Origin of the sequence: Nonomuraea rosea (genome assembly GCF_039539705.1) — a bacterium.
GTDB classification, from domain to species: Bacteria; Actinomycetota; Actinomycetes; order Streptosporangiales; family Streptosporangiaceae; genus Nonomuraea; species Nonomuraea rosea.
Window position 1 is genome coordinate 1 of the sequence record NZ_BAABDQ010000009.1, and the last position, 225,772, is coordinate 225,772.

The 225,772-nt window shown below is 70.0% G+C and carries 213 protein-coding genes, 1 tRNA gene and 2 pseudogenes (1 of these 216 cut by a window edge); 103 read left to right on the top strand and 113 right to left on the bottom strand.

The genetic code is table 11. The annotated features are described in order from the left end of the window. The 5 genes from ABEA43_RS21850 to ABEA43_RS21870 form a co-directional block, all read left to right on the top strand. On the top strand, positions 1-525 hold a 525-nt coding region (locus tag ABEA43_RS21850), incomplete at its 5' end, for an alpha/beta hydrolase (protein ID WP_345564353.1). 4 nt (positions 526-529) lie between these two features. Continuing rightward, positions 530-1,009 carry a GNAT family N-acetyltransferase gene (locus tag ABEA43_RS21855; RefSeq protein WP_425570344.1) on the top strand — a complete coding sequence of 160 codons (480 nt, stop codon included), beginning with the start codon at positions 530-532 and terminating at the stop codon, positions 1,007-1,009. A 14-nt stretch (positions 1,010-1,023) separates the two neighbouring features. Continuing rightward, positions 1,024-1,263 (top strand): hypothetical protein, encoded by a 240-nt coding sequence (locus tag ABEA43_RS21860; RefSeq protein ID WP_345564355.1) that lies wholly within the window; start codon positions 1,024-1,026, stop codon positions 1,261-1,263. A 9-nt stretch (positions 1,264-1,272) separates the two neighbouring features. Further along, positions 1,273-1,875, top strand: coding sequence for a dephospho-CoA kinase (gene coaE, locus ABEA43_RS21865; protein WP_345564356.1), 603 nt, complete (start codon positions 1,273-1,275; stop codon positions 1,873-1,875). A gap of 97 nt (positions 1,876-1,972) precedes the next feature. After that, positions 1,973-3,391: a family 43 glycosylhydrolase gene (locus tag ABEA43_RS21870; protein WP_345564357.1), complete on the top strand. Its 1,419-nt coding sequence runs from the start codon at positions 1,973-1,975 to the stop codon at positions 3,389-3,391. On the opposite strand, the gene ABEA43_RS21875 is transcribed toward ABEA43_RS21870, so the two are convergent. Continuing rightward, complete coding sequence (locus tag ABEA43_RS21875) at positions 3,385-4,221, bottom strand: SDR family NAD(P)-dependent oxidoreductase (RefSeq protein ID WP_345564358.1); 837 nt, start codon at positions 4,219-4,221, stop codon at positions 3,385-3,387. The two genes, ABEA43_RS21870 and ABEA43_RS21875, sit on opposite strands and share 7 nt — an antisense overlap. Before the next feature lie 99 nt (positions 4,222-4,320). On the opposite strand from ABEA43_RS21875, the gene ABEA43_RS21880 reads away from it, so the two are divergent. Next, positions 4,321-5,010, top strand: a complete 690-nt coding sequence (locus ABEA43_RS21880) for a TetR/AcrR family transcriptional regulator (RefSeq protein ID WP_345564360.1) — start codon at positions 4,321-4,323, stop codon at positions 5,008-5,010. Between the two features lie 84 nt (positions 5,011-5,094). Here ABEA43_RS21880 and ABEA43_RS21885 read toward each other — a convergent pair whose 3' ends face one another. After that, positions 5,095-10,665 carry a WD40 domain-containing protein gene (locus ABEA43_RS21885; RefSeq protein WP_345564362.1) on the bottom strand — a complete coding sequence of 1,857 codons (5,571 nt, stop codon included), beginning with the start codon at positions 10,663-10,665 and terminating at the stop codon, positions 5,095-5,097. Positions 10,666-10,809: 144 nt separating this feature from the next. Here ABEA43_RS21885 and ABEA43_RS21890 point away from each other — a divergent pair, with 144 nt between their 5' ends. Beyond that, complete coding sequence (locus ABEA43_RS21890; protein ID WP_345564363.1) at positions 10,810-11,964, top strand: ArsB/NhaD family transporter; 1,155 nt, start codon at positions 10,810-10,812, stop codon at positions 11,962-11,964. A 20-nt stretch (positions 11,965-11,984) separates the two neighbouring features. Here ABEA43_RS21890 and ABEA43_RS21895 read toward each other — a convergent pair whose 3' ends face one another. The 7 genes from ABEA43_RS21895 to ABEA43_RS21925 form a co-directional block, all read right to left on the bottom strand. Beyond that, positions 11,985-12,233 (bottom strand): hypothetical protein, encoded by a 249-nt coding sequence (locus tag ABEA43_RS21895; protein WP_345564365.1) that lies wholly within the window; start codon positions 12,231-12,233, stop codon positions 11,985-11,987. A gap of 123 nt (positions 12,234-12,356) precedes the next feature. After that, a complete protein-coding gene (locus ABEA43_RS21900; RefSeq protein WP_345564366.1) occupies positions 12,357-13,157 on the bottom strand; it encodes an inositol monophosphatase family protein in 801 nt (266 codons plus the stop codon). 10 nt (positions 13,158-13,167) lie between these two features. Continuing rightward, positions 13,168-13,785, bottom strand: coding sequence for a hypothetical protein (locus tag ABEA43_RS21905; RefSeq protein WP_345564367.1), 618 nt, complete (start codon positions 13,783-13,785; stop codon positions 13,168-13,170). Positions 13,786-13,794: 9 nt separating this feature from the next. Next, positions 13,795-14,847: a hypothetical protein gene (locus ABEA43_RS21910; protein WP_345564368.1), complete on the bottom strand. Its 1,053-nt coding sequence runs from the start codon at positions 14,845-14,847 to the stop codon at positions 13,795-13,797. 138 nt (positions 14,848-14,985) lie between these two features. After that, positions 14,986-15,759, bottom strand: a complete 774-nt coding sequence (locus ABEA43_RS21915; RefSeq protein WP_345564370.1) for a sporulation protein — start codon at positions 15,757-15,759, stop codon at positions 14,986-14,988. Positions 15,760-15,768: 9 nt separating this feature from the next. After that, positions 15,769-17,010, bottom strand: a complete 1,242-nt coding sequence (locus tag ABEA43_RS21920; protein ID WP_345564371.1) for an SPFH domain-containing protein — start codon at positions 17,008-17,010, stop codon at positions 15,769-15,771. Continuing rightward, the gene (locus tag ABEA43_RS21925; protein WP_345564372.1) at positions 17,007-18,632 is read right to left on the bottom strand and encodes an SPFH domain-containing protein; all 1,626 of its coding nucleotides are present in this window, start codon (positions 18,630-18,632) and stop codon (positions 17,007-17,009) included. Before ABEA43_RS21925 ends, ABEA43_RS21920 begins: the two co-directional genes overlap by 4 nt. A gap of 140 nt (positions 18,633-18,772) precedes the next feature. Here ABEA43_RS21925 and ABEA43_RS21930 point away from each other — a divergent pair, with 140 nt between their 5' ends. The 5 genes from ABEA43_RS21930 to ABEA43_RS21950 all read left to right on the top strand — a co-directional run bounded on the left by ABEA43_RS21930 (position 18,773) and on the right by ABEA43_RS21950 (position 23,650). Next, positions 18,773-19,687 carry an ABC transporter ATP-binding protein gene (locus tag ABEA43_RS21930; protein ID WP_345564374.1) on the top strand — a complete coding sequence of 305 codons (915 nt, stop codon included), beginning with the start codon at positions 18,773-18,775 and terminating at the stop codon, positions 19,685-19,687. Positions 19,688-19,748: 61 nt separating this feature from the next. After that, a complete protein-coding gene (locus ABEA43_RS21935) occupies positions 19,749-20,603 on the top strand; it encodes an ABC transporter permease (protein WP_345564375.1) in 855 nt (284 codons plus the stop codon). A gap of 14 nt (positions 20,604-20,617) precedes the next feature. Next, positions 20,618-20,851, top strand: a complete 234-nt coding sequence (locus ABEA43_RS21940) for a helix-turn-helix transcriptional regulator (protein WP_138695866.1) — start codon at positions 20,618-20,620, stop codon at positions 20,849-20,851. A 36-nt stretch (positions 20,852-20,887) separates the two neighbouring features. Then, positions 20,888-22,996, top strand: coding sequence for an excinuclease ABC subunit UvrB (uvrB, locus tag ABEA43_RS21945; RefSeq protein ID WP_345564378.1), 2,109 nt, complete (start codon positions 20,888-20,890; stop codon positions 22,994-22,996). A gap of 57 nt (positions 22,997-23,053) precedes the next feature. Beyond that, a complete protein-coding gene (locus tag ABEA43_RS21950; protein ID WP_345564379.1) occupies positions 23,054-23,650 on the top strand; it encodes a PepSY domain-containing protein in 597 nt (198 codons plus the stop codon). 379 nt (positions 23,651-24,029) lie between these two features. Here the strand turns inward: ABEA43_RS21950 and ABEA43_RS21955 are convergent, their stop codons facing one another. Then, positions 24,030-24,584, bottom strand: a complete 555-nt coding sequence (locus ABEA43_RS21955) for a PadR family transcriptional regulator (RefSeq protein ID WP_345564380.1) — start codon at positions 24,582-24,584, stop codon at positions 24,030-24,032. Positions 24,585-24,631: 47 nt separating this feature from the next. Between ABEA43_RS21955 and ABEA43_RS21960 the strand changes: the two genes are divergently transcribed. Continuing rightward, entirely contained in the window at positions 24,632-25,393 is a 762-nt protein-coding gene (locus tag ABEA43_RS21960; protein WP_345564381.1) for an alpha/beta fold hydrolase, read from the top strand. A 697-nt stretch (positions 25,394-26,090) separates the two neighbouring features. Here the strand turns inward: ABEA43_RS21960 and ABEA43_RS21965 are convergent. Both ABEA43_RS21965 and ABEA43_RS21970 read right to left on the bottom strand, forming a co-directional pair. After that, the gene (locus tag ABEA43_RS21965; protein ID WP_345564382.1) at positions 26,091-26,969 is read right to left on the bottom strand and encodes a serine protein kinase RIO; all 879 of its coding nucleotides are present in this window, start codon (positions 26,967-26,969) and stop codon (positions 26,091-26,093) included. 417 nt (positions 26,970-27,386) lie between these two features. Next, a complete protein-coding gene (locus tag ABEA43_RS21970) occupies positions 27,387-27,797 on the bottom strand; it encodes an organic hydroperoxide resistance protein (RefSeq protein ID WP_345564384.1) in 411 nt (136 codons plus the stop codon). Positions 27,798-27,883: 86 nt separating this feature from the next. On the opposite strand from ABEA43_RS21970, the gene ABEA43_RS21975 reads away from it, so the two are divergent. Together ABEA43_RS21975 and ABEA43_RS21980 are read left to right on the top strand one after the other, a co-directional pair. Next, positions 27,884-28,453, top strand: a complete 570-nt coding sequence (locus ABEA43_RS21975; protein WP_345564386.1) for a TetR/AcrR family transcriptional regulator — start codon at positions 27,884-27,886, stop codon at positions 28,451-28,453. Positions 28,454-28,532: 79 nt separating this feature from the next. After that, positions 28,533-29,102, top strand: a complete 570-nt coding sequence (locus ABEA43_RS21980) for a hypothetical protein (RefSeq protein ID WP_345564387.1) — start codon at positions 28,533-28,535, stop codon at positions 29,100-29,102. On the opposite strand, the gene ABEA43_RS21985 is transcribed toward ABEA43_RS21980, so the two are convergent. Both ABEA43_RS21985 and ABEA43_RS21990 read right to left on the bottom strand, forming a co-directional pair. Further along, on the bottom strand, positions 29,099-29,710 hold the full coding sequence (locus tag ABEA43_RS21985) for a Uma2 family endonuclease (protein WP_345564389.1): 612 nt from the start codon (positions 29,708-29,710) through the stop codon (positions 29,099-29,101). The two genes, ABEA43_RS21980 and ABEA43_RS21985, sit on opposite strands and share 4 nt — an antisense overlap. A gap of 17 nt (positions 29,711-29,727) precedes the next feature. Beyond that, a complete protein-coding gene (locus tag ABEA43_RS21990; RefSeq protein ID WP_345564391.1) occupies positions 29,728-30,333 on the bottom strand; it encodes a hypothetical protein in 606 nt (201 codons plus the stop codon). Positions 30,334-30,489: 156 nt separating this feature from the next. Between ABEA43_RS21990 and ABEA43_RS21995 the strand changes: the two genes are divergently transcribed. Further along, positions 30,490-31,248 carry a glucose 1-dehydrogenase gene (locus tag ABEA43_RS21995; protein ID WP_345564393.1) on the top strand — a complete coding sequence of 253 codons (759 nt, stop codon included), beginning with the start codon at positions 30,490-30,492 and terminating at the stop codon, positions 31,246-31,248. A gap of 3 nt (positions 31,249-31,251) precedes the next feature. Then, positions 31,252-32,049, top strand: coding sequence for an alpha/beta fold hydrolase (locus ABEA43_RS22000; RefSeq protein ID WP_345564395.1), 798 nt, complete (start codon positions 31,252-31,254; stop codon positions 32,047-32,049). A gap of 191 nt (positions 32,050-32,240) precedes the next feature. On the opposite strand, the gene ABEA43_RS22005 is transcribed toward ABEA43_RS22000, so the two are convergent. Next, positions 32,241-32,846: a DUF4126 domain-containing protein gene (locus ABEA43_RS22005; RefSeq protein WP_345564396.1), complete on the bottom strand. Its 606-nt coding sequence runs from the start codon at positions 32,844-32,846 to the stop codon at positions 32,241-32,243. 39 nt (positions 32,847-32,885) lie between these two features. Further along, complete coding sequence (locus tag ABEA43_RS22010; RefSeq protein ID WP_345564397.1) at positions 32,886-33,791, bottom strand: phosphotransferase; 906 nt, start codon at positions 33,789-33,791, stop codon at positions 32,886-32,888. Positions 33,792-33,858: 67 nt separating this feature from the next. Between ABEA43_RS22010 and ABEA43_RS22015 the strand changes: the two genes are divergently transcribed. Beyond that, a complete protein-coding gene (locus ABEA43_RS22015) occupies positions 33,859-36,231 on the top strand; it encodes a GcvT family protein (protein WP_345564399.1) in 2,373 nt (790 codons plus the stop codon). Here the strand turns inward: ABEA43_RS22015 and ABEA43_RS22020 are convergent. Genes ABEA43_RS22020 through ABEA43_RS22040 form a run of 5 tightly spaced genes read right to left on the bottom strand, consistent with a single transcriptional unit; the run spans position 36,209 to position 41,381 of the window. Continuing rightward, a complete protein-coding gene (locus ABEA43_RS22020; RefSeq protein ID WP_345564400.1) occupies positions 36,209-36,967 on the bottom strand; it encodes a GntR family transcriptional regulator in 759 nt (252 codons plus the stop codon). The two genes, ABEA43_RS22015 and ABEA43_RS22020, sit on opposite strands and share 23 nt — an antisense overlap. A 43-nt stretch (positions 36,968-37,010) precedes the next feature. Further along, positions 37,011-37,826, bottom strand: coding sequence for a carbohydrate ABC transporter permease (locus tag ABEA43_RS22025; protein ID WP_345564401.1), 816 nt, complete (start codon positions 37,824-37,826; stop codon positions 37,011-37,013). 2 nt (positions 37,827-37,828) lie between these two features. After that, the gene (locus tag ABEA43_RS22030; RefSeq protein ID WP_345564403.1) at positions 37,829-38,776 is read right to left on the bottom strand and encodes a carbohydrate ABC transporter permease; all 948 of its coding nucleotides are present in this window, start codon (positions 38,774-38,776) and stop codon (positions 37,829-37,831) included. Further along, on the bottom strand, positions 38,766-40,079 hold the full coding sequence (locus tag ABEA43_RS22035; protein WP_345564405.1) for an ABC transporter substrate-binding protein: 1,314 nt from the start codon (positions 40,077-40,079) through the stop codon (positions 38,766-38,768). The genes ABEA43_RS22030 and ABEA43_RS22035 overlap by 11 nt, the downstream gene beginning before the upstream one ends. Before the next feature lie 54 nt (positions 40,080-40,133). Continuing rightward, entirely contained in the window at positions 40,134-41,381 is a 1,248-nt protein-coding gene (locus tag ABEA43_RS22040) for an ROK family transcriptional regulator (protein WP_345564406.1), read from the bottom strand. Between the two features lie 94 nt (positions 41,382-41,475). On the opposite strand from ABEA43_RS22040, the gene ABEA43_RS22045 reads away from it, so the two are divergent. Genes ABEA43_RS22045 through ABEA43_RS22055 form a run of 3 tightly spaced genes read left to right on the top strand, consistent with a single transcriptional unit; the run spans position 41,476 to position 45,636 of the window. Then, positions 41,476-43,677, top strand: coding sequence for an alpha-N-acetylglucosaminidase (locus ABEA43_RS22045; protein WP_345564408.1), 2,202 nt, complete (start codon positions 41,476-41,478; stop codon positions 43,675-43,677). Positions 43,678-43,717: 40 nt separating this feature from the next. After that, positions 43,718-44,614, top strand: a complete 897-nt coding sequence (locus ABEA43_RS22050) for an N-acetylmuramic acid 6-phosphate etherase (RefSeq protein WP_345564410.1) — start codon at positions 43,718-43,720, stop codon at positions 44,612-44,614. Further along, positions 44,611-45,636 carry an N-acetylglucosamine kinase gene (locus ABEA43_RS22055; RefSeq protein ID WP_345564412.1) on the top strand — a complete coding sequence of 342 codons (1,026 nt, stop codon included), beginning with the start codon at positions 44,611-44,613 and terminating at the stop codon, positions 45,634-45,636. Before ABEA43_RS22050 ends, ABEA43_RS22055 begins: the two co-directional genes overlap by 4 nt. A gap of 78 nt (positions 45,637-45,714) precedes the next feature. Here ABEA43_RS22055 and ABEA43_RS22060 read toward each other — a convergent pair whose 3' ends face one another. Beyond that, positions 45,715-46,842: an NAD(P)H-dependent flavin oxidoreductase gene (locus ABEA43_RS22060; RefSeq protein WP_345564414.1), complete on the bottom strand. Its 1,128-nt coding sequence runs from the start codon at positions 46,840-46,842 to the stop codon at positions 45,715-45,717. A 16-nt stretch (positions 46,843-46,858) separates the two neighbouring features. Then, positions 46,859-47,512 carry an acyltransferase gene (locus tag ABEA43_RS22065; protein ID WP_345564415.1) on the bottom strand — a complete coding sequence of 218 codons (654 nt, stop codon included), beginning with the start codon at positions 47,510-47,512 and terminating at the stop codon, positions 46,859-46,861. 131 nt (positions 47,513-47,643) lie between these two features. Between ABEA43_RS22065 and pyrG the strand changes: the two genes are divergently transcribed. The 10 genes from pyrG (at position 47,644) to ABEA43_RS22115 (ending at position 58,971) form a co-directional block, all read left to right on the top strand. Beyond that, on the top strand, positions 47,644-49,308 hold the full coding sequence (pyrG, locus tag ABEA43_RS22070) for a CTP synthase (protein WP_345564416.1): 1,665 nt from the start codon (positions 47,644-47,646) through the stop codon (positions 49,306-49,308). A 32-nt stretch (positions 49,309-49,340) separates the two neighbouring features. Then, positions 49,341-49,949 (top strand): NUDIX domain-containing protein, encoded by a 609-nt coding sequence (locus ABEA43_RS22075; protein WP_345564868.1) that lies wholly within the window; start codon positions 49,341-49,343, stop codon positions 49,947-49,949. Positions 49,950-49,964: 15 nt separating this feature from the next. Beyond that, complete coding sequence (gene xerD, locus ABEA43_RS22080) at positions 49,965-50,870, top strand: site-specific tyrosine recombinase XerD (protein WP_345564418.1); 906 nt, start codon at positions 49,965-49,967, stop codon at positions 50,868-50,870. A 117-nt stretch (positions 50,871-50,987) separates the two neighbouring features. Then, positions 50,988-51,935, top strand: a complete 948-nt coding sequence (locus tag ABEA43_RS22085) for a ParA family protein (protein ID WP_345564420.1) — start codon at positions 50,988-50,990, stop codon at positions 51,933-51,935. After that, on the top strand, positions 51,932-52,750 hold the full coding sequence (locus ABEA43_RS22090; protein WP_345564422.1) for a segregation and condensation protein A: 819 nt from the start codon (positions 51,932-51,934) through the stop codon (positions 52,748-52,750). Before ABEA43_RS22085 ends, ABEA43_RS22090 begins: the two co-directional genes overlap by 4 nt. A 595-nt stretch (positions 52,751-53,345) precedes the next feature. Further along, positions 53,346-53,948, top strand: coding sequence for an SMC-Scp complex subunit ScpB (gene scpB, locus ABEA43_RS22095; protein ID WP_345564870.1), 603 nt, complete (start codon positions 53,346-53,348; stop codon positions 53,946-53,948). Further along, a complete protein-coding gene (locus tag ABEA43_RS22100) occupies positions 53,945-56,176 on the top strand; it encodes a pseudouridine synthase (protein ID WP_345564423.1) in 2,232 nt (743 codons plus the stop codon). The genes scpB and ABEA43_RS22100 overlap by 4 nt, the downstream gene beginning before the upstream one ends. Positions 56,177-56,246: 70 nt before the next feature. Continuing rightward, a complete protein-coding gene (gene aroH, locus ABEA43_RS22105) occupies positions 56,247-56,606 on the top strand; it encodes a chorismate mutase (RefSeq protein WP_345564424.1) in 360 nt (119 codons plus the stop codon). A gap of 64 nt (positions 56,607-56,670) precedes the next feature. After that, a complete protein-coding gene (locus ABEA43_RS22110; RefSeq protein WP_345564425.1) occupies positions 56,671-57,759 on the top strand; it encodes a prephenate dehydrogenase in 1,089 nt (362 codons plus the stop codon). A gap of 63 nt (positions 57,760-57,822) precedes the next feature. After that, the gene (locus ABEA43_RS22115) at positions 57,823-58,971 is read left to right on the top strand and encodes an NAD(P)/FAD-dependent oxidoreductase (RefSeq protein WP_345564426.1); all 1,149 of its coding nucleotides are present in this window, start codon (positions 57,823-57,825) and stop codon (positions 58,969-58,971) included. Positions 58,972-59,165: 194 nt separating this feature from the next. Here ABEA43_RS22115 and ABEA43_RS22120 read toward each other — a convergent pair whose 3' ends face one another. Then, the gene (locus ABEA43_RS22120) at positions 59,166-60,035 is read right to left on the bottom strand and encodes a glycosyltransferase family 2 protein (protein WP_345564427.1); all 870 of its coding nucleotides are present in this window, start codon (positions 60,033-60,035) and stop codon (positions 59,166-59,168) included. A gap of 123 nt (positions 60,036-60,158) precedes the next feature. On the opposite strand from ABEA43_RS22120, the gene ABEA43_RS22125 reads away from it, so the two are divergent. The 5 genes from ABEA43_RS22125 to aspS all read left to right on the top strand — a co-directional run bounded on the left by ABEA43_RS22125 (position 60,159) and on the right by aspS (position 65,930). Beyond that, positions 60,159-60,785, top strand: a complete 627-nt coding sequence (locus ABEA43_RS22125; protein WP_345564428.1) for a TetR/AcrR family transcriptional regulator — start codon at positions 60,159-60,161, stop codon at positions 60,783-60,785. Beyond that, on the top strand, positions 60,782-62,143 hold the full coding sequence (locus ABEA43_RS22130; RefSeq protein WP_345564430.1) for a carotenoid oxygenase family protein: 1,362 nt from the start codon (positions 60,782-60,784) through the stop codon (positions 62,141-62,143). Before ABEA43_RS22125 ends, ABEA43_RS22130 begins: the two co-directional genes overlap by 4 nt. Before the next feature lie 54 nt (positions 62,144-62,197). Further along, positions 62,198-62,911, top strand: a complete 714-nt coding sequence (cmk, locus tag ABEA43_RS22135) for a (d)CMP kinase (RefSeq protein ID WP_345564432.1) — start codon at positions 62,198-62,200, stop codon at positions 62,909-62,911. 37 nt (positions 62,912-62,948) lie between these two features. Beyond that, the gene (gene der / locus ABEA43_RS22140) at positions 62,949-64,340 is read left to right on the top strand and encodes a ribosome biogenesis GTPase Der (RefSeq protein ID WP_345564434.1); all 1,392 of its coding nucleotides are present in this window, start codon (positions 62,949-62,951) and stop codon (positions 64,338-64,340) included. A gap of 312 nt (positions 64,341-64,652) precedes the next feature. Next, a complete protein-coding gene (aspS, locus tag ABEA43_RS22145; RefSeq protein ID WP_345564435.1) occupies positions 64,653-65,930 on the top strand; it encodes an aspartate--tRNA(Asn) ligase in 1,278 nt (425 codons plus the stop codon). Between the two features lie 37 nt (positions 65,931-65,967). On the opposite strand, the gene ABEA43_RS22150 is transcribed toward aspS, so the two are convergent. Genes ABEA43_RS22150 through ABEA43_RS22160 form a run of 3 tightly spaced genes read right to left on the bottom strand, consistent with a single transcriptional unit; the run spans position 65,968 to position 68,675 of the window. Beyond that, positions 65,968-67,512: an MFS transporter gene (locus ABEA43_RS22150; protein WP_345564436.1), complete on the bottom strand. Its 1,545-nt coding sequence runs from the start codon at positions 67,510-67,512 to the stop codon at positions 65,968-65,970. Next, positions 67,509-68,156, bottom strand: a complete 648-nt coding sequence (locus ABEA43_RS22155) for an LppX_LprAFG lipoprotein (protein ID WP_345564438.1) — start codon at positions 68,154-68,156, stop codon at positions 67,509-67,511. Before ABEA43_RS22155 ends, ABEA43_RS22150 begins: the two co-directional genes overlap by 4 nt. A gap of 60 nt (positions 68,157-68,216) precedes the next feature. Next, complete coding sequence (locus ABEA43_RS22160; RefSeq protein WP_345564440.1) at positions 68,217-68,675, bottom strand: MarR family winged helix-turn-helix transcriptional regulator; 459 nt, start codon at positions 68,673-68,675, stop codon at positions 68,217-68,219. Positions 68,676-68,709: 34 nt separating this feature from the next. Here ABEA43_RS22160 and ABEA43_RS22165 point away from each other — a divergent pair, with 34 nt between their 5' ends. After that, on the top strand, positions 68,710-69,639 hold the full coding sequence (locus tag ABEA43_RS22165) for a cation diffusion facilitator family transporter (protein ID WP_345564442.1): 930 nt from the start codon (positions 68,710-68,712) through the stop codon (positions 69,637-69,639). A 24-nt stretch (positions 69,640-69,663) separates the two neighbouring features. Here the strand turns inward: ABEA43_RS22165 and ABEA43_RS22170 are convergent, their stop codons facing one another. The 12 genes from ABEA43_RS22170 to ABEA43_RS22225 form a co-directional block, all read right to left on the bottom strand. Continuing rightward, on the bottom strand, positions 69,664-69,840 hold the full coding sequence (locus tag ABEA43_RS22170; protein WP_345564444.1) for a hypothetical protein: 177 nt from the start codon (positions 69,838-69,840) through the stop codon (positions 69,664-69,666). Between the two features lie 10 nt (positions 69,841-69,850). Continuing rightward, positions 69,851-70,438, bottom strand: coding sequence for a 4'-phosphopantetheinyl transferase family protein (locus ABEA43_RS22175; protein WP_345564872.1), 588 nt, complete (start codon positions 70,436-70,438; stop codon positions 69,851-69,853). Positions 70,439-70,455: 17 nt separating this feature from the next. Next, the gene (locus tag ABEA43_RS22180; RefSeq protein WP_345564446.1) at positions 70,456-71,187 is read right to left on the bottom strand and encodes a hypothetical protein; all 732 of its coding nucleotides are present in this window, start codon (positions 71,185-71,187) and stop codon (positions 70,456-70,458) included. Further along, positions 71,184-72,515, bottom strand: coding sequence for an MCE family protein (locus ABEA43_RS22185; RefSeq protein ID WP_345564447.1), 1,332 nt, complete (start codon positions 72,513-72,515; stop codon positions 71,184-71,186). Before ABEA43_RS22185 ends, ABEA43_RS22180 begins: the two co-directional genes overlap by 4 nt. Next, complete coding sequence (locus ABEA43_RS22190; protein WP_345564449.1) at positions 72,512-73,516, bottom strand: MCE family protein; 1,005 nt, start codon at positions 73,514-73,516, stop codon at positions 72,512-72,514. Before ABEA43_RS22190 ends, ABEA43_RS22185 begins: the two co-directional genes overlap by 4 nt. Next, on the bottom strand, positions 73,513-74,535 hold the full coding sequence (locus ABEA43_RS22195; RefSeq protein ID WP_345564451.1) for an MCE family protein: 1,023 nt from the start codon (positions 74,533-74,535) through the stop codon (positions 73,513-73,515). The genes ABEA43_RS22190 and ABEA43_RS22195 overlap by 4 nt, the downstream gene beginning before the upstream one ends. Further along, on the bottom strand, positions 74,532-75,560 hold the full coding sequence (locus ABEA43_RS22200; protein ID WP_345564453.1) for an MlaD family protein: 1,029 nt from the start codon (positions 75,558-75,560) through the stop codon (positions 74,532-74,534). Before ABEA43_RS22200 ends, ABEA43_RS22195 begins: the two co-directional genes overlap by 4 nt. Continuing rightward, on the bottom strand, positions 75,557-76,600 hold the full coding sequence (locus ABEA43_RS22205; RefSeq protein WP_345564454.1) for an MCE family protein: 1,044 nt from the start codon (positions 76,598-76,600) through the stop codon (positions 75,557-75,559). The genes ABEA43_RS22200 and ABEA43_RS22205 overlap by 4 nt, the downstream gene beginning before the upstream one ends. A gap of 1 nt (position 76,601) precedes the next feature. After that, entirely contained in the window at positions 76,602-77,621 is a 1,020-nt protein-coding gene (locus ABEA43_RS22210; RefSeq protein WP_345564456.1) for an MCE family protein, read from the bottom strand. A gap of 4 nt (positions 77,622-77,625) precedes the next feature. Continuing rightward, positions 77,626-78,480, bottom strand: coding sequence for an ABC transporter permease (locus tag ABEA43_RS22215; RefSeq protein WP_345564457.1), 855 nt, complete (start codon positions 78,478-78,480; stop codon positions 77,626-77,628). Beyond that, positions 78,480-79,271 (bottom strand): MlaE family ABC transporter permease, encoded by a 792-nt coding sequence (locus tag ABEA43_RS22220; RefSeq protein ID WP_345564459.1) that lies wholly within the window; start codon positions 79,269-79,271, stop codon positions 78,480-78,482. The genes ABEA43_RS22215 and ABEA43_RS22220 overlap by 1 nt, the downstream gene beginning before the upstream one ends. A gap of 141 nt (positions 79,272-79,412) precedes the next feature. Further along, positions 79,413-80,804, bottom strand: a complete 1,392-nt coding sequence (locus ABEA43_RS22225) for an aminopeptidase P family protein (RefSeq protein ID WP_345564461.1) — start codon at positions 80,802-80,804, stop codon at positions 79,413-79,415. A 138-nt stretch (positions 80,805-80,942) separates the two neighbouring features. Between ABEA43_RS22225 and ABEA43_RS22230 the strand changes: the two genes are divergently transcribed. The 6 genes and pseudogenes from ABEA43_RS22230 to ABEA43_RS22255 all read left to right on the top strand — a co-directional run bounded on the left by ABEA43_RS22230 (position 80,943) and on the right by ABEA43_RS22255 (position 86,874). Beyond that, entirely contained in the window at positions 80,943-81,371 is a 429-nt protein-coding gene (locus tag ABEA43_RS22230; RefSeq protein WP_345564463.1) for a CBS domain-containing protein, read from the top strand. Positions 81,372-81,392: 21 nt separating this feature from the next. After that, positions 81,393-81,986 (top strand): Rv1352/Rv1906c domain-containing protein, encoded by a 594-nt coding sequence (locus ABEA43_RS22235; RefSeq protein WP_345564465.1) that lies wholly within the window; start codon positions 81,393-81,395, stop codon positions 81,984-81,986. A 257-nt stretch (positions 81,987-82,243) separates the two neighbouring features. Next, positions 82,244-83,074: pseudogene (locus ABEA43_RS22240) on the top strand (endo alpha-1,4 polygalactosaminidase). 9 nt (positions 83,075-83,083) lie between these two features. Then, on the top strand, positions 83,084-84,382 hold the full coding sequence (gene melA, locus ABEA43_RS22245) for an alpha-glucosidase/alpha-galactosidase (protein WP_345564466.1): 1,299 nt from the start codon (positions 83,084-83,086) through the stop codon (positions 84,380-84,382). 63 nt (positions 84,383-84,445) lie between these two features. Beyond that, positions 84,446-85,219 carry a cyclase family protein gene (locus ABEA43_RS22250; RefSeq protein ID WP_345564468.1) on the top strand — a complete coding sequence of 258 codons (774 nt, stop codon included), beginning with the start codon at positions 84,446-84,448 and terminating at the stop codon, positions 85,217-85,219. Next, complete coding sequence (locus ABEA43_RS22255; RefSeq protein ID WP_345564470.1) at positions 85,216-86,874, top strand: thiamine pyrophosphate-binding protein; 1,659 nt, start codon at positions 85,216-85,218, stop codon at positions 86,872-86,874. The genes ABEA43_RS22250 and ABEA43_RS22255 overlap by 4 nt, the downstream gene beginning before the upstream one ends. A gap of 55 nt (positions 86,875-86,929) precedes the next feature. Here the strand turns inward: ABEA43_RS22255 and ABEA43_RS22260 are convergent, their stop codons facing one another. Genes ABEA43_RS22260 through dhaK form a run of 3 tightly spaced genes read right to left on the bottom strand, consistent with a single transcriptional unit; the run spans position 86,930 to position 88,924 of the window. Beyond that, on the bottom strand, positions 86,930-87,304 hold the full coding sequence (locus ABEA43_RS22260; RefSeq protein WP_345564472.1) for a PTS-dependent dihydroxyacetone kinase phosphotransferase subunit DhaM: 375 nt from the start codon (positions 87,302-87,304) through the stop codon (positions 86,930-86,932). Between the two features lie 13 nt (positions 87,305-87,317). Beyond that, positions 87,318-87,944 carry a dihydroxyacetone kinase subunit DhaL gene (gene dhaL / locus ABEA43_RS22265; protein ID WP_345564474.1) on the bottom strand — a complete coding sequence of 209 codons (627 nt, stop codon included), beginning with the start codon at positions 87,942-87,944 and terminating at the stop codon, positions 87,318-87,320. Further along, positions 87,944-88,924 (bottom strand): dihydroxyacetone kinase subunit DhaK, encoded by a 981-nt coding sequence (gene dhaK / locus ABEA43_RS22270; protein ID WP_345564475.1) that lies wholly within the window; start codon positions 88,922-88,924, stop codon positions 87,944-87,946. Before dhaK ends, dhaL begins: the two co-directional genes overlap by 1 nt. Before the next feature lie 54 nt (positions 88,925-88,978). Between dhaK and ABEA43_RS22275 the strand changes: the two genes are divergently transcribed. Then, positions 88,979-90,145 (top strand): cytochrome P450, encoded by a 1,167-nt coding sequence (locus ABEA43_RS22275; RefSeq protein ID WP_345564476.1) that lies wholly within the window; start codon positions 88,979-88,981, stop codon positions 90,143-90,145. An 18-nt stretch (positions 90,146-90,163) separates the two neighbouring features. Next, the gene (locus ABEA43_RS22280) at positions 90,164-90,913 is read left to right on the top strand and encodes a lysophospholipid acyltransferase family protein (protein ID WP_345564478.1); all 750 of its coding nucleotides are present in this window, start codon (positions 90,164-90,166) and stop codon (positions 90,911-90,913) included. A gap of 41 nt (positions 90,914-90,954) precedes the next feature. Here the strand turns inward: ABEA43_RS22280 and ABEA43_RS22285 are convergent, their stop codons facing one another. Both ABEA43_RS22285 and ABEA43_RS22290 read right to left on the bottom strand, forming a co-directional pair. Beyond that, on the bottom strand, positions 90,955-91,761 hold the full coding sequence (locus ABEA43_RS22285) for a serine/threonine-protein kinase (RefSeq protein ID WP_345564480.1): 807 nt from the start codon (positions 91,759-91,761) through the stop codon (positions 90,955-90,957). Positions 91,762-91,817: 56 nt separating this feature from the next. After that, entirely contained in the window at positions 91,818-93,089 is a 1,272-nt protein-coding gene (locus ABEA43_RS22290) for an MFS transporter (RefSeq protein ID WP_345564482.1), read from the bottom strand. Positions 93,090-93,156: 67 nt separating this feature from the next. Between ABEA43_RS22290 and ABEA43_RS22295 the strand changes: the two genes are divergently transcribed. Beyond that, positions 93,157-93,774, top strand: coding sequence for an ArsR/SmtB family transcription factor (locus ABEA43_RS22295; RefSeq protein WP_345564484.1), 618 nt, complete (start codon positions 93,157-93,159; stop codon positions 93,772-93,774). 597 nt (positions 93,775-94,371) lie between these two features. On the opposite strand, the gene ABEA43_RS22300 is transcribed toward ABEA43_RS22295, so the two are convergent. From ABEA43_RS22300 to ABEA43_RS22315, 4 genes are all read right to left on the bottom strand, one after another. Continuing rightward, positions 94,372-94,995, bottom strand: a complete 624-nt coding sequence (locus ABEA43_RS22300) for a DJ-1/PfpI family protein (protein ID WP_345564486.1) — start codon at positions 94,993-94,995, stop codon at positions 94,372-94,374. Between the two features lie 2 nt (positions 94,996-94,997). Next, positions 94,998-95,960 (bottom strand): GlxA family transcriptional regulator, encoded by a 963-nt coding sequence (locus tag ABEA43_RS22305; protein ID WP_345564487.1) that lies wholly within the window; start codon positions 95,958-95,960, stop codon positions 94,998-95,000. Positions 95,961-96,072: 112 nt separating this feature from the next. Beyond that, entirely contained in the window at positions 96,073-97,698 is a 1,626-nt protein-coding gene (gene pruA, locus ABEA43_RS22310; RefSeq protein WP_345564488.1) for an L-glutamate gamma-semialdehyde dehydrogenase, read from the bottom strand. Further along, complete coding sequence (locus tag ABEA43_RS22315) at positions 97,699-98,616, bottom strand: proline dehydrogenase family protein (protein WP_345564489.1); 918 nt, start codon at positions 98,614-98,616, stop codon at positions 97,699-97,701. 76 nt (positions 98,617-98,692) lie between these two features. Here ABEA43_RS22315 and ABEA43_RS22320 point away from each other — a divergent pair, with 76 nt between their 5' ends. Then, complete coding sequence (locus tag ABEA43_RS22320) at positions 98,693-99,760, top strand: PucR family transcriptional regulator (protein ID WP_345564491.1); 1,068 nt, start codon at positions 98,693-98,695, stop codon at positions 99,758-99,760. Here the strand turns inward: ABEA43_RS22320 and ABEA43_RS22325 are convergent. The 4 genes from ABEA43_RS22325 to ABEA43_RS22340 all read right to left on the bottom strand — a co-directional run bounded on the left by ABEA43_RS22325 (position 99,745) and on the right by ABEA43_RS22340 (position 105,083). Further along, positions 99,745-100,476: a glycoside hydrolase family 16 protein gene (locus ABEA43_RS22325; protein ID WP_345564493.1), complete on the bottom strand. Its 732-nt coding sequence runs from the start codon at positions 100,474-100,476 to the stop codon at positions 99,745-99,747. The genes ABEA43_RS22320 and ABEA43_RS22325 overlap by 16 nt on opposite strands. A gap of 30 nt (positions 100,477-100,506) precedes the next feature. After that, entirely contained in the window at positions 100,507-101,934 is a 1,428-nt protein-coding gene (locus ABEA43_RS22330) for an AAA family ATPase (protein ID WP_345564495.1), read from the bottom strand. A 109-nt stretch (positions 101,935-102,043) separates the two neighbouring features. Then, positions 102,044-103,147 (bottom strand): glycosyltransferase, encoded by a 1,104-nt coding sequence (locus ABEA43_RS22335; RefSeq protein ID WP_345564497.1) that lies wholly within the window; start codon positions 103,145-103,147, stop codon positions 102,044-102,046. A 106-nt stretch (positions 103,148-103,253) separates the two neighbouring features. Continuing rightward, a complete protein-coding gene (locus tag ABEA43_RS22340; protein WP_345564499.1) occupies positions 103,254-105,083 on the bottom strand; it encodes a SpoIIE family protein phosphatase in 1,830 nt (609 codons plus the stop codon). A gap of 58 nt (positions 105,084-105,141) precedes the next feature. On the opposite strand from ABEA43_RS22340, the gene ABEA43_RS22345 reads away from it, so the two are divergent. Further along, the gene (locus ABEA43_RS22345) at positions 105,142-105,858 is read left to right on the top strand and encodes an ANTAR domain-containing protein (RefSeq protein WP_345564500.1); all 717 of its coding nucleotides are present in this window, start codon (positions 105,142-105,144) and stop codon (positions 105,856-105,858) included. Positions 105,859-105,891: 33 nt separating this feature from the next. Here the strand turns inward: ABEA43_RS22345 and ABEA43_RS22350 are convergent, their stop codons facing one another. Beyond that, complete coding sequence (locus tag ABEA43_RS22350; protein WP_345564873.1) at positions 105,892-106,248, bottom strand: STAS domain-containing protein; 357 nt, start codon at positions 106,246-106,248, stop codon at positions 105,892-105,894. A gap of 176 nt (positions 106,249-106,424) precedes the next feature. On the opposite strand from ABEA43_RS22350, the gene ABEA43_RS22355 reads away from it, so the two are divergent. Then, on the top strand, positions 106,425-107,195 hold the full coding sequence (locus tag ABEA43_RS22355) for a SigB/SigF/SigG family RNA polymerase sigma factor (RefSeq protein WP_345564501.1): 771 nt from the start codon (positions 106,425-106,427) through the stop codon (positions 107,193-107,195). Positions 107,196-107,210: 15 nt separating this feature from the next. Beyond that, the gene (locus ABEA43_RS22360) at positions 107,211-107,624 is read left to right on the top strand and encodes an ATP-binding protein (RefSeq protein ID WP_345564503.1); all 414 of its coding nucleotides are present in this window, start codon (positions 107,211-107,213) and stop codon (positions 107,622-107,624) included. Between the two features lie 73 nt (positions 107,625-107,697). Here ABEA43_RS22360 and ABEA43_RS22365 read toward each other — a convergent pair whose 3' ends face one another. The 4 genes from ABEA43_RS22365 to ABEA43_RS22380 form a co-directional block, all read right to left on the bottom strand. Next, on the bottom strand, positions 107,698-107,898 hold the full coding sequence (locus tag ABEA43_RS22365) for a hypothetical protein (protein WP_345564504.1): 201 nt from the start codon (positions 107,896-107,898) through the stop codon (positions 107,698-107,700). Between the two features lie 6 nt (positions 107,899-107,904). Beyond that, positions 107,905-108,756: a hypothetical protein gene (locus tag ABEA43_RS22370; RefSeq protein WP_345564506.1), complete on the bottom strand. Its 852-nt coding sequence runs from the start codon at positions 108,754-108,756 to the stop codon at positions 107,905-107,907. 5 nt (positions 108,757-108,761) lie between these two features. Further along, the gene (locus tag ABEA43_RS22375) at positions 108,762-109,307 is read right to left on the bottom strand and encodes a hypothetical protein (RefSeq protein WP_345564509.1); all 546 of its coding nucleotides are present in this window, start codon (positions 109,305-109,307) and stop codon (positions 108,762-108,764) included. Between the two features lie 69 nt (positions 109,308-109,376). Next, positions 109,377-109,808 carry a hypothetical protein gene (locus tag ABEA43_RS22380; RefSeq protein WP_345564511.1) on the bottom strand — a complete coding sequence of 144 codons (432 nt, stop codon included), beginning with the start codon at positions 109,806-109,808 and terminating at the stop codon, positions 109,377-109,379. Between the two features lie 87 nt (positions 109,809-109,895). Between ABEA43_RS22380 and ABEA43_RS22385 the strand changes: the two genes are divergently transcribed. Further along, positions 109,896-109,969, top strand: a tRNA-Pro gene (locus ABEA43_RS22385). Between the two features lie 69 nt (positions 109,970-110,038). Here ABEA43_RS22385 and ABEA43_RS22390 read toward each other — a convergent pair. The 15 genes from ABEA43_RS22390 to ABEA43_RS22455 form a co-directional block, all read right to left on the bottom strand. Next, on the bottom strand, positions 110,039-111,178 hold the full coding sequence (locus tag ABEA43_RS22390; protein ID WP_345564512.1) for a tyrosine-type recombinase/integrase: 1,140 nt from the start codon (positions 111,176-111,178) through the stop codon (positions 110,039-110,041). Positions 111,179-111,271: 93 nt separating this feature from the next. Beyond that, entirely contained in the window at positions 111,272-111,505 is a 234-nt protein-coding gene (locus ABEA43_RS68200; protein ID WP_425570334.1) for a helix-turn-helix transcriptional regulator, read from the bottom strand. Further along, complete coding sequence (locus ABEA43_RS22395; protein WP_345564514.1) at positions 111,502-112,887, bottom strand: replication initiator; 1,386 nt, start codon at positions 112,885-112,887, stop codon at positions 111,502-111,504. The genes ABEA43_RS68200 and ABEA43_RS22395 overlap by 4 nt, the downstream gene beginning before the upstream one ends. Further along, positions 112,884-113,021: a hypothetical protein gene (locus tag ABEA43_RS22400; protein WP_345564516.1), complete on the bottom strand. Its 138-nt coding sequence runs from the start codon at positions 113,019-113,021 to the stop codon at positions 112,884-112,886. The genes ABEA43_RS22395 and ABEA43_RS22400 overlap by 4 nt, the downstream gene beginning before the upstream one ends. Next, the gene (locus ABEA43_RS22405; RefSeq protein ID WP_345564517.1) at positions 113,018-113,254 is read right to left on the bottom strand and encodes a hypothetical protein; all 237 of its coding nucleotides are present in this window, start codon (positions 113,252-113,254) and stop codon (positions 113,018-113,020) included. The genes ABEA43_RS22400 and ABEA43_RS22405 overlap by 4 nt, the downstream gene beginning before the upstream one ends. A gap of 1,133 nt (positions 113,255-114,387) precedes the next feature. Next, on the bottom strand, positions 114,388-114,516 hold the full coding sequence (locus ABEA43_RS22410; protein ID WP_345564519.1) for a hypothetical protein: 129 nt from the start codon (positions 114,514-114,516) through the stop codon (positions 114,388-114,390). A gap of 1,017 nt (positions 114,517-115,533) precedes the next feature. Beyond that, on the bottom strand, positions 115,534-115,698 hold the full coding sequence (locus tag ABEA43_RS22415) for a hypothetical protein (protein WP_345564521.1): 165 nt from the start codon (positions 115,696-115,698) through the stop codon (positions 115,534-115,536). Further along, complete coding sequence (locus tag ABEA43_RS22420; protein ID WP_345564522.1) at positions 115,698-116,030, bottom strand: hypothetical protein; 333 nt, start codon at positions 116,028-116,030, stop codon at positions 115,698-115,700. The genes ABEA43_RS22415 and ABEA43_RS22420 overlap by 1 nt, the downstream gene beginning before the upstream one ends. Before the next feature lie 107 nt (positions 116,031-116,137). Beyond that, on the bottom strand, positions 116,138-116,293 hold the full coding sequence (locus ABEA43_RS22425; RefSeq protein ID WP_345564523.1) for a hypothetical protein: 156 nt from the start codon (positions 116,291-116,293) through the stop codon (positions 116,138-116,140). Between the two features lie 44 nt (positions 116,294-116,337). Next, on the bottom strand, positions 116,338-117,075 hold the full coding sequence (locus ABEA43_RS22430; RefSeq protein WP_345564524.1) for a DUF2637 domain-containing protein: 738 nt from the start codon (positions 117,073-117,075) through the stop codon (positions 116,338-116,340). 283 nt (positions 117,076-117,358) lie between these two features. Continuing rightward, positions 117,359-118,543: an FtsK/SpoIIIE domain-containing protein gene (locus ABEA43_RS22435; protein ID WP_345564525.1), complete on the bottom strand. Its 1,185-nt coding sequence runs from the start codon at positions 118,541-118,543 to the stop codon at positions 117,359-117,361. Further along, a complete protein-coding gene (locus ABEA43_RS22440; protein ID WP_345564527.1) occupies positions 118,540-118,680 on the bottom strand; it encodes a hypothetical protein in 141 nt (46 codons plus the stop codon). The genes ABEA43_RS22435 and ABEA43_RS22440 overlap by 4 nt, the downstream gene beginning before the upstream one ends. A gap of 180 nt (positions 118,681-118,860) precedes the next feature. Next, positions 118,861-119,091 (bottom strand): hypothetical protein, encoded by a 231-nt coding sequence (locus ABEA43_RS22445; protein ID WP_345564529.1) that lies wholly within the window; start codon positions 119,089-119,091, stop codon positions 118,861-118,863. A gap of 566 nt (positions 119,092-119,657) precedes the next feature. After that, positions 119,658-119,786, bottom strand: a complete 129-nt coding sequence (locus ABEA43_RS22450) for a hypothetical protein (protein ID WP_345564530.1) — start codon at positions 119,784-119,786, stop codon at positions 119,658-119,660. Beyond that, positions 119,786-120,118, bottom strand: coding sequence for an SCO3933 family regulatory protein (locus tag ABEA43_RS22455; protein ID WP_345564532.1), 333 nt, complete (start codon positions 120,116-120,118; stop codon positions 119,786-119,788). Before ABEA43_RS22455 ends, ABEA43_RS22450 begins: the two co-directional genes overlap by 1 nt. 197 nt (positions 120,119-120,315) lie before the next feature. Here ABEA43_RS22455 and ABEA43_RS22460 point away from each other — a divergent pair, with 197 nt between their 5' ends. Both ABEA43_RS22460 and ABEA43_RS22465 read left to right on the top strand, forming a co-directional pair. Then, positions 120,316-120,858 carry a GntR family transcriptional regulator gene (locus ABEA43_RS22460; RefSeq protein WP_345564533.1) on the top strand — a complete coding sequence of 181 codons (543 nt, stop codon included), beginning with the start codon at positions 120,316-120,318 and terminating at the stop codon, positions 120,856-120,858. Between the two features lie 18 nt (positions 120,859-120,876). Then, on the top strand, positions 120,877-121,602 hold the full coding sequence (locus ABEA43_RS22465; RefSeq protein ID WP_345564535.1) for a GntR family transcriptional regulator: 726 nt from the start codon (positions 120,877-120,879) through the stop codon (positions 121,600-121,602). Positions 121,603-121,639: 37 nt separating this feature from the next. On the opposite strand, the gene ABEA43_RS22470 is transcribed toward ABEA43_RS22465, so the two are convergent. Next, positions 121,640-121,813: a hypothetical protein gene (locus tag ABEA43_RS22470; RefSeq protein WP_345564537.1), complete on the bottom strand. Its 174-nt coding sequence runs from the start codon at positions 121,811-121,813 to the stop codon at positions 121,640-121,642. 1,295 nt (positions 121,814-123,108) lie between these two features. Between ABEA43_RS22470 and ABEA43_RS22475 the strand changes: the two genes are divergently transcribed. The 3 genes from ABEA43_RS22475 (at position 123,109) to ABEA43_RS22485 (ending at position 126,153) form a co-directional block, all read left to right on the top strand. Further along, a complete protein-coding gene (locus tag ABEA43_RS22475) occupies positions 123,109-123,432 on the top strand; it encodes a trypco2 family protein (RefSeq protein ID WP_345564539.1) in 324 nt (107 codons plus the stop codon). Between the two features lie 441 nt (positions 123,433-123,873). Beyond that, entirely contained in the window at positions 123,874-124,389 is a 516-nt protein-coding gene (locus ABEA43_RS22480) for a hypothetical protein (RefSeq protein WP_345564541.1), read from the top strand. Positions 124,390-124,851: 462 nt separating this feature from the next. Next, complete coding sequence (locus ABEA43_RS22485) at positions 124,852-126,153, top strand: pentapeptide repeat-containing protein (protein WP_345564543.1); 1,302 nt, start codon at positions 124,852-124,854, stop codon at positions 126,151-126,153. Between the two features lie 766 nt (positions 126,154-126,919). Here the strand turns inward: ABEA43_RS22485 and ABEA43_RS22490 are convergent. Both ABEA43_RS22490 and ABEA43_RS22495 read right to left on the bottom strand, forming a co-directional pair. Continuing rightward, positions 126,920-128,125, bottom strand: a complete 1,206-nt coding sequence (locus ABEA43_RS22490) for a tyrosine-type recombinase/integrase (RefSeq protein WP_345564545.1) — start codon at positions 128,123-128,125, stop codon at positions 126,920-126,922. Next, complete coding sequence (locus ABEA43_RS22495) at positions 128,125-128,379, bottom strand: helix-turn-helix transcriptional regulator (protein ID WP_345564547.1); 255 nt, start codon at positions 128,377-128,379, stop codon at positions 128,125-128,127. The genes ABEA43_RS22490 and ABEA43_RS22495 overlap by 1 nt, the downstream gene beginning before the upstream one ends. A gap of 948 nt (positions 128,380-129,327) precedes the next feature. On the opposite strand from ABEA43_RS22495, the gene ABEA43_RS22500 reads away from it, so the two are divergent. Continuing rightward, positions 129,328-130,008 carry a DUF2637 domain-containing protein gene (locus ABEA43_RS22500; protein WP_345564549.1) on the top strand — a complete coding sequence of 227 codons (681 nt, stop codon included), beginning with the start codon at positions 129,328-129,330 and terminating at the stop codon, positions 130,006-130,008. Between the two features lie 335 nt (positions 130,009-130,343). On the opposite strand, the pseudogene ABEA43_RS22505 reads toward ABEA43_RS22500, so the two are convergent. Then, positions 130,344-131,182, bottom strand: a pseudogene (locus tag ABEA43_RS22505) (IS5 family transposase). A 10-nt stretch (positions 131,183-131,192) separates the two neighbouring features. Beyond that, a complete protein-coding gene (locus tag ABEA43_RS22510) occupies positions 131,193-132,188 on the bottom strand; it encodes an integrase core domain-containing protein (protein WP_345564551.1) in 996 nt (331 codons plus the stop codon). Between the two features lie 568 nt (positions 132,189-132,756). On the opposite strand from ABEA43_RS22510, the gene ABEA43_RS22515 reads away from it, so the two are divergent. Together ABEA43_RS22515 and ABEA43_RS22520 are read left to right on the top strand one after the other, a co-directional pair. Beyond that, the gene (locus tag ABEA43_RS22515; RefSeq protein WP_345564553.1) at positions 132,757-132,942 is read left to right on the top strand and encodes a hypothetical protein; all 186 of its coding nucleotides are present in this window, start codon (positions 132,757-132,759) and stop codon (positions 132,940-132,942) included. Between the two features lie 75 nt (positions 132,943-133,017). Next, a complete protein-coding gene (locus ABEA43_RS22520) occupies positions 133,018-133,143 on the top strand; it encodes a hypothetical protein (protein WP_345564554.1) in 126 nt (41 codons plus the stop codon). A gap of 20 nt (positions 133,144-133,163) precedes the next feature. Here the strand turns inward: ABEA43_RS22520 and ABEA43_RS22525 are convergent, their stop codons facing one another. From ABEA43_RS22525 to ABEA43_RS22560, 8 genes are all read right to left on the bottom strand, one after another. Next, on the bottom strand, positions 133,164-134,663 hold the full coding sequence (locus ABEA43_RS22525; RefSeq protein WP_345564555.1) for a hydrogenase large subunit: 1,500 nt from the start codon (positions 134,661-134,663) through the stop codon (positions 133,164-133,166). After that, positions 134,660-136,156, bottom strand: coding sequence for a proton-conducting transporter transmembrane domain-containing protein (locus ABEA43_RS22530; RefSeq protein ID WP_345564557.1), 1,497 nt, complete (start codon positions 136,154-136,156; stop codon positions 134,660-134,662). Before ABEA43_RS22530 ends, ABEA43_RS22525 begins: the two co-directional genes overlap by 4 nt. After that, complete coding sequence (locus ABEA43_RS22535) at positions 136,156-136,815, bottom strand: hypothetical protein (protein ID WP_345564559.1); 660 nt, start codon at positions 136,813-136,815, stop codon at positions 136,156-136,158. The genes ABEA43_RS22530 and ABEA43_RS22535 overlap by 1 nt, the downstream gene beginning before the upstream one ends. Positions 136,816-136,848: 33 nt before the next feature. Further along, positions 136,849-137,781 carry a respiratory chain complex I subunit 1 family protein gene (locus tag ABEA43_RS22540; protein WP_345564561.1) on the bottom strand — a complete coding sequence of 311 codons (933 nt, stop codon included), beginning with the start codon at positions 137,779-137,781 and terminating at the stop codon, positions 136,849-136,851. Continuing rightward, on the bottom strand, positions 137,778-139,736 hold the full coding sequence (locus ABEA43_RS22545) for a proton-conducting transporter transmembrane domain-containing protein (RefSeq protein ID WP_345564563.1): 1,959 nt from the start codon (positions 139,734-139,736) through the stop codon (positions 137,778-137,780). The genes ABEA43_RS22540 and ABEA43_RS22545 overlap by 4 nt, the downstream gene beginning before the upstream one ends. Positions 139,737-139,783: 47 nt before the next feature. After that, on the bottom strand, positions 139,784-140,314 hold the full coding sequence (locus ABEA43_RS22550) for an NADH-quinone oxidoreductase subunit B family protein (protein WP_345564565.1): 531 nt from the start codon (positions 140,312-140,314) through the stop codon (positions 139,784-139,786). Positions 140,315-140,638: 324 nt separating this feature from the next. Then, the gene (locus tag ABEA43_RS22555; protein ID WP_345564567.1) at positions 140,639-140,974 is read right to left on the bottom strand and encodes an ArsR/SmtB family transcription factor; all 336 of its coding nucleotides are present in this window, start codon (positions 140,972-140,974) and stop codon (positions 140,639-140,641) included. Then, complete coding sequence (locus tag ABEA43_RS22560) at positions 140,974-141,213, bottom strand: hypothetical protein (RefSeq protein ID WP_345564569.1); 240 nt, start codon at positions 141,211-141,213, stop codon at positions 140,974-140,976. The genes ABEA43_RS22555 and ABEA43_RS22560 overlap by 1 nt, the downstream gene beginning before the upstream one ends. Before the next feature lie 207 nt (positions 141,214-141,420). On the opposite strand from ABEA43_RS22560, the gene ABEA43_RS22565 reads away from it, so the two are divergent. Both ABEA43_RS22565 and ABEA43_RS22570 read left to right on the top strand, forming a co-directional pair. After that, on the top strand, positions 141,421-141,588 hold the full coding sequence (locus tag ABEA43_RS22565; RefSeq protein WP_345564571.1) for a hypothetical protein: 168 nt from the start codon (positions 141,421-141,423) through the stop codon (positions 141,586-141,588). Then, entirely contained in the window at positions 141,542-142,522 is a 981-nt protein-coding gene (locus ABEA43_RS22570; RefSeq protein WP_345564573.1) for an integrase core domain-containing protein, read from the top strand. Before ABEA43_RS22565 ends, ABEA43_RS22570 begins: the two co-directional genes overlap by 47 nt. A 69-nt stretch (positions 142,523-142,591) precedes the next feature. Here ABEA43_RS22570 and pflA read toward each other — a convergent pair whose 3' ends face one another. Further along, positions 142,592-143,317 (bottom strand): pyruvate formate-lyase-activating protein, encoded by a 726-nt coding sequence (gene pflA / locus ABEA43_RS22575; protein ID WP_345564574.1) that lies wholly within the window; start codon positions 143,315-143,317, stop codon positions 142,592-142,594. Beyond that, positions 143,314-145,560 carry a formate C-acetyltransferase gene (gene pflB, locus ABEA43_RS22580; protein ID WP_345564575.1) on the bottom strand — a complete coding sequence of 749 codons (2,247 nt, stop codon included), beginning with the start codon at positions 145,558-145,560 and terminating at the stop codon, positions 143,314-143,316. Before pflB ends, pflA begins: the two co-directional genes overlap by 4 nt. A 178-nt stretch (positions 145,561-145,738) precedes the next feature. Between pflB and ABEA43_RS22585 the strand changes: the two genes are divergently transcribed. The 5 genes from ABEA43_RS22585 (at position 145,739) to ABEA43_RS22605 (ending at position 151,037) form a co-directional block, all read left to right on the top strand. Beyond that, complete coding sequence (locus ABEA43_RS22585) at positions 145,739-147,088, top strand: amino acid permease (RefSeq protein WP_345564577.1); 1,350 nt, start codon at positions 145,739-145,741, stop codon at positions 147,086-147,088. Further along, positions 147,085-148,260, top strand: coding sequence for an arginine deiminase (locus tag ABEA43_RS22590; protein WP_345564578.1), 1,176 nt, complete (start codon positions 147,085-147,087; stop codon positions 148,258-148,260). The genes ABEA43_RS22585 and ABEA43_RS22590 overlap by 4 nt, the downstream gene beginning before the upstream one ends. After that, a complete protein-coding gene (argF, locus tag ABEA43_RS22595; protein ID WP_345564580.1) occupies positions 148,257-149,186 on the top strand; it encodes an ornithine carbamoyltransferase in 930 nt (309 codons plus the stop codon). Before ABEA43_RS22590 ends, argF begins: the two co-directional genes overlap by 4 nt. Beyond that, positions 149,183-150,082: a carbamate kinase gene (locus tag ABEA43_RS22600; protein ID WP_345564582.1), complete on the top strand. Its 900-nt coding sequence runs from the start codon at positions 149,183-149,185 to the stop codon at positions 150,080-150,082. Before argF ends, ABEA43_RS22600 begins: the two co-directional genes overlap by 4 nt. 121 nt (positions 150,083-150,203) lie before the next feature. Beyond that, complete coding sequence (locus ABEA43_RS22605) at positions 150,204-151,037, top strand: universal stress protein (protein ID WP_345564583.1); 834 nt, start codon at positions 150,204-150,206, stop codon at positions 151,035-151,037. A gap of 73 nt (positions 151,038-151,110) precedes the next feature. On the opposite strand, the gene ABEA43_RS22610 is transcribed toward ABEA43_RS22605, so the two are convergent. Together ABEA43_RS22610 and ABEA43_RS22615 are read right to left on the bottom strand one after the other, a co-directional pair. Next, positions 151,111-151,704 (bottom strand): sigma-70 family RNA polymerase sigma factor, encoded by a 594-nt coding sequence (locus ABEA43_RS22610; RefSeq protein ID WP_345564584.1) that lies wholly within the window; start codon positions 151,702-151,704, stop codon positions 151,111-151,113. A gap of 544 nt (positions 151,705-152,248) precedes the next feature. Next, positions 152,249-153,037: a hypothetical protein gene (locus ABEA43_RS22615; RefSeq protein ID WP_345564585.1), complete on the bottom strand. Its 789-nt coding sequence runs from the start codon at positions 153,035-153,037 to the stop codon at positions 152,249-152,251. A gap of 467 nt (positions 153,038-153,504) precedes the next feature. Here ABEA43_RS22615 and ABEA43_RS22620 point away from each other — a divergent pair, with 467 nt between their 5' ends. Then, complete coding sequence (locus ABEA43_RS22620; protein ID WP_345564586.1) at positions 153,505-153,879, top strand: TetR/AcrR family transcriptional regulator; 375 nt, start codon at positions 153,505-153,507, stop codon at positions 153,877-153,879. Between the two features lie 37 nt (positions 153,880-153,916). Here the strand turns inward: ABEA43_RS22620 and ABEA43_RS22625 are convergent, their stop codons facing one another. The 7 genes from ABEA43_RS22625 to ABEA43_RS22655 form a co-directional block, all read right to left on the bottom strand. Then, positions 153,917-155,767 (bottom strand): caspase, EACC1-associated type, encoded by a 1,851-nt coding sequence (locus ABEA43_RS22625; RefSeq protein ID WP_345564588.1) that lies wholly within the window; start codon positions 155,765-155,767, stop codon positions 153,917-153,919. 3 nt (positions 155,768-155,770) lie between these two features. Continuing rightward, a complete protein-coding gene (locus ABEA43_RS22630; RefSeq protein ID WP_345564589.1) occupies positions 155,771-156,130 on the bottom strand; it encodes an effector-associated constant component EACC1 in 360 nt (119 codons plus the stop codon). Between the two features lie 257 nt (positions 156,131-156,387). Then, a complete protein-coding gene (locus ABEA43_RS22635; RefSeq protein ID WP_345564591.1) occupies positions 156,388-157,035 on the bottom strand; it encodes a CBS domain-containing protein in 648 nt (215 codons plus the stop codon). Positions 157,036-157,431: 396 nt separating this feature from the next. Then, positions 157,432-159,084 (bottom strand): NAD(P)-binding protein, encoded by a 1,653-nt coding sequence (locus ABEA43_RS22640; RefSeq protein ID WP_345564593.1) that lies wholly within the window; start codon positions 159,082-159,084, stop codon positions 157,432-157,434. A 2-nt stretch (positions 159,085-159,086) separates the two neighbouring features. Continuing rightward, positions 159,087-160,064, bottom strand: coding sequence for a thiamine pyrophosphate-dependent enzyme (locus ABEA43_RS22645; protein ID WP_345564595.1), 978 nt, complete (start codon positions 160,062-160,064; stop codon positions 159,087-159,089). A 1-nt stretch (position 160,065) separates the two neighbouring features. Further along, complete coding sequence (locus ABEA43_RS22650; RefSeq protein WP_345564597.1) at positions 160,066-161,316, bottom strand: transketolase C-terminal domain-containing protein; 1,251 nt, start codon at positions 161,314-161,316, stop codon at positions 160,066-160,068. Further along, positions 161,309-161,851, bottom strand: a complete 543-nt coding sequence (locus ABEA43_RS22655; RefSeq protein WP_345564599.1) for a 2-oxoacid:acceptor oxidoreductase family protein — start codon at positions 161,849-161,851, stop codon at positions 161,309-161,311. Before ABEA43_RS22655 ends, ABEA43_RS22650 begins: the two co-directional genes overlap by 8 nt. A gap of 134 nt (positions 161,852-161,985) precedes the next feature. Here ABEA43_RS22655 and ABEA43_RS22660 point away from each other — a divergent pair, with 134 nt between their 5' ends. The 6 genes from ABEA43_RS22660 to ABEA43_RS22685 all read left to right on the top strand — a co-directional run bounded on the left by ABEA43_RS22660 (position 161,986) and on the right by ABEA43_RS22685 (position 167,630). Further along, the gene (locus ABEA43_RS22660) at positions 161,986-163,059 is read left to right on the top strand and encodes a Rossmann-fold NAD(P)-binding domain-containing protein (protein ID WP_345564600.1); all 1,074 of its coding nucleotides are present in this window, start codon (positions 161,986-161,988) and stop codon (positions 163,057-163,059) included. After that, complete coding sequence (locus ABEA43_RS22665) at positions 163,056-163,364, top strand: NAD(P) transhydrogenase subunit alpha part 2 (RefSeq protein ID WP_345564602.1); 309 nt, start codon at positions 163,056-163,058, stop codon at positions 163,362-163,364. The genes ABEA43_RS22660 and ABEA43_RS22665 overlap by 4 nt, the downstream gene beginning before the upstream one ends. A 1-nt stretch (position 163,365) precedes the next feature. Then, positions 163,366-164,763, top strand: a complete 1,398-nt coding sequence (locus tag ABEA43_RS22670) for an NAD(P)(+) transhydrogenase (Re/Si-specific) subunit beta (protein ID WP_345564604.1) — start codon at positions 163,366-163,368, stop codon at positions 164,761-164,763. A gap of 122 nt (positions 164,764-164,885) precedes the next feature. Further along, positions 164,886-165,386: an ATP-binding protein gene (locus tag ABEA43_RS22675; RefSeq protein WP_345564606.1), complete on the top strand. Its 501-nt coding sequence runs from the start codon at positions 164,886-164,888 to the stop codon at positions 165,384-165,386. Between the two features lie 48 nt (positions 165,387-165,434). Then, positions 165,435-165,872, top strand: coding sequence for a pyridoxamine 5'-phosphate oxidase family protein (locus ABEA43_RS22680; RefSeq protein ID WP_345564608.1), 438 nt, complete (start codon positions 165,435-165,437; stop codon positions 165,870-165,872). 63 nt (positions 165,873-165,935) lie between these two features. Continuing rightward, a complete protein-coding gene (locus ABEA43_RS22685; protein WP_345564610.1) occupies positions 165,936-167,630 on the top strand; it encodes a sensor histidine kinase in 1,695 nt (564 codons plus the stop codon). 132 nt (positions 167,631-167,762) lie between these two features. Here the strand turns inward: ABEA43_RS22685 and ABEA43_RS22690 are convergent, their stop codons facing one another. Next, a complete protein-coding gene (locus ABEA43_RS22690) occupies positions 167,763-168,104 on the bottom strand; it encodes a hypothetical protein (RefSeq protein ID WP_345564612.1) in 342 nt (113 codons plus the stop codon). A 74-nt stretch (positions 168,105-168,178) separates the two neighbouring features. Continuing rightward, positions 168,179-169,678 carry an NsdA family TPR-like regulatory protein gene (locus tag ABEA43_RS22695; protein WP_345564614.1) on the bottom strand — a complete coding sequence of 500 codons (1,500 nt, stop codon included), beginning with the start codon at positions 169,676-169,678 and terminating at the stop codon, positions 168,179-168,181. A 286-nt stretch (positions 169,679-169,964) separates the two neighbouring features. Here ABEA43_RS22695 and ABEA43_RS22700 point away from each other — a divergent pair, with 286 nt between their 5' ends. The 9 genes from ABEA43_RS22700 (at position 169,965) to ABEA43_RS22740 (ending at position 180,051) form a co-directional block, all read left to right on the top strand. Beyond that, positions 169,965-171,143, top strand: a complete 1,179-nt coding sequence (locus ABEA43_RS22700) for a polyprenyl synthetase family protein (RefSeq protein ID WP_345564616.1) — start codon at positions 169,965-169,967, stop codon at positions 171,141-171,143. A 61-nt stretch (positions 171,144-171,204) separates the two neighbouring features. Beyond that, positions 171,205-172,191 carry a 4-hydroxy-3-methylbut-2-enyl diphosphate reductase gene (gene ispH, locus ABEA43_RS22705; RefSeq protein ID WP_425570345.1) on the top strand — a complete coding sequence of 329 codons (987 nt, stop codon included), beginning with the start codon at positions 171,205-171,207 and terminating at the stop codon, positions 172,189-172,191. A 50-nt stretch (positions 172,192-172,241) separates the two neighbouring features. Further along, a complete protein-coding gene (locus tag ABEA43_RS22710; protein WP_345564620.1) occupies positions 172,242-174,248 on the top strand; it encodes a 1-deoxy-D-xylulose-5-phosphate synthase in 2,007 nt (668 codons plus the stop codon). A 114-nt stretch (positions 174,249-174,362) separates the two neighbouring features. Then, on the top strand, positions 174,363-175,541 hold the full coding sequence (gene ispG, locus ABEA43_RS22715; RefSeq protein WP_425570346.1) for a flavodoxin-dependent (E)-4-hydroxy-3-methylbut-2-enyl-diphosphate synthase: 1,179 nt from the start codon (positions 174,363-174,365) through the stop codon (positions 175,539-175,541). 87 nt (positions 175,542-175,628) lie between these two features. After that, positions 175,629-176,732, top strand: a complete 1,104-nt coding sequence (locus ABEA43_RS22720) for a terpene synthase family protein (RefSeq protein ID WP_345564622.1) — start codon at positions 175,629-175,631, stop codon at positions 176,730-176,732. A 199-nt stretch (positions 176,733-176,931) separates the two neighbouring features. Further along, the gene (locus ABEA43_RS22725) at positions 176,932-177,138 is read left to right on the top strand and encodes a hypothetical protein (RefSeq protein WP_345564624.1); all 207 of its coding nucleotides are present in this window, start codon (positions 176,932-176,934) and stop codon (positions 177,136-177,138) included. 44 nt (positions 177,139-177,182) lie between these two features. Further along, positions 177,183-178,733: an ABC1 kinase family protein gene (locus ABEA43_RS22730; protein WP_345564626.1), complete on the top strand. Its 1,551-nt coding sequence runs from the start codon at positions 177,183-177,185 to the stop codon at positions 178,731-178,733. Positions 178,734-179,072: 339 nt separating this feature from the next. Beyond that, positions 179,073-179,525, top strand: a complete 453-nt coding sequence (locus ABEA43_RS22735; RefSeq protein ID WP_345564628.1) for a hypothetical protein — start codon at positions 179,073-179,075, stop codon at positions 179,523-179,525. After that, positions 179,512-180,051: a DUF3995 domain-containing protein gene (locus ABEA43_RS22740; protein ID WP_345564629.1), complete on the top strand. Its 540-nt coding sequence runs from the start codon at positions 179,512-179,514 to the stop codon at positions 180,049-180,051. The genes ABEA43_RS22735 and ABEA43_RS22740 overlap by 14 nt, the downstream gene beginning before the upstream one ends. A gap of 470 nt (positions 180,052-180,521) precedes the next feature. On the opposite strand, the gene ABEA43_RS22745 is transcribed toward ABEA43_RS22740, so the two are convergent. Both ABEA43_RS22745 and ABEA43_RS22750 read right to left on the bottom strand, forming a co-directional pair. After that, the gene (locus ABEA43_RS22745; RefSeq protein ID WP_345564631.1) at positions 180,522-181,406 is read right to left on the bottom strand and encodes an SAM-dependent methyltransferase; all 885 of its coding nucleotides are present in this window, start codon (positions 181,404-181,406) and stop codon (positions 180,522-180,524) included. Further along, positions 181,403-182,494 (bottom strand): polyprenyl synthetase family protein, encoded by a 1,092-nt coding sequence (locus ABEA43_RS22750; protein ID WP_345564633.1) that lies wholly within the window; start codon positions 182,492-182,494, stop codon positions 181,403-181,405. Before ABEA43_RS22750 ends, ABEA43_RS22745 begins: the two co-directional genes overlap by 4 nt. Before the next feature lie 958 nt (positions 182,495-183,452). Between ABEA43_RS22750 and ABEA43_RS22755 the strand changes: the two genes are divergently transcribed. The 5 genes from ABEA43_RS22755 (at position 183,453) to ABEA43_RS22775 (ending at position 185,610) form a co-directional block, all read left to right on the top strand. After that, entirely contained in the window at positions 183,453-183,971 is a 519-nt protein-coding gene (locus ABEA43_RS22755) for a hypothetical protein (protein ID WP_345564635.1), read from the top strand. 202 nt (positions 183,972-184,173) lie between these two features. After that, positions 184,174-184,368, top strand: a complete 195-nt coding sequence (locus ABEA43_RS22760; RefSeq protein WP_345564636.1) for a hypothetical protein — start codon at positions 184,174-184,176, stop codon at positions 184,366-184,368. Between the two features lie 125 nt (positions 184,369-184,493). Continuing rightward, the gene (locus ABEA43_RS22765; protein WP_345564637.1) at positions 184,494-184,619 is read left to right on the top strand and encodes a hypothetical protein; all 126 of its coding nucleotides are present in this window, start codon (positions 184,494-184,496) and stop codon (positions 184,617-184,619) included. Further along, on the top strand, positions 184,616-185,101 hold the full coding sequence (locus ABEA43_RS22770) for a CBS domain-containing protein (RefSeq protein WP_345564639.1): 486 nt from the start codon (positions 184,616-184,618) through the stop codon (positions 185,099-185,101). The genes ABEA43_RS22765 and ABEA43_RS22770 overlap by 4 nt, the downstream gene beginning before the upstream one ends. Next, on the top strand, positions 185,098-185,610 hold the full coding sequence (locus ABEA43_RS22775; RefSeq protein ID WP_345564641.1) for a flavodoxin family protein: 513 nt from the start codon (positions 185,098-185,100) through the stop codon (positions 185,608-185,610). The genes ABEA43_RS22770 and ABEA43_RS22775 overlap by 4 nt, the downstream gene beginning before the upstream one ends. A gap of 17 nt (positions 185,611-185,627) precedes the next feature. Here the strand turns inward: ABEA43_RS22775 and ABEA43_RS22780 are convergent, their stop codons facing one another. From ABEA43_RS22780 to ABEA43_RS22800, 5 genes are all read right to left on the bottom strand, one after another. Continuing rightward, positions 185,628-186,278 carry a response regulator transcription factor gene (locus ABEA43_RS22780; RefSeq protein WP_345564643.1) on the bottom strand — a complete coding sequence of 217 codons (651 nt, stop codon included), beginning with the start codon at positions 186,276-186,278 and terminating at the stop codon, positions 185,628-185,630. A gap of 67 nt (positions 186,279-186,345) precedes the next feature. Further along, positions 186,346-187,026 (bottom strand): CBS domain-containing protein, encoded by a 681-nt coding sequence (locus ABEA43_RS22785; RefSeq protein WP_345564644.1) that lies wholly within the window; start codon positions 187,024-187,026, stop codon positions 186,346-186,348. 1 nt (position 187,027) lies between these two features. After that, the gene (locus ABEA43_RS22790; protein ID WP_345564645.1) at positions 187,028-187,723 is read right to left on the bottom strand and encodes a CBS domain-containing protein; all 696 of its coding nucleotides are present in this window, start codon (positions 187,721-187,723) and stop codon (positions 187,028-187,030) included. A gap of 88 nt (positions 187,724-187,811) precedes the next feature. Further along, positions 187,812-188,750, bottom strand: a complete 939-nt coding sequence (locus ABEA43_RS22795) for an Acg family FMN-binding oxidoreductase (RefSeq protein ID WP_345564647.1) — start codon at positions 188,748-188,750, stop codon at positions 187,812-187,814. A gap of 175 nt (positions 188,751-188,925) precedes the next feature. Beyond that, on the bottom strand, positions 188,926-189,678 hold the full coding sequence (locus ABEA43_RS22800) for an HAD family hydrolase (RefSeq protein ID WP_345564649.1): 753 nt from the start codon (positions 189,676-189,678) through the stop codon (positions 188,926-188,928). 495 nt (positions 189,679-190,173) lie between these two features. Here ABEA43_RS22800 and ABEA43_RS22805 point away from each other — a divergent pair, with 495 nt between their 5' ends. Then, positions 190,174-190,776 (top strand): hypothetical protein, encoded by a 603-nt coding sequence (locus ABEA43_RS22805; RefSeq protein ID WP_345564651.1) that lies wholly within the window; start codon positions 190,174-190,176, stop codon positions 190,774-190,776. Between the two features lie 447 nt (positions 190,777-191,223). On the opposite strand, the gene ABEA43_RS22810 is transcribed toward ABEA43_RS22805, so the two are convergent. Beyond that, complete coding sequence (locus ABEA43_RS22810; protein WP_345564652.1) at positions 191,224-192,147, bottom strand: hypothetical protein; 924 nt, start codon at positions 192,145-192,147, stop codon at positions 191,224-191,226. 261 nt (positions 192,148-192,408) lie between these two features. Between ABEA43_RS22810 and ABEA43_RS22815 the strand changes: the two genes are divergently transcribed. Both ABEA43_RS22815 and ABEA43_RS22820 read left to right on the top strand, forming a co-directional pair. Next, positions 192,409-192,684 (top strand): universal stress protein, encoded by a 276-nt coding sequence (locus ABEA43_RS22815; RefSeq protein ID WP_345564653.1) that lies wholly within the window; start codon positions 192,409-192,411, stop codon positions 192,682-192,684. A gap of 161 nt (positions 192,685-192,845) precedes the next feature. After that, a complete protein-coding gene (locus tag ABEA43_RS22820) occupies positions 192,846-193,250 on the top strand; it encodes a universal stress protein (protein ID WP_345564655.1) in 405 nt (134 codons plus the stop codon). Positions 193,251-193,687: 437 nt separating this feature from the next. On the opposite strand, the gene ABEA43_RS22825 is transcribed toward ABEA43_RS22820, so the two are convergent. Continuing rightward, a complete protein-coding gene (locus ABEA43_RS22825) occupies positions 193,688-194,395 on the bottom strand; it encodes a CBS domain-containing protein (RefSeq protein ID WP_345564657.1) in 708 nt (235 codons plus the stop codon). A gap of 258 nt (positions 194,396-194,653) precedes the next feature. On the opposite strand from ABEA43_RS22825, the gene ABEA43_RS22830 reads away from it, so the two are divergent. From ABEA43_RS22830 to ABEA43_RS22840, 3 genes are read left to right on the top strand one after another with little or no spacing between them, the layout of a single operon-like run. Beyond that, positions 194,654-196,285 carry an acyl-CoA dehydrogenase family protein gene (locus ABEA43_RS22830; protein WP_345564659.1) on the top strand — a complete coding sequence of 544 codons (1,632 nt, stop codon included), beginning with the start codon at positions 194,654-194,656 and terminating at the stop codon, positions 196,283-196,285. An 8-nt stretch (positions 196,286-196,293) separates the two neighbouring features. Continuing rightward, positions 196,294-204,144 carry an SDR family NAD(P)-dependent oxidoreductase gene (locus tag ABEA43_RS22835; protein ID WP_345564660.1) on the top strand — a complete coding sequence of 2,617 codons (7,851 nt, stop codon included), beginning with the start codon at positions 196,294-196,296 and terminating at the stop codon, positions 204,142-204,144. Between the two features lies 1 nt (position 204,145). Further along, positions 204,146-209,605: an ATP-binding protein gene (locus ABEA43_RS22840; RefSeq protein ID WP_345564661.1), complete on the top strand. Its 5,460-nt coding sequence runs from the start codon at positions 204,146-204,148 to the stop codon at positions 209,603-209,605. A 70-nt stretch (positions 209,606-209,675) separates the two neighbouring features. On the opposite strand, the gene ABEA43_RS22845 is transcribed toward ABEA43_RS22840, so the two are convergent. After that, positions 209,676-211,079 carry a DUF4389 domain-containing protein gene (locus ABEA43_RS22845; RefSeq protein ID WP_345564662.1) on the bottom strand — a complete coding sequence of 468 codons (1,404 nt, stop codon included), beginning with the start codon at positions 211,077-211,079 and terminating at the stop codon, positions 209,676-209,678. A 135-nt stretch (positions 211,080-211,214) separates the two neighbouring features. Continuing rightward, positions 211,215-211,928 (bottom strand): CBS domain-containing protein, encoded by a 714-nt coding sequence (locus ABEA43_RS22850; RefSeq protein WP_345564664.1) that lies wholly within the window; start codon positions 211,926-211,928, stop codon positions 211,215-211,217. 131 nt (positions 211,929-212,059) lie between these two features. Here ABEA43_RS22850 and ABEA43_RS22855 point away from each other — a divergent pair, with 131 nt between their 5' ends. Beyond that, positions 212,060-214,498 (top strand): cation-translocating P-type ATPase, encoded by a 2,439-nt coding sequence (locus ABEA43_RS22855; RefSeq protein ID WP_345564665.1) that lies wholly within the window; start codon positions 212,060-212,062, stop codon positions 214,496-214,498. 179 nt (positions 214,499-214,677) lie between these two features. Next, a complete protein-coding gene (locus ABEA43_RS22860) occupies positions 214,678-215,196 on the top strand; it encodes a flavodoxin family protein (protein ID WP_345564666.1) in 519 nt (172 codons plus the stop codon). 24 nt (positions 215,197-215,220) lie between these two features. Here the strand turns inward: ABEA43_RS22860 and ABEA43_RS22865 are convergent, their stop codons facing one another. Further along, the gene (locus tag ABEA43_RS22865) at positions 215,221-216,216 is read right to left on the bottom strand and encodes an NAD(P)H-dependent glycerol-3-phosphate dehydrogenase (protein WP_345564668.1); all 996 of its coding nucleotides are present in this window, start codon (positions 216,214-216,216) and stop codon (positions 215,221-215,223) included. Positions 216,217-216,472: 256 nt separating this feature from the next. Here ABEA43_RS22865 and ABEA43_RS22870 point away from each other — a divergent pair, with 256 nt between their 5' ends. Further along, positions 216,473-217,216 carry a 4'-phosphopantetheinyl transferase family protein gene (locus ABEA43_RS22870; protein ID WP_345564669.1) on the top strand — a complete coding sequence of 248 codons (744 nt, stop codon included), beginning with the start codon at positions 216,473-216,475 and terminating at the stop codon, positions 217,214-217,216. A 172-nt stretch (positions 217,217-217,388) separates the two neighbouring features. Here the strand turns inward: ABEA43_RS22870 and ABEA43_RS22875 are convergent, their stop codons facing one another. Then, positions 217,389-217,982 (bottom strand): Rv1733c family protein, encoded by a 594-nt coding sequence (locus ABEA43_RS22875; RefSeq protein WP_345564670.1) that lies wholly within the window; start codon positions 217,980-217,982, stop codon positions 217,389-217,391. A gap of 224 nt (positions 217,983-218,206) precedes the next feature. Between ABEA43_RS22875 and ABEA43_RS22880 the strand changes: the two genes are divergently transcribed. Then, positions 218,207-218,395 (top strand): hypothetical protein, encoded by a 189-nt coding sequence (locus tag ABEA43_RS22880; protein ID WP_345564671.1) that lies wholly within the window; start codon positions 218,207-218,209, stop codon positions 218,393-218,395. Positions 218,396-218,478: 83 nt separating this feature from the next. Here ABEA43_RS22880 and ABEA43_RS22885 read toward each other — a convergent pair whose 3' ends face one another. Then, complete coding sequence (locus ABEA43_RS22885; RefSeq protein WP_345564672.1) at positions 218,479-219,381, bottom strand: GerMN domain-containing protein; 903 nt, start codon at positions 219,379-219,381, stop codon at positions 218,479-218,481. Between the two features lie 218 nt (positions 219,382-219,599). Here ABEA43_RS22885 and ABEA43_RS22890 point away from each other — a divergent pair, with 218 nt between their 5' ends. Continuing rightward, positions 219,600-220,415, top strand: a complete 816-nt coding sequence (locus ABEA43_RS22890; RefSeq protein WP_345564673.1) for a universal stress protein — start codon at positions 219,600-219,602, stop codon at positions 220,413-220,415. 82 nt (positions 220,416-220,497) lie between these two features. Here ABEA43_RS22890 and ABEA43_RS22895 read toward each other — a convergent pair whose 3' ends face one another. Further along, positions 220,498-221,547, bottom strand: coding sequence for a zinc-dependent alcohol dehydrogenase family protein (locus ABEA43_RS22895; protein WP_345564674.1), 1,050 nt, complete (start codon positions 221,545-221,547; stop codon positions 220,498-220,500). A gap of 219 nt (positions 221,548-221,766) precedes the next feature. Between ABEA43_RS22895 and ABEA43_RS22900 the strand changes: the two genes are divergently transcribed. The 5 genes from ABEA43_RS22900 to hypD all read left to right on the top strand — a co-directional run. Then, positions 221,767-222,180 (top strand): Hsp20/alpha crystallin family protein, encoded by a 414-nt coding sequence (locus ABEA43_RS22900; RefSeq protein ID WP_103963491.1) that lies wholly within the window; start codon positions 221,767-221,769, stop codon positions 222,178-222,180. Between the two features lie 143 nt (positions 222,181-222,323). Beyond that, positions 222,324-223,169, top strand: coding sequence for a universal stress protein (locus ABEA43_RS22905; RefSeq protein ID WP_345564675.1), 846 nt, complete (start codon positions 222,324-222,326; stop codon positions 223,167-223,169). 24 nt (positions 223,170-223,193) lie between these two features. After that, entirely contained in the window at positions 223,194-225,455 is a 2,262-nt protein-coding gene (gene hypF / locus ABEA43_RS22910) for a carbamoyltransferase HypF (protein ID WP_345564676.1), read from the top strand. 25 nt (positions 225,456-225,480) lie between these two features. Further along, complete coding sequence (locus tag ABEA43_RS22915) at positions 225,481-225,714, top strand: HypC/HybG/HupF family hydrogenase formation chaperone (protein WP_345564677.1); 234 nt, start codon at positions 225,481-225,483, stop codon at positions 225,712-225,714. Next, positions 225,698-225,772, top strand: partial view of a hydrogenase formation protein HypD gene (hypD, locus tag ABEA43_RS22920; protein WP_345564678.1) — the beginning only. It continues 1,029 nt past the right edge of the window; 75 of the gene's 1,104 nt are visible here — the first part of the coding sequence; its start codon is at positions 225,698-225,700; the stop codon falls past the right edge of the window. The genes ABEA43_RS22915 and hypD overlap by 17 nt, the downstream gene beginning before the upstream one ends.

Here is a 225,772-nt window from a genome sequence, read left to right on the forward strand (position 1 = left end):
GCCGCCGCCAGGCGGGCGGCGCTGGCCGCCGCGGCGGCGCCGCCGTCGCCGGGCACGGCCGACAGGGCGATGCTGTGCCACGACTTCATGCCCGTGGTGCCGGGCTACCGGCGCTTCCTCGCGATGGAGTCGCGGTTGCGCGCCGTGGCGCCCCGGGTGGGCTGGACGCGCGGGCGCCAGGAGGTCGGCCGGTGCCTCGGCGTGCGGCAGGGCCCGAGCTGGCCGCCCGGCCCGCTGAGCCCGGCCAGGAACGCGCCGGTGCTGATCGGGATCGGGCGGCTGGACGACGCCACGCCGTCGTCCGGAGCGGCCCGGGTGGCCGCCCGGATCCCCGGGGCCGCGGTGCTGTGGCACGGCGACGGGCACAGCGCGTATCTGCTTCAGGGGGCCGGCAAGCTGCGCGCCACCTGCCTGCGCACGCGGGTGCACGACTACCTCGTCAGCGGCGTGCGCCCCGAGCCCCGCACGGTCTGTCCGGCGGAGCTGACGACGAGTGCCGGCTCCTGGAGCGGGCTCGCCCGGTAAGGTGCTGCGCGTGACGATCGAGCGGGCGGTGGCGGCGGACGCGGGGGAGATCCTCACCCTGCAGCGGGCGGCTTACGTGGCCGAGGCCCAGCTGTACGGCGACCCGTACATCCCGCCGCTGGTCGAGTCCCTTGAGCAGGTGCGCAAGATCATCGAGGGCGCGGTCGTGCTCAAGTGGGCCGATCGGGGCCGGATCGTCGGCTCGGTGCGTGGGCAGGTGGCCGGCAGCACCTGCCTGGTCGGGCGGCTCGTCGTGGCGCCCGACCGTCAGGGGCAGGGCCTCGGCACGGCCCTGATGGACGCGCTGCACGAGCAGGTGCCGGAGGCGACGGCGTTCGACCTGTTCACGGGGCATCTCTCGGAGGCGAATCTGCGGCTCTACCGCCGCCTGGGCTACCGGGAGACGCATCGCGAGCGGATGGACGATCACCTGACGATGGTCCACCTGCGCAGGCAGCCGGATCGATCCCCTCCTCAGCGGTGATCATGGCGCGGCCCATGCCGTCGTCGACCCAGCTCCAGCCCCAGCTCCACTCCGAGCCGGCCGGGTGCTCGGCGTTCAGGCGGTCGAGCGCGGGCTGGAGCGCCGCCGCGCGCACCACGACCTGGTGCCTGCCCCGCCACGGCACATGGACGGGCGGCGGGATCGGCGGCCGCCGCGGCCTGCTCGTGCGCGATCCGTACGATGGGGGTCAGCGTGCTTCCGATGATGACCCCGTACGGGTCGATGGTGGATAGGCTTTCGCGGTGCTGATGATTGGGCTCACGGGCGGGATCGGATCCGGCAAGAGCGAGGTGTCCAAGCGGCTGGCGGCCAGGGGCGCGGTCGTGATCGACGCGGACAAGATCGCTCGCGAGGTGGTCGAGCCCGGCACGCCGGGGCTGGCGCGGGTGGTGGCCGCGTTCGGGGAGGAGATGCTCCGGCCCGACGGCTCGCTCGACAGGGAGCGGCTCGGGAGCGTCGTCTTCGCCGACTCGGAGAAGCTCGCGGCGCTCAACTCGATCGTCCATCCGCTGGTGGGGGAGCGGGTGGCGGAGTTGCAGAATCGGTCGGCCGACGACGCGATCGTGGTCTACGACGTGCCGCTGCTGGCGGAGAACAACCTCGCCCCGATGTACGACGTGGTCATCGTCGTGGACGCGGCCGACGAGGTCCGGGTCAGGCGCCTGGCGGAGCACCGGGGCATGGCGGAGGCCGACGCCAAGGCGCGCATCGCCGCGCAGGCCGGCCGCGAGGAGCGGCTGGCGGTGGCCGACGTCGTGATCCCCAACGAGGGGGCGCTCGACGAGCTGGACGCGCGGGTGAGCGAGGTCTGGGAGGAGCTGGCGGCCCGCGCCGCACGTGGGTGACCCCGTCATGCGGCCGGGACGTTGACGGGATGACGTTCGTCCGTGACGATCTGAAAGATCGCTCGAAAAGATCGCCCGGATCGTGAGAGGACCGCCGATGCCGCGTTTACTCCCCTGGTGCGCCGCCCTGGTGCTGGCCCTGAGCGTGGTGGGGACGGCGAGCCCGGTGGCCGCCGCCGGGAGCGCCGCGCTGACGCAGTCGTTCCGCAACCCGGTGAACCCGAGCGCCGACCCGAGCATGATCCACTACAACGGCAGTTACTACGTCGCCACCACGCGCGGCGACCGGATCGGGATCTGGAAGTCGCCCAGCCTCGCCACCCTGCTGGCCACGCCCGAGCAGGTCGTCTGGCGTGACACGAACGCCGCCCGCGACAAGCAGATGTGGGCGCCCGCCTTCCGCCACGTCGGATCGCGCTGGTACGTCTACTACACCGCCTCCGACGGCGTCGACGCCAACCACCGGATGTACGTCCTGGAGTCGGCCGGCGACGACCCGATGGGCCCGTACACGTTCAAGGCCAAGATCGCCGACTTCGGCGAGTACGCGATCGACGGCGAGCCGATCACCCACAACGGCCAGCAGTACTTCGTCTGGACCGGCCCCGGGCGCGGCCAGGGCGGCCCCGCGCAGCTCTACATCGCCAGGATGAGCAACGCCTGGACGGTGACCGGCGCCCGGGTGGCCATCCCGGCGAACGGCGGCTGCACCGAGGTCCGCGAGGGGCCGACGCCGCTCTACCGCAACGGCAGGACGTTCCTGACGTACTCCACCTGCGACACCGGCAAGCCGGACTACCAGCTCTGGATGAAGAGCATCGCCAACGGCGCCGACCCCATGGTGGCGGCCAACTGGACGCAGCACGCCGGGCCGGTGTTCGCGCGCAACGACGCGACGGGCGTGTGGGGTCCCGGGCACCACTCGTTCTTCCGCTCCCCGGACGGCACCGAGGACTGGATCGCCTACCACGGCAAGAACACCAGCACCTACACCTACGACTTCCGCACCGCGCGGGTGCAGAAGTTCACCTGGAACGCCGACGGCACCCCGAACTTCGGCCGCCCCCTGGCCGCCGGCGCCACCCAGCAACTGCCCTCGGGCGACCCCGGCGCGACCACCTCGGTGATCAACGACTTCGACCAGGGCACCGGCCAGAACCAGGTCGAGTACACCGGCACGTGGCAGTCCGGCTCGGGCTGCGGCAACCAGTGCTTCTGGAGCAACGACCACTGGAGCGGCCAGACCGGCGCGACCGCCACGATCCGCTTCACCGGCGCGCGGGTGGCCCTGCTCAGCGTGCGTGACACGGGCAACGGCATCGCCGCGGTCTCCATCGACGGCGGCGCCGAGCAGCGCGTCGACCTCTACAGCGGCATCCGGGTCGGTGAGCAGCTCAACTACCTGAGCCCGGCCTTGACGAGAGGGCCGCACACGTTGCGGGTGCGCGTCACGGGAGAGCGGAACGCCGCGTCGAGCAGCACCGTGATCAGCATGGACCGCATCGAGGTCTACTGATCCAGGGCCGCCAGCAGGTGGCGGGTCTGCTCGTACAGGCGGCGGGCGTTGCCGGGGTCGAGGGTCGGGGTCGAGGCCGGCACCGGGGTACGCCGGTCGTAGGCGAGCAGGCCCCGGCCGGCCGGCGGCTCGTCCATGAGCTCGATGATCGGCTGGATGCTCTTCCCGACCGGCTGGGCCATGACCTTGGCGAGCAGCTTGATGATCGTCTTGGCCGGCTGCCGCAGGCTGTCCGTGCCGCTGTCGGTGAAGCCCGGGTGGTGCAGGAGATAGCGCGTACGCCCGCCGGGGTGGTTGGCGGCGTACGCGACGCCGAGGAGGTCGGTGGCCCGGCCGCCCTGCAGCATGGCCTTGACGGAGCCGTAGCCCTGCCGCAGTGACAGATCGTCCCAGTGAATCTCGCCCTTGGTCATGCCGACGCCGCAGATGCTCACGATCATCGGGTCGGCGCCCTTCTCCAGCAGGCCGGTCAGGCCGTAGCTGAGCAGGAGGCGGCTGACGTAGTAGAGGGAGAAGGTGCCCTCGAAGCCGTCGGGGGTCTCCACGCGCTGCGGGAAGTGGCGCACCGCGGTCAGGACCAGGCCGTCCAGCGCGCTGTGGCGCGCCTTGACCTCCTCGATCACGCGCAGGTTGGCCGCGACCGAGGTCAGGTCGGCCTGGATGTACGCGGCCCGCGAGGCGGCCCCCAGAGCGGCGGCCTCGTCGAGGAAGCGCCGGCCCTTCGCGGGATCGGCGCCCACGACCGTGACCTGGTCGCCTCTGCTCAGGAAGTGCAGGGCGAGACCCTTGCCCATGCCGGCCGTGCCGCCCGCCACAACATAAGTCCTCATTTTTCGTCCTTTAAGTCATCGAACGCTGACTTGATGGAAGGTAGCACAGTGCGGGCGTATGATGTCAACGGTCGATGACTAGCGGACGGGAGTGCCGGAGTGACGCGGAAGAGGGACCGGGAGGCCACCAGGGAGCGGCTGCTGGAGACCGCCAGGGTGCGCTTCGCCCGCGAGGGCTACGACGCCACCAGCGTGCGCGACATCGCCGGGGACGCGGGCGTCGACGCCACCCTGATCTTCCGCTACTTCGGCTCCAAGAAGCAGCTCTTCGACGCGGCCACGGCCGCTCCCGAGATCCCGCACGACCTGCTCGACGGGCCGCCGGAGGAGCTGGTCGCCCGCATGGTGCGCTCGGTGGTCTTCGCCGACTGGACCGCGTACGGCGGGGAGCACCCCCTGGTCGCCATGCTGCGCTCCTCGGCCCACGAGGACGCCAGGCAGCGCATCCGCCAGGAGGTCTGCGACACCTACGTGCGCGCCCTGGCCGACCTCGCGGAGGACGGTCCCGGCGGCGCACCGGACGGCCGGGCGGGCGGCGGGGTCCCCGGCACCGGGGACGCGGAGCTGCGGGCCGAGCTGCTCAGCGCCTGGCTGGTCGGGATCGGCATCCTGCGCTCGGTCGTCGCCACCCCGGCCCTGGCCAAGGCCGGTGCCGACGACCTGGCCCCGCACGTGGCGGCCGTCGCCACCGGCCTGCTGGGCCGCCCCATGTCGGGCGCCTCGACGGACGCCCCGCCAGAACCGGGCCCGCCCAACGAGCAGGCCGCTGAGCAGGACCCGGCCAACTAACGGGCCGCTGAGCCGGGCACGCTTAACCGGCAGGCCGCTGCGCCGGGCGGGCCGGAGCGGGGCCGTTGTTCAAGGCCCGGATCCTCAGAACGGTGAGTCGAGCGGGACCTGGCGCACCCCCGGCAGGTAGGCGTCGAGCTCGCCCAGCTCGAACCGCGACATCCCGATGACGTGCCAGAACTGCCCGCCGGTCTCCCCGTGCACCTTGTACCGGCCGTCCGGCGACAGGGCCGCCCAGCCCTCGGGCAGCCCGAGCAGCGTCATCCGCCGCTCACCGCCCTCCCAGAGGATCACCACGCCGTCGTCGCCCGCGCTCGCCAGCAGGTCCGAGGCCGGGCTGAAGGCGACCGACCACACCCGCCGGGCGTGCCCGGCCAGCGTGTGCCGCAGCCGCCCGGTCGCGGTGTCCCACACCCGCACGATCAGGTCGTCGCCCCCGGTGGCCAGGCTGCCGCCCGACGCGCTGAACGCCACGCTCCACAGCCGCCCTTCGAGCGGCCCCAGCGTGTGCACCAGCCGCGGCTGCCACGGCTGGCCGGGCCGCAGCTCCCACATCATGGCCCGGCCGTCGTTGCCGGCGCTGGCGAGGTACTGGCCCGAGGGGGAGAAGGCCACGGAATAGACCCGGTCGGTGTGCCCTTCGAGGGTGGCCACCCGGCCGCCGGAGGCCACGTGCCACAACCGGACGAGCTTGTCGTCGCAGGCCGTGGCCACGTAGTTCCCGTCAGGGCTGAACGCGATCGAGCGCACCCGCCCGTGATGGTCCATCAGGTTGCCCGCCAGCCGCCCGGTCGGCCGGTACCAGAGCCTGACGCTGTCGTCGTCGTTGGCCGTGGCCAGCATGGTGCCGTCGGGGCTGAACGCCTCGGCCCAGACGTGGTCGGTCTCTGCGTTCAGCTCGCGCTCGTAGTCGCCGGTGGTGGCGTTCCAGAAGTGCACGCCGCCGTCGTTGCTGGCGGTCGCGAGCACCGGCCCGGCGGGGGAGAACAGGGCCGAGATCAGCCGGTCGGCCGTGCCGCTGAACTCCCGCAGCCGCCGGCCCGTGTGCGGCTCCCAGACGCGTACGGTGCCGTCGTTGCCGCTGGTCGCCAGCATCGAGCCGTCGGCGCTGAAGCGGACGGAGGAGATCCGCCGCCCGTGGCCGCGCAGCACCCGCTGGCACTTGCCCGAGCCGGGGTCCCACAGGCGTACGGTGCCGTCGTTGCTGCTGGTGGCGAGTTGCTGCCCGTCGGGGCGGAACGCGAACGGCCAGACCGAGCTGCGGTGCCCCGTCAGCTCGACGCGGTGCCCGTCGTCCAGCCGCTGCAGGCGTACGGTGCCGCTCGAGTCGCCGCTGGCCAGGAGCCGGCCGTCGGGGCTGAACGTCACCTGGTAGACGGCCGCCGCGTGCGTGGTGTGCACGCCGCGGGCCTCGCCGGAGGTGTCCCACAGGCGTACGCCGCCGGCCGTGTCGCCGCTGGCCAGCAGCGAGCCGCCGGGCGCGAACGTCACGCAGTAGACGCTGCCCGCGTGCCCGCTGAGCGTGTGCAGGAGCCGCCACGTGCGGGTGTCCCACAGCCGGACGGCGCCCGCCTCGTCACCGGTGGCCAGCAGGCGGCCGTCGGGGCTGTGCACCACGCGGTAGACGCTGCCGCGGTGGCCGTCGAGCTGCTCCTTCACCTCTCCCGTGCCGAGGTCCCAGACGCGGACGACGCCGGCCGAGTCGCCGGTCACCAGCGCCGAGTGGCCGAACGACGCGGTGTAGACGGGCGCCTGGTGCCCGCTCAGCTCGGCGGTCAGGCGGCCGGTGGCCGTCTCCCAGACGCGTACGACGCCGTCGCCGCCGCCCGCGGCCACCAGGTCGCCCGCGGGACTGAGGCGTACCGGCCAGACGCCGTCCGCGTGCCCGGTCAGCTTGTGCAGGCGCTCGCCGGTGAGGGCGTCCCACAGCAGGACGGTGCCGTCGCTGGCGCCGGTGGCCAGCAGCTCGCCCGCGAACGTGACGGCGTAGACGCGGCCCTTGTGCCCCTGGAGGGTGCGCACGGGCGCGCCGCCGACGCAGAGCAGCACGCCGCCGTCCTCGTTGCCGATCGCGATCGTGGCGCCGTCGGGACCGTACGCGATCGGCTCGGGCAGGCGGCTGGTCTTGAAGTGGTAGCCGTACGGGACGCCGACGCCGGCCGGCGAGAACTCCACCTCGACCGGCTGCCCCGGCACCACGGCGGCCCCGTGCGGGGGCGGCAGCGTGCCGGTGACGTTGATCAGCGACGCCCGGTGCCAGCGGGCGCCCTCGGCGGACACGTCGCTCAGGTCCACCTCCGCCAGCCGGGCCCCGGAGAGGTCGGCCCCGGTCAGGTCGGCCCCGGTCAGGTCCGCCTTGTCGAGCCGCGCGCCGATGAGCCTGGCCCCGCGCAGGATCGCCCTGGACAGGTTGGTGCCCGCCAGGGTCGCCTCGGACAGGTCGGCGCCGGTGAGATCGACCTCGCGCAGGTCCCTGGCCGACAGGTCCTCGCCCTTGAGGTTGGCCCCGCGCAGGTCGGCGTGGGAGGGAGTGCGCAGCCTGGCCGCGATCTTGACCGCGTTCGCCGTGGACACGTCGTCGCCCGGCGGGTCGGCCACCCACGCGCGCAGGGCGCGGACGTCGGCGAGGTCGCACAGGAACTCCACGCTCAGCGCGGACAGCGGCCTGCGTGACAGTAGGACCGGATTGCCGATCGTCGCGGCGATGTGGCGGGCGATGAGCCATTCCATCACCGACGCGTGGATGAACCCGAACATCCCCTCGTCGGTCCGCACCAGCAGGCTGCCCGAGCCCATCGCGTGCGCCGCGTGGGCGGCCGAGAGCTGCCCGCTGGCCAGGTCGGTCAGCGTCTCGCCGATCTCGGTCAGCTCCTCGACGCCCAGCAGCGACTCGCCGGTGTCCCACAGCCGCAGGGCGAGCGCGGTCACCGCCTGCCACAGCTCCTCGGTGCTCAGCGGGGCGGCCGAGCCGGGCACCCTGGCCCGCCGCTCCTCGAAGGCCAGCCAGGAGCTGAGGATCTCCTCGTACAGCAGGGACGGGCTGATGGTGTGGCGCGCGCCCGCGACCGTGCGGAGCCGGTCGGTGTCGAGGTCGGCGATGAAGCTGAGCATGCGCGGGTTCTGGGCCAGCGCGAGCAGGTCCTTGATCTCCCCCATCAGCGACATGCGGGCCGTGGCCTCGTCGCGGTCGGCGAACCGGTTGGCCAGGTAGGAGCGGATCTGGTCGGGCGTGAAGTCCTCGACGCTGAACACCCGCCGCTGCGGCAGCACCCCCACCATCTCGCCGAGCGAGGTCAGCACCTGGCTGTGGGACTTGAAGTGCTGGGTGCGGCTGGCCACCACGATCTTCGCCTTGTCCTCGGCCGCCGCCAGCAGCGTGGCCAGGTGGTCGGCCGCCCGGTCGTAGGTCAGCCTGGTCACCAGCTCGTCGAACCCGTCGAACAGCAGCACGATCCGGCCCTGCCGCAGCAGGTAGCGGAACGCCTTGAGGTCGATGAACTCCTCGCCGTGGTTGGCCAGGTGCGCCGCGACGAGGGCGTCCACCGAGTGCGCCTTGTCCAGGGCGCGCAGCTCGATGAAGATCGGGGTCAGGTGCGGCAGCTCGGCCGGGATGCGCCGGGCCAGCTCGCGCAGCGCGAACGTCTTGCCGTGGCCGAAGTCGCCCAGCACCAGCAGGAACCTGCCGTGGTCGGCGGCCAGCAGCCGCATCAGCTCGTCGGCGATCCCCTGCTTGACCTGGTTCCCCGGGCGGTCGAGCTCGCGGTAGCGCTGGGGGACGTACAGGCCGGGCGGGTAGCGGCGGTCGGTGGTCAGCCTGGCGGTCTGCTCGCCGACGTAGCCGGTCAGGTCGAGCAGCCCCTGGAACTCGGTGAAGCTGCGCAGCCGCACGCCCTTGCGCATCAGGTCGTCGCGGACGGCCCGGGAGGCGGGCGGCCCCTGGTAGACCAGCTCGGCGGACAGCCCGGCCGCGTGCGCCTGGCGGACGAACCCGTCGGCGTCCTCCTCGCGCAGCTCGCCCACGTACGCGCCGATCATCGTCTGGCGGACGAACCCGTCCTCCGGGTGGGTGACCACCAGGTGGGCGGGGAACCTGCGGATCCTGGCGCGCTCGTGCCTGGCCTCGCAGACCTCGGCGACGCGGTCGAGCAGCAGCTCCAGCGGGCTGGGCGCGCGCTCGTCCGGCTTGGGGGCGGGCGGCGGGACGTCCGGCGTCTCACCGGTGAACGTGGCCCGCGCCGCCTTCTCCCGGTGCGGGATCCGCTCGGGGTCGCCCGCCTCCGGCCGCCAGACACGCAGCCCGTCGGGCGTGATCTCGACGACCTGGTGCCGCCCGGAGCGCGGCGCGGCGATCCTGCCCTCGGCGTTCTCGCGGGAGCCGCCGTGGAAGAGCAGGTCGAGCCGGTGGGCGAGGAGCCGGTCGAACGTCGGGGCGTCCCTCAGCTCACCCGGCGGGTGCCCGATCGCGCCCAGCCGCAGCCACGCGCTCTCCTCGTAGGGGCGCAGCCGCTCGGCGAACCAGGCCGCCTGCGCCTCGCCGAGCTGCGCGTACGCGTCACGTTCGAGGTGGCTCATCGCCATGGTCGAGTTGAGGCCCGCCACGACCAGCTTCAGATCGGGCACCTCGAACAGCGTCCACGGCTGCCCGCCGTCGAACACCCGGTCGTCCAGCCCTTGGTACACCTCCCTGAACAGGCCGGCGAAATGCCGCCACTTGGGCCAGTAGGGGGGCTGCGGGCTGACGTCGTCGGCCTCGCAGGTCATGAAGTAGGCGCTGGCGGCGGCCTTGGTGACGTCGCGCGGGCCGGGGAGCAGCACGAGCCGGTGCGGCTCCAGCCCGATGAGCAGCCGCAGATCGGTCACGAACCGCGTGGCCTGCCCGAACTGCCCCAGGCTGCCGGACTCCGTCAGGTCGCCGCTGACGATCATGAGGTCGGGACGTGGCATGCCCCGGTCGTACATGGCGGTCAGATCCGCCCAGATCCGCGCCTGCATGTCCTCGGGCGTGAAGGGGTCGCCGGGATCGGGCAGCGCCCGGCCGAACCGGGGGCCGCCGATGTGCAGCACACTGATCGACTCGCGCCCGCGATGGGCACTCTGCGCGGGCGGGAACTTCGGCGCGGACACCGGCGCGCGGCGGGACCTGCCCCGCTCGCCGGGCGGGGGCAGCGTCGGCGCCGGGACCGGCACGCTGGAGCCGTCGGGGAAGGCGGGCGCCAGCTCCGGCTTGGCCCGGCCCGCCATCGCCTCCCTGACCCGCCCCAGCAGCAACGCCCTGGCCTGGCCCGAGTCGGTGACGCCCAGCAGGTCCACCCAGGTGATGGTGGACAGCAGGCCCTCCAGCTGGACGTCCTCCAGCCTGATCGTGACCAGCTTGTTGGAGGGGTTGTCGGGGTCGGCGCGCATCGCGGCCTGCCACTCCATCCGGCCGTAGCGGGAGGTCAGGTAGTTGCGCGAGAGCACCGCCACGACGAGCTGGGCCTCGCTGACGCCACGGTCCATGAAGTCGATGAAGTTGGTGCCCGGCACGAAGTCCCAAGCCTGGATCATGGTCTTGTAGCCCGCCGCTTCGAGCTCCCAGGCGATCCAGGTCGCCCACGCCGTGTCGGCCGGGGAGTAGCTGACGAAGATCTCGGTCGGCCTGCCGTCACGTGCCATGCGTCTCAGTATCCCTTCCCACACGGGGCTGGGTCCCCGTGTCGGCCCGGGAAAAGGGCTTTGTCCTCGCGCGGCGAACACCCCGCGTGCGCCGGCGTTCTGGAGCACATGTGCGATCATCTACGGGTGTTGCGGCGTGTTGGTGTGCTCGACCTGATCAGGTTCGGGCTGCTGGGTCTCGGTCTGGTGTTCGTGGCGACCGGGCTGTTGCCATGGGACGCGGCGGTGGAGAGCCTCGACGACATCGGCCCGCTGCTGATCTTCCTGGTGGCGATCATCGTGACGGCCGAGCTCACCAAGGAGGCTCAGGTCTTCGACGCGATCGCGGCGCGGATGGCGGTGTTCGGGCGTGGCAACTACGTCGCCCTTTTCTTTCTTTGTACGGCTTTTGCGTCATTTATTACGATATTTCTGAATCTGGACACCACGGCCGTCCTCCTCACCCCGGTCATGCTCGCCCTCGCCCCCAAGGCCCGCATCGCGGCCCTGCCCCTCGCCATGACCACGATCTGGCTGGCCAACACCGCGAGCCTGCTGCTCCCGGTCTCCAACCTCACCAACCTCCTCGGCATGGAGAAGATCGGCCTGAACGCCCAGGAGTTCGCCGCCCGGATGTGGGCCCCGCAGCTCGCCTCGATCGCGGTGACGATGGCGTTCCTGTGGGTGTTCTTCTGGCGCCGCGGCGAGCGGCGCGACCTGCGGTACACGCCGCCGGTGCTGGAGCCGGTCGCCGACCGCGTGCTGTTCGCCGCCGCGTCGGCGGCCTGCCTGCTGTTCATCGCCCTGCTGCTGCTCAAGGTGCACGTCGCGGCGGCCGCCACGGCCGCCGCAGTGATCGTCGTGGCGGCGTTCCTGGTGCGCGCCCGCGAGCGCCTGACGTGGCGCCTGATCCCCTGGCAGCTCGTCGTCTTCGTGACGGGCCTGTTCCTGGTGGTGCCCACGCTCAGCAGGCACGGCCTGTCCGACCTGATGACCTGGATGATCGGCGCGGAGGGTGACCCCTACCGCACGGCCGCCGTCGGGGCCGGGCTGTCCAACGCGATCAACAATCTGCCCGCCTACCAGGCCGTCGAGACCGTCATCCCGGCGGCCGACCAGGACCGCCTGCTGGCCCTGCTGGCCGGCACGAACGTGGGCCCGGTCATCACCCCGTGGGCCTCGCTGGCCACCCTGCTGTGGTTCGAGTCGTGCCGCCGTCACGACGTCGCGGTGCCGATGCGCCGCTTCCTGCTCACCGGCACGGGCCTGGCGGTCGTCGGGCTGGTCGCGACGGTGTGGGCCCTCGTCGAGTTCGGCTGAGCACGAGCTGAGAGAGCGGGTCAGGCGGCGGCCAGGGCGCTGTCGTAGGCGCCGGCGACCGTGTCCAGGGCCCAGCGCATCCGCGCCACGTACGTCTCGGGGTGATCGCCGGCCTCCTGCGCGACGTACGCCGCGCACCAGGCCGGGTCGCCGCCGCACGAGCACAGCCGCTCGTCCACGGCGTCGCGGATCTGGAACGCCGACAGACGGTCGGAGGGCTGAAGGGTGGTGGTGAAGAGCACCTGGGCCAGCTCGGTGGTGGTGATCATGTCGAGTTCCTCTCCCCATGTGCCGTTCGCCGGCACCCTCTAAATAGACGACGAACGGCGGCAGAACTCATCGACGTAGGACACACAAAATGTGTGGACTTTTCCTCAGTTGACGCGGCCGGGTCAGCGGAGTACGGACAGCAGCCCCGGCAGGGCGCGGGGGTGGGCGGCGACGAAGCTGCGGTCCTCGGGGGAGCCGTCGATGCACGCCTCGAACGGGCCGCCGTCCAGGCTCCTGATCTCGATCCCGGCCTCTCTGGCCAGCAGCGCGCCCGCGGGCAGGTCCACCGCCTCGGCCCGGTAGCCGACGATGCCGTCGATGTCGCCGCGGGCCAGCATCGCCCACGACAGCAGCGGCGCCCAGAGCTGCAGCAGCCGCCGCGCGTTGAGCTCCAGGGCCGTCCTCAGCGCGCGTACGGTCGCGTCGTCCCTGCTCACGCCGTAGCCCTGGGTCCAGGCCAGCACCGGGCCGTGCGGGCTCGGCGAGTAGGAGGGCGCCAGGCGTACCCCTGAGGAGGTGACGGCACCGCGCCCCCGGATCGCGGACCAGGTCTGGGCGGAGACGGGATCGTGCACCACGCCCAGCACGGGACGCCCGTCGTCGCACAGGGCCACGCCCACCACGTAGGCGGGCAGGCCGATCGCCACGTTGTTGGTGCCGTCGAGCGGGTCGACCAGCCAGGTCCACCGCCCGCCGGCCGCCCCGACCAGGCCGGACTCCTCGGCGATCACCGAGTGGGAGGGGAAGGCCGTCAGGATGCGCTCCAGCAGCAGCTTCTCCGAGGCCAGGTCGAGATCGGTCACCACGTCGCCGGCCACGCCCTTGGCCCTGATGCCGACCGTGCCCCGCATGCCCTCCAGGAGCAGCGCTCCGGCGTCCTCCGCGGCTTCCACGGCGACCGATCGGGCGTGGTCCAGGTCCATCGGGTACCTCTCAGGTCAGGTGCGCGGAGATCAGTCGTACGGCCAGAGCGGTCTCGCGGGCGTCCAGCGGCTGCCTGGACACGTGGTGCGGGCCGGCGCCCAGCGGGCCGAGCGACAGGTCCCTGCTGCCGGTACGGCCCCGGCCGAGCGCGATCGTGGCCGCCTCGCCGCCCTCGGGCACGACGCTGCTGTGGAAGCGGCCGGCGGGCAGCGTGTAGGTGTCGCCGGGACCGAAGAGCTCCACCAGGCCCGTGTCGTGCCGCACCGTGCGCGGGGTGGGCGAGATGCGGTCGCCGTCGGACCCGCTGACCACCTCGAACACCCGGTGCGTGGCGTCGGAGCGCGCGTCGGTGACCACCGCGTGCACGTTGCGCACCTGGCCGTAGAGCACGTGGCTGACCAGGTCCCAGCTGTGGCAGTGGATCTGCGAGGTGGTGCTCTCGGCGTGCGCGAGCGAGTCCGACCACAGGTGGAGGCATACCCCTTCGCCGCCGTCGCGCTCCAGCGGCAGGCAGACGAATCCGAGCGGGTGGCGCACCGCGCACACGCCTGCGTCGGAGAGCGCCTCCAGGGCCCACGCCCTGGCCTCGCCCTGGCGCACCCGGTCGTACACCCCGCGGTAGCTCATGAGCGGCCCCTACGCCCCGTCCGGCAGGAGCGGCTCGCCGTACGGGTCGACCGCGCGCAACGCCTTGCGGGCGATGTCGACGACGTCACGCCCGTCGTACGCCTTGGGCAGGGGCACCCCGATGCGCTCGAACAGCTCCTGCACCTCCTCGATGGTGGGCTCGTCGCTCAGCGGGACCTTCTTGTACATCTCCAGCGGCACGTGCCGCGCCTGCTCGAAGCTGAGCCGCAGCTCGGTGTCGCAGTTTTCGTAGAAGAAGGTGTCGGCCAGCGCGGTCATCGCCACGTTGGGGTCCTCGACCGTCATGATCAGGCGGGTGGCCGACAGGTCCCAGCGGAACGTGGTCATCGTCGAGGCCAGCCCCACCCCGATGTCGAGCAGGCCGTAGCGCTGGCGGTGCCAGAAGGCGGCCAGGATCGTCGCGTACGACTCCTTCCTGGCCCGGTCGGTCGTCCACGTCTCGCCGGTGCCGTCGGGGACGTCGGACAGCGAGCGGCGGTAGTGGGCGTAGGTCTCGCACACCTCGGCGTTCGACGGGTCGATGACCTCGACCCTGACCGTGAGGTGGCGCTTGACCCTGCGGGCCGCCGCGACGCACTCGGGCAGGGTGACCGCGCGCAGATAGGTGCCGGTGCCGCCCTTGAAGCTCCACCGGGTGGTGCCGCTGCGGGCCTCGGCGTGGGACTGGGCGATCTCCTGTTTGCTGGCCAGCACCCTGACGAGCTGGAGGGCGTCGAGCGCCTTACGGGTGCTGCCGACCAGGGTCTCGATCTCCTCCAGCCGGGCCAGGCGGGCGGGCAGCTGGGCCAGCGCGCCCGAGGTGATCGTCTCCTCGACCGGCGCCTGGCGTACGCGGTCGCGCAGCAGCGCGGTGGCCACCAGCGCCATGATCACCAGCGTGGCGGCGTTGACGAGCTGGGTCTGGACCGCGGTCGGGACGACCTCGTTGGGCATGATGCCGAGGATGCCGATCACGATCGCGAGCACCAGGGCGATGGCCCCGTCGGCATTCTGGGCCGCCCACGGCGCGACCTGCTTCACCGACGCCATGAACCGTGCCATCGCTCGCCCCGCCGTCCGACGATCAGTCAGTTCCCGACGTCATGGTAACGACCGCGCCAGGCGACTGCCTAGCACGCGGAAAGGAGCGGTCTGCTGGCGCGTTCTCCCGCACGCCCCGCCGGCGGGAGAACGGCCCGGCTAGAACCATCCGCGATGGCGGGCCATCTGTTCGAGACCCCGCTGCAGCGCCTGGTCGGCGGCGTTCGGGGGGTCGTCGTAACGGACGGTGAAGCGGTTGTACGCGTCATGGCTGGAGGTCAGGAAGCCGCCTCGCTTGTCGGCCTCCAGGATGACGTCCATCTGCCGCGGCCCGGCGATGAACGTCAGCTCCAGCTCGTTGAAGTAGCGCCGCCACTGGCCGCCCGTGTAGTACTCGATCTCCTGGAAGAACGGCATGGTCGACCCGTACAGGGTGCCGCGTTCCAGGTCGGCCTTCTTGAAACCGAAGCCCAGCCGGTCGAGCGCGCCGATGACGTGCTCCTGGGCCGGCAGCGGGCTGACGAACAGCGGGTCCAGGTCGCCCTTGTCGATCGCGCCCGCCAGCGCCAGCTCCGTCTGCACGCCCAGCCGCATCCCGTGCAGCGGGTGCCCGGCGATCGCGCTGATCGGCGTCTCCCACGGGACCGCGACCTCGAACGGCTGCTGGTGCTGCGCGCCCGCGGCGAGCTGGAACGTGCCCGCCACCTGGTGGCGCAGGAAGCTGTAGGACGTCTTGTACTCGTTGTCGCCCTGCTCGATCTCGACCACCGCGGTCAGGTCGATGTAGATGCCCTCGACCTTGTAGTCGGAGTTGCCGCCACGGAAGTGGACGACGCCGCGCAGCAGCTCGCCCGGACGCACGCCCGTGTTGGTCAGCACCGTGTCTACCTCGACGCCCGCGCCGAACGCGGCCATCAACTTGCGGAACACCATGGGGTTCTCCTATGCGGAAGGTGTGTGGCCGTTGAGATGGCCATTTCCTGTGCCCGAGATGCGGGGGAGCAACTGGGCCAGGAGGAGGGTGGAGAGCGCGGAGTCCGACTGTCCCTGCTGGGTGCGTACGACCAGCGGCTGGGGTGCATTCTCCGCCAGTTTGGCGCCCACGTCGAGGCGCCTGCGGGCCAGCTCGTACTGCAGCACGGCCCGGTTGTCCCGGTAGGACTCGGCCAGGCGGCGCAGCGCCTTGGCCTCGTTCTCGGCGGAGGTCAGGTCGGCCCTGCCACGCGCCTCGATCTCCCACGTCACCCGCTGCGCCTGGGTCTCCTGCTCCTCCAGCATCCGCGCCACGTTCTTGCGCGCGTTGTTGTGGGCGGCCTTGACCTCGACGACACGGGCGTCACGGGTCTTCTTCGAGCGTTCGATCTCCATCAGCAGGGTGTCGATGCGGCGCTTGCGGGTCAGCTCCCACTCCCGCTCGTACGCCGACAGCTCCTTGGCGACCTTCTCCCGGGTGGCCAGGTGCTGCTGGTACTGGTCGGGGAGCTGGACGTCGGGGATGTTGGCGCCCGTGATGCGCACGCCGTACCGGCCGAGCTGGCGGTTGAGCGCCTCCTGCATGTCGCCGACGTCGGAGCCGCGCAGGTCGTACGCGCGCTCGGTGTTGACCCGGCGGCTGCGCTGCCTGATCGCGTCCTGCACCGCGCTGGAGAGCACCAGGTCGAAGTTGCCCGCGCCGATCGTGCGGACGAACGCGACGGGGTCCACGATGCGGAACTTCAGGAAGAAGTCGATCGACTTCAGCGGCACGTTCTCGGCGGTGGGGCAGGCCACGATCGGGGCCGAGTACGGGATCTCGGTCGAGGTGTCGACGACCGCGTCCACCCGGTCCCACGGCAGCCAGAGGTAGTGGCGGCCGGGCGGGAGCGTGCCGGTGATGGCGCCCCAGCGGCTGCGCACGCCGGTGGTGCCCTCCTCGATCTCGATGATCGCCTTGCGCCACATCGTGACCATGGCCACGAACAGGAAGAACAGCGCCGCCAGCGCGGCCATGAGGGTGAGGTCGGTGACCGCGGCCATGCCCGCGAAGTAGAGCGCCAGGAACACCAGCGCCATCCACGCGAACCCGCGCCGGTCCTTGGGGATCACGACGGGTACGAGCTGGCCCTGCTCGCCGCCGCGCAGGAGCTGACGGATGTCGCCCCAGGAGGCCAGCGACTCCTTGATCTTGGAGAATTCCCTGCTCATCGGCCCTCACCTGGTACTTGCTGCATCCCGCCAGGGAGCAGGCGCTCGACGGTCCGCTCAAGCTCGTGGTCGGGCTCCGGCGGCTCCTGGGGCTCGCTCACGTCGGCGGCCGCCTTCTTGAGCAGTGCGTTGATCTCGTCGGCGCGGTCGTGCACGCGCGCGCCGATCGCGTCGAGCCTGGAGCGGATGGCCTCCATGTCCTCCGGCGAGAACAGGACCGCGCCCTTCCCGCCGATGAGCTGCTGCGCCAGGGCCAGGAAGTCGATGTCGGTATGCTCGCCCACCTGCACCACCTGCGGCAGCCTCGTGGCGATCGACTCCAGCTTGGTCAGCAGGTCCTGCTGGAAGCGGTAGTCGAGGATCTCGGGCGCCTCGGCGGCCGACAGCGCCCTGATGTCCAGCGCCTGCGCCTCCAGCAGCGCGGAGTTGGCGTTGGCCGTGGACTCGGCCTCGACCAGGCGCTGCCCGGCCTGCGCCGTGGCCTGGTGGGTGGCGCGTTCGAGCGCGGTGTCCATGCGGGCCTGGTAACCGGCGATCTCCGCCTGGATGGCGCTCAGCGTCTCCTGCAGCCCGGCCAGCTCCTTGATCAGGTCGCCCTCGTTCTGCTCCTTGCGAAGCTGGAGCTCGTACTCGTAGGTGTAGGCCTCCTTGGCGACCCTGACCATCTCGGGGGCGGCCAGGTCCATCCGGTACTCCTGGCTGGACGGCTCGGCGTGCGTGATGTTCACGTCGGTGAGCCGTACGGCGGGCAGGAACTGCTGGTTGAGGCTGTCCAGCATGCCGACCGTGCTCTCGCCCACCAGGTCGTAGATCTCCTCGGCCCGCTGGGCGTAGATGAGGGAGCGGGTGACCTCGCTGATGGCGTTCTGGAGCTTGGACTGAAAGCCGCTGACCGAGCCGAGCACGAAGATGAACTCCGCCGGGTTCTCGATCCTGAACTGCAGGAACAGGTCCACGCTCGCCTTGACGCCCTGCTGGGTGGGTGCCTCGCTGATCGGCGCGTTGAACGGGTATTCACGGGTGGTGTTGACGATGTAGCTGACCCGCTTCCACGGGTTGAACAGCGTCACCCGGCCCGGGTCCGCGATCTGCACCAGCTTGCCGAACTTGGTGATCAGCGCCTTGCAGCCCTCGGGCACCATCACCACGCTGCGCCGCCACCACAGGAACGCGGCCGCCAGCACCAGCACGACCCAGTAATGCGGGCCGAAGAACAGCTCCGTGTTCGGGATGACGTTGCCGAGCGCGCCGATGAGGCCGAGCACCACCAGGATGCCCAGCGGCACCACCACCTTCGCCGTGCTCCCCTTGGGGATCACCACCGGCGAGATGACGTGCATGCCGTTCTCGGCGAAGCTGCGGTTGACGATCTCCCCGGCTTCGTTCAGCGACGCGGTCCTGGCCTCGATCAGGGTGCCCACGGACACGCCGCCGTCGCGGGCCGCGGCGAAGTCGTGCGGGTTCAGCGTGAAGCCGCCCGGGCCCTGGCCCACCAGCTGGCCCGCCTGGTCGGCTACCTGCCCCATGGCCTGGCCCATCGCCTGCCGTACGTCACCCCCTTGCGCCACCGCTTGGGCTATGCCCTGACCTGCCTGGATCAGTGCCTCTCTGGGTCGTGACATTGAACCTTCCTTTTCCGCTACAGGCGATTTCGACCGTATCGGGTGTGACTTACTGTTCGCTTGCAATGCGGTGTCACATATCTATTGCGTCCTGTAGTAGGTGTGCTATTGATGTAGTAGTCCTACTACTTGGAGGGGCGATGGGCGCGGTAAGAGAGCTCGCAGGCGGTGTCGACCTGGGGGAGACGGCCGCCGCCATCGAGGTCGCAGATCTGCGGATGGCGTACGGGCAGAAGGACGTTTTACAGGGCGTCGGCTTCACCGTCGCCCCCGGCGAGGTGATCGCCTTGCTCGGGCCGAACGGCGCGGGCAAGACCACGACGATCGAGATCCTGGAGGGCTTCCGCGTGCCCTCCGCCGGCACCGTACGGGTGCTCGGCACGGTGCCCTCGCGCGGTGACGAGCGCTGGCGGGCCAAGCTCGGCGTGGTGCTGCAGTCCTGGCGCGACCACGGCCGCTGGCGGGTGCGGCAGCTGCTGCACCATCTGGGCCGCTACTACGAGCCGTACGCGGAGCCGGGCAGACCGCCGTTCGACGCCGACGAGCTGATCGAGGCGGTCGGGCTGACGGAGCACGCCGGATCCCGGGTCAGCCGCCTGTCCGGCGGGCAGCGCCGCCGCCTCGACGTCGCCATCGGCATCGTCGGGCGGCCTGTGGTGCTCTTCCTCGACGAGCCGACCGCCGGGTTCGACCCGCAGGCCAGGCGTGACTTCCACGACCTCGTGCACCGGCTGTCGGACCTGGACGACACCACCATCCTGCTCACCACACACGACCTCGACGAGGCGGAGAAGCTGGCCGACCGGATCCTCATCCTGGCCGGCGGCCGGATCGTCGCCGACGGCAGCGCCGACCGGCTGTCCCGCGAGGTCTCCCGTGACGCGCAGGTGCGCTGGAGCAGGGGCGGCGAGCAGTTCGTGCACGCGACCGAGGACGCCACCGGATTCGTACGCGAGCTGTTCGCGCAGCACGGCGCGGAGATCGCGGACCTCGAGGTGCGCCGGGCGACCCTGGAGGACACCTACATGGAGATCGTCAGGAGGCACGAGGCATGAGCTTCTATACGCACGCCGTCAGCATGAGCTTCGTTTCGCACGCCGTCAGGAGGCGCACGGCATGAATCCCCAGCTGCACGCCGTCAGGCTCGGACTGTCCAGAGGGTGGATCGAGTTCAAGCACAGCCTGCTCAACCCGCAGGACATCGGCTTCACCGTCTTCTCCAGCGTGGCCCTCGTGGTCGTCCTGTACTTCCAGCGCGACGCGACCGTCCCCGGCACCACGATCTCGCTGGCCAGCGTCACGCTGCCGAGCATGCTCGGCATGCTGGCGGCCTTCAACGGACTGATGGGCGCGGTCGGCATGATCTCCGTCGAACGCGAGGACGGCACCCTGCTGCGCGCCAAGGCGCTCCCGCAGGGCATGCTCGGCTACCTCGTCGGCCGCGTCGTGCTGCTGTCCATCCAGGCCGCGGGCGGGCTCGTGATCGTGCTCGTGCCCGGACTGTTCCTGGTGCCGGAGCTGACCGGGATCGGGCCGGGCGGATGGGCCCTCATGATCGGCATCCTGCTGCTCGCGCTGCTGGCCACCCTGCCCCTAGGCGCCGTCATCGGCTCGCTGGCCACCTCCCCGACGACGGCCGCGGGGTTCTCGATGCTCACTGTTGGCGGGCTCGTCGCGATCTCGGGCATCTTCTACCCGATCTCCGCCCTCGCGGGCTGGCTGCAGGGGCTCGGGCAGGTGTTCCCGCTGTACTGGCTGGGGCTCGGCATGCGCTCGGCGTTCCTGCCCGGCTCGGCGGCCGCCCTGGAGATCGGCGGCTCGTGGCGGCCGGTGGAGACGGTGCTGGTGCTGCTCGCGTGGGTGGTGGCGGGGCTGCTCCTCGCGCCGCCGATCCTGCGCAGGATGGCCAGGCGCGAGTCGGGCTCGCTGATGCAGGAACGCAGGGACCGGGCGATGCAGCGGATCGGCTGAGAAGATACGCGGTGATGAGTGAGACCGTCTACAACCGCATCGCGCTCCTGCGCGCAGAGCGGAACGTGACCCGCCGGCAGCTCTCCGACGCGCTGGGAGTGCATTATCAGACCATCGGCTATCTCGAACGCGGCGAATACAGCCCCAGCCTCTACCTGGCGCTGCGCATCGCCGACTACTTCGAGGTGCCCGTGGAGGTCGTGTTCTCCACCAGCCCGTTCCCACGGATAGGGGAGCGTACGGCCTGACGGTTTCTGTCGGTCGGGCCGCCTACAGTTGGCACCATGCGACCGGTCACAGATTTGCAGCGGAAGGTGGCGCCCTTCGAGGTCGTCACCGAGATGACTCCCTCAGGCGACCAGCCGACGGCCATCGCCGAGCTGGAGCGCCGCGTCAAGGCCGGGGAGAAGGACAACGTCCTGCTGGGCGCCACCGGCACCGGCAAGACGGCCACGATCGCGTGGCTCATCGAGCGGCTGCAGCGGCCGACGCTGGTCATGCAGCCCAACAAGACGCTCGCGGCCCAGTTCGCGAACGAGCTGCGGGAGATGCTGCCCAACAACGCGGTCGAATATTTCGTCTCTTACTACGACTATTACCAGCCTGAGGCTTACGTCCCGCAGAGTGACACGTACATCGAGAAGGACTCCTCGGTCAACGACGAGGTGGAGCGGCTGCGCCACTCGGCCACCAACTCGCTGCTCACCCGCCGTGACACCATCGTGGTCGCCTCGGTGTCGTGCATCTACGGCCTGGGCACGCCGCAGGAATACGTCGACCGCATGGCCAGGCTGCGCGTCGGCATGGACGTCGACCGCGACCAGCTCCTGCGCCGCCTGGTCGACATGCAGTACACCCGCAACGACCTGGCCTTCACCCGGGGCACGTTCCGGGTGCGCGGCGACACGATCGAGATCATCCCGAAGTACGAAGAGCTGGCCGTGCGCATCGAGATGTTCGGCGACGAGATCGAGAAGCTCGCGACCATGCACCCGCTGACCGGCGAGGTCATCACCGAGGACGACGAGCTCTACATCTTCCCCGCCTCCCACTACGTCGCGGGCGAGCAGCGCATGGCCGCCGCGGTGACCGGGATCGAGACGGAGCTGGCCGATCGGCTGTCGGAGCTGGAGCGGCAGGGCAAGCTGCTGGAGGCGCAGCGGCTGCGGATGCGCACGACGTACGACCTCGAGATGATGCGGCAGATCGGCACCTGCTCGGGCATCGAAAACTACTCGCGTCACATGGACGGGCGCGAGGCGGGCAGCGCCCCCAACACACTGCTCGACTACTTCCCCGAAGACTTCCTGCTGGTCCTCGACGAGTCCCACCAGACCGTGCCGCAGATCGGCGCCATGTACGAAGGCGACGCCTCGCGCAAGCGCACGCTGGTCGAGCACGGGTTCCGGCTGCCGTCGGCGATGGACAACCGGCCGCTGAAGTGGGAGGAGTTCCTGGAGCGCATCGGCCAGACCGTCTACCTGTCGGCCACCCCCGGCCCCTACGAGCTGGGGCGGGCCAAGGGCGACGTCGTCGAGCAGGTCATCCGCCCGACGGGCCTGATCGACCCCGAGATCGTCGTCAAGCCCACCAAGGGGCAGATCGACGACCTCGTCCACGAGATCCGCGAGCGCGCCGAGCGCGACGAGCGCGTCCTGGTCACCACGCTGACCAAGAAGATGTCGGAAGACCTCACCGACTACCTCCTGGAGCTCGGCATCCGCGTCCGCTACCTGCACAGCGAGGTCGACACGCTGCGCCGGATCGAGCTGCTGCGCGAGCTGCGCATGGGCGAGTTCGACGTGCTCGTCGGCATCAACCTGCTGCGCGAGGGGCTCGACCTGCCCGAGGTGTCGCTGGTGGCGATCCTCGACGCCGACAAGGAAGGCTTCCTGCGCTCGGAGACCTCCCTGATCCAGACCATCGGCCGCGCGGCCCGTAACGTCTCGGGCCAGGTCCACATGTACGCCGACAAGATCACCCCGTCGATGGAGCGGGCGATCGACGAGACCAACCGGCGGCGGGCCAAGCAGATCGCCTACAACGAGGCCCACGGCATCGACCCCCAGCCCCTGCGCAAGAAGATCGCCGACATCCTCGACTCCCTGCAGCGCGAGGACGCCGACACCGACCGCCTCCTGGGCGGCGGGCGGCAGCAGTCGCGCGGCAAGGCGCCGGTGCCCGGGTTCGCGGCCCGGCAGGCCGGCCAGCACGCCAAGACCATCGCGGGCGAGATGCCCAGGGCGCAGATGGAGTCCCTGATCGAGTCGCTGACCGAGCAGATGCACCAGTCGGCGGCCGATCTCCAGTTCGAGGTGGCGGCGCGGCTGCGCGATGAGATCAAGGAGCTCAAGCGGGAGCTGCGCGACATGCGCGAGGCCGGGATCGAATAACCCATCATCCCTCTGACCTGCGCGAATGGTTTCGCTCCAGGCGGGCAGCGTCATGGTATGAAAAAGACGATCATTGGGGTCCTGGCGGGCGCGGCGGTGCTCACCACCGGCTGCGGCACCGTCATGAGACAGGTCGAACGGCTCGCCGTCCAGGCCTCGCCGACCGGGGCGAGCCCGACCGCCTCACCGCCCGCCACGCCCACGGGCTCCCCGAGCGGCCGCGCGGGGGCGGGCGACCTGCGCACGGCCGCGCAGGCCGCGCTGGGGGCGGTGCCCGGCTCCACGCTCATCTCGATCGAGACGGAGGAGAACGGCAGGCTCTGGGAGGTGCAGGTCGTCGGCCAGGACGGGACCGAGCACCAGATGGACGTGGAGTCCGGCAAGGTCGTCAACGGCCCCACGACCGAGATCGAGGACGCCGCCGACAAGGCCAAGCACCAGGCCCGGGTCAGCGCGGCCAAACTCGACTACGCGCAGGCCGCCGACAAGATCGCGGCCGCCGTCCCGGAGGGGCGCATCACGGAGCTGAACCTGGACGGGGAGCAGGGCAGGACCGTCTGGGAGTCGGACGTGGTCACCCCGGACGGGACCAAGCACGAGGTGACGGTGGACGCGACGAGCGGAACGGTCACCAGCAGCAGCGCCACAAGCTGACCACTCGCCCACGACGGGGACGTGACGGCACGCGTGGGCACCGAGACAAGCCGGTGCGCGCACGCGCGACGAGCGAGTATGCGTCCCCTGGGCCAGTTCGTTCTCGTGGCGAGCGCGTGGGAGCCCGTTGCGAACCGGCGCACGGCCGCGATCAGCTGGTGCGGACGCTCGATGAGCCGGGGTGCGCCCGCGACGGGCGAGTAGGGCTCCCCCAAGAGCCAGTTCGCACTCGCGGTTAGCGCGTGGGAGGCCATTGCGCACCGGCGCGCGGCCCGCGACGACCACTGCGCGCCCTGTGGCGAGGTGGCGTGCGGTGGCGATGAGGTGGTGCGCATTCGTTGGGCAGGCAGCGCGGTTCGTGGCAAGTCGGTGCGCAGTCCTACTGGGACGTGCTGCCGGGATCTTCAAGGGCGTCGATGGTTGCGCGGAGCCAGGCCAGCTCGGCCTGGCTGGTGGCGTGGGCGATGGTCAGCAACCCCTGCCGGAACGGGTCGCCGAACTCCTCGGCCCCCATCGGCCGTTCCCCCTCGTAGAAGAAGCTCGTGGGCTCCTCCAGGAACTCCAGCCGCCGGCGCAGCACCACCGCCTGCTCCTTGGGCTCCTCCAGATGCCGCAGGAACGCCAGCAGCGTGAACCACCGGTTTTCGTCGCTGATGTCGAGCTCGTCCGGCTCCCGCAGCCGCCGCTCCAGCTCCTCCCGGCCCTCGGAGGTCAGGTAGAGCATGAGCCTGGGCGCGGCGGCCGCTCCCGGCTCGTTCTTCCTGATGAGCCAGCCCGACGCGACCATCCGCTTGATCGCCGGATAAAGCGTGCCGTCGGCCACCGGGCGTACGTGCCCCATCAAGGCCGCCACCCGTCTACGCAGGTCGTAGCCGTGTAACGGCCGATCCCTGAGGAACCCCAGCATCGCCAGCTCCAGCATGACGATCAGCATACCTCGGAGCCGATATATATTGGTCCCGATACAGGAGGAGACCCGTCATGCACGATGCCATCGTTCACCCCAGCGGCGCCCGTATGCGCTGGGTAGAGCTGCCGGGCGCGGATCCGGCTCGTGTCTACGTTCACGGCCTGGGCGCCACTTCGGCCCCCTACTACGCGGAGGTCGCCGCACACCCCTTGCTGCCGCGAAACCGTTCTCTCCTGATCGACCTGCTCGGATTCGGCATCAGCGACCGCCCGGAGGATTTCCCCTACACCCTTGAGGCCCACGCCGACGCCCTGGCCGAGGCTCTGCGGAAGGCCGGGGTCGCCGGTGCGGCGGTGATCGCGCACAGCATGGGCGGCGCGGTGGCTACGGTCCTCGCGGCCCGTCACGCCGAGCTGGTCGCCAACCTGATCCTCGTGGACGCCAACCTCGACCCCTACCCGCCGACCCCGGTGCAGCCCGGCGGCAGTGGCATCGCGGCCTACACCGAGGAGTCCTTCGTGGCGGACGGCTGGAAGGAGGTCCGTGATCGGGTGGGGCCGCACTGGTGGTCGACGATGCGCCTGGCCGATCCGCGCGGGCTCCACCGAACGGCGGTCAGCCTGGCCAAGGGCACCACACCCACCATGCGCGAGCTCCTCCAGGACCTCCCCATACCCCGGGCCTACCTGCACCCGGAAGGGGACGTGCCCGCCTTGGCCGAGGGGTTGCGTGCGTCCGGCGTCCAGGTTCTGAGCATTCCCGAGTCGGGCCACAACATCATGCTGGACAACCCCGAAGCCTTCGCCCGCACCCTCACGGACCTCCTCCCATAACGGGTCGGATCACGACGTCATTCGGGGACGGCTCCGCTGAAGCGAACGGCGCACGGGTCCGTCCGCATGGGCTTTCCGCTTGGGCCTGGTGCTTGGGCCCGGCCAGTTGCTCGCCCGAATACGCCAGTCGGCTATCCGACCGGGCCACGCCGACCGGGCCACGCCGGCTGGTCGCGTCGGCTTGTGCCTTCGGCTGATCACGCCGTCCGGCCCACCCACGCCGTCGGGCCCACCTACGCCGTCGGGCCCACCTACGCCGTCCGGCCCATCCACGCTGGTCGGCCACCCGCTCCACCCTGACCCGAACGGCCACTCATCGCGGCCCATGCGGCCCATGCGGCCCATGCGGCCCATGCGGGCCGTTACGACCGGATGTCCGAGAGCGTCCAGGAGAGGCACCCACACGAGGGTGGCAGGCGCAACGCGGTGCAGGCAGCCCAGCCAACCCGGAGAGGACGTGTAGAGGTCCCAACCGGATCGGCATGACCGGTCGAAGGGGCCGATCGACGCGACCGGCGGGCATGACCAGTGAGCGCGACCGATCGGCGTGGCCCGTCGCCGCGACCAGCCGACGTGGCCGGCCGATGTGGCCGGCCGATGTGGCCGGCGACGCGACCGGGCGATGTGGCCGGCGACGCGACCGGGCAGCGTGGCCGGGCAGCGTGGCCGGGCGATGCGGCTGGGTGGCGTGGGGTGGTTAGGGGGTCATTCCGGCCTCCTTGCGGAGGAGGGTGGCGAGGGACTCTGGGTCGGCGGAGGGGAGGCCCTTGGCGGTGAACCAGGTGGCGACGTTGCGGGCGTCGCGGTCCAGGAAGGACGGGCCCGCGGGGTGCGCGACCACGTCGACGATCTGCGGGAGGTCGATGATCACGAGCCGGCCCTCATGGACCAGCAGGTTGTACGGCGACAGGTCCCCATGCGCCAGCCCGGCCCTGGCCAGGGTGACCAGGGCCGCGACCAGTTGCTCCCAGAGATCGTCGAGATCGTCGGACACCTGCGCCAGCCGTGGCGCCGCGTACCCGTCCGGGGTCCCGATGAACTCCTGCAGGATCTCCGTCCCGACGATCTGCACCGGGTACGGCACCGGCACCCCCAACTCCCACAGCCGGCACAAGGCCCCGAACTCGGCGATCGCCCACTGCCCGGCGATCACCTGCTTGCCGAAGGCCGTGCGGTTGGCCATGGCCCGGTTCATCCGGCTTTCGCGGGTCCTGCGGCCCTCCAGGTAGCCGGAGTCGCGGTGGAACATACGGTGCTCCGACGAGCGGTAGCGCTTGGCGGCCAGCAGGCACACACGGTCGGTGCCCGGGACGCCCCGGGAGATCAGGTGAACGTCGGCTTCCTTGCCGGTCTTGAGCACGCCGTACTCGGTGTCGACGGCGGCCAGCTCGGTGACCAGCCAGTCAGGGTACGGCTTGGGCCCCTTCTCCGTCGGCGTGCTCTGGTCCCAGGTGGACCAGCGGTCGCCTTCGGGCGGGCCGTCGTCGGTCGTGTCAGGGGTGCCCTCCAGCCATTCGATGTCATCGGCGTCGAGAGCCTGCTTGCCACGGCTGCTGTGTTGCGAGTGCTTCTGCACGGTGGGATTGCTCCAAGAATGAGGCCCACCGGCTCGTCGATCAGGTCAGCGAACGCCTGGTGGGAAGGATTGAGGACGCGGAAAACGGCACGCGAACAGTCGTCATCACGGTCTCATCCTCCTCTCGCGTTGCAGCGATCAACTCGGCCACGAGTATGCCCGGCCGGGCACGGAGCCCGCAACCGATTAACGGACCACGACGGCAGAGGCCGTCCGGCCGGGACTCGGCCGGGGCTCGGGCAGGGCTCGGGGTCGGGGTCGGGTCGCGCTCGCGCTCGGGGTCGGCGGAGCCCACTCGACCACCAGCGCCTACTCGACCACCAGCGCCTACTCGACCACCAGCGCCTACTCGACCACCAGCGCCTACTCGACCACCAGCGCCTACTCGACCACCAGCGCCTACTCGACCACCAGCGCCTACTCGACGACCAGCTTGACCGGGATGTTGCCGCGGGTGGCGTTGGAGTACGGGCACACTGCGTGCGCGGCCTCCACAAGCTCCTGAGCCAGCTCCGGCGCGATGTCGTCGGGCAGCTCCACCCGCAGGGTGGCGTCGAGCTGGAAGCCGCCCTTGCCGTTGGACGACAGGCCGACCTCGGCCGTGACGGCGGCGTCCGAGACGTCCACCTTCTTGCTCGCCGCCACGAACTGCAGCGACGCGGCGAAGCAGGCCGCGTAGCCGCCGGCGAAGAGCTGCTCGGGGTTGGTTCCCAGGCCGTCGCCGCCGAGCTCCTTCTGAAGGGCGAGCTTGACGTCGAGCTTCCCGTCGGAGGAGATCGCGCGGGCGTCGCGGCCGGCTGAGGTGGCGATGGCGGTGTACATGCTCATGGTCTCTGGACCTCTCGTGGTAGACAGACCTGTCTGTTCGGCTCTGGACATGAGACTAGACAGATCTGTCTGGTACCGTCAAGAGGGTGAGCGAAGAAACGCCGGGAAGCCGCCAGAGCCCGGCCCGCACGCGGGTGCTCCAGACCGCAGCCCGGCTGTTCTACGGGGAAGGCGTCCACTCGGTGGGCATCGACCGGATCATCGCGGAGGCCGGTGTCGCCAAGGCGACCTTCTACCACCACTTCCCCGGCAAGGACGACCTGGTCCGGGCGTACATCGTGGAGCAGGGGACGTTCCAGCGGGCCCTGGCGGAGGGGATACGCGAGGGGACGCCGAGGCAGCGGTTGCTGGCCATCTTCGCGTTCATGTGCGAGTTCGGGGCCGGTCCCACCTATCGCGGCTGTCCCTTCGTCAACACGGCGGCCGAATACCCCGACCCCGCGCACCCTGTGCGGCAGGCCATCGCCGCGCACCGGCGCTGGACGCGCGACACCTACCGCGATCTTCTGGCCGCCGACGGCCACCCGGATCCGGAGCGGACCGCCGACGTGCTGCTCATGGTCAGGGACGGGCTCGTGGTCGGCTTCGACCTCGACGACCCGGCCACGGTTCGCGCCGCCGTCGAGGAAACGCTCTCCCGCGTGCTGGTGGCCTGACGCGGGCCCAGGTCAGACGGCCCGACGGGGGGCGGATAATGGGCTGCGGTCCCGCGAGGTGACCTTGTAGCGTGCGGGCATGCGACGTTGCGACGACTGCGCCCACTGGGAGCCTGCGGGCGCCCCGGGTTGCGCCCGGTGCGCCGGGCTGGTCGACGAGATCGTCGAGGAGGGCTGGCGCGCGTTCCTCGAACGCGACTTCGGCGCCACCGGCCCGGAAGAGCCGCAAAACGAGCGCCTCATCGCCGAAATGGTCGTCGACGAGCCCGACAAGCACCTGTGGCGGGTGGTGGACGCCGCCTACGACCGCCTGACCTGCACCGCATGCGGCGGCAGGCTGAGCAGGGGCCCGGCCGGCTGCGCCCCGTGCGACCTCGCGAACGGCTTCCGCTACTCGGCCATCGAGATCGACCGCCCTGGCGTCCCGCCGGGGAACGAGCACGCGCTGCGGGTCAACGTGTCGGTGGCGCGCAGGCCGTACGGGATATCCGCCTCCGAGGTGTTGTTACGGCGGCTGAGCCTGCCCATCCTGCTGGAGGGACGGCTGCCCACCAAGGCGCAGGCCCAAGCCACCAAGGCCATGGTGAACAAGGGCGTTCCGGAGGCGGAGCTGATCGCCTTCATGTACGAGGAATGGGGGACCGCCTAAGCGGGAAGCCGGAGATCGATGTCCACGTCGAATCCGATGCCGGTCAGCAACCGCTTCCGGTGGATGCCGGTGGGGACATAAGCCTTGATCGCGGATTCGAGCTCAAAGGTGTACACAACCGGCAGACCGGCCTCCTGTTCCACTCGCCAGAAGTGCTTGATGCCCGCGGTCGCGTATGCGATCGGCTTGGTGGTGCGGTCCCGACGTCCGGACTCCGCTGAAACCACCTCGACGACCAGGTGGACATCCTCGGGCGCGAACGACGTGATCTTCGTGCTGAAGGCGGACCGGTTCACCAGGAGGATGTCCGGCTCAGGCCGCTGCCGCGTCCCCAGCGTCACCGTCATCTCGCGCGCGACCATGAGCTCTCTGGGGGGACGGAGCGATCGTTCGAGCAGGCCAAGCGTGAGCATGTGAAAACCGGTCTGCGGCGACCTCGCGACGAGTGACCCGTCGATCAGCTCGACATGCCGGGGCGCGCCGGGAGGGAGATGATCGAGCATGTCGGCGGTCCAGCCACCAGGCGGCCCAGGAGAGAACCACTCCGGCACGGCTGTGCTCATCAGAAGGACCTCCCTGCGGCGAATCTCGCGCGACGTCACCATCATGGCGCGCCGCGTAGCCGTCAGGGCAGGTCTTTGCGTTCTTCCATCGTGCGCCGGTAGAGCTCGTCGATCTGGTCCAGCGGGTCCGGGGCGCGGCGGCGGGCCTCGATCTCCAGGTCCGTGCGCGAGGTGAGGTCGGCGATGCCCGTCGAGGTGTGGTGCACCTGGTCGCCGAGCAGGTCGGCGCGGATGCGGGCGCACATCGCCGTCAGCTTGGCCTGGTGCTCCCTGAGCCGGTCGAGCGTGACGTGGTCGACGAAGGAGGACAGGCGGCGCTGCTGGGCGTACATCCCCAGTTGACCGTCGTGCACGTCGGCCTGGACGGTCAGGTCGGCCATGAGGCGCGGCAGGTCGCCCAGCCCCCAGCCCTGGCGCTGGGCGTGCTCGATCGCCTGGCGGGTGAGGGACACCTCGCGGCGCAGGTCGAGCCGCAGGCGCTCGACCTCGGCGGCGTCGCCCGTGCCCATCGCGTTGACGTGCGTCGTGAGCCGGGTGGTGGCCTGCCTGGCCTTGACCGCGGCCTTCTTGCCGAGCTTGATCAGCAGGTAGAGGCCCACACCTCCCAGCAGCAGGAGGAACGCCAGGATCACCAGTACGACGACAAGGAACTCGCTGATCTCCGCCACCTCCTGTTGGTGCTGCTGTCTAGAGGATAGTGCGCCGGAGCGGAACTGGCGCGCGGTGCCAAGCAAGCCCTTGGTTGAACGAGTCTTGATCGAGCGATAGGGGTGTGTTTCAGTTCACATGTCCGCTGGACCGGGTTCGAGGAGAGGGCGTGGCGCGTGCTTGACGGCAAGGTTGTCATCATCACCGGTGGCGCGAGGGGCATGGGCGCGGCCACCGCGCGCAGGTGCGCGAGGGCGGGGGCGCGGCTCGTCCTCACCGACGTGCTCGTCGAGGAAGGTACGGCCACCGCCAAGGAGCTCGGCGCCACCTTCATCGAGCACGACGTGACGAAGCAGGAGGGATGGGCGGTCGTGGTCGAGGCCACCCTGGAGGAGCACGGGCGGGTCGACGGGCTCGTCAACAACGCGGGCATCGCGACCCTGCTGACGATCGAGGACCAGCCGATCGAGGAGTTCGAGCGCGTGCTCCAGGTGAACCTGGTCGGCGTCTTCCTGGGCTTGAAAGCCGTGGTCGCGGCCATGCGCGCGGCCGGTGGCGGCGCCGTGGTGAACCTGTCGTCCGTCGCCGGGCTCACCGCCCTGCCCGGCACCGGCGGGTACGGCGCGTCCAAGTGGGGCGTGCGCGGGCTCACCAAGATCGCCGCGCTGGAGTTCGGGCGGGATCGCATCCGGGTCAACTCCGTACATCCCGGGATGATCGTCACGCCGATGACGCAGTCGCTCGGGCTGGTGCCGGAGGAGGGCGGGTTCCCGCTGGCTCCGGCCGGACGCTGGGGGCAGCCCGAGGAGGTCGCGGAGGCGATCGCGTTCCTGCTGTCGGACGCGGCCTCGTACATCACGGGGGCCGAACTGGCCATCGACGGAGGGTGGACGGCGGGGGAGAGCTCGCTGCTGGCCCCGCCGGAGAGGCGCTGAGAGATGCCGTACGCCGACGTAGGCGGAAATGTCAGGATCTTCTATACCGATGATGGAGACGGGCCGCCCCTGCTGCTCGTCCACGGCTGGGGCACCGACTCCCACCAGTGGTCCTGGCACATCGACGCGCTTGCCGCCAGGCACCGCGTGATCGCCGCCGACCTGCGCGGGCACGGCTACTCCTCGGTTCCCGAGCAGGGCAACACGCCGCGCCTGATGGCCGCCGACCTGGCCGTCCTGCTCGACCGGCTCGGCCTCCCCGAGGTCGTCGCCGTCGGGCACTCGATGGGCGGCCAGGTGGTGTCCATCCTCGCCGTGGAGCACCCGGACCGCGTGCGCGCGCTGGTCACCCTCGATCCCGGCTACGGTCTGACGGACGGTGTCGCCGCGCGCTTCCCCGAGATGATCGCGAGCCTGCGCGGCGAGCATCCGCACGCCGCCGCCGAGGCGATCGACGAGTGGTGCACGAACGCCGCCACCCCCACCGTCATCAGGCGCTGGCACAAACGCCGTCTGTACGGGATGGCGCCGCACGTGCTCGCCGAGGCGTTCGAGGCCATGTTCACCGGCCCGGAGGCCATCGGGACGCGGCCGGCCAGTGACGACTACCTGGCGCGCCGGCGGTGCCCGGTGCTGTCCATCTGGGCGGATCCGGAACGGGCGAGGTGGGAGGCCGGCCTGCTCAAGCATCCGGCGTCCAGGGTCGTGTGCTGGGACGGCTCCAGCCACCGGCTGCACGAGGAGCGCCCGGCCGAGTTCGTGCACCTGCTGGCCGGATGGCTGCGCACCCTGCGCAAGTGACCCTGAAGGGCCCGGCATGAGCGTGTAGGGCCCGGCGGCGCGGGTGCCGCCGCCGGGCCCTGAACGGTGTGAGCGTGCCAGGGGTTGGGGGCCGCGTTACGCTCACACGTCTCATCCGGTCGTTCGCAACCTGGATGAGACCGTACGAGCCGCGCCACCGCCGTCACATCAGCCCGCAGGGTGAGCGGGCGTCAGCCTGGCGGATGACCCCGGGCCAGCCGCCGGCGCGAACGGAAGCGGCGTACCCGCCTGATCAGCCACCAGGCCAGCACGGCCAGCACCAGCAACGCGACGATCACCAGCACGGGCAGGAAGATCGCGATCAGGCTCATGCCCAGCGAGCCGGCGTCCTCGACCGTGCTCACCACGGGCGCGCCCACCCCGGCCGTGCCGGCGTTGATCACCGGCCGGGCGGCCGACTTGACCGCGTGCACGGCCAGCGCCATCACGATGCCCAGCAGCCAGCCCGCCCATGGGTTCTCGGCCATCCAGGTGGACTTGTCGAGCGCGGCGGCGGCGTTCGTGGCGGAGAAGACCACGCCGCCCGAGGCGGGCCTGATCACGGTCTGGATGACGTCGTTGACGCTGTCGACGGCCGGCACCTTGTCCAGGACCACCTCGGCGGCCAGCAGGACGGCGATGATCGCGAGGACGCCCCAGTTCGACAGCCAGGCGTAGCCGTCCGGCAGCCGGATCTCGTCGGTGAGGTTGGCGAGCACGCCCACGACCAGGAGCGGGATGTAGGCGTTCAGCCCGGCGGCCGTGGACAGTCCGAGGCCGGTCAGTGCGGCGAGCATGCACTCCAGTCTGCCCGCCCGGAGGCGGGCATGCCGCGACTAATCGGCACGCGTCGCCTCGTCCATGAGATCGGCCAGGTCAGGCCCGGTGAACTCGGTCACCGCCCGCTCGTACTTCTCCATGCCCCACGACCAGAAGTCGAAGTCGATGCTCTCGTTCGCGCCGTCCTGGATGGAGGCCCACAGCGTCCAGCCGTACTTGGACATGAGGCCGAGCAGCCTGGCCCGCGCGATCTTGTGGCGGAGCCGGCGGCCGTAGTAGGCGGTGACGAGCTCGTCCAGGTGGCCGGGCGGCAGGTCCGACTCGCTCCAGATGTTGCCCAGCTCGAAGCAGGCGTCGTTGTTGCCGGCGTACTCGTAGTCGATCAGCCAGAGGCGCTCGCCGTCGTCGAGGATGTTGCCCGGCAGGAGGTCGTTGTTGCACGGGACGGTGCCCTCGTCGCGGACCGCCAGACATTTCCGGATCCGGGCTACGGCGGGCATGAAGTCGAGATATCCGGACGGAAGCCGGAAGCCGCGTTCCTCCACGATGGCCAGGTAGTGCCGCTGGATGTCGAACATGTCGAAGTCGCGGACGAACCGCGGCCCCGCGTGCAGGCGGCGGCACGCCTGGGCGACCCGCGGCAGGTTCGCCGGGTCCCGCAGGTCGGCCTCCGTGAACGTGCGTCCCGGCAGGAACCCCACCACCAGCACCCCCAGCTCGGGATGGTAACCGTGCACCGGAGCGCCCACCCCGGCCGCCGCCGCGGCCAGCGAGCAGGCGTGCTCGGCGTCCCTGTCGATCGCCAGCAGCGCGCCGTCGCTGGCCGACACGCGCACGACGTACGTGCCACGCGGGGTGGTGACCTTGTAATTGTGGTTGGTGAGCCCGCCCGGCAGCTTCGCCACGGAACGCGGCACGCCGGACAGCAGGGGGATGCGATCGAGGACCTCGGGCACGGCCATGTTCGATGCTAGCTCTACGGCCCTAAACGGTCTAGACCTTTTACGGCCCGGCGGTTAGCCTCGCGGCATGAGCGACATGAGCGGCTCGGCCCGCATCGTGATCATCGGCGGCGGGGTGGGCGGCGCGTCCGTCGCCTACCACCTCACCCAGCTCGGCGAACGCGACGTCGTCCTGCTGGAGCGGGACGAGCTGACCAGCGGCTCCACCTTCCACTCCGCCGGGCTCGTCGGCCAGCTGCGCGCCGACCCCACGCTGACCAGGATGAACCAGTACTCGGTCGAGCTCTACCGCACCCTCGACGCCGGCTGGACCGAGTGCGGCGGCATCAAACTGGCCGCCACGCCCGAGCGGATGGCGGAGATCCGCCGCCAGATCGGCTGGGCGCGCACGTTCGGGCTGCCGCTGGAGGAGATCTCCGTGGCCGAGGCCGTCGAGATGTTCCCGCTCATGGATCCCGAGGGGGTCGTCGGCGCGGCGTACCTGCCCACGGACGGCCAGGTGGACCCCTCGCAGCTCTGCTACGCCCTCGCCGCCAAGGCCCGCGAGGGCGGCGCGGTGATCAGGACCCGCACCCGGGTGCTCGGCATCGACACGGCGAACGGCCGCGTCACCAGGGTCCGCACCGACCAGGGGGACATCGACTGCGAGATCGTGGTCAACTGCGGCGGCATGTTCGCCGCCGAGATCGGCCGCATGGCCGGGGTGCGGATCCCGATCGTGCCCATGTCGCACCAGTACGTGGTGACGGAAGCCTGCCACGACCACACGGGCCTGCCGACACTGCGCGACCCCGACCTGCTCGTCTACTACCGGCAGGAGGTGCAGGGCCTGGTCATGGGCGGGTACGAGCGCACGTGCGCGCCCTGGACGGCCGGCCAGAACGCCTTCGACGCGGTCCCCGCCGAGTTCAACGGCCGCCTCCTGTCCGAAGATTGGCCCAGATTCGAGGAAATTTCCGATAACTCGCGCATCCGGGTGCCCGCCATGGCCGACGTCGGGATCCGCAAGCTGATCAACGGGCCGGAGGCGTTCACCCCCGACAACGAGTTCTGCCTGGGGGAGACGGAGGTGGGCGGATTCTTCGTCGCGGCCGGGTTCTGCGCGCACGGCATCGCGGGCGCGGGCGGGATCGGCAAGGTGATGGCCGAGTGGATCGTCGAGGGCGAGCCCAGCATGGACCTCTGGCACATGGACATCCGCCGCTTCGGCCGCCAGTACCGGTCCCCGTCGTACACGATCAAGCGGGCGATCGAGAACTACGAGACGTACTACGACATCCGCTACCCGGGCCACGAGCGATCGGGGGGCCGCCCGCTGCGCCTGTCGCCCGCGTACGGCTGGCACGCCGCCCACGGGGCCGCCTTCGGCGAGAAGTCGGGCTGGGAACGGGTCAACTTCTACGAGCGGAACGCGGCGGGCGGCGACGAGCGGGAGCGTCCTGAAGGGTGGGCGGGCCGGACGTGGTCGCCCGCGATCGGGGTGGAGCACCGGGCCACCAGGACGGCCGCCGGGCTGTTCGACGAGAGCTCGTTCGCCAAGATCGAGGTCACCGGGCCCGACGCCGCCGCCCTGCTGGAATGGGTGTGCGACAACCGCGTCGCCCGCCAGGTCGGCGCGGTCACCTACACGCAGGCGCTCAACCGGCGCGGCGGCATCGAGTGCGACTTCACCGTCACCCGGCGCGGCGAGGAGGAGTTCCTCATCGTCACCGGCACCGCGTTCGGCTCGCACGACCTCGGCTGGCTGCGCAAGCAGGCCGCGCTCACCGGCTCGGCCGCCAGGATCGCCGACGTGACCGGCCAGTACGCCTGCTTCGCCCTGTGGGGCCCGCGCGCCCGCGACGTCATCGCCGGGCTGACCCCCGACCCGATGGACTTCCCGTTCATGTCCGCGCGGGAGCTGACCGTGGGCGACGTGCCGGTGCTGGCGCTGCGGGTGACGTTCGTGGGGGAGGCGGGCTGGGAGCTCTACTGCTCCAGCGAGTACGGGCTCGCCCTGTGGCGGGCGCTGTGGCGGGCGGGGGAGCCGTACGGGCTGACGGCGGGCGGCTACCGGGCCATCGACAGTCTCCGGCTGGAGAAGGGCTACCGGGTGTGGGGGGCCGACCTCGGGCCGGAGACGACGCCGTACGAGGCCGGGCTGGGGTTCTGCGTGAAGAAGGACAAGGACTTCCTCGGCGGGGACGCCCTGGACCCGTCGCCGGAGCGGCGGCTGCGCTGCGTCACGCTGCGCGACCCGCGCGCCGTCGCGCTCGGCAACGAGCCGGTACGCGTGGACGGCGCGGTCGTGGCGCGGGTCACCTCGGGCGGCTACGGCTACACGGTGCGCGAGTCCATCGCCTACGCCTACCTGCCGGTCGAGCCGGGTGCCGAGGTGGAGATCGAGGTCGAGGGCGCGTGGGTGCCGGGCACGGTGGTCAAGACGCCCCTGGTGCCGTGACGCCGCTGCGCACCGAGATCCGGACCCGGTCGGGGCGGAACAGGTCGCGGGCGTACTCCACCGGGGTCCCGTCCGCGGCGTAGGCCGTGCGCTCGATCAGCATGAGCGGCGTGCCCGGCTCGATGCCCAGCTCGGCCGCCTCGGCGGGCCTGGCGGCCACCGGGTCGAGGTGCTCGACCGCCGTGCGCGGCTCCAGGTCGTAGCGGGCGGCGAGCAGGGCGTAGAGGGAGCCGGTGAGGTCCTGGGCGAGGAGGCCCGGCAGGTCGGGGAAGTAGGAGCGTTCGAGCGCCACCGGCGTCGGGCCCGCCGAGCGTACCCTGGCCACCTCGTGCACCGGCGAGCCCGCCGCCACCTCCAGCGCCCTGGCCACCGCGCCGGGCGCGGGCACCGTCGCGGCCACCAGGATCCGCGCCTCGGCCCGCAGGTGGGCCCGCCGCATCTGCTCGGTGAACCCGGCCAGCCCCGTCAGGTCGCACTCGATGCGCGGCTCGGCCACGAACGCCCCGCCCGACCGGCCCGGCACCCTGATCAGCACGCCGTCGGCCGCCAGCGTGGCCAGCGCCTGCCTGAGCGTCATCCGGCTCACGCCGAGCCGCCCGGCCAGCTCCCGCTCGCCGGGCAGCCGGTCGCCCGGCGCCAGCTCGCCGCTGGAGATCGACTCGAGCAGCCACCGCTCGATCTGCACGTGCGCGGGAACTCCCGTGCCACGCGCCAGCTCAGGCGGTGTCCCTACCACAGGCGCATCTTGCCACGCTCCAGGGCATCGACGCCAAAACGGGTCAGCCCTTGATGGCGCCCTGGGTGATCCCGTTGACGAAGCTGCGCTGGAAGATGAGGTACACCGCGACGATCGGGACGACCACGATCAGGCAGGCCGCCGCCAGCAACGGGATGTCCGTCGTGTACTGGCCGACGAACAGGCCCAGGCCGCCGGGGGCCGTGCGCCGCTCCGGATCCTGCATCATGACCAGGACCAGCATGAACTGGTTCCACGACCACATGAAGTACAGGACCGACAGCGTGGTGATCGCCGGCCACGAGATGGGCAGCAGCACCCGCAGCAGCACGACGAGATCCCTGGCGCCGTCGATGCGCGCCGCCTCGACGAGCTCGTCCGGCACGTTCGAGAAGTGGGTCTGCATCCAGTAGACGCCGAACGGCATGAACAGGGCCGCCTCGGCGAGGATGATGCCGACGTAGGAGTTGGTCAGGCCGACCTCGCGCAGGTTGAAGTAGAGCGCCACCACGATCACCTCGATCGGCAGCGTCAGCCCCAGCACGAACCCGAACGACACCGTACGGTGGCCCCACACCTTGAGCACCGACAGCCCGTAGCCGGCCAGCGTGGCCATCGCCACCGCGAGCGGCACCACGCAGACCGCGATCAGGACGCTGGAGCGCATGAGAGCGGTGAAGTTGCCGCGCTCCCAGGCGAGCGCGAAGTTCTCCCACGACCACCGGTCCGGGATGCTCAGCCCGTCGAGCTGCGCGCCGGGAGGATGCAGGGCGGCCAGGACGATGCTGAGGAAGGGCACCAGCACCATGGCCGCCAGCAGGACGAGTACGCCGTACCTGACAGTGACACCGCCGCGCATGCTCAACTCTCATCCCTGGTGAAGTATCGGACGGCGCTGACCACGGCGATCACGATCACGGTCAGCACGACCGCCAGCGCGCTCGCGCCGCCGATGTCGCCCTCGTTGAAGGCCAGCCGGTAGACCAGCAGGCCGGGCACGTTGGTCTGCCCGGCGGGACCGCCGTTCGTCGTGACGAAGACGAGGTCGAAGCTGGCCAGCGCGGCGATCGTGGTGATGACGCCGGCGACCGTGATCTCCTTGCGCACCCCGGGCAGGGTGACGTGGAGGAACTGGCGGAACGTCCCCGCGCCGTCGAGCGTGGCGGCCTCGTACAGGGACGGGTCGATCTTCTGCGCGCCGGCGAGGAAGAGCATCATGCACAGCCCGCTCATCACCCAGGTGCCGATGAGCCCGAGCGCGACCAGCGCCAGGCCGTAGTCGCCGAGCCAGGCGCGGGTGATCCCCCCGAGGCCGATCAGCTCCAGGACCTGGTTGACGACGCCGCTCTCGCCGTAGAGCCACCGCCAGGTGATGCCGACGGCGACGAGCGGCAGCACCTGGGGGAGGAAGAAGACGATGCGGAAGAACGTCATTCCCCGGCGTACCTTGCCCATCAGCAGGGCCGTCATGATCAGGCCGACGGCGATGGGGATGAACGAGAAGAAGACGATCAGCACCAGGCTGTGCAGGATGGCCTCGTACAGCGCCGAATCCCGAAATATCTTGATGTAGTTGTCCAGGCCCGCCCACACGGGCGGCAGGATGCCGTCCCAGGTCAGCAGGGACAGGCGCACCGTGTTCAGCGCGGGCCAGATGGCGAAGCCCAGGTAGACCGCCAGAGCGGGGAGCACGTAGAGCCAGCCGCGCAGCCGCCGCCGATTCGCGTGCGGGGGGTGGGGCGCCCGCCCCCCGCCACGGGCCTCGGCGGCCCGTGGCGGGGAGACGGACGAGGTCAGATCACGAGCCATGGTGTCCGTCCCACGACTCCTGCAGCGACTTCAGGAAGGCGTCGGGGGTCATCTTGCCGCTGATGAGGCCCTGGACGCCGGGGGTCAGCTTGTCGATCATGCCGGGGGAGGCGTAGTCGGGGAAGGGGACGATCCCGTTGCCCTGCGCCACCGGCGCGAAGACGGTCGCGATCTCGCCGCGCAGCCCCTGCGCGCCCAGCTCGGACTTGGTGTCGACGGGCATGAATCCGCCGTCGAACTCGATCTTCGCCGCCTCGGCCGAGCTCAGGTAGTCGAGGAACGCGGCGGCGACGTTCGGGTGCTTGGTCTTCGCGGAGATGGCGTAGGCGACGCTCGCCCCCGAGGCCACGTTCGCCGGCTTGTCGGTCGCCGTGGGCATCAGGAAGAAGCCGACGTCATCCTTCATCTCGGTCTCCAGCGCGGAGGCCGCCCAGTTCCCCGTCACGAGGAACGCGCTCTTGCCCTTGGAGAAGTTCGCCAGCGCGTCGGTGTCGGCCGTGGCGCTGGCCGAGTCGGGCAGGTAGCCCTTGCTCGCCCAGCTCGCCAGCGTCTGGGTGGCCTTCAGCGCGCCCGGGGTCTCGATCGTGGAGCCCGGCTTGCCGTACACCCAGGAGCGGTAGTCGGAGATCTCACCGGTGACGTTGAGCAGCGCGTTCCACAGGTGGAAGCCGCCCACCTGGAGCGCGCCGAGGCTCAGCGGGGTCTGGCCGGAGTCCTTGACCCGCTGCAGCTCGGTCTCGAACTCGGCCAGCGTCTTCGGGACCTGCTTGACCATCTTCTTGTTGTAGTAGACGCCGACCACGGACAGGCCGCCCGGCACGGCGTACAGGCTGCCGGTGCCGAACTGCTTGGCGGTCTTGTCGGAGGAGAGGATCTCCAGGCTGGCCGGCGGGAACTTGCCGGTCCAGCCGTACGCCTGGGACCACGGCGTCAGGTCCAGGATGAGGCCGGCCGGGACCAGGGAGTTCATGGCGCCCGGGTTGTACTGGGCGATGTCCGGCGCCGCGTCCGACGACATCGACAGCTTGATGGATTTGACGTAGTCGTTGAACGGCGTCATCTGGGGCTTGATGGTGACGTTCGGGTGCTGCTTGGTGAAGCCGTCGATGAGCGTCTTCGTGGGCGGGTCGTTGCTGTAGGCCAGGGTGAGCGTCACGGGGTCGGCGGGAATCGTCGTCGACGCCTCGATCTTCGGCGCCGTGTTCCCACCCGTGCTGCTGCTGCCCGCGCAGGCCGTCAGAAACAATGACGCCGTGACGCCGAGCGCCACGAGCGCTGCCTGCCGCCGGGCTGGTGTCGTCATTCGCATGACCTTTCTCCTTCATCGGGTGGGGGCGTCGGCCGGCCCGTCGAATCTCTAATGGCCTTCATGACGACCGGTTCTGACCAGGCCGAACCTGGTGCGTTCGATCTCGTCCAGCGAGTGGAGCAGGGCTCCGTGGACGACGGCGTCCTCCTGGAGCGCCGAAACCTCAAGGGCCGGCTGGTCCAGCGGCTCATCGGCGAGGTGCCGCCGGAGCGCCGCGAGCAGCGTCTCGCCGCAGCCGGCCAGGGGACCGCCGATGACCACGAGCCGCGGGTTGAGAATCGCCCTGAGCACGGCGATGCCCTTGGCGAAGCGGCGGGCGACCACGTCGATCGCCTCCAGGGCGGCGGGCCTGCCGTCGGCGACGGCGGCCAGCACGGCGTCCAGCGCGCGCTCTCCCGCGGCCGCGACGGCCGCCGCGAACGCGTCGTCGCCGGCGCGCCCGGCCGCCGCCGTGGCCTGGCGGACGATCTCCGCGCCGCCGACCCGGTCCTCGAACGGGCCGAGGCCGTGCGGGTGGCCGGAGCCGCTCGACCCGTCCAGGAACAGGTCGAGGAAGCCCACGTCGCCGGCGTCGTTGGAGGCGCCGCGGTAGAGCTCGCCGTTCAGCACGATTCCGGCGCCGACGCGCTCGCCCCAGTGCACCATGACGAGCGAGTCCTCGCGCCGCTCCGCGCCGCGCCACCGCTCGCCCTGCGTCGCCAGCTTGACGTCGTTGTCCAGGTAGACCGGGCAGCCGAGGGACTCCTTGAGCCGCCGCGCGAGTACGTCGCCGGCGAGCCCCGGCATGCTCGGGATGAGCTTGATGACCCCGGCCGCCGGATCGACGATGCCGGGGGTGCCCGCCGAGGCGAACCACAGGTCGCCGGCCGACAGGCCCGCCGAGCTCAGCGTCCGCGCCACCGCGGTCTGCAGCGTCTCCAGCACCTCGTCCCCGCCGGTACGGGCGCCGAGCTGCACCGCCTCGGCCGCGACGACCGTCCCGGACAGGTCCGACACGACCACGCGCAGGTCCTGCGGGCTGATCGAGACGCCCAGCGCGTGGCCCGCCTCCGCCCGGAACCTGACGAGCTGCGCGGGCCGCCCCGCCCTGCTGGAGTCGCGGGCGAGCGAGCCGAACTCGACGAGCCCCTCCTCGGCCAGCGCGTTGAGCGAGCGGGTGACCGCCTGCCTGGACAGGCCCACGGCCTTGGCCAGCGCGGAGACGCTCATGCTCGGCTCGGTCCTGAGATGGCGCAGGATCGCGGCCGCGTTGACCTCCCGCATGAACTGCGTGCCCGCGGCGACCAACTGCTCCATGCCTGCTTCTCCCAGCCCTCTACCGATGTGGCGGTACGCTAGCATATTAATTATGGATCGTACGGAACTAATTCGTCGAGGGGTGTGACCTGCGATGTTGTCCGGTGACGGGGAGCAAGTACCGGGTTGGGCGGACACGGTCCGCGGTCTGGCCCATCGCGTGCTGGGGCCCGTGGCGGCGTCGGTCCGCTTCGCCGCCCGCGACGGCGCGGGGCGCGGATACGCGTACGAGGCCGGGGACGGTGTGCTCACCGTCGCCGCGACGGACGGCGTCAGCGCGTCCGTCGCGCTGCACCACTACCTCCGCGAGCACTGCGGCCTGGCCGTGGGCTGGGACACCGAGCTGCCCCTGCCGGTGACGACGCTGCCCGACGCGCCGCCGCGCGAGGGCGCGGCGCGGGTGCGGGAGGGCTACTACTTCAACTTCTGCACCTTCAGCTACACGACGCCCTACTGGGACTGGGCCGACTGGGAGCGCGAGATCGACTGGATGGCCCTGCACGGCATCACCATGCCGCTGGCCGTCACCGGTCACGAGGCCGCGGTGCACGCCGCCTACTCCCTGCTCGGCCTCGACGACCAGCAGATCCGCAGGTTCCTGGGCGGGCCCGGCTACCTGCCGTTCCAGTTCATGGGCTGCCTCGACGACTTCGCCGGGCCGCTGCCCGCGTCGTGGGTCGAGAGCCACCGCGAGCTGGGGGCGCGCATCCTCGACCGCGAGCGCGCCTTCGGCATGACGCCCGTGCTGCCGGCCTTCACCGGGCACGTCCCGCGCGAGATCGCGGCCACGGCCCGCGCCGGCCGACGCACGTGGCAGGGGTTCGAGACCTGGGTGCTCGACCCGGCCGACCCGCTGTACGCGCGCATCGGCGCCGAGATCGCCCGCGCGCAGATCAAGCTCTTCGGCACCGACCACCTCTACGCGGCCGATCCGTTCATCGAGATGATCCCCATCGACGCCGACCCCGCCTTCCCCGGGGCCGTGGCGGCGGCGACGCTGGCCGGCCTGCGCGACGCCGACCCCGACGCGGTGTGGCTCATGCAGGCCTGGCCGTTCTCCTACCAGCGGGACTTCTGGACGAAGGACCGCGTCACCGCCTTCCTCGACGCGATCCCGGACGAGCGCATGCTCATCGCGGACCTGTGGGCCGAGCAGGATCCGCTGTGGGGGGAGTTCGAGGAGTTCGCCGGCAAGCCCTGGCTCTGGTGCGCGCTGCTCAACTTCGGCGGCCGCACCGATCCCGTCGCCGATCTGCGCGGCGTTCCCGCCGCCGTCGACGCGGCCCTGGCGGCGGCGCGCCCGCCCGCGGGGCTCGGCCTGGCCATGGAGGCGACCCGGAACAACCCCGTCTTCTTCGAGCTGGTCACCGACCAGATCTGGAACCGGGTCCCCGGCGTGGAAGCCTGGCTCGACGCGTTCGTCGCCCAGCGCTACGGCGTCCAGGGCCGGTCGGCCGCTGAGCTGCGGGCGGCCTGGCACGGGCTGCTGGACACCGTCTACGGGGCCGAGGGCCTGCGGATCGCGCCCGACCGGTTCAAGGGCGTGCTCACCGCGAACCCCACTTACGCGTGGACGCGCGACGGCGGCGCGGAGCTGCGCGCCGCCGCGGCCGGCATGCTCTGGTACCGGCCCGGCGTGCTCGCGCGGGCCTGGGAGCGGCTGATCGAGGTGGCCGAACGCGAGCCGGCCCTGGTCGCGGGGCCGCTCGGGCACGATCTCGCCGAGGCCGGCATCGCCTACCTGGCCAGGGTCGCCGACCGCCGCTGCCTCGACGTCGTCGCGTCGGGGGGCGATCCCGTGGACGTCGCCCGGTTCCTGGAGGTCTTCGACGACCTCGACCGGATGCTGGCCTGCCGGCCCGAGTTCACCTTCCGTCAGTGGGAGGACAAGGCCGTGTCCTGGGCCGCCGGTCCTGGCGACCGCGAGGTGCTGCGGGACAACGCCCGCCGGATCATCACCGTGTGGGGCACCGTGGACAGCCCGCTGCTCGACGACTACGCGGGCCGGCACTGGGCGGGGCTCGTGGGCGGCTACTACCGGGACCGCTGGGAGCTGTGGGCGCGCGGCCTCGCGGGCGCGCTCGCCGGCGATGGCGATCCCGGTGCCGAGACGGAGCTGGGCGAACGGCTTCGCGCGCGGGCCGAGGACTTCCTGCGGGAAGGCGTGTCCCCGGTGGAGGCGGGTGACCTGGCCGTGGAGTCGCGCCGGCTGCTCACCGCGTACGCGGGGGCGTTCGGCACTTTCCCTGAAGACGAACCCGGCGCTTCCTTCCAGGACAAATCCGGCCTTTCCTAGACGAACCCCTTGGGCGTGAAGACGAACGATGAGGAGCACGATGACCCACCTGGCGCCACCGACCGAGGCCCGCAACCCGCGTACCGCCGACATCGACACCCTGGAGTCCGGCGACGTTCTCCGGCTGCTGCTGGAGGAGGACGCCAGGGCGGTCGCGGCGGCCCTGGCCGCGACCGGGCCGCTCGCCAGGGCGGTGGACGCGGCGCATCTGCGGCTGAGCGGCGGCGGGAGCGTGCACTACTTCGGCGCGGGCGCGTCCGGGCGGCTGGCGGTGCTGGACGCCACCGAGATCACGCCGACGTTCGGCGCGCCGCGTGAGCTGTTCACCGCGCACTTCGCCGGCGGGCCCGCCGCGCTCACCGACTCCGCCATCGACAGGGAGGACGCCGAGGAGCTGGGGGCCGCCGACGCGGGGACGCTCTCCGCGGCCGACGTGGCGGTCGGGATCACGGCGTCCGGATCCACCCAGTACGTGGCCGGCGCCCTGCGCGCGGCGGGGGCCGCCGGGGCGCTCACGGTGCTGGTCACCTGCAATCCGGACGCGCCGCTGCGCGCCGACATCGTCGTGGCCGCCGAGACCGGGCCGGAGGCGCTGACCGGCTCCACCCGGCTCAAGGCGGGGACGGCGACCAAGGTCGTCCTGAACGCGTTCTCGACGGCTCTCATGATCAAGTCGGGGCGCACGTACGGGAACCTCATGGTCGGGCTCGTGGCGACGAACGCCAAGCTGGGCGAGCGCGCGGTGAGCCTGCTCGTCGAGGCCACGGGGGAGGACGCGGCGACCTGCCGGGCCGCGCTGGCCGAGGCGTCGGGGCGGATCCCGGAGGCGCTCGTGCGGCTGCTCACCGGCAGCCCGGCCGGGCAGGCGCGGGCCGCGCTCGCCGAGCACCCCGGCGTCCGGGCGGCCGTCGCCGCGCTGGGCGGGCCCGCTCGATGAGCGGCGGCGCGTACGCGGGCGTGGACGTCGGCGGCGGCGGGATCAGGGTACGGATCGAGACCGGCGGCGGGGTGCTCGCCCAGGGGGAGGACCCGGCGCCGGTGCCGCGCGTCCAGGGCCGGGTGGACCTCGACCGCCTCGCCGCCCGGATCACCACCGCCGTCGCCAAGGCCACCGCCGGGGAGGGCGCGGCGGGGGAAGCGTCCGGCACGCCGGGCGGGACCGGGGCCGGCGGGTGGTTCGACGCGATGGCGGTCGGCGTCACCGGGCTGCCGGGTCTCGTGCGCGACCCGAGCACATTGTGGCGGGTCCTGGGGGCGCGGTTCGGGCTGGGGGCGCTGGTGGTCGCGGGGGACATGGTCACCACGCACGTCGGGGCGCTCGGGTTCCGCCCGGGAGTCGTCGTCGCGGCCGGAACCGGCGTCATCACCCTCGGCACCGACCTGGACGGCGTGTGGAACCAGGCCGACGGATGGGGGCACCTGCTCGGCGACCACGGCAGCGGCGCGTGGGTCGGCGCCCAGGGACTGCAGGCCGCCCTGCGCGCGCACGACGGCCGGGCCGGCGGCTCGCCCATCCTGCTCGAACGGATGACCGCCCGCTACGGCCACCCCCTGGACCTGGTGGCGGCCGTCTACGAGTCGGGCGCGGCGGCTCACCAGCTCGCGTCGTTCGCCCCGGACGTGGCCGCCGCGGCCAGGGCGGGTGACCCGGTCGCGCAGGGGATCTGGGCCGAGGCGGGCCGCCATCTCGGCCAGGCCGCGGTCGCCGCCGCCCAGGGCCTGGAGTCGGTCTTCTCCTGGGGCGGCCGGCTCTTCGACGCCGCTGACCTGCTGATGGAGCCGTTCCAGAGCACAGTGCGCGACCTGCTGCCCGGCGCCCGCTTCGCGCCGCCGCGCGGCACCTCGGCGGACGGCGCGCTCGCCCTGGCCAAGGGCGCCGCCGACGGCGCGGTCCGGCCACACCACCCCTACCTGTACGTCTTCACCGCCGACCGGAGCCGAGCCGGAACGTCACGCTGACCCGCGCTGACCCGCGCTGACCCGCGCTGACCCGCGCTGACCCGCGGTGGCCGCCGGCCGCTCCGCCCCCGGCCCCCGTCAGCCGGCTGACAGGGTGTTCAGCCGGTCCACCGCCGACGCGAACTCGCTGATCATCTCGTACACCACCTCGCGAGCCGGCTTGACCTGATCGAGCTGTCCCACCACCTGCCCGACGTAGTAGTTGACCAGCTCCAGGGCCCCCGGCTCGCCCTTCTCCGCCGCGATCCCGATGCGGGCCATCGCCCCCTCGGCCACCAGGAGCTGCAACGGCATCCCCAGCGGCCCGGGGCTCTCCTGGGCGGAGTCCCACTCCTCCGTCCAGGCCGACTTGAGCTGCCTGGCCGGCTTCCCCGTACGGGACCGCGACCGGACCGTGTCCAGCGACGAGGCCGCCAGCAGCTTGCGCTTGACCGCGGGAGAGGTCTCGGCCTCCTCCGTGGTCAGCCAGACCGAGCCGCACCACACGCCCTCCGCTCCGAGCGCCATGGCCGCCGCCATCTGCCGCCCGGAGGCGATCCCGCCCGCCGCCAGCACGGGCACGGGGGCGATCGCGTCCACGACCTGCGGCACCAGCACCATCGTGGAGATGTCGCCGGTGTGCCCGCCCGCCTCGGTGCCCTGCGCGACGATGAGGTCCGCGCCCGCCGCCACCTGCCTGCGGGCGTGCTCGACCGTGCCGACCAGCGCGGCCACCGGGACGCCCGCCTGCCGCGCCGCGGCCACCATCTCGGGCGGAGGCGGCCCCAGGGCGCTGGCGATCAGTCCGATCGGATGCTTGAGAGCCACCTCGATCAGCCCCGACGCGCCCGCCGCCGTCACCCGCCGGCCGAACTCGTCCGCCACCGCCGTCAGCGGCTGCGCCGGCGCGGTCACGCCGTACTTCGACAGCAGGTGGGTGACGAAGTCGCGGTGCCGGTCGGGGATGAAGTCCATGAGGTGCGCGTGCCGGTCCAGCGCGGAGGCGTCGAGCCTGCCCGGGACGAGCACGTCAACCCCGTACGGCCGGCCGCCCACCCGCTCGTCGATCCAGGTGAGCTCGGTGTCGAGCTGGTCCGGCGAGTACGCGACGGCGCCCAGCACCCCGAACCCGCCCGCGTTCGTGACGGCGGCCACCACGTCGCGGCAGTGGCTGAAGGCGAACAGGGGGAACTCGACGCCCAGACGCTCGCAGATAGCGGTCCGCATGACCTGACGCTATCCGTCAGAACGTTGTTCGGTCCATCCCCGCGTCAGAGGCGACGTCCAGGGCGCCGTTCGGCGCGTGCCAGCCCAGCTCCGGCGTGTATCCGCGGATCCGCCTGGCCGGCACCCCCGCCACGACGCTGTGGTCGGGGAACGCCCCGCGCACCACCGCCCCGCCGGCCACCACGCAGTGGCGGCCCAGCGTGGTGCCCGGCAGGATGATCGCGCCCGCGCCCAGCCACGAGCCCGAGCCGATCGAGACCGGACTGTTGCGCGGCCACTGCCGGCCGATGGGAATGTCGGGGTCGTCGTAGACGTGGTTCTGGTCCGTGATGTACACGTACGGGCCGGTGAAGACGTCGTCGCCGATGTCGATCGACTGATGGGCCACGATGTGCGAGCCCCTGCCGATCGAACAGCTCTCGCCGATGCGCAGGATCGAGGCGGGCCCGAGGTCGGGACCAGGCATCATGCCGCAGGAGAGCGACACGCGCTCGCCGATCAGCGTGTGCTCGCCGATCTCGATCCACTGCTCGCCGAAGATCGCTCCGGGCGGGAACGCGATGCTCACACCGTCGCCGAGCCGGCGGAATCGGTAGCCCGCGGGAGAGGCCGGGCTGATCGCGCCGGCGCGCCGGATCGCCGTGTAGGCACGGTGAATCAACGTGCCCATTGCCCGGCGTACAAGTGACATAGGGCCCAAAGTTACCGCTAGGTCATGCCGTTCGGGCATGTGAGGGGCGTTGTTTGATATCCTGAGAGCCCGTGGACACTTCGACCACACCTCGAGCCACGGGAGCCCCTTTGCGCAGCGCATCGCAAACCAAGCATCTGTTCGTCACCGGCGGTGTCGCCTCCAGTCTCGGCAAGGGGCTCACGGCATCCAGCCTCGGTCGCCTGCTCAAGGCGCGGGGTCTCAGGGTCACCATGCAGAAGCTCGACCCTTACCTCAACGTCGACCCCGGCACCATGAACCCGTTCCAGCACGGCGAGGTGTTCGTCACCGACGACGGTGCCGAGACCGACCTCGACGTCGGCCACTACGAGCGCTTCCTCGACACCGACCTGCACGGCTCGGCCAACGTGACCACCGGTCAGGTCTACTCCAACGTCATCGCCAAGGAGCGGCGGGGCGAATACCTGGGCGACACCGTCCAGGTCATCCCGCACATCACCAACGAGATCAAGGACCGGATCCGCGGCATGGCCGGCTCCGAGGTCGACGTGGTCATCACCGAGGTCGGCGGCACGGTGGGCGACATCGAGTCGCTGCCGTTCCTGGAGGCCGTGCGGCAGATCAGGCACGAGGTCGGGCGCGACAACGTGTTCTTCCTGCACGTGTCGCTGCTGCCGTACATCGGGCCGTCCGGCGAGCTGAAGACCAAGCCGACGCAGCACAGCGTGGCGGCGCTGCGCAGCATCGGCATCCAGCCGGACGCGATCGTGCTGCGCTCCGACCGGCCGGTCCAGACGGCGATCAAGCGCAAGATCAGCCTCATGTGCGACGTGGACGAGGACGCCGTCGTCTCGGCCGTGGACGCCGTCTCGATCTACGACATCCCGAAGGTCCTCCACTCGGAAGGGCTCGACGCGTACGTGGTGCGCCGGCTCGGCCTGCCGTTCAGGGACGTGGACTGGAAGGAGTGGGAGCAGCTCCTGCGCCGCGTGCATCGCCCGGCGAAGGAGGTCACCATCGCACTCGTGGGGAAATATATCGATTTGCCGGACGCGTACCTGTCCGTCACTGAGGCCCTGCGGGCCGGCGGGTTCGCCAACGACGCCCGCGTCAACATCCGCTGGGTCAAGAGCGACGACTGCGAGACGCCCGACGGCGCCGAGCGCGAGCTCGACGGCGTGGACGGCGTGCTGATCCCCGGCGGGTTCGGCGTGCGCGGCATCGAAGGCAAGATCGGCGCCATCCGCCACGCCCGCGAGGGCAAGATCCCGCTGCTCGGCATCTGCCTCGGCATGCAGGGCATGGTCATCGAGGCCGCCCGCAACATGGCCGGCATCGAGGACGCCAACTCCGCCGAGTTCGACCCCGACACCAAGCACCCGGTCATCTCCACCATGGCCGACCAGGAGGACGTCGTCGCGGGCGAGCGCGACATGGGCGGCACGATGCGGCTCGGCAGCTACACCGCCAAGCTCGGCGAGGGCACCCTGGCCAGGCAGCTCTACAGCGGAAAGGCCAAGGCCGACGAGCGCCACCGCCACCGCTACGAGGTCAACAACGCCTACCGCGAGCAGCTTGAGACGGTCGGTCTCGTCTTCTCCGGGCTGTCGCCCGACGGCCGCCTGGTCGAGTACACCGAGCTGCCCTCCGACGTCCACCCCTTCTTCATCGGCACGCAGGCCCACCCCGAGTTCCGCTCCCGGCCCACGCGGGCGAACCCGATGTTCAAGGGTCTCATCGGAGCCGCGCTGGCTTACGCGGACGGCCGCGTCGGTGCGAAGGTGGGTCAGTGAGCAGCACGGGAGAGCCGGAGGGCGGCGCGGCCATGATCAGGGACACGCCCGAGGCGTGGGAAGTCGTCGAATCCAGGGACCGGTTCAAGGGCCACGTGATCCAAGTGGTCACCGACACGGTCAAGATGCCCCGTGACGAGGTCGCCGACCGCGACTACGTGGTGCATCCCGGCGCGGTCGCCGTGCTCGCGCTCGACGACCGCGAGCGGGTCCTGATGATCAGGCAGTACCGGCATCCCACCCGCCGGCTGATGTGGGAGCTGCCGGCCGGGCTCCGCGACGTCGAAGGCGAGCCGCTCGTCACCGGCGCCGCCCGTGAGCTGGCCGAAGAGGCCGGATACCGCGCCGACACCTGGCACACGCTCGTCGATCTGCGCTCCTCGCCGGGCATGAGCGACGAGCGGATCCGGGTGTTCCTCGCCCGGGGTCTCACCAAGATCCCTGACGAGGAGAACGCCTTCGTCCACCGGCACGAGGAGATCGACATGCCGGTCGTGTGGATCCCGCTGGCGGACGCGGTCGAGAAAGCGCTCATGGGAATGATCCACAATTCCCCGGCCGTGGCCGGTATCCTCGCCGCGTATGCGGCTTCGGTTGAGGGGTTCGCCCTGTTGCGCCCCGCCGACGCCCCTGAGGCGTGACGGAAGGACCAATTCGTGGAGGCGGTGCTCTCCAGCTACCTCGCCCATCTGGCGGTGGAGCGGGGCCTGGCTGCCAACACGCTTGCGTCCTACCGCCGTGACCTGCGCCGATACTTCGAACATCTCCAGGCGCGCGGCCGCCTGAGGCTCGACGAGGTGGGGGAGGCCGACGTGCTGGCCTTCCTCGCCGCGTTGCGCGAGGGTGACGGCGACCACCCCGCCCTCGTCGCCAGCTCCGCCGCCCGCGCCGTCTCCGCCGTGCGCGGGCTGCACCGTTTCGCTCTGCGCGAAGGGGTCACGGCCCACGACCCCGCCCACGAGGTACGCCCGCCGCGCCTGCACCGCCGCCTCCCCAAGGCGATCGCCGTGGACGAGGTCGAGCGGCTCATCGCCGCCTCGGGCCCCGACGGCGCGCCTCTGACGCTGCGCAACCGCGCGCTGCTCGAAGTCCTGTACGGCACCGGCGCCCGCATCTCTGAGGCGGTCGGCCTGGCCGTGGACGACCTCGAAGCCGACCAGGTGCGCCTGCGCGGCAAGGGGGGCCGTACCCGGGTGGTGCCTTTGGGGCGCTATGCCTGCTCCGCGCTCGACGCCTATCTCGTACGCGCTCGCCCCGGGCTGCTCGCCCACGGGCGCGGCACCCCCTGCGTCTTCCTGAACGCCCGCGGCGGGGCGCTGACCAGGCAGGGCGCGTGGGAAGTGCTCCAAGCCGCGGCCGAACGTGCCGGACTTGCCCGGATAAGTCCGCACGTACTGCGGCATTCCTTTGCAACTCACCTCTTGGACGGCGGCGCCGACGTTAGGGTGGTCCAGGAACTGCTCGGCCATGCCTCGGTGACGACCACTCAGGTCTACACCCTGGTCACGGTCGACAAGCTCCGCGAGGTCTATGCCGCCGCGCATCCGCGTGCCCGGCAGTGATCTATAGTCTTTTGCGACGTGCGGTGCCCTCGGCGTGCCGCCTTGCCGCGTTAAGTGGTGACGCCATAGTGTCCGTCCGGACGGTCCGGTTCGGGATCGTCAGGGAGGTTCGAGCTGGTGACTGTGACGACCAAGGGTTCGACCCCGGGGACCCCCGACAACCCCTGGGGCGACACGAAGACCAACACGCCTTCGGACACGAACGGCGTCAATCTGGGCCCCACGCGGCGGCCCAGACCCGTGTTCCCCGAGCCCGTCCCGCCGGACGTGCACGGACCGGCGCGGGTGGTCGCGATGGTCAACCAGAAGGGCGGCGTGGGCAAGACCACGACCACCATCAACCTGGGCGCGGCGCTCGTCGAATGCGGGCTCAAGGTGCTGCTGGTCGACTTCGACCCGCAGGGCGCGCTCTCCGTCGGCCTGGGCATCAACCCGCTCCAGCTCGACCTGACGGTCTACAACCTGCTGATGGACCGCGGCGTGACCGCCGAGGACGTGCTGCTCGAAACCGGCGTCGAGGGCCTCGACCTGCTGCCGAGCAACATCGACCTGTCCGCCGCCGAAGTCCAGCTCGTCACCGAGGTGGCCCGCGAGCAGGTGCTCGGCCGCGTGATCAAGCCGCTGCTGCCGCACTACGACGTGTGCCTCATCGACTGCCAGCCGTCGCTCGGCCTGCTCACCATCAACGCGCTCACCTGCGCCCACGGCGTCATGGTGCCGCTGGAGTGCGAGTTCTTCGCGCTGCGCGGCGTGGCGCTGCTCATGGACACCATTTCCAAGGTCCAGGAGCGGCTCAACGAGGACCTCGAGATCGAGGGCCTGCTCGCCACCATGTACGACGCCCGCACGCTGCACGGGCGTGAGGTGCTGGCGCGGGTGGTGGAGGCGTTCGGCGACAAGGTGTTCCACACCGTCATCAACCGCACGGTCCGCTTCCCCGACGCCACGGTCGCCGGTGAGCCGATCACCACGTTCGACCCGTCGTCCCTGGGCGCGAACGCCTATCGTGAGCTGGCCCGCGAGGTGCTGTCGCGCTGGCCGGCGCCTGCGACAATGGCCAGGTGACCGCAGAGCAGACCGAGCCCCAGGGCTTCCAGGTTCACCTGGACGTCTTCGAGGGCCCCTTCGACCTGCTTCTCGGCCTCATCGCCAAGCACAAGCTGGACATCACCGAGGTCTCGCTCTCCCAGGTCACCGACGAGTTCATCTCCTACATCCGCTCCCGGGGTCCCGAGTGGGACCTCGACCAGACCAGCCATTTCCTGCTGGTGGCGGCCACTCTGCTGGACCTGAAGGCGGCCAGGCTGCTGCCCTCGGGAGAGGTGGAGGACGAGGAGGACCTGGCGCTGCTGGAGGCCAGGGACCTGCTGTTCGCGCGGTTGCTGCAGTACAAGGCGTACAAAGAGGTGGCGAAGTTCTTCGCCGGGCGGATGGCCGAGGAGTCGCTCCGGTTCCCCCGTACGGTGGGGATGGAGGAGCCGTTCGCGAACCTGCTGCCGGAGCTCATCCTCGGCATCGGGCCCGAGCAACTCGCCAAGATCGCCGCCAGGGCGTTCACCCCCAAACTGCCGCCCACGGTCAACGTCGGGCACATCTACCAGCCGCTGGCCAGCGTCAAGGAGCAGGCGGCGCTCCTGGTCATGCACCTGCGCCGGCTCCGGCGGGCCACCTTCCGCGCGCTGGTGTCCGACTGCGACGGGACCTTCGAGGTCATCGCCAGGTTCCTGGCCGTGCTGGAGCTCTTCCGGGAGTCGGCGGTCACGTTCGAGCAGGTCGAGCCGCTGGGGGATCTGCACGTGACGTGGACGGGCTCCGACGACGGGGACGTCGCGGTGGGGGACGACTACGAGGAATCCGCGGAGAAAGCACCTGATGACTGACAACCCACTGCCTACCCCTCGCAAGTCCCCCGACTCGGACCATCCCCTTCCCTCGTGGATGACCCTTCCGGGCTCCCTGGCCCAATCCGCCGCCCCGGCGGAGGAGGAGCCGTCCGCCGAGCCCGCTGAGGACGCTGTGCGGGAGGCGGGGCTTGCGGACGGCGACCCGGGGGAGGGGTTTTCTGGCGAAGGCTCGGAGGCGGATGACGCCGCCGCGGATCGGCCGGGCACGTCCGAAGCCGTGGTCGAGCCGGTCGAGCCGGTCGAGCCGGTCGAGTCGAACCAGGAGACACATCCGGCCTCAGACGTCCAGCCGGCCTCGCATGCCCAAGCAGTCCCGCATGCCCAAGCAGCCGCGGAGGCCCAGTCGGCCCCGGAGGCCCAGCTGGCCCCTGAGGCCCAGTCGGCCCGGCACATCCCCCTGGCCCAGCCGAGCCTGTCTACTCAGGCGGTCCAGGTGGACGGGTGGGGCGAGGCGGTGCCGCCTGCTCGGGTGGGCGACGCGCACGTTTCGGGAGCCGGATCCGCAGGCCGGGTGGGCGACGTACGAGCGCAGGAGGCCAGGTCGGCGGGCCGGGAGCCCGGTGCGGCGGGCATGGCCGGATATGCCGAAGACGAGGCCCTGGAAGCGGAGCGCGAGGGGCCCGATGGTGGGGGGCCGTCGCTTCGAACCGCATTGGAGGCTATCCTGCTTGTCGTTGACGAGCCGGTCGCCGAAGTGACGCTGGCTCAGGTGCTGGAGCGGCCCACCCATGAGATCGCTGCGGCGCTGCGTGGGCTGGCGGCGGAATATACCGCCGGCGGACGAGGTTTTGATCTGAGAGAAGTCGCGGGCGGCTGGCGGTTTTACACGCGCGCCGACTGCGCCCAGCTGGTCGAGCGGTTCGTTCGCGACGGCCAGCAGACGCGGCTGACCCAGGCCGCGCTGGAAACACTCGCGGTCGTGGCTTACCGGCAACCGGTGAGCCGGGCCCGTGTCGCCGCCGTGCGCGGCGTCAACAGCGACGGTGTCATGCGAACGCTCGTCGCGAGGGGACTGGTCGAAGAGGCCGGGACCGACCCGGAGAGCCAGGCAGTGCTCTACCGGACAAGCTCATACTTCCTTGAACGTCTGGGACTACGGGATCTCAGCGAGCTCCCCGAGCTCGCGCCCTTCCTTCCCGACGACATGGAAAATCTCGAGGAGACGACAAAGTGAACAACAGGCGCAGCACCCCGTCCGGTGATGGACGCGGTCGTGGACGTACCGGCGGCTCCGGCCGCAGCGGGCGTCCCGCCTTCCGCTCCGACGACAACCGCGGCGGCGGATTCCGCCGCGACGACAATTCCCGCGGCGGGACCGGATCCGGCCGCGCAGACTCCCGCGGCGGCCCCCGCCGTGACGACTCCCGCGGCGGCGCCCGCGGTGACGACTTCCGTTCCGGACCCCGTCGCGACGACTCCCGCGGTGGTGCCGGCGGCGGCTCCGGCCGTGACGACTTCCGCGGTGGAGCCCGCAGCGACTCTCGCAGCGACTCCCGCCCCGACTCCCGCCGTGACTCCCGCGGCGACGACCGTGGGTACGGTCGCGGCGCGAGCGACTCGCGGCCGTCCCGTGACTCCCTTCGCGCCGACCGGGGCGGCTCTCGCGCCCGGTACGGCAGGCCGGGCGGCGCCGACAGGCCGAGCGGGGGCGACGGCGAGGGCCGTTTCTCGCGCGGCCCCCGTGAGGACCGTTTCCCGGCCCGAAGCGGCGGCGACCGGCCCGAGCGCAGCGACCGCGGTGGATTCCGCGGCGACCGTGGCGACAGGCCCGAGCGCGGCGACCGCGGTGGATTCCGCGGCGACCGTGGCGACCGGGCCGAGCGCGGCGAGCGCCCCGGATTCCGCGGCGAGCGCAGTGACCGCGGCGGGTTCAGCGGCGAGCGCGGTGGATCCAGCGGTGGATTCCGCAGCGACCGTGGCGACAGGTCCGAGCGCGGCGACCGCGGCGGGTTCGGTGGCGACCGGTCCGAGCGTGGTGACCGTGGTGGGTGGCGCGACGAGCGCACCTCCGGCGGTGACCGCGGTGGCCAGGGCGACCGTGACCGCGGTGAGCAGCGTTACTCGCGCGACGACCGCTCCGGCCGCCCCGAGCGCCGTGGCGAGCGTGGCGGATCCGGCGGCAGGCCCAGCGGTGGGTCCAGCGGTGGACCCAGTGGTGGGTCCGGCGGCAGGTCCAGCGGTGGGTCCAGCGGTGGGTCCAGCGGTGGGTACGGTGCCGGCCGGCGTGACGAGCGCGGCGGCCACGGCGCCCGCGGCGGCCACGGTGGCGAGCGGCGTGACGACAGGTCCGGGTTCCGGGCCGACCGGAGCGGGCGCAGGGAGGACAGCGGCCCAAGGACCGCCCCCACCTCCTCGACGCGTTCCCGCTACGGCAGGCGCGACGGCGACTCAGCACGTTCCGGCGGAGGTTTCAGGTCCGGTGGCGACGCGCGTACCGGCGGCGGTTTCAGGTCCGGTGGCGACGCGCGTACCGACCGGGGCTCCAGGACGGGCGGCGACGCGCGGACAGGCCGTGGCGGCCGGCGGGACGACGTGCAGACGCTGGGCAGCGGCAGGCGCGACAGCGCCAGCCCCGGCAGCCCCCAGAGCGACCGCGTCAAGGCGGCCCGCCAGCCGCTCCGCGACTACGCCTTCTACCCCGAGGGCTACACCGACGAGCGTGACACCACCGAGGTCCCGGACGGCGTGCGGCTGCAGAAGGTGCTCGCCCAGGCGGGCGTGGCCAGCCGCAGGGCCTGCGAGGAGATGATCGGCGCCGGCCGGGTCACCGTCAACGGGCAGGTCGTACGCAGGTTCGGCGCCAAGGTCGACCCCGCCGCCCAGGTGATCCACGTGGACGGCAAGCGCATCCCGACCGCTCCCGACCTGGTCTACTACGCCCTGAACAAGCCCATTGGCGTCGTCTCCACCATGGACGACCCGCAGGGCCGCCCGTGCCTGGCGGACTTCGTGGAGGAGCTGGCGCCCAGGTTGTTCCACGTGGGCAGGCTGGACACCGAGACCGAGGGCCTGCTGCTGCTCACCAACGACGGTGAGCTGGCCAACCGGCTGACGCACCCGAGCTACGGCGTGCAGAAGAAGTACTGGGCCAAGGTGCCCGGGCCGATTCCGCGCGACCTCGGGCGCAGGCTCAAGCAGGGCATGGAGCTGGAGGACGGCATCGCCAGGGCCGACAGCTTCGCCATCGTGCAGGAGCACGGCCAGCAGGCGCTGGTCGAGATCGTGCTGCACGAGGGCCGCAACCACGTCGTCAGGCGCATGCTCGAAGAGGCCGGGCACCGGGTGATCGACCTGGCCAGGATCGAGTTCGGACCGGTGAAGCTGGGCCGGACCAAGGCCGGGACCGTCAGGGCGCTGAGCTTGAAAGAGGTCGGCGAACTCTACGCGGCCGTGAAGCTGTAATCTGGCCGGACGCAGGAGCCCGTGCGATCTCCGCACGGGCTCTCCCGCATATGTGAGGGGAAGGAGCCGTATGGTACGGGCGGTCCGTGGGGCGATCCAGGTGGACGCCGACGACCATGACTCGATCGTCGCAGGCACGACCGAGCTGGTCAGCGCGATCATGGAGCGCAACGACCTGACCACGGATGACGTGATCAGCGTGCTGTTCACGGCCACGCCTGACCTGACGGCCCAGTTCCCCGCGCTCGCGGCGCGGAAGCTGGGCTTCCACGAGGTGCCGCTGATCTGCTGCACCGAGATCGACGTGCCCGGCGCGCTGCCCCGCGTCGTACGCCTCATGGCGCACGTGGAGACCGACCGCCCGCGGGCCGAGATGCAGCACGTTTACCTGCGCGGCGCCGTGGCGTTGCGGCAGGACATCGCGCAGTAAGCCGCAGGCAAGGGCACCACGAGAGACTCACAACCCCAATGGCCCGATAATTCAGGACATCGTGATGGAACTTCGTACCGTGCTCGTCGTCGGCACCGGTCTCATCGGCACCTCGGCGGCGCTGGCGCTGCGCAAGCGCGGCGTACGCGTGCTTCTCGCCGACCGCGACCCGGGCGCCGTACGGCTGGCACGGGAGCTCGGCGCCGGCACGGAATGGGACCCGGCCAGGCAGCCGGAGCAGCAGGTGGACCTGGCGATCATCGCGGTCCCGCCGGCCCACGTGGCGAGCGAGCTGCTGGCGTTGCAGACGGCCGGCGCCGCCCGCTTCTACACCGACGTCGCCAGCGTGAAGGCCGAGCCCATCCACCGGGCCGCGCAGCTCGGCTGCGACCTGGCCTCCTACGTCGCCTCCCACCCGCTCGCCGGGCGCGAGAAGTCCGGTCCCGGCGCCGCCAGGGCCGATCTGTTCCTCGGCCGCCCGTGGGCTCTCTGTCCCACCGAGGAGGCCGCCCCCGAGGCGATCGCGACCGTGCTGCGGCTGATCGAGCTGTGCGGGGCCAACCCGGTCGAGGTGGGCGCGGTCGATCACGACCGCGCGGTGGCCGTCGTCTCCCACGCGCCCCACGTCGCCGCCTCCGCCGTGGCGGCCCGGCTGGCCGACGCCACCGACGTCGCGCTGGGCCTGGCCGGGCAGGGTGTGCGTGATGTCACGAGGATCGCGGGCAGCGACCCCGGGCTCTGGCTCGGCATCCTGTCGGGCAACGCCTCCCCGGTCGCCGAGGTGCTCGAAGCCGTCGCCCACGACCTGGCCGACGCCGCGAGCGCGCTGCGTGCCCTGGCGGAGGGCGACGGCACCGCCACCGGCGAGCTGACCCAGCTGCTCAAGCGCGGCGTCGTCGGCCACGACCGCATCCCCGGCAAGCACGGCGGCCCGGCCTCCGCCTACGCCGTCGTCCAGGTCGTCATCGGCGACCGCACGGGCCAGCTCGCCCGGCTCTTCCAGGTGTGCGACGAGGTCGGGGTCAACGTCGAGGACGTACGCCTGGAGCACGCCCCCGGGCTGCCCCTGGGCATCGCCGAGCTGTCGGTGCAGCCCGACGCGGCCGCCGGGCTCACCGAGGCCCTGCGCGAACGCGGCTGGCAAGTTCCTTAGGAGCCGATGTCACGTCCGGGCCTCCTCGATACGTCTTCAAGGCGAATCGAGGAGGTAAGGAAAATGACCGACATTCTCGTGCTCGGCGCAGGCTACACCGGCACCGTCGCGGCCATCAGGACCGCCGTCAGGACCCGGCGCACAGGCGGCAGGGTCACCCTGGTGAACGCCTCGCCGCGGTTCACCGAGCGGCTCAGGCTGCATCAGACGGCGGCGGGGGAGCGGCTGCCCGACCACGCCCTGGCGGACGTGCTCTCCGGCACCGGCATCGACCTCGTGGTCGGCAGGGTGGCCGGGATCGACCCGGGAAGCCGCCAGGTGAGCCTGGAGGGCGGGCGCGTGCTCGGCTACGACAAGCTGATCTACGCGCTCGGCACCGTCACCGACACCTCCGTGCCCGGCGTCGCCGAGCACGCCTGCACGTACGACGACCACGCGGCGGCCGTACGGCTCTCCGAGCGCCTCGGCGCGCTGACCCGGGGCACCGTGGTCGTGGCCGGAGGCGGGCTGACCGGCGTCGAGTCGGCCACCGAGCTGGCCGAGGCCCATCCGCACCTGCACGTCGTCCTGCTGACCAGGGGGCGGCCCGGCGCCATGATGGGCCCCGGGGCCCGTGCCTACCTGGACGGGGCGCTGGAGCGGCTGGGCATCGAGGTGCGTACGGGAGCGGACATCACCAAGGTGCTGCCGGACGGCGTCGAGCTGGCCGGCGGCGAGCTCATCCACTCCGACGCGACGCTCTGGACCACCGGCACCAAGGGGCTGTCCGTGGCCGCCGAGTCGGGGCTGAGCGTCGACGCACGCGACAGGATCGTGGTGGACTCGGCGCTGCGCTCGGTGTCCCACCCCGACGTGTACGCCGTCGGCGACGCCGCCGCGGTCAGCCAGCGGTACGGCGTCCTCCACGGCACCTGCCAGGGCGGCATCCCGACCGGGCTGCACGCGGCCGACTCGCTGGCCGCCACGCTGCGGGGGAAGGCGGCCAGGCCGTTCCGGTTCGGATACGTGCATCAGCCCATCAGCCTGGGGCGGGGGGACGCGGTCATCCAGTTCACCCGGCCGGACGACAGCCCGCGCAGGTGGTACCTGAAGGGCCGGGCGGCCATCGTGTACAAGGAGACGGTGAGCAGCAGCCCGATGCTGACGTACCGGCTGCTCAAGCGCGGCCTGGTGCCCGTCTGGGCGTTCGCGCTGAGCGCGGGGATCGGCTGAGCACCGCGTGCGGCGGGCGAACCGCGGCGGGGCCGGATCGAACCGCCCCGCCGCGCCCGCACATCCGCGCCACCCGCCACCCGGCCCTCGTCCGCGAAACGACCGCCGCTTGCGGCACGCCCTCGTTCGCGGCATGACTCCCGTCCGGGCCTCATCCCCGTCCGGGGCGCGGCTCTCGGTCAGCCGGTCCGGTGTCAGGACACGTAACGGCGGGAGCGGGCCGGGTCCAGGCCGGCCAGGCGTTCCTCCACCGCCGGCGGCGCCGGGCGGCGCTCGGCCAGTGCCGCGGGCAGGCGCCGCACCGCCGCGCACAGCCCCTTCCAGCCCTCGGGGCCGCTCCGCAGGGCCGCGAACGAGCGCCGCGCCACCACCCGCCAGGGGCGGCGCAGTACGGCGGTCAGCAGGCCGTTGCGGGTGGCCAGCGCCCGGCGGCCGCGCCGGTCCCCGGACGGCGAGGGATGGTGATGGGCCACGACGTCGTCCACGTAGGCCAGCCCCCAGCCATGCCCGGCCAGGTCCACGGCCAGCCGCTCCTCCTCGCCGAAGAAGAACACCACGTCGTCGAACCCGCCCGCCTCCAGGAACGCGTCCCTGCGCACCACCGCCCCGCACGCCAGGAACCCCATGACGCTCGGCCCCGGCAGATCGGCCTCGACGCCGAGCGGTGAGTCCCGCATCCGCGCCGACACCGCGTCCAGCCGTTCCTCGGGCCCCACCAGCACGCGGGCGCTCAGGAGCGCGAGCCTCGGATGGGCGTCCAGCACGTCGGCGGCCCGTTCCAGCGCGCCGGGCGCCCACCAGGAGTCGTCGTCGGCGAAGGCCACATACGGGGTCTCGGCCGCCTGGACGCCGAGGTTGCGCGCGGGCGCGCCCAGGTTGGCGCCCGCCTCGATCAGCCGCACGTCGGTGAAGTGCCGCCGCACGAATCCGGCGGTCCCGTCGGCCGAGGCGTTGTCGATCAGGATCACCGGGCGCGGGTGCAGGGGCAGCGTACGGGCCAACGCCCGCACCCGGTCCTTGCTGGCCACCACCACGGTGACCCGCGCTCCGTTCGTTCGCGTCACACCTGGTCACTAACCGCGTCCGCCGCACTTAGTCCTTCCGCCGGCCTGCGGCATTGACGGGTGGCCGGGGGAGGCGTAGAAAGGCGGTAACAGTGTTACCGATAAGAAACGGCGTTACCCACCATGACGGTCAGCGCATACCGGCAGGCGCAGCGCGAGGGTCAGGACGTCGTCAGGACGGCCATCCTCGACGCGGCCAAGCGCCTGCTCGTCACCGAGGGGCCGGCGGCGCTGACCGTGCGGCGGATCTCCGGCGAGGTCGGCTGCTCCACGAAGGTCATCTACACGCTCTTCGGCGGCAAGGACGGGCTCAGCGAGTCGCTCTGGCTGGAGGGGTTCGCCAGGTTCGAGCGGCGGTTGCTGGCGGTGCCCCCTGAGGCGGATCCGCTCGCGCAGCTGCACGCCGGGATCGCGGCCTACCGGGCGTACGCGCTGGCCGAGCCTGACTACTACCGGGTCATGTTCGAGGGGGCCATGCCGGGCTTCAAGCCGGGGCCTGCGGCGATGGTGGCGGCGAGGAGGACGTTCGACCTGCTGATCCACTGCGTGGCGGCCTGCCTGGAGACGGGCATGCTGCGCGGGGCCGAGGCCGGGGAGATCGCCGAGGTGCTGTGGATGGCCATGCATGGCGCGGTAAGTCTTGAAATTTCGGGTCATTTCGCTCAGGCCGAGGCGGAGCGGCTCTACCGGTTGCTCTGCTCCTCGGTGCTCACACCGTTCCTCGCCCCCGACGAAAGGCACGCATCATGACCACCACCCCCTTCAGAGGCGGATTCGCGCCGGTGACGGACGAGGTCACCGCCTTCGACCTCAAGGTCACCGGCCGCATCCCGGCCGAGCTCAACGGACGCTACCTGCGCAACGGGCCCAACCCGCTGAGCCTCGACGACCCCAGCGCCGGCCACCTGTTCTTCGGCGAGGGCATGGTGCACGGCGTCCGGCTGCGCGACGGCCGGGCCGAGTGGTACCGCAACCGCTGGGTGCGCAACGCCCACGTCGCCGGGCGGCTCGGCGAGCAGCCCAGGCCGGGGGCGGTGCACGAGGGCATGGACTTCGCGCCCAACACCCACGTCATCGGGGTGGCCGGGCGCACGTTCGCGACCGTGGAGGCCGGGGCGCGGCCGTACGAGCTGAGCTACGAGCTCGACACCATCGGCCCGTGCGACTTCGACGGCGGCCTGCCCGGCGGGTACGCCGCGCACACCCACCTCGACCCGGTCAGCGGCGAGCTGCACGCGCTGGCCTACTTCTTCGGCTGGGACCACCACCAGCACATCGTCATCGACCCCAAGGGCGCGGTGACGCAGGTCAGGGACATCCCCATCGCCGACGCCCCCATGCTGCACGACTTCGCGCTCACCGAACGGTTCGTGGTGATCTACGACCTGCCGGTCACGTTCAGCATGGCGCACGCCGAGCGGGGCCATTCGCTGCCGTACGCGTGGAACGACGACCACCCGTCCAGACTCGGGCTCATGTCCAGGGCGAGCGGCGAGGTGCGGTGGTTCGAGGTGGAGCCCTGCTGGGTGTTCCATACGCTCAACGCGTACGAGGACGGCGACGAGGTGGTGGTGGACGTGGTCCGCTACCCGAAGCGGTTCGTGGACGCGCGGCTCGACGCGGGCGGCCTGCCCGCGCTCGACCGGTGGCGGATCGGCCTGACGTCGGGCAAGGTCACGCAGACGCGGCTGGACGACCGGGCGCAGGAGTTCCCGCGGATGGACGAGCGCCGCACCGGCCGGCCGTACCGCTACGGCTACACCTCGGCCACCCTCGACCTCTACGACGTGGTCCACCCCGCGGGCACGGAGCTGGAGGACCTGCCCGACGAGGCGTTCGACAACACCCTCATCAAGCACGACCTGGTACGCGGCACGCAGGAGTCGCGCAGCCTCGGGCGGCAGGCGTACGTGGGCGAGCCGGTGTTCGTCGGCTCGGGGGAGGCCGAGGACGACGGCTACGTGATCTCCTACGTCAACGATCCGGCCAGGGGCGCGGCCGATCTGGTCATCCTGGCCGCCCAGGACTTCACCGGCGAGCCGGTCGCCACCGTGCACCTGCCCGCCAGGGTGCCGCTGGGCTTCCACGGAAGCTGGATCGCCGACTGAGCCGGAGGCGGTAGCCTCTTCACGTCGGGACGTACACGTGAAGAGGGAGAGGCCGTGACCGGTCTGGTCGTCGCCATGGACGGCCCTTCGGGGTCGGGTAAGTCGAGCGTGTCGCGCGGGGTCGCCCGTGCGCTGGGCCTGCGTTACCTCGACACCGGGGCGATGTACCGCGCGATGACCTGGTGGATGCTCCAGCAGGCCGTCGATCTGGCCGATCCGGCCGCGATCGCGGCCCGCGCGGGCGAGCCGCGGATCGTCTCCGGCACCGACCCGGACGGCCCCGAGATCCACGTCGACGACGTCGACGTGGCGGAGCCGATCAGGCAGAGCGACGTCACCGGCGCGGTCTCCGTCGTCGCCGCCGTCCCGGAGGTACGAGCCCGGCTCGTGGCGCTCCAGCGGGAGATCGCCGGCGCCGGTGACATCGTCGTCGAGGGCCGCGACATCGGCACGGTCGTCTGCCCGGACGCCGCCGTCAAGGTCTACCTGACGGCGAGCGCGGAAGCCCGTGCCCAGCGGCGCAGCGCGGAGGTGGCGGGCTCGACGGTGGAGGCGCAGCAAGCCGCCATGGCCAAGCGTGACATCCTGGACTCAACACGTAAGACCGACCCACTCTCGATGGCGGATGGCGCCGTCGAGCTCGACACCACGGCGCTCAACCTCGAAGAGGTCATCGCCGCGGTGCTGAGGCTGGTCGAGGCGCGTCGCGGCTCGGAAGGGGAGCACGAATCCCCGGACGGCCGCGACCGCATTCACGAGCGCACCTGAGCAACGGGTGCGGTACTCACTTAAAGGATGAAAAATCGTGTCAACGGGGGATTGGGTCGAGGCTGACCTCGACGATCTTGAAGTCACCGAGCACGGCGACACCACGCCGCTGCCGGTCGTCGCCATCGTGGGGCGGCCGAACGTCGGCAAGTCCACGCTGGTCAACCGCATCATCGGCCGCCGCGAGGCGGTCGTCGAAGACGTCCCGGGCGTCACCCGTGACCGCGTCACCTACGACGCCAACTGGCGTGGCCGCCGCTTCACCGTCGTCGACACCGGCGGCTGGGACCCCGAGGCCACCGGCATGAACCTGCGCATCGCCGAGCAGGCCCAGGTCGCCGTCGAGCTGGCCGACGTGATCGTTTTCGTCGTCGATGCCACCGTGGGCGCGACCGACGCCGACGAGGTCGTGGGCTCGATCCTGCGGCAGTCGGGCAAGCCGGTCATCCTGACCGCCAACAAGGTGGACAACCAGCAGCTCGAGCTGGAGGCGGCCACGCTGTGGTCGCTCGGGCTCGGCGAGCCGTTCCCGGTCTCCGCCCTGCACGGGCGCTCCAGCGGCGACCTGCTCGACGTCATCCTCGACAAGCTGCCCGAGACGCCGCAGGTCACCTTCGGCACCGAGCGCGGGCCCGCCCGCGTGGCGCTGCTCGGCAAGCCCAACGTCGGCAAGTCCTCCCTGCTCAACAAGCTGGCGGGGGAGGAGCGGGTGCTGGTCGACCCGATGGCCGGCACCACCCGCGACCCCGTGGACGAGCTGATCGAGCTGGGCGGGCGCACCTGGCGCTTCGTCGACACGGCCGGCATCCGGCGGCGCGACCGCGAGCTGCAGGGCGCCGACTTCTACGCCTCCGTCCGCACCCGGGCGGCGCTGGAGCGCACCGAGGTGGCGGTCGTGCTCATCGACGCCAGCGAGCCGCTCACCGAGCAGGACCTGCGCATCATCGGCCTGGTCATCGAGTCGGGGCGGGCGATGGTGGTCGCCTTCAACAAGTGGGACCTGGTCGACGAGGACCGCCGCTACTACCTGGAGAAGGAGATCGACCGGCAGCTCGTACGCACTCCGTGGGCGCTGCGCGTCAACATCTCCGCCAAGACCGGGCGGCATGTCGACCGGCTGGTCCCCGCGCTGGAGAAGGCACTCGACTCCTGGTCCACGCGGGTGCCGACGGCCAGGCTCAACGCGTTCCTGACCGAGCTGGTGCAGCAGACGCCGCCGCCGGTGCGCGGCGGCAAGCAGCCGAAGATCCTGTTCGCCACGCAGGCGTCGGTGGAGCCGCCCAAGTTCGTGCTGTTCACCTCGGGCTGGCTGGAGGACACCTACCGGCGCTTCATCGAGCGGCGCATCCGCGAGGAGTTCGGCTTCGCTGGGTCGCCGATCGAGGTCACGATGAAGATCCGGGAGAAGCGCCAGAAGAAGGACAAGTGACCGCGGCCGAGGGGGCGGTAAACGGCTTTGCCGCCCTCTCGGCGCGCTCCTATGATGGCGGGCAACACGTAGACGGAGACGAGTAGTCAGCGGTCCCGCACGGGTTCAGAGAGCCGCCGGAAGCTGTGAAGGCGGTCCTGTGCCCCGCTGGCGAAGACACTCCCGAGTGCGGGGAGGAAATGCCCCGCCGGCCTGACCCCCGTCATCGGGTCGCCGAGGCCGCCTCTGAGGCGGCGAAAGTGCGGTGGCACCGGGAGCTCCCTTCTCCCCCGCACTCCCAAGGGGTCATGCACTTCCTTCTGAGGAGCTGTAATGATCTCTCGTGTCATGTCGGCGGAGCTCGCTGAGCACGCCGGCCAACGAGTGACGATCGCCGGCTGGGTCCATCGCCGCCGGCACCTGAAATCCTTGTCCTTCCTCGTCATCAGGGACAGAACCGGCTTCGCCCAGGCGGTGACCGCCACCGGCCCGCCCGCCTCGGACCTGCCTCCTGAGGAGAGCGTCGTCCGGGTCACCGGCACGGTGACGGCCGGCGCGCAGGCCCCTGGCGGCTTCGAGCTGGTCTCGCCGGAGATCGAGGTGCTGTCGGAGCCGTTCGCGCCGCCGCCGTTCGACCTGTACCGGCCGGTGGTCACCGCGACACTGCCGACGATCCTCGACCACGCGCCCGCCGCCCTGCGGCATCCGCTGCTCAAAGCACCGCTGGAGATCTCGGCCGCGAGCGTGGCCGGGTTCAGGGAGACGCTGGACCGGCTCGGGTTCACCGAGGTGCACACACCGAAGATCGTCGCCTCGGCCACCGAGTCGGGCGCGAACGTCTTCGGCATCGACTACTTCGGCCGGCCCGCCTACCTGGCGCAGTCGCCGCAGTTCTACAAGCAGGCGATGGTCGGGGTGTTCGAGCGGGTCTACGAGGTCGGGCCCGTCTTCCGCGCCGAGCCGCACGACACCGTGCGCCATCTGGCCCAGTACACCAGCCTCGACGCCGAGCTGGGCTTCGTCCGCGACCACCGGGACGTGATGACGGTGCTGCGGGAGGCGGTGGCGGGCATGCTGGAGTCCGTACGCCGTCGTGCCGCCCCCGCCGTCGAGCTGCTCGGGGCCGCGCTGCCGGAGGTGCCCGCCGAGATCCCGGCCGTCCACTTCACCGAGGCCCAGCGGCTGACCGGCGAGGACGAGCCGGACCTGTCGCCCGCGCAGGAGCGGTGGCTGTCGGAGTGGGCGCTGCGGGAGCACGGCTCGGAGTTCCTGTTCGTCACCGGCTATCCGATGTCGAAGCGGCCCTTCTACACCCACCCCGACCCTGCCAGGCCCGGCTACTCCAACGGCTTCGACCTGCTGTTCCGCGGTCTGGAGCTGGTGACGGGCGGGCAGCGGCTGCACAGGTACGCGGACTACCTGGAGGCGCTGGCCGCCCGGGGCGAGGGCGCGGGGCCGTACGAGGGATATCTGCAGGCGTTCCGGTACGGGATGCCGCCGCACGGCGGGTTCGCGCTCGGACTGGAGCGGTGGACGGCGCGGCTGACCGGCGCGGCCAACATCCGGCAGACCACCGCGTTCCCGCGCGACCTGCACCGGCTGTCCCCGTGACACCCGAGGGCGTGCGGGCCTTCGGGCCCGCACGCCCTCACCTGCCGCGGCGGGGCATGAGCAGCGCGACGGCCGCGCCCAGCAGGCAGATGACCGCCGTGACCAGGAACATCTCGGTGTACTCGGTGTGCAGCGCCGCCTGCACCTTCTCGGTGTACTCGGCCAGCCGCCGCCGGTAGACCTCCTGGTCCACGCCGAACGGCAGCGGCGTGTCCAGGTGGGCGGTCAGCGACTGGAACCGGTAGAAACCCCACGCCGACACGGCCGCGATGCCGATCAGCATGCCCATCATCCTGGCGACCACGACCGCCGCAGAGGCGACGCCGTGCTGGGCCGCCGCGCTCACCCGCAGCACCGCCGCCGAGACGGGGGCGATGACCAGGCCCAGGCCCAGCCCGGCGACGACCAGGTCGAGGTCGACCATCAGCCCCGCGCCGGCCAGGTCGAGCGGCCACCGGCTCATCAGCCAGTATCCGGCCGCCGCCAGCACCATGCCCGCCACCGCCACGACGCGGTCGCCGAGCCGGCCCGCCAGCAGGCCGCCCGCCAGGGCCCCGGCGGCCAGCGCGGCCAGGAACCTGGCCAGCACCAGCGACGCGCCCAGCGCGTCCTCGCCGAGCAGGGTCTGGGCGGTGAACTGGACGAACACCATCGTCACCAGGAGCGCCGCCCCGGCCAGGAAGCTCACGGCCAGGGTGGCGAGCAGCGGGCCCTTACGGGTGCCGGACAGGTCGAGCAGGCGGACGGGGGAGCGGATCTCCCACCAGACGAAGATCGCGGCCACTATGACGCCGGCGGCGATCACCGGCAGGCCCCACGGGGGAAGCACCGCGGTGGCGGGGTCGGGGTTGTAGAGGCCGACGACCAGCAGGGCGAGCGCCAGCGCCAGCAACGCCCCGCCCACCCCGTCAATCCGGCCACCCGGCAGGACGGCGCTGGCCGCGGGGGCGCCGGAGGGCTCTCCTGGGGTGGGGGAGAGGAGGGCCGAGCGGGCGGGGACGGTGAAGTGGACGGCGACGGCGGCCAGGGCGGCGAGGGGGAGGTTGATCCAGAAGATGGCGTGCCAGCCGCCCAGCTCCACCCCCGCCACGGTGAAGCTGGGGATCAGCGCCAGCAGCCCGCCGTACAAGGGGCCCAGGGCGCTGCCCAGCTCCTGGGCGGCCCCGACGGCCCCCAGGGCCACCGGCCGCTCCCGCTCGTCCCACAGGTCGCCGATGAGGGCCATGGTGATCGGCAGCAGCGCCCCGCCGGCCACTCCCTGCACGGCCCGCCCCGCCACCACCATGACCTCGTCGGCCGCCAGCGCCGTCAGCACCGACCCGATCGCGAACGCCGCCAGGCACGCGTAGATCAGCGGCCGCCGGCCGTACCGGTCGGAGAGCTGCCCGAGCAGCGGCATGGCCGCGATGTAGCCGAGCAGGAAGCCGGTGACGATCGGCGTGGCCCGCTCCAGGTGGTTGAGCGGGATGTCCACGGACTCGGCGATGTCGATGAGGACCGTCACCACCACGTACGCGTCGAGCGCGGCCAGCAGGACCACCGCGCCGCCCGCGGCGAGCACGACCCGGCGGGTGCGCCTCATCCGGCGGCGGGCGGCGTGATCGTGACCGGTGCGTCGTAGTCGCTGAACGACACCGTCACCGTGCCGTCCTGCAACGGCAGGCTGGCCTTGGTGAGCCGGTTCGTGGCCTGGTCGAGCCAGACCTTGCCGCTCACGCCCTGCGTGACCCCCGGGATGATCTGGCCCACGACCTGGCCGGGGAACGTCGTGGCGACCCGGTAGGAGCCGTTCTCCACGGCCTCGACCTTGGGATCGGTGCCGGAGGCGAGCAACTGCGCGATGCCCTTGGTCGGCTCCAGGATCACCGACGGGTCGTAGAACTGCGCGAGCTGCTGCCTGGTCATCTTCTGGAAGCCGCCGGTCGGGCCCTTGAAGTGGACGGTGTCCCCGACGAGGGCGAAGCTGACCTCCTGCAGGGTGCCCAGCACGTCGATCGTGATCGTGCCGTCAGCGTCCCCCGCCGCGGTGAGCCGGCCGTCGGCCTTCTTGACCGGCACCCTGGGCTTGCCCTCGGTGGCGATCGAGAAGGTGGCCGACTTGACCGCCTTCATGGCCTCGGAGGCCTTCTTCATCACGTCGGGACCGTCGGGCAGCTCGGCTCCGCCGCTCGACGAGCACGCCGACACGAACGCGAGGACGGCCACGATCAGTAGCTTTCTGAGCATGTCCGGATCGTAGCGAGCGCCCGGGAACGTCCGTGCGCCGAAGCCGATATCGGTTGGGTGTCAGCGCAGCTTCTTCAGGTGCTCGACGATCGGGGTGTACGCCTCCTCCAGCGCGTCGAGCTGGTCGTCGGTGAGCCGGTCGACGAAATGCTCACGCACGCTCGCCACGTGGAACGGCGCCACCCGCTGGATCGTCTCCCAGCCCTCGTCGGTCAGCACCGCGAACGTGCCGCGCCGGTCGTCGCGGCAGTCCTCCCTCGTGACCAGGCCCTTGGCCTCCATGCGGGAGATCTGGTGCGAGAGCCGGCTGCGCGACTGGATCGTCACGTCCGCCAGGTCGCTCATCCGCATGCGACGCTCGTCGCTCTCGGACAGGTTGACCAGGATCTCGTAGTCGTTCAACGAGAGAGAGTATTCCTGCAGTTCGCGATCGAGCCGATGGAGCAGCAGCTTGTGCACGGCCAGATGCGTACGCCAGGCACGCTGTTCGGCAGGGGAAAGCCAGCGAGGCGCGCTCATGATCTCCAATCTAGCGCACGTAGAGTAATCCATTATGGCGGAGAAGTCGGCGGAAAGCCTGGGCACCGTCCTGGTGGCCGGTGCGGCGAACCTGGCCATCGCCCTGGCCAAGCTCGTCGCGGGCCTCGTCGGCGGCTCCGCGGCCATGCTGTCGGAGGCGGCCCACTCGGCCGCCGACACCGTGACCGAGCTGCTGCTGCTGGTGGCGGTGCGCCGCTCGGGCCGGCCGGCGGACCGCCGGCATCCCTTCGGTCACGGCAAGTCAGGCTTCTTCTGGGCCATGATGGCGGCCGTGGCGACGCTGGTGGGCGGGGCCGGGTTCTCCGTCACCCACGGGCTGCACGAGATCAGTCACGGCGAGGAGCTGTCGAACCTCACCCCGTCCTACATCGTGCTGGCCGTGTCCTTCGTCATCGAGGGCATCTCGTTCACCAAGGCGCTCACGCAGCTGCGCGGCGAGGCCGACAGGCACCGCATCGGGCCGCTCCGCCTGGTGCGGATCACGTCCGACACCGCGCTGAAGGCCGTGCTGTTCGAGGACGCGGCGGCCCTGGCCGGGCTGCTGATCGCGGCCGCCGGGCTGCTCGGCTCGCAGCTCACCGGCTCGGCTCTGTGGGACGGCGCCGCCTCGGTCGCGATCGGGCTGCTCCTGCTGGTCGTCGCGCTCACCCTGATCAGGTCGAACCTGTCGCTGCTCATCGGCCAGGCCGCGCCCCAGCAGGTCGAGGTCGGCATCCGGGCGGTGCTGCTGGCCCAGCCCGAGGTGGAGGACGTGGTGGAGCTGCTCACCATGATGATCGGACCGGGCGAGATCCTGGTCGCCGCGAAGATCGACTTCAGGGACGAGGCGAGCGCGGCCGGGGTGGAGATCGCCTGCGAGGAGGTGGACCGGCGGCTGCGGGAGCGCTTCCCCGGCGTCACCCAGGTCTTCCTCGACCCGACCCCCACCGTCCGCCGCCGGTGAGCGCCGCAGGGCGCTCCAGAGCGGTCAGCTGAAGGCCATGACGATGGCGACCCCGACCACGTGCATCAGCACGACCGCGACGATCAAGGACACGAACACGAACTTGGCCGGCCCGTGCTCGAAGGTCTTGCCCTCTTCGAGTGGCTTGCGCTGGGCCATGCGATCGGCGATGCGCTCCTCGACGGACTTGCGGTAGAACATATGCACAAGCTTATCCGGGGATGGCCACCCTCCTGGCGGGGGAGTCCGTGATGACCGCCACCCTGATGTCCGGCCCCGCGCTCCATTCGAGCAGGTGCCGGCCCGTCAGGTCGTCACCGCCCGCGCGCAGCTTGTCCAGCGTCAGCTCGCCGCGCTTGATCAGCGCCTCCTTGCGTGTCCAGTACTTCATCAGCTCGTCGTTGCCGGTGACCAGCCCGCGTTCGCGCGTCGTCAGCACCCGGTCGGCCAGCAGCGCGTCCAGCGGGCCCGGCGGCACGCGCTCGGCGTCCACGCCGACCTTGCCTGGACCGGCCGCCGCGCACACGTAGCCGCGCGTGTGACTGAGGCTGACGCCCAGCTCGGGCGCCTGCTCGATGGACGGTTTGCCGTGTCCTGGCCCGTGTATCTCGCAGTGCTGCAGCAGCGTCAGCTCCCGCGGGTCGGCGTCCAGCGCCGCCGCGGCGCACAGTCGCACGAGGAGGTGGGCGGCGGTGAAGCAGGCGCGGTCGGCCTCGAACCTGAACCGCGCGGCCCGCTCCCGCTCCACCTCGGTGAGCCAGTCGTCAGGAGCGAGCACCTCGTCCGGGTGGCCGCCCATCGCCAAGGGGACGATCGTCAGTCCTTCTTCTCGCCGCCGGCGGTTTTGCCGCCGTCGAGGTTGTACTGGTCCTCGGAGGCCGCGCCGAGCACGGTCACGTCATGGACCTTCCAGGTGCCCTTCTCTTTCACAAGACTGATCTTAAGGTGGGAATCCTTCACGGAGCGGATGGCTTCGGAAGTATTCACCTGCTGATCGACGACGACGATGGCGTGCGCGGTGGCCTCGTCCACGTCCGCGAGGTAGACCTCGCGTACGGTGGCCTGCGAGGTCGCCTTCAGCTTGACGATGACCTGGGCCATCGCGCCGCCGAAGGCCGCGTCGTACGTGCCGAGGAAGTCGCCCGTGGCCTGGGCGGCCAGGGTCGAGCGGGTGGCCTGGAGATTCTGGTAGTCGTAGCTCAGCAGGGCCTTGCTGAACGCGCCCGCCGCGCCCGAGACCTCCAGCCGCAGCGCCCGCTCCGACTCCAGCCGGGCGCTCGCGTCCTGGGCCTGGGCGGCGGAGACCCACTGGAGCACGGCCGTCGCGGCGATCGCGGTCACCAGCATGGCCGCCAGGGCGCCCAGCACCCGGGCACGGGTGAGCGACCAGGATCGCCTCGCACCACCGGAGGCGTCCTCGGTGTCCGCGTCCGCCGAGCGGGGCTCCTCGGCGGGGGGCTCCTTGGCTGGAGGCTCCTCGGTCCGGGCCTGTTCCGTGTCGGCTTGCGCTGGGCGGGCGTCCTCGGCGATGTCCTGTTCGGTCGTCATGTCGACTCCTCACGGCGGCGGGCGGCCCGGCCCACCGCGATCCAGCCCACGATGCCACCACACGCCACGACGGCGAGGAATATCGCGGCAATCAGGGGAGCGGTGTCCTGCGGGGTACGGGAAGGGGTGCTGGTGTCGGCCACCCCGCTGGGCGTCGCGGCGGCCTCCTCGGTCTGCTTCGGAGCCTGCCGGGTCTCCTTCGCCGCGGCCGGCACGGACGAGGACGGCCGCCCGGCCCCCGCCCGCCGATCATCGGCCCTGTCAGCAGCGTCGTCGTCGGGGGCGCGGTCGGGGCAGGTCCGCAGCCGGGGCACGGACGGCGGCCCGACGGGACCGGCGTACTCCTCGGCCGGCGTGGGCCCGCCCGGCACGCTGAAGACGAACGCCGCCTTGCCGTAGACGGTGCCGCCCCGCCGGTCGCTGATGTCGTCGGCCAGGGTGAGCGCGGTCGGGATGAGGCTCAGCAGGTGGTGCACGTTCCGCTCGGTCCTGGCCGAGAACGCCGGCTCGTGCGGCAGCCCGGCCGCCGTCAGCAGGCACGAGAACCCCGGCCTGGACGTCCTGACGGCCTCGTCGAGCTGCGCGAACACGCCGGGCCCCTGGTCGAGGAAGGCGTACAGATCGGTACGGGAGGCGCGCAGCGCGGCCGTCACCGTGGCCAGGTCGCCGATCCCGGCGGCCAGCTCACCGCGTTTGCCCGCGAGCGTGTGGGTCAGCCGGGTGAGCTGCACCGACAGCTCGTCCAGCACCTCGGCGTTGTCGGCCAGCGTGCCGGTCAGGTCGTGGGCGTCGTCGATGATGTTCCTGATCGCCGGGGCACGGCCGTCCAGCGCCACCGCCAGCTCATGGGTGATCGTCTTGGCGTCCTCGGGCGGCACCGCGTTCAGCAGCTTGCCGACCCCCTCGAACAGCTTCTTGTAGTCGAGCGGCACCGACGTCTTGGCCAGCGGGATGGTGTCGCCGGCCGCGAGCGAGGGCCCGGTCACGCCGGCGGCGGGCGGCGAGAGCTCCACGTACGGCTCCCCGATCGCGGACTTGCGCCGCACCTCGGCCGTGCTGCCCTTCGGCAGGCGGATCTCCTTGTCGATGTCGAGCCCCACGACGATCTTGCCGGGCGCGAGCCGGACGTCGCCGATCTTGCCCACCCGCACGCCCAGGTAGGCCACGTCGAACCCGCGGATCAGGCCGGGGGAGGAGACGAACTCCGCCGACACCCGGTACGGCCGCTCGATCGCGTCCAGCCTGATGATCGTGCTGAACGCCCAGATCGTCATGACGACGCCGAGCGCGACGAAGAAGCCCAGGTTCAGGTAGATGCGGTTTCTCATCGCGGCGGCCCCAGGAGCAGGCGGAAGTCCTCGATCCGGTTGGGCAGGGAGGCGCCCGTGTCCCGCTGCGGCAGCAGGACGCCCTTCAGCCAGACGTAGATCAGCACCTGGCCGTTGACCGTGACCGGCGGCGCGTCGATGAACTTCTGCAGCTTGGCCACCAGCGCCCGCAGATCGTCCTTGCCCCGCTGCATCGCCGACGAGATCGCCCCCAGCTCACGCAGCAATGTGCGCAGCCGGGCGGCGTGCCGCGGGTAGACGGTGAGGTTGGCCTGCTTCGCCAGGCTCGTCAGCGCGACGATGGCCTTCTTCACGTGCTTGCGCCCGTGCGCGATGCGCGCGGTGGCCGCCGCCAGGGTGCCCGGCAGCCGGTCGAGCTCGGCGCTGCCCTCGGCGAGGTCGTCGCCGAGCCTGGCCAGCGCGTCGATGCTGGTCCCGAGGTCCCTGCGGGCCGCGCTGTAGGCGTCGGTGACCTCGGCCGTCTGCTTGATCAGCTTGTTGACGTCGTCGCCCTTGCCGGCGAACGCGGTGGAGGCCGCGTCCAGGATGGCGTTCACGTCCTGCGCGCCGAGCGCCTCGATGAGCGGCCCGGCCCGCGCGGTGACCTGCTCGATGTCCGGTTCGACCGACGTGTCGGAGATGGTGGCGCCACTCTTCAGGTACGGCCCCGTGGCCAGGTCCTTGCCCTTGGGCGGGGTGAGCAGGACGTAGTTCTCGCCCAGGATCGAGGTCTTGGCCACGGTGGCCGTGCTGCCCTCCGGCAGGCGGTGCTCGGCCGGGATCGACATCGTCACCCTGGCCCGGTAGCCCTCCAGGCGGATGCCGGTCACCGTGCCCACGCGTACGTCGGAGATCTGCACGCTGTGCCCCGCCACCAGGCTCTGCACGTCGTCGAAGACGGCGTGCAGAGTCAGGTCACCGGTGGTCGCGCCGAGCGTCTGCAGCGAGCACGACGCGGTGACGCCCAGCGCGAGCAGCGTGGCCAGGACGCGGGCCCTCATCGCCGGCCTCCCCGTTCGAAGGGGCAGTTGCTCAGCCCGGACGGCAGGCACGGGACCCGGCCCAGGTTCAGCGACTCGAACAGCGGGGTCAGCCACGCCCTGGTCATCGCGTTGAGCACCACCCGGATCTTCAGCACGTGCTGCTTCCTGTCCCAGGAGTCGACCAGCACGTCGGCGAAGTCGGCCGCGCCCTTGACCGCCTGCGCCATCGACGCGCTGTTGGCCCTGACCGTCAGGACCAGCTCGGCCAGCGTGCCCGCCGCCTGCGGGAGCCGTTCCGAATACTGCTCGATGAGCACGTCGCCGCGCCGCACGAAGTCCGCCATGCCGGAGATGAAGCCGCGCAGCCGCCGCCGCTCCTCCGCCAGGATCGCGCTGGCCTCGGCGAAGGAGTCGATCGCGCCCGTCACCTGCCGCTCGCGCCGGTTGAGGCTGGTGGCCAGCTTGTTCAGGCCTTTGGCCAGGTCGATGAGCTGCTGGTCCTGCTCGGCCAGGGTGCTGGTGAGCTCGGAGGTGTCCGCGATCGCGTTGTTGATCGTCTTGCCGCGCCCCCGTACGCCGTCGGCGAGTTCGCCCGCCACGTCGCCCAGCTTGTCGTCGTCGAGCGCGTCGGTCAGCTTCGTGAACGCGTCGAGCGCGTCGTCGATCTCCACCGGCAGGTCGGTCCGCTCCAGCGGGATGGTCGCGCCGGACTGGATCCGCCGGTCGCCGGGCTTCCACGGGGGATAGAGGACGACGTTCCGCTCGCCCAGCGTGTTCTGGGGCGCGACCACGGCCTTCACCCCGGCGGGCAGCGGCACCGCGCGATCGACGCGCAGCTCGACGCGTACCCGGTCGCCTTCGATGCGGATGCTGTCCACGTAGCCCGCGTCCAGTCCCATCACCTTCACCCGCGCCTCCTCGTACAGGGAGGGCGCCTTGCTGAAGATCGCGACCAGCCGGTACGGCTGCGCCCCCAGCACGGAGCACCCCGACGCCAGGAACACGCCGGTCATCAGGACCGCGAGAAGTCGTCTCATCGATCGGCCTTCCTGTCCTTGGCGATGGCGGCGAGCACCTCAGGGTTGATGGGGCCGAGGCCCGTGGCGATGGCCTCCAGCCACGGGCCCTGGCCGCCCATCGTGGACAGGCCGGAGAACGTCGGCCCGGCCCACGCCAGGAGCGAGTTGAGCTGCTTGCCGCTGCCGCTCAGCCGCGTGGTGATGGCCGCGTTGTCGTCGAGCAACTGCACCAGCGACTTCTCGTGCTCGTTGATCAGCCGCGTGGTGCTCTGCACCAGGTCGCTGCCGTCGCCGAGCAGGACGCGCAGCTCGTTCCTGCGGTTGCGCAGCTCACTGAGCATGATCTCGATGGCGTCGATGAGCCGTCCGAGCTGCCTGTCCTTCTTCTCCAGGATTTTCATGACCTTGGTGCCGTTGTCGAGGAGCCGCTGCAGCTGCGGCTCGCTCTTGCTGATCGTGTCCGACAGGTCGCCGATGTTCTTCAGCAGCCTGGTGATCCGGCCGCGCTTGGAGGTGTCGATCTTGCCGAGCTCGGTGAGCAGGTCGTCCACGGCGTCCGTGTCCAGCCGCTCGACCAGCCGGGTCGCGTCCTTGATGGCGTCGTTGATCAGGGTGGGGACGCCGGTCATCGACAGGGGGATGCGCCGCCGGTCCTCGGGGAGCTGGTCGACGTACGGGGTCCTGCCGCCGTCGGTGAGGCGGACGTAGCGGCCGCCGAGCAGGTTCGACAGGGCGACGTCGGCCCTGGTGCCGCGCCCGAGCCGGACGTCGTCGTCCATCTTCCAGGTGACGACCACGTTGCCCTGCGCGTAGTCGGGACGCACCTCGGTGACCTTGCCGACGCGCACGCCCGCGACCCTGACGTCGTTGCCGGTGCGCAGTCCGCCGGAGTCCACGAAGACGCCGGACATGTAATAGCCGCCCTCCAGCAGGCCCAGGTTGCCGACCAGGAACGTGACGACCAGGAGCGCGGCGAGCGTGCCCATCGACACCAGGCCGACGACGATCTTGTTGCGGTCGCGGAAGGACTTGACCGCCATCATTCGCCCACCATGAGCTTCTGCAGGTCCTTCGTGCTCTGGATCCGCGTGTTGCGCAGCGGCGGCGGCGCCTGCATGGGGTACGGGCAGGGCGCGGCCCCCAGGGCGACGCAGGGGACCGCGGTGATGAAGTAGTGGCCGCGGTTGACGGTGGAGTAGGCGCGGGCGAACAGCGGCTGGAAGGTGCTGACGGTCTTGTCGATCTCGCCCACGTGCCGCCTGATGCCGCCGGTCAGCCCCGACAGGTTGTCGACCAGGGCGCCGAGCTCGCCGGCGTTCTTGCCGAGCACCTCGTTGGCGGTGTGGAACGTGGTGGACAGCTCCACCAGCGACTCGTCGATGAGCTGCCGGTTGTCGGCGAACGCCTCGGAGAGCGTGACGAGGTTGTCCACGAGCTGCTCGATCTGCTTGTCGCGCCTGGCGACCACGCCGGTGACGGTGGCGTAGTCCTTCAGGAGCTGTTCGATGGTCTGCTTGCGCTCGTTGACCGTGGTGGTGATGGCGTTGACGTTGTCGAGCAGCCGCGGGATGTTCCGGTCGTTGCCCTTGAGCGACTTGGCGGCGGCGGTGAGCAGCTGGTTGATCTGGTCGGGGTCCAGGCTGCGGGTCAGCGGGCCGAGGTCGCTGACCAGCTCGCCGATGTCCACGACCGAGGAGGTACGCGCGATGCGCGCCCCCGGCGCCAGCCGGCCGGCCGCGGTGCCGGGCAGCAGGTAGACCACCCGCTGGCCGACGGCGTTGCGCCAGCGGATGGCGGCCTCGGTGTCGGCGGGCAGCCGGACGGCCTCCTGCACCTCCATGGTCACCTCCGCCCGCCCGGCGACGACCTTGATGGCGCTCACCTGGCCGACCGGCGCCCCGGCGATCTTGACCTGATCGCCCTCCGCCAGCCCGGACACGTCGTCGAACATCGCCGTCAGCGGGTAACCGCCGCCCGTGCTGACCCGGGCGATCTGCACGGTGATCAGCGCGATCAGCGACACGGTCAGGCCGATGAACAGCGCGAACCGCACGAACGTCCACCGGCGGCGCACCCGTTCCACGTCAGCGCCTCCCGTCGGTCGGCCCGCAGGCGCCCACGATGAGCTCGCAGATGTCGGTCGCGACGAACGCCTCGACCTGGAGCTGGCGGCTGTTGCCCGGCCCCTGCGCCTCGATCAGCTCGTTGAGCAGGTCCACCAGCCGGTTCAGCCCGCGTACGCCGTCGCCGGCCAGGCCGAGCTGGGCGTAGAGGAGCGCGGCCACCCGCTCGCCGGAGTGCACGCCGGCCCGCAGGTCCTGCCGGTGCGCGGACAGCCCGTGGCCGACCTGGCCGGAGACGGAGGTGACCTCCTGGAGCAGCGCGCGCACCTTGTCGGCCCGCGCCAGCAGGCCGGGGGTGATGACGTTGACGTCGGAGGAGATCGAGACGAGGTCGTCGCCCTTGTCCGACAGCGCCGTGCCCAGCAGGGCGGCGTCGCCCAGGAACTGCCTGGCCCGGCCCCGCTGCCGGTGCGCCACGCCGACGACGGTCCCGGCGTCGCCGATCAGCTCGCGCAAATGCTCGCCCTCCCCGTCGAGGCCCTTGGCCAGGGTGTGCACGATGACCGTGACCTCGCGGGGATCGACGGCGTTCAGGCCGCGGTAGGCGTCGCCGAGGGTGTCGGACAGGTCGAGCGGGTCCTCGGTCGCGGTGATCACGGCTCCGGCGGTCAGGTAGGGGCCGGTGGTCTCGCCCGAGCCGAGCTTGAGGTTGACGTACTTGGGGCCGAACACCGAGGTCGGCTCCACCGAGGCCACGGTCGACTGCGGCACCTTGACGCCGGGCTCGACGTGCATGGTCACCACGGCCTTGCCCTTGGCGTCGAGCGACACGTTCGTCACGTCGCCCACGGTGATGCCGCGGATCTTGACGGGGGAGTTGGTGTCCAGTCCCTGCCCGGCCCGGGCGAACACGGCGTCGATCCTGGTCCCGCGCAGCTCGGTGGCGGCGCGTACGACGTACAGGGTCGCGGCGGCGAGCACCGCGAGCACGGCGAGCGCGATGCCCATCCGGGCGGCGAGGGACAGTTCGAATCGGGCCACCGGCTCACCCCGTCAGCGGTATGTTGCCGCCGCCGCCCCAGAACAGGAACGACAGCAGCAGGTTGAGCAGCACGATCGTGACGATCGACTGGCGGATGGCGCGGCCCGCCGCCACACCCACGCCCACGGGACCGCCCGTGGCGTGGAAGCCGTGGTAGCAGTGGATCACGACGACGGTGAAGGCGAACACGCCGACCTTGGCGACGCTGAACAGGATGTCGCTGACCGGCAGGTACAGGTAGAAGTAGTAGTCGTAGACCCCGGGCGCCAGGCCGAACAGCACCGTGCACATCAGCCGGGTGGCGAAGAAGCTGGCGAACAACGCGATCAGGTAGATCGGCACCAGCGCCAGCAGCGCCGCCACGACGCGGGTGCAGATCAGGTAGGTGAAGGCGTTGATGCCCATCACCTCCAGCGCGTCGATCTCCTCCGAGATCCGCATCGCGCCCAGCTCCGCCGTGAACGACGAGCCCACCTGGGCCGCCAGCGCGGTCGCGGCGATGATCGGGGTGATCTCCCGGACGTTGGCGAAGCTGCCCACCAGGCCCATGAACGACTCCGCGCCGATCGCCTGCAGCCCCTGATAGCCCTGCAGGCCCACGGTCGCGCCCACGACGAACGCCATCGTGAACACCACGAAGATCATGCCGCCGCCGATGACCGTCGCCCCGACGCCCACCACGACGTCGCTCACCTGCCGGACCACGACCTTGGCGTAGCGCAGCCGCAGGACGATGTCGCGGACGGAGTAGAAGAGCACCTTCCACACGAACAGCGGCCAGTCGGCCAGCGTCGCGAACCGCTCGGCGAGGTCCCGCCCCCGGTAGGCGAGCCGCAGGCCGGCCGTCCTCGTGGTCATCAGAGCGACCTCGGCGGGTAGGCCAGGAAGTAGACGGCCGAGATCACGTAGTTGAACGTGAACACCAGCATGAACGTCAGCACGGTCGCCTGGTTGACCGCCCGCCCCACGCCGACCGGGCTGGTCGCGCACGTCATGCCCTTGTAGCAGGCGACCGCGGCCGCGATGAAGCCGAAGATCCACGCCTTGAACAGGGTGACGTACAGGTCGGAGGCCACGACCAGGGACAGCGCGCCGTCGAAGTACGCGCCGGGGGTGACGCCCTGCACCACCACGTTGAAGAAGTAGCCGCCGCTCGCGCCCGCCAGGATGACCAGCGGGCACAGGCAGACCGCGACCGTGCTGGCCGCCCACATGCGCGGGGTGACCAGGCGGTGGATCGGGTTGACCGACATGACCTCCATCGCGCTCAGCTCGTCGCGGATGTTGCGCGCGCCGATGTCGGAGGTCATGGCGCTGCCGCCGGCCCCGGCGATCAGCAGCGCGCTGGCCAGCGGCGCCACCTCGCGGATGAGGCCGACGAAGACCGCGCTGCCGGTGGCGGAGCCGGCGCCGAGCTGCCAGGCCAGCTCGCCCACCTGCAGCGCCACGGTGGCGCCGAGCGGCAGGGAGACGAGCAGGACGGGGACGCTGGTGACGCGGGCCAGGAACCAGCACTGGTCGACGAACTCCCACCACCAGTGCCTGACGTCCCAGCTCCGGCGTAACGCCTCCAGGACGATCACGAACAGGTCACCGACCTGGCCGAGCACCGATCCTGCCCGGCGTCCGACGTATCCGGACAAGGCCATCGGGTGACCACCTCCGCCGCCTACGGATGAGTCAGGCTACTGACGCCTTGTCCAGTAGTCGATGCTTCCGTGGGAATTTGAGGAAAAGGTATGAGACCCAGGTCACTCCTTGTCAGCCAAGTACGAAACGTGATCGGTCCGTTACACCAGGCTGCTCATCCACGCCTCGATCTCGTCGGGGTGGCGCGGCAACCCGGAGGACAGCATGGTGGCGCCGCCGGCGGTGACGACCAGGTCGTCCTCGATCCGGATGCCGATGCCGCGCAGCTCCTCGGGCAGGGTCAGGTCGTCGGGCTGGAAGTACAGGCCCGGCTCCACGGTCAGCACGTGGCCCTCCTCCAGAACGCCGTCCAGGTAGACCTCCGAGCGCGACTTCGCGCAGTCGTGCACGTCCAGGCCGAGCATGTGGCCGCTGCTGCACAACGTGTAGCGCCGGTACAGGCCCGACTCCATCAGCGCGTCCGTGGAGTCCGTCAGCAGTCCCCAGTCGCGCAGCCCGTCGCAGATGACGCGCATGGCCGCCAGGTGGAAGTCGCGGAAGCGGGCGCCCGGCTTGAGCGCGGCGATGGCCGCCGTCTGCGCCTCGTACACCAGCTCGTACGCCTGCCGCTGCACGGAGCCGAACCGCCCCGACAGCGGGAACGTGCGCGTGACGTCGGCCGTGTAGAGCGTGTCCGACTCCACGCCCGCGTCCAGCAGCAGCAGGTCCCCGGCGTGCAGCGCGCCGTCGTTGCGGATCCAGTGCAGGACGCACGCGTGCGACCCGGAGGCCACGATGCTGTCGTAGCCGGCCGCGTTGCCCTCCAGCCGCGCGCGCAGCCCGAACACGCCCTCCAGATACCGCTCGCCCCTCGGGTGCCCGAACGCCTGGGGCAGCGCGCGCACGACGTCCTCGAAGCCGCGCACGGTCGCGTCCACGGCCGACCGCAGCTCGCCGACCTCCCACTCGTCCTTGACCAGCCGCATCTCCGACAGGAACGACTCCAGCTCGGCGTCGCCCGCGCCGCGCGGCACCCGCGCGTCCACGGACGCGTCCACGCCGCGCAGCACCCTGGCCGGGCCGCGCAGCTCCAGGTCGCGGATGTGGGCGCACTCCACCTGGTACAGCTCGGCGGCCTCCGCCAGGTCCGGCCTGGGCCCCGCCCAGAACTCGCCGTAGCGGCGGTCGCGGTAGAACTCCTGGCCCTCCTCGCGGGCGGCGCGCGGCCTGACGTACAGGACGGCCTCGCCGGACGGCTCGATCACCAGGACGTCGTCGGACTCGCCCGCGCCGGTCAGGTATGAGTACGCGCTGTGCGGCCTGAACCGGTAGTCGCTGTCGTTGCTGCGCACCTTGAGCGTGCCCGACGGGACCACGAGCCGCTCACCGGGGAACCGCGCGGCCAGCGCGGCGCGGCGCTTGGCCGCCCAGGGCGCGATCGGCCGCGCCGCCACGTCGGTGCGCCCGGCGCCGGCCCAGCCCGTCCGCATGTACGCGGCCAGCTCATCGGTGATGGGCAGATCATGGCTTCCGGTGTTCAGCGACTCGGTCATCAATCCGTCCCTAAGGGATAATTCGGTTCTCGTACTGGATTTCGTACGGCAAGCAGCCTACGTGACCGCTTGACTCCGGAGCTGCAGGTTGTTTGCCTATACGCACGGCTTGGAACACTGAGGGCAGAGGTGGTGCACATGCTCATCGGGACGATCCTGCGCGGCAAGGGCAGCGACGTGACGACCGTCGCGCCGGGAGCGACAGTGCGGGAGCTGCTTGCCAAGCTCTCCGAGCACAACATCGGCGCCGTCGTCGTATCCAGCGACGGCGCCACGATCGAGGGGATCGTCTCGGAGCGCGACGTCGTGCGCCGCCTGCACGATCGCGGCGCCGAGATCCTGGACGAGCCGGTGTCGGCCATCATGACCACCGAGGTGCGCACGGTCGGACCGGGCGAGAACGTCGACTCGCTGCGGCAGATCATGACCACCCACCGGTTCAGGCACATGCCCGTGGTCGAGCACGGCAGGCTGGTCGGCATCGTCAGCATCGGCGACGTGGTCAAGAGCGCCATCGAGGAGCTGGAGACGGAAAAGGCGTCGCTGGTTGACTACCTCCATCGTTGACAGGAGTGGCACGCTTGGTCCGTGATGTACGGGCCCCCTCCTGAATACCCGCGTGCCACGAGCAGTCCGACGATCATCCTGCTCGTCTCCGGGCTGGCCGCCCTGCTGGGCTTCCTGCTGGGGGTGTTCGTCGGCTTCGGCGCGGGCACGATCCCGGAAGAGCCCACGCCCGCGGTCACGGTGACGGTCGAGGACACCCAGCCCGCGGACCCCGAGCCGACCGGGACCGCGCCCTCTACCGGCTTGCCGCAGAGCACCCCGCCCCCGACAGGATCTACTACCGCACCTCCCACTGGGCCTTCTACTGGGCCATCTACTGGGTCATCTACTGGGGTCCCGCAGAACACCCCGCCGCCCGGCGGCGTGACGAGCACCGGCCCGGCCATCAATCCCGCCTCCCTGCGCACGATGCTCGTCGGGACGGACATCCAGCCGGGCACCTACCGGACCGCCGGCCCGACCCCGGGATTCAGCATGTGCTTCTGGGCCCGGATGCGCGGCACGACGGGCGACGTCATCGCGACCGGCATGCCGACCGGCGCGGCCACCGTCACGATCCAAGCCACGGACAAGGCCTTCCAAACGGGTGGCTGCGCGGAGTGGACCAAGGCGTGACGCTTTGGTGCGTCAAACTCTGGACAACAGAGCAGGAACGCGCAATTCTATCCGGCAACGGAAGGGAGGCGCCCCTGAGCGTGCTGGCGTGAACGCCCTGCGGTTATGGGCCTCGCCACTCCGGCGTCCCTGGCTCGGACGCCAAGCGGAGAGTGCGGAACAGCGCGCATCGCCACAAATCCGAACCCCTTCGTTCGCGAGGAGTGTCCATGCGATTCACCGCACTCATGTCCGCCACCGCTCTGGCCGCCACGGCTATGATCGCCGCCCCGGCCCAGGCCGCCCCCGCCTCTCCATCGACGGTCCAGTCCGCGGCTCTGCCCGCGCCGGTCGCCTGCAACGGCTGCTGGCGGCCCGCGCTGAACACCAGCTGGGAGTGGCAGCTCTCGTCCCTGCCGAAGAAGCCGTTCCTGGCCGTGCAGATGTACGACATCGATGGATTCGCGGCCAAGGACGGCGCGATCGTCAAGTCGCTGAAGGCCGACAAGCCGGGCCGCGGCGTCGTCTGCTACATCAGCGCGGGCACGTTCGAGGACTGGCGTCCCGACGCCGGCAAATTCCCCGCCGACGTGCTCGGCACGCCCCTGGAGGACTGGGAGGGCGAGCGCTGGCTGGACGTCAGGAAGTACACCGGCAAGCTCGGCGAGATCATGAAGGCCCGGCTCGACATGTGAAAGGCCGCCGGGTTCGACGCCGTGGAGCCCGACAACGTGGACGGCTACGCCAATGACAGCGGCTTCCCGCTCAAGGCCGCCGACCAGCTCGCCTACAACGCCTGGTTCGCCAACGAGGCGCTCAAGCGGGGACTGTCGGTCGCGCTCAAGAACGACGTGGAGCAGATCCCGCAGCTTCTGCCGTACTTCGACTTCGCGGTCAACGAGGAGTGCTGGGAGCACAAGGAGTGCACCACCGCCCAGAACGGCGCCTACGGCTACGACCAGTTCGTCAAGGCGGGCAAGGCCGTCTTCCAGGTCGAGTACAACCTGGCGACCTCCGCCTTCTGCGCCAAGTCCAACGCCCAGAACTTCAACTCGCTGAAGAAGAAGTACGAGCTCGACGCCTATCGGGTGCCCTGCCGTGGCGTGTGATCGGACGTCATGAAGATCGTCTTCCTCGGCGCGGGAAGCGTCGAGTTCACCCAGGGCCTGCTGGCCGATCTGGTCGCGTTCCCCGATCTCGGGGAGTTCGAGGTGGCGCTGCACGACATCCACCCCGAGCGGCTGGAGACCGCCGAGGCGGCCGCCCGCGTCATCGCGGGCGGGAGCAAGGTCACCATCTCCGCGCACCTCGACCTGCGGCGGGCGCTCGAAGGGGCCGACTTCGCGATCAACATGATCCAGGTCGGCATGATCGACGCCACCCGCGTCGACTTCGAGGTGCCCGCCCGCTACGGGCTGCGCCAGACGATCGCCGACACCATCGGCGTCGGCGGCATCTTCCGCGCGCTGCGCACGTTCCCCGCCCTGGACCGCATCGGGCGGGCCATGGCCGAGGTGTGCCCCGGCGCGTGGCTGCTCAACTACACCAACCCGATGGCCATGAACGTCTGGTACCTGGCCACGGCCACCCCCGTGCGCAAGGTGGTCGGCCTGTGCCACTCCATCTACTGGACCGCCCACGACCTGGCCGAGCTGGTCGGAGTGCCGTACGAGGAGGTGACCTACCTCGCGGCGGGCGTCAACCACCAGTCGTGGATGCTGCGCTTCGAGTCCGGCGGCGAGGACCTGTACCCGCGGCTGGACGAGGCCATCGCCCGCGATCCGGAGCTGCTGCGGCGGGTACGGGTGGACATGTACCGCAGGCTCGGGTACTACCCGACCGAGACCAGCGAGCACTCGTCCGAATACGTGCCCTGGTACCTGCACGACCAGGCCGAGATCGAGCGCCTGCGGATCCCCGTGGACGCGTACGTCGGAATCAGCGAGGACAACGTGCGCCAGTACGAGGCCACCCGCGCAGCGCTCAAGGCGGGTAAGCCGATCACCGCGGAGGGGACCATGGAATACGCCCCGCAGATCATCCACAGCATCGTCACCGGCACCAGCCGGACCCTCTACGGGAACGTCCAGAACAGGGGCCTGGTCGCGAACCTGCCGGAGGGCTGCGTGGTGGAGGTGCCGTGCGTGGCCGACGCGCTCGGCGTCCGGCCGCTCGCCGTCGGCGACCTGCCCGCGCAGTGCGCGGCGCTCAACCGCTCCTACGTCAACGTCAACGAGCTGACCGTGCGGGCCGTCACCGAGGGCCGTCCCGAGCACGTGCGGCACGCCATGATGGCCGACCCGAACACGGCCGCCACCCTCACCCTGGAGCAGATCGACTCGCTGTGCGAGGCGCTCTTCGTGCTGGCGCAGCGGCACTTCGTGGCCACGATGAGCTTCAGCGGGCTCAAGGGCTGAGGCCCCGTTTGCACTGGTCACGCAGGAGTAGGAGGATGCGCTCAGCCCACCAAGGAGGATGACATGTCGGTGTTGCAGAGCTTCGTGGACAGCGTTCGCAGCGGCGCGATCGAGGTGGTCGACCTGACCGCGCCCCTGTCGTCCGAGACACCGATCCTCCAGCTGCCCGAGCCGTTCGGCAACACGATCCCGTTCCGGCTGGAGGAGATCAGCCGCTACGACGACCGCGGCCCCGCCTGGTACTGGAACGACATCCACACCGGCGAGCACTCCGGAACGCACTTCGACGCGCCCGTCCACTGGGTGACCGGCCGCGACGGCGAGGACGTCTCCCAGGTGCCCGCGCGCAGCCTGATCGCGCCCGCCGTCGTGCTCGACTTCACCGCAGAGGCGGCCAAGGACCCCGACTTCCTCCTCCAGATCGACCACGTCAAGGAGTGGGAGCGCGCCAACGGCCCGCTGCCCGACGGCGGCTGGCTGCTCTACCGGACCGGCTGGGACGCCCGCTCCGCCGACCAGGCCGCGTTCCTGAACGCCGACGAGACCGGCCCGCACACGCCGGGCATCTCGGTGGAGTGCGCCTCCTGGCTGTCCGATGACACCCCGATCATCGGGCTCGGCGTCGAGACCGTCGGCACCGACGCGGGGGCCGCCCACTCCTTCGACCCCGCCTTCCCCTGCCACTCCTTCCTGCTGGGCGCGGGCAAGTACGGCCTCACCCAGCTGCGCAACCTCGACCGCCTGCCGGTGACCGGCGCCGTCGTGGTCGCGCCGCCGCTGCCCATCGTGGGCGGCTCCGGCAGCCCCGTGCGGGTGCTCGCCCTGGTGGAGCGTTGATCGTCGCGGAAGCCGTGGGCCTGGCCCTCGCGGCCCGCGGCGCCGGCACCGCCTTCGGCGTGGTCGGCAGCGGCAACTTCCACGTCACGAACGCCCTCGTCGCGGGCGGCGTGCGCTTCGTCGCCGCCCGCCACGAGAGCGGGGCCGCGACGATGGCCGACGCGTACGCGCGGATGAGCGGGCGCGTGGGGGTCGTCTCGGTGCATCAGGGGCCGGGGCTGACGAACGCGATGACGGGTCTCGCGGAGGCGGCCAAGAGCCGTACGCCGCTGATCGTCCTCGCGGGTGAGGCCACGGACGTGCGCTCCAACTTCTACGTCGACCAGGACGCGCTGGCGGCGGCGGTGGGAGCGGTCCCGATGCGGGTCTCCGACGCGGCGGGGGCCGTGGAGCAGGCCCTGGAGGCGTACCGGGTGGCGGTCGAAGAACGGCGCACGGTGCTGCTGAACCTGCCGCTCGACGTCCAGGCCGCCCCCTTCGGCGGGACCCTCGATCTCCCCGCGCCGCTTCCGGGGGAGCCGCCCGAGGCGGACGCGGGTGAGCTGGCAGAGCTCCTGCGGCTGCTGGAGGAGTCCAGGCGGCCGGTGTTCATCGCCGGGCGCGGCGCGCGGGACGCCAGGGAGGAGCTGACGGAGCTCGCCGGCCTCGCAGGCGCCCTGCTGGCGACCTCGGCGGTGGCCAGGGGGCTGTTCCGCGGCAGCCCGTGGGACCTCGACGTGAGCGGGGGCTTCGCGACCCCGCTGGCCGCCGAGCTGATCCGCGACGCCGACCTGGTCATCGGGTGGGGCTGCGCGCTGAACATGTGGACCACCCGGCACGGGTCGCTGATCTCGCCGGGGACGAAGGTGGTCAAGGTGGACCTCGACCGGTCTGCGGCCGGCGCGGCGTTCGTCCCCGTCGACCTGGGCGTGGCCGGCGACGTGGCCACCGTCGCCCGCTCGCTGACCGCCCACCTCACCGGATCCCCTCCTGGGTCAGCTTTTGGACCGGCTGCCAAGGGTTCGCGGTCGGCTGAGGTGGCGGACCGGATCCAGGCCGAGGGGCGCTGGCGGGCGGTGCCGTACGACGACGTCAGCGGCGGCGGCAGGATCGACCCGAGGACGCTCACCATCGGCCTGGACGACCTCCTGCCCACGGAGCGGATCCTCTCCATCGATTCCGGAAATTTCATGGGATATCCCTCGATGTTCATGGATGTCCCGGACGAGGGCGGGTTCTGCTTCACCCAAGCGTTCCAGGCGATCGGGCTGGGCCTGGCGACGGCGATCGGCGCGGCGCTGGCCCGGCCGGACCGGCTGCCGGTGGCGGCACTCGGCGACGGCGGCGCCCTCATGGGCATCGCCGAGCTGGAGACCGTCGTCCGCCTCGGCCTGCCCATGGTGATCGTGGTCTACGACGACGAGGCGTACGGGGCCGAGGTCCACCATTTCGGGCCGGACGGCCATCCGCTGGAGACGGTCACGTTCCCGCCCGCCGACCTCGCCGCCATCGCCAGGGGCCACGGCCTGGCCGCCGTGACCGTCACCGCGGCGGCCGACCTGACCGGCGTGGCCGAATGGCTCAAGGGACCGCGCGACCGGCCGCTGCTGGTGCACGCCAAGGTCACCCGGGAGCGCGGCTCCTGGTGGCTGGAGGAGGCGTTCAAAGGCCACTGAAATTCACCGAAACCTGCCCGCCGCGCGGCCTGACGCCGGGTCGCGGCGGCGGGGGTCAGAGTTTGCGGTAGACGCGCGCCTCCTCGGCGGCGGCGAGCACGTCGGCGAGCGGGACCCCGGCGCCCGCCGCCACCGCCGCCGCGATCGCGCCCTCCACGAACGGCACGTCCGCCACCACCACCCGTCCCGCCTCCGCCACCAGCCGCGCGGTCAGCACCGAGCTGCCCAGGTCGGGGATGACCACGATCCCGTCCCCTTGGTCGACGGCCCGCAGCGCGCGTTCGATGAGGTCCAGGCTGGTGCCCAGCCCGCCGTCCTCCGTGCCGCCCGCCGCCGCGACCGGCGCCGCGGTGCCGGCGATGGCCCGGATCAGCGCCACGGCCTCATGGGCCAGCCCGGCGCTGTGCGAGACCAGCACCAGCCCCACCATCAGGGGGCCTCCATCACGCGACCACGGCGGCCAGCGCCGCCATGATCAGCGCGGCCGACGCGGCGCCGGGGTCCTCGTGGCCGATGCTGCGCTCGCCCAGATAGCTCGCCCGGCCCTTGCGCGCCTGCATCGGGATCGTGGCCCTGGCCCCCTGCTCGGCCGCCTGCGCCGCCTGCCCGGCCGCCTCCCGCACCCCGGCCCCGTCGCGTACGGCCAGAGCCAGCGCCCGTGAGGCCGGCGCCAGCGCGTCCACCATCGTCTTGTCGCCCAGGGCCGCCTTGCCCAGCCGCTCGACCGCCACGACGCCCTCCTCGAACGCCCCCGCGAACCCGGCCAGCGTCACCGGCGCCTCCTGACCCTCCAGCGTCTTGCCCATCTGGCGGAACACGGATCCGTACAGCGGCCCGGAGGCCCCGCCCACGCGGCGGATCAGCGTCGCGCCCGCCGTGGACAGCACCCGCGCGGGTGAGTCGGGCGGCGCCTCGGCCAGCGTCTTGCAGACCTCGGTGAGGCCGCGGTCGAGGTTCGTGCCGTGGTCGGCGTCGCCGATCGCCGCGTCCAGCCGGGTCAGCCGGTCGCGGTCCGCGCGCACGAGCCGCGCCGCCTCCTCGAACCAGGCCACGAACACGTCCGTCTCCATCAGCGCCCCCAGCGCAGGCCGGGCGTCTCGACCGGCGCGTCCCACAGGCGGGTCAGCGCGTCGTCGAGCAGGCAGATCGTCACGGAGAAGCCCTGCATGTCCAGGCTCGTCACGTAGTTGCCGACGAGCGAGCGCGACACCCGCGCCCCCTTCCCCTTCACGAACGCCGTCACCTCGGCGAAGGCCACGTACAGCTCCATGAGGGGCGTGCCGCCCATGCCGTTCACCATCACCAGCAGGTCGCCGCGCAGCGGCAGGTCGCCGTGGATCGCCTCCATGGCGATCCCGGCCAGCTCACGCGCCGGCGCCAGCGGCACCCGCGCCCGCCCGGGCTCGCCGTGGATGCCGATGCCCAGCTCCACTTCCGTCTCCGGCAGGTCGAACGTCGGCTTGCCCGCGTGCGGCGTCGTGCACGAGGTCAGCGCGATGCCGAACGACCTGCTGCGCTCGTCCACCTCACTCGCCACGGCGGCGACGGCGGCCAGCGGCGCGCCCTCCTCTGCCAGCGCCCCCGCGATCTTCTCCACGAACAGCGTCGCGCCGGTGCCGCGGCGGCCCGCCGTGTAGAGGGAGTCCTGGACGGCCACGTCGTCGTCGATCAGCACGCTCGCCACCTCGACGTCCTCGGTCAGCTCGGCGGCCATCTCGAAGTTCAGCACGTCGCCGGTGTAGTTCTTGACGATGTGCAGGACCCCGGCGCCGCCGTCCACCGCCTTGGTCGCGTCGAGGATCTGGTCGGGCACCGGCGAGGTGAAGATCTCGCCGGGACAGGCCGCGTCGAGCATGCCGTATCCGACGAAACCGGCGTGCAGCGGCTCGTGGCCCGACCCGCCGCCCGAGACCAGCCCGACCTTGCCCGGGCGCGGGCCCTCGGCCCGGTAGACGACCCGGTCGTGGATCCGCAGCGAGGGGTGTGCCGCGGCCATGCCGTTCAGCGCGTCCTCAACGACGGAGTCTGCCGTGTTGATGAGCTTCTTCATGGTCACAAGATCTGCCCGTTTTCACTAAGGCGCAAGCGTCGTAGCGTGGTCGGGGTGGATGTCTTCTACAACCCCTACGATCCCGTGGTCAACGACGACCCGTACCCCGTCTACGCGCGGCTGCGCCGGGAAGCGCCGATCTACCACAACACCGAGCTCGGCTTCTGGGCGCTGTCCCGGCACGCCGACGTCGCGGCCGCGCTGACCGACAGCGCCCTGCTGTCCAGCGACCACGGCCCCGTGCTCGACGCGGGCGCCTTCGGCCCGCAGGCGCGCACGTTCCTGTCGTTCGTGGCGATGGACCCGCCCGAGCACACCCGCATGCGCGCCACGATCTCCCGCGGTTTCACCCCGCGCCGGGTCGCCGCGCTCGAACCCATGATCAGGCAGATCGCCCGCGGATACGTCGAGGAGGCGGTCGAGCGCGGGACCTTCGACTTCGCCCGCGACATCGCCGCCAAGCTGCCGCTCGACGTGATCTCCGAGCTGGTGGGCGTGCCGCCGTCCGAGCGCGCGGGCGTCCGCCGCAGAATGGCGCCCATGCTCGGTGCCGACCCCGGCGGCCAGATCGCCGAAGAGGGCATCAAGTCCGTCATCTCGCTCGCCGACTACTACCGGCAGATCATCACGGAACGCCGGGCCGCGCCGCGCGACGACCTCGTCTCCGTGCTCGTGGCCGACGAGGAGCTGACCGACGAGGACATCGTCGCGTTCCTGTTCCTGCTGATCGGGGCCGGCGCGGAGACCACCACCCATCTGCTTGGCGCCGCCTGGTTCTGGGCGTGGCGCAACCCGGACCAGCGCGCCGCCGCCTTCGGCGGGGCGATCCCGCGGTGGGTGGAGGAGTCGCTGCGCTACGACACCCCCGCCCAGGGCGTCGCCCGCCGCCTCACCCGTGCCACGGAGTGGCACGGCACCCGCGTCCCCGCCGACGCCAAGATGTGGCTGCTGATCGGCTCGGCCAACAGGGACGAGGGCGTCTTCCCCGATCCCGACGCCTACGACCTGGAGCGTGACACCGGCAGGGCCATCAGCTTCGGCGCCGGGCGGCATTTCTGCCTCGGCGGCCCGCTCGCCCGCCTCGAAGCCAGGGTGACGCTGGAGGAGCTGACGAAGGCCGTCGCGCCCGGCTACGACATCGACGCGGCGGGCATCACCAGGACTACGCACGGTAACATACGGGGGATGACCAGGCTCCCGACTACCGTGAAACCTGCCTGAGTAGGCTACCTTCTGGTCATGGCTGAGATCGTGTACCCGCCGGTGATAGCCGCCGCGCGGACCCTCTTTCGCATGCTCGACGTCCGCTTCCATCTGGAGGGGACCGAGCATGTGCCGCGGACCGGTGGAGCGGTGCTGGTGAGCAACCACATCAGCTATCTCGACTTCATCTTCGCCGGGTTCGCCACGCTGCCGTCCAAGCGGCTGGTGCGGTTCATGGCCAAGCAGGACGTGTTCGACCACCGGATCTCCGGGCCGCTGATGCGCGGCATGCACCACATCCCGGTCGACCGGGGCGCGGGTGCGGGCTCCTACGCGACGGCGCTGCGGATGCTGAAGGCGGGAGAGGTCGTCGGCGTGTTCGCGGAGGCGACGATCAGCCGCTCGTTCACGGTCAAGGAGATCAAGAGCGGCGCCATCCGGATGGCGCAGGCGACCAACGTGCCCGTCATCCCGGTGGCGTTGTGGGGCAGCCAGCGGCTCTGGACCAAGGGCCGGCCGAGGAAGCTGACGCAGCGGCACGTGCCGCTCACCATCCTGGTGGGCGAGCCGATCCACCCCAAGCGCGGGGAGAACGTCAACGACCACACGGCCGACCTCTACACCCGCATGTCGGCGCTGCTGGACCGGGCGCAGCGCACCTACCCGGAGGTGCCGCAGGGGGTGTGGTGGCAGCCCGCGCACCTCGGCGGCACGGCCCCGACGCCCGAGGAGGCCGCCGCCATGGACGCGGCCGAGGCCGAGGCGAGGGCGAAGAAGGAAGACTGACCCCTGCCCGCGCCCCGGACCTGCGGGGCGCGGGGGGCAGGTCAGATGGCGGCTTGGTAGCTGCTGGAGCGCATGCCCGCCAGCAGACCGGCGGTCTGCTCCGGGGTGTAGCGGCGGACCGGGTCGTGGTAGAGCAGGCCCTCGATCAGCGGGCGCATCACCCCCGCGCGGCGCGGCGGCGGGTAGGGGCCGCTCCGCGCCATGCCGAGCACCGTCGCGGCGTCCTGCCCCGGGTAGGGCGGCTGGCCCTCGATGGCGCTGTAGAGGGTGGCGCCGAAGGACCACATGTCGGCCTCTTTGCTGGCCGGACCGCCGTGCAGCCGCTCGGGAGCCATGAACGCGGGCGTGCCCCGCAGCCGCCGCGACGTCGTCATCCGGATGTCGCCCTCGGCGGTGGCTATGCCGAAGTCGGTCAGCACCACGCGGTCGCCGGTCAGCATGACGTTGGCGGGTTTCACGTCACGGTGCAGGACCCCGGCCTGGTGCGCGGTGCGCAGCGCGGCGAGCAGATGCTGGCCGATCGCGGCCACCGACTGCGCGGGCAGCGTGCCCACCTGCGAGAGCAACTGGTGCAACGACAACCCGTCGAGGTATTCCATGACGATCCAGAGCTTGCGCCCTTCCTCGATCAGGTCGTGGACGGTCACGATGTTCGGGTGCGTCAGGCCAGCGGCCATCCTGGCCTCACGCAGCACCCGGCGGCGTACCATCTCGGCCTCACCGGCCAAGGTCAGCTCCTTAAGCGCCACCTCACGGTGGAGGAGCTGATCGAACGCCCGCCAGACGACTCCCATACCCCCACGACCGGCCTCCTCGTTCAGGAGGTACCGTCCGCCGATCTCCCGCATACCATCCCCTCAAGCTCGGGGATAATCATGTCACCTCAGCACAGGCTCTAGGGTGCCTAACGTGATCCGGATATGTCGGAAAGTGTAGGTTCGCTGGTCAAGGGCCTAGAAATTCGATCCGACAAAGCGCGCCACACCAGTCCGACGGCTACCAAACATACTCCTGCGGAGCCCGCCAGGACGGCTCCAAGCCCGGCGAACTCGGCCACGACGCCCCCGAGAGCCGCTCCGAGGGGCATGCCACCCATGCCGACGAGCCGATATGCCGAATTGACCCGCCCGAGCAGTTCCGCGGGAATGAGCCGTTGCCTGGCCGAGATCACCAGGACGTTGCCCGCCGCTCCCGTCAGGCCCCACAGCACGGCGGTGGGATAGAGCGTCCAGGGGGAGGGCGCGAGCACGGGCACCAGGAGCAGGAGACTGGAGATGAGCCAGGCGCCCGCGAGCGTCCCGAACTCGCCGAACCGCCCGGCCGCACGGCCCGACAGCAGTGACCCGAGCACCGCTCCGACGGCGAAGGCGGTGGTCATCAGGCCGTACTCGTGCGGCTTCAGGCCGATCGGCGACTCCTCGCCGACGGCCCACAGCACGAGAACGGCGAAGTAGGCGGCGTTGGCGAGGTTGAGCAGGCCCGCCGTGATCGCCAGGCTGCGCAGGATCCGGTGGGCCCAGAGGTAGCGCAGGGCCTCAGCGATGTCCTGCCGCAACGGGCGCCGCGCGGAGGTGACGGGGGTGGCGGGGGTGCCGGCGCGGTCCGGTCCGTACGCGCCGCGCATGCCCAGCAGGAGCAGCCCCGCGAGCCCGTACAGGAGGGCGGGGGCGCCGAAGACGACGGCGGGCAGGACGGCGACGAGCAGGCCGGCCGCCGGAGCGCCCAGGAAGTCGTTGCCGATCATCTGGGCGGTCGAGACGCGCCCGTTCGCCCTGGTGAGGTGCTCTCTGGGCACGGCCGTCGGCAGGATGGACTGCGCAGAGAGGTCGGCGAAGACCTCGCTCACGCTGGCCAGGAGCACGGCCGCGAGCAGCAGCCACAGGTCGAGCAGCCCGAGCCAGGCCAGGACCGCGACGGCGGCGAGGATCACGGTGCGGGCGGCGTTCGCCAGGACCATGATGCGGCGGCGGTCGGCCCGGTCGGCGATCGCGCCCGCGTGCAGCGCGAACAGCAGCCAGGGCGCCGTGGCGGCCGCCCCCACGAGGGACACCAGCGTGGGGGAGCGGGTCATCGACACGGCCAGCAGCGGGGCGCCGACCTTCAGCACGCCGTCCGCCACGTTCGACAGCGCGGTGGAGGACCACAGAAACCCGAACGCCCGCCCAAGACTTGTCACGGCTCACTCCGATAGTGTGTAAGGAAAAGTGTGCATGGATTCCTTTGCAAAGATAGGCTTGCACAAGATGAAGAGCAAGAGCTTTTCCAGCCGTACGCTCGACGCGAACGCCCTCAAGTCCTTCGCCCACCCGCTGCGGCTGCGGATCTACGAGCTGCTGGACGAGCACGGGCCCTCCACGGCCACCAAGCTCGCCGCCCTCGTCGGGCAGAACACCGGCGCGACCAGCTACCACCTCAGGGAGCTGGCCAAGCACGGCATGATCGAGGTCGCGCAGGGGATGGGGCGGGGCAAGGAGAAGTACTGGCGGATCGTGCTGGGCGGCTTCACCTACGGCGACACGCCGCCGGATCCGGAGGCGGCCGGCGCGCTGGAGTTCCTGCTGGACGACCTGGTGCGCCAGCGTGGCGCCGAGCTGACCCGGTGGCGCGCCGAGGCGGCGGGGGCGCCGGAGGAGTGGGTGCAGGCCAGCGGGTTCGGGCGGCGGTCGCTGCGGCTCACGGCGGCGGAGACGGGGGAGATGCGGGACGCGGTGTTCGAGGTGCTGGAGAGATACCGGGGGCTGTCGGACCGCCGGGTGCGGGAGGACGCCGCCGCCGGATCCCAGGACCGGGCGGCCGGGCACGTGGTGGTCCACTTCGACGTCCTGCCGATCGGGGCGGGCGACGGTGAGGAGGGGGAGTAGGCGGCCCCGTGTGCGGCCGGGCCGGTGGGAGCCGGTCAGGGGTGGCGGCGCGATCACATCCTAGGGAAATCCCTAGGTGCCGCCCTGACGCCAGGCCGCCGCCGGAGCCCATAGTCTCCAACCTCACCGGCTCTTTTTGAGCAGCCCTTCACCAGGCGAGGGACTCGACATGGCACGCGGCGGCGACGTGATGGTGACCGGCCCATGGGCCGGGGACCCGCTGGCGGCGTTGTGGAACGCTCCATCCCGTCGCCGGATGCGCGGCGGGACGGTCACGGCGTACTCGCCGTACGGCCTGCGGGCCTCACGGGCGGCCCGCGGGGGCGCGCCCGCGAGCCCAGCCTCATGCCGGCCGCACAGCCGGGCCCATGGCCGGGCCCCATTCCGGGCCCAATTTCCGGGCCCAATTCCGGGCCCAATTTCCGGGCGCGGTGCCGCCGGTGGAGCGGGCACTGCCCGGCGGCACCGCTGCCCTTGTCACGCCGTAGACCGCCCTGAATCGGCGGCGGCCGAAGACCTCCGGGCTCGCCGGACAACGGGCCCGGACGGGCAGCGCCCTCGTCCCATGCTGGAGGGACGGGGGCGCTGCCGCACTCGTCAGACGAGGAGGTTGATCGCCCGTTCGATCAGCCCCTCCGGCGCCGTCTTCGGCGAGCCGGCGTTGAACGGCGGCTGCGGGTCGTACTCGATCGCGAGCTGCACGGCCTGCGCCGTCTCCTCGTCCACCGCCTGGGCCAGCAGGGTGAGCGCCATGTCGATCCCCGCCGACACCCCGGCCGCCGTCACGATCTTGCCGTTGGTGACCACCCGCTCGGTCACCGGCTCGGCCCCGTAGGCGCCCAGGTTGCCCATGAGGGCCCAGTGGGTGGTGGCCTTGGCGCCCTGCAGCAGCCCCGCCGCCCCCAGCAGGAGCGATCCCGAGCACACCGAGGTCGTCCACCGGGAGTGCGTGTCGGCCTGCCGGATCCACTCCAGCAGGGCCTCGTCGCCCAGGGCGTCGAAGGTGCCGAGCCCGCCCGGCACGAGGACCACGTCCGGATCCGGCAGCTCCGCGTACGAGGCCGTGGCGAGCAGCGTGAGCGTCCCCTGATCGTCGGTCACCGGGCCCCGCTCGGGAGCGACGAACGTGACGGTGCAGCCGGGCGCGAAGGCCAGCACGGTGTACGGCCCGACCGCGTCGAGCGCGGTGAAACGCGGATAGAGCGGGATGGCGATGCGCATGCTCAACTCTCCTTGGATTGGAACCGGCGGCGATGATCGCCCGGCGAGATCCGCCAGTGGCGGTGGAAGACGCGATAGAGGGTCTCCGGCGTGCCGAGCCCGCATTCCCTGGCCACCGTGTCCAGCGGGTGCCCGGTGACCTCCAGGAGCCGCCTGGCGGTGTCGGCCCGGCTGCGCTCGACGTACCGGCCGGGTGACAGGCCGGTCTGCTCGGTGAAGACGCGCGAGAAGTGGCGCGCGCTCATCCCCGCGCGGGCGGCGAGCGCGGGGACGCTCAGGTCGGCGGCCGGGTTCGCGTCGATATAGCCCTGCGACTCCCTCAACGGCTCGCTGCGCGGCGTCATGGCCCGCATGGGTGTGCTGAACTGGCTCTGCCCACCCGGCCTGTGCAGGTAGACCACGAGCCCGCGGGCGACATCGCGGGCGAGCGCGTGGCCGTGGTCCCTGGCCACCATCGCGAGCGCGAGGTCCACGCCGGCCAGGACGCCCGCGGAGGTCCAGACGTTCCCGTCCTCGATGTAGAGGGGGTCGGCGTCCACCTCGACGCATGCGTAGCTCTTGCCCAGCTCGTCGGCGGCGAGCCAGTGCGTGGTGACCCGCCGGTGGTCCAGCAGCCCGGCCTCGGCCAGCAGGAACGCGCCGTTGCAGACCGACGCGACGCGCCGGGCGGTCCCGGCCAGCCGGGCGACGGTCTCGACCAGCTCCCGGTCGCGGACCTGCTCGGGCATGGAGAGCCCGCCCGCCACCAGCAGCGTGTCGATCGTCCCCGTGACCTCGCCGAGCGCGGCGGCGCCCACCGTGACGCCGTTGTGCGCCGGCACGGGACCCGCGCGCACGGCGCCCACCTCGACCACGTAGCCGTCCCCGGGCGAGAGCAGGCCCGCCGTCGCGAACACGTCGGCCGGGCCGGCCATGTCGAGGAGCTGGAAGCCGGGGAAGACGACGATCAGGATCCGTCGCTGCATGTCTTCATGCTGTTCGCGGCCGGGTCATGGCGTCAATGACACGGATATTGCACATTACGCCAAAGAGCCCCCGGGGCAGGACCGGGGGCTCTTCGGCGCGAATGGGCGGTGATCAGCCCATGTGCGGGTAACGGTGGTCGGTGGGCGGCACGAACGTCTCCTTGATCGTGCGGGCGTTCACCCAGCGGATCAGGTTGAAGATCGAGCCGGCCTTGTCGTTCGTCCCGGAGGCGCGGGCGCCGCCGAACGGCTGCTGGCCCACGACCGCGCCGGTCGGCTTGTCGTTGACGTAGAAGTTGCCGGCCGCGAAGCGCAGCCGCTCCGACGCCGAGGCGATCGCGTAGCGGTCCTGGGCGATGATCGACCCGGTCAGCGCGTACGGGGCGATGCCCTCCATCTGGTCGAGCACCGAGTCGAAGTCGCGGTCCTCGTAGACGTGCACGCCGAGGATCGGCCCGAAGTACTCCTTGACGAAGATCTCGTCGGCAGGGTCGGCGCATTCGAGGATCGTCGGCTTCACGAAATATCCGGTCGAGTCGTCGTACGAGCCGGTCAGCACGTCGATGTTCGAGGCCGCCCGCGCCCGGTCGATGGCCTCCTTGTGCTTGGCGAAGGCGCGCTCGTCGATCACCGCGCCCATGAACGCCGACAGGTCGCCCGCCACGTCCCCCACGGTCAGCGACTCGGCCACAGAGACGAAGTCGTCACGCATGCGGTTCCAGACCGAGCGCGGCACATACGCCCTGGAGGCGGCCGAGCACTTCTGCCCCTGGTACTCGAATGCGCCCCTGATCAGCGCCGTCGTGAGCACGCCCGGGTCGGCGGACGGGTGCGCCAGCACGAAGTCCTTGCCGCCGGTCTCGCCGACGATGCGCGGGTAGCCGTGGTAGGAGGAGATGTTCGAGCCGACGGCCGCCCACAGGTGCTGGAACGTCGCGGTCGAGCCGGTGAAGTGGATGCCGGCCAGCGCCGGGTGGGAGAGCGCGACCTCGGAGATCGCCTGCCCGTTGCCGGTGACCATGTTGATCACGCCCGGCGGCAGCCCCGCCGCCTCCAGGAGCCGCATCGTGAAGTGCGCGGCGAACTGCTGGGTGGGCGACGGCTTCCAGACGACGACATTCCCCATCAAAGCGGCAGAAGTCGGCAAATTTCCGGCAATGGCGGTGAAGTTGAACGGCGTGATCGCCAGCACGAACCCTTCGAGCGGCCGATACTCCATCCTGTTCCACACGCCCGGCGACGAGACCGGCTGGTCGGCGTACAGCTGACGGGCGTAGGCCACGTTGAAGCGCAGGAAGTCGATCAGCTCGCAGGCGGCGTCGATCTCCGCCTGCTGCGCCGACTTCGACTGCCCCAGCACGGTCGCCGCGTTCAGCGTCGCCCGCCACGGCCCCGACAGCAGGTCCGCCGCCTTCAGGAAGATCGCAGCCCGCTCGTCGAACGACAGCGCCCGCCAGGCGGGAGCCGCCCGCAGCGCACCGGCGACGGCGTCCTGCACGTCCTGGGCCGTAGCGTCGTTGGTACGGCCCAGGACGGAGGCGTGGTTGTGCGGCTGGACCACGTCGATGGGGGAGCCGCCGCCGAGCCGCTGCTCGCCGCCGATGGTCATGGTCAGGTCGATGGACGACCCGGCCAGCTCCTTGATGCGGTTCTCCAGCGCGGCCCGCTCGGAGCTGCCCGGCGCGTAGCCGAAAACGTGCTCGTTCGCGGGAACGGGGACGTTGCTGATGGCATCCATTTACTTACCCCCAAGGGCACGAAGGAAGAAGGCGACGTTGGCCGGGCGCTCCGCGAGGCGGCGCATGAAGTAGCCGTACCAGTCGTCGCCGTAGGGGACGTAGACGCGGACCGTGTGACCGGCCCCGGCCAGGGCCTCCTGCCGGTCGGTCCTGATTCCGTAGAGCATCTGGAACTCGTGGTCGCCGATCCTGCGTCCGAACCGGTCGGCGAGCAGCTCCGTGATGGAGATCATGCGGTCGTCGTGCGTCGCCACCATGGGGTACCCCTTCCCCGCCATGAGGATCCGCAGGCATCGCACGTACGCCTTGTCCACCTCACCCTTGCCCTGGTGCGCGACCGTGGCGGACTCGCGGTAGGCGCCCTTGACCAGGCGCACCCTGGAGCCCTCCGCCGACAGGTCGCGGCAGTCCTCCTCGCTGCGGAACAGGTACGCCTGGACCGCCACCCCCGTCGCCGGGTAGTCCTCGCGCAGCTTGCGCAGGATCGACAGCGTGGAGTCGACGGTGGTGTGGTCCTCCATGTCGAGCGTCACGGTGGAGCCGTTGACCGCCGCGGCGGCGCAGATCTCGCGGGCGTGCTCGAGCGCCATCGCGTCGTCGAGCCGCTGCCCGACGGCCGACAGCTTCACCGAGACCTCCCCGCCCCGCCCGAGCTGCAGCGGCCTGAGCGCCTCCAGCAGCGTGAGATAGGCGTTCGCGGTGTCCTCGGCGGCCCGCGCGTCGCGCGTCTCCTCGCCGAGGTGGTCGACGGTCACGGCGAGGTTCGCGTCGCGCAGCCGTTCGATCGCGTCGCGGGCCTCCTGAACGCTTTCGCCCGCGACGAACCGCTGCACCACGTTCCTGGTGAGCGGGAAGCCTGAGACGGAGCGGCGTACGAGACCGCTCCTGGACGCGGCGAGCAGCAGTTGACCGAGCATGGCTCCAGTTTAGAAACCGCAGCTCAGAGGGGGCCATCGACGCGCGTAACGCCGGGTGTGGCAGGCTGTCATACAAATGCACAACACCGCAGACCTGCAAGAGATCGTCGACGAGATCGCCGCCCGGCTGGGCGCCTCCGCGACGCTGGAGGACCGCTCGTTCCGCCTGCTGGCGTATGGAGCGCAGCACGGCGACATCGACACCGTCCGCCAGGAGTCGATCCTGCGCAGGCGGGCCACGGGCGAGGTGCGCGACTACTTCGAACGCTACGGCATCGCCAGGGCCGCGGGCCCGGTCCGGATCCCCGAGGACGCCGAGCTGAAGGTGCTGGCCAGGATCTGCTGGCCGCTGCGGCACGCCGACGTCACCTACGGCTACCTCTGGCTGCTCGACTCCGGCGAGTTCACCGACGCGGCGCTGCGTGCCGCCGCCCCGCTCGTCGCCAGGGCGGCCGCCGCGCTCGCCCAGGAGGCCAGGAGCAGGCAGGACGCCGGGCGCGGGCTGCTCGCGCTGTTCTCGCCCGACCCGGAGGAGCGCGCGGAGGCCCCCATCGACCTGCCGGGCCCGGTCGCGGCGGTCGCCGTGCGCGAGTCCGACGAGCGGGTGGCCACGCTCTGGACGCTCCCGCGCGGCGTCCTGGCCCGTACGGGCTCACCCGTCGCCCTGCTCGCCCCCGCCCACCTCGCGGGCGAGGTGGCCCAGACCCTCCAGAGCGCGTACGGCACCGCGGCCGGCATCGGCGGGCCCAGGTCCGACCCCGCCGACGCCTGGCAGAGCTGGCGTGAGGCCCGGCAGGCGCTGCGCATCGCCGAGCACTTCCCCCGGCACGCGCCCATCGCCCGGTGGGAGGACCTGGGCGTGCATCGCCTGCTGGCCAGGCTCAGCCAGCAGGACCTGCGCGAGCTGGCCGCCGAGACCGAGGCGCTGGACGCCGAGCTGGCCCAGACCGTGGAGGTCTACCTCGACCGCGGCGGCCACGCCCAGAAGAGCGCCGCCGAGCTCGGCATCCACCGCCAGACGCTCTACTACCGGCTGGGCAAGGCCGAGCGCCTCACGCACAGGGACCTGTCGGACGGCGACGACCGGCTGGCCGTCCACCTGGGGCTCAAGGCGGCCAGATTGCGGGCTCAGGAAGGCCGATAGACCTTCACCCAGTCGACGTACATCGACACCGTGCGCGGCGTCCCGGAGTCGCGGCAGCGCGGCTCGCACACCACGTCGTTCTGCAGCGCCAGGCCCATCTTCCCCGCGTCGGGGACGTGCGCGCCGCGGTAGTCCCACACCTTCCTGCCGTCCAGCCAGAACGTCAGCCGCCCGGGGAGCCAGTCCACCGCCACCGTGTGCCATTGCGTGAAGTCGGCCCGCAGCACCCGCCGGGCCCTGCCCTGCCCGCTGTGCACGAAGATGCCGCCGCCCTTCCGCGCGGGATCGACGATCTCGGCGAAGTCGACCTCGGAGTAGCCGCCTTCCTCGCCCTGCGAGGTCGGCCAGAGCAGCGCCACGGGCGTGTAGCCGGCGCCCGCCTCGGCCTTGAGCCTGACCTCCCACCTGCCGTACTGCTGGGCGAGCCGGGTGGCCACGCCGCCGGACAGGTCCTTGCCGCCGTACATGCCGCCCTTGAGGCGCAGCACGCCGTTCGCGACCGACGCCGCCTTCCCGGTACGGGGATTACGCTCCGCCCGGGGCGAGTGGTAGATCATCCACCTGTTCGTGTTGATCGAGGAGCCGTTGAAGTTCTCCACCAGGACGGGGGCGCCCCAGCCGGCCTTCTGTATGGTCGTCTGCGCGTGTGCGGTCTGGGGGAGGGCGGCGACGCCCATGAGCATCGCCGCCGCCACGATCGAACTACGTTGGGACATGCCGACCATCGAAGCAAAGATTTGCCGTGGTTACAGCCCATCCGCCCCATTCGTCTCATGAGCATGGCGCAGCGCCGGCCGTGGAGCGCCGAGCAGCGAGCGGGTCAGCGCCTCGTGGCCGCGCAGCATCTCCTCCAGGGCGGCCGACAGGTGCGCCGCGGACGGCGTCGTCCCAGTGGGGCCCTCCCGCAGGGACACCAGCACCGCCCGGCGCAGCAGTTCCTTGAAGAACGACGCGGTCATCCCGTCCGTCCTGGCCACCAGCGGCTCCAGGTCGGACTCGGCGACCGACGCGGCGCCGTACAGGCGAAGGAGCGCCAGCCGGCAGCGCGCGTCCGGCCTCGGCACCTCCACGGCCAGGTCCACCCGGCCAGGACGGTTCGCCAGGGCCTCCTCCAGCACCTCGGCCCTGTTCGTGGTGAGCACGAACGTGACGTCGGCGTCCGCCCCGATCCCGTCCATGGCGTCGAACAGGGTGAACAGCAGCGGGCTGCCCTCGTCGGAGAAGCGGCGGTCGTGCGCCACCAGGTCCACGTCCTCCACGACCACGATGGCCGGCTGCAGCCGCCTGGCCAGGGCCGCCGCCTCGGAGATGAACCGCATCGCCGTACCGGCCATGACCAGGACCGTCACCCCCGGCATGCGGCCCATCAGGTAGCGGACCGTGTGCGTCTTGCCGGTCCCGGGCGGGCCGTGCAGCAGCAGCCCGCGCTTGAGGTGCTGGCCGCGGGCCAGCAGCGCTTCGGCGTGCTCGCCGATGCCGGCCACGTGCCGCTCGACCGTCTCCAGCACCCCTTCGGGCAGGATCACCTCGGCGGGGCCGAGCGACGGGCGCGGCAGGAACGTCACCAGGCTGTTGCCCCGGTGCTCCGAGACGCCGAAGGTGAGGATCTGGCCGCGCAGCGCGTCCTTCAGCCGCATCAGCCGCTCGATCTCCTCCCTGGCGGCGGTGGCGCTCTCGCGCGAGGTCGCGATCACCTCCACCCGGCAGCCCTCCCTGCCGTACTCCTCTGCGGGGCCGCGCAAGCCGATCACGACGGGCGCGCCGTCCGGCGCCGTCGTCAGGGCGAGGCCGAACGACACGACCTCCATCGTCTCGTCGGGGCCCACCGACACGGTGGCGTAGTCGACGGCGCCGATGTCGTACTGCTCGACCCGGCCGGCCGTGGTCAGGATGTCGATCGTGTCGTTGTGCTCGCGGCCCTGCCCCGACACGCCGAACCAGTCCGCGCCGCCGCGCGCCTCCAGGTACGCGCCCACCCCCTGATGAAGGCTGGCGAGCTCCCAGTTCCTGAAGCTCTGGGTGACGCAGACGACGCTCTTCAGCTCGCAGGACAGATGACCGGTCACCCGCGACACCAGGACGGGGATCGGCCTGGACTCGTCGATCAGGTTGTACGCCTCGTGGACCAGCTTCTGGAGCGCGTGTGCCAGCGATCGTGCGTCATCGATCTCCATGCGGGCCACCCTGGCACACGGCCGCCGGAAGTGCGCGGACATTTCCGGGCGTTCCCGGACATGACTCCGGCAGGTGGCACAAGCCACCTGCCGGAGTGTTGCTCGCGGGTCAGGCGCAGGCCGCCTCGTAGACCCGTACGAGCTCTTGGCTGACACGCTCCCACGAGTAGCGCGAACGCGCCCTGTCGGCTCCCGCGTAGCCGAGCGCCGTCCGCAGGGTCGGGTCCCACAGCAGTTCGCGGGCCAGCCGAGCGGTACGCGCCGGACGGTCGGGCGGCACCAGCAGGCCGGTGACGCCGTCGATGATGGAGTCGAGGTGCGCGCCCACGGACGAGGCGATCACCGGCACGCCGCAGGCCATGGCCTCCAGCGCGACGATCCCCGTCACGGCCTCGCGCGGCACCGACACCACGGCGTCGGCGCTGCGCATCAGCTTGGGCACCGCTGCCCGCTTCACCTGGCCCAGGAGCGTCACCCGGTCGGAGACGCCGAGCTGTTCGGCCAGGGCACGCAGGCGGCGAGCGTCCCTGTCGCGGTCGAGGTCCTCGGGCTCGGGCCCGCCCGCGATGATGAGCTCGACGTCGCCGAGCCCCTGCAGCGCCCGCACGATGGTGTGCGCGCCGCGGTCTGTGGTCAGCGGCCCGACGTGCACCAGCCGCTTGCGTGTGCCCTTGGTGGCGATGGCGCCGCGGCGCTGGAAGCGCTCGGTGTCGACGCCGTAGGGGACGATGGCGATGTTGCCGCGCGGGACGCCGAGCCGGATCAGCGCCGACTCCTCGTCGCCCGAGCCCGCGATCACCGCGTTGGCGCGGCGGCCGAGCGCCCGCTCCAGCTTCATGTGGGTGGCGTCCGTGGTGTGGAACGTCTGCGTGACCGGCACGCTCAGCCCCTTCGCGCCCGCCACGGCGGCGAGCCCGGAGGTCCACGAATGGGCGTGGATCACGTCGGGCCTGTCCTGGTTCCACCGTTGCATCAGGTGCTGGCCGACATCATTGAGGAACGGCACTACTTCGTCGGCGGCAAGCGCCTTGGCCGGCCCCACGTCGATGTGCTCGAGCGTGACACCCGGGGCCACCCGCGTCTTGGGCTTGCCCTCGGAGCTGTCACGACGGGAGTAAATGGTGACGTGGTGCTCGCGCCCCAGCTCTCGTGCGACGGAGAGGATTCGGTGGCGCTGATTTCCCCCGGCGGAAGCGACGATTGCGATATTCATGGCACACCTCAGCGTGGAAAGCCTTCAAGGTGTGCCTGCGTCTTAGGCACGTCGTGTCTACGTACCGACCATACCCAGATTTGCCGCAATCGCAAACCCCCGCAGATCAGACACCACGGAGAGCGAAAACCACGACCTCGTCCCACACCTGGCCGTCGGAGAAGGAGTGCCGGTCCGCCTCCACCGTCTTGACCACGGTGGCCGGCGCCTGGCCCACGCACCGGCCGAGGACGTCGGCCAGCCGTTCGTCGCCGTAAGGCTCGCCGCGCTCGTTCCTGGAGGAGGTCAGGCCCTCCGAATAGAGCACCAGCGTCTCCCCTGGGGCGACCGTCAGCGTCTCCACCCCGGTCTCCAGCTCGGGGCCGATGCCCAGCGGCACGCCGCCGCCGGTGGCGAAGCGCACGCTGCCGTCCGACTGCAGCAGCGCGGCGGGGTGATGCCCGGCGGACGACAGCTTGATCGTCCGGCCCCGCACGAACCCCGCCACCGCCATCACGAACATCCCCGTGCCCTGCGCGACCAGGGCCTCGTTCACCTTGCGCATCACCAGGTCGGGGTCGGACTCCCAGACGCTCAGCACCCGCAGGCCGCCGCGCACCATCGCGCTGACCGAGGCCGCCTCCTCGCCCTTGCCCGCCGCGCCGCCGAGCACGAACCCCCACCCGCCGGAGACGGGGAAGACGTCGTAGAACTCCGCGCCCACCGACGATCCCGGATGGTAGAAGGCGGCCGCCTCGTAGCCGGGGATGTCGGGCAGGTTGCGCGGGGCGACGCTGGCCGACAGCGCGTCCGCCGCCCGCGAACGGATCTGGAAGCTGCTCTGGGCGCGTACCGCGAGGCCGAGCTGCAGCCCCACCTCCTGCATGACGGCCAGGTCCGCCAGCGCGAACGGCGGCTTGTCGTGCGCCCGCACGAGCGTCAGCACGCCGTCCGACGGGCCGATCGGCACGCTGAGCAGCGACCCGGCCCCCATCGCGGTCAGCAGCGGCCCGTCCGAGCAGAACCCGAGCAGCGTCTCGTCGTCGACCATCTCCTGCACCACGCCGGAGCCGCGCTCCAGCACCTGCGTCACGATCTGGCTGCCGGCCGGGTCGGTGGTCTCGATCCGGCGGACGATCTCGCCGATCGGCTGGTCCTTGGGGCCCACGACGACGGAGCGGTACGGCAGCCCGTCGCGTACGAGGTCGGCGATCACCCAGTCCGCCCACTCGGCCGCCAGCATCCGGGTGGCCCTCGGCAGCGCCACGGGGCGCAGCAGCGCCTCTTCGTCGAGCAGCAGCGTGGCCATCTTGACCAGCAGATCCTGCCGCCTGGCCGAGGCCAGCAGCAGCCCGCCGTCGCTCTGCTCCGGCCGCACGCCGGGCTCGGCCAGCTGCACCTCGGTGGGCAGCGCCACCGCCGCCAGCATCTGCTGCGGCTCGCCCGGCATCGTCAGCCTGGTCAGCGCCACCTGCACCGTGTGCGTCCTGCCCTGGTGCGCCAGCCGCGTCTCGAACGCCGACGACTGGCCGGTCTGCAGCACCGACGTCAGATGCGAGCGGAACGCCGCCCGCCGCGACACGTCCACCAGCAGCGGGAACGACCGGCCGACCAGGTAGCCGTCCGGGCTGCCGAGCATCCGCGAGGTCTCGGGGTTGATCCGCCGGACGACGCCGCCGCCGTCGATCACGATGACCGGCACGGGGAAGGCCCTGAAGACCTGGCGCAGGAGCTTGAGCTCCCGCTGCGCGCCGTCCTTCTTCCCGCTCGTCCGCTTGGGCGCCTTGCGGAGCTCCGTACGGGCTTCGGCCAGCAGTTCCGCGGCGGTGTCGAGCTCGGCGAGCGCCGCGTCGAGGGTGGGCGCCAGGTCGGCGGGATAGGCGGTCCTCGCTTCACGCAACGAGGACACGCGCCCGGCCAGCGCGTCCAGCGCATGTTCGAGGTCCGGCATGGTCATGTACTGACGCTACGCCACTCGGGATATTGGTAGCCATATGGGGTAGAAGCTTGTTGCTATGGAATCGACCGCGATGATCACCCCCGGTCTCGCCCGTGACCTGGCCGTGCTGGGCCGGTTGGGCGAGGACACTTCGACGGAAAGCGTACTGCGCGGGCTGACCACGGCACTGGCCGCGGGCGTGCCCGGCTGCTCGGGAGCCTCGGCGGAACACTGGCGCGACCAGCGGGTGCTGGTCTCCGGCTCGCACAGCGAGCTCATCATGCTCGTCGAAGGCGAACGCGACCTGGGCGAGGGCCCGTCCATCGAGGCCAGGCAGAGCGGCGGCCGGGTCGCCGTGGCCGACGTGCTGTCCGAGGGCCGCTGGCCCCGCTACGACGCGCTGGCCAGCCGATGGGGCGTACGCTCCGCGCTCGTCGTCCCGATCGAGGTGGCGCCCGCCACGCTGCTCGTCGGCCTCTACTCCGTACGTCCTGGAGCCTTCTCGCCGCACGGCGCCCACTCGCTCGCCGACATGCTGACCGAGCAGGTCGGCGTGGCCATGTCGAACATGTGGGAGTTCGAGGAAGTACGCACCGACGCCGCCCAGCTCCAGGAGGCCCTCGCCGGCCGGTCGGTGATCGACCAGGCCAAGGGCATCATCATGCAGACCAGCGGATGCAGCGCGGAGGCGGCCTTCGAGGAGCTGCGCAGGATCTCCCAGCACCATCAGGTCAAGGTGGCGGACCTGGCCAGGCTGCTGGTGGAGGAGCACCAGCGCAAGTCGAAGCGCTGACCTCCCAGTGGGGGTTCGTTGGCCGGCGGGGGCTTATTTTATGGCGGCCAGGGCGTCGTCGAGGGTGTCGTAAAGGGGCAGGCGCTGGGCCAGCCCGGTGATCCACATCACCTTCGACTTCGAGTATTCGACTCCGATCAGGGCGAACTTGGCGCCCGACGCCAGACTCGTCTGCCAGTGGTGGACGATCAGCCCGAGCGCGCGCGAGTCCATGAACGTCACCCCGGCCAGGTCCAGGATGAGGTTGCTGCCCGCCATCGCCAGATAGTCGGCGAACTGCTCGCGGGTCGTGGCGTCGAGCACGCCGTCGACCTTGATCACAGTGATCTCGTCCACGCTCGACGACGTGAGGCTCAGGGCCGCTGCGGGCCCGTCGCCGTTTTCCGGCATTGTCACGGGGCAACCCTACTGTCACCGCGCCAGAGAGGAATACTTCTGGCGTCATGGGGGACACTGGATCCGAAGTCCAGCAGAGGGCTTTCGTCTCGAGTGTAGAGCGAGGTGTGCCTCTGCCTGGGCTTTTCTGCTTTTGGCCGGGCCACCTGCGATCCATATGAGGAGCAGCGATGGCTGTGCAGGAATACGTCCTCGAGGAGATGACCGCAGAAGACCTCCTGGCCGAAATGGTCAGGGAAGAGACTCCGGACAGCCAGAGGGAGCGGCTGCGCGAACGCATCGTGGAGATGCACCGGCCGCTCGCGATGGAGATCGCCAGGCGCTACCGCTATCGCGGCGAACCTTTGGAAGATCTCCTCCAAGCCGCGTATGTTGGCCTGATGAAGGCCGTCAACGGCTTCGACCCGACCCTCGGCCACGCGTTCAGAGGCTATGCGGTCGTCACCATGACCGGCGAGGTCAAGCGCCACTTCCGCGACCGCACCTGGGCGATCCGGGTGCCGCGCCTCTACCAGGAGCGCCGCTCGGAGCTCAACAGGCTCGTCGCCGATCTCAGCCAGGACCTCGGCAGGTCCCCGACGGTGGCCGAGCTCGCCGCCAAGATGAACATCACCGAGGAGGACGTCCTGCTCACGCTCGACGCCTCCGCCGCGTACAGCACGCTGTCGCTCGACGCGCCGCTCGGCACGGACGACGACGCCGCCTCGCTCGGCGACGTCATCCCCGAGGACGACGACACGCTGAGCAACATGGTCGACAGGGAAGCCGTCAAACCGCTCATCGACGCGCTGCCCTCCCGCGAGAAGCACATCCTGTTGCTGCGTTTCTTCGGCAACATGACACAGGCCGAGATCGCCGCAGAGTTCGGCATCTCGCAGATGCACGTCTCGCGTATCCTTCGCAAAGTTCTCGACCAGCTACGCACCGAGCTGGTCGGCTGATAAGGCGGTCGTCGGGTGAACGAGGACGTTGAGCCTCAGTCGGGCTACACGAGCCCGCCACCCGGCGCGCCCGTGAAGAGGCTCGCGTTCCGTCTGCCGGACCTGCCTGAGGTCCGGCAGTTCGCCGAGGACGGGGCCCGCGACGCCGGCATGCCGGACGAGGCCGTCGGCGACTTCGTCATCGCGGTCAACGAGGTGGCCACCAACGCCGTCACGCACGGGGCCGGCCAGGCGGTCCTGCGTACCTGGGTGGTGAACGGGGATCTGATCGTCGAGGTCCACGACGAGGGCGCCTGGAAGCCCGGCCCGAGGCCGGGCGCGGTCGGCGGGATGGGCCTGTGGGTGGCCCGGCTGCTCTCCTCCGACCTGACGCTGCGCGTCGGCAGCGGCGGCAGCACAGTGATCATGCGCTTCCCCGGCAAGGAGTGACCTCCAGCAAGTGAAGAGGGAGGCCGCCGCGGCGACCTCCCTCTCTTGACGTGCCTCGCTCCCGGCGCGGATTTCAGCGCCGGGCACGACCGCCACGCCAATTGCTGTAGCCGGAACGGATGCTGGCCGTGCCGACCCCCGCCTGGTGCAGGGCCAGCAGGGTCAGCCCCAGCAGCGCGAACGTCATGCCGGAGAATCCGCCGGGGATGCGCACGCCTACCAGGTCGAGCAGGAAACCCAGCCCGAAGATGATCGCTGCGACGATTGCGAGCATGTCAGGTCACCTCGATCCTTCATGGTTGAACTGATGGGGGGATTTACTGGACAGGGCGAGCAGGCGCTCCAGGACGCTCCTGTAGTCGCGCAGAGCCAGGCGCAGCTCTTCGGTGTCGGAGGTCTCCGCGTCCTTCCAGCGGTCGCGCAGGGCGCTCGTACGGCTGGTCAGCGTGCTGGTGAGGGATTCCACCACCTCGCTCACGAGCCCGTCGGCCCGCTGGACGGACTCGCTGGGGTCGTCCACGAACGAGGCCTGCAGCTCGCGCCAGCGGCCCTGCACCTCGGCCGGGTCCTGGTCGAACAGGAAGATGTCCTGGGGCGCGGCGTGCGCCGGCACCTCGTCGGCCGCGGCGGGAGTGTGGGCGGGGTCGGGGCGGGAGTCGGCGAGCATGTCGCCGCCGGTCCTGGCGTAGGGGTCTCGGTAGGGGGCGTCGTCGTCCGCGGTGGCCGCGACGGCGCCGGGGACGGCGGCCACGTACTCGTCGTCGTTGCCCTGCCGCTGCGGAAGATCTTCCGCGGACCGCTCGCGCTCGCCAGGGGAGACCTCGCCGTCGAGAACCTCGGTGGGCCGCTCGCTGCGGGCGAACTCGTCGTCGGCGAGGGAGTCGTGGTAACCGGCTTCCCGGTCGTCAACGGGGGACCCGTCGTCGCCGGGCGTGTGGCCAGGTGTGTCACCAGGTGTGTCACCGGTTGTGTCGCCGGGTGTGTCGCCGGGCGTACGGTCGTCGCGCTCATGCGCGGCGAGATCGCTGCGCGGGAACTCGTCGCCTTCCTGGTCCGGCGTCCTGCCCCTCTCGTCCTCCTCCTCGACGTGATCGGCCCGCTGCGACGGCACTTTCAGCTCGTCGCTACTCATATCGTTCACCGTCCCTGCGTGGTCTCGTGCAGCAGCTCTTCGAACAGCGCGCGGTAGTGCACCATGGCCTGCCGGAGCTCCTCCGTGGAGGCTTCCTTCCTGGCCGCCCGCCCGCTGATCTCGTGCGCCGTCCTGTAGTGGTCGAGAGTCGACGAATGCCCCACAGAAAGGTCGGACAGCCGCTGCTCGAAGTCCTCCGTCGGGTAACCCCGCTCGGCCATGACCGCCGTGACCAGCTGGTCGGCCTCGGTCACCGCGAACCCTGGTGCGTCTACGAAGCGCTCCTGCACTTCGGTCCACCGGCTCGCATAGGTGTCACGCGACTCGTCCGTCAGGGGACGGATGTCGAGCTCGGAATGCCGCTGTTCGCGACCGGCGAGCTCCTGCTCCGCCTCTCGCCGGTTGTCGTGCTCGGCGACTATGCGTTCGTACTCGGGGCCGAAACGTTCGCGGAGGTGGTTGCGGCGCTTCTGCTGCTGCATGAGGTAAGCCACTGCGGCCAGCGCCACCACCGCGACCACGACGACGGCCACCCAGATGAAGGTGGTCATGATGTTCGCCTCCGGTCTCTGTGTTGAGACCAGCGACTGCCCTCGAACAGGTAGGTCGAAACCCGGGCGTCAGTAAGCTTCCAGCCCTTTCCTGGCCGCTGCCAGCACGTTTGCGACGTGTGAGCCCTCTGGGGGAGCGGGGATCTCGCTGAACCCCTCCGCGGCGTCGTACCGCACGTCCAGCCCCGCGTCGACCAGCCGCTGCGCCCACCGCATCGCGGTGTTGAGCCGCTCGGCCGCCGGCGGCTTCCCCTGAGCGGCGGCCGACAGGTTGCGCAGATTGGTGGCCGGCCCGGACTGGGCGTGCGCGCGAGTGAGCTTCCAGGGGACGGCGCCGCTGTGGTCGAGCATCGGCTTGGCCAGCCCGGCGGCCCGCTTGGCCTGCAGCACCCCCGACTCGCTGACGCCGAAGTGAGCGGCCAGCTCCTGCACGCTCATACCCGCGGTGACCAGCCTGGCGAGCTCCTTGCGATCAATGGTCGGCCTACGCCCCACAGCCACCTCCGCTCCCGCTCTCCGCGTGCACGCGCACCTCCGATGTGCGCTAAGGTTATGACGTCCCGCCCCGCAGGGGGCGGCCGACACGACCGGGACGTAGCGCAGCTTGGTAGCGCACTTGACTGGGGGTCAAGGGGTCGCAGGTTCAAATCCTGTCGTCCCGACGGTTGGGCAAAGCCCGTCAATTGGAGTGTTCTCCAAGGTGACGGGCTTTCCTCGTTTCCAGCGGTCGATCATCCGCCGCCCTTGATCAACCGGAGCTGGGGACCACTTGGGGACCGCCCGGGCACTGGAGCACGCAGATGCGCACTCAGCGCCGTACCGGCGTCGGTGACCGCGCGCAGGTCCGGATGCAGGTAGCGCTGCGTCGTCGTCAGCGATCCATGCCCGGCGATCTTCCGTAGGACATGCAGCGGCACGCCGGCGTCAGCCATCCAGGTCAGTCCGGTATGCCGCAGGTCGTGACGGCGGAAGTGCTCGTATCCCAGCTCGGTCACGACCTCATCCCAGTGTGTCGCATCGCGCAGTACGGCCGTGCTGATCCGTCCGCCCCTCGGCCCCGTGAACAGCCGCGCCTTGGCCTCACCACCCGCCGCGGCGACGCGACGGGCGACCAGCTCTCGTACCTCACCGATCAGCGGGACCGTCCGGGCTCGCTTGCCTTTCGTGCCCTTGTCGATCAGTCCGCCTGGCCCGGCCGTGGTCTGGCGGCGCACCGTCCACAGCCACGTGTTCAGGTCGATGTCCTCGACACGGACGCCGGACACCTCACCGATTCTGGCCGCGGTACAGCCCGCGAAAATCACCACGTCGCCCCAGCCCCGATACCGGCCCGTTGACCGCTCCACCAGCCTCGCGGCCAGAGCAACCAGCGCTTCCCAGGTCGGCAGCGCCAGCGAGCGCGGATCGTCCAGCTCGTCTTCAGCACGCTGAAATTCGTGCTGCCACCCGCTCACCCGCGCCGGATTGCGGTCGATGATGCCGTCTCGTACGGCCTGCTCCATCACTCGAACAAGCACAGCCAGACTGTTCTTGATCGTGGACCGGCTGCAGTCATCAGCGATCCAGCCATGCACCGCGCGGTCCACCAGCCCATAGGTGATGATCCGGACGGGTAGGTGCCCCAGCGTCGGCAGCACCCGCTTGCGCCACCCCGCCAAGTACGGATCGAACGTCTTGCGCTCCAGACCGCGCAGCGCAAGCGCCATCACCCTGTGGCCGTACTCTTCCAGCGGCGCCGTCAAAAGATCGGGGGAGACACCGCTACGTGCGGCTGTCTCCATGGCATCCAGCCATTCCCGCGCCTGCTCTTCCGTCTCGACCGCCACTGACGTGGAGCGCCGTTTCTGGATCGACGGGTCGATCCAGCGCACCCGTGCCCGGTACGGGGTGCGCCTGTCCGGGCGGTACTCGACATCTGACGACAGCGACACTCCCACTGGGGGGAGTTGCTTGTCGGCCACCGCTCAGGGGCCCTCCGGAGCCGTACGGCGGCTCTCCAGCCACATCCGTACGTCATCGACGCTGTAAAGCGTCGTCCGTTCTGACAAGCGTACGAACGGTGGGCCTTGGACGGGCTCCTGCGTGCGCCAGCGCCGCAACGTTGAAGGATCCACCTTCACGAGCACTGCAAGCTCTTCGGTGGTGTACCACCCGGCTCGCAGCAGATCAGGCCCCGAAACAGTTGACGTTGAGATCATGGAATTCCCTCCTTCGGAGAGGTCGGCGATGTGGCCGCGGCGAGCATGGATTCGCCCGCCGTGTAGCCCTGGCCGGCGAAGCTCCAGTGCGCGAGCACGAGCGTGGATTCCGCCGCCAGCTCGGGATGGGCGTCGAGGAGCTGGGCGCGCCGGTAGTCGGCTCGTTCGTCTCGGATGGCGCCGAGGGTGGTGGAGTAGGCGCGGGATCGGGTGGAGAAGTGGCCGCGGAAGCCGAGCATGTGAGCCCACTTGCGCAGCCGGAGTTCTTGCAGGTCGGGATGCGTGTTCGGGTTGCCGAGCGCCCAGGCGGTGCGGATCAGCCGGGCCGCGTGCATGCTGGCGCCCTGTTCGTGCAGGCGGGAGAGGTCGTGCGGTTGGATGCGGCGATCGAGGGTGCCGGAGGTTTCGGCGCTCTTGGTGGCGTATTTGGCCACGTAGGCGGCTACGGCCTGCTCTGACAGCTGCCGGTCCATCTCCCCGGCGTGGATGGCCTTGACATCGACCTGGCCGCCCCACACGAACGCTTGGGTGGCCTGGCCCAGATCTGGCGCGGTCAGGTGGACGGCGGCGGCGGCCGAGCGGATCGCCCCGTCGAGCAGGTCGAGGGTGGCCCACGCGGGCGGATCGACCACGTCGGCCGCATCCTCTGTCCGGCCGTCCAAGCGGATTACGGCGTGGAAGTGGACAACGCCGCGGGCTTGGTATTCGGCGACCTTGGCGAAGGAGACGCGTACGGCCCTGTTGAACGCTCTGTGGGTCAGGCCTGCGGTGGCGGCCAGGTGGCGGCGCAGGTTGATGGTGAAGCGGCGCCACAGCTCGCCTGCGTGGGCGTTCCACAGCACATGCCCAACGTAGTCGTACCTGTCAGGGTCGAGGGGTTGACCGAGCCGGGAATCGTCGCTCTTGTGGCGTTCGAAGCAGGCAGGGCCGTTGCGGCGCGGGTGGCAGACGCGGCGGACGCCGTCCTTGTCAGGGCCGCGATGCACCGCCCCGAAAGACGGAGCGGTCAGGGTGGCGAACACGCGCGGGTGGGTGCGCACGGTGGCCGGCACGCCCTTCTCGCCGCCGAGCAGCCCGGCACGGATCAGGTGGAAGGTGTCACGCCGGTACAGCTCGGCGCAGGAGGGGCAGCGGGAGGCGCGGCGGTTGCCGCAGCGGATGAGAAGCTGGCCGTGCGGTTCACGGTCGGTGCTGTAGCTGGACAGGACTTCGCCCGAGGCGGCATCGAGAGTGAGGGTTTCCCCGCTCAGCCGGATCGGCTCGGCGCAGCCGTTGAGGCGGTGTACTTGTTCCAGCCAGCGCGACAGATCGGTACCCGAGCGGCGGGCCAGATCACGGATGACCGGCCCGACCAGCTCGGCGAGAGGCGCCGGGGCGTTCACTGCCCGCCGACTCCCGTACCCGCGCAGGCGTTGCAGACGATCTCGTTCTGCGTCGCCTGGCCGAGGACGTCGTACCTCGTCAGGAGGAGCACGCCGAAGCCGTCGCACTCTTCGCACGGGTCGTACATTTTCATCCGGTAACCCTCCTTACCTTGACGACGTGCACGTGGGTGCGGCAGGCGTCGCACTGCTGGTCAGCGGGCAAGCGCTCACCGCAGGCGATCTGACGGCGGGTGCCGTTGGCGTGAACCTCGATCGGGTGGTGACAGGCGGCGCCTACCGCGTCGGTGACCTGCCGAGCCACGCTCCACGGCTGATCAGCGCCATCGGCGTAGACTTCGGTGACCTGCACCCGGTAGCGGCTCACCGCCCGGCCTCCACCTGCCCGGTGCCCTGGCATATGTCGCAGGTCGGGTAGCAGCGGTAGCCGTCCTCATCCCACGTCAGCGGGCTCGCCAGATCGCCCTCACCAGCGCACGCCCGGCACGTGGCTCGACCCGGCCGCGCAATCACCCGGTAGCCTCCGACGTTCCCGTGCCACGGCAGTCACCGCAGCGTCGCCAGCCGCGGCAATTTGCCGGATCCCAGACCGAACACGGAATCCAGCCCTCACCGCAACACCGGCCACAGCGCGGCACGGCGGTGCCGGCACTCATCGGCCGCACCCACGGCAGAACAACGCCGTGTTGTAGTTGACGGTGTGGCAGGTTCGGCACGGCCACGTGCCAGGCGTGTTCGGTGCCAACGGTGGAGGCGTCGGCGCGTTCACAGCCCGGCCACCTCTCCCGCGCGAACGTCCTCGATTCCCAGGCGACCGCTGCCGTGACAGCGGGGGCACTGCCGGACCTCACGCGTGCCGCGGGACCTGCCCGAGCCGCCGCATCGCGTGCAGGGCATGCTGGCGGGCTGATTGTGCTTCATACTGGAATCTCCTTTGCTTGATGACCAGGTGAAGGAGTTGCGCGCCCTGCGGGACGGCGAGAGCGGCCAAGCTGAGCCGTTCCGTGGGCGCGCACCCCTGCTAAAAGTCGATGGCGGCGTTGATCTCGGCGTTAGATGAGTTGCGCTGAACCGCTTCCAGGACGGCGTAACAGCGCTCTTGTTGTGTCCGATTGCCTGTTTTCAGAGCCGTATCAAGCTCGCGTACGGCCGTCTTGATCTTCTCTACCTGAGATCGCCTCACCATATTTCCTGGCTCCTTTCTCGCGATGGCCGATGATTATGCGAAGCTGACCCAAAACGAGTACTCGCAAGTGGGGCAGCCCACCTGAGCGCCATTACGGCTCTTGAACAGCACGCGATAGCGGCCGAAGTTTGTTTCACCGCGGCAGTCAGTGCATGTCACCTTGTCGGGAAGAGGCATGCCGACTTTCCTTCCTACGGCTCTCTATCGGTCGCATTTGGGGCATGAGCCAGACCGGACATACAGCCAGCCGCGGCATATCGAGCACCGGCGCATTTTTGTCGTCGTGCCGACTGCGCCGCTAGCGGAGGAGGTTCTTAGTCGTCGCACAAGGCTTCCTCTCTGGCGTGGAGAGCTGCCATGGCCTCGTGGTATGCCTGCCGGTTGGCCTGCGTCAGGCTGTAGCCCTGCTTTCTCAGTTCGGCCACGCGCTTGTCATAATCCATGGCCTGCTTCTTCCCTTTCTGCCTTTAGTCGGTGTGGTTGTCGATGCCGGTGCCGGTGCAGTCTCGGCACGTCCGGCTTTCGGAGTCGATGCCGGTGCCATTGCAGGTGCAACAGGCATACGACGACAACGGGACGAAGCGCCGGTTTTTCGTCATCTGATCCCCTTCCCTTCTTTTCTCGTGATGTGGCTTTCCATGAGCCGTCCTCCGCTCGGGTGGACGGCCGGATGCAAAGTCACTCACCTGCACTTGAGAAGCCCGCTTCCGCCGCACGTGCGGCAGATCCGCCCTTCGAAGGAGTAGCCTTTGCCCATCTTCCACACCCTGTGTTCGATGCGACCGTCGCCACCGCACTTGGAACATCCCAACGGAGCGACAACACGGTTACTAAACAGCCCCACGATTTATCACCTCACCTTCCTCTTCTGGCCTACGGCGTCTTGCTTGCCGAGACTTTTATCGTTTGCCGCTGCCGTTGCAGCGACCGCACCGGAGATAGACGGCCTTGACTTGAAAGCCGCCCCGCCCGGCGCACCACGTGCATGCCTTCTTGTCCAGGGGACCCTTGCGGTGTTTGCCTGCCATGTTTTCCACCTCCTGATGTGCTGGCACTGAACTTCCTGTTGTGCCGATTCCATCGCAGGTACGGCACAGCCAGAAACGCTGTACTTTCCACGTGATGAACCAGCGTTTTCTGGTCTCCGTGCGCTGGAGGAGTTTGCGGCCCTCGCACGTCTGGCACGCCTGCGCCAACGACGGCGCAGTCGAGCGGCCGGCCATTACAACCGTCCCTGGCCGTCGCACGTGAAGCATGCACGGCGAACCTCGATCACGATCAGGCGGCCTTTCTTGAACGACGATTTCATTTCGCCGATCTTGCCGAAGCCGCGGCAGGTGCGGCACTGTCCACCTCGGGCCATGACGACATCTCCTTTGCTCGGTTCGTGACTGCGTTGACGTACGGGCGATCACCCGTCGTGATGCGGTAGAGAGCAGGGCGGCCTGTCCTCCGGGTCCTCAGGGGCCCAGGACCGCGGAGAAGAAGACGGCCAGGCTGTCGGCGCCGCCCAGGATGCGATCGAAGACGCCATTGACCGACGCAGCGGCAGCCTCAGGCATCTTGAACAGGTAGAAGGCGACGAACGCGATTCCCGCGTAACCGAGCAGGCGGCGAAAGCGCATCAGCACTCACCACCGCTCACCGCGCCGGCGTAGCTCATCAGCGCCTGGTAGTCCTGCCTGTGCTGCTCGGTGATGGCCAGCACCTCGTAGCTGACCGGCCCGAACTCGCGCACCGTCTTGTAGTGGCTGTCACCACTGGCCGCCGAGCCGAACAAGTCGGCCATCTGATCCACCACCGCGCGCCGCTCATCGTCGCTGGTGCCCCGAGCGTGGAGCAGGATCGCCCGGCCGTAGCTGGGCACCGGCACCTTGGGGTTGTCGGCCAGGAACTGCGCCAGAGCGCGCAAGCCCGCGATGAACTCGCAGCGGACCGTCGCATCTGTGGTCATCATGATCTGGTGTCCTTTCGTCCGGACGGGGATGACTGGCTTTCCATGAGCCGCCCACCGGGGAAGCGATGGGCGGCCGGATGCAAGGTCAGTCCTCACCTGGCCGCGATCTAGTAGGTGTAGGTGCCGTTCTCGATGCCGCCCCTGATCTCGTCGAAGTCCTTATCGGTGAGCCGCCGGGTTTCGTCGGCGAACTCGGCCAGTTTCTGTCCCGGCTTCACATCGAAATACTTCTTAAGAGTCGAGACGCCTTTTCTTCCGGTCATTTCAGTTGCCCTTTCTCCTTGGCTTTCGTTCTTTATCGGACGATTTACTCGTGTGAATCCGCGTGCCGGGCCAGGACGGCGGCCAGCTCCGGAGTGACGTTCATGCGCATGCGCAACACATCGGCCGTGATCGGTCGGCCATGCGCGGAGCGGTGCTCACCGGCCAGACGACGCGCGTAGGCCAGCAAGACAGGCGGCGGAGACGGTTGCCCGTCCTCCCGGCTCTCAGCAGGTGGGCGCGTTGCCTGCTCCAGCGCAGGCGTACTCGCTTCCGGCACCAGGTCCGGCGCCTGGCCGAGGCGGTCGATGTCGACATGCGTGACGGCGTGAGCCTCGCTCGCCGGTAGGGTCGGCTCTTCGCACCGCGGGCTCGCCTGCTCGGCAGGCGCAGCCGTGGAGTGGCCGGCACGGCGTTCGATCATCGACATGGCGATCAGGAACGCACCCGCCGGAGTGGCCGCAAGGATCCATCCCCAGCTCGTGCGTGGCGCTTCGGCCAGGTTGGCGGCCAGCGTCAGCACGATCCCGCCCGTCAGCACCAGCGACGGCCACGACAGCAGGCCATGACGACGGCGCCCGGTGCGCTTGTCACGCTGGATCTCCCGCGCGGCCATCACACACACCAGGTCGATACAGACCGCCACCGCCCAGGAGCGCCAGCCGTGCTGGCCGTACGTGGCGGCCAGATGACTGATGTGATCGAACGACCCCACAGCGGCGATCACCGCCAGCACCGTCACCGGCCCCGAATCCGCCACCAGGGCGCGAGCCCGCCCCTTCACGAGCCCGCTCCCTGCTGGCGGCGCACTGCCTCCCAGCGCTGCGCCTGCCGGTAGCTCACGCCGACGCGAGCGGCAGCGTGCTCCTTACCTTCGCCTTGCTCGCGCAGCCATAGATAGTCCTCCAGCTGCTCAGCCGCCTTTGCCGCTCTGGCCTCCCGAGACTTAGCCACGCTCTGCTGCCGACCAGCAGTCATGGAGATCACCTCCCATCAGGCATGCATCAGGTAGGGACATGGCGTGATCAGGGCTCACACCCAGCCCGGGAACGTCGTTGCGAGGCGCGCTAGACGGGCACGTCCTCAAGATCGGGTTCGGTGAACTCCTCGACCTCCGCCGCATCCAGCTCACCCGCGCCCGCCAGCGGCAGGGCAGGGCCGCCCGTCAGCAGCGCCCAGGAAGGAGCCAGCTCCGCGAACTGTTCGGCGGCGGTTTCGGCCTGCTCCTCCAGCACATGCACCGACCGGGCATGATGCCAACGGCTATCGGAGCCGATCACCACAGCCGTACCCGGCCGGTCCGATGAGATCTGCCGAGCAGCCGCCACCGCGCGCCGGTCCATATCGCCCAGGCACATCTTGGCCGTCTCATCGTCGTTGACCATGTGGCAGATCCGGCCGGTCAGCTGCGCCCGCAGCGCAGTCACGCCCTTGCCCAGGTCCGAGCCCACCCGCTGCCCGCACACGAACAGGTAGATGCCGAACGCCCGGCCCAGCTGCGCGACCCGCAACAGACGGGTGGCGACCGCGGCCACCTCTTCCTTCTCGTGGTCCGGATCGGCCATCAAAAACAGCTCGGCCATCTCATCGACCAGCACCACAATCGGCATCGGCCGGACCGCCTCCGGCATGCGGGGATGCCAGATGTTCTTGACCCGGTACTGTCGGCACAGCGCCATCCGGGCCCTGATGATGCCCACCAGATCCGCCAGCAGCCCGGCGCACTCCGCCCGCTCGGTGGCCAGCGCCGACAGCCTGGCCTGGTACGGGGTGAACTCCACCCCGCCCTTCAGATCGAAGCCCACCAGCGCCACCGGCTGCGGCGCCAGCCCCACAATCAAGGCGTTGGCCAGGTTCGACTTACCCGACTGGGTCGCGCCCACGTTCAACCAGTGCGGCACCACCTTGAAATCGATGACGTACCGGCTGCCGTTATCCAGCAGCCCCACCTGCACCCGCAGCAGACCATCCGACATCACCTGAAGCCCGGCGACGGTGTCCAGCGGATCGACCAGCGTCGCCGCCAGCGTCACCCGGCCCGGCTTCCACGACACCAGCCGCACACTGTGCACCCGCCACGCATGCGCCAGCTGATCCAGCACCTCTTCGTAGTCCTCGGGCGTCTGCCCATCGTGCAGGTACGCGGTGAGCTGGAACCCCAGCGCAGTCGGCCGGATCAGGCCCAGCCGCGGCGCCTTCTCCACCTGCACCCGATGCAGCTTGCGGCGCTGCTTCATCATCATCATCGTCATGACCGCACCACCTTCCTGGCCCGCTCCACCGCCTTGCGGAACTCCGCCGCGTTCTGGCCCGAGAAGTACGCCAGCACGTACTGCCGCTCCTTCTCGGTCAGCGAGTCGAGCACCTCACGCATCTCGGCCAGCGACATCCCACCTTCACCCGCCATGGCCTTAGTCGCCCTTCCCCATGTTCCGGAGGGCGTTCTGGAAGCCCTCGTGGTCCCAGCCGCAGAAGTAGGCCATGACGTTCCGCTGCTGTCTGTCCGACAGAGAATCGAAGATCATGGACATTTCGTCGCTGGTCAGCTTGCGTCTCTTCGGCTCGGCCATCACTCGGCCCCCCAGCCCGGGAAGCCCGGCACGCTCCACCGCCACCGGCGCCGACGCTTCGACAGACCGCAGCCCGAAGCCACCGCCCGCCACGTCCCATACACCGTCACAGCCTTGACCGGGAACCCGAGCACCAGCCAGAACGACACCGGCGACACCCGACGCCACGCCCACAGACACACACCCGTGGCCAGCAGGCCCACGCCCGCCCACAGCAGGAAATCACGCATACTAGAGCCGTCTCCTCTCCTCTTGAGAGCGATCGATGGAGACCCCGGAGCGGCCCAAGCCGCCAAGCACACGGCCGTTCCGGGACCAAAAAAGTCAGTCTGTACTCCGCAGAGGGTGCCCCACCTGAGGAACAGCACCCGGTGGGGCGATGTCATGAGGCCAGACGCATTCCGCCATCTCCTCGTGTGCGCCGTGGTGCGCTTCGCAGAAAACCATCCGTTGAACCCTTCGCTCTGAGGACTGCTGCTGCATAACCGAGCGAGGACTTGGCTCCACATCAACCACGAACCGGCCGCCGCCCCCACGGTGGCGCAACCGCGTGATGCTGCCCGCTCGAAGCCCCGAGTCCGCCCGCGCGATCAACTCCACGAGCTGTTCTACGACCTCGGCCGCCAAATCGGCGTCGTCGTCCATCACCCGAACCTGCGGCATCTTCACCACCCTCCGATCGCGCGGTCGTAGCAATTCACCGAGGCGCACACCCAGATGACCCGATTCCGCAACGAGTCGAACTCCTCGACCACGCCATTCACCGCGCCGCAGGCGGCACACGCATAGCTCTCCATCACGCACCCCCGCGAACCGCCTGGTAGTGGCAGTACGCGCACAACCACACGATCTTGTTGCGCCGAGCGTCGAACTGCTCCGCGAGGTTCTGCGTCGAGCCGCACTCGATGCACATCAGCGCCCCCATCAGGCGGCCTTGTCCGACGCCGGACGCACCGCCTCACAGCGGAAGCCCAGCCCCGCGTTACCGCTGTTGATCTGCCAGAAGAAGCAGACCAGCCCAACCGGACGGACCTTGCTCCCCATCACGATCTGCGGGAAGTCCACCGACGGGAACGTCACCATGATCACCGGGTTGCGTCGGTCATCGTTCGGCGTCACCAACAGCGGCAGGGTGTACAGGTCACGCCCCTCCGCATCCTTCTTCACCTCACCCGTTGCCTTGTCCGCGATCTTCGGCTCAGCCTCACCCGCGACCATGAACGCCATGGACGCCGTATCCACCGGAATGTTCCTCACGCGCTACTCCCTTGCTTGAAACTCGCGACCTCTCGCACTCCTTGACCTCTTACTTCAACCATACTGCCTTTCCGATAAGGTAGCAAGGCTGGACGTAGCATGGAGTGGAAGAAGCCGTAGAGCTGGCCTTATCGCCTGTCCGGTAGGGTGGCTAGGTGAGGATCTTCCGTCGCGAGCGAGAGGCAAGGTGAGATCGAATGGCTGGACGGAGCGAATGGACCAGCACGTCACTGCCGTACGTCCGTCCACAAGGAACTGAGCAAGCTGACCCGTGGGCTGAAGAAGCTGCACAGAGTGGTCGGGTCGGCACCCACGTCTTGCGCGAGGTGGCCGAGATCACTCCCCCCGAAGACATCGCCGCGGCGTTGAAGCTCTCTCGGGACGACACCGTCATCGTTCGCCGGCGAGTGGTGCTCCTCGATGATGAGCCCGTAGAGCTTGCCGACTCCTACTACCCAGCGGCCATCGCTGGGGGAACCCGCTTGGCCGATCCACGGAAGGTTCCCGGAGGCGCAACCAAGCTCCTGGCCGATCTCGGCTATCACCCGATACTTGTGGAAGAGGACATCACGGCCCGGCCAGCATCCGACGAAGAGCGGCAGCTTCTACAGATCCCCGACCTTGATTGGGTACTGGTGCTTACGCGGCGATCGATGGCTCAAAACGGCACGCCCGTCGAAGTAATGCAAATGTCCATGGTTGCGCACGGCCGCCATCTGCGGTACTCGCTCGCCCTCTGATAGAGAGAAGGTCATCCCTTGGCTAAGCATGAGGACAAACGTCCCCGCCACTTGCAAATCGCAGCGGACCTCCGAGCGCAGGTCATGTCTGGCGAACTCCCGCGGAACGCACAAATTCCGAGCACCCAGCAATTGGTTGACAAGTACAATGCTGCCAACGCCACTATTCAGCGTGCACTGTCGGTATTGAAAAATGAAGGCTACCTATATGGCGCTCCCGGTGTAGGCGTATTCGTCCGTAGTCGGGAACCGTTTGTCGTTGATGTGGCCACATACTTTGAACCATCGCCGGATTCGTTCACGTACAAGCTCGTCAGTGTCGAGGAGGTTCCTGCCCCCGTCGATGTCGCTGAAGCGTTGAGCATTGTCGCAGGAGAGCCCGTGATCCTAAGACACCGTCTTATGTCTCACGTTGACGAGCCCGTGGAGCTGTCGTGGTCCTACTATCCGGTGCATATCGCGGCTGGCACAGCACTAGCTGAACACAAGAGGATTCGTGGTGGAGCGCCTCGGGTATTGGCGGATCTTGGATATCAGCAGCAGGAGTTCACTGACCAGATCTCTACTCGTCCACCAACTTCGGCCGAAGTGGAAGGATTGCAACTACCGGAAGAGGTGCCAGTAATCCGACAGTTTCGGATTATCTATGCCCGCGACAAGGTTCCCGTCGAAGTATCAATCCTTGTCAAAGGCGCCCATTTGTATGAACTCCGATATGAGCAATCAGCCTCACGCGAGGCATAGAGCGACCCGACGAAGGACTCGCGCCGACGGATCTAGGTCAGGAATAGCCACCTGCCGCTTGGCTACGGTCTGGCGTGTCGGCCGACAAAGCTTCACTGTTAGAAGCCTCGGCAAGCTTCCGGTGCGCCTCGGCGAGGCGATTAACTGCCGAGGCGAGCGCAAGAATGGCGTACATCGTTGCCAGCTCAGGATTATCTTTGCCTATAGCCATCGCACGATCTTCATGGCGACCAGGACTGTGCATCTCGATTGCTCACCGTTCCTCAATCGCAAGGGGCTGACCTTAACGCCTCAACGATGGCACATGGCTTGCCGCTGTCTAGTGCCTGCCGCAACTTCCTGCAACTTCGACCCTGTTACAACTTTCCCTACGGTTTCAAGCCCGCCGCGTCGCGGCGGGCACACCGTGATCACGGCGGAGGGGGTTGCGAGATGTTCCCCGCAGACGAAGATCGGCAATAGCCCGCATGCGGACGCAGGGCTTCCACCGAAACCGGGCGAAAAGCGTCGGAGCTGGGACGGTGTTGCAGCACGGAGGCTCACCTGACCTCCACCAGCTCGGGGGATGACAACCAGGCGGATCAAGCGCCAGCCTGCCCAGTCCATCACCACTGGCCCCGCATTGCACACGCCCACCGCCGCGAAGAACGCCAACTACGCAGCCGGCCCCTGCGCGCTCGCTCGCGGCGGCTGCGGCTCGTTCCGGCCGCGTCCGCCGCGGCGGCGCGCGTGCCGCAAGCGGCACACACAGGTAGTGATAAGCCTGGTACGGCTTGACGCATCGCTCTCCTCCTGGATCTTCACCAACCCAGCGCCACGAGTGAAGGCCACGGCACGCCAACCGAACTGCTCAACACACCCACGACGGAGATGGCGAAAGCCCCACTCATAAGCTCCGGCCAAGGGTGGAGCGGCGAAACAGTGACCAGAGACTGGTGAGAGAAGACCATGGGGCGCTGCCCCATACCCCGGCCCGGACTGCGGAGATCAGGGGGATCACGTGCGCGTCGGGTCGGCTGTTGTGGTGATCTCCTTGCAGGACACCACGAGGGGCACCAGACCAGCCGCACCAGCACAAGCCGCCGACTACCGGCAGGACAACCAGCGCACGAGGAAAATCACCGGGAACATGGACACGCCAACGGCGGCTTGCGCCGGCACGACCGGCCCGGTATGGCTACGCCTGCCCGGCAAGGAGATCACCGCGACGCCACCCCTTCAGTGTGACCAGGGTTAAAGCCACCCCTCAGGGGTGCAGAAGCAAAATCGCGACTAAACCGATCGTACGTGTGACCGCGCCCTCGTGACTAGCTGACGCCATGTCGACACACACGATCTTGACACTATACGGAGAGCGCTTTCCGAAAAGTTTCAAGGTCAACTTGATGCTAGGCGTCGCGAACTTGCGCAGACCTAAAATCTTTTTGGGGGATCGTTGAGTCTTCGGGTAACCTGCTGAGACGCTGTGAACGTTGCGGACCGTAACGGGCTGGGTATGTTGCAGCCATGGCTGATCATGGTGGGACGGTTCCTGGGCCTGGTTACGCGCTACCCGAGATCTTTGATGCTCTCCGCGCCGACCTCATAGCTGCCCGGCAGAAACTTCTCGATGCCAACCAAGAACCGATCATGGAGCTCATTGGAACAGAGGTCGAGCTGACGTTCACCCTTGAGCATTCAGGGAAGGGGAAAGCGGGCGTCAACCTAAAGGTGCTTGGTGTCGGCTTTGAGGCCGGGGGAGAGAAGGGAATCGCCAGGTCAGCCGTCCACCGGCTGAAAGTGACCTTGGGCCCCATCGGCATCGTAGGAGTTGCTGGGGAGGTGGAGTAGCAATGAGCATTTGGAATCCTGTGAACTGGACAGACAAAATTTATGAGCAGCACCTATCGTCGAACGAGATCGACAACCTAGGGCGCGCGCTTGAGGATTGGGCGGACAACCATCCACTTGCCGACCGACCCCTCATTTACATCAACCAATCCGAGTCGGAGTCCGTGGGCCTTAGTCCCCGTGATCTTGCCCATGCGGTGCAAGACGAGAGCTCCCCGCTACACAAACCGGTTCTCCATATCTTCGCGGTCGGCTTGAGCGCATACACGGGCGTGGGCGATCCCCTCGAGCAGGTGGTAGAGACTCTTAGCGAGGATGTTCGCAAGTGGCAAGATGACCATGGCTAGGCTCTTGATCGTAACGCCCAACGATCCTGGGATTCCTCGAGTGTTGGCTACCATCGCACGCAACCTTGTCGGCCAGTGCCCATCGCACCATTCCATGACCACGCTCCATGCATCCGGAGCAACGCGTTCAGCGGTTGACATCGAGCTCTCTTATCACGACTGTGTGATGTACTTCGGTCACGGTCAGTCGTCGTCACTTGGATCGCCAGGCAATCCACTTATTGATCTCAAGAACGAGCATGACGTGCAGAAGATCCTCGTGGCGATAGCCTGTCATGCAGGTGCAGTTCTGGGCGCCCAGCGATTCAGCCGCCACTACTCACCGCCTCGTGCCTTCCTAGGGTTTAACAACTTCCTCGGCCATCCTGTCCGGTCCCCCTCTCGCGCCAACGACGCGTACGTACAGGCGTTGAATGATCTTTTGGCCGGAGCGACGCTCCGGGACGTAGCTCGGAATCTGAATGACAACTTGTTGCAAGCCGCCAAGGACTACCTGATGAATCGCAACAGGTATCGGTTGGCCGGAGGCGACGCGATGATTATCGTTTTGTCATTGCATGCAAGCCTTTTTGCTTTGGTATGCCTGGGCGACACTGGAGCGACTCTGTAGTTATCGCTGTCGGCGGGGCACATCGAGGGCACGCGATTCCATGAAGCGCTACAAATGTTGGCAAGTAGCCAGAGACGCCGCCGCAGGCCAAAGCCGTGCCTGAGTAATTCCAGCAGGTCAGCGCACCTCCAAATTAGATCTCGATGATCTGGCGCAACCGTTCGGGATCAAGCCTTCGCCGTCGTGACGGTCGTGAGCAGACACGCGCACGGTGACGCGGGTGACGAGGCCGGTTCGGCGATCATCATGGAACCCAACCCAAGCGAAAGAACACGATTCACGTACAAGGCTTCCGACCGCCTCTGTCCAGTGCGGGGATCCCGTCATCATGGTGGCGTGCGGCGATTCCCTCGACCTACCCACCTCCAGCTGAGGCGACCGAGTCTCCTTCGTTCCTGGCGTCGACGTGCGGCGCGTGCTGCGGAGTATCGACCACTCAAGCTGCTGCACATCGGCACCGCCTTGGCACTGACCCTTGTGGCAGCCGCCACCGTCGCCGGCGGCCTGCTGACTGGCGCGCTGTTGGCGATCGGCATGCCCAAGAACCTCACGCTCGACACCACGGCCCTGCTGGACCTCGTCAAGATCTCCTTGGCCGTAGTGGGCGGCATCGGTGGAGCTGTCGCCCTCGTCATTGCCTACCGGAGACAGCGCCTAACCGAGGAGGACAACCACCGAGCCCGGCAGGCGGCCCACCGCGAGGACACCAAGCTCTACATAGAACGCTTCGATAAGGCCACAGACAAACTAGGCAGCGACGCCCCCGCAGTCCGCCTGGCTGGCGTTCATGCCCTTGCCGCACTTGCAGATGACTGGCGCGGGGGCCGCCAAATGTGCATCGATGTACTGTGCGCCTACCTGCGCATGCCGCCCGAACCCAGTCCCGCCCAGGACGCGGCCAAATACGCCACCTGGCGGGCCATGAGGGAGGTTCGCGCCACCATTGCTCGCCTTATTGCCGTGCACCTCCGCGCAGGCTCTGCCTCCTGGTGCGGAAGCGATCTGGATTTTACCGGAGTCGTCTTCGACGACGAGGCCGACTTCTCCAACGTCATCATTTCCGGTGGTTCGGTGTCCTTTCGAGGGGCGGTTTTCTCAGGCAGCGAGGTGTCATTCACTGGCGCGATGTTCAGCAACGGCACGACCTTGTTCGACAACGCAGTATTCTCAGGCAGCGAGGTGTCATTCGTCTTTGCAAAGTTCGCGGGGGGTGAGGTGTCTTTCGATGCAGCGGAATTTTCTGGCGGTGAGGTGGATTTTATCGCAGCCGAGTTCACCGGCGGCAGGATGTCATTCAACGGGGCGAAGTTCTCAGGCGGCGAAGTGTCCTTCGACGGGGCGTATTTCATGGACGGCAGGACATTGTTCGACGAGGCAGTGTTCGCTAGCGGGAAGGTGTCGTTCGGCGGGGGGAAATTTTCCGGCAGGGGGGTGTGGTTCAGCAAAGCGGTGTTCTCCGGTGGAGAGATGTCGTTCAGAGGGGCCGAGTTCGTCGGTGGTGAGGCAGCAACCGGCGGCGATGTGGCATTCGACAGGGTGCAGTTCACCGGCGGTGAGATGGTGTTCGACGAGGCGGCGTTCATCGGTGGTGAGATGGTGTTCGACGAGGCGGCGTTCATCGGTGGCGAGGTGCGGTTCAACGCTGTCGCTGATTGGTCTTGCCCGCCCACCGGGTTGCCAGCCAAGGCGCCCGGTCTCCACCTACCAACATCGTCTGCCGTTGCCGCTGACGATTCTCAGACTGTTGCGGGCAACCCCAATTGATGCCGCCGAGTGGTGCACCCTGGAAGTGGTCGAAGATCACCGGTGGTGCCCGGCATGTCAGCGTTTGCAGCAGCAAAGTGCAGCAACCTCGCCGACTGTCATCAACCGCCCATGATCTCCTAAAGCCACTTGGCCACTACGCCGACCGTCAACGACCATCACGCCACGAGTTCACACCGAAGTGCGACCTGCATCACGAGCGCGTACTGCTGCTGGGACATGGTCGCGCAGCTCGGCCGACGTTTTGCTACCGGAACACCGGAGAGTCGACAAAGTGTCGATTGCACACAGCCCACCAACTCTCTCCGCCAGCATCACGCACTAGGACGCTTCGGGTTGCCCCGTTCGGGCAAGGTGCTCCCCACGTGCATTCGCCGCGTCGAGCTCGACTCTCGGCGCCGTGCAGGCTGGCATCCCACTGACGTTCCTCTAAAAGCTCCACTCCCTCAACGTAGCTCTTGCGGCCATCGCCGTCTTATGCAGAACACGAAACAAGGGGGACTTGGACTGATCCTCCCGACAGCTGTGGGGACCAAGTGGAGACCACACGCACTGCACGCAGCCACACAAACAGCACTGGACTGCACACCAGCATGGCCGCCATCTACCTGTTGAGCTGGGGAAAGGGCCTACTCCAACGTTCTGGGGGTCAAGGGGTCGCAGGTTCAAATCCTGTCGTCCCGACGGTCGAAAAAGGCCAGACGATCTGTGAATAACTCCAGGTCGACTGGCCTTTTTGCGTTGAGTGACCAACAGGGCGGATGATCTAGACAGCCCTCAGCTTGGGACCACTTTGGGACCAGCTCGGCGACAGGTGCGCGCTCAAGGCGTTGCCCGCGGCCCTGAGGAGCTCGGCATCCGGGTGCAGATAGCGCTGGGTCGTGGTCAGGGACCCATGCCCGGCGATCTTGCGCAGAACGTGGATCGGGGCACCGGCATCGGCCATCCAGGTCAGGCCGGTGTGGCGTAGATCATGGCGGCGGAGGTGCTCGTAGCCCAGGGCGGCCACGACCTCGTCCCAGTGCGTGGCGTCTCGCAGAACGGCCGTGGTGATGCGGCCGCCCCTGGGGCCGGTGAACAGCCGCGCGGCCGGCTCCTCACCGGTGGCCTCCATCCGTCTCAGGACCAGCTCCCGGACCTCGGCGATGATCGGCACCTTGCGGGCTCGCTTGCCCTTGGTCCCCTTGTCCACGAGGCCGCCAGGGCTCGGCGTGGTCTGCCTGCGCAGGGTCCAGTTCCACGTGCCCGTGTCGATGTCGCCCGCGCGGACCCCGGACACCTCGCCGATACGCGCCGCCGTGCACGCGGCGAAGATCACGACATCGCCCCAGCCCGGGTAGGCGCCGGTCGAGCGCGCCACGAGCGTACGGGCCAGCCGTTCCAGCGCCGCCCAGTCCGGCAACGCCAGCGTTCGCGGGTCGTCCAGCTCGTCTTCGGCCTTCTTGAACTCCCGCTGCCAGCCGGTGACCCTGGCCGGGTTGCGGTCGATGATGCCGTCCCGTAGGGCCTGCTCCATGACCCGGACCAGGATGGCCAGGCTGTTCTTGACCGTGGATCGGGTGCACTCGTCGGCGATCCAGCCGTGGACCGTGCGATCGACCGCGCCGTTGGTGATCATGCGGACGGGGAGGTGCCCCAGGCTGGGTTCGACGCGCTTACGCCACCCGGCCGGGTAGGGGTCGAGGGTTTTGGCCTCCAGGCCGCGGACGGCCAGATGCATGATCTGCCGGCCGTATTCGGCGAGGGTCATGGTCGCGGTGTTGGGATCGACGCCGCCACGTGCGGCGCTCTCCAACTCGGCGACCCATGTCGCGGCGGCTTCCTTGGTGGCCAGGGCCACGGACTTGGATCGCCGTTTGCCCGTGGCTGGATCGAACCATCGCACACGCGTGCGGTAGGGGTTGCTGCCCGCGCGTACTTCGATGTCAGCGGCGAGCGCGATGCCGACGGGGGGTAGTTCGGGCCGCGCCATCAGGCCACCTCGCGGGGGTCGATGCGGTGCTCGGCCAGCCAGTGCTGGAGGTCGTGGGTGCTGTAGAGGGTCAACCGGGCCGTCAGCCGGACGAACGGCGGCCCTTGAGGCGGCTGGGCGGTACGCCAGTGGCGGATGGTTGACGGATCGACTTTGAGAATGGCTGCGACTTCCTCGGTCGTGCGCCAGATGCACTCTGACGCGTCGTTCTTGGGCGAGTTTTCGGGCAGGGTCAAGTCAGCGTTCGATGGCACAGGTCCTTTGCTCCTTGGGGATGCTTGGCGCGAGGTGTTTCGCGCGTCCCGTCGTGTGGCCGCCCTCGTTGTTGTTCGGCGGCGTGCGGGAGATCTCCAGATTAGGAGGCCCGAGCGGCTTAGGGAGGCCCTGAGCAGGCCCTTTGTAGCTGTTCGGCTACCCCCGGGCTCAAGGATCGGGCTGAAAATGACCGTGATGGTGTGATTGGCCGCCGAAAACAGCGACGCGCGTCCTCGGAGGGTGACTGGAGAGATACAAAGGGCCTGCTCAGGGCCTCCTCAACCGGCTTCGGCGGCGTACGCTGCAGGGCCTGCTCGAACGCGCGGCAGCCGTCAGGTGGTCGCGTCGAGGTCATGTGCGGTGGAGCCGCGTCGGCTCCACCTTGTGGGAGGTGAGATGACTGTTCGAACGGCACAAGCCGTCAACCGTCGCCGGGACTACGCCGACGACGTGGTCGCCACTCGATCCGCCGGAATGGATCATCCGGCGATCAGGCGCGGCTCTCTGCCTCAAAGCGATCAGCAAGACCGCACGCTGCTCTCGCGGCGGTTCCACGCCTCTCACGACGTCCTGCGTGCGGACCGTCCGGTGATCGTGCCCTGCTACGACTCAGAAGCAGGATGCATAGATCGGGCCTCGCGTGGAAGCGGCTGTTCACTAGAGCTTGTCGACACCCGAGATGCGAGCAACGGCGCGCGCCGGGACCTCCCGGCTGTGAACCTGCGATTCGGCTCTGTGCAGGGAAGGCACATCAAGATGCTCCCCGAGCAGGGCGTCTTTCCCGTTCAGCGGTCGTCGGAGAGCCGGCACGCGAGGGTCGAGGTCGCCCGCCGACTTCCGCTGCGGGGGTCAGCCGTCATGGCGCCGGGCAGGTGGTGATGGTGGCGAGCGCGGTCGCGCAACCCGTCGGCCCGGCAAGTGCGCCGTCAGACCCTCAAGGACATTCCGTGGAGGGGATCGAGCGACCGGTCTCGGAGCTGGTGTCGGCGGATCGATGGATCCGCTGGACGACGACCGGGGCAGTCCTGGTCCTGGCTGCGATCGCGGCCGTGGTGTCCTTCCGGCACATGCGTGAACTGGCTCTGGCGCATGGGGAGGATGCGCTGGCCGCTGCGCTCATCCCGCTGGCGGTGGATGGAACGATCGTGGCGGCCTCGATGTCGCTGCTGCGGGCCAGCAGGCACGGGTCGCGCGGCGGTCTGCTCCCGTGGGCGTTGCTGATCATCAGCAGTCTCGCCAGCATAGGAGCCAATGTGGCGGTGGCGGAGCCGACGATGATCGCTCGGTTGATCGCCGGGTGGCCGAGTCTGGCGCTCATCGGCGCGTACGAGATGCTGATGTGCCAGGTCCGGCAAACCTCTTCTGACGCCGCCCCTTCGCGTAGCCGCAAGGATGACGGCCGCTGGAACGACGAGACTCGGCCGGTGCCATCACGAGACGAGTCGGCTTCGCGGCAGTCCTTGGAGGGTGAGCGGGCGCTTCAACGCACGGCGTGGGAGTGGGCAAGCACAATGGCGGGCGAGAACGGGGCGCTTCCGACGGGGCAGGTCATTGCCCGGCAGTTCGAGCGTTCGCCGCGATGGGGGCGGCTGGTCAAGAAGGCGGGGCGGGCGGGAGAACTCGGGTGAGCTGGTGCCCGGACGATGTCTTAAACATACCCGCCGTCGTTGACAAGCGGATTATGAGTCGGCTCGATTAGTGCCGCTCGGTGTCACCGCGTGTTGTTTTGTATCGCTGTGGGCGGGATTCTTCCCACCGTCGTGTCCGCCTGTGCCGACGAGTGCCGTGCTGTAACGCAAACACGCGAGCAACCACCGAGCAACCATGTGTTCTTGGCCATTGGCATTATGTGTGATTTGTTCCGCAACTCAGCAAGGCTACAAAGGGAAGGTTTCGGTGATGAGGCTCGAGCTTCGCGGCAGTCTCAGAGGGCATTTGATTTGAGTAGATTGCGGCTTATGCCCTAGTAGGTGCCTCGCCAGGTTGGGGTGGTCTCGTCCGTTATGCGCTTGGTCAGGTTGTTGATCGAAGCGATGTGGATCATGGCTTGGGAGCTGGTGGGCAGGATCTCATAATCGCGAGTTAAACGACGGTATAGCATGAGCCAGCCCAGGCGGCGTTCGACGACCCAGCGGCGTTGACGACATGGAAGCCACGGGTTTCGGCTTTTCTGGAGACGACTTCGACGTCGATGCCTAATGTGGCGCCGTGTTCGATTACGGCGTTCTTGAAGCCGGTGTCGACCCAGGTTTTGGATATCGTCGGGTAGGTGCTTTTGGTTTGGTCGAGTAGCCCTTTGCCGATGACGTTGTCGGATAGGCTTGCGGCGGCGACGGCCACGGCGAGGATGAGGCCGAGCGTGTCGGTGACGATGCCTCGTTTGCGGCCGACGATCTTCTTGGCTGGGTCGGCTCCTTGGCTGGTGAGGGGCACGTTGGTGGAGGTCTTCACGCTCTGCGTATCCATCACGCACGCGGTCGGTTCGGCCTTGCGGCCTTCCTTGACGCGGGCCAGGCCGGTCAGTTCGTAATTGAGCTGTGCGAAGATTCCCTCATCACGCCAGGCCGCATAGTAGGCGTAGACGGTGTTGTACGGCGGGAAATCGTGGGGCACATATTTCCAGGCAATTCCCGTGCGGTTGACATACAGGATCGCGTGGAAGATCTCCCGCAGTTCGACCGAGGCCGGCTGGCCGGTGGGCCGACGATCGAGTCGGGCTTGTCGCCAGGCGGTTAAGGTGGGCTCGATTAATGCCCAGCGGGCATCGGATATGTCGCTGGAGTACGGCTTCCGCTCACTCATGGCAGAAGTTTTACCCGAATCGTGTGATCAGCGGTGGCTCTCGACCGTTAGGGAGTTTCCATCTCATCTCTAGACCAGACCAGACGGAATCCAGGCGACATATGGCAATCAAACAGGCGCTCCGGTGATCGAGTTGGAGCGCATGAATGCTGCGCCTGCCGAAAATTCCATCCGTGCAAGTCAAGCGGCATGTGAGTACTCGTGGAGGACGCCGCCGAGCCGGTCTCGTCGGCGTACGTTCAGGTCGATGATTTTGCTCGGGATCCGTGATCGGATCACGGACGGTGCGTAGCGGAGCTGCTTGGCCCAGGGCTTGGTCGGCGCGGTGCTGGTTGTAGGAGCGTTCGTACTCGCGAAGGGCGTGTCGCAGGTGGTGTTCGTTCCACAGGAGGCAGCGGTCGCGGAGTTCACGGCGGCATGACTGGACCCACCGCTCCACGATGAAGTTCATCCGCGGCATGCGGATGCCGGTGATCACGGTCTTGATGCCGGCCTCGGAGAGAATCTCGTCCATGAGGGCGGGGAACTTCCCATCTCGATCGCGGATCAGATAGCGCGCCCGGCAGCCCGCATCGTCCAGGTCCATCACCAGGTTCTTTATCGTCTGGGTGACCCAGTCGGCGCTCGGGTGCGCGGTGATGCCGAGCACCCGGATGCGCCTGGTGGTGTGCTCGATGACGGCCAGGATGTACTGGCGCTGTCCGTTCAGGGTGATGGTCTCGATGAAATCGCAGGCCAGCAGGGCGTCTGCTTGCGAGCGCAGGAAGTCGGCCCAGATGGTGGACGCCCGCTCGGGCGCTGGATCAAGACCGGTCTGCTTGAGGATTTCCCATACTGTGGACGGTGCGACTTTGATGCCCAGTGTGGTGAGCTCTCCGTGAACCCGCCGGTAGCCCCAGCGGGGGTTCTCCCGGAACAGGCGCAGAATGAGGGCGCGGATGGAGCGGACCGTGGGTGGGCGCCCGGGCCGCTTCGGCCTGCAGGTACGGGCATGGCGCCGTTTCATCAGATCGCGGTGCCAGCGCAGGTCGGTGTTGGGTCGGATGAGGAGCCGTAGCCGGCGTAGAACCTCGCGGGGCAGCGAGGTCAGGAGCGCGGCGAGAAGGCCCGGTCTACGGGTGCGAATCTCACTCTGGTGCCGGCGCCGATTTGGCGTTCAAGGACGGTGTCTGGTGACGCAGGACGAAAATCTCCACGTCCTTGTCCCGATTGCTCATAGGCAGCAATCGCAGTGCAGCGAATGTGTTGGTGACGGTGAGGTAGGCCAGGCGGAGGAGCACGGCCGATCATCATGCCGCACTTGGTTCCATATTCTGGGCGGCCGGAGTTCGCGCCGCCACGCGAAGCCTTCGCAGCGTCGTGACCTGCCCGGATGAAATTTCCGGCAGGCGCAGACTTGCAACTGGCCACCAGCGGTGACCTCAACCCGGCCACCTGCGGCTACTTTTGCACGGCCACGGACACTGGCGGTTGTTAATCCCCCAGGCATGGGCCGACCATCCTGAACGCCGGGCCAAAATTGATATCCCACCCCGCACTTACGCATCGGACCAAACAGCATATCGCGCTGGACGTTGCGCCAGCTGCGGCACAGCGCGCTGCAGCATCTGGCCGAGGCAGGACGGACCGCACCCGAACTGCAGGCCAAGTTTCGCCACCAGAGCCTGGCCAGCCTTGGCCGCTACATCCGCTTGGGCGAGGAAACCTCGGCCCGCATCACCGCCGAACAAGATCCGGCAGCACGCCGGCGCACCCGCTGACAGCCTCGGCTCCACTCGCGAAGTCGGTCCCTGACCAGGGCTAACGACCCTCGAGTGTACTTCCTGACACTTTCGTTGACGTCCGGCCGAGACGTGGTCGCGCGCATCCTGGAGTTCACCGGCGTCACCGATCGCCTCCCGGCGCACGGCACCGTCGAGCAGGCGGTGCAGGCCGCGGTCGCCGCCGCGCCATCCGGCTGAACCCCGGCCGGGGTGGCGCCTCACAGGTCGTTGCCGGCGTAGGAGAGGTTGAAGCTCTTGTTGACCAGCGGGAAGTCCGGCACGATCGTGCCGGACAGGGCGACGGGCAGGGCCGGCCAGTTGAAGAACGACGGATCGACGATCTTCACGCGGGCCAGGGTACCGTCGGCGGCCAGCTGTACGCGGTGGACGATGGTGCCGCGCCAGCCTTCGACGATGCCGACCCCAGAGGAGGCTGCGCGTGATGAGGGCTCGCCTGCCGGCGGGCTTTCGAGCTGTCCGGGAGTGAGGTCGCCGACCAGGCGGGTGATCAGGTCGATGGAGGCGGCGATCTCGTCGGCGCGGATGCCGAAGCGGGCCAGCACGTCCCCGCCCGTACGGGTGGCGGGGGTGAACGGGCCGAGGTCGGTGAAGGGGTGGTCGCGGCGGGCGTCGAGGCCGAGGCCGCTGGCCCGGGCGACGTATCCGAGGACGCCGAGGTCGCGGGCGGCCTGCTCGGAAAGGATGGCGGTGCCGGTGAAGCGGTCGGCCACCACGGTGTGGCCGAGGGCGAGCTGCACGATTTCGGCCACATCGGCGGCGATGGCGGCCAGCCGGTCGGGATCGGGCAGGGCGCGCAATGCGACGCCGCCGAGGGTGACGCCGCCGCGCAGCAGCCGGTGCCCGGTGACCTCGTCATTGATGCGCAGCAACTGCTCGCGCACCCGCCCGGCCTGGGCGTGCAGGACGGCGTGGGCGACGTCGTTGCACAGCGCGCCCAGATCGGTGACGTGGTTGTAGAGGCGTTCGAGTTCCAGCAGCACGGCTCGCCCGCGCTGAACCTCGGGTGGCACGTCGGTGCTGGTGGCCTCCTCGATGGCCAGGCAGTAGGCCAGGGCGTGGCCCACGGTGGTGTCGCCGCTGACCCGCTCCGCCAGCGGCAGCCCATCGACGGGAGAGTGGCCTTCGAAGAGCTTTTCCAGGCCTTTGTGCACGAACCACAGCCGGGCCTTGAGCTTGAGGATGGTTTCACCGACCACGGAGAAGCGGAAATGGCCGGGCTCGATGAGCCCGGCGTGTACGGGGCCGACGGGGATCTCATAGACGCCGGGACCCTCGACGGTGACGAAGGGGTAAGGGCCTTCCGGGTCGCCGAAGGCGGGAGGGGGGCCGGCATCGGCGCGCATCGGGTACCAGCCGCGCGGCCAGTGATGGTGGCGCACCAGCCGGCGCGGCAGCGGGTGATCGGCCGGGGTGATCCCGTACAGGTCGTGCATCTCGCGTTCGAAGCGGCCGGCCGGGAAGGACAGGGCCGCGAGGCTGGGCACCGCGGGGTCGCCAGGGGGCAGGCGCAGGCGCAGTTCGGTGCGCCGGTCCGGGTGGGCCGCGAGGAACAGGTAAGCGACGCCGAAGCCGTGCGCCTCCTGCTGAGCCGACACTAGAGTGAGCCGGTGGCCGCCGGCCATGAGCGTCTGGGCGGCCGAGAGCAGCTCGGAGGGGCCGATGTTGGCGAGGGCGCGGTGTGCTGTGGGGTGGATCATGGGGTCGCTCCGACGATAGCGGCGGCGCCGTGCAGCAGGTCGCCGAGGGGGCCCGTGGTGATCCCCAGGATCGCGCAGGCGGCCAGGGCCACGATCAGTGTCAGTGCGGCGGTCCTGGGCAGCGCAATCGCCTGGGTCACTGGCTGGGTGGCGGGCGGGGGTGAGCCGAGCAGCATACGTCTCCCGTGCCGGCCGACGGCGGCGACGATGATCAGCATGAGCAGCAGGGCCGCCGCGATCGCCCAGCCCAGGCCTGCGGCGAAGCCGGCGCGGACGATGCCGAGCTCGCTGGCGAACAGGCTGAACGGGGGCATGCCGAGCAGGGCCAGCAGGCCGAGCGCGAAGGCGCCGGCCAGCAGCGGTGAGCGGCGGATCAGACCGCGGGCGGCGTCGATGCGGCTGCTGGCGACGGCTTGGTGGATGTGGCCGGCGGACAGGAACAGTGCCGACTTGCCGAGTCCGTGGCCGAGCATGTGCAGCAGGACGGCGGCCAGCGCCAGCCGGGTGCCGATCGCGGCGCCCAGGGCGAGCAGTCCCATGTGCTCGATGCTGGAGTAGGCCAGCAGCCGTTTGTAGTCGCGCTGGGCGAGCAGCAGCGCGGCGGCCACGGCCAGTGAGCCGAGCGCGGCTGCGATCAGCAGGACGCGCATGGTCGCCGGTCCGAGCGCCACGTCAGTGATCAGTTTGATGCGCAAGATGGCGTAGAAAGCCACCGACAGCAGCACGCCGGACATCAGCGCGGAGACCGGGGCGGGTGCTTGGCTGTGCGCGTCGGGCAGCCAGGCGTGCATCGGCGCCAGCCCGGCCTTGGCGCCGAAGCCGAGCACGAGCAGCACGGCCGCGATGCGCATCACGCCCGGGTCGAGGCCGACGGCGTGGCGCGCCAGGGCCGCGCCGTCCAGGGCTTCGGCTGCGGTCAGGCCGGCGTGCAGGGCGGCGTAATGCACGAGCACGATGCCCAGGAAGGCCAGCACGATGCCCGCCGAGCAGATGACGACGTATTTCCAGGCGGCCTCGGTGGCCTGCCTGCTGGGGTGGAATCCGACAAGGAAGGCGGTCAGGATGGTGGTGGCCTCGATGGCCACCCACATCACGCCGAGGTTGGAGGCCAGCACCGCCAGCGCCATGGCGGCGATGAACGCTTGGGTGAGCATCCCGTAGCGCCGGGCCGCGCGGGCGTGCGTGTGGTCCCCGGCCAGGTAGGCGGGGCTGGCCAGCGTCGCCAGCAGCGCGACGGCGCCGATCACGATCAGCATGAACGCACTCAGCGGGTCCACACGCAGCAGGTCCCACGCCGTCACGGCCTGCCTCGTGCCCGAGACGGTGATGGCCGAGACGACGGCCGCGGCCAGCAGGGCGGCGGCGGCCAGGGCGCCGAGCCAGGCGGTGACCTTGTTCCAGCCGAGGACGGCGTAGCCGCACGCCGCCGCAAGGGGCACAAGGACGGGTACGAGCACCATGACGGCCACGGGGAGGGTCAGGGGCAGGGTCATCAGTCGTGCAGCTCCCTGAGTTCGTCCAGATCGGTGCCGCCGAACGCGGCCCGCATCCGGGTGGTCAGGACCTGCAGCACCAGAACGGCCAGCAGCACGTCCAGCGAGACGCCCAGCTCCACCACCAGCGGGACGCCGCTGGTGGTCAGGAACGCCGTCGCGGTGACCGCGTTGTCGATCAGCAGGAAGCCCACCACCTGCGACAACGCCCTCCGGCGGGTGACCAGGACGAAGAAGCCGACCAGCAGCACGGTCAGCGCGACAGGCACGGCCTGGGTGGCGGGGCTGGGGGATAGAGCGATCAGCGGCTGGGAGACCGCGTAGGCGAGCATGGCCAGCACCGCCGCCACCAGCAGCGAGGTGGCCACGTTCACCAGGGGCCGCGTCTCGCGCGCCTCACCGCTGGCGGCCAGCGCGCGCCGCATGAGGGAGGGCAGCAGCCCGGCGCGTAGCGCGCCCACTCCCACGCCGACGGCGACGAGCTCCATCTCGCCCTGGTGCAGGCCAAGTACCACGACCAGGACCGCCAGGGCGAGCCCCTGCAGAGCGAATAAGGCCACGATGGCCGACAGGTCACGTCGCCACAGCACCAGCACCCCGGCCAGCAGGAACGTCCCGCACGCCAGGTCCAGCAGCAGTACATACATCGCATCGCTCATGTCGTTCTCATGCCAGTCCTCATGCGGGGAGCCTCATGTCAGGAAGAAGGACGCGGCCACGGCCAGCAGCGCCATCAGGAACGATCCGGCCAGCAGCTCCGGCACCCTAAACAGGCGCAGCTTGGCCATGAACACCTCGCCGGCCGCGAGCAGCGCGCCCAGCGCCGCGACCTTGACCACCAGGGCGAGGCAGGCCACCAGGAGCGCGAGGGGCCCCAGATCGGCGGTGGCGATGCCCCAGGGCGCGAACAGGCTGGCCAGCAGGCCGAGCAGGACCGACAGCCGGGCCGCCGATGCCCACTCGATGAGGGCCAGATCGGGGCCGGCGTACTCCAGCACCATCGCCTCATGGATCATGGTCAGCTCCAGGTGGGTGGAGGGGTTGTCCACCGGGATGCGGCCGGTCTCGGCGATGGTGACGATGGCCAGCGCGGCGGCGGCCAGCAGGCTCGCCGGCGACAGCACCGCCCACGGGTTGCCGGCGACCGAGGAGACGATCGCGGCCAGGTTCGTCGACCCGGCCCGTACCGACAACGCGAACACCGACACCAAGATGGTCGGCTCGACCAGGGCCAGGATGGTCACCTCACGGCTGGCGCCCATGCCGCCGAACGCGGTCCCGGTGTCCAGGCCGCCCAGCGCCAGCGCCACCGAGCCGAGCGCGAGCAGCGCGACCACGGCGAACAGATCCGAGACGCCGTCCAGCGGCGCGTCCGTGGCCACCAGCGGCACCGCCGCGGCCGCCACCAGCGCCGTGGCGGCCAGCAGCAGCGGCGCTGCCCGGAACACCCAGCCGGTGCCGTGCGGGGTGATGGGCTGCTTGCGGGCCAGCTTGCGCAGATCTCGCCACGGCTGGCCCACCCCGGCTCCGGCCCTGCCCTCCAGCCGGGCGCGGATCTGCCGCATCATCCCGGCCAGCAGCGGCGCGCCGGCCACCACGAGGATCACCTGAATCAGCGCGGTCATCGGATCACCGCCAGCACGATCAGCGCGCCGACCAGCGCGTAGAAGCCGTAGGCCAGGTAGCGGTGCACGCTGCCGTTGGCCAGCGTCCGCGCCGAGCGGCCCAGCACGCCCGCCGCCGCCAGGACCGGCCGGTAGAGGCGGTGTTCGATCCGGTCGGGGATCCGCGCCTGGAACCGCACCCGCTCCACCAGGTAGGCCGACTCCTTGACCGGAGTAACATCCACGTCGCTTTCCGGGGCCAGCACGTCGTCGAAAACTCGCTGCAGCGGCTCGGCGAACGAGGTCGCGGTGTACTCCATCCGCGCCGTCATCGGCCCGGCCCCGCAATCCCACAACCGCGCCCGGCGCCGCGCCCGCCACTGTGCCCGCCGGCTCGCCAGCACTCGCAGTACCGCCAGCACCAGCGCCACGGCAGCCACCAGCGCGACCGCGATCAGCAACGGGGAGATCACCCCCATCACCCCGGTAAGGCGCAGCGTCACCTGACCGGACACCGCGCCCGCTGCCGGGAAGACCTGGCCGACCGCCGTCGCCAGAGCGGGCAGCACCACGGCCGGAGCCAGCGCCAGCACGGCACAACAGACGGCCGACAGCCCCATGCCGCCCAGCATCGTGGCGGGACTCTCCGACGCCTGCGCCGCCTGGCTGCTGCGCGGCCTGGCCAAAAACCCGATGCCGAACGCCTTCACGAAGGTGGCGACCGCCAGGCCCGCCGACAACGCGATCACCCCCACGGCCAGCGGCATCGTTACTGCTCCCGCCACCCCGGAGGCAGGCAGCGCGTGCACGAGGCTCTGCAGCAACAGCCATTCGCTGACGAAGCCGTTGCCGGGAGGCAGCGCTGAGGCGCACAGCGCGCCGACCGCGAACAGCGCGGTGGTGGCCGGCATGCGGGTCCGCAGCCCGCCCAAGGCGTCGAGGTCGCGCAGGCCGGTGGCCCGCAGCACCGAGCCCGCCGCCAGGAACAGCAACGTCTTGAAGCCGGCGTGGTTGACCACGTGCAACAGTGCCGCCGTCAACGCCAACGCGGCCAGCACCGGCGCGTGCGAGACGGCGAAGAACCCGGCCGCGCCCACCCCGACCAGGACCAGGCCCATGTTCTCCGTCGTGGAGTAGCCCAGCAGCCGCTTCAGATCAGAGGCGACCGCGGCCTGCAGGATGCCGTACAGAGCAGAGGCCGCGCCCGCGGCTAGCGTCAACAGCCACCACCACGGCGCCCCGCCGCCCAGCAGATCCAGGCCGACCCTCACGATGCCGTACACACCCATGTTCACCATGGCCGCGCTCATCAGCGCCGAGACGTGACTGGGCGCCTCCGGGTGGGCGCGGGGCAGCCACACGTGCAGCGGCACGATGCCCGCCTTGGACGCGAACCCGATCAGCGTGGCCAGGAACACCACATCGCGGGCCATCGGGGACAACTCGGCGCCGCGCAACTGGTCGAAGCTCTCGCCGCCGGACTGCGCGGCGAACAACGCCAGCCCGGCCAGGATCGCCGCGAACCCCAGGTGGGTCATCGCCGCGTACCACAGGCCGGCCCGCCCGACCTCCGGGCGGTGCCGGTGCTCGGCGAGCACCAGCACCAACGAGGTGAGCGCCATGAGCTCCCAGGCCACCAGCAGCGTGCTCATGCTCGCCGCCGCGGGCACCAGCAGCATCGAGGCGACGAACAACGGCAGCACGGCCTGGACCGTTCGGCCCTCATGGCGGGCATAGCCGATGGCGTACACGGCTGCGCACACCGCCACCGCGCCCGTCACCGCGACGAAGACAGCGCCCAGCGGATCGAGCGAGAGCCGTACCCCGGCCAGCGGCAGCAGCTCCGGCAGCCAGACGCTCCACCGCCCGCCGGTAAGAACCGCCATCCCGGCGGCCACGCCGAAGCCGCCGGCCGCGGCCGTACCCAGTCCTGCGGCAAGGGCGCGGGCACGGTCCGGCACGACCAAAGCGGCCATCCCCGTCATCACGCACAACCCCAGAGCCGTACCGAACAGCGACCCCGTCATCGACCGGTCAGCCCACGCAGCGCCGCCACGATCGCCTCCGGTCGGGGCGGACAGCCCGCCACCTCCACATCAACCGGCACCACGTCGCCGACGGCCCCCGCCACCCCGTACGCGCCCGCGAACACCCCGCAGTTACGCGCGCAATCACCGAGCGCGACCACCAGCCGCGGCTGCGGCACCGCCTCGAACGTGCGGCGCAGCGCCACCTCCATGTTGCGCGTCACCGGGCCGGTGACCACCAGCGCGTCCGCGTGCCGGGGCGAGGCCACCAGCCGCGCCCCGTACCGTTCGGCGTCATACACCGGGCCGAACGCCGAAGCGATCTCCACCTCACACCCATTGCACGAGCCCGCGTCCACATGCCGGATCTGCACCGACCCCGCCAGCTCACGAGCCAGCTCCGCCACCGGGGCTGGCGAGTCCGGCCTCTGCGGCGCCGGCTCGGCCACCCGTCCTGTCTTCCTGATCTTGCACCACAAACCCGCCACGACGAACTCCCTGCCTGGTGTTCCAACGATCCGGCTCATGCGGCAGAGAGTCATCCAGGGCGGAGGCGTTCAGGCTCGGCATCGCGTAGTTCGGCCAGCAGCTCCCCCCGCACGGCGATCAGGCCGGCGAGGATCCACCGGGCCGCCCTACAGCAGCTCCAGCACGTGGACGCGGATGGGATGACCCAGCGTGCGGAAAATCTCGGCCTTGGCCTGACACAGCGCAACCGACATCGCTCACCCACCCCCCACCAACCTCAGCATCGCGAATGCCGGCGCGACACGGCGCCGGGCCAGAGACGCTGGGGCATGCACGAGGAGCTGACGCGCCGCCGAGCCTGAGTCCTCCTCGCCACGCCCACCTCAGCCGGTCTCGGCCTGCAGCAGCTCGCTGAGCAGCTCGCGCTGGCCGGACAGCTTGGCGCCCAGCAACTGGCGGGCCGCGCGCAGCAGCTCGGCCACGTCCCCGCCGGACAACGCGTACACGACCGTCGAACCGTGTCGGCGGGCGGTCACCAGCTCTGAGCGGCGCAGCACCGCCAGATGCTGCGACAGCCCGGTCGGCTCCACCTCGATGGCGGCCAGCAGCTCGCGCACCGGCATGGGCCCCTCCTGCAACAGCTCCAGCACCCGGATCCGCACCGGATGGCCCAGCAGCCGAAACAGCTCCGCCTTGGCCTCATACAACGGCACGGACATCACGGCTGCTGTCCCTGCTCCAGCTCACCCGGCCGGTCACCGGCCGCATCGGCCTGCAGGCCGGTCGAGACGTCGTCGGCCAGGCCCACGCCGTGCGTGCGAGCCACGCGGGAAATGTGCTCCCACTCCGCCTCGGCCACGAGAGCCTCATCCAGGTCCTCATCCCGATCGGCGGCGCGCAATGCGATCCGGGCCAGCCGGGCTCGTTCCCGGACCGCTTCGGCAAACGCCCCACTCATAGGACCACCTCCACACTGCCGTCGGCAGACCACACTCATACTCTTAGTAATTGCGTATTTTCGCAACTTGGCTTTAGAATCGCTCACGTAACAGTGCGCCTGCCGATTATTACATCCGCCCAGGTCATGCCCCTGCGTGGGCTTCGCGTGGCGGCGCGGGCTCCGGCCAGCCAGGAGACGGAACCAAGTGCGGCATGATGATCGGCTGTGCTCCTTCGCCTGGCCTACCTCGCCGTCACGAACGCTTTCGCCGCACTGCGGCTGCTACCCGTGAGCGATCGGGACAAGGACGTGGAGATCCTTGCCCTGCGCCACCAGATCACCGTCCTTGAGCGCCAACTCGGCGCTGACACCAGAGATGAGATTCGCGCCTGAGGGCCGGGCCTTTCTCGCCGCGCTCCTGACCTCGCTGCCCCGCGAGGTCCTGCGCCGACTGCGGCTGCTCATCCGACCGGACACCGTCCTACGCTGGAACCGCGACCTGATGCAACAGCGCCATGCCCGTACCTGCCGGCCAAAGCGGCGTGGGCGCCCGCCCACGGTCCGCTCTATCCGCGCTCTCATCCTGCGCCTGGTTCGGGAGAACCCCGGCTGGGGCTATCGGCGGGTCCACGGTGAGCTCACTACGCTCGGCATCAAGGTCGCCCCGTCCACTGTGTGGGAGATCCTCAAGCAAGCAGGTGTTGATCCGGCGCCCGAGCGTGCGTCCACCACGTGGGCCGATTTCCTGCGCTCCCAAGCCGACGCCCTACTGGCCGCCGATTTCATCGAGACCATCACCCTCAACGGGCAACGCCAGTACATCCTGGCCGTCATCGAGCACGCCACCAGGCGCGTCCGCGTGCTCGGCACCACCGCGCATCCGCGCGCGAGCTGGGTCATCCAGGCAATAAGGAATCTGGTGATGGATCTGGACGATGCGGGCTGTCGGGCGCGCTTTCTGATCCACGATCGGGATGGGAAGTTCCCGGCCCTCATGGACGAGATTCTCGCCGAGGCCGGCATCACGACGGTGCTCACCGGTATCCGGATGCCGCGGATGAACTCCATCATGGAGCGGTGGGTGCAGTCATGCCGCCACGAGCTTCTCGACCGCTGCCTCGTATGGAACGAACACCACCTGCGACACGCCCTACGCGAGTACGAACACTTCTACAACCAGCACCGGGCCCATCAAGCCCTGGAACAAGCGGCGCCGCTGCGCACCGCCCCGGACCCGATCACAGACCCCGAGCGAATCACCGACCTGAACATACGCCGACGGGACCGGCTCGGCGGAGTCCTTCACGAATACTCACATGCCGCTTGACCTGCACGGATGGAGTTTTCGGCAGGCGCACTGTTCATGAGCATATTTCCGTTCCGCAGCGGGCCATGGCTACACGCTGGTCACGCCGTGGGCGCGGAACTGGGCGTGGACCCGGCTCAGCAGGGCCGTGCCGGGCGGTGGGACGTTGGCGAGCGGGAAGCGCAGGCCGAGCCGTTCGTACTTGCCGGTGGCCATGCGGTGGAAGGGCAGGACGTCGACGCGTTCGACGTTGCCCAGATCCGCCACGAAGCGGGCCAGGGCATCCACGTTCGCAGGGGCGTCGGTGAGGCCGGGCACCAGAACGAACCGTACCCAGGTGGGCCGGCCGAGCTCGGCGAGGCGGCGGGCGAAGCGCAGGGTGGGCTCGACCGGCCCGCCGGTGACCCGGCGGTAGGTGGCCGGGTCGAAGGACTTGATGTCGAGCAGCACCAGGTCGGTGTCGGCGAGCATGGCGTCGGTGGCGCGGATGCCGAGCAGGCCGGAGGTGTCCAGGGCGGTGTGCAGGCCGCTGTCGTGGCAGCGGTGCAGCAGGTCGGCGGTGAAGCGGGACTGAAGGAGCGGCTCGCCGCCGCTGATGGTCACCCCGCCGCCGGCGACGGAGATGAAGCGCCGGTACTTGCCGATCTCGTCCATGATCTCGTCGGTGGTGACCTGGCGGCCGTCGCGCATCCGCCAGGTCTCCGGGTTCTGGCAGTACTGGCAGCGCAGCGGGCAACCGGCGGTGAACAGCACGAACCTGGTGCCGGGGCCGTCTACGCCGACCGACATGTCCCAGGAGCTGATGACGCCGTTCATAGCGACGCGTGGAAGGTGCGGTTGATGACATCGCGTTGCTGGTCGGGGGTGAGGCGGACGAAGTTGACGGCGTAGCCGGAGACGCGGATGGTCAGCTGCGGGTAGCGGTCGGGGTGCTCCATGGCGTCCAGGAGGACGGCGCGGGTAAGGACGTTGACGTTCATGTGGAAGCCGCCGGCGTCGAAGTAGCCGTCGAGCACGCCGACCAGGTTGTCCACCCGCTCGTCCTGGGTGCGGCCGAGGCCTTCCGGGGTGGCGGTGTTGGTCAGGGAGATGCCGTCGAGGGCCTGCTGGTAGGGGAGTTTGGCGACCGAGAGAGCGGAGGCGACCATTCCGTGGCGGTCGCGGCCGTTCATCGGGTTGGCGCCAGGGGAGAACGGCTCGCCGGTGCGGCGTCCGTCGGGGGTGTTGCCGGTGTGCTTGCCGTAGACGACGTTGGAGGTGATGGTGAGCACGGATTGGGTGTGCTCGGCGTCGCGGTAGGCGGGGTGGCGGCGGATCTTCTTCATGAAGGAGTGGACGAGTGCGACGGCGATGGCGTCGGCGCGGTCGTCGTTGTTGCCGTAGGCCGGGTAGTCGCCGTCGATCTCGTAGTCGATCGCCAGGCCGGTGTCGTCGCGGATCACCTTGACGCGGGCGTGCCTGATGGCGGAGAGGCTGTCGGCGGTGACGGACAGGCCGGCGATGCCGCAGGCCAGCGTACGTTTGACCGGGTAATCATGCAGGGCCATCTCAAGGCGCTCGTAGGCGTATTTGTCGTGCATGTAGTGGATGATGTTGAGCGCGTTGACGTAGGTCCGGGCGAGCCAGTCCATCATCTGGTCCAGCGCCTTGGAGACTTCCTCGTAGTCGAGGAATTCGCCGGTCAGGGGCGGATGCGCCGGGCCGACCTGGGCGCCGGTGAGCTCGTCGCGGCCGCCGTTGATCGCGTACAGCAGAGTTTTGGCCAGGTTGACGCGGGCGCCGAAGAACTGCATCTGCCGCCCCACGGCGGCGGCAGAGACGCAGCAGGCGATGGCGGTGTCGTCGCCGGTGCGGGGGCGCATCAGCTCGTCGCTTTCGTACTGGATGGCGCTGGTCTCGATGGATAGGCCGGCGCAGAACCGTTTGAACGGCGCGGGCAGGCGCGTGGACCAGAAGACGGTCAGGTTCGGCTCGGGGGCCGGGCCGAGATTGCGCAGCGTCTGCAGGTAGCGGTAGCTCGTGCGGGTGACGAGCGTGCGGCCGTCCGTGCCGATGCCGCCGATCGACTCGGTCACCCAGGTGGGGTCGCCGGAGAAGAGCTGGTCATATTCGGGGGTGCGCAGGAAGCGGACGATGCGCAGCTTGATGACGAAATCGTCGATGAGCTCCTGCGCCTGCTCCTCGGTGATGCGTCCTTCAGCGAGGTCGCGTTCGAGGTAGATGTCGATGAACGTGGAGGTGCGGCCCAGCGACATGGCGGCGCCGTTCTGCTCCTTGATCGCGGCCAGATAGGCGAAATAGAGCCACTGGATCGCCTCGTGCGCGGTGGTGGCAGGGCGGGTGATGTCGTGGCCGTAGGAGGCGGCCATCCGCTTCAGCTCGTCCAGTGCTCTGAGCTGCTCCGACAGCTCTTCCCGGTCGCGGATCACTGCGTCGGAGGCGTCCGCGTCGTCCAGCGAACGCAGCTCGGCCCGCTTGGCCTCGATGAGCTGGTCCACACCGTAGAGCGCGACGCGGCGGTAGTCGCCGATGATGCGGCCGCGTCCGTAGGCGTCCGGCAGGCCGGTGATCACACCAGCCTTACGGGCGCGCAGGATCTCTGGGGTGTAGGCGTCGAACACGCCGTCGTTGTGGGTCTTGCGGTATTTCGTGAAGATCTCCTTCACCGCGGGGTCGAGTTCGTAGCCGTAGGCGGACAGGCCGCTCTCCACCATGCGCAGCCCGCCTGAGGGCATGATCGCCCGTTTCAGCGGCGCGTCGGTCTGCAGGCCCACGATCAGCTCACGATCGCGGTCGATGTAACCCGGTGCGTGAGCGGTGATCGTGGACGGGGTCGTGGTGTCGACATCGAGAATGCCGCGCCGCCGCTCCTCCGGAAACAGTCCGGTCATCGTTGCCCATACCGCTCGCGTGCGTTCGGTCGGCCCGGCCAGGAAGCCCTCGTCGCCCGTGTAGGGCGTGTAGTTGGCCTGGATGAACGAGCGGATGTCCACTTCGGTCCGCCAGGCCAGGCCGTGAAAGCCGCGCCAAGCCTCGAACGTGATCGTCGTGGCGGTCATGGTTCCCCCTTCGTATCGGACGTCTCCTTCCAATCTGTCCGAGACGAGATGCGGTCCACCGCGGTCTAAGGCCATCGACAGGTGGGACCAAGGTCATCAGGAATGGGGACGTCCGCCTCCGTACCTGCGGCGACGGCGCTGATGTGCTGGTGATGATCCCCGGAAGGAGGACATCATCATGTCCGTCACGCCGCTGCCACGACGCCGCAAGCTGGGCCCGTGGATGACGACCGCGCTGGTCGTCGGCAACATGATCGGCTCAGGCGTGTTCCTGCTGCCCGCCTCGCTGGCGGCGTTCGGCAGCGCCAGCCTGGTGGCCTGGGTGCTCACCGCCACCGGCGCGATGCTGCTCGCGCTGGTCTTCGCCCGCCTCGGCCGTGCCTACCCCAAGACCGGCGGCCCGTACGCCTTCGCCCGCCGCGCCTTCGGTGACTTCATCGGGTTCCAGACCGCGTGGGGCTACTGGATCGCGGTCTGGGTAGGCAACGCCGCCATCGCGGTCGCTTTCGTCAGCTACCTCGGATACTTCTGGCCCGCGCTCGATGACACCGCTCTGCTCGCGGCGGGGGTCGCGCTGGCGGCGATCTGGCTGCTGACCGCCATCAACGTCCGCGGGGTACGGCAGGGCGGCTGGATCCAGGCCGTCACCACCGTCGCCAAGCTGCTGCCGCTGGTCGTCCTGGCAGTGGCCGCGCCGTTCTTCATCGACGCCGGCGACTTCACCCCGTTCAATCCCAGCGACCAGAGCACGTTCGGGGCCGTGACCGCCGCCGCCTCCCTGACGCTGTGGGCGTTCATCGGCATCGAGTCGGCCACCGTCCCGGCCGAGGACGTGGAGAACCCCGAGCGGACGATCCCGCGTGCCACGGTCATCGGCACGGTCGTCACCGCCGCCGTCTACCTCCTGGGCACCGTCGCCGTGTTCGCGGCTGTCCCCCGCCAGGTGCTGGTGGAGTCGACCGCCCCGTTCGCGGACGCCGCCGCGCTCATGTTCGGCGACTGGGCGGGCACCGCGGTCGCGATCGGAGCGATCGTCAGCGCGTTCGGCGCGCTCAACGGCTGGATCCTGCTGCAGGGGCAGGTCCCGCTGGCCGCCGCCCGCGACGGGTTGTTCCCGCGGGTGTTCGCCAAGGTTTCGCGCTGGGGCACGCCGGCCGTCGGGCTGATCGTCTCCAGTGTGCTGGTTACCGGCCTGATGCTGCTCAACTACAACGCGAGCCTCGTCGAGCAGTTCAACTTCGTGATCCTGCTGGCCACCCTCACCACGCTCATCCCGTACGCGTACGCCGCGATGGCGCAGCTCCTGCTGATGCTCACCGACCGCGAGCGGTTCTCGGGCAGGCGGCTCGCGCTGGACGGCACGGTCGCGGTCCTGGCGTTCGCCTACACGCTGTGGACCATCGCCGGATCCGGCTACGAGGTCGTCTACAAGGGCACGCTGCTGCTGCTCGCCGGCATCCCCGTCTACGTGTGGCTCAAGCACCGCGACCGCGACAACACCCTCGAAATCACCAGGAAGGCGGCATGACGGTGTTCCACGTCGACAGCGAGGTCGGCACGCTCCGGCAGGTCATCCTGCACCGCCCAGGGCTGGAGCTGAAGCGGCTGACCCCCACCAACTGCGACGAGCTGCTCTTCGACGACGTGCTCTGGGTCAAACGCGCCCGCCAGGAGCACGACGCCTTCGCCGACACCCTGCGCGACCGCGGTGTGACCGTCCACCTGCTCGACGAGCTGCTCACCGAGACGCTCAAGCAGGACCAGGCCCGGACGTGGGTGCTGGACCGGGTCGTCACCGAACCGGCTTTCGGCCCCACGCTCGCGCCACCGCTGCGCCAGGCGCTGGAGGCGATGCCGGCCGACACCCTCACCCGCCATCTCATCGGCGGCCTCACCAGGCGCGAGCTCGACCTGCACACCGACAGCCTGCGCCTGGCCGGGCTGGGCGAGGACGACTTCATCCTGCCGCCGCTGCCCAACCATCTCTTCACCCGCGACGCCTCGGCCTGGATCTACGGCGGGGTGTCCCTGCACCCGATGGCCAAGCCCGCCCGCCGCCGCGAGACCACGCACGTGGCCGCCGTCTACGCCTTCCATCCCATGTTCGCCGGGCAGGCACCGATCTGGTACCCGGCCGAGGCCGAACAACCTGCCACCATCGAGGGCGGCGACATCCACGTCGTCGGCGACGGCACGGTCCTGGTGGGGATGAGCGAACGCACCACCCCGCAGGCGATCGAGCTGCTGGCCCGGCGGCTGTTCGAGGCCGGAGCCGCCGATCGGGTGATCGCCGCGGCTCTGCCGTCCAAGCGGGCGTTCATGCACCTGGACACCGTCATGACGATGGTCGACCGAGGCGTCTTCGTGGCCTACCCCGAATTGCCGCCGCTGCGTTCGTTCATCCTCACCCCGGGCTTGCGGGTGCGAGAGAACGACGACCTGTTCTCCGCGCTCGGCCCGGCCACCGTGCTGCGTGCGGAGCAGGATGTGTGGGCCGCCGAGCGCGAGCAGTGGGACGACGGCACCAACGTGCTCGCCATCGCGCCCGGTGTGGTCGTCGCTTACGAGCGCAACGTCACCACCAACACCATGCTCCGCAAAAACGGCATCGAGGTCATCACCATCGCCGGCGCCGAGCTCGGCCGCGGTCGCGGCGGACCCCGCTGCATGAGCTGCCCCATTGAGAGGAACCCCCTGTGAAAGACCTGCTGCGCATCGCCGACCTGGCGGAGCACGACCTCGAATACCTGCTCGACCGGGCCGAACACCTCAAGCGTCATCCTCACGCCGCCGGCGAGCCGCTGGAGAACGAGACGGTGCTGCTCTACTTCGCCAAACCGTCCACCCGCACCCGCGTCTCCACCGAGACCGCCGTGGTCCGCCTGGGCGGCGTGCCGCTGACCGTCGGTCCGGCCGAACTGCAGCTCGGCCGGGGCGAGACCATCGCCGACACCGCCCGGGTCATCGGCTCCTACGCAGCCGCCGTCGTGATCCGCACCTTCGACCACGACGACGTGGCCAGGTTCGCCCGGTCCGCCGAGGTCCCGGTGATCAATGCGCTCACCGACGCCCACCACCCGCTGCAGGCGCTCGCCGACCTGCTGACCCTGCGCGAGCACTTCGGCGACCCGCGCGGGCACAAGCTGGCCTATGTCGGCCCCGCCACCAACGTCACCCACAGCCTCATGGAGGCCACCGCGCTGGCCGGCGTCTCCATGGCTGTGGCCACCCCTGACGCCTACCGGCCGGACCCCGAGGTCGAGGCGATGGCCCGGAAGCTCTCCACAGGAGGGGAACTGCTGATCACCCATGACCCGTATGAGGCGGTCCGGGGGGCGGACGCGGTCTACACCGATGTGTGGTTGTCCATGGGAGATCCCTCCGAGGAGAAGGCCGCCAGGACCGCCGCGCTCACCCCGTACCGAATCACCGCCGACCTCATGAAGGCGGCCGCACCCGGGGCGATCTTTCTGCACTGCCTGCCCGCCCACCGCGGCGAGGAGGTCACCGGGGACGTCATCGACGGCCCCGCCTCCCAGGTGTTCCCCCAAGCCGCCAACCGGCTGCCCACCGCCCAGGCCGTCCTGGAAGCGCTGCTCGGCCGGACCCTGGCAGGCGCACGGTGAGAATCGTCATCGCGCTCGGCGGCAACGCGCTGCTGCACCGCGGCGAACGCGCCGACGCGGCCACGCAGATCCGCAACGCCGCGTACGCCGGCGAGCAGATCGCCCGCCTGGCCACGCACCACCAGATCCTCATCGTGCACGGCAACGGCCCCCAGGTGGGCCTGCTGGCCGAGGAGAGCGAGCGCGACCCCACCCTGGAACACGGCTACCCGCTCGACACGCTCGTCGCCGAGACCCAGGGCATGATCGGCTACTGGCTCGCCCGAAGCATCGGCCGTCACCTGCCGGACACGCCGGTCGCCGCGCTGGTCACCCAGGTCGTCGTGGACCTCGCCGACCCGGCTTTCGGCCGGCCGGAGAAACCCATCGGCCCCTACTATCCCGGCGCGGAAGCCGAGAGGCTCACGACTGAGCGCGGCTGGACCTTCGTCCTGGAACGGCACGGATATCGTCGCGTCGTGCCCTCGCCGCGGCCCGAACGCGTCGTCGAACTGCCTGTCATCGCCCGGTTGCTGGACGCCGGTACGGTCGTGATCGCCGGTGGGGGAGGCGGCGCTCCTGTCACCGGCGACCGTTCGGGGGTCGAGGCGGTCGTGGACAAGGACGCCGTTGCCGCGCTGCTCGCCGAGCAGCTCGACGCGGAGCTGCTCGCCATCCTCACTGACGTGCCCTATGTGTACGCCGGCTACGGCACACCGCGCCAGCGCCCCATCACCACCATCTCTCCCGACGAGCTGGACGAGGGCTCCTTCACCCCCGGTTCCATGGGGCCCAAGGTCGCGGCGGCCTGCGCGTTCAGCCGCGCCACCGGCCGGCCGGTGGCCATCGGCGCGCTGGACAAGCTCGCGCAGGTGATCGACGGCACCAGCGGCACCCGCGTCCAGCTCGTCAAGTGACCTCCGTGCCTCGCCGATCAAGGACCAAAGGCCCTGCTTCACGGGACCTCCTCCCGCGGCGCCTTCCGCGCCCGTGTCCGAAGCTGGAAGTGCGAGATCCGAACGGTTGAGGAGATGTGTGATGGCCAGTCAGATCGTGGTCGGCGTGGACGGGTCCGCCCCGGCCAACGCGGCGGTGGAGTGGGCGGCGGCCGACGCCGGACGGCGCGGGCTGGACCTGCGGCTCGTGCACGTGTGCGAGCAGTGGCCGCACAGCGAGGGCACCGAGTACTGTGCAGGCGCGCTGGCGGCCGCCGCCGACCGGGCACACGAGCACGCCGACGGCGTCAAGGTGACGACGGACCTGCGGACCGGGAACGTCGTCGACGAGCTGATCGGCGAGTCCGTGACGGCCGACAGCCTGGTGCTGGGCAGCCGGGGACTCGGCGGGTTCACCGGGATGGTGCTCGGCTCGGTGAGCATCGCAGTGGCCGGACACGCTGCGGGACCGGTCGTCGTCGTCCGCGCACCCGGCCTGGCGGAGCAGGGCCGCGTCGTGGTCGGCTACGACGGCTCCGACGACGCGCGGGCGGCCATGGAGTACGCCGTCGAGCAGGCCAGGAGGCGCAAGGCCGAGCTGCACGTGGTCACGGCCTGGCAGGTGCCGTCCTTCTCCCCGTACGCCGTCGCCTACAGCAGCCTGATCGAGCAGGTCATGCGGGAGGAGCCGCGGAGAGCACGTGCGCTGGTCGAGCCCTGGCGTACGAGCAACCCGGACCTCGTCATCACCGATGAGCAACCCTGTGAACACCCGGTCGCCGCCCTGACCCGGGCGGCCGGGACCGCCGACCTCATCGTGGTGGGCTCGCGCGGACTGGGCGGCTTCGCCTCGGCGCTGCTCGGCTCGGTCGGCCACGCCGTGCTGCACCACGCGACCTGCCCCGTCGCCGTGGTCAGGCCGAAGGAGAAGCCATGACCGTCGAACACGTCCGCGACCTGCTGGACCCCGCTCGCAGGGCGGAGAGGCCAGGGGCTGCAGCTGCGGCTGATCAGCTCGACGATCCATTGCTCTGGGAGGCGCAGGGGCATGGTCCCTCGGCTCGGACCTCGCGTACGTCACCGCGGGTATCCATCGCGATCTGGCAGCAGCTCAGCAGCAGCTCGCGCAGTCGGCCACGGGCCCGCTGGATGCGCGATTTCATTCCCGACACCGAGACGCCCAGCCGTCGTGCGGCCTCGACCTGCGTCAACCTGTCGTACTCCACCAAGGCGATCGCCTGGCGATCGCGCTCGGACAATCGCCCCAGAAGCGGTACGAGGCACCCTGTGAGGGTGGAGAGGGCGCCGCGTTCCGGCGTTCCAGAGTCCAGGCTGCGCTCGGTGGCCACGCGGGCGTGCAGGTGGCCGGTACGGGACAGCGCATGCTGATGGTCGGCGATCGTGTTGCGAGTCACCTGGTAAATCCAGGCCTCCAGGCGCTGCTCGTCGCGGAGTCCGCCGATGCCTTGGCTGATCTTTATGAACACCTCTTGGACGATGTCCTCGGCGTCTTGGTGGCTGTCCGCCCTGGAGGTAACGAAGGCGAGCAGCCGCGCGCGCATCGCGCGCCAGGCCCCTATCAGGTCATGGGTCTGGGTCGGCACCGTGCAGGATCCTTTCCTGGGAGTGAGGGGCCGGATGAGTCCCGGCCGCCGAGCACTACTAGCAACCACGAGTGGCCGGTGTCTCGCACGGGAACGCCGTGGCCTCCATGGTCATCTTCTTCGAACGGTGAACTTGTCGCTATGTAGACGTCGCCGCTCCAAGATGGACGCACTTTCAACTCATCATTTAGATGAACTTCTAAGTTGGCAACCATCTAACTGTGGATGCAGTCTGACGAGGGTCGAAGAGCGGCTCGATCCCCGTGTGCTGTGGGGTCGATCGCTACGGCCCCTCTTGTCGATCAGATGGGGAGTCGAACAGCTGCTTCAGCTCCGACGCCTAGGCCGTGATGACCGGTCGACGATCTTGTGACCAGATATCAGGTCACAAGATCTGCTGGTCGGCCTCGCCCGCGAGGGACTCGTGCGCGGGGCCGGAGCCCGCGATCGACCGGGAAGCCGACGGGCCCCGGCTTGACAATCGTGTTCCACCAGTGCCGCCGGCCGCTGATGGCGGTCGGCCTGGCCGTGTGCGCTGGTGGGGTTAGTCGCGGTTCACGTTCTCGCAGTCGCCCGAGACGGCCGGGTCGATGGTGTCCACCTCGATCGTGTCCACGCCGGTGCCGCAGCTCAGGTCGGCCTTGTCCTTGGCGCCGTCGTTGGCGAGGATGAGGTCGACTCCGCCGCCGCCGCGCAGGGCGTCCGCGCCTAGAAGGCCATTGATCCGGTTGGGACTGTTGTTGCCGCGCAGCGAGTCGTCGTGGTTGGTGCCGGTCAGGTTTTCGACGGTCGCCGTGATGTTGTCGTCGTCGGTGCCGAGACGTCCGTCGCCGGCGCCGGGGCCCATGTCGACGAGGACGCCGGAGCTGCTGCCCGAGTAGTCGGCGTGGTCGACGTCCTCGCCGCCGTCGAACTGGGCCTTGGTCCCGACGGAAGTGGACGCCCCGAGATAGGTGTCGTCACCCTTCTGGCCCAGGATGAACGTGCGGATGGAGGTCTGGATCGTGACGCGGTCGTTGCCACCTGCCATGAGGAGCGTGATGTGGGGCACGGCGTCCGAGCCGGTGCAGGTGACCTTTTTGTCGGTGTTGTCGTCGGCTGTGCAGCCCGTTCCGGTGCCGAGGGGCGCGTTGGCCGTGATGGTGACGTACTTGCCGCCGCCGGTCGCCGTGATGGTGTCGCTCAGGTCGACGCCGACAAAGCGCACCTCGTTGGCGCTGGTGATTTGCACAATCGAGGAGGCGGCCTGGCCGGGCAGGCCGGCGGTGCCGACCAGGGCGGTGGAGACGGCGGCGAGTAACGAGAGGCGGGCGAGATGCTTGCTGGTGCGCATGTGAGATCCTTTATGTGAGGTCGGAGTTGTTCTCGTCTTTCCTGGGAGTGAGGGACCGGATGAGTTCCCGGCCCCCCACCGAGCGCTGCTAGCAACCGCACGTGGCCGGTGTCTCGCTCAGGGCCGCCGCGGCCCCCTCGTCGCAACATTCGGCCTTGGCCTCGGGCAGGCAGCAGGTCGCCTGGGTTTCGGGGCTGCAGCAGATGTCCATGGTCATCTCCTTCGAACGGCGAACTTGTCGCTATGTAGACGGCGCCGCTCCAAGATGGACGCACTTTCGACGCCTGCTGCTCCGGCCTTGCCGCGCCACTCACCCCCAAGCAGGCCACGCCGATATGACCACCGCGTTCAAGGCGCCCGGCGACCCGTTCGGTTGCGACTGCTGTCGTTGATCGCCTCCCAGCCCGCACGGGTGTGCGCCTCGATGCGGAGCGGCTGAGGCGCCGAGGCAAAGGTGGGCTGGTGGCGTGCGACCGCATCGCCTGGCTCTTCGCGAGCGCAACCGACTGGCCGCCGTGCAGCACATCATCGACACCGCGATGGACTCGTTCGACGAGCGCGGCTATGGGGAGGTCACGGTGGAGCAGATCGCCGCGGCTGCCGGCGTCTCACCACGCACCTTCTACCGCTACTTCGGCTCCAAGGAAGGACTGTTCACGACCGACCCGTACGCGACCATCGGCATCGACCAGATGGAGCGCCACATCGACGTGAACGACCTGCCCGCGACACTCCAGCGGATCACCGCCTCCATCGCCGACCCACTATGTCGCCGAGGCGCTGGCGGCGCTGCGCCAGGTGCCGTAGACCGCACCCCGCGGCCGTGCCCGCGCACCAGGTGACGAAGCTGTCCCAACTCCGTCGGCAGGCCTTGCCGGCTCACCCCGTCCGCCAGATCTTGACGTCGCCGTACGCCCGGACGGTGGCGAAGGTGCCACGGTCCTGGCTGAACGCCACGCTGCCCGCATACTTGGCGACCCTGCGGCGGGCAGCGACGTCGAAGACATGGGCGACGTCCGGCTCACCGCAACTGGCGAGATACCGCCCGTCAGGGCTGAAGGTCAGGCCATTGATCTTCTTGTGGCCGTCGCGCAGCGTCCCCACAAGTTTTCTGCTGCGCGCGTTCCACAGGCTGATCGTCGAGTCGCCGGCGGCGATCGCCAGCAGCTTGCTGTCCGGGCTGAACGCCACTCCCCAGACGCCGTCGAGCGTGCCGTCGAGCTTGCCGGCGAGGCGGCGCGTGCCCAGGTCCCAGAGGTAGACCCAATGGTCGGCGCTGCCGGCGGCGAGCAGCTTGCCGTCCGGGCTGACGGCCAGCGACCAGATCAAGCCGTTGTCGGTACGCAGGGTGGCGATCGTGCGCTGCCTGGCCACGTCCCACAGGAAGACGTTCCTGTCGTTGCCGCCGGTGGCCAGCGTTCTGCCGTCGGGGAGGAAGGCGGCGGCCCAGGCGCCGATGGCATGCGTCGCGCGGAGTGGGAGCCAGCGGCGGCCCGGCACGCTCCAGAGACGGATGGTCTGATCCTCCTCTCCCCATATGGCGATGGTCTCGCCGTCGGGGCTGAACTTGGCGGGACGGACCCTTCGCGGTGCGCCGGGGAGCGTGATCGAGGACTTGCGGCCGGTGGTCATGTCATGCAGGAGCATTCTGCGATCCGTCGCGCTGATGGCGAGGGTTCGTCCGTCGGGGCTGAAGGACGCGGCGTCGAAGGAGCCGGCGACGGTATCGACGTTTCTGGGGGCCGTCGTGTTGGCAGGGGTCGAGGCTTTTGCGGGAGTTCGTGCTGTGGCCGTCGTGAGGGTCGGTGCCGCTTGCGAGGCGCTCGGCGGGGGCTGCCGGTGCGGGGACGGGTCCGGGCGCAGGTTCCAGGCGGCGAGGGCCGCGACGGCGAGGACGGGAATGACGCTCAGTCGCATGGCACGGCGGCGCGGTGGCCTCGTCGCCAGGGCCGGTGAAGGGGACGCATGATGGCCGCTCCCCGGGACGGCCCGGTTGAGGGTGAGGCCCATGAGCTGCGCGTCCCGCGTCAGCCGTCGCTCCGGGGTGGACAGCCCGGCCGCCCGCATGCGAGAGCGTAAGGCCCGGTAGAGGTCCTCGACGGTGAGGATCTCGCCGCCGTCCTCGACGCCCTCCCACAACAGCCGGAGCAGGCGCCCGCTGAACGCCGTGTGCTTCTCCCCGGCAACGATCAGCGCTTTCTCGCTCTGCCCCGCCGACGTCAATACATAAGTGCCTTCGATATCCAGCTCGGCCAGCAGGCTGTGCCGCACCGGCGCCATGGACTGCGAGAGAACGCGGCCGGAGAAACAGCAGTCCAAGACGATGACTTTCACGCGGGCAGGGCTGTGCAGCACCGCATCGCGTAGTTTCTCATACTCCAGGGCGGAGAACTCCGGGGCGCCGAGGCGCGTGCCGGGGAGCGAAAGATAGAGGTCGTGCTTCCGCCCGCTGATTAATCCGTGGCCGACGTAATAAACGAGCAGGAGACTTTCGGCGGCACGGCTGGCGGCGAAGATCTGATCGCCGGCCTTCTCCAGGCTCGGGGCGTCGAGGAGTGTGACGCAGTGCCGGTCGGGCACCACGCCCACGCCCGCGCGCGGGTCGGTGAAGAACGCCCGTAAGTCTCGGACGGTCGCGCTCACGGCGGGCAGATCGGGAAGCTCGGCGTCGGTGTAACGGCTGCTTCCGATCAGGACGACACGCGACCGCTCCGGGTCGGCCACCTGCACGTTTCACTCCCCGAACGGCACGGACAGCGTCTCACGCAGCAGCCGCTCCAAACGCTTGGCGTCCACGTGCTTGGCGTCGACGTCGATCGTCGTGCCGCCCTCGGTGCGGATCCGGACGCGTACGTCGGACCTGTGCGGCTGGGCGAGCCACGCTTTGAGTGAGGCGGCCAGGGCGGTGAGCGCACCGCCGGAAGAGACGGCGACCAGGGCGGTCTCGGCCAGTCCGCCCATCTCGCCAGGCGCCGGGGCGGCGGCGGGTAAGCGTACTCGACCCACCAGCGCGCTTTCTCCTGACAGCCAATCAACCAATGACTCAAGATCACCGATGTCGTCGCCACTGTCTATGGTGAGGGAAATGTCCACAACGGTCCCTTCGCGTTGAGGTAGGCGAAGCTACCACAGTGGCCACAGAACGCGCGGCATACTCCTAATTATCAGCATTCGCGCCAGAATAACCAGCCAGCAACAAATGGGCCATGATTCCAGGCCGAAATTCGGCCTGGAATGGTGAAGGGTTTTCGGATGCTCGGGCAGCGTGGCAAGAGCGGCGGCGAGGCTCTGATCGTCGGTTTGCCGCCGAAGCCTGCCGGACGACGATGCCACCCTGGACGGAAATGCCTTCAGGGGATGCAGTGGCGCACGCTCACGACGCCGTCCACGCTCCCGGCCAGGTGGAGAGCCATGCTGGGCTGGCTGCGCTCAGGGAAGGCCCCGCGGAAAGTGACGGCACCGCCGGACACCGTGACGCTTATGCCCAGCTCGTCGGCACGAACCGCCTCCTTGACCAGGGCCAGGAGATGCTGATCGGAGCGGAGGAAGACCTTGATGAGGTCGTGGCGGCTGACGATGCCGATGAGCCTGCCATTGGCATCGACGACAGGCAGGCGTTTGACGCCCTGGCGGTCCATGTGCCGGGCGGCCGTCACGATGGATGCATCGGGAAGGGTCACGTGGGCGGGTGAGGTCATCAGCTCGCCGGCGGTTTCGCCGAGGGACTTACGGTGGCGATTGCCCTCGCTACCGGCGCTGTGCCGGATACGGGAGCGCAGCGGAGGCCGGTAGTCGTCGCCGTAGTAGCAACCCTTGAACTCCTCCTTGGCCAGCAGGTCGGTTTCGGAGACGACGCCCACGACGTGACCGTCGTCGTCCAGCACCGGCACGGCGCTGACGCCCTTTTCGATGAGCAGCTCCGCCACAGCATGGAACGACACCTGCTGATCGACAGCGGCCACGTCGGTGGTCATCACGTCCCGCACGGTGCTCTTCATAGGAATCTCCTCAGAGATCGGACGCTGCTGAGTTCTCACCCTCATCACAACGTCCGACGGCCGACGAGCGTAGGGCCGGAGGTCCCAGACCACCCTGGCCATATGTCAACAACGAGCCACAAGGCCTGAGCGCCGGACCACTTCGTCGTCAAATCCGGAGCTCGCGTTCGCTACGAGGGTTCGAGCGGGTGGGCCGCGGTCCGAACGGCTTCGATCGCGGCGTCGGACGACAGCCACGCCAGGATCTCCGCGGCGGTCCCGGTCGCCGTGAACGAGCAGGGCGGGAGCGCGCACGGCCCGGATCGCCCGCCGGTGGGACGAGCCCGGCAGCTCAGCACCGGTCCGTTCGGTGAGCAGGCGGCGGCGCCCCGCCGCGCCCGGGACTTCCGGCCATGTTCAGGTGATCTCGGGGACCATCTCGATCGCGCCCGAAGGACACTCTGACACGCACAGCCCGCACCCCTTGCAGAAGTCGAGGTCGATCTCGTAGCGCAGACCGGGTCCCAGCTTCATCACCGCGTTGTCGGGGCAGACGCCGTAGCAGTTGTCGCATTCGAAGCAGTTGCCGCACGAGAGACAGCGCCGCGCCTCGAACAGCGCCGTCGCCTCGTCCAGGCCGCGCTCCACCTCGTCGAAGGTGGTCATGCGGCGCGCCAGGTCGAGCTTCGGGCGGACGGTGGCGGGCGCGTCACTGTAGTACCAGGTGTTGAGCAGGTCGAAGTCGGCGAGCGGGTGCCGGGCGCCGGGGGAGTAGGAGCCGCCGCGCAGCCATGCGTCGATGTGCCTGGCCGCCTTCTTGCCGTGCCCTACGGCCACCGTCACCGTGCGTTCGGCGGGCACCATGTCGCCTCCGGCGAACACGCCGGGGCAGCCGGTCATCATGTTCTGGCCGACCTTGACCACGCCCTGCTCCTCCTCGATCCCGGGTAGCCCGGCCAGCAGCGACAGATCGGCCTCCTGGCCCAGCGCCAGCACGACCGAGTCGGCGGCCAGCTCCTCGAACTCGCCCGTCGGCCGCGGGAATCCGGTCTCGTCGAGCCGCATCCGCTCGATGGTGATGCTCTGGCCGTCGGCGTGGGCGATCGTGGACAGCCACTTCATGCGCACGCCTTCCTCGGCGGCCTCGGCGACCTCGCTGTCGTGAGCGGGCATCCGATCGCGGGTACGCCGGTAGACGACGACCGCGTCGGACGCTCCCAGGCGCCTGGCGGTCCTGGCGGCGTCCATGGCGGTGTTTCCGCCGCCGTAGACCACGACCCGGCGGCCCAGCAAGGGAGGAGTCGTATCGTCCGTGCCGCTGTCGTCAAGGGCGCGGTCCTCCAAGCCGTGCAGGACAGAGACCGCGTCGAGGATGCGGGCGGAATCGCCGGCCGGGATGTAGGCGCGCTTGCCGATGTGCGCGCCCACGGCCAGGAACGCCGCGTCGAAACCGCGCATCGCCTTGGCCAGGTCGGTGACGGTGGTGTTGAGCTCCAGCTGCACGCCCATGCTCAGGATCCGGCCGATCTCGGCGTCCAGGACGTGCCGCGACAGCCGGTAACGGGGGATGCCGAAGCGCATCATGCCGCCGGGCGCGGAGGCGGAGTCGATGACGGTGACCTCGTGCCCGAGCCTTGTCAGGTGGTAGGCAGCCGAGAGCCCTGCCGGACCCGCCCCGATCACCAGCACCCGGCGGCCGGACGGTTCGGCGGTGACGGGCATCGTCCAGCCCTGCTTAATGGCCTCGTCGCCGAGGAAGCGCTCGACGGAGTTGACGCCCACCGCCTCGTCCAGCTTGCCGCGGTTGCAGGCGGTCTCGCAGGGCCGGTAGCAGACCCGCCCCATGATCGCGGGGAACGGGTTGTCCTCCATGATCTGCCGCCAGGCCGCCTCATAGGACGGCTCCTCGGCCAGGCCGAGCCAGCGCTGGATGTTCTCACCGGCGGGACAGGCGGCGTTGCACGGCGGCATGCGGTCCACGTACACGGCCCGTTCCGTGCGCCAGGCGCCCGTCTTGTTGGCCTGGCTGCTGCCGGCCCCCAAGGTGATGGCGAAGGGCTTGTCGTCCATGGTCATTCCACCAATCCGAAGCGGCGGACGTTGCGGTCCGCCGAGTCCTGGATGCGGGCGATGACGTCGGTCTTCGGCGGGTCCCCGAACAGATGGGCGTAGCGGCCCTGCAGCCTGAGGTAGTCATCGACGGGAACCCGGCGCCTGATCTTCGTCACTCCGGTGATGTCGCCGCGCTCGGCCTCGAAGACGGGGAACAGCCCGGATTCGGTGGCGAGCCTGGCCACGCGGATCGTGTCGCAGGCCGCGGTGACCCAGCCGAGCGGGCAGGGGACCAGGATGTGCAGGTACCGGGCGCCGCGGAACTCCATCGCGCGCCGCACCTTGTACTCCAGGTCGCGCAGGTCGGCGACGGTCGCGGTGGCGACGTACGGGATCTCGTGGGCCATCGCGATGAGAGGCGCGTTCTTGCCCTGCCCGAAGGCCTGCCCGGGCAGCGGGGTGGTGGCCGTGCGCGCCGCGGGCGGTGTCGCGCCCGAGCGCTGCACGCCCGTGTTCATGTAGGCCTGGTTGTCGTAGCAGATGTAGAGCACGTCGTCGTCGCGCTCGAACATGCCCGACAGGCAGGCGAAGCCGATGTCGACGGTGCCGCCGTCGCCGCCCTGGCCCACCACCCGCACGTCCGTGCGGCCCTTGGCTTTGAGCGCCGCCGCGACCCCGGTGGCCACCGCGGGCGCGTTGCCGAACAGCGAGTGAATCCAGGACACCTGCCAGGCCGTCTCCGGATAAGGCGTGGAGAACACCTCCAGGCAGCCCGTCGCGTTCACCGCGATGAGCCGGCCGGCGGTGGCCGAGATCGCCGCGTCGATGGCGTACCGCGCGCCGAGCGCCTCCCCGCAGCCCCGGCAGGCACGATGCCCGGAGGTCAGGGCGTTGCCGCGATCGGGGGCGGCCTGTACCGCGCGCTGTTCGGGCGGCAGCAGCCGGTTGCCCACGGCGAAACTGCCGACCTGGTAGAACTTGGTGCGTTGCGCGGGCATGTCAGCCACCTCCGGCTAGGTCGCGCAGCATGTTCTCGGCGCTCGGGCCCGACCTGCGCCGCCGCGCGGCGCGCGCCAGCTCCCTGGCGACCAGCGCCTCGTCCAGGTCGAGGAAGGTCAACGGGCCGAGGTCCGCCTTGGCGAGCAGGTCGTGCAGCGACGCCTTGGTCACCGGCCGCCCGCCCAGACCCGCCACGACGGTGTGGATCTCGGCGTCCGGCAGAGCGGCGCGCACGTCGGCCGAGACGATGCCGCCCACGCCGGTGGCGAAGGCCCGTTCGAGCACCACGACGCGCCGGGTCCCGCCGAGCAGCGCGCGCACCGCCTCGAACGGGAAGGGGCGGAACGTGGTCAGCGTCGCGGCGCCGATGGCGGAGCCCGCGTCGCGCAGCTCGTCCACCACGTCCTTGACCGTGCCGAGCACCGATCCCAGAGCCAGCACCACCGTGTCGGCACCGGTGTCGTCCCCGCGGCCGGGGCCGCCGGTCCGGTAGCCGCGTACGAGCCCGCCGGAGGAGCGGCCGAAGGCCCGCTCGAAGCCGGCGGCGAGCGACGGGATGTGCTCCAGCGCCTGCAGATGCCGTGCGTGCGCCAGGTACCGCACCTCGGTGAACGCCTCCGGCCCGACCATCGCGCCGATCGAGGCGGGGTCGTCGGGGTCGAGCACCTGGCGCGGCTCGTACGAGGGCAGGAACGCGTCCACCTGCTCCTGCGAGGGCAGGTCCACACGCTCGAAGGCGTGCGTCAGCACGAACCCGTCCATGCACACCATGACGGGCAGCGACAGTTCCTCGGCCAGCGCGAACGCCTGGACGTGCAGGTCCACGGCCTCCTGGTTGGTCTCGGCGTAGAGCTGGATCCAGCCCGAGTCACGCTGCGACATCGAGTCGCTGTGGTCGTTCCAGATGTTGATGGGGGCGCCGATCGCGCGGTTGGCCACGGTCATCACGATCGGCAGCCCGAGCCCCGAGGCGTTGTACAGCGCCTCGGCCATGTAGAGCAGGCCCTGGCTGGCGGTCGCGGTGTAGGTGCGCGCGCCGGCCGCCGACGCGCCGATGCACGCCGACAGGGCGGCGAACTCCGACTCGACGTTCACGTACTCGCACGGCGTCAGCCTCTTGGCCGTCACCAGCCTGCTGAGCGCCTCGACGATGTGCGTCTGCGGGGAGATCGGATACGCGCAGATCACCTCGGGCCGGCACAGCGCGATCGTCTCGGCGACGGCCTGCGAACCTTCCATCTGCCTAAGCACGGACGGCCTCCCTCAGATAGGAGCAGGCCTCGGACGCCGCGGCGACGTTCCGCTCGGCCACCGGGCCGGGGAACGTGGCCCGGATCGCGGCGAGCACGGACTCCAGCGACAGCACGCCGGTGAGCGCGCAGAACGCGCCGAGCAGCGCCGCGTTGGGCACCGGCCGGCCGACGTGGCGCAGCGCGATCTCCGAGGCGGGGACGGTCCATCCGGTGAGGCCCAGCTCATCGGCCGGCCGGGTGGAATTGATCAGCACATGGCCGTGCGGCCGGAGCCCGGCCAGCACGTCGATCTGCCGGAGCAGGGTGGCGTCCTGCACGATGACGGCGTCCGGCTCGGTGATCGGCTCGCGCAGGCGGATCGGCTTGTCGGAGATCCGGCAGAACGACACCACAGGCGCGCCCGTCCGTTCCGACCCGAATGTGGGAAACGCTTGGGCGTATCTGTCCTCCAGGAAGGCGGCCACCGACAGCAGCTCCGCCGCGGTGACGACGCCCTGGCCGCCCCGCCCGTGGATACGCGTCTGGAACTCCATGTTCCCGGTGTAGCCCGGGGGCGGGACGGGCTGGAGGGCCGAACGTCCTGGATGCCGGGACTTTCGGCTCTCATGCCGTTCGGTACCGCCGCCGGATCATCGAAGGGATGAACACTCGCGGAGAGGGGTGTCCCATGCTCAGCATCGGGATCGTCAAGGAGAGCGCCGCCGGCGAGCGCCGGGTCGCGATCACGCCCGACCTGGTGCCGCGGCTGCGGGCCGCGGGCCTGCGCGTACTGGCCGAAGCCGGCGCGGGCGCCGCCGCGTGGTTCCCGGACAGCTTGTACGGCGAGGCGGGCGCGGAGATCGTCCAGGATGTGTACGGCGCGGATATCCTCGCCTGTGTGGACCGTCCGCCGATCGAGCGGCTGCGCGCGGGCCACCTCATCATCGGCCTGCTCAACCCCGACCTGGCCTACATCCGAGAGCTCACCGCCAGAGGTGTCACGGCCGTCAGCCTGGACCGGGTGCCCCGCACGCTCAGCGCCGCCCAGCCGATGGATGCCCTCACCTCGCAGGAGAGCGTGGCCGGCTACCGGGCGGCCATCCTGGCCGCGCAGACCTACGAACGCTTCTTCCCGCTGCTGGTCACGGCCGCCGGGACCGCGCCGCCGGCCCGCGTGCTGGTGCTCGGCGCCGGGGTCGCGGGACTGTCCGCGATCGCCATGGCCAGGCGGCTCGGCGCCGTCGTCACAGGCCACGACATCAGGCCGGAGGCCAGGGACGAGATCGCCTCGCTCGGCGCGGCCGTACTGGATCTCGCCGGCGAGGATGATGGCGAGCACCGTGGGGAGGGCGGTTACGCGCGGGCGCTCGGCGAGAGCGAGCAGGAGACCGAACGCAGCGCGCTGGCCCGGCACGTGGCCCGCCAAGACGTGGTGATCACCGCCGCCCGGGCGCAGGGAGGACGGCCGCCCCTGCTCGTGAGCGAGATCGCCGTCAAGGACATGCGGCCCGGCTCCGTCGTCATCGACCTGGCCTGCGGAAACGTCGAAATCGCCAGGCCGGGGGAGACGGTCGTCACCGAGAACGGCGTCACGGTGATCGGCGCCCCGAACCTGCCCGCCACGATGCCTGCCGCCGCTTCGTCCGCTTATGCCAGAAACGTCGGTGCCTTCCTGGATCACGTGCTCCGCGACGGCGTGCCCGTCATCGACCTCACCGATCCGCTCCAGGCCGCCGTGACGATCGCCAGGGGTGCGGCATGAGTGTGCAAGCGTTCGCCGACCTGAGCGTGTTCGTCCTGAGCCTGCTGCTCGGCTTCGAGGTCATCGGGCGGGTGCCGACCACGCTGCACACGCCGCTGATGTCGGCGGCCAACTCGGTGCACGGCATCGTGCTGGCCGGGGCGCTGCTCATCGCGCTGAGCGCGGAGGGGGTCTTCGGCTACGCGCTGGTGTTCGTGACGGCGGCCTTCGCCGCGATGAACGTCGTGGGTGGCTACGTGGTGACCGACCGGATGCTGGAGATGTTCCGCCCCCGTTCTGGGCGCGCGAGCGGTGGGGAGCGATGAGATGGACGTCTTCGACGTCGTGATCCGGCTGGTCTACCTCGCCGTCGCGACCTGCTTCGTGCTCGGCCTGCATCTGATGAACTCTCCGGTCACCGCCCGGCGCGGCAACCTCCTGTCGGCCGTGGCGATGGCCGTCGCCGTCGTCGCCACAACGGTCGTGCTCGTCGAGGCCGGCACCGTGCGCCCCTGGGGGTGGATCTCGCTGGCCGCGGGAGCGGCGCTGGGGGCGGGCATCGGCCTGCTGCTGGCCCGCCGGGTGCTGATGACGGCGATGCCACAGCTCGTGAGCCTGTTCAACGCGGTCGGCGGCGGAGCCGCGGCGCTCATCGGCGTGCACGATTTCGCCGTGCATGCCGGCGGGCACAGCGCGTCGATCCCGGTCGTGCTGGACGTGCTGATCGGCGCGGTGACGTTCTCCGGCTCCCTCGTCGCGGCCGGGAAGCTGCAGGGCCTGGTGCCGGGCCGCCCGCTCGTCTTTCCCGGCGTACGCCTGCTGACCCAGGCGCTGGCCCTGGTCATGGTGGCCGCCTCCATCCTGCTGCTGATCGGCGGCGGTGGCGCGGCGGCGCTGGCGGTGCTGGGCATTGCCTCGCTGGCCTTCGGCGTGATCATGGTGCTGCCGATCGGCGGAGCGGACATGCCGGTGGTGATCTCGCTGCTCAACGCGTTCACCGGCACGGCCGTCGCCATGGCGGGCTTCGCGCTGGGCAACGCAGTCCTCATCACGGCCGGCGCGCTCGTCGGCGCCTCCGGCGCCATCCTCACCAAGCTGATGGCCGACGCCATGAACCGCTCACTCGCCAACATCGTCATCGGCGGCTTCGGCACCGGCGACGAGCTCGCCGCGGGCCCGTCCGGGCAGGGGCGGGTCAGGTCGCTGTCTGCCGACGACGCCGCCATCCAGCTCGCCTACGCCGCCAAGGTCGTCGTCGTCCCCGGCTACGGCCTGGCCGCAGCCCAGGCGCAGCACCAGCTCCACGACCTGGCCCAGCTTCTGGAACAGCGCGGCGTCCGCGTTTCCTATGCCGTCCACCCGGTGGCCGGGCGCATGCCGGGTCACATGAACGTGCTGCTGGCCGAGGCCGGCGTGCCCTACTCGCAGCTGGCCGACATGGACGACGCCAACGACGCCATGCCACAGACCGACGTGGCCCTCGTCGTCGGCGCCAACGACGTCGTCAACCCGGCCGCCCGTCGTCCCGGCACCGCCGTGTCGGGGATGCCCATCATCGACGCCGACCGTGCCAAGAGTGTGATCGTCATCAAGCGGTCGATGGGGCACGGGTACGCGGGCATCGACAACGAGCTCTACACCGGACCCAGGACCGGAATGTACTTCGCCGACGCAAAGAAGGCGCTGACCGAGATCACCGCGGCCGTCAAGGTGCTCGTCGGCTGAGCGGATGGGCCGAGTCTGATCTGCCGGCGTACGCTGACCCGGCCTTGAGCAGGACCAAAGCCCCAAGAGGCCGGGGACCATCGCCTCTGAGGGCTCGGCCCGTCGCGCCGGACGATGAAGGTATGAGCGGAAAAGTCGGTGGCACGGCTGGCGACGATGCGGCTCTCGGGCGAGATCTTGGGCCTGCCGCTGAGGGGAAGGCTGAGATCCTGCTCACTACGGACCTCGACGAGGACCGTCTGGCCTCTGCGCGACGCCGGATCTTACGCGCGGCGCGGGCGCAGGGGCTCGTGGGCGACCGGCTCGGCGACTTCGTGATGGCGGCGTACGAAGGGATCGTCAACGCGGTGGAGCACGGCGGCGGACGCGCCCGGCTCACCCTGTGGCGGAGCGGTGACGAGCTGGTGTGTGCGGTCGAGGACGCCGGACCAGGCATCCCGGCGTCCGTGCTGCACAGGACGGACTTCCCGCCGTCCGGCTCCCTCGGTGGCAGGGGCATCTGGCTCATGCGCCGCCTGACCGATGAGGCGGTCTTCACCATCGGCCCCGGCGGCACCGTCGTACGGCTTCGCATGCGGCTGCCCATTCGCGCTTCCACACCGAACTTCGCAGGACGGCAGTAGGGACGTTCGGCCCTAGTGCGAGCGCCGTCCCCTGGACAGGCTCGTACAATGATGTCCAGTACGACGAGCGGGCGCACTGCCCCGCAACGGCGCAATCTCAAAGAGCTGTCCGAGGCCGAATCCCTGCGGCGGCTCGCCAGTGTTCCGTTCGGACGGATCGTGTTCACCCGGCATGCCCTGCCGGCCATCCGGCCGGTGAATCACGTGGTCGTCGACGGGCGGATCGTTCTGCGGTCCGGGTCTGGGACGATCATCAGCGCCGAGGTCGCGTCCTGGGACGCGGTGGTGGCGTACGAAGCGGATGAGCTGGATGCCGGCCGGCGGCTGGGCTGGAGCGTGGTGGTCACGGGCGTCGCGCGACTGGTGGCCGATCCCGAAGAGGCGGCCCGGCTGAGAGAGCTCGTGCACCCGTGGGTGGAAGGCGAGATGGACCAGGTCATCAGCATCCGCCCGGAGTTTGTCACCGGCTTCGAACTGGTGCCTTGACAACCATCACAACGGATCTCCTCCATATAGGCGTGGTGATCCGTTGGTGCGACACTGAGCCGCATGGAGAGTGAGCGCCGGCCGCTGATGCCGCACATGCGACTCGATGAGTTGCTGGCCGAACTGCAGGTACGCCTCAACGCCGTGCTGGCCACCCGTGACCGTGTGCATGCGCTGCTGGAGGCGGTCGTTTCGGTCGGCAGTGATCTCGATCTGGAGACGGTGCTGCGCCGTATCGTGGCCACGGCGACCACTCTGGTGGACGCGAGCTACGGCGCGCTCGGCGTGGTGGGGGAGGGGCACACGCTCCTGCAGTTCATCCCGGTGGGGCTGAGCGAGGAGGAGATCGCCAGGATTGAGCATTGGCCTCATGGGCTGGGCCTGCTCGGTCTGTTGATCAAGGACGCGCAGCCGCTGCGGCTGAGTCGCATTTCCGATCACCCTGAGTCGCACGGATTCCCGCCGGGGCATCCGCCGATGGGCACGTTCCTGGGTGTTCCGGTGCGGGTGCGTGATGAGGTGTTCGGCAATCTGTACTTGACGGAGAAGCGGGGCGGCGGCGACTTCGACGACGAGGACGAGGCGGTGGTGATCGCCCTGGCCACGGCCGCCGGTGTCGCGGTCGAGAACGCCCGGCTGTATGAGGAGTCACGGCGCCGGGAGACATGGCTGCAGGCGTCGTCGGAGGTGACCACGAGTTTGCTGTCCGGTGCCGACCCACGCGAGGTGCTCGCCGTGGTGGCCGCCCGGGCCCGCCGGATGAGCGACGCCGATCTGGTTCTGGTGCTGTTGCTCGACGCATCGAAGCAGGCCCTGACCGTAGAGGTCGCAGAGGACGACGGAGAGCTGGACCTGGTCGGGACGGTCTTTGACATTTCGGGCACGCTCGCCGGCGAGGTCTTCACGCGGGGCGAGCCCCTGTCCGAGCCGGACATACAGAACGCACCGTACCCGTCCTCACCTCTTCAACAGCAGGGCTACGGGCCGGTTCTGATCATCCCGCTGGGCGTGCCGTCGGCGGTCCGAGGGGTGCTGCTGCTGGCCAAGCGGAGCGGCCGGATGCCGTTCAGCGGCGCGGACCAGCAGGTCCTGCACGCGTTCGCGGGCCAAGCGGCGATCGCGCTGGAGCTGGCGGAGACCCGCAAGGACGCCGAGCGGCTGAGCCTGCTGGAGGAGCGGGACCGGATCGCGAAGGACCTGCACGACGTGGTCATCCAGCGCCTGTTCGCGAGCGCGATGACGCTGATGAGCACGGTCCGCCTGGTGGAGCATCCAGAGGCCGCCAAGCGGCTGCAGCACACCATCGATGAGCTCGACGATACGATCCGGCAGGTCCGCTCGTCCATCTTCGCCCTCCAGGGTCCGCTCGACGAGCCCGCCCCGGGGGTGCGCGGGCAGATCGTGGAGCTGGTGGAGGGCGCGGGTAGCCACCTGGGCTTCGCCCCGGGTCTGCGCATGGAGGGGCAGATCGACACCCTCGTGCCCCAGTCCGTGGCCGAGCATCTGCTGGCCGTGCTGCGTGAGGCCCTGTCCAACGTGGTGCGCCACTCGCATGCGCGCCGAGCGGACGTCTCCGTCGAGGTCGCGACCGGTCAGCTCACCCTCGTGGTGACCGACAACGGTGTGGGGGTGAGCGAGGCCGGACGGCGCAGCGGCCTGCGTAACATCGAGGACCGCGCCGTCCGCCTGGGTGGGACCGCAGCGCTGGAGACGCCAGAAGGGGGCGGGACCCGCCTGCGCTGGCGCGTTCCTTTGTGAGCGTCAACCTCGGCGCGGCCGCACGCGAGACCTTCCGCCGGCTGCGATGGCGATGGCGATGGCCCGCGATAGATGAGCCAACTTGCTCTCCGCATAACCCCTCGACACCTCCGATAAGGCACCCCGGGAACCTCACTCTGCCGCCATGCCGAAGGGGCCTGCTGCGCTATTGCGGGTAGATCCACCCGCGTATCCGTGTTTTACGAGACGCCTTTCTCGCAGCGGTTTCTGCGCCTGCCCGTCGGCCGTGCGCCGCGCCAGTTTCAGATCGATGAGCGCTGACCAGATCTCGCCGGACCGTTCCAATGCCCGTTCTGCCACATCCCGATCGAGCCGAGGCCCTGCTTCGCCGTAGTGGGACGGGTGGGCCAGCGGCACCAGTGCCGCGCGCGCCCGCGGCGTTCTTCTCAGGGATCGCACCAACACCTGCAGCGGGTGGATCCGCTCGATCACGTCCCGCTCGCCGGCTGCCACCGGCGCGATCAGTACGTCGAGCTGCGGGGTGTCGCCTGCATAGGACCGGGCCTGCTACACCGGGCCGGGTGGGCTCAGTCTGGCGAGCTTGGGGTCTTGCGCGGGGCCGTTGTTGAGGTGGTGAGGGTGGCGGCGTGGTGCAGCACGCTGGCGGCGGCGGAGGAGCGGGCATAGGGGCGCAGGCAGGCTCGCATGGTTCTCAAGGCGGTGATCGCACGGCCGCAGGAAAGGGCGGGGAACTCGTCGAGGAAGTGGTGCCAGGTGGTGGTGGCTTGGTCGAGGCGGCCGGCGCGGAGCTGGAGTTCGGCCAGGCGGGCCAGCAGGATGGCGCGGGAGCGGCGTTCGGTGGCGGGCCGGTGGCGTAGTGAGGTGTGCAGGGCGCGGATGGCGCCGGTGAGGTCGCCGAGCAGGTAGCGGACCTCGGCTTCCTCGGCGGCCAGGGCGGCGTGGTCGTAGACGCCGATGAGCGGTGCGGCCTGGCCTTTTGTGGTGGCAGAGGTGGAGGAGACGTGTTCGAGGCGGCGTTCGGCCGCAGTCAGAGCGGCTAAGGCGCGGGTACGGTCGCCGTAGGCGGCGTAGGCGACGGCCAGTTGCCCGGATAATAACGCGCGGCGGGCTGCGGAGAGGGCGTGGCGGCTGGTGGCCACCGCCTGTTCGGCGAGTTGCAGGGCCTGGGAGTGGTGTCCCAGGGCGAGGGCCTGGGCGGACATGCCCCGTAAGGTGAGTGCGTAGGCGGCCGGGTCGGCGTTCTCGACGGCCATCTGCAGGGCGGCTAAATAATAACGCTGCGCTAGAGGATGGGCTTCGTCGTCGAAGCACATGAAGGCGCACATGTAGACCAGCTCGGTGGCGCTGGTCAGCAGTCGTCGCCGCAGCGCTGGGCCGAGTCCGGCGTCGAGCTTGGGGATCAGGTCGCGCGCCAGATAGAGGCCCAGTGGTCGGCGGGTGAGCCCGCCGCCGTGGGTGCGGTCGGCGGCGGCGAACACCTGGGCGATCGCCTCGGCGCCCTGGGCGTCGGCTGGTCCGATCGGGGTGCGCCGGTGGGGCATGCCGGGGGCGGGGTGGAGGAGCAACCGGTCTGTGGCGTGGGTCCAGGAGGGCACCGCCAATGCGGTGACGTTGTAGGCGGCGCCAGTTCCGGTGCGGGGGGCCGACGTCGCCTGCATGGTGGCGAGTGCCGCCAGTTCGGCGCTCACGTCCTTGACGCCGTCGGCGGGTGACGCAGCGTGCGGCGAGGTGTGCGCAGGCGGGCATAAGTCGTCCAGGCCCAGGTCGGCTGGGGCGAGGGGGCGAGCCAGGCGGCGGGTGAGGGCTTCGGCGAGCAGGTCGGGTGCCGGGGGCCGCGGGCGGGTGCCGGCCAGCCAGTGCGCCACCGTGGTGCGGTCGTAGCGGGTTGCGGCGCCGGCTTCGGCGCCGACCGCGTTGACAGCGTCGGCCAGTTGCTGCCCGGTCCAGTCGGCTTCGGCCAGCAGGCTGCGCAGGCGCCGGTTCGGCCGTCGGCCGCCTCCGTCGTCATCGCCTCCGCTGTCATCGCCTCCGCCAGCGCTGGTGTCATGAGGGGTGTCGGCGGCCATGTGATTTCAAATCACCCAAATTCGCGAAACGAAGCGTATCTGAGTAGTTACACTCCGAATTCACGTTTGGTGCTCTAAGCATCTTCACGCTTACGAGCCACTGTGGCGCACCGTACGCGGGGGCTTGGAGGGCGGTCTTTCAACGCTGGCCCGCTATTCAACATCCCGACCGGTTTTGGCGCGTTCCAGCCTCTTCGGCGCGGACACGTGATGAGGAAAGCGCAGAGCCCCAGGCCCCACCGGCGGGTGAGCGTCGGCGGGCAACAGCCACGATCAGGGATCGATCATGACTACTGAACGCAGCGAGAAGCTCAGCATCGCCATGCCTGGCTGTTCGGCGCCCGACCGTCCCGATGCCGAGTTGGCGGCCGCCGCAGCGATCACAAAGGCTGCGGCCGCGGACCGCGCCGGTGCCGTACAGGCGCCGCAGGCCCCGAATACGAGAACCGCGCGTGGCGCCGACCGGATTCTGGGCGAGGCCCGGCGGATGGTCGAGCCTGCGCACCGGGCCGTCGTCGCGCAGCTCGACGGGCCGTTGCGGGAGGTGGCCGAGTACCACGCGGGCTGGCGGGAGATCGACGGCAGCCCGGCGCACGGGGGCGGCAAGGCGATCCGGTCGGCGCTGGCGCTGGCCTGCGCCCGCGCCGCCGCCGATCGCACCGCCGCGCGGAGCGCCGCGTTGGCCGCGCTGCCGGTCGGGGTGGCGGTGGAGCTGGTGCACGACTTCTCGATGCTGCACGACGACGTGATGGACGGCGATGTGACCCGCCGGCACCGGCCCGCCGCGTGGACCGTGTTCGGTGTCGGCGCCGCGGTGCTCGTGGGTGACGCGCTGCTGCTGTCGGCCATCCGGCACCTGGCGGCCAGCCCCGTCCAGCAGGGGGCCGGGGTGCTGGCGGCGACGGTGGTGGAGATGTGTGAAGGGCAGTGGGCCGATCTCGCCTTCGCCAGCCGCGCCGATGTCAGCCTGCCCGCGTGCCTGGCCATGGCCGAGGCCAAGACCGGCGCGCTGATGGGCGCCGCCTGCCAGCTGGGAGCGCTGGCCGCCGGGGCAGGACCGGGCGCCGCGCGCAGCTATCGCGTCTTCGGCCGGCAGCTGGGGCTGGCGTTCCAGCTCGTCGATGACCTGCTGGGCATCTGGGGAGATCCGCAGGTGACCGGCAAACCGGTCGGCGCTGATCTGGCGGTCCGCAAGAAATCGCTGCCCGTGGTGGCTGCGCTCGCCTCGGGTACCGAGGCCGCCGCGCGTCTGGCCCGCTTGTACGCCGGCCCCGGCGACTTGGACGAGGCGGCGGTGGCCCAGGCAGCCGACCTGGTCGAGGCCGCCGGCGGCCGGGCGTGGGCCCAAGCCGAGGCCGAGCGCTGCAGACAAGGCGCGCTCCACGCGCTGGCCGGCACCCGCCCCATGGGCGGCGCCGAGGAACTGGTCACGCTGGCCGCGCTGGTGACCGAAAGGAGCCACTGACATGACCGCCGATGCCCGCACCGATGCCTGCACCGATGCCTCACGCCCCGAGGGGCGGACGGTGCTGCTGGCCTCGCCCCGCTCGTTCTGCGCGGGCGTGGAGCGCGCGATCGAGATCGTGGAACGGCTGCTCGACCGGCACGCCGGCACCGGCCGGACCGTGTATGTGCGCAAGCAGATCGTGCACAACACCCATGTCGTCGCCGAGCTGGAACGGCGCGGCGCGGTGTTCGTCGACGAACTGGATGAGATCCCCGCCGACGTCCCGGACGGCAGCGTGGTTGTGTTCTCCGCGCATGGGGTTTCCCCAGCGGTCCGGGATCAGGCCGCCGAGCAGGCGTTGACGGTGGTGGACGCGACCTGTCCGCTGGTGACCAAGGTGCACGCCGAGGCCCGCCGGTTCGCCGCCCGCGGTGACACCATCGTGCTGATCGGCCACGCCGGGCACGAGGAGATCGACGGCACCCTCGGCGAGGCGCCCGAGCACACCGTGCTGGTGGAGACCGTCGCCGACGTGGCCGCTCTGCAGGTCCCCCAGCAGGTGCCCGACCCCGGGCGGGTCACCTACCTGACCCAGACGACCTTGGCGGTCGATGAGACCGCGGAAGTGATCGCGGCGCTCAGGGCGCGCTTCCCGGCCATCAAGGCCCCTCCTGAGGACGACATCTGCTACGCCACCACCAACCGCCAGCAGGCGCTGGCCGCCGTCGCCGAGCATGCGCAGGTGGTGCTGGTGGTGGGGTCGGCCAACTCCTCCAACTCGGTGCGGCTGGTGGAGACGGTACGGCGGCAAGGGGTGCCGGCCCATCTGATCGATGACGCCGCCGGGATCGACCCCGCCTGGCTGAACGGCTGCGGAAGAGTGGGAGTGACCGCCGGCGCCTCCGCCCCGGATCGTCTGGTGCAGGAGGTCGTCGACCGGCTGCGTACCCTCACCGGCGCCGGGGTCACCGTCACCGAGGTCGCCACCACCACCGAGACCATCCAGTTCGCCCTGCCCTCCCAGCTACGCCCGTCACGCCAGGACCCGCGGAAGGCCGATCGATGATGACGCGATTCCGCGCCGGCCTGCCCGCCGCTTCCCGGCACACCACCCGCATGTCAGCGTCTCCAGCCGCGTCTCCGGTCTCGGCCGCGTTGGAGGACCTCACCGGAGCGGAGGACCTGCGCGGCTTGGACGCCGGTCAGCTGGCCGAGCTGGCCGCCCGGATCCGCGCATTCCTGATCGACAAGGTGTGCGCCACTGGCGGGCACCTGGGAGTGAACCTGGGAGTGGTGGAGCTGACCCTGGCGCTGCACCGGGTGTTCGACTCGCCCCGTGATGTGCTGCTGTTCGACACCGGGCACCAGGCCTACGTCCACAAGATCCTCACTGGCCGGGCCGGCCGGTTCGACACCCTGCGCCAGGCCGGAGGACTGTCGGGCTACCCGTCACAGGCCGAATCGCCGCATGACTGGGTGGAGAACTCCCACGCCTCGACCGCGCTGTCGTATGCCGACGGCATCGCCAAAGCCCTCCACCTGCAAGGTGAGCTGAGCGGAGCCCGCGACGGGGTCACTGACGGGGCTATTGAGGGGACCGGTGCCGAACACGCCGGCGATGGCGGGCGGCGGGTGGTCGCCGTCATCGGCGACGGGGCGCTGACCGGCGGGCTGGCCTGGGAGGGGCTGAACAATCTGGCCGCCCGTCCTGAGCGGCCGGTCATCGTGGTGCTCAACGACAACGGCCGTTCCTACGCTGCCACCGTCGGCGGAATCGCCGCCCATCTGGCGGTGCTCCGCCAGCACGCGGGCGCGCGCGTGGGTGGGGCGCCGCCGGACGGCGCTCCACCGGCAGACAAGAACTTGTTCGAGCAGCTCGGCCTGGCCTACATCGGCCCTGTTGACGGCCACGACCTGGGCGCATTGGAACGGGCGCTGCACCACGCCGCTCGGCTGCGCCGCACCGTGGTGGTGCACGCGGTGACGCACAAGGGCCGCGGCTATCCGCCCGCCGAAGCCGACCAGGCCGACCACATGCACGGCATCGGCGTGCTGGATCCGGCGACCGGCGCCCCCGCGCGAGTGGCCACGGGCCCGTCCTGGACCAGCGTGTTCGGCCGGGAGATCACCCAGATCGCAGAGCGCCGCCGTGACGTGGTCGCCGTCACCGCGGCGATGCTCCACCCGGTGGGACTCACCGAGTTCGCCGAACGCTTCCCCGAGCGGGTGTTCGACGTCGGCATCGCCGAGCAGCAGGCCGTCTGTTCGGCCGCCGGGCTGGCGATGGCCGGCCTGCACCCAGTGGTGTGCGTGTACGCCACCTTCCTGAACCGCGCCTTCGACCAGGTCCTCATGGACGTCGCGCTGCACCGCCTGCCGGTCACCTTCGTCCTGGACCGCGCCGGGATCACCGGCCCGGACGGCGCCAGCCACCACGGCATGTGGGACCCGAGCGTCCTGGCGGTCGTCCCGGGCCTGCGCCTTTGCGCCCCCCGCGACCCGGCCCGGCTGCGCGAGCTGCTGAGCGAAGCCGTCGACGCCCGCGGACCGACCGTGCTGCGCTTCCCCAAGGCCACCGCCGGCACCGACATCGACGCGATCGGGCAGGTCGACGGCATCGACATCCTGTACTGCGGCGACCACCCGATGGACGTGCTCATCGTCTCCACCGGCACGCTGGCCGACCAGGCCCTGGCCGCGGCATGGCAGCTCAACGCCGACGGCATCGGCGTCACCGTCATTGACCCCCGCTGGGCGCTGCCCATTCCTGCCGCCGTGGTGCGCCTGACCGCTCGCCACCGCCTGGCCATCACCCTCGAGGACGCCACCCGAACCGGCGGCATCGGATCCGCCATCACCCAAGCATGCGCCGACGCCGGCGTGCCGACACCGGTCCGCAACCTGGGCCTGCCCCCCGATTTCCTGCCCGCCGGCGACCGCCGCCTCCTCCTGGAGCGCAGCGGCCTGACCGCCGACGCCATCGCTGCGACCGTCCTCGACAGCCTGCCCGCCGTCACCGCCCACACCCGCGACCGCCGCCCAGAGCGGTGGCCCGAACAGCAGCCTGCGCAGGGGCCGGAGCGCAGACGTGAGCCGCCGATCGATGCGGGCGGAGCACCCTGATGCGCGCGCCCCGGCCACGCGTGGTCATCGCCCGATCGACCGGATCCACCAGCACCACCGCTCCTGCCAGCACTCCACCAGAGAGCCCCCAACATGAGCCCTACCAACCTCGGCATGCCCACCACCCGGCCCTCCTCCGCCTCATCACCCGCCTCATCACCCGTCCCGTCACCCGTCTCGCCGGCCGCCGTGACCGCACTGGGCCGTCGGCGCTGCCAGCGGATCACCGTCGGGCACGGTGAGCGCGCCGTGCCGGTCGGCGGGGACGCGCCCGTGTCGGTGCAGTCGATGACCACCACGCCCACCGCCGACATCGACGCCACCCTGCAGCAGATCGCCGAACTGACCGCCGCGGGCTGCCAGATCGTCCGCGTGGCCGTGCCTTCCCAGGACGACGCCGACGCCCTGCCCGCCATCGCGGCCAAATCAGCGATCCCCGTCATCGCCGACATCCACTTCCAGCCCCGCTACGTCTTCGCCGCCATCGACGCCGGCTGCGCCGCCGTCCGCGTCAACCCGGGCAACATCAAAAAGTTCGACGACAAGGTGGCCCAGATCGCCAAAGCGGCCGCAGCCGCCGAGGTGCCGATCCGGATCGGCGTCAACGCCGGATCCCTGGACCAGCGACTGCTGGCCAAACACGGGCGGGCCACTCCGCAGGCGCTGGCCGAATCAGCGCTGTGGGAGGCGTCGCTGTTCGAAGAGCACGGCTTTCACGACCTCAAGATCTCGGTCAAGCACCACGACGTGCTCACCATGGTGGCCGCCTACGAAATCCTCGCCGAAGCCTGTGCCTACCCGCTGCACCTGGGCGTCACCGAAGCCGGACCGCCGCCGCAGGGCGTCATCAAGTCCACCGCCGCCTTCGCCATCCTGCTGCGCCAGGGAATCGGCGACACCATCCGCGTCTCGCTGTCGGCGCCGCCCGTCGAGGAGGTCAAGGCGGGCATCGCCATCCTGGAGTCGCTCGGCCTGCGCCAGCCCCGCCTGGAGATCGTGTCCTGCCCCGGCTGTGGCCGCCTCCAGATCGACCTGTACCGGCTCACCGCACAGGTCGAGGCGGCCTTCGAGGACTTCCCCCACCCGCTGCGCGTCGCCGTCATGGGCTGCGTCGTCAACGGCCCGGGCGAGGCCCGCGAAGCCGATCTCGGCGTATCGGCCGGCAACGGCAAGGGACAGATCTTCGTCAAGGGCGAGGTGGTGGAGACCGTACCCGAATCACAGATCATCGAGACGCTCATCAAGCACGCGATGAGCCTCGCGGAATCCGGCACGGGATCGCCCGACGCCTGACCCGGCACACCGGGAATCCGGGCCGTCCGTACAACTCCACCTCGCCGAACCCGCGCGGTTGCCCGGCGACCATCATAAGGAGACAACATGGTTCCCCTCGCTACCGGCCAGCAGCTCGCGGTGCCGCCGTTCTACTGCCCCATCACGATGGCGTGTGCACCGAATTCAACCACTGTCGATCACGAGACGGTGGCCTGGATGAAGCGGCTCAAACTGCACGAGAGTCGGGAACAGCGCGACTACCAGGCGCGGACGAACTACGGCGGATGGGCATGCATGACCATCCCCGACGGCTCTCAACAGCGGCGCCAACTCTTCAGCGACATGACGATCTGGTACTTGTCCGTTGACGATGCGTTCTTCGACGAAGCAGAGGACGCTGACGATGTCGACCTGCTCCTCCTGCACCTGGACCGCGTCTTGCAGATCCCCGACGCCGCAACGGCAGGCAGTGACCTGTGGCCGATCGTCGGCCTCCGTGACCTGCGCCAGCGCATCGAACAGTTCACCACCACCGCTCAACTTCAGCAATGGGTGAGCACCCTACGCTCTTGCCTGATGGCCGCAGCCCACGGGGCGAGCTTCCGGCGACAGAACCCCACACAGAACCTGAACGATTATGTGGTGTTGCGGCTCGGCGAAGGCGGCATGTGGCTGGTTATGGCGATGATTCCCATCGTTGGCGGATACGAGCTGACGAAGGCAGAACTGACCGATCCGCGGGTCCGCGCCCTGGAAGACATGGCCAGCTTCCTGCCCCAATGGGACAACGACATCCTCGGCTACGCCAAGGAGACGATCCGCAGCGCCCGCTACGGCTACCCGCCCCTCTCCAACGTGATCACCATCCTCGCCCGTGAGAACGCCTGCGATATCAACGCGGCTCAGCACCTGGCCATCATGATGCGTGACCGAGTCATGTGCCGATTCATACAGCTACGTGAACGCGTCCTTCTCGATGCCAGTGCGAATCTGGCCCGCTACGTGACCGGCCTCGGACACTTCATCCGCGGCTACCTCGAATGGGCACGGACCACCCCCCGCTACACCATCGCCACCAACCCCGGCGACCCGGCCACAATCGACCCGATCACGATGCCCACAACCTGGGCCCAACATCCCAGCGACGACAGCCCCGATCCGCTGCCGATCCCCGCCATCGCCTGGTGGTGGCAGCAAGGATCCGAATGAGGCTCGTCCGTCCGGCGCCCGGGCGCCGGGCCACGCCCCACCCAATGATCGTCTTCAACAGGGGCCGGCCTTTCAACACGTCGGAGCCTTCACGGGCGTTTGACCGCCCGTGCCACACCAAAAGAAGCGTTCGCGCACGAAGACCATGACAAAGACCACCCGCCCATGCGAACGGAACAACTATCGGAGGTGATCGAAAATGGCCAGAAGAACCATCCTGGACGAAGTCCTCAGCGGAGGAAACCGGTTCAGCCGAGACACGGGCAAAGCCCTGCGAAAAGCCATGAAGGTGAAGAAGAAGGGCAAGAAGCGCACCGACAAGCGCATCCGCCAGCTGACCACGCAGGTCGAGGCGCTGAGCAAGCAGATCTCCCAGTCCAACGGCAACAGGAGCAGCCAGGCCTAGTCAGGTGGCCGCACCAGGCGGGCACGAGCGGACAGGAGGCACGAGTGCCCGACGGGCGGACCGGCCGTACCCTCAAGATCGCGTCCCGGGCGGCCACGGCCGAGATCGTCCGAACCGCTCGGGCCCGCCGCGGCCATCCCGGCCGGCACAACGACCATGACCGGCAACAACGCGCCCGCGCCTTCCGTCAAACGCTGGAGACCCTGGGCCCGCTCTACATCAAGGTCGGGCAGATCCTGGCGACCCGGCCGGACATCATGCCGCAGTACGCCATCGACGAACTCGAACATCTCAACGACCAAGCGAACGTGGCGCCCTTCTCGATGTTCGAGCCCGTCCTGGAAGACGAACTCGGCGCCGGCTGGCGCAGCCGCTTCCGTGCCGTGCACACCGACCAGCCCCTCGGATCGGCCTCTCTCGCCCAGGTGTACAAGGCCATCTGGGCCGACGGCACACCATGCGTCATCAAAGTGCAGCGCCCCGGAAGCGAGGCAGCGGTACGCGGAGACATGGCGGTCCTGCGCAAGGCGGCCTGGCTGATCGCCAAAACGGCCCCCCGCTTTTGCGAGGTCGTCGACGTCCAAGCCATGCTGGAGACCTTGTTCACCGTCATGGACGCCGAACTGGACTTCACCCGCGAGGCCCGCAACATGAAACGGGCCCGCAAGAACGCGAAACAATTCAAGCGGCTCAGGATTCCGAAAGTCCTTGAGGCCACACCGCGCGTCCTCGTCCAGACCTTCGCCGACGGCGTCCCGATCAACCGGATCAAAAGTGGCGACCTCACCCGCAAACAGCGCAAAGAGATCGCCCACCAGTTGATGGGGTACATGTTCCGCGGCTACTTCGTCGACCGCTTTTTCCACGCCGATCCCCATCCGGGCAACATCATCATCAGCCCGGACGGCAAGGCCCACCTCATCGACTGGGGGATGCTCGGCCGGCTCGACCGCGGCAGCAGCCTCGCCGTGCTCACCTGCCTGCTGGGCATCACCCGGTCCGATGGCGCCGCTCTGGCCAGAGGCTGGGCAAGACTGGGAACCGCCACGCCCTGGAGCAACATGTCCGCCTTCGTGGGTGATGTGTCGAGGATCGTTCCGCACTGGGCCGACGCCAGCCTGGCCGAGCTCAACTACGGCGTCGCGTTGATGACCCTGATGCGTTACTCGTCCGAGCGCGGCATCCAGATCAGCCCGCTGGTCTCGGTCTTGGGCAAATCGCTGGCCAACATGGAAGGGTCGGTGCGGTACATCTATCCGAAACTGAAACTGGACACCGCTCTGCAGAGCATCCTTCAGGACATCATGCGTGAGCTGCTGCTGGACAACCTCGACGTTCGGCAGAGCAGCCAGGTCCTGCTGGAGTGTCTCGCTGCGGTCAACGGCGCCCCGGCCCAGCTGCAGGCGTTCCTCAGTGACCTGGCCGACCGTCAGTTCGCGGTACAGGCGCGCACCAACCTCGGCGATCCGATCGGCCCCGGGAAACGGCACCGGCTGTCACTTCACGGCAACCGGATACGAGCCGCTGCCGCCCTGGTGGCCGCAGGTGTCGTACTCCGACGCCTCCAGCGGCGTGCAACGCGAAGCACAGAGTGACGTTCCTGGGTCTCGTGGCCATGAACGGGGACGTGTTGGCCCCAGTTGAATGAAATCTCTGGCCCTACCTGAAAAATCGGGTGGGTCGGTGTCCGTCAGAATTGGCCCCAGCGGCTGTCTTGCGGTGGGAGCATCGGTGTGCTCTTGCCCGCGCACGATTGCGGCCCTTCCACGAGGCAACCGACCCCTTCGCGGACCCGCCCGCGAGTGATCTTGCTGCGGTGCTGTGGCGAGCGCCGACTCGACCAAGGGGAGCTCCTGGAACTCCCCCCTTGCAGGGGAGACGCCTCCCTCGCTATGGGGAGTAATGGCCGGTGTGCGGCCTCTACGGTCGCAGTCATGGTTGATTCTGATCGCCCGCGACGCTGGCCGGCGTACGCCGTGGCGGTGCTGTTCCTCGGTTACGCCGCGGGGAAGGCCGCCTTCGCTCTGCAGGCCCGGCTCGGGTTCCCAGGCGGCCCGCCCGTGTCGGCTGCCGAGGCTGGAAGCTATTTCATGGACGCGGCCACCGCACAGTGGCTCGCAACCGCGTCCGGCGTGTTGGGTGCGGGCGTCGCCATCGCCACGGTCACGGCGCTGGGGCGCAGGGTGCCGAGAACGTTGATGCTGTTCGTGCTGGCCGGGATGCTGTTGGCCGTTGGCGGCGGCGGGGGGATCATGATCGTGGACGGGTTCGTCGGCATGGGCGTGGGCTGGCAGTGGTACCACGGAGCCCTTGGACTCCTCGTGATCGGGCTGTTCCTGGAGATGATCCGGTCCTACGCGGCGGCGACGAGACGTGTCGCGGGCTGATCGGGCGCGGCTGGGCGCGTACGGGGCGGCGGCGTGCGCCGCGGCCTACGGATCGATGAAGCTCGCCCAGGCGCTGGGGGCCAACGCGCTGGCCGACAAGGACCCGCTGCCTCCGCATCTGCGCGAACAACTGCTCGCACGTGATCCCTTGTTCGTGGCGAGCCACTGGTTGCTGGCCGGTGCCGCGGTGGTCGGTGTCATCGTCGCGTTGGCCACCGTGCAGCCCTGGGGTGCGGCCGTCCCGCGCCGACTGTTGCTCGCGATCGCCTGGACGCTGGGGATCTTCATGATCGCCCGGTCGATCGGGGGGGTGGGGTTCGGCTTCGTCGGCGACGCGCTGCTGCTGACCGGGGTCCGCCCGGCGCCGGTCGAGCACGCCGCGCTGGCTCGCACCCTGGCGCGCTGGGATCTGCTGCTGTGGTCGCCGTTCTTCCTGCTCTGGGGGATGTGCTGGGCAACGGCCGGATGGCGGCTAGGTCGGCGCGGCTCGCTCGCCGACAACAGGCGGAACTTCGGTGACTTCTAGCCGACCAGGCCACGCCGCCGATAAGCGGAATCGCGTCGCCGGGGCGGGGCCTTCCTACCAGCAGGCCAGTGCCTCGGCAGAGATCCGGACATAGCGCGGTATAAGCTGCAACGACGGTGGCGAGAGAGCGGGCGACTCTGAACAGCCGCGAACACGATGCCTGGATGGGGGCCAATCCAACCGTTCAAAGCTGGGGCTAACGATCGCTAACCGGGGCCAGACGACTCGTTCCTTAGGGGCCAAGAGAGTCGTTCGAAGCCTCGTCCCTGGACGTGGCGCGGCGGGCTCTTCCTGCCGGCTGCGGGCGCTGACCCCCGATCAACGCCCGCAGGCCCCCTCTCCAATGGGGTCTTTTCGGTGGGCTGCGGTGACAGGTCACCTCGTTCGCGGATCTGCTGCGACGGGACCGTCGAGCAGCGGCTCGTTCAGTAGCCCTTCTGGTTCACGCCACCGATTGGAGGCTGCATCCGCTATGAGCGTCCATCGGCTGTGGACGGCTTCCGTTCGGCGACGATGACCAGGTAGTTCATCTGGTTCATGCGGTAGGCGTTGAGGAAGGGCGCTTCCACGCCGGTCGCGAGTTGTGAGGCGGTGCGCAGTTCCCAGTACGGGATGGCCTCGGTGGTCAGGTCGGCGACCGTGGACGGGATGAGGTCGTGCTCGAGCAGAGCGCGCAGGTAGGTGGAGCGACGGTGGATGTGGCAGACGTAATGCTCGTCGATGGCCTCCACGTCAGGGGAGGTTTCGGCGACGGCGTCGTTGCGGCACCAGGTGACCAGCACATACCTGCCGCCGGGGCGCAGCAGGCGGGCGAACTCGGCGAACGCCTCGTCCAGGTCGACGTACATCGTGGTCTCGTTGGAGACGATGTAGTCGAAGGAGCCGTCGCTGAAAGGGGTGTCGACCATGTTGGCGAGGTTGAAGCCAACCTGGTCCTGACAGCCGTGCCGGATGGCGAGCTCCTGGGCGAACTCATGGTGGTGACTGCAGAAGTTCACCCCCTCCACCTGGCAGCCGAACCGTTGATGGATCATGAACGAGGTGCCTCCCCGGCCTGACCCGGCGTCCATGACCCGGGCGGTGGCCGGCACTCGCCCGAGTCCGTCCGTGATCAGGTTGACCTGCTCGGTCTCCAGCCGGTGCATTTCGGTGAGGATCAGCTGTTCGCGGACCGCGGGCGGGGCCGCGAGGATCATGCGGTCGAAGTCGCCGACCGCGTAATGGTGGTGGTACAGGCCGTCTTCCGCGCCCAGCAGCAGGTTGATGTCGTCGTGGGTTTTGGCTTCCCAGTGCTCGTTCAGTTCGCCTTCGTAGGCGTTGCGGACGAGAGTGGTGTCGGGGGCCGGCTGCTTCATGGTGCCTCCTTGAAGGGTCCACTGTGCTGGTGGTGGTCGCGGGTGACGATGAAGGTGAACAGATCCGCCAGTCGGGCGTGGAGAACGGCGGGCAGGGTCGCTCGGCCGAGGTGCGCCAGGGATCTTTCGAGGTGCCGATCCGACAAGGCTTGCGTCGCGCTGCGGCCACCGGCCGCCTCGATCAGCTCGGCCAGCTCGTGCGGAGTGGCCTCCCTGTTCGGGGCGCGCAGGGATTCGCGCAGGTCTTTGGCGGCCGTTCCGCCTCCGCTCAGGGCGGTCAGGACGGGCAGCGTCGGCTTGCCCTGCCGCAGGTCCCCCATGGCGGGTTTGCCGGTCACTTGCGGGTCTCCCCAGATGTCTTCGATGTCGTTGGCGGCCTGCCAGGCCAGCCCGAGGTGATGCCCGGCCTGCTTCAGCTCCTGCACGGTGGTCGCGGACGCGTGACCCGCTATCGCTCCGGCGGTCAACGCGTAGACCAGGAGCGCGCTTGTCTTGCCGGCCGCCATCGCCAGGTATTCGGCCACCGCGATGCCGGCCGGATCGCGCAGCTCGAAGTCCAGGTCGGCGGCTTGTCCGGCGATCAGTGACGACACCGCGTGCTCCAGCAGTCCCGCGGTGTTGTGACCGGTCTGCTGGGCCAGCCGGAAGGCAGCGGCGAGCAGCGCGTCCGCGGCCAGGACCGCCGGCCCGATCCCGTACACCTTCCAGGCCGTCGGCCGGCCCCGGCGTAGCTCGTCGTCGTCCATCACGTCGTCGTGGATCAGGATGAAGTTGTGGACGAGTTCGACGGCCACGGCCGCCGGCACGGCTGGCGTGGGATCGTCGTCCCTGGCCTGTGCCGCCAGGAGCGCCAGCGCGGGCCGCAGTGCCTTGCCCACGGGCTCGGTCCTGCCGGACTCACCATCGTGATTCCACCAGCCGAAGTGATAGCCGCAGATACGGCTCAGATTGGCGGGGAGGCTTTCGACCGCCTGTTGAAGCACCGGTCGCGTCAGTTCCTGCGCGTGGGCCAGCGCTCCGCTGACGGTACGTTGCTGGTCGCGCCAGGCGCCGATGCCGCCTGGTCCGGTTGTCGTGCTGGCAGACATCACGATCCCTTCAAGAGGGGGCAGCAGGTCAGGGGAAGCAGGAGCGAGTCGTATCGGGCCCGGATCCGTTCTCCAGCGACCTCTTCCAGACCTCCGCGCGAGCGATTGCCGTGTTGCCCTGAGCGATGGTCACGATCTATCTCCCGGCTTTCGCTGTGCCGCTTCCCAACCGGCCCTGATTTCCGGTGGGACTACTGTTTTGCTGTCCGGACTACCAGCGCCGGAATACGGTCAAGCTCGGTCAGGATGTTGAATTCCGGGTCCGTGTTGAAGATCTGCAGAATCCTGACCAGGGCCCTATTTCGGAAGTGGATCACTTGTATGACCGACTTCTGGGTTGATCTTTGGGGGCCGAGGTGATTTGACCGCCGCTCAGTCTCAGTGGGCGGTGCTGGAGCCGTTGCTTCCCCCCGCGTTGTCGCTTGGGAACCCTCAACGAGACAACGAGATCATCCGTGAACCGATGGTCCGTGCCATCGTCCCCAGCGTGATCTGAAGCGGCCGAACTCCCGTACACCGACGCAGCTCGCGATCCCTGCGACGCCCTCAGCGCCCCTGCTTGACCTGCTGTGGCACACCGCAACCCCCACCGGAGAGGATCCGTTCCAGGTCCGAGGCCACCTCCCCCGCTGACGAACTCCGCCGCTTCTTCGGCATCTTCGTTCAGGCAAGCGACAGTCTGGATGCGGACATTTTGGCGGGCTGCTTCGCTGAGGGCGCCCGGCCCGTGCGCCGTAGGCGGAGATCGTGACGCGAAACTCACCCCGGAGAAAAACATAGAAACGGACCTCAGCGACCGCACCTGTGCTCTCACAGCTGAAATCAGCGGTGCGCACTGGCGGAGCAAGACACGTGACGAAGGTCCCGTCCAGTCGGGGGCGTAAGGCTCTGCTCGGTGGTGATCGTCTGCGGTGTGCTTGGGGTGTGCAGGACGATTCCCCCTCGGAAGGAGGCCGTCATGGCCGCCACTGTCAACACCCCCGTCGCGCGGGCCGCCGCTGCGCGTGAGCCGGTCGACTATGTCTGGGCGGTTGCCCGGATCGCGATCGGCTGGGTCTTCTTGTGGGCGTTTCTGGACAAGACATTCGGCTGGGGGTTCGCGACCCCCGCGAACAAGGCATGGGTCGCGGGCGGAAGCCCGACGACGGGTTTCCTGAAGGGGACGGGGGAGAACGCGCTGGGCGGGCTCTTCTCGGCTCTGGCGGGCCAGACGTGGGTGGACTGGCTGTTCATGGCCGGCCTGCTGGGGATCGGGCTGGCGCTGGTCCTTGGCGTCGGAACGAAGATCGCCGCCGGTGCGGGCACCGTGCTGCTGGTCCTCATGTGGGCGGCCGAGCTGCCGCTCAGCAACAACCCCATCATCGACGACCACATCATCTACTCGATCGTGCTCATCGGGCTGGCGCTGGCCGGTGCGGGCAGGACCTTAGGGCTGGGCGATCTGCCGATCGTCCGGCGCAACGCCTGGCTGCGGTAGGTGCGCGGGACGGACGCCCGCCTCCGGTAACCGGAGGCGGGCGCCTCGTCGTCCAGGTGATGTCAACCTCAGCCCTTCGCCGGGCCGCCGCAGGACCTTCGCCCCTGGCCGGACAACTCTGACCAGGGAGGATGAGGTCAGGAGCAGTGGCTGCACACTCGCTTCGGCCTCCGGCGAGAGGGGACTTGCGATGAACGTATGGGTGCTGGCGCTGATCGGCGGCGTGGTCGCCTTCGCCCTCGGGCGCTACGGAGAGGCGGCCAAAGACGCGCACGGCCGCTTCGTCAGCTACCGGGGCCGGACCGTGGCCGCCTTCCGGACCTGGATCAAGGACGTCGTGACCGTCACCCTCCTGATCGGCGGTATTGCCTTGGCCATCCTCCTCCTTCTCCGATGAGGATGGCGGACACCCGGGATCAGAGGACCAACGGCACCTCGATCAGGGACTTCGGCCCCGAGTGCGGACAAGTGGATCCCGCGGAGGATGGGAAACAGACGAACGACGTGCGGAGGAGTGGCGTGATGGCCGGTCAGATCGTGGTGGGCGTGGACGGATCCGCAGCGGCGGCGGTGGAAGGGGCCGCCGCGCGCCGCCGCCTGGGCGTGCGCGCCGCCGTGGAGCCGCAGTTCGGAGGAGAGAGACCATGAACGCGCAAGCCTTGACCGCCGCGGACGTGATGAGCCGGGTGCTGGTGGCCGTCAAACCGACGGAGTCCCCGCTGATGGCCTGGGAGCTGATGCGCAGGGCCGGCGTCCACCACCTGCCCGTCGTCGAGGGGCGGCAGGTGCTCGGCATCCTGACCAGGGAGCAGCTCGCCGCGTCCTGGTCGGGCGGGCCGCAGGAGCAGTCGAACCGCCAGGTCAGCGAGCTGATCGAGAGTGAGCCGGGACCCTCGGCGGCGCCGGACGCCTCACTGGCGCTCATCGCGGCGATCATGCTCGACACCGGGCGCGACGCCGTGCCCGTGGTGTCCGACGGCGGCCTGGTCGGGATGGTCACGGCCCGCGACGTGCTGTCCGCGGTCGCCGGCCGGACCGAACCCGCACACGGGCCGGGCGAGGTGGTGACCGGGATGTTCCACCTCGAACCCGTCCTGCCCTCGGACAACAAGATAGGAGAGACACCATGAACGCACTGGTCGTGTACGAGTCCATGTTCGGCAACACCAAGCAGGTCGCCGAGGCCGTGGCGAAAGGGCTGGCCACCCGGATCCCGGCCGAGGTGGTGGAGGTCGGCGCCGCGCCCGCCGAGATCGGTCCGGAGATCGGGCTGCTCGTCGTGGGCGGGCCGACGCACGCCTTCTCGATGAGCCGGGCCTCCACCCGGCAGTCCGCCGCCCAGCAGGCCACCGGGCCGCTGGTCTCCCTCGGCGACGGGGTGCGTGAATGGCTGGCCACGCTGAGCACCTCGACCAGCGGGCTCAGAGCGGCGTCCTTCGATACCCGCGTTCCGAAGGCCCCGGGCTCCGCCGCCCGTGCCGTCGCCAAGCGCCTGCGCCGCCGGGGCATCAGGCCCATGTCACCGGCACAGAGCTTCTACGTCACCGCGACATTGGGGCCTCTGGTGGAGGGCGAGTTGGAACGCGCGGAAGAGTGGGGCGAAAGTCTCGTCGCGTCCTTCCCTGTCCTGACCGCCTGACGACGATCAGGGTGGTGTCAGGACCGCCCGTCGCGCTGTTCCGAGCGCAGTCGTGCGGCCAGCGCCGCCGCCTGCGTACGGCGCTGCATGTCGAGCTTGGACAGCAGGTTGGAGACGTAGTTCTTGACCGTCTTCTCGGCCAGGAACATGCGCTCGCCGATCTGCCGGTTGGTCAGCCCTTCGCCGATGAGGTCGAGGATGTGGCGCTCCTGCTCGGTCAGCGCGGCCAGCGGGTCTTTCCTGGTCGCCTGGTCACGCAGTCGCTGGAGCATGGAGGCGGTGGTCTGCGGATCGAGCAGCGACTGCCCCGAGGCCACCGTGCGCACCGCTCCCACCAGGTCCGAGCCGTGGATCTGCTTGAGCACGTAGCCGGACGCCCCGGCCATCACGGACTCGAACAGCGCGTCGTCGTCGGCGTACGAGGTCAGCATGAGGCACTTGAGATCCGGCAGCCGGGAACGTACCTCGCGGCAGACGTCCACGCCGTTGCCGTCAGGCAGCCGGACGTCGAGCACCGCGACGTCGGGCTTGAGGGCGGGGATGCGGGCGATCGCCGATTCGGCGGTGCCCGCCTCGCCGATGACCTCGATGTCATCCTCGGCCTCCAGCAGAGCGGCGACGCCGCGGCGGACGACCTCGTGGTCGTCGACGAGGAACACGTGAATCATGCTTGCGACGCTAGCTGAACGGCACGATGGCGGATAGACAGCGTCACTGGATCTTTGTGTGGTGTTTTCACCGGTCGTCCTCGTCCCAGAGCAGCTCGTTGTGCACGTCCACGACGCCGTTGACGCAGACCATGGAGTGGGCGACGAGTGAGGCGTCCGATCTTGTGCGGGTGCGTCCTTGAAGGGTGACGACGCCCTGCCGGACGGAGACCTCGATCTGTGAGGTGTCGATCCACATGAGGTGGTCGAGCTCTTCCTGGATCTCGCCGCGGAGGTCCTCGTCCGGGCGGACGAAGACCTTGACCAGATCGTTGCGGCTGAGGAGCCCGGCCGGTCGGCCCTCCTCGTCCACGACGGGCAGGCAGACGACGCCGCGCTCGTCCATGAGACGCATCGCGTTGACCACGGCCTGTTGCGGCCGCACGGTGATGGCGGGCGAGGTCATCAGCTCCGCGGCCGTCCGCGCGTGCATCTTCTCCACGGCGCCGCCGCCCCCGGGCGACAGATGCCATCGCAAGCGTGCTCGGATGGGGGGCTGGTAGCTCTCGCGCGTGTACTGGTCCTTGAACTCCTCCTTCGGCAGTAAGTCGGCTTCGGACACGACCCCGACCACACGCCTGCGGTCGTCGACGACGGGCACCGCGCCGACCCCGCGTGCGACGAGCGTTTCCGCGACCTCCTTGAACGACGTGTCGGCGGTGACGTACGCGACGTCCGTGGTCATGATCTCTTTCACGGTGACGCGCATGTCAGTTGCCCCATTTGGAGTCGTTGTGCTTCCAGCTCAGCTTGTCGACGACGCCGACCACTCCCTCGACCCGGCCGACCAGCCGCAGAGCGATCTGTACCTCGCTGCGGCGCTCCATCCAGCCGCTGAGCGTGACGACGCCGTGGTCCACCTCGACCCTGACACCCAGCGTCTCCATCCAGAGCGAGTGCTCCAGGACGTCTTCGCGGATCTCATGGGCGACGTCCGCGTCGGGGCGGGCGAAGACCTTGAGCAGATCGCGTCTGCTGACGATGCCACGCAGCCTGCCGTCGTCGGCGGTGACGATCAGGCGTTTGACGCCGTGCTCGTCCATCGCGCGGGCCGCCATGACCGCCGAGGCGGTCTCGGTGACGGTGACGGCGGGAGTCGTCATCAGGTCGGCGGCGGTGTCGCCGGCGACCTTGCGCCGCATCTCCGAGCCCTCTTCCGACAGCCGGTGGCGGAGCCTGGCCCGCAGCGGCGGCTTGTAGCCCTCCTGGTAGTAGCGGTCCCGGAACTCCTCCTTGAGCAGAAGGTCGGCCTCGGAGACCACGCCGAGCACGTGATCGGCGTCGTCGACCACGGGGACGGCGCTGATGCCGTGCGTGATGAGCGTTTCGGCGATGTCCTTGAACGGGGTGTCCGCCTTGACCGAGATCGCCTTCGTGGTCATGACGTCTGTGACCGTGACTCGCATGATGTTCCTCCTTCGCGTCCTGCTTCCATCACAGCGCGGTTCGGCGGGCATAGTCAGAGGCGGAAGTCCTGGCGCGAGAAGTCGTTGGTCAGGCCAGCAGCTCGGTCACGGGGCGGCGCGAGGCGCGCGGCACGACGGGGCCGTAGCCCAGCCGCATGATCATCTGCGGGTGGCCGCTCCGGTGATGGGGGTCGCTGCGGCGGCGCATGTCCCGCAGGTCGAGGGACTGGTTGAGGAACGACGCCGACACGGCGTGCCGGGCCCCGGCCAGCAGGATCCGCTGCAGCGCCTGCCCCGCACGCAGCCAGTCCATCGGCTCGTCGGCCGCGGTGGTCAGCACCGCGAGCTGCGGGTACGGCTCGAAGCGGGCATTCCCCGCACGGCGGCCGTAGTCGCGGATCGGGTCCGCTCCGCCCATCGCCTGCGGCCCCTGGACGTGTGCGGGCACTCCGGCCCTTGCCGTCCACTCCGCCACCTCGCTCATGTAGTCGCTGTCGCGGGCGAGCTCTTCCTGGGCGATGGCGGCGTAGTCGAGCAGGTCCGCCGCGCTGCGCCGGTCCAGGAAGACCAGCCTGGCTCGCTCATGGGCCGCGGCTGCGCGCAACTCGCTCAGCACCGGCACCGGGATCAGGCGTGCGTCGAACGGGGCGCGGTTGGTCCGCCGTTGCGGAATGAGCTCGTACATCTCACGCGCCTCGGCAGAAAACCTGCCTCGCGTCGCGAAATGCACGGTGGCCAGCACGTCCGGCGCCGCGTCCGCATCGGGGAGGAGCTGGACATCTGGTTTGCGCCCGGCCGCACGGGCCGCGATGCGCAGGTTCAACAGCGCCGCGCCGCAGCTCACGTGCAGGGAACGGCCGCGCGGGTCGCTCACCCGAAGCCAGCGGTCCCAGTCCGCCAACAGCTCGATCACGTCACCGTCCCGGACCCGGAATCGCCAGGGCTGGGTGTTGAGCACCGAGGGTGCCTCCCCGGCGGCCACGAGCAGCCGCTTGGTCGCGAGATCGAGGATGTGTGCAGTGGTCATGATGCACCTCCCGAGCCCAAGGCTGGCTCGTGGAGACGGACGCCGTCAGGGCCGGAGGTCCCGCCGAAAGTCCCCGGCAGTGGTGACCTCTGGCCGTTGCCTGCGACCGCTTCCCCTCGCAGGAACAGCCGGCGGAGGCTCGCGAGCCACGTACGGCCTCGTCCGGCCGCGGATGTCACCGGCGTGCGGTGTGGGCGAAGAGCGGTACCCGGCCGTCCACACGGACGGAGGTGAGGTCGTTTACGGTTTGCGCGCGCTCCTCACCTGCCGGCGACGGCGGACGCAGGGTGATGACGAGACCGAAGTGTCCGTTCGCGGCGGCCCGGAGCGCGGGTGCGGTGCAGGCGATCACCGCCGTCTCGGCCGGTCGCGCGTCCAACCGGCGCGCGGCCTCCAGCAGCATGGCCGGGTCCGGCATGGGGGCGAGCCCGGCGTCGGCGGCGACCACCCCGTCCACCCGGGCGTCGAGCAGGCCGGACAGGCCGGCCCGGTGCAGGATCTCGGCGCAGTTGCGGCTCGGAGAGACGGCTCCGATGAGGGCGCCGTGGTTGCGCAGGTCGTGCAGCAGGGCCATGGCCGCGGGGAAGGGTGCCACGCCGTACTGGCGGATCTCGGCCAGGAAGAGGCTGTCCTTCAGCCTCGTCATATCGGGCAGGATGTCGCGGTCCATCTCCTCATCCAGGAGGATGCCCCGGGAAGCGAGGAAGTCCCGTGCCCCGTCGATCCTGGGCTTGCCGTCGATGTGACGCAGGTAGTCGCCCGGGATCTCGAACGGCCGCCACGACGTGCCGGATTGCTCGGCGCGCCGGCGCATGAAGGCGTCCAGGACCCATTTCCAGACTGAGGAGTGGACGCGGGCGGTGTCGGTGAGCACACCATCTGTTTCGAAGATCACCGCAGTGACGCGGTGGAGGTCGATCACGGTCATGATGTCCTCCTCGGAGATCAGGACTCCATGCTCTCCGCCTCGCGGTCACCCCGTCAGAGGCGAACGGCCCTGACGCGCACAGCGTCTGTCACCGGGGAGCCCGGAAGCCGGGACCAACGGCTGTGGTTCGAGGACCTCGTCCCCGGGCGCCGCCGTCCAACGGCTCGTCATGAGGGAGACCGTTACCCGCTACGGCGTGGCGCATAATGCGAACTCCAGCTCCTTGGAGCAACGTCACCGAGCTTCATACCTAGAAATTCGGTTCGATGAGCGTTTGCACAGGAGCAGCGATCTTCGCCCTGATGCGTTAATGCGCTTTCGCACCTGTAACTGCACGTCAACCGGGGTCTAAGTTTGAGCTGGGGGTCGCCTTTAGGCGGGCGTCGACCTTCCGGTATTCTTAAGGGTTACTCAGCCGATGCACCAGTGCTAAGCCCAGCCGCGTCCGGCTCAGGGCTCTCTCGCATCAACCGCCCCCCAAGGAGGCTGTGTAACATGAGTACCATAAAAGATCGTTTAAGTCGATTCTTCAAGAGGACGAAGGCGTGGATTGTTGCCATCGCGGGTCTTACGGCGATCGCCACATTCCTGCTGGCGAACCCTTGGGCCCGGACGGGCGACGCCGCGTCACCGTCACCGTCGCCATCGATGCCGGCTGCGCCCGCCAAGGCACAGCCGGCTATAACGTCAGCTTTCACGGTGCCGACGTCTACGCCGGAATTTTCTTCCAGTAGCACAGAAGGCGAATTTACTTACCCTTCCTCAGACGGTGAAGTGCGGAGGCTGTCGGGATGCCTCACTGTCAAAGCCAAGGTGCAGGACGTGCCTGGCGCTGGGTTTCTCATCATGGAGCGCACGCCAGCTGGCGCGCTGTTCTACCACGGCGTTCGACGGGGCAAAGATGGAACGATCCGTTCGACGTTCACGGTGGGTGAGCCCAAGAACGAGGACGAGGAGTTTGACATCGCGCTCGTGCGAGGCCCGAAGCAAGTCGTCGAGTGGGTCGGGCAATATCTCGAAGCAGCGCATCCTCATCCGTTCATGACCCAGCTTGACAACTTCACGATGGAGCGGAACGCCGGAGCTGTCTGCAAGTAGAAGATCGCTATCTTCGATAGCACACTAAGTTTGGCCTGGCCCTTCGGCTGAGGGGGCCAGGCATTTTTGTGATCATCGTCAGGTGATCTCCGAGGTGGGTGGGCCCCGGTGAGGCCACGCCGGGCTAGCCTGCGTCGCCTTGGCGACCTTGGCTTGCTTCGAGAGAGTCGAAAGAGTCGAGGTTGATGAATGGGTGACCTCGGTCCCCTCGACGTCACATCCTTTTCGTGGAGGTGCACGTCAGTGCTTCGTTTGTGGCGGGTTATGAGGTTGTCCGCCTGGATTAGGCCACCAGCTCCAGTCCGGCGATGGCCGTGGCCAAGGTTGGAGCGACGAGGCGCCGTCACCAGAAAGGAGCAGGCCAGCATTGTCGTTCGGTCCTCAACAGGGTCGTATGTGATTCATCGGTTGCTGCCTGAGTTCCAATATTTCGGCCTTGCTCACGGCTCAGGACGGGGCGGTGATGTGACCTTGGATGTCGGCTAACCGGAGCGCCATGGTGATCACCAACTGCTGGCAGAACGCGTAATCCTCGGCCGTCGGTGCCAGAGCAGTCGTATGGTGGACTGATCGCTCCCCGTTGGTCGAGTAGTCCACGATCGGCGTGAGGCTCAGGAACTTGAGATAGGCGTGATAGTCGACGCCGAGAGTCATGATCCGCAGTGCGCGCTGCGTTGCCAGTGTGATCTCGGTCAGTGTCGCGAATTGCTCGGCGAACTCGTTGACCACGCTGCCATAGCCATCCAGAGTGCGGAACATCCGAACGATGTCCCTTTCCTCGAGCGGAAGCCCAACGCGAAGGTTCGGTCCGAAGCTGAACAACGTTCGGTCACGACCGTGACCAAGATGCTCACGGGACACTGCGTTGCCGGCGTCCACCAGCAACGCCATGGCCTCCATGCGGCTGCCGGAAGACTCGGCTGCCGCTGCTTTCCTGACCAGGTCGCGCACCTCTTCCTGAGAGATCAGATCGGCCATGTCGATGGCGGCATACTCGATGCCGAACACCTTCGGCGTGTTCTCTTCGAAGAAGGCGGCGGCATCAGCGCGGGACTGCTCAAGGCCCTCAGCTCCGGGCCAGGTGTTGGCATGCTTGAAGGCGTTGCGCAGATCAGTGATCCTCTGGACACCATTCCTGCCGCTGAGAATCTCGCGCGGGCCGTTGTTCGCGTTCGGATCCAAGCTCCCGAAATACCGTTCGACAAAGTTTCTGCCCTTCGGCTCGAACCCCAAGTGCTCGCTGGTGAGCATCAAGAACAACTCGATCGCGTCGTGAAAGAGCAGCACGCTGGTGAAGCTGAGCGGCTGAGGTGATCGCGACTGTTCGATGCCCTGCTGATGCAGCAGGCGGATGAAGGTCAGACGCCGCATGGTCTGAGGGGCAAGTGCAGAAGTGGCCATCAGCGAGGTCTCCTGGCGCGCGGGGGAAGGCCACCCTAGCCGCGCCCGCAGCGGCCATGCATCTGCCTTTGCGTCGCGAACATGCACGTCACATGAAGGCCCAGATCAGCCAGCGGATGCGATCATGATCGGTCGGCAAAATGGACGACGAAGGACCCCCGCCTGCGGGACCTTAGACGCTGGCCGGCCGCCCTCCCCGGCGTTGCGATGGGAGGGAGAGGAGGCGGCACGATGATCATCGTTGGAGCCGACGGATCGCGGGCCGCGCTGGAGGCGGTGGGCTGGGCGGCCAGGGAGGCGGCGCTGCGCGGCACGGCGCTGACCGTGATGCACGCGGTGCCGCGCTGGGTCCCCGACACCACCGACGGGCGCTATGCCGATGTGGCCGCGTGGATGCGCCGGAGCGGTCTCGACCTGCTGGCCACCGCCGAGGGCAGAGCACGCCGGGGGCACCCGGCCCTCAGGAGGAGGCCGGCCTCGCATCCGGTGACCCGCGTACCGCCTTGATCAGAGCGGCGCAGGACGCCGAGCTCCTGGTCGTCGGCGGCCACGGCATCGGCGGCGTGCGCGGTCGGGTCTGTGGCGTTCGGCGTGGCTGGGCACGCGCCGTGCGACATAGCCGTGTCCATGAGCTGCCGTCGTTGCCACGAGCGGAGATCGTGGCAGGCGTGGATGGTTCGCCGCAAGCGCAGTATGTGCTGGAGTCCGCCTTCGCCGAGGCCGAGCTGCGCGGGGCGGTGCTGCGTACGGTGCGCGCCTGGGCCTGGCCGCACGCGGGCGGGTTCGAGCCGGCCGACGCCGAGGGCGAGCGCCACCAACTGCTTGAGCTGAAGGAGACCCTCGCCGGTCATCGCGAGCGCCATCCGGACGTGCCCGTCGTGGCGGACGTCGTCCACGGCCATCCGGTCGCGGTGCTGCGCGAGGCCGCACAGGGGGCCGATCTGCTCGTGGTCGGTTCGCATGGGCACGGCACGTTCGCCAGGATGATCCTCGGCTCCGTCAGCCAGGCGCTGGTGCAACAGTCCCCGTGTCCGCTGATCGTGGTGCGCAGGGAGACGATCGCGGCAAGTTGAGCCCGGCCGAGGGCCGGAGCTCGGCCCGCGCGGGCTGAGCATGGTCAGTACGGCAGCGTCCGCCCGGTCGGCGTACGCAGGTCGAGGTCCGGCCGAGGGCGAGCAGGTTTCGGACGCAGCATCACGTGTGTGGTTCGCATCTCGGTCAGCTCCTCGGTGGGTTCGTTCCTTCGTTTGCTCGCCACTCTGCTGTGCGCCGGTCGGCGGCAGCAGGTGCCAAGGCCCTCGGAGTGGACGGCCCTTCGGCCTGCTCTGCGGGGACTTCCGGCCCTGCCCGGCACTGCGGGCTCCCGAGGGCACACACTCGGCGCTGCTCGGCTCGTGGGCTGGGGCGCTATCCACCACGTCGGTTGCGCCGTGGCCCTGGTGCCGCCGGCTTCATCGTGATCCCGAGCCGCGACAGGGGACGAGAGTGCCCGTCAAGACCTCGCGGACGGCTAACCAGCCTGCCACTTCGCGTCGTCGGTCTTCCAGGTCAGGTGGTCGACGACGCCGACCACGCCGTTGACGCGGGCGGTCATGCGGCAGGCGATGCCGCACTCGGTGCGGCGGTCCATCCAGCCGGACAGGGTGACGACGCCCTGGTTCACCTCCACCTTCACGCCGTCGGTGTGCACCCACAGCGTGCGGTCGAGGATGTCGTCACGGACCTCCGCGGCGATCTCCTCGTCGGGGCGCAGGAAGAGCTTCACCAGATCGTGGCGGCTGACGATGCCCTGCAGACGGCCGTAGGCGTCCACGACGGCCAGCCGCTTGACGTCGTGTTCGTCCATCAGCCGGGCGGCGGTGACCGCGGAGGACCGGGAGGTGATGACGACGGCGGGACTGGTCATGAGCTCGGCCGCCGTGTCGCCGGCGGCCTTCTGCCTGCCCCTGGGGCGGCGGAGCTGGGCGCGGACGGGCGGCCGGTAGCCCTCGCGGTAATACTGCTCGCGGAACTCCTCCTTGCGCAGCAGGTCGGCCTCGGACACCATGCCGATCACGCGCCGGTGGTCGTCCAGCACCGGCACGGCGCTGATGTCGCACGCGATGAGCGCCTCGGCGATGTCCTTGAACGGGGTGGCGGCGGTGACGGACACGACCTCGTTCGTCATCACGTCCGCGACGGTCATGCGCATGAGCGCCTCCTCCGTGGCTGCCTTCATCAGACGTCCCGGAGGGTCCGGGAAATAGGGCCGGAAGTCCCGGGATGCGGCGGCCGATGGTCAGCGCAGCGGGGAAATGTGGCACCGGCGCGTGCTGTGGGCCGCCTCATGGAGGCGTGCGCGCCGGCTACGAGCTCGGGACGAAAGTCCCTCACATTGGGGTCGTACGTGACTGCCCCGGCCGCATGTTCCCGCTCTACGGTCCGGAGAAAGCGCATCAACGGCCCCCCTGCGGCAGACACCAGAAGGAGGCGGGCCATGACGAGTGGACTCGACCTCAGCACTCTTGAACTCATGCTGGAGGCGCTCAGCGATTTCATGACGGACGCCTTACCCGAGGAACGACAGCTGGCGCTGGACCGTGACGACGTCTGCCCGGAGGACACCGTTCGCCGGATGTGCGGCGACGACCTCGGCGTGCAGCTCGCCTTCGTGCCCGAGGAGTACGACGGCATGGGCGGCGGCGCCTTCGACTCCTACCGCATCTGCGAACGCCTGGCCAGGCTCGACCTGGGTGTGGCCACCTCGGTGTTCGCGACGTTCCTCGGCAGCGATCCCATCCTGTTCGGTGGCACGGAGGAGCAGAAGGAGCGCTGGCTCGGCCGGATCGCCAAGGAGGGCATCCTGTTCGCGTACGGCGCCACCGAGCCGGAGGCTGGCAGCGACCTGGGCGCGTTGCGCACCACGGCCAGGCCCGTCGAGGGCGGCTACCGGATCAACGGCCGCAAGCAGTGGATCAGCAACGGCTCCATCGCCGACGCCTGCAGCGTGCTGGCGCTCACGCCCGGCGGCCCGTCCTGGTTCGTCCTGGAACGAGGTACAGAGGGCTTCACCGCGGCCCCGCCGGAGGACAAGCACGGCATCCGCCTGTCGAACACGGCGGCGCTCTACTTCGACGATGTGTTCGTCCCTTCCGAGAGCCTTGTCGGCCTGGCCGAGGGCAACGGGCTGACGCAGGCGCAGAACGTGTTCGGTTACACCAGGCTCATGGTGGCGGCCTTCGGGCTCGGCGGCGGCTGGGAGGCCGTGGATCGTGCGATCCGCTACTCCGCCGACCGCGTGCAGGGCGGCGCCCCGCTCGCGGCCAAGCAGGGCTACACGCACAAGCTGATCGTGCCGCACGTGGTGCGCCTGGAGGCGGCGCGGGCGTTCGTCGAGGAGTGCGCGACCCGCATCGACGCGGGCGAGGGCTCGCTCAACACCGAGGGCGCGATCGCCAAATACCTGGCCAGCGAGTTCGGCAACGCCGCGGCCGAGGCGGCGATCCAGGCCCACGGCGGCTACGGCTACACCAAGGCGTACCTGGTCGAGAAGATCAAGCGCGACGTGCGCATCACGACGATCTACGAAGGCACGTCCGAGATCCTTGAGATGACGATCGCCAGGGACCGCTGGCAGCAGCACCTCAAGACGCGCGGCGCGTACTTCACGGACGCGGCCGCACCGCTCGCCGCGCTGCCGGCCGAGACCGGCGCGGCCACCGCCGCACTCGCTCTCCAGAGCCTCGCCGTCATCCTGGAGGCGTGCCGGGCCGGGCGGCTGACCCGTAACCAGCACGTGCTCCTGCGGCTCGGCGAGCTGATCGCCTACGGCGAGGCCGCGGGCAGCCTGGCCCGCCGGGCCGCCGCCGCCCTGGACGGCACGCTCCCGGGCAAGGCGGATCACCGCTTCGGACCCGCCGCCCTCGCGGCCATCAGCAGGGTCTTCGCCCGCGAGGCCGCCATGAAGATCACCGAGGAGGGCGCGCGCTGGGTGCTCGGCGCACTTCCCCCGGACAGCGTGCCCGCGCTCGGAAGGCTGCGCGCGCAGGACGCCCGCGCCGCTCAGCACGGCCTGCTCCCCGACATGGACCTGATCGCGGACGTGCTGTACGGCCGCGCCGGACTCTAGGACCCCACATGAACTCCATCACGCTCGAACCCGTCGCGGTCATCGGCCTCGGCGCGATCATGCCCGACGCGCCGGACGCCGCCGCGTTCTGGGAGAACGTCAAGGGCGGGCGATACTCGATCTCCGACGTGCCGCCTGAGCGCTGGGATCCAGCGCTCTACTACGACCCCGATCCCAAGGCGCGGGACAAGACCTACTCGCGCATCGGCGGCTGGGTCAGGGAGTTTCCCTGGGATCCCATCGGCTGGCGGCTCGCCGTCCCGCCCACCGTCGCCGCGCAGCTCGACGACGGGCAGAAATGGACGGTGAGCGCCGCCAGGTCGGCGCTGCTCGACTCCGGCTGGCCCGGCTGGACGGTGGATCCGGAACGGGTCGCCGTGGTGATCGGCAACGCCCTCGGCGGTGAGAAGCACTACCGCAGCAACACCCGCATCGAGCTGCCGGAGTTCGTGCGGCAACTGGAACGGGCGCCCTCGTTCGCCGCCCTGCCCGCGGCGGCGCGCGCCGCCGTGCTGAGCGAGACCACCGGACTCTTCCTCGACGGCTACCCGCCCATCACCGAGGACACCATGCCCGGTGAGCTGGCCAACATCATCGCGGGGCGGGTGGCCAACCTGTTCAACCTCCGCGGGCCCAACTTCACCACCGACGCCGCCTGCGCCTCCGGGCTGGCGGCCATGTCCTCGGCCGTACGCGGGCTGCAGGCCCATGACTACGACGCCGTGATCACCGGTGGCGTGGACCGGAACATGGGCGTCTCCGCGTTCGTCAAGTTCTGCAAGATCGGCGCGCTGTCGGCCACCGGCACCCGGCCCTTCGACGCGGGCGCCGACGGGTTCGTCATGGGCGAGGGCGCGGCGCTGTTCGTGCTCAGGCGGCTCTCCGACGCCGAGCGCGACGGCGACCGGATCTACGCCGTCATCCGCGGCATCGCCGGGTCGAGCGACGGCAAGGGCAAGGGGATCACCGCGCCCAACCCGATCGGCCAGCGGCTGGCCGTCGAGCGTGCCTGGGCGAACGCCGGGGTCGACCCCGCCACCGCCACGCTCATCGAGGCCCACGGGACCTCCACGCGCGTCGGCGACGCCACCGAGCTGGGGGCGCTGAGCGAGGTGTTCGAGAAGGCCGGCGCGGCGGCCGGGTCGATCGCGCTCGGCTCGGTCAAGTCGAACATCGGCCACCTCAAGGGCGCCGCCGGGGCGGCGGGTCTGTTCAAGACCGTGATGAGCCTCCACGACGGCGTGCTGCCGCCCAGCCTGCACTTCGAGCGGCCCAACCCGAACGTCGACTGGCCGGCCAGCCCGTTCCGGGTCAACACCGGGCTGCGGGAATGGGAACGCCCGCCCGGCGGCGTGCGCTGCGCCGGTGTGAGCGCGTTCGGGTTCGGCGGGACGAACTTCCACGTCGTGCTGGAGGAGCACGTCCCCGGCCGCCACCGCCCGCCGGACGCGCCCAGGACCTACGCCGCCACGACCGCCACCACCACCGCCGCCACGACCGCCACTGTCGCGGTGAGCCAGGCCAGGCCACCGCTGCGCGGGGCCGCCGTCGTCGGCGGCGCGGACGAGGCCGAGGTCATCGCCCGCCTCGAACACCTGCGGGCCACCCCGCAGCCGCAGCCGCCGGACGCCGCGCTCGCCACCGCCGCCATTCGGGTGGCCATCGATTACGCCGACGGCGACGACCTGGCCGCCAAGGCCGCGAAGGCGGTGACCGCCCTGCGGACCGGCAACCAGGCCATGTGGCGGATGCTGCGCGCCCAGGGCGTCTTCGCCGGGCGCGGCGCCGCCCCCAAGGTGGCCTTCCTCTACACCGGCCAGGGCTCCCAGTACGTCAACATGCTGCGAGACCTGCGCCGGCGCGAGCCGATCGTGGCCGCCACGTTCGACGAGGCCGACCGCATCATGACGCCGCTGCTCGGCAGGCCGCTGACGTCGTACATCTTCTGCGACGACGCCGACCTCGCCGGCGCGCAGCAGCGGCTCCTGCAGACCGAGATCACCCAGCCCGCCGTGCTCACCGCGGACACCGCGCTCACCCGCCTGCTGGAGGCGTACGGGGTGCGCCCCGACATGGTGATGGGCCACAGCCTCGGCGAGTACGGCGCGCTCGTCGCCGCCGGCTCCCTGACGTTCGAGTCGGCCCTCGAAGCCGTCAGCGCGCGAGGCCGGGAGATGGCGAACCTCCAGCTCCCCGACAACGGCGCCATGGCCGCCGTCTTCGGCCCGCTGCCGGAGATCGAGCGCATCGTGGCCGGCGCCGACGGCTACGTCGTCGTCGCGAACATCAACAGCACCTCCCAGGCCGTGGTCGGCGGGACCGAGCAGGCCGTCGAAACCGTCATCGAGCGCTTCCGCGCGGCCGGAATGACCGCGACCCGCATCCCCGTCAGCCATGCCTTCCACACCTCGATCGTGGCCCCGGCGAGCGAGCCGCTGAAGGCGGTGCTGCGCCGCCTCGATCTCCGGCCGCCGCGCAAGCCGATCGTCGCCAACGTGACCGGTGCGTTCTATCCGGAGGGAGCCGACCTCGAGACCATGCTCGACGTCCTCGGTCGCCAGGTCGCCTCGCCGGTGCAGTTCGTGACCGGGCTGCGCACGCTGTACGACGCGGGCGCACGCGTCCTGGTCGAGGTCGGACCGAAGAAGGCCCTGCACGGCTTCGCGGAGGACGTCCTCGGCTCTGCGCACGACGACGTGCTGAACCTGTTCACCAACCATCCCAAGAACGGCGGCGTCCCCGCGTTCAACCAGGCCCTGTGCGGTCTGTACGCGGCCGGCCTGGCCTTCCCCGCCGCCCAGCCCCCGGCGCCCGCGCCGGAGATCCCGCAGCACGCCAGGCCAGAACACGCCGCGATCACACCTCCCAGCCCCGTGAGGCCCCCCATGACCACCGAGACCTACACCCGGCTCGGCCGCCTCTTCGCGCAGACCCTGGAACAGGGCCTGGCGCTCTACGGCGGCACGGACCCCGGCCACGCGCCGCCGGCCGACCCGGTCGTGGTGACCGGCGCGGCCCTCGGGCTCCCCGGCGTGGAACGCGTCTTCGACGACGAGAACCTGGCCCGCATCCTCGGCGGTCAGCAGTTCATCGACACGATCCCGCACCGCTTGCGCCGCGCCATGGTGGACCGGCGCGTCACCCGGCTGGTGAAGCGGGAGTCGGGCGATCCGACGTTCGAGACGATCGGCAGCGAGGCCGACGTGCTCAAGCTCGCGGGCCGCCGCGCGCGCTTCGACGTCGTCGCCGAGTTCGGCGTGGACGAGGGCAGGGACGCCGCGCTCGACAACGCCACCAGGCTCGCCATCGGCGCCGGGTTCGATGCCCTGCGTGACGCCGGGATCCCGCTGGTCCTGCACTACAAGACGACCACCCTGGGCACCAGGCTGCCCGATCGGTGGGGGCTGCCCGACGCGCTGCGCGACGACACCGGCGTCATCTTCGCCTCCGCCTTCCCCGGGTACGACGCCTTCGCCGGCGAGCTGGAGGGCTACTTCACCGACCGCGGACGCAGGGACCAGCTCCTCGCCCTGGAGGCCGTGCGGAGCAGGATGAAGGGCGACGAGACGGCGGTCGCCGAGGTGGACCGGCGCATCGCCGAGCTGCGCCACCTGCTGGAGTCCGAGCCGTACGCCTTCGACCGGCGTTTCCTGTTCCGCTGCCTGTCGATGGGACACTCGCAGTTCGCCGAGATCATCGGTGCGCGCGGCCCGAACACCCAGGTCAACGCCGCCTGCGCGAGCACCACCCAGGCCATGTGCCTGGCCGGGGACTGGATCCGCGCGGGACGCTGCCGCCGGGTGATCGTCATCTCGGCGGACGACGTCACCTCCGACACGCTGCTGCCTTGGGTGGGCGCCGGCTTCCTGGCCTCAGGCGCCGCCGCCACGGACGACGTCGTGGAGGAGGCCGCCACACCGTTCGACCGGCGTCGCCACGGCATGATCGTGGGCATGGGCGCAGCGGCCGTCGTGGTGGAATCGGCCGAGGCCGCCCGCGAGCGCGGGCTCACCCCGATCTGCGAGGTTTTGGGTGCCGTCACGGCCAACAGCGCCTACCACGGCACCCGCCTCGACGTGGAGCACATCTCCCAGGTCATGGAGCAGGTGGTGCGGCAGGCGGAGAGCCTCGGCGCCGACCGGCACACGCTGGCGCCGGAGACCGTGTTCGTCTCCCACGAGACCTACACGCCGGCGCGGGGCGGCAGCGCGGCGGCCGAGATCCACGCGCTGCGACACACGTTCGGCGCGTCCGCGGGCTCCGTGGTGATCGCCAACACCAAGGGCTTCACCGGTCACGCCATGGGCGCGGGCATCGAGGACGTCGTCGCGATCAAGGCCATGGAGACCGGCATCGTGCCGCCCGTCCCCAACTACAAGGAGCCCGACCCGGAGCTGGGCGAGCTCAACCTCTCCACCGGCGGGGCCTACCCGGTCCGGTACGCGCTGCGGCTGGCGGCGGGCTTCGGCTCCCAGATCGCCATGACGCTGATGCGCTGGACCCCGATGCCGGACGGCCGCCGCCGCGCACCCGGGGAGCTCGGCTACGCCTACCGCGTCACCGACCAGACCGCCTGGCGGTCATGGCTCGCCACGCTGACCGGCGGTCAGGAGAGCACGCTCGAGGTCGTTCAGAGACGACTGCGCATCGCGGACACGAGCGCCGCACAGCCCGCCCCGACACCCGTCCCCATGTCCGCCCCGATTTCCGCCCCACTGTCCGCCCCAATGTCCGATATGGCCACGCCCGAACCGCAGCCGGAACGCGAGCCCGTCCTGCCGCCACAGAACGACGACCCCTTGGCGGAAACCGTCACCGCGATCGTGGCGGAGATGACTGGATATCCGCCGGAGCTGCTGGAGCCGGATCTGGACATGGAGGCGGACCTGGGCGTGGACACGGTCAAGCAGGCGGAGATCTTCGCGGCGGTGCGTGAGCGTTACGGCGTGGAGCGTGACCCGAATCTGCGGCTGCGTGACTTCCCGACGCTCAATCACGTGGTCGCCTGGATCCGCGACCGCGCCGCCACCGAGACCGCCGCCACCGAGACCGCCGCCACCGAGACCGCCGCCACCGAGACCGCAGTCGCGGAGGACGCCGCCATCGCGGAGACCGAGAGCTCTTCGGACGACCTGCAAACGGTCGTCACCGCGATCGTGGCGGAGATGACCGGGTATCCGCCGGAGCTGCTGGAGCCGGATCTGGACATGGAGGCGGATCTGGGCGTGGACACGGTCAAGCAGGCGGAGATCTTCGCGGCGGTGCGTGAGCGTTACGGCGTGGAGCGTGACCCGAATCTGCGGCTGCGTGACTTCCCGACGCTCAATCACGTCGTCGCCTGGATCGGCGACCGCGTCGCCGCCACCCCGCCCCCCATGCCGGAGGCTCAGGATGACGGCGGCACCAGCCCGCCGGTCTTCCCCCGGCGCGTGCCCGTGCCCGTCCTGCGCCCCGGGCTCGACCGCTGCGAGCCGACCGGCGTCCGGCTCGGCGAAGGCACCCGGATCGTCATCGGCGCGGACACCGGCGGCGTCGGCAAGGCACTGGCGGGACGGCTCGCGAAGCTGGGCTGCGACGTGCTGGCCATCGACCCCGCCGCTCCGGCCGCCGAGCTGACGGCACAGATCGGCGGCAAGGTGGACGGCGTCTACTGGCTGCCCGCCCTCGACGCCGAGGAGGCCTTGGCGGACATGGACCTGCCGGCCTGGCGCGAGGCGCTGCGCCGCCGGGTCAAGACCCTCTACGCCGTCGTCCACCACCTCTACGAGCAGGCGCCCTTCCTGGTCACCGGCACCAGGCTCGGCGGCCACCACGGCTACCACGACGCCGGAGCCCTCGCGCCGCTCGGCGGCGCGGTCACCGGTTTCGCCAAGGCCTACCACCGCGAGCAGCCGTCCACCCTCGTCAAGGCCGTCGACTTCCCATCTGGCCGCAAGACCGCCGCCATCGCCGACACCCTGATCGAGGAGACGCTGACCGATCCCGGCTGCGTCGAGGTCGGCCACGCGGGTGGCGAACGCTGGACGATCGGCCTGGCCGAGCGCCCCTTCGCAGCGGCCGGGGGCGACGGACTCGAACTGGGACCTGACAGCGTCTTCCTCATCACGGGCGCGGCCGGCGGCATCGTGTCGGCCATCACCGCCGACCTGGCCGCAGCCTCGGGAGGCGTGTTCCACCTGCTCGACCTGATCCCGGAACCGGATCCCGCGGACCCGGACCTGCGCCGCTACGCCGGCGACCGTGACGGGCTGAAGGCCCAGCTGGCCGAAGGGCTCAAGCAGCGCGGCGAGCGCCCCACCCCGGTCCTCATCGACCGCGAACTGACCCGGTACGAGCGTATGCAAGCCGCGCTCGACGCCATCGAGGCCATCAGGAAGGCCGGCGGCACACCTCACTACCACCAGGCGGACCTCACCGATCCGGACGCCGTGCGGCGGATCATGGACGACGTGCGCACCACGAGCGACCACGTGGACGTGCTGCTCCACGCGGCCGGACTGGAGATCAGCAGGTCTCTGGGCGACAAGCCCGCCACGGAGTTCGACCTGGTCTTCGACGTCAAGAGCGACGGCTGGTTCAACCTGCTGCACGCCGCGGGCGACCTGCCCATCGGCGTGACCGTCGTGTTCAGCTCGGTGGCGGGCCGCTTCGGCAACGCCGGCCAGGCGGACTACAGCGCCGCCAACGACCTGCTCTGCAAGCTGACCAGCGGCATGCGCCGCGCCAGGCCGGGCACCAGGGCCATCGCGGTGGACTGGACCGCATGGGGCGGCATCGGCATGGCGACCCGCGGCTCCATTCCCAAGCTCATGGAGCTGGCGGGAATCGAGATGCTGCCGCCCGAGACCGGAGTGCCGTGGATCCGGCGAGAGCTGACGTCCTCGGGCGAGCGCGGCGAGGTCGTCGTGGCGGGCGCTCTGGGCGTGCTGGGCACGGAGCAGGACGAGAGCGGCGGCCTGTGCCCCGTTCCCGCCGATCAGCCCATGGCCGGGACGATCGACGCGTACGGCGTCCACTCCGGCCTGGTCGTCCGCACGACGCTGGACCCTCGACGGCAGCCTTTCCTCGACCACCACCGCATCGACGGCGTCGCCGTCCTGCCCGGCGTCATGGGCATCGAGGCGTTCGCCGAGGCGGCCCGGCTGGCCGCACCGGCCTGGCAGGTCGTGTCCATCGAGGACGTCGACTTCCTGGCGCCGGTCAAGTTCTACCGCGACGAGCCCCGCGAACTCCGCGTGCGCCTCACAGTCGGCCCTGACGGCGACGACCTGCTCGCCACCTGCGAGCTGACGGCCGAGCGCACCCTGCCCGGGCAGAGCGCGCCGCAGAGCACCGTGCACTTCACCGGCAAGGTGCGCTTGGCGCGATCTGCCCGGCAGCCTGGGCGCCGGGACCGGGTGAAGGAGGCCGCGGTCACGATGCCGCCGTCCGACGTGTACGACCTGTTCTTCCACGGCCCGGCCTACCAGGTCGTGGCAGCGGCCTGGGGGAGTGGCGCGGGCGGGGCGTCCAGGATGGCCGAAGGGCTCCCCGAGGCCCTGGACCCGCCTGCCGGCGTCACGCTCACGCCGCCGCGCCTGGTGGAGCTCTGCTTCCAGACGGCGGGCCTGGCCCAGGCCGCCCGCGAGGGCGTCCTGGCGCTGCCCGCGCACGTCGACCGCGTCACCCTGTACCCGCAGCGGGACGCAAAGGACGTGCAGGCGACGGCCGGCGCGGCCGGGGACCACTACGACTGCGCGGTCCTCGACGCCGACGGCACGGTCCTCGTGACCGTCGAGGGCTACCGCGGCATCCCGCTGCCGGGAGAGCTCCCCGAACAGGTCAGGCGGACACTCTCACCGCTGTCAGGGGAAGGCTGAGATGCCTGGCATCAGCAGGCTCGCGATCGTCAACAGAGGCGAGCCGGCGATCCGGGTGCTCGACGCCGTCGCGGAGCTCAACCGCGACGGCGCCACACCCCGGATGACCACGATCGTCCTGTACACCGACCTGGACTCCGACGCCTGGTACACCCGGATGGCCGACGAGGCCGTCTCCCTCGGCGCCGCCACCTGCCTCGATCCGCAGAACGGCCACCGCAGATCCGCCTACCTCGACGAGGAGCGCGTCATGCGCGCCGTGACGGCGGCGCATGCGGACGCCGTCTGGGTCGGCTGGGGGTTCCTGGCGGAGCACGCCTCGTTCGCCCAGCTGTGCGAGGAGGCCGGCATCACGTTCATCGGCCCGCACAGCACCACGATCCGCCTGCTCGGCGACAAGATCGCGGCCAAAGTTCTGGCGGAGAAGGCGGGCGTGCCGGTCGTGCCCTGGAGCGGCGCTCCCGTGGCCGATCCTGCGGCCGCCGCCCAGCACGCGGACCTGCTCGGCTACCCCGTGGTCGTCAAGGCGGCCATGGGGGGCGGCGGACGCGGCATCAGAGTCGTGCACGCGCCGGAGGAGCTGGCCTCGGCGCTGGCCGCCGCCCGCGTCGAGGCGCAGGCCGCGTTCGGCGACCCGGCCGTCTTCATCGAGCGGCTCGTCGAGCGCGCCCGGCACGTCGAAGTGCAGATCATCTCCGACGCGTACGGTGCCACCTGGGCCGTGGGCGTGCGTGACTGCAGCGTGCAGCGGCGTAACCAGAAGGTCATCGAGGAGTCCGGTTCCACCGCCCTGACCCCGCAGACGGAGCACGCCCTCCTGGACGCTGCGGTCCGCCTGGCCGGCGAGGCCGGATACCAGAACGCGGGAACGGTCGAGTTCCTGGTCGACCCGGACACCGGCGCCTACCTGTTCATGGAGGTCAACACCCGCCTGCAGGTCGAGCACCCGGTCACCGAGGAGACCACCGGAACCGACCTGGTCAAGCTGCAGCTCCATGTGGCCAGAGGCGGCCACCTGATCGGCGGGCCACCACCCGCCCGCGGGTGCGCCATGGAGGCCAGGCTGTGCGCGGAGGACCCCGAGCACGGGTTCGTGCCCGCGCCTGGCCGGGTCGCCGTGTGGCGGCCGGCCGGCGGGCCCGGCATCCGGGTGGACGCCGGAGTGGCCGAAGGGGACACCGTCGCCCCCGAGTTCGACTCGATGATCGCCAAGATCGTGGCCTGGGGAGCGGATCGCAACGAGGCACTGGCCAGGTTGCGCCGCGCGCTGGCCGCTACCCGCGTGGTCATCGAGGGTGGGACGACCAACCGCGCCTTCCTGCTGTCGCTGCTGGCACTGGAGGAGATGCGGCGCGGCACCGCCGACAACCGGTGGCTCGACCGGCTGACGGCAGGCGCGGGACACCTGCCGGCGGCCGATCCGATCGCCGTGCTGCAAGCGGCGATCGAGGCGTACGACGCCGACCACGAAGCGGAGCGCGCGGCCTTCCACGAGGCCGCGGGCCGTGGCCGCCCCGAGGTGTCCGAAGAGATCGGCCGGCGGGCCAGGCTCCGCTACCGCGGCCGGCGATACGAGTTGCGCGTTCTGCGCACGGGCCCGGAGGAATACCGGGTCGAGACCGGCGGCGGACCGGTGGACGTGGGCGTGCGGCGGCTCGGCGCCTTCGAACGGCGTCTTGCGTGCGGCGGCTCGGCCTACCGGACCCAGATCTCCCAGCAGGGCCCGGCCTACCAGGTGGAGGTGGAACGCGACGGCGAGTGGGCCGCGCACCGCGTGCACCGGGACGACGGCGGCATCGTCCGCGCCGCCCACCCCGCTTTCGTGGTGTCCGTCCTGGTCACGCCGGGGGACCAGGTCGCCGAAGGGGACCCTCTGGTCGTACTGGAGAGCATGAAGCTGGAATCCACGCTGACCGCCCCCTACGCGGGCGAGGTGGCCTCGGTCGAGGCGGCCGTCAACACGCAGGTCGTGACGGGCCAGCCGCTGCTGCGCATCCGCGAGACGGAGCAGCGGGCCGCGGGTCCGGGGACGTTCGTGTCCTTCGACGCCCTGTGCCGTCAGGACACGACGCCCACCGGATACCGGGAGGTGTACGCCGCGCTCTCCGGCTGCCTGCTCGGCTTCGACCTCGACCCGCGCGAGATCCCTCGGCAGCAGCGCACGGAGCCGGGCGGCGACCCGGGGCTACCGGCTTGCGAAGAGGCGTTCCTCGAACTGTTCGCCGACGTCAGCGCTCTGTACCGGCCCCAGCCTGAGCCGGAAGAGCCCGAGGCCGCGAGTGCGCAGGAGTACCTCCTGTCCTACCTGCAGTGGCTCGACCCCGATCGGGCAGGGCTCACCCCCGGGTTCCGCACCCGGCTTGAGCGCGTCCTGGCCCGGTACGGCGTCGCGGGACTGGACCGGACGCCCCAGCTCGAAGAGGCCGTGGTGTGGATGTTCCGCGCCTTCCGCCGCGCCCACGAGCTCGTCCCGGCCGTGGCCGCCGTCCTGGAGCGGCGGCTGCGCCACCGTGACCTGGCACCGCCCGGCAGGGAGCTGATGGCCCGGCTGGCCGGCGCCGCCCAGGTGCGCCACCCGGTCGTCGCCGATCTGGCCAGGGACGTGCTCTTCCGCTACTTCGACGAGCCCCAGCACGAGCGCGCGGTGGCCGCCGTGTACGCGGAGATGGAAGGGCACCTGGACGCCCTCGCGGCGGACCCCGATCGCCAGGACCGTGACGACCTCATCGACCGGCTCGTGTGGTGCCCGCAGCCGATGCGCGGGCCGCTGCTGGCCCGCTGGCAGAGCTCAGGAACCGCGACGAGACGCGTCGCCGCCGAGGTCTACATCCGGCGGTTCTACCGCACGCGCCCGATCGAGCACGTCGGCTGGGACGGCGCGCTCGGCACGGCCGGGTTCGAGCACGACGGCGTGCCGTACCACCTGGTCGTGGCCTACACGTCACTGGACGACGTCCGCGCGGCGTGCGCGGGGATCGCCCGGCACCTGGCGGACGTCGCGCCCACAAGGCAGGTGATCGCCGAGCTGATCACCTGGCGGCCGGGGAAACGGACCGCGGCCGACACCACGCAGGCCGAGGTCGCGGGCCTGCTCACAGGCGTGAATTTCGGCCGCTGGCTGGAACGGCTGTTCGTGACCGTCACCAGCGAGCGGGGAGACGGCCCGGAACATCATCGCACCCAGCACTTCGCCTACCTGCACACCACCGCGGGCTTCGAGGAGGAGCCGCTCTACCGCAACCTGCACCCGATGATCGCCGAGCGGGCCGAGCTGTGGCGGCTGTCGAACTTCACGCTCGAACGCCTGCGTTCCGCCGAGGACGTCTACCTCTTCCGCGGCGTCGCCAAGGACAACCCGGCCGACGTGCGCCTGTTCGCCATCGGCGAGGTACGGGACCTGACGCCCGTCCGCGACCGGGACGGCCACGTCGTGTCCCTGCCCCAGCTCGAACGCCTCGGACTGCAGGCGCTGTGCGCCCTGCGCGAGCATCTCGCGGCCGCGCCGCCGGAGCGGCGGCCGCAGCCCAACCGCATCATCCTGTGCGTCCGCCCGCCGTTCGACGTGCCCAGGGAGGACTGGCTCCGGCTCGCCAGGCCGTTCGTGCCGCTGGCGGCCGGCGCGAGCCTGGACAAACTGCTGCTCCAGGTCCGCATCCCCGTGCCGGGAGGTGCGCCGGCACCCGCCGTCCTGCACGTCGAAGGGCTCGACGAGGATCACGTCACCGTGCGCCAGGCGCCTTACGGCCGATCGCCCATCAGGCCGCTGACCGAGTACGGGCGCAAGGTGCTGCGTGCCCGGCGCTTCGGCGCGCCCTACCCGTACCAGATCGTCAGGATGCTCGCCCCGGCCGAGCACGCGCCCGGCGACTTCCCGCCCGGCACGTTCACCGAGCACGACCTCGCCGAGGACGGCACGCTGCGGCCGGTCACCAGGACCGAGGGACGCAACACCGCCAATCTCGTCGTCGGCGTGATCGCCAACCGCACCGCCAAGGTGCCCGAGGGCATGGCCAGGGTCGCCATCCTCGGCGACCCGACCCGCAGCCTCGGAGCGCTGGCCGAGCCCGAATGCCGCCGGATCATCGCCGCGCTCGACCTGGCGGAGCGGATGCGCGTACCGGTCGAGTGGTTCGCGCTGTCGTCCGGTGCGCGGATCGCGATGGACAGCGGCACCGAGAACATGGACTGGATCGCCGCCGTCCTGCGCCGCCTCATCGAGTTCACCCAGCGCGGCGGCGAGGTCAACGTCGTGGTGACCGGCGTGAACGTGGGCGCGCAGCCGTACTGGAACGCCGAGTCGACCATGCTTCTGCACACCCGGGGCATCCTGGTCATGGTCGCCGGCAGCGCGATGGTGCTGACGGGCAAGCAGGCGCTCGACTTCTCCGGCGGCGTGTCCGCCGACGACAACACCGGCATCGGCGGCTATGAACGCATCATGGGCCCGAACGGGCAGGCCCAGTACGGCGCGGCGAACCTCGCCGAGGCGGGCCGCATCCTGATGCGCCACTACGAGCACGCCTACGTCGTCCCCGGGGAGCGCCATCCGCGCACCCGGCCCACGTCCGATCCGCCTGACAGGGACGTGCGGGACGCGTCCCACCCCGGCCCCGACTTCCACACGGTCGGGGAGATCTTCTCCGCCGAGCACAACGCCGAGCGCAAGAAGCCGTTCGACATCCGCTCGGTGATGCGGGCCGTGTGCGACACGGACGCCGAACCTCTGGAGCGATGGGCGCGCTGGCGCGACGCCGAGACGGCCGTCGTCTGGGACGCCCACATCGGCGGCTTCCCCGTCTGCGTAATCGGGTTGGAGTCCGCGCCGCAGCCCAGGCACGGGTTCGTACCCGCGGACGGGCCGCCGGCCTGGACCGCCGGCACCCTGTTCCCGCAGTCGTCGCGGAAGGTGGCCCGCGCCATCAACGCGGCCAGCGGGAACCGGCCCATCGTGGTCCTGGCCAACCTGTCGGGGTTCGACGGCTCGCCCGAGTCGATGCGGCGCTGGCAGCTTGAGTACGGGGCCGAGATCGGACGAGCGGTCACCAACTTCGCAGGGCCGATGGTCTTCGTGGTGATCTCGAGGTATCACGGGGGCGCGTTCGTGGTCTTCTCCAAGCGGCTCAACCCCCGACTGGAGATCGCCGCCGTGGAGGGTTCGTACGCGTCGGTCATCGGCGGGGCGCCCGCCGCGGCCGTGGTGTTCGTCCGTGAGGTCGGTGCGCGCACGGAGCGCGATCCCCGTGTGACGGCCGCCAGGGAGTCGGGCCCCCTGTCACGGCTCGTCGAGATCACCCAAGAGGTGCGGGCGGAGAAGCTGCGCGAGGTGGCGGCCGAGTTCGACCGGGTGCACTCCATCCAGCGGGCGCTGGACGTCGGCTCGGTCGATCGGGTCATCCCGGCGGCCGGGCTGCGGCCGTACGTGATCGACGCGCTGCAGCGCGGACTGGCCGGCACGGGTTGAGGAGCACCATGCACGCCCGTGCCGAACGGCAGGCCGCGCCTGCCCGCGGCCTGCCGCGATCATGGCCGGGTCAGGCCGTCGGCGTGGTGTGCACGGCGGCCGGCGACGGGCTGGTGGCGGCCAGGCGGACGCCGACCAGGATGAGCGTGGTCCCGGAGAGCAGCAGGAACGCCGTGGCGACGAAGAGCCCTGTGGTGAGCCCGCCCAGCCAGGGCAGCGTGGCGGCCAGCGTGAGGTCGGCCGTCACATCGGGCGTGGCGTCGGTGTTCATGATGACGACGGTCCAGTCACCGGGCTGGATGTCCCAGGTCAAGGTCCCGGTGCCGGTGGCCGCCCAGAAGGTTCGGGCTGACGGGGGCGCGGCCGGGGCCGTGCCGGGGTGCCGCTCGTAACCGATATCGCCGCCCGGTTGCAGGGCGACGTGGGTGACCTGGTCGTGGGCGACGCCGCGGAGGTAGACGGCGGCCTCATCCTGGCGGGCGATGCCGACGAAGACGGGTGTACGGCTACCGGCGGTCTCGACGCGGATCCGGCCGACGCTCTGCTGCAGGAACGGAACGCTCTGGCCGGTGATCGTGATCTGCTCTGTCGTCAGGGCGTAGGTGGTGGTGGACACCCTCTCGGTGCTGGTGCTGATGAATCCGCCGGCGTCGCGGGCCTGGCCGAGCAGGGCCGCCCCGGCTCCGGTGACCGCGGTGGCGATCCCGGCGAAGGCGAGCAGGGCGCCTGCGGTGAGGGCCACGATCGAGGCGGCGCCGTGCCGTACCGGGGGAGTGCGGAGGTGGTCGTGCGGCTCGTCGAGCCGCGGGATCTCGTGGCCGCCCTGCTCCAGCTTGAACGGCGGGTAGACGTCGGTCATGAGGGTCGCGTACGCGGCCACCCTGAGCGCCCACCGGTTCATGCCGATCACGAGGTCGAAGACGCCGTGCGGGTAGCGTCCGGTGAACAGCAGGCAGACGGCGGCGATGAGGACCAGCAGGCCGATGAGGCCGCCCCAGTCCAGCGTGTAGAGGACGCCGCCGCCGTCAGGCAGGTCGCCGCCCCAGGAGATCGCGCTGCCGCTGGTGAACAGGCCCACGACGAGGAAGTGCGGGATGGCGAGCAGCCACCACTTGACCAGGACGAGGCCGCGCGAGAGCCGTTCGGGATAGTCGATGTCCAGCGTGGCCGGGTAGCCGGGCGCGGGGCCGAGGGTGAACGGCGGGTAGCGGTCGGTGCCCAGGGCGCCGTAGCTGTAGTAGGCCACCCGCCAGGTCCAGCGCAGCACGCCGAGGTTGAAGTCGAACAGCGGGCGCGGGTAGCGGCCGGTGAACAGGATCGCGAAGAACGCGATGACGGTGAGGACGCCGAAGGCGATCCACAGGAAGCCGAGCACGATGTAGTGGGGGATCGCCAGGAACCACTTGACGATCCACAGGCCTCGGTTCAGCGGCTCCTCGAGCCGGGCCTCGACGCGTACGGGATAAGCACTCATATCTTCAGCACAACACCGCTGTACCAGGACGTCTGCGGCCGAAAGTCCCCAAGGTAGGTGCCGCAGGACCGTGATTCAGCCACGGGCGCGCGACGTCGCGCGCCCGTGCTCGCTCCGCCGCCGGGCCGGCCCCGTTCAGGGACGATCCCAGGTGACGGGCAGGGTCACGACGTCGTCTTCACGCCAGCTCAGCGCCTCGTGAACGTCCACGACCCCTTCGACTCTCTGGGCCGTCTGCACGGCGGTCTTCGCCTCGCTACGCCGGCCGGCCTGGCCGGACAGTGTGACGATGCCATCGTGGACCTCGACGATGATCCCGTCGCGATCGTCCCAGCGGGCATGAGAGGGGATGCCCTCCACCACGCGGCGCCTGGTCTCGTCGTCGTCGCGCAAGTACATCTTCAGCAGATCGCGCCGGCTGACGATGCCCGACGGCCGGCCTTGGTCGTCGACGACGATCAGCCGCTTGACGCCGTGCTCGTCCATGAGGCGAGCGGCCCTGCTGATCGAAGCGAACGGTGAGACCGTCACCGCGGGCGCGTCCATCAGGCCGGCGGCCGTGTTCTCCGCCGCCTTCCTTTCTCCTGCCTCGTGCTGCCCGGTTATCCACCGCCGGAGTTGGGAACGCCGCGAGGGCCGATAGCTCTCGCCGCTGTACTGCTCGCGGAACTCCTCCTTGCGCATCAGGTCGCCCTCGGACACCACGCCGATCACGCGGTCATCGCCGTCCACGACCGGTGCGGCGCTGATGCCGTTCGTCACCAGCACTTCGGCGATGTCCCTGAACGGCGCGTGCTCCCGCACGGTCGTCACCCGTGTGGTCATGACATCCTTCACTGTGGTCCGCATCCTGGACACTCCTTCCGGTTCTCCCTTCCATGGCATCGCTTGAGGTGGCGAGCTGCGTAGGGCCGGACGGCCCAGGACTCAAGGCCCAAGGGCTCTGCTTGCCGGGCCGCCGGAGAATGAGAGTGGCAGGCATGACCACCATGTCGCCGACCAGGTCGGGACTGACCGCTGCCGAGGCCGCGACGCGCCTCGCGGCCGACGGGCCGAACAGGCTGCCTGCCGCCCGCCGCGTCCCGCCGGTGCTGCTGCTGTTGCGCCAGATGGTGCACTTCTTCGCCCTGCTGCTCTGGGGAGCCTCCGTGCTGGCGCTGCTGGCCGGGATGCCGCAACTCGCCGTGGCCATCGGCATCGTCGTGCTGCTGAACGGTGGCTTCGCCTTCGCCCAGGAGTATCGCGCCGACAAGGCGACGCAACGGCTGGGCGAGCTGATCCCGGCCAACGCGGTGGTGCGCAGGGACGGCAAACGCCGCCTGATCAGCGCCACCGATCTCGTGGCCGGCGACGTGGCGCTGCTGGAGGCGGGCGATCGCGTTTCGGCGGACCTGGAGCTGGTGGAGGTGCACGCGCTGGCCGTCAACGAGTCGATGTTGACGGGGGAGAGCCGTCCCGTCCGGCCTCAGACCGGAGACCGCGCGCACGCGGGCACGTTCGTGGTCGAAGGCCAGGCCGAGGCGGTCGTGGTGGCCACCGGGCAGCACACCAGGCTGGCCGCGATCGCCAAGCTCACCAGAGAGGCGAGCCGGCCGCCCAGCCCGCTGGCCGTCCAGCTCAGCAAGGTGGTCAGGATCGTCGCGGGCATCGCGATGGCGGTCGGGGCGGTGTTCTTCGGGCTGGCGCTGCTGCTGGGCATGGAGCCGGGACAGGGTTTCCTGTTCGCCATCGGCGTCACGGTGGCCCTGGTTCCTGAAGGGCTGCTGCCCACGGTCACCCTCTCGCTGGCACGGGCCGCGCAACGCATGGCGGCCCGTAATGCCCTCGTACGCCACCTGGAGGCGGTGGAGACGCTGGGCTCGGCCACCTTCATCTGCACCGACAAGACAGGCACGCTCACCCGCAACGAGATGACCGTCGCCGACGTGTGGACGCCCGGGCCTCCGGCGGCCGACGTGCTGCGCTCGGCCGTGCTCAGCTCCACGGGCCGGATGAGCGACGGCAAGCCCGTGGGCGACCCGATGGAGGTCGCCTTACACGTGGAGGCGCTACGGCTGGGCGCCGACCTGACCGGAGCGATCTCCGCGAGATTCCCCTTCGACCCGCTACGGCGCCGCGCCTCCGTCGTGGCCGACGGCCACCTGCACCTGAAGGGCGGGCCGGACGCCGTGATCCCGCTCTGCGGTCCCGTACCCGGCGTGGATGAGGTCCTGGACCGGATGAGCCGTCGCGGGCTGCGGGTGCTGGCCGTCGCCAGAGGCCGCACGGAGGAGGAACGCGACCTCGAGCTCCTCGGCCTCGTCGGGCTGCACGATCCGCCCCGCGACGACGTGGCCGAGGCCATCTCGAAATGCCGACTCGCCGGGATCAAGCTGGCCATGGTCACCGGCGATCACCCGGGCACCGCACGCGCCATCGCCGCCGAGGTCGGCCTGCTGGGCCCGGATGAGCTGGTCGTCACCGGCGCCGACCTGCCCGCCGACGACGCGGCGCTGGGTGAACTGCTCGATCGCGACGGCGTGGTGATCGCCCGTGTGACGCCTGAGGACAAGTTGCGCATCGCCCGTGCCTTGCGTGGGCGTGGCCATGTGGTGGCGATGACCGGTGACGGAGTCAACGACGGGCCCGCGCTGCGGGAGGCCGACATCGGCATCGCCATGGGCGCCTCCGGTACGGACGTCGCCCGCGAGGCCGCCGACCTGGTGCTGCTCGACGACCACTTCGCCACCATCGTCACCGCGATAGAGCTGGGCCGTGCCACCTACGCCAACGTGCGCCGCTTCCTCACCTACCATCTCACCGACAACGTCGCCGAGCTCACCCCGTTCGCGGTCTGGGCGTTGTCCGGCGGCACCATCCCCCTCGCGCTGAGCGTGCTGCAGGTGCTGGCCCTGGACATCGGCACCGACCTGCTGCCGGCCCTTGCGCTTGGCGCCGAACCGGCCAACCCGCGCACCATGCACGGCCCCGCCCGCACCGGCAACCTCATCGACCGCCGCCTCCTCATCCGCGTCTTCGGCGTGCTCGGCCCGGCTCAGGCAGTGGCCGAAATGGCGGCCTTCGTAGCGATTCTCTGGCTGGGCGGCTGGCACTTCGGAACGGCTCCGGACCCTGTCCTGCTCGCCGTCGCGTCCGGCACCGCCTTCGCCGCCGTGGTGCTCGGTCAGTTCGCCAACGCCTTCGCCTGCCGCAGTGAGTCCCGCTGGATCGGCAAACTGCGCTGGCGCGCCAACCCGCTGCTGCTGGGCGCGCTCCTCTTCGAGGCCCTCATGCTGCTGCTCTTCCTCGGCCTGCCGTCCGTCGCCGGCGTGCTCGGCGGCTCCTTCCCCTCGCCGGCCGGATGGTTGCTGGCCGCGCTGGCGATCCCCGTCATGATCCTGGCCGACACGGCGCACAAGGCCGTGCGAGGCCGGAAGTGACGAACGTCCCGCCAGGGCAGGCCGCTCGGCCCTGGGGACCGGGCACGCCGGGGCGGAGGCTGGGACGAGGAAGGGAGGCCACACGGACGTGGACCACATCGTGCTCGGCCATGACGGCCTGAATCTCGCGTTCCCCCTGGCACCCGTCCCGCTCGTACGAAGCTGGAGAGAGGTCTGACATGGAAGCCTTAGTGGTCTACGAATCGATGTACGGCAACACCCGGCAGATCGCCGAGGCGGTGGCCGATGGGCTGGCGACGCGGATGCGTACCATGGTGGCGGAGGTCGGGTCCGCGCCCGGCCTCGTGGGAGAGGAGGTCGGGTTGCTCGTCGTCGGCGGTCCCACCCACGCCTTCTCGATGAGCCGGGCATCCACCCGGCAGTCCGCCGCTCAGCAGGCCACAGGGCCGCTGGTCTCGCGGGGCGACGGCGTACGCGAATGGCTCGGCGCGTTGCGCACCTCCTCGGCGGCGCTCGGCTCGGCCGCCTTCGACACCCGCATCGCCAAACCACGCATGCCCGGCTCGGCCGCGCGCGGTGTGGCCAGGAGGCTGCGCCGCCTCGGGATCAGGGCGGTCGCGCCGGCCGCGAGCTTCTACGTCACCGGTACGAAAGGACCGCTCGTCGACGGCGAGCTGGACCGGGCCAAGCGGTGGGGCGAGCGGCTCGCCGCCTCGTTCCCGGCCACGGCATCCTGACCCGGGGGCGCATGTCGCGCAGGCTCACCAGGGGCCCGACTCGGTGCCGGCGGGCGTGTGACGCAGGTCCGCATAGGCGTCCCTGGCGGTGGTCTCGCCTGTCAGGACCTGGTTGATGATCCGGCAGATCGGCAGCTCCAGCCCGTGCCGGTCACCGAGCTGCACGGCCACCGGTGTGGTGCTGACGCCTTCCGCCACCATGACCATCTCAGCGAGCACGTCGCCGAGCACGCGACCCTTGCCCAGCTGCTCGCCGACGTGCCGGTTGCGGCTGTGCGGGCTCAGGCAGGTGGCGAGGAGGTCGCCGAGGCCGGTCAGGCCGGCGAACGTGGCCGCCTTCCCTCCCATGGCCGCCCCTAGCTGGGTGAGCTCGGCCAGACCTCTGGTGATCACCGCAGCCCGGGTGTTGTCTCCCACGCCGAGCCCTTCCGCCATTCCGGCCGCGATCGCCACGACGTTCTTCAGCGCGCCGCCCAGCTCGCAACCGGTCACGTCGTCGTTGGTGTAGACCCGTAACAGACCGCGCTGGAGGATCGTCTGCAGCATGCCGGCCACGGACGGGTTCTCGGTGGCGATGACCGCAGCCGCGGCCTTGCCCGCGAGGATCTCCCTGGCCAGGTTGGGCCCGGTCAGAGCGGCTGCGGGGTGACCGGGCAGGACCTGCTCGATGATCTGGGTCATGCGCAGATGGGTCCCGTGCTCCAGCCCCTTGGCCAGGCTGACGACCGGGATCCAGGGCGGGACGTGGTCGGCCGTGCGGCCGAGTACGCCCCTGAAGACGTGCGAGGGAACGCCGATGATCAGCAGCTGCGCCCTTGAGACCGCCGCCTCCATGTCGTGGGTGGCGGTGAGCGCCTCCGGCAGGGCGAAGCCGGGCAGATAGACCTGGTTGTGATGCTTGTCGTTGATCTCTTCGACAATGCCGGGGTCGCGCGTCCAAAGCAGCGTGTCGTGCCGTTTGCACACGAGGGCGGCCACCGTGGTGCCCCACGAGCCGGCGCCGAGGATGGAGATTCTCATGCATCCATCCCAGCCGCCGCTCACGAGCGGCACAGGGCCGAAGGTCCCGCCGTCGGAGCCGGAACGCCCCTTTCACCGCGGTCGATCATCACATGGCGAGTCCGTCCGGGTGTTCGTTCTTTCGCCCGTTCGATCCGGGACGAAAGTCCCAGCGGCATGGGTCCTTCGCACCTGCCCCGGTGTGACGTTCCGGCCTAGGTTGCCGGATGTCCCCCGCCGCTTCCGCCCGAGGATCGGCGACTTCAGAAGGAGTGTCATGGCGAGCGGAGAAGAGGCACGGGACGGTCACGTCATGAAGTGGCTGGCGCGTGGTGAGCGGCATCTTCCCCTCGGGAACGACTGGCTGGCCCCGGAGGAGGCGAAGCGGGCGGCCGGCCTGCGCTTCGCCAAGCGGCGCACCGAATACCTGGTCGCCCGATGGACGGCCAAGGAGGCCCTGCGGCTGCTCTACCCGGCGGCGCCGTACGAGCTGGAGGTGCGTCACCACCCGAGCGGCGCACCCGAGGCATACCTGAGCGGACGGCCACTGCCCGTGGGGATGTCGCTGACCGATCGGGCCGGGTGGGCGGTATGCCTGGTCGGCCTGACGCCCGGCGCCGTCGGTTGCGACCTCGAACTGGTCGAGCCACGCACCGCACGCTTCGTCGCCGACTACTTCACCTCTGGGGAGCAGAAGGTCATCGGGGCTGACCCGCTGCTCGCCAACCTGCTGTGGTCGGCAAAGGAGAGCGCGCTCAAGGTGTTGCGCACGGGACTGCGCAGGGACACCCGCTCCGTCGAGGTCTCACTCGGGTGCGGCCTGCCCTCGGGAGGCTGGAGCCGGTTCACGGTGCGTGCGGCGGAGGGCAGGCTGCTGTACGGGTGGTGGCGGCGGTTCGGCGAATTCGTGCTCACCACGGCGGCCGATGCGCCGATCCCGGCGCCCTCCTGCATGGAGGACCCGCCCGCACTCGCCTCCGCTGCTCCGTCGCACACCTGGCTGGCGCGTCCTCTTGCATGAATCCGCGTGCGGTGACCCAGGACGCGGAACTGCCCGCGGCACCTGAGGCCGATCGGGCGCCGTCGGAGCCGGCTATTCCGTGGTCGTCGTGCCCGTCTTCCTGATCCTCTCGTGGCGGCCAAGGAGCACGGTGCGGAGCGTTCTGAGGGGCGGTGAAACTTCGAGAGGGTGGCTAAGGCCGGCGTGGGTGGCGCCATTTCTCCTCGGTGCGGGCCCAGTCGTCGCCCCACTGCCGGTAGCGGGCCCGATCCAGCCAGCGCCGGAAACCCGCGAGCGAGCCCAAGGCCAGCAAGGCGGTCGCGAGCACGAGCAGCATCCCCGTCCCCACCCCTCTCATCTGGAGGTCCGCCTTGTCGCTGGGCCGGGGGGCGGGCTTTCCGGCCGCGTCGAGCCATACCGGGACCGCCGAGCCCGACTTGGCGAGTGCGGGCACGGGCACCCGGGCGGTCTGCTCCTGGACCGAGGCGGTCGTCCAGCGCACCGCCGCCTCCGATGGCCCGGCGGGGACCTCGGTGAAGGACACCCGCATCGTTGGGGCATCCTCCAGCAGCGTCGCCAGGACCTGATGGCGGGCATCCGGGCTGACGGGCTCATCCTGGAGCACGCTCTCGTAGGCGAGCACGGCGGGCCAGAGGCTGACCAGTATCAGGACCAAGGCCGCAAGGAAGACAGCGGACTCCAGCCGGTCGGACCGGCGGCGCAGCGGGTTGCCGTCCAGGCGGTGCAGCCGTGCGAACAGCATCATCGGGTTGATCGACCGCATCATCGGACACCTCCTCGGATCACTGTGCGGGACGTCGGCGAGGCCGGGACAGAGTCGTACGGCTCAGCGGGATGGGACCTTCGTCCGGGGTGTGCGCGGCCCCGCGGGTCCGGCCGTTCATGTGACTTAGGTCACCACCACTCTGAGTCGTTCGCCTCCAGCGGGCGAGCGCGGCCGGGGAGAAGGTGGGGGCACGACGAAATCCTGAGCGAGTAAGGGTGATCGAAATGGCTGTTCTCCTGGGTACGACCCACATTGCGACCGACCCGCTGAGCGAGACGTACTTCACCAGAGCCGCCGGAGCGCTGGACGCGCACCACGTCGATTCCGCACATGCTTGCGTCTCCTGCGCAGCTTCCTGGCCCTGTGCGCCGGCCCTGGCCGCGGCCTTCATGCTCGAACTGCACGCCGCCTGATCACTCTCACAGGCTTGGGGATCGTTGCGACGGCCGCCCGCGTTCACCGAACGCGGGCGGCCGTCGGCCATTGTGCGCGTCCCTTACGGTTCGAGCGATTGCGGGATGGAATCGGAGTGACCGGTCGGCTGCTGGGTCGTCCCCGCGGCGTCGTAGATCTTCACCCACTTGATCGAGGGGAACTGCTTGAGCGTCGGCCTGATCTCGTCGGCGATCGTGAACGCGGAGCCGCCGCCGGTGACACGGCCGGTCAGGTAGACCCTGGCGATGCCGTGCTTGACGGTGAGCTTGCTGAAGCCTGTGGCCTTGGAGCTGACGAAGCGCAGCCCCTGCGCCTTCTCGGTCTGCGTCGGGCCGGCGAACAGGCGCTGCAGTGCGCCGTAGGCGGTGGCGGGCGGGATCACCGGCCGCTGCACGGCCGTGGTGTACGGCCTGCGCCCGGTGTTGTAGGCGGCGGTGTTGAGGAAGTAGTCGCGGGCCGGCACCGTCCGGTAGCGCGTGACGAGGTCGACGACGACGCGGCTCGGCCGGGTGAGCGTGTAGACCCGGTAGGGCACGGTCTTCGCCAGCCCTGCGCCGAAGGTCAGCGTCGACTCGAAGTCGCCGGTGCTGACGACCTGGATGACGCCGGGCAGCGCGTAGGTCCTGCGGGCCGGCCCGTAGGTGACGCTGCCGTGACGGTCGTGGCCGTCGGCCCGGCCGAAGCGGATCTGCAGCAGCGCGTCGCCCACGGCGTTCACCTGCCGGCCGGAGCCGTCGGCGATCAGCTGGGATACGTAGCGCACGTCGCGCTGGGCGGGCACGCGGCCGCGGAACTCGAAGACCAGCCGATCCAGGCCGTAGTGGTGCGTGGCCCGGATGCCGACCAGCGTGGGCGGGGCGGCGAACTGCGGCGTGGCGGCCTGCGCTGGTATGGCCAGCAGGCCGGTGGAGGTGGCCACCATCGCGGTGGCGATGAGGGGGCGGATCGGGAGCATGGCGATCATCTCTTTCCCCGTGAGTGCTCCTGATCCCCAGTGTGACTCTCGCGGCCGGTGGGTGACACCGGCGAAAGTCCCCTTCCGCCGGGATTAAGACGCTGCCCATCCGCCCCAGACCACGGCGAAGAGGACCAAAGGCACCCGTATGAGGGACCTCGTCCCCGGGTGCCGCGATCCCCTGCGGACGACGCTGAACATGACAGACCGAGTCAGTGGAGGTTGCGATGAACCGACGCATCGTCGTGGGTGTGGATGGATCCGCTCCGGCAATGGCAGCAGTGGAATGGGCCGCGGCCGACGCGCGGCGCCGAGGCGCCGGGCTGCGGATCGTGCACGTGTGCGAGCAGTGCCCGCAGGCCGAGCACTGCGCGCGAGCACTGGCCGCCGCAGGTGAACGAGCACGCGAGCTGGCAGACGGGGTCGAGGTGAGCACAGAGGTACTTCCCGGCAACGTGATCAAAACCCTGATCACCGAGTCCGCGTCCGCCGACAGCCTGGTCCTCGGGACCCGGGGGCTCGGCGGGTTCGCCGAGATGGTGGTCGGCTCGGTCAGCATGGCCGTCGCCGGACATGCCGAGGGGCCGGTCGTGGTCGTACACGCTCCTTCCGTCAAGCCGCACGGCCGGGTGGTGCTCGGCTACGACCGCTCAGAGCATTCCGAGGCCGCCATGGAGTACGCCATCGAGCAGGCCAGGGCGCGGGCCGTTCCGTTGCACGTGGTCTTCGCCTGGCAGACCCCCGTCTTCTCGCCGTACATGGCCGCCTACAACAGCCTGCTGGTGGACGCCTATCAGGCGGACACACGGGCGGTGGCCGAGAGCGTGGCTCAGTGGCGGGAGAAGAATCCCGGCGTCGAGATCACCCATGAGGCCGTCACCGGGCATCCGGTGCATGTTCTGGCCAGGGCAGGGGAGAGCGCGGACCTGGTCGTGGTGGGATCGCGCGGGCTGGGCGGCCTGGCCTCCTCCGTGCTCGGCTCCGTCAGCCACGGAGTCATGCACCACGTGGCCTGCCCGGTCGCGGTGGTGCGGCCCCACTGAGCACCGGCTTCCGCCTCGTTCAGGGCGTGTCCTCAGACGATCTGAGGACACGCCCTTCGGCTCAAGCTGAGGTCCTGCCGCGTCAGTCCTCTGCGTGGCGGGACAGGACGACCTTCAGCGCTCCGGTGGCCGCCGGGTCGGAGAACGTCTGGTATGCGGCGTCCATGTCGTGCAGGTCGTAGCGGTGGGTGATGAAGGTGGTCGGGTCGAGCCGGCCGGCGGCGATCATGTCGAGCAGGGCCGGGGTGGAGTGGGTGTCGACGAGACCGGTGGTGATGGTGAGATTGCGGATCCACAGGTCTTCGAGGTGCAGCGTGGCCGGGGCGCCGTGGACGCCGACGTTGGCGACGTGGCCTCCGGGGCGCACCAGGCGGGTGCAGAGCTCGAACGTCTCGGGGATGCCGACCGCTTCGATGGCCACGTCGGCGCCCAGGCCGCCGGTCAGCTCCGCGACAGCGGACGCGGGGTCGTCCCCGGCTCCGATGAGGAGATCCGCGCCGAGTCCTTTGGCGGCCTCCAGTCGCGACGCGGCCGGGTCCACGGCGATGATGTGGCTCGGCGTGAAGAGCTGCGTGGTCATGATGGCTGCCAGGCCGATCGGCCCCGCGCCGACCACGACGACGGTGTCGCCGGGCCGGACCCGGCCGTTGAGCACGCCGACCTCGTAGGAGGTGGGCAGGATGTCGGCGAGCATGAGCGCCGCCTCGCTGGTGACAGCGTCGGGCAGCCGGTGGGTGGAGGTGTCGGCGAACGGGACGCGAACGTATTCGGCCTGAGTGCCGTCGATGCGATGGCCGAGGATCCAGCCGCCGCCGCCCAGGCATTGCCCGTAGGTGCCGGTGCGGCAGTAACGGCAGCGGCCGCACGCCGTGATGCAGGAGACCAGCACCCGTTCCCCCGGCCGCACGGTCGTGACCGCGCTCCCGGTCGCCGTGACCGTGCCGACGGCTTCGTGACCGAGGATTCTCCCCGGCTCGACCGCGGGCACGTCGCCCTTGAGTATGTGCAGGTCGGTGCCGCAGATCGTGACGGCGTCCACGCGCACGATCGCGTCCGTCGGCTTGGTGAGCTGCGGATCCGGAGTCTCTTCCCAGGCACGCCGGCCAGCCCCGTGATAGATCAGCGCCTTCATGATGGCCTCCTCGTCTTTCTTCCACGCTCTCGCCGCGAGCTGGGGAGGGGTAGGGGCGAAGGTCCCTCGCCCGTCCTGGCGCGAACGGACGTGCCCGCCACGTGGAACCGGGCGGGCGCCGAAGGTCCTGATCTGAAGGGACTTCGTCCTCTGGGGGCGGACCCGTTGCCGATGTGTGCTGGAGGTGTGGGATCCAAGGACCCACGGAAGGAGGTCGCGATGAGCCTGCCTGAGCGGAGGGAGATGAGGCTCCCCTTCCCGGAGCTGTTCGAGTGGATGGAGAGCCCCATGTTCGGGTTCCGGCCCTTCGGACAGATCGTCCGGGTCGAGGACTACGTCGCTGACGGCCGGTACGTGCTGCGCGCCGAGCTGCCCGGCATCGACCCTGACAAGGATGTCGAAGTCACCGTGAGCGGTGGCCTGCTCCACATCCGGGCCGAGAAGACCAAGAAGACCACCGACCCGCACCGTTCCGAGTTCGCCTACGGGGCGCTCACCCGGACGGTGACGCTGCCCGCCACGGCCAAGACCGACGACGTCAAGGCCGTCTACCGGGACGGCATCCTGGAGGTCAGCGTGGGGCTGACCGAAGGCAAGAAGGCCGAAGGCCGGCGGATCACTGTCGAGCACTGACGCCTGGCCGGGCGCGGGCGGGCCCCCTGCTCGCGCCCGGCTTCCCCACTGGAGGCGGTCCTTGGGCCCTCATCGCCGGGACCAACGGCCCTGCACACCCGTTCTCAGCCGCGGTTCGCTGGTGTCACGACAGAGGAGGAACCATGATCGTTGTAGGTGTCGATGGCTCCGTGCCCGCACGCGCCGCAGTCGACTGGGCCGCCGGTGACGCTCTTCGCATGCATCAGCCGCTGCTGCTCGTCCATGCGGTGGACCGCGCGCCGTACCAGATCGCGAAGTTCCCTGGTCCCGCCCGGCCCGACACGTTGCTGCGCGCGAGTCACAAGGTGCTGCAGGAGGCGGTGGCGCTGGTGCACGAGCGCCAGCCGACCGTCGAGGTGACGACACAGGTGGTGGAAGGCGCCCCCGCGATGGTCCTGCGTGACCAGGGCAGAACGGCCACCGAACTGCTCGTCGGCAGCCGTGGCCGCGGCGGGCTCGCCGGCGCGCTCCTCGGCTCGGTGAGCGAACACGTCGCGGGGCAGGCCGGCTGTCCGGTCGTGGTGGTTCACGGCGACCCGCGGCCCAGGTTCGGGGAGGTCGTGGTGGGCGTGGACGACTCGCCCGAATCCCGGCCCGCCCTGGCCTACGCCTTCGAGCAGGCGGCCCTGCGCGGAAACACTCTGCGGGCACTGTACACCTGGCAGCCGCCGGTGCGCGCGTTCGCGACCGAGTTGCCCCATGAGATGGACGAGGCCCGCACCCTCCGACGGCAGGCCGTCGCGGACCGGCTGGAGACGTTCCAGACGGAATACCCGCAGGTCACGGTCATTGAGGACATCCGGTGCGGCCGGGCGGTGGAGGCGCTCACGCAGGCCTCCCGGCACGCCGATCTGCTGGTGGTAGGCACCCACGGGCGCGGCACCGTGGGCTCGGCGCTACTCGGCTCGGTCAGCCGGGGCGTCCTGCACCACGCGCAGTGCACGGTCGCCGTCGTCCGCGGGACCTGAGACGTGCTTCCGGAGGAGGTGCTCATGGACGTGGCCTGGCACATCGAGGTGTACGGAGCCGTACAGGGCGTGGGGTTCCGGCCCTTCGTCCATCGCCTGGCGACCGGGCTGGGGCTCCGGGGAGACGTACGGAACGCCGGCGGGCACGTGGTGATCAACGCGACGGGCCCCCAAGCGCGCCTGGAGGCGTTCCTGTCCACCATGAGAGCGGACCAGCCCGGCGCGGCACAGATCCGCGATCTGGTGGTGACCCCCGACCGGCCGGACGGGCGATCGCCCGGCTTCGCGATCATCGAGAGCGAAGCCGTGCCGGGCCGGCCCCGGGAGATTCCGCCTGACCTGGCGACCTGCGCGGAGTGCCGGCGCGAGCTGTTCGACCGGGCTAACAGGCGCCACCGCTACCCGTTCATCAACTGCACCGCCTGCGGGCCGCGGGCGACCATCGTGGAAAGCCTCCCCTACGACCGCGTTCGCACCACGATGCGCGCGTTCGAGATGTGTGCCGCGTGCGCGGCCGAATACCACGACCCCGCCGACCGCCGCTTCCACGCCGAACCCGTCGCGTGCGGCTCCTGCGGCCCCCGGCTGCGTTTCATGAGCGTGGAGGGGGACGCCGCGTTGCGGGCCGCCATCGAGATCGTCTCCGGAGGCGGCGTGGTCGCGGTCAAGGGGCTCGGCGGCTTCCAGCTCGTCTGCGGCGCGCTTGACGGTGCGGCCGTGGCGCGGGTGCGCGAGATCAAGGGGCGGGAGGAGAAACCGCTGGCGGTCATGGTCAGGGACGTCACGACGGCGGATGCGCTGGCCGTGCTCACCGAGCCCGACCGGGACCTGCTGCGGGGACCGTCGGCGCCGATCGTGCTGGCGCCGCGGCGGCTCGGGGTGCTGGCTCCCGAGGTGTGCGGCGGGCTGGCGGACGTCGGGCTGTTCCTGCCCTACACGCCGCTGCACCACCTGCTGCTGGACGGGATCCGCGGGCCGCTGGTGGTCACCAGCGCGAACCACGCCGGCAGCCCCATGTGCGTCGAGCCGCCGTCCGGGCTGGAGACGGACGGCGTGCTCACCCATGACCGGCCCATCGCGGCCCGCTACGACGACTCCGTGATCCGCTCGTTCGGGTCGCGTTCGACCGTGATCCGCCGCGCCCGCGGCCTGGCGCCGGTGCCGCTGCGGCTGCCGATCGGCGCGCCGGAGCCGCTGCTGGCCGTCGGCGCCCAGCTCAAGAGCACGTTCACGCTGGCGGATGGGGAGCGCGCGGTCCTCGGGCCGCATATCGGCGACCTGTCCGACGCCGAGACCTTGGAAGCGTACGAGGCGGCGCTCGAGAGCCTGAGCCGCATCCACGCCATCGACCCCGTCCACACTGTGCACGACCTGCATCCCGGCTATCTGTCGAGCCAGCTGGCCCGGCGGCGGCCCAGCCGCATCGCCGTCCAGCACCATCACGCGCACGTCGCCGCGGTGGCGGCCGAGCACGCCCTGCGGCCGCCGTTCCTCGGCGTCGCCTACGACGGGCTCGGCCTGGGCGACGACGGCACCTTCTGGGGCGGCGAGCTGCTGCTCGCCGGCTACACCGGCTACCGGCGGCTCGGCCGCTTCTCGCACGCTCCGATGCCCGGCGGGAGCGCGGCCGTACGCAGGCCGGCCCGCATGGCCCTCGGCTATCTGTTCGGCGGTGAGACCACCGGTGGGCCCGTCCCCGAGGGACTCGCCGCCGGCCTGCCCGACCGCGACGTCATCCGGCGCATGATCGCGCGAGGGGTGAACTGCCCCGTCGCCTCCAGCGCGGGCCGGCTGTTCGACGCCGCGGCCGCCCTGCTCGGGTTGTGCGACGTCAACGGCTTCGAGGGCGAGGCGGCGATGCGCCTGGAGCAGGCGGCGTCCGCGTTCCCCGGTGCCGAGCCGCTGGCCTGGCGGCTGGAGCGGCAGGACGGCCTGTGGGTGTACGACGGTGTGGTCACGCTGCGGCACCTGCTGGAGGCCAAGGCCGATGGAGAGCCGGCCGGCCGGCTCGCCGCCGCCTTCCACGCCACGATCGCGGCGGTCACCGTGCTGCTGTGCGAGCGGGCCGCCACCGAGCACGACGTCACCCAGGTGTGCCTGTCCGGCGGCGTGTTCCAGAACCGGCTGCTCGCCACCGACGTGCTCGCCCGGCTGGCGGCGGCCGGGTTCGAGCCGTACATCGGTGAGCGGGTGCCGGTCAACGACGGTGGCATCAGCTACGGGCAGGCGGCGATCGGCGCGGCGCTGCTGTCGAGCTGGTCCCGGGCTGGGCGGGAGGGACCGTGAAGACGGAGAGCGAGGTGGAGCCATCATGTGCTTAGGAGTGCCGGGCCGGATCGTCGGCCGCGACGGCGAGATGGGCATGGCCGACTTCGACGGGCTGCGACGCGAGGTGTGCCTGTCGTACACGCCCGAGGCGCGGCCCGGCGACTACGTGATCGTGCACGTCGGGTTCGCGATCTCGCTGCTGGACGAGGACGAGGCACTGCGCACGCTCGCGGTGCTCCGCGCGATCCCGGGAGGGCTGGATGAGATACCTCGATGAGTACCGGGACCCGGTGCTCGCCCGGCGGCTGGTGGACGGGATCCGCGGTGCCGCGACC

Excerpts from the sequence above, each read along its gene's own strand:
- ABEA43_RS22855 (WP_345564665.1), top strand. The coding sequence starts at position 212,060 with ATGACCACCATGTCGCCGACCAGGTCGGGACTGACCGCTGCCGAGGCC.
- ABEA43_RS22800 (WP_345564649.1), bottom strand. The coding sequence starts at position 189,678 with ATGACCGTGATCGACCTCCACCGCGTCACTGCGGTGATCTTCGAAACA.
- ABEA43_RS22890 (WP_345564673.1), top strand. The coding sequence starts at position 219,600 with ATGAACCGACGCATCGTCGTGGGTGTGGATGGATCCGCTCCGGCAATG.
- ABEA43_RS22695 (WP_345564614.1), bottom strand. The coding sequence starts at position 169,678 with ATGGCCGCCGACACCCCTCATGACACCAGCGCTGGCGGAGGCGATGAC.
- ABEA43_RS22805 (WP_345564651.1), top strand. The coding sequence starts at position 190,174 with ATGAGTACCATAAAAGATCGTTTAAGTCGATTCTTCAAGAGGACGAAG.
- aspS (WP_345564435.1), top strand. The coding sequence starts at position 64,653 with ATGATCTCTCGTGTCATGTCGGCGGAGCTCGCTGAGCACGCCGGCCAA.
- ABEA43_RS22200 (WP_345564453.1), bottom strand. The coding sequence starts at position 75,560 with ATGATGGCGGTCAAGTCCTTCCGCGACCGCAACAAGATCGTCGTCGGC.
- ABEA43_RS22795 (WP_345564647.1), bottom strand. The coding sequence starts at position 188,750 with ATGACCACTGCACACATCCTCGATCTCGCGACCAAGCGGCTGCTCGTG.
- ABEA43_RS22300 (WP_345564486.1), bottom strand. The coding sequence starts at position 94,995 with ATGCGCATCGCCATCCCGCTCTATCCGCGTTTCACCGCGCTCGACGCG.
- ABEA43_RS22830 (WP_345564659.1), top strand. The coding sequence starts at position 194,654 with ATGACGAGTGGACTCGACCTCAGCACTCTTGAACTCATGCTGGAGGCG.
- ABEA43_RS22175 (WP_345564872.1), bottom strand. The coding sequence starts at position 70,438 with ATGGGCGGCCACCCGGACGAGGTGCTCGCTCCTGACGACTGGCTCACC.
- dhaL (WP_345564474.1), bottom strand. The coding sequence starts at position 87,944 with ATGGAGACGGACGTGTTCGTGGCCTGGTTCGAGGAGGCGGCGCGGCTC.
- ABEA43_RS22025 (WP_345564401.1), bottom strand. The coding sequence starts at position 37,826 with ATGCGCGGCGGTGTCACTGTCAGGTACGGCGTACTCGTCCTGCTGGCG.
- ABEA43_RS22545 (WP_345564563.1), bottom strand. The coding sequence starts at position 139,736 with ATGGCCGCTTTGGTCGTGCCGGACCGTGCCCGCGCCCTTGCCGCAGGA.
- aroH (WP_345564424.1), top strand. The coding sequence starts at position 56,247 with ATGGTACGGGCGGTCCGTGGGGCGATCCAGGTGGACGCCGACGACCAT.
- ABEA43_RS22150 (WP_345564436.1), bottom strand. The coding sequence starts at position 67,512 with ATGAGGCGCACCCGCCGGGTCGTGCTCGCCGCGGGCGGCGCGGTGGTC.
- ABEA43_RS22475 (WP_345564539.1), top strand. The coding sequence starts at position 123,109 with ATGGCTGATCATGGTGGGACGGTTCCTGGGCCTGGTTACGCGCTACCC.
- ABEA43_RS22915 (WP_345564677.1), top strand. The coding sequence starts at position 225,481 with ATGTGCTTAGGAGTGCCGGGCCGGATCGTCGGCCGCGACGGCGAGATG.
- ABEA43_RS22825 (WP_345564657.1), bottom strand. The coding sequence starts at position 194,395 with ATGAAGGCAGCCACGGAGGAGGCGCTCATGCGCATGACCGTCGCGGAC.
- ABEA43_RS22675 (WP_345564606.1), top strand. The coding sequence starts at position 164,886 with ATGAGCGGAAAAGTCGGTGGCACGGCTGGCGACGATGCGGCTCTCGGG.
- ABEA43_RS21860 (WP_345564355.1), top strand. The coding sequence starts at position 1,024 with ATGCCGTCGTCGACCCAGCTCCAGCCCCAGCTCCACTCCGAGCCGGCC.
- ABEA43_RS21905 (WP_345564367.1), bottom strand. The coding sequence starts at position 13,785 with ATGAGCTACCGCGGGGTGTACGACCGGGTGCGCCAGGGCGAGGCCAGG.
- ABEA43_RS22225 (WP_345564461.1), bottom strand. The coding sequence starts at position 80,804 with ATGACCGAGTCGCTGAACACCGGAAGCCATGATCTGCCCATCACCGAT.
- ABEA43_RS22320 (WP_345564491.1), top strand. The coding sequence starts at position 98,693 with ATGCACAACACCGCAGACCTGCAAGAGATCGTCGACGAGATCGCCGCC.
- ABEA43_RS22765 (WP_345564637.1), top strand. The coding sequence starts at position 184,494 with ATGGCCGGTCAGATCGTGGTGGGCGTGGACGGATCCGCAGCGGCGGCG.
- ABEA43_RS22185 (WP_345564447.1), bottom strand. The coding sequence starts at position 72,515 with ATGAGAAACCGCATCTACCTGAACCTGGGCTTCTTCGTCGCGCTCGGC.
- ABEA43_RS22220 (WP_345564459.1), bottom strand. The coding sequence starts at position 79,271 with ATGGCCTTGTCCGGATACGTCGGACGCCGGGCAGGATCGGTGCTCGGC.
- dhaK (WP_345564475.1), bottom strand. The coding sequence starts at position 88,924 with ATGAAGAAGCTCATCAACACGGCAGACTCCGTCGTTGAGGACGCGCTG.
- ABEA43_RS22055 (WP_345564412.1), top strand. The coding sequence starts at position 44,611 with ATGAGCGGCGGCGCGTACGCGGGCGTGGACGTCGGCGGCGGCGGGATC.
- ABEA43_RS22050 (WP_345564410.1), top strand. The coding sequence starts at position 43,718 with ATGACCCACCTGGCGCCACCGACCGAGGCCCGCAACCCGCGTACCGCC.
- ABEA43_RS22670 (WP_345564604.1), top strand. The coding sequence starts at position 163,366 with ATGGACGTCTTCGACGTCGTGATCCGGCTGGTCTACCTCGCCGTCGCG.
- ABEA43_RS22010 (WP_345564397.1), bottom strand. The coding sequence starts at position 33,791 with ATGGCCGTGCCCGAGGTCCTCGATCGCATCCCCCTGCTGTCCGGCGTG.
- ABEA43_RS22335 (WP_345564497.1), bottom strand. The coding sequence starts at position 103,147 with ATGAATATCGCAATCGTCGCTTCCGCCGGGGGAAATCAGCGCCACCGA.
- ABEA43_RS21895 (WP_345564365.1), bottom strand. The coding sequence starts at position 12,233 with ATGATCACCACCACCGAGCTGGCCCAGGTGCTCTTCACCACCACCCTT.
- ABEA43_RS22410 (WP_345564519.1), bottom strand. The coding sequence starts at position 114,516 with ATGGATTATGACAAGCGCGTGGCCGAACTGAGAAAGCAGGGCTACAGC.
- pflA (WP_345564574.1), bottom strand. The coding sequence starts at position 143,317 with ATGAACGGCGTCATCAGCTCCTGGGACATGTCGGTCGGCGTAGACGGC.
- ABEA43_RS22835 (WP_345564660.1), top strand. The coding sequence starts at position 196,294 with ATGAACTCCATCACGCTCGAACCCGTCGCGGTCATCGGCCTCGGCGCG.
- ABEA43_RS22160 (WP_345564440.1), bottom strand. The coding sequence starts at position 68,675 with ATGAGCGCGCCTCGCTGGCTTTCCCCTGCCGAACAGCGTGCCTGGCGT.
- ABEA43_RS22785 (WP_345564644.1), bottom strand. The coding sequence starts at position 187,026 with ATGCGCGTCACCGTGAAAGAGATCATGACCACGGACGTCGCGTACGTC.
- ABEA43_RS22230 (WP_345564463.1), top strand. The coding sequence starts at position 80,943 with ATGCTCATCGGGACGATCCTGCGCGGCAAGGGCAGCGACGTGACGACC.
- ABEA43_RS22735 (WP_345564628.1), top strand. The coding sequence starts at position 179,073 with ATGGTTGATTCTGATCGCCCGCGACGCTGGCCGGCGTACGCCGTGGCG.
- ABEA43_RS22325 (WP_345564493.1), bottom strand. The coding sequence starts at position 100,476 with ATGTCCCAACGTAGTTCGATCGTGGCGGCGGCGATGCTCATGGGCGTC.
- ABEA43_RS21930 (WP_345564374.1), top strand. The coding sequence starts at position 18,773 with ATGGGCGCGGTAAGAGAGCTCGCAGGCGGTGTCGACCTGGGGGAGACG.
- ABEA43_RS22435 (WP_345564525.1), bottom strand. The coding sequence starts at position 118,543 with ATGACGATGATGATGATGAAGCAGCGCCGCAAGCTGCATCGGGTGCAG.
- ABEA43_RS22060 (WP_345564414.1), bottom strand. The coding sequence starts at position 46,842 with ATGCGGACCGCTATCTGCGAGCGTCTGGGCGTCGAGTTCCCCCTGTTC.
- ABEA43_RS22110 (WP_345564425.1), top strand. The coding sequence starts at position 56,671 with ATGGAACTTCGTACCGTGCTCGTCGTCGGCACCGGTCTCATCGGCACC.
- pflB (WP_345564575.1), bottom strand. The coding sequence starts at position 145,560 with ATGACCGCCACGACGATCACGTTCGAGGCTTGGCGCGGCTTTCACGGC.
- ABEA43_RS22880 (WP_345564671.1), top strand. The coding sequence starts at position 218,207 with ATGGCTGTTCTCCTGGGTACGACCCACATTGCGACCGACCCGCTGAGC.
- ABEA43_RS22860 (WP_345564666.1), top strand. The coding sequence starts at position 214,678 with ATGGAAGCCTTAGTGGTCTACGAATCGATGTACGGCAACACCCGGCAG.
- ABEA43_RS22665 (WP_345564602.1), top strand. The coding sequence starts at position 163,056 with ATGAGTGTGCAAGCGTTCGCCGACCTGAGCGTGTTCGTCCTGAGCCTG.
- hypF (WP_345564676.1), top strand. The coding sequence starts at position 223,194 with ATGGACGTGGCCTGGCACATCGAGGTGTACGGAGCCGTACAGGGCGTG.
- ABEA43_RS22780 (WP_345564643.1), bottom strand. The coding sequence starts at position 186,278 with ATGATTCACGTGTTCCTCGTCGACGACCACGAGGTCGTCCGCCGCGGC.
- ABEA43_RS22585 (WP_345564577.1), top strand. The coding sequence starts at position 145,739 with ATGTCCGTCACGCCGCTGCCACGACGCCGCAAGCTGGGCCCGTGGATG.
- ABEA43_RS22885 (WP_345564672.1), bottom strand. The coding sequence starts at position 219,381 with ATGATCGCCATGCTCCCGATCCGCCCCCTCATCGCCACCGCGATGGTG.
- ABEA43_RS22165 (WP_345564442.1), top strand. The coding sequence starts at position 68,710 with ATGGCGGAGAAGTCGGCGGAAAGCCTGGGCACCGTCCTGGTGGCCGGT.
- ABEA43_RS21915 (WP_345564370.1), bottom strand. The coding sequence starts at position 15,759 with ATGGTGTTCCGCAAGTTGATGGCCGCGTTCGGCGCGGGCGTCGAGGTA.
- ABEA43_RS22125 (WP_345564428.1), top strand. The coding sequence starts at position 60,159 with ATGACGGTCAGCGCATACCGGCAGGCGCAGCGCGAGGGTCAGGACGTC.
- ABEA43_RS22315 (WP_345564489.1), bottom strand. The coding sequence starts at position 98,616 with ATGCTCGGTCAACTGCTGCTCGCCGCGTCCAGGAGCGGTCTCGTACGC.
- ABEA43_RS21935 (WP_345564375.1), top strand. The coding sequence starts at position 19,749 with ATGAATCCCCAGCTGCACGCCGTCAGGCTCGGACTGTCCAGAGGGTGG.
- ABEA43_RS22170 (WP_345564444.1), bottom strand. The coding sequence starts at position 69,840 with ATGTTCTACCGCAAGTCCGTCGAGGAGCGCATCGCCGATCGCATGGCC.
- ABEA43_RS21955 (WP_345564380.1), bottom strand. The coding sequence starts at position 24,584 with ATGCTGATCGTCATGCTGGAGCTGGCGATGCTGGGGTTCCTCAGGGAT.
- ABEA43_RS21925 (WP_345564372.1), bottom strand. The coding sequence starts at position 18,632 with ATGTCACGACCCAGAGAGGCACTGATCCAGGCAGGTCAGGGCATAGCC.
- ABEA43_RS22680 (WP_345564608.1), top strand. The coding sequence starts at position 165,435 with ATGATGTCCAGTACGACGAGCGGGCGCACTGCCCCGCAACGGCGCAAT.
- ABEA43_RS22115 (WP_345564426.1), top strand. The coding sequence starts at position 57,823 with ATGACCGACATTCTCGTGCTCGGCGCAGGCTACACCGGCACCGTCGCG.
- ABEA43_RS22725 (WP_345564624.1), top strand. The coding sequence starts at position 176,932 with ATGGCCAGAAGAACCATCCTGGACGAAGTCCTCAGCGGAGGAAACCGG.
- ABEA43_RS22850 (WP_345564664.1), bottom strand. The coding sequence starts at position 211,928 with ATGCGGACCACAGTGAAGGATGTCATGACCACACGGGTGACGACCGTG.
- ABEA43_RS22130 (WP_345564430.1), top strand. The coding sequence starts at position 60,782 with ATGACCACCACCCCCTTCAGAGGCGGATTCGCGCCGGTGACGGACGAG.
- ABEA43_RS22450 (WP_345564530.1), bottom strand. The coding sequence starts at position 119,786 with ATGGGGGCGCTGATGTGCATCGAGTGCGGCTCGACGCAGAACCTCGCG.
- ABEA43_RS22195 (WP_345564451.1), bottom strand. The coding sequence starts at position 74,535 with ATGAGACGACTTCTCGCGGTCCTGATGACCGGCGTGTTCCTGGCGTCG.
- ABEA43_RS22040 (WP_345564406.1), bottom strand. The coding sequence starts at position 41,381 with ATGGAGCAGTTGGTCGCCGCGGGCACGCAGTTCATGCGGGAGGTCAAC.
- ispG (WP_425570346.1), top strand. The coding sequence starts at position 174,363 with ATGCCCACCACCCGGCCCTCCTCCGCCTCATCACCCGCCTCATCACCC.
- ABEA43_RS22420 (WP_345564522.1), bottom strand. The coding sequence starts at position 116,030 with ATGATGACCACAGATGCGACGGTCCGCTGCGAGTTCATCGCGGGCTTG.
- ABEA43_RS22155 (WP_345564438.1), bottom strand. The coding sequence starts at position 68,156 with ATGCTCAGAAAGCTACTGATCGTGGCCGTCCTCGCGTTCGTGTCGGCG.
- ABEA43_RS21910 (WP_345564368.1), bottom strand. The coding sequence starts at position 14,847 with ATGGCACGGTTCATGGCGTCGGTGAAGCAGGTCGCGCCGTGGGCGGCC.
- ABEA43_RS22685 (WP_345564610.1), top strand. The coding sequence starts at position 165,936 with ATGGAGAGTGAGCGCCGGCCGCTGATGCCGCACATGCGACTCGATGAG.
- ABEA43_RS22745 (WP_345564631.1), bottom strand. The coding sequence starts at position 181,406 with ATGAAGCAGCCGGCCCCCGACACCACTCTCGTCCGCAACGCCTACGAA.
- ABEA43_RS22540 (WP_345564561.1), bottom strand. The coding sequence starts at position 137,781 with ATGACCGCGCTGATTCAGGTGATCCTCGTGGTGGCCGGCGCGCCGCTG.
- ABEA43_RS21920 (WP_345564371.1), bottom strand. The coding sequence starts at position 17,010 with ATGAGCAGGGAATTCTCCAAGATCAAGGAGTCGCTGGCCTCCTGGGGC.
- ABEA43_RS22875 (WP_345564670.1), bottom strand. The coding sequence starts at position 217,982 with ATGATGCGGTCGATCAACCCGATGATGCTGTTCGCACGGCTGCACCGC.
- ABEA43_RS22005 (WP_345564396.1), bottom strand. The coding sequence starts at position 32,846 with ATGCTCGCCGCACTGACCGGCCTCGGACTGTCCACGGCCGCCGGGCTG.
- ABEA43_RS22750 (WP_345564633.1), bottom strand. The coding sequence starts at position 182,494 with ATGTCTGCCAGCACGACAACCGGACCAGGCGGCATCGGCGCCTGGCGC.
- ABEA43_RS21940 (WP_138695866.1), top strand. The coding sequence starts at position 20,618 with ATGAGTGAGACCGTCTACAACCGCATCGCGCTCCTGCGCGCAGAGCGG.
- ABEA43_RS22045 (WP_345564408.1), top strand. The coding sequence starts at position 41,476 with ATGTTGTCCGGTGACGGGGAGCAAGTACCGGGTTGGGCGGACACGGTC.
- ABEA43_RS21875 (WP_345564358.1), bottom strand. The coding sequence starts at position 4,221 with ATGAGGACTTATGTTGTGGCGGGCGGCACGGCCGGCATGGGCAAGGGT.
- ABEA43_RS22460 (WP_345564533.1), top strand. The coding sequence starts at position 120,316 with ATGGCTGGACGGAGCGAATGGACCAGCACGTCACTGCCGTACGTCCGT.
- ABEA43_RS22660 (WP_345564600.1), top strand. The coding sequence starts at position 161,986 with ATGCTCAGCATCGGGATCGTCAAGGAGAGCGCCGCCGGCGAGCGCCGG.
- ABEA43_RS21870 (WP_345564357.1), top strand. The coding sequence starts at position 1,973 with ATGCCGCGTTTACTCCCCTGGTGCGCCGCCCTGGTGCTGGCCCTGAGC.
- ABEA43_RS68200 (WP_425570334.1), bottom strand. The coding sequence starts at position 111,505 with ATGATCTCAACGTCAACTGTTTCGGGGCCTGATCTGCTGCGAGCCGGG.
- ABEA43_RS21960 (WP_345564381.1), top strand. The coding sequence starts at position 24,632 with ATGCACGATGCCATCGTTCACCCCAGCGGCGCCCGTATGCGCTGGGTA.
- ABEA43_RS22900 (WP_103963491.1), top strand. The coding sequence starts at position 221,767 with ATGAGCCTGCCTGAGCGGAGGGAGATGAGGCTCCCCTTCCCGGAGCTG.
- ABEA43_RS22180 (WP_345564446.1), bottom strand. The coding sequence starts at position 71,187 with ATGACGACCGAACAGGACATCGCCGAGGACGCCCGCCCAGCGCAAGCC.
- ABEA43_RS22700 (WP_345564616.1), top strand. The coding sequence starts at position 169,965 with ATGACTACTGAACGCAGCGAGAAGCTCAGCATCGCCATGCCTGGCTGT.
- ABEA43_RS22350 (WP_345564873.1), bottom strand. The coding sequence starts at position 106,248 with ATGCCGGAAAACGGCGACGGGCCCGCAGCGGCCCTGAGCCTCACGTCG.
- ABEA43_RS22605 (WP_345564583.1), top strand. The coding sequence starts at position 150,204 with ATGGCCAGTCAGATCGTGGTCGGCGTGGACGGGTCCGCCCCGGCCAAC.
- ABEA43_RS22655 (WP_345564599.1), bottom strand. The coding sequence starts at position 161,851 with ATGGAGTTCCAGACGCGTATCCACGGGCGGGGCGGCCAGGGCGTCGTC.
- ABEA43_RS22490 (WP_345564545.1), bottom strand. The coding sequence starts at position 128,125 with ATGGCGCGGCCCGAACTACCCCCCGTCGGCATCGCGCTCGCCGCTGAC.
- ABEA43_RS22590 (WP_345564578.1), top strand. The coding sequence starts at position 147,085 with ATGACGGTGTTCCACGTCGACAGCGAGGTCGGCACGCTCCGGCAGGTC.
- ABEA43_RS22425 (WP_345564523.1), bottom strand. The coding sequence starts at position 116,293 with ATGACCGGAAGAAAAGGCGTCTCGACTCTTAAGAAGTATTTCGATGTG.
- ABEA43_RS22840 (WP_345564661.1), top strand. The coding sequence starts at position 204,146 with ATGCCTGGCATCAGCAGGCTCGCGATCGTCAACAGAGGCGAGCCGGCG.
- ABEA43_RS22845 (WP_345564662.1), bottom strand. The coding sequence starts at position 211,079 with ATGAGTGCTTATCCCGTACGCGTCGAGGCCCGGCTCGAGGAGCCGCTG.
- ABEA43_RS22525 (WP_345564555.1), bottom strand. The coding sequence starts at position 134,663 with ATGATCCACCCCACAGCACACCGCGCCCTCGCCAACATCGGCCCCTCC.
- ABEA43_RS22555 (WP_345564567.1), bottom strand. The coding sequence starts at position 140,974 with ATGTCCGTGCCGTTGTATGAGGCCAAGGCGGAGCTGTTTCGGCTGCTG.
- ABEA43_RS22810 (WP_345564652.1), bottom strand. The coding sequence starts at position 192,147 with ATGCGGCGTCTGACCTTCATCCGCCTGCTGCATCAGCAGGGCATCGAA.
- ABEA43_RS22755 (WP_345564635.1), top strand. The coding sequence starts at position 183,453 with ATGGCCGCCACTGTCAACACCCCCGTCGCGCGGGCCGCCGCTGCGCGT.
- ABEA43_RS22015 (WP_345564399.1), top strand. The coding sequence starts at position 33,859 with ATGAGCGACATGAGCGGCTCGGCCCGCATCGTGATCATCGGCGGCGGG.
- ABEA43_RS22035 (WP_345564405.1), bottom strand. The coding sequence starts at position 40,079 with ATGACGACACCAGCCCGGCGGCAGGCAGCGCTCGTGGCGCTCGGCGTC.
- ABEA43_RS22530 (WP_345564557.1), bottom strand. The coding sequence starts at position 136,156 with ATGACCCTGCCCCTGACCCTCCCCGTGGCCGTCATGGTGCTCGTACCC.
- ABEA43_RS22895 (WP_345564674.1), bottom strand. The coding sequence starts at position 221,547 with ATGAAGGCGCTGATCTATCACGGGGCTGGCCGGCGTGCCTGGGAAGAG.
- ABEA43_RS22365 (WP_345564504.1), bottom strand. The coding sequence starts at position 107,898 with ATGCTCGCAATCGTCGCAGCGATCATCTTCGGGCTGGGTTTCCTGCTC.
- ABEA43_RS22340 (WP_345564499.1), bottom strand. The coding sequence starts at position 105,083 with ATGACCATGCCGGACCTCGAACATGCGCTGGACGCGCTGGCCGGGCGC.
- ABEA43_RS22190 (WP_345564449.1), bottom strand. The coding sequence starts at position 73,516 with ATGAGGGCCCGCGTCCTGGCCACGCTGCTCGCGCTGGGCGTCACCGCG.
- ABEA43_RS22415 (WP_345564521.1), bottom strand. The coding sequence starts at position 115,698 with ATGCGCTTTCGCCGCCTGCTCGGTTACGCGGGAATCGCGTTCGTCGCC.
- ABEA43_RS22065 (WP_345564415.1), bottom strand. The coding sequence starts at position 47,512 with ATGGGCACGTTGATTCACCGTGCCTACACGGCGATCCGGCGCGCCGGC.
- ABEA43_RS22030 (WP_345564403.1), bottom strand. The coding sequence starts at position 38,776 with ATGGCTCGTGATCTGACCTCGTCCGTCTCCCCGCCACGGGCCGCCGAG.
- pruA (WP_345564488.1), bottom strand. The coding sequence starts at position 97,698 with ATGGATGCCATCAGCAACGTCCCCGTTCCCGCGAACGAGCACGTTTTC.
- ABEA43_RS21980 (WP_345564387.1), top strand. The coding sequence starts at position 28,533 with ATGCGACGTTGCGACGACTGCGCCCACTGGGAGCCTGCGGGCGCCCCG.
- ABEA43_RS22075 (WP_345564868.1), top strand. The coding sequence starts at position 49,341 with ATGATCAGGGACACGCCCGAGGCGTGGGAAGTCGTCGAATCCAGGGAC.
- ABEA43_RS22815 (WP_345564653.1), top strand. The coding sequence starts at position 192,409 with ATGATCATCGTTGGAGCCGACGGATCGCGGGCCGCGCTGGAGGCGGTG.
- ABEA43_RS22645 (WP_345564595.1), bottom strand. The coding sequence starts at position 160,064 with ATGCCCGCGCAACGCACCAAGTTCTACCAGGTCGGCAGTTTCGCCGTG.
- ABEA43_RS22260 (WP_345564472.1), bottom strand. The coding sequence starts at position 87,304 with ATGGTGGGGCTGGTGCTGGTCTCGCACAGCGCCGGGCTGGCCCATGAG.
- ABEA43_RS22440 (WP_345564527.1), bottom strand. The coding sequence starts at position 118,680 with ATGTCGCTGGCCGAGATGCGTGAGGTGCTCGACTCGCTGACCGAGAAG.
- ABEA43_RS22560 (WP_345564569.1), bottom strand. The coding sequence starts at position 141,213 with ATGAGTGGGGCGTTTGCCGAAGCGGTCCGGGAACGAGCCCGGCTGGCC.
- ABEA43_RS22640 (WP_345564593.1), bottom strand. The coding sequence starts at position 159,084 with ATGGACGACAAGCCCTTCGCCATCACCTTGGGGGCCGGCAGCAGCCAG.
- ABEA43_RS22635 (WP_345564591.1), bottom strand. The coding sequence starts at position 157,035 with ATGAAGAGCACCGTGCGGGACGTGATGACCACCGACGTGGCCGCTGTC.
- ABEA43_RS22905 (WP_345564675.1), top strand. The coding sequence starts at position 222,324 with ATGATCGTTGTAGGTGTCGATGGCTCCGTGCCCGCACGCGCCGCAGTC.
- ABEA43_RS22000 (WP_345564395.1), top strand. The coding sequence starts at position 31,252 with ATGCCGTACGCCGACGTAGGCGGAAATGTCAGGATCTTCTATACCGAT.
- ABEA43_RS22770 (WP_345564639.1), top strand. The coding sequence starts at position 184,616 with ATGAACGCGCAAGCCTTGACCGCCGCGGACGTGATGAGCCGGGTGCTG.
- ABEA43_RS22710 (WP_345564620.1), top strand. The coding sequence starts at position 172,242 with ATGTCAGCGTCTCCAGCCGCGTCTCCGGTCTCGGCCGCGTTGGAGGAC.
- ABEA43_RS22480 (WP_345564541.1), top strand. The coding sequence starts at position 123,874 with ATGACCACGCTCCATGCATCCGGAGCAACGCGTTCAGCGGTTGACATC.
- ABEA43_RS22330 (WP_345564495.1), bottom strand. The coding sequence starts at position 101,934 with ATGGAGATCGATGACGCACGATCGCTGGCACACGCGCTCCAGAAGCTG.
- ABEA43_RS22370 (WP_345564506.1), bottom strand. The coding sequence starts at position 108,756 with ATGAGTAGCGACGAGCTGAAAGTGCCGTCGCAGCGGGCCGATCACGTC.
- ABEA43_RS22775 (WP_345564641.1), top strand. The coding sequence starts at position 185,098 with ATGAACGCACTGGTCGTGTACGAGTCCATGTTCGGCAACACCAAGCAG.
- ABEA43_RS22790 (WP_345564645.1), bottom strand. The coding sequence starts at position 187,723 with ATGCGAGTCACGGTCACAGACGTCATGACCACGAAGGCGATCTCGGTC.
- ABEA43_RS21985 (WP_345564389.1), bottom strand. The coding sequence starts at position 29,710 with ATGATGGTGACGTCGCGCGAGATTCGCCGCAGGGAGGTCCTTCTGATG.
- scpB (WP_345564870.1), top strand. The coding sequence starts at position 53,346 with ATGGCCGGATATGCCGAAGACGAGGCCCTGGAAGCGGAGCGCGAGGGG.
- melA (WP_345564466.1), top strand. The coding sequence starts at position 83,084 with ATGAAGATCGTCTTCCTCGGCGCGGGAAGCGTCGAGTTCACCCAGGGC.
- ABEA43_RS22535 (WP_345564559.1), bottom strand. The coding sequence starts at position 136,815 with ATGAGCGATGCGATGTATGTACTGCTGCTGGACCTGGCGTGCGGGACG.
- ABEA43_RS22865 (WP_345564668.1), bottom strand. The coding sequence starts at position 216,216 with ATGAGAATCTCCATCCTCGGCGCCGGCTCGTGGGGCACCACGGTGGCC.
- ABEA43_RS22215 (WP_345564457.1), bottom strand. The coding sequence starts at position 78,480 with ATGACCACGAGGACGGCCGGCCTGCGGCTCGCCTACCGGGGGCGGGAC.
- ABEA43_RS22870 (WP_345564669.1), top strand. The coding sequence starts at position 216,473 with ATGGCGAGCGGAGAAGAGGCACGGGACGGTCACGTCATGAAGTGGCTG.
- ABEA43_RS22375 (WP_345564509.1), bottom strand. The coding sequence starts at position 109,307 with ATGACCACCTTCATCTGGGTGGCCGTCGTCGTGGTCGCGGTGGTGGCG.
- ABEA43_RS22295 (WP_345564484.1), top strand. The coding sequence starts at position 93,157 with ATGAAGAGCAAGAGCTTTTCCAGCCGTACGCTCGACGCGAACGCCCTC.
- ABEA43_RS22355 (WP_345564501.1), top strand. The coding sequence starts at position 106,425 with ATGGCTGTGCAGGAATACGTCCTCGAGGAGATGACCGCAGAAGACCTC.
- ABEA43_RS22400 (WP_345564516.1), bottom strand. The coding sequence starts at position 113,021 with ATGAAAATGTACGACCCGTGCGAAGAGTGCGACGGCTTCGGCGTGCTC.
- ABEA43_RS22345 (WP_345564500.1), top strand. The coding sequence starts at position 105,142 with ATGGAATCGACCGCGATGATCACCCCCGGTCTCGCCCGTGACCTGGCC.
- ABEA43_RS22550 (WP_345564565.1), bottom strand. The coding sequence starts at position 140,314 with ATGAGCCGGATCGTTGGAACACCAGGCAGGGAGTTCGTCGTGGCGGGT.
- ABEA43_RS22445 (WP_345564529.1), bottom strand. The coding sequence starts at position 119,091 with ATGCGTGATTTCCTGCTGTGGGCGGGCGTGGGCCTGCTGGCCACGGGT.
- ABEA43_RS21900 (WP_345564366.1), bottom strand. The coding sequence starts at position 13,157 with ATGGACCTGGACCACGCCCGATCGGTCGCCGTGGAAGCCGCGGAGGAC.
- ABEA43_RS22615 (WP_345564585.1), bottom strand. The coding sequence starts at position 153,037 with ATGCGCACCAGCAAGCATCTCGCCCGCCTCTCGTTACTCGCCGCCGTC.
- ABEA43_RS22285 (WP_345564480.1), bottom strand. The coding sequence starts at position 91,761 with ATGCGGGAGATCGGCGGACGGTACCTCCTGAACGAGGAGGCCGGTCGT.
- ABEA43_RS22470 (WP_345564537.1), bottom strand. The coding sequence starts at position 121,813 with ATGGCTATAGGCAAAGATAATCCTGAGCTGGCAACGATGTACGCCATT.
- ABEA43_RS21970 (WP_345564384.1), bottom strand. The coding sequence starts at position 27,797 with ATGAGCATGTACACCGCCATCGCCACCTCAGCCGGCCGCGACGCCCGC.
- ABEA43_RS22250 (WP_345564468.1), top strand. The coding sequence starts at position 84,446 with ATGTCGGTGTTGCAGAGCTTCGTGGACAGCGTTCGCAGCGGCGCGATC.
- ABEA43_RS22720 (WP_345564622.1), top strand. The coding sequence starts at position 175,629 with ATGGTTCCCCTCGCTACCGGCCAGCAGCTCGCGGTGCCGCCGTTCTAC.
- ABEA43_RS21885 (WP_345564362.1), bottom strand. The coding sequence starts at position 10,665 with ATGGCACGTGACGGCAGGCCGACCGAGATCTTCGTCAGCTACTCCCCG.
- ABEA43_RS22510 (WP_345564551.1), bottom strand. The coding sequence starts at position 132,188 with ATGAAACGGCGCCATGCCCGTACCTGCAGGCCGAAGCGGCCCGGGCGC.
- ABEA43_RS22305 (WP_345564487.1), bottom strand. The coding sequence starts at position 95,960 with ATGCAGCGACGGATCCTGATCGTCGTCTTCCCCGGCTTCCAGCTCCTC.
- ABEA43_RS22280 (WP_345564478.1), top strand. The coding sequence starts at position 90,164 with ATGGCTGAGATCGTGTACCCGCCGGTGATAGCCGCCGCGCGGACCCTC.
- ABEA43_RS21950 (WP_345564379.1), top strand. The coding sequence starts at position 23,054 with ATGAAAAAGACGATCATTGGGGTCCTGGCGGGCGCGGCGGTGCTCACC.
- uvrB (WP_345564378.1), top strand. The coding sequence starts at position 20,888 with ATGCGACCGGTCACAGATTTGCAGCGGAAGGTGGCGCCCTTCGAGGTC.